The organism is Streptomyces sp. NPDC101110, assembly GCF_044759525.1.
Classification (GTDB): domain Bacteria; phylum Actinomycetota; class Actinomycetes; order Streptomycetales; family Streptomycetaceae; genus Streptomyces.
The window spans coordinates 57,672-278,617 of the sequence record NZ_JBIVZM010000009.1 but is presented as its reverse complement, the minus strand read 5'-3'; the positions used below and the strand labels follow the sequence as shown (position 1 = coordinate 278,617).

Here is a 220,946-nt window from a genome sequence, read left to right as displayed (position 1 = left end):
GCTCCAGCAGTGCCACACCGTCGTCGAAGCCGGGCAGGCCGCGCGGCTGGGCGAGTTCGGCCGCCGGCTCCCAGTCCGGCAGGTCGGCCGGGCGGGGGCGCACGGCGGTGTGGCGGATGCTGTCGGCCACCGCGCGCCGGGCGATCGCCAGCAGCCAGGTCCGTGCGGAGGAACGGCCCTCGAAGCGGTGCAGACTGCCCAGGGCCCGCAGGAACGTGTCCTGCGCCAGGTCGTCCACGGCCTGCGGGTCGGCGCACAGATGGGCGACATACCGCGTCACGTCACGGTGCAGGGCGCGCACGAACCGGTCGACGGCCACGGAGTCCCCGCCGCGGGCGGCCAGCGCCCAGGCGGTAATCGACTCGTCGGCCTGCGCCGATCGCTCGTGCGCAGCCGATCTCGCGCTCGCAGGGGAAAGGGGCACAGCAGGAGTGATCACCTGATGTCCTTCTCGGGATGCGGGACCACGAGGGCACGCGGGTCGGCAGACCGTGCGGTCCGGCGAACGCGCGTGGGTGGGTGGCCCCGTGAGCGGGGAGGCGGACGGGCGTCCGGCACGGCGCATCGTGGGCGTGAGCGCCTGTGGATGCGCGGGTGCGGGGACGTACGGCCGCGACCAGGGAGCACTGGGGCTGCCCCGGTGTCACCGGCTGCCGTCAGACGGCAGCGGCCCCGGCGGGTGGTCCGCGCGTCGTGATCGCGTGGACGAGGAGGAGTTGGTGCGGCCTGCGGTGCGAGGGCCGCCGCCGCTCGCGCACGGGCGGGGGCGGCGGTGCGATCAGGGCGGCCAAGAGCCGCAGCGGTGCGGCGAGCCGGCTGCCCACGGCGTGCAGCAGCCGGAAGACGGCCCGTTCCCCGTGCCCCAGCCACAGGCCGCACAGCAGCGCGGCCAGGAGGTGGGCGGCGAGCATGCCGAGGGACGAGTCACCGCCGGGGAGGTGCCCCGCGTGCGAAGACATGGAGGCCATGGCGTCCTGGCCCATGCCGTGACTCATGTCGTGACGCATGCCGTGGCTCATGGATCCCATGCCGTGGCTCATGTGCGGCACGTCCGAGGCCCCAAGTCCGCTTGCGGCCGGGGCCGGCGGCGCGAACGAGAACGCCGAGTGCAGCGCCGTCTGGACGGCCACGGCGACGGTGACGACCAGGCGGAGTCCGCGCTCGCGGCCCGCCAGGCACCAGCCCGCCACACCCGTCACGGCCCAGCCGGCCAGCAGTGTCGACAAGGGCACGTGGTCGCCGGACATCATGACGTGCCCGAGGGCGGCGAGCACGACACAGACGGCCGCGAACACCGCGGCCCGTATCGTGCGAGCACACCACCCGACTGTCATGGCGCCTCATCCTCGCATCCGGCCCCGCCCCGACACCCATGGGTACGGACATCTCCCCCGCCGCACACTCAATCCCAGCCATGTGATCCGGGCCACTGCGACGGAGCCGGCACCTCCGCTGGGATCAGGGCACAATCCCCGGCGTGGACATCACTCCGCAGGAACTCAATCGGGCCACTCTCGCACGCCAGTTGCTGCTGGAGCGGCAGGTGATGGGGACCGGGGAGGCGGTGCGGCGGGTGGTCGCGCTGCAGGCCCAGCACGCCGCTTCGCCGTACGTGGCGCTGTGGAACCGGCTGGAGGGGTTCGCGCCCGACGAGCTGGACGCCGCCTTCGCCGGACGTGCGGTGGTCAGGGCGACGCTGATGCGGATCACGTTGCACGCGGTCCACGGGGACGACTACCAGGTGTTCCGGGAGGCGATGCAGCAGACGCTGTACGCCTCCCGGCTCGGGTACCGCTTCGCCGCGGCGGGGCTGACGCCGGCCGACGGCGAGGCGCTGGTGCCCGGGTTGCTGGACTTCGCGGACCGGCCCAGGACGGCCGCCGAGCTGCAGGAGTGGCTGGAGGAGCGGGTCGGCGCGGAGAAGACGGCCGGGGCGTGGTGGGGGCTCAAGGCGTACGCGCCGCTGCACCACGTGCCGACAGGCCTGCCTTGGTCGTTCGGCGCCCGGTCGTCGTTCGTCGCGGCGCGGACCGGTCCCCCGCCCCGGGGGCGGGCGACCGTGGCGGAAGCGCTGCGCCACCTCGTCCTGCGTTATCTGGCGGGTTTCGGGCCCGCTTCGGTGGCGGACGTCGCCCAGTTCGCCATGGTGCCGCGGGGGCCGGTACGCCAGGCACTGCTCGCCCTCGACGGCGCGGTGGAACAGCTCCGGGGCCCCGAGGGGACCCTGCTGTACGACGTGCCGGGCGCCGCGCGCCCGCCGGCGGACACACCGGCTCCGCCTCGGCTCATGGCCATGTGGGACAGCGTGCTGCTGGCGTACGCCGACCGCAGCCGAGTGATTCCCCCGGCGTATCGCCGACTGGTGATCCGGGCGAACGGCGACGTGCTTCCGACGCTCCTGGTCGACGGCCGGGTCGCCGGCGTGTGGCGGGCGGTCGACGGCGGCGTCGAGGCCACGGCGTTCCACGACCTGCCGGCCGCGGTGTGGGACCGGCTGGCCACCGAGGCCGCGTCGTTGACGGCGCTGCTGGCGGGCCGCGACACCGAGGTGTACCGCCGCTACCACCACTGGTGGCCGAAACTCCCCGACGGCCGGGTGCGTCTTCTCAAAGGCTGACCTCTTGAAGGGCCTGCCTCGTCAGGTGCCGGACTCTTCAAGGGCTGGGTTCTACAGGGGCCGGCCTCTTCAGGGGCTGAGCTCCTCAAGGGCTGAGCCCGGCTTCATCCGTACGCGCGTAACGTCGTGTCAGTGGTGGGCGTGGACCACCGCATGCCCCCGGCCGCGGCCGATCATCCACTTGTTGACCGGGGTGGTGATCAGGAAGGCGACGGCGAAGCCGCCGAGGAGGGCGGACCAGAAGAGGCCGTCGGACAGGTGGGCGTCCATCGCGCCGGGGGTGAGAGCGATGATCACGTTGTCCACGAGCTCCATGACCGCGATGGAGACCGTGTCCGCGGCGAGGGCGACCCGGATCGCGGCCCGCATACCGAGGCCGGCCCGCAGGACCGCGAACAGGGTGAACGAGTAGCCGAAGAGGAACGCGAGCCCGATCGCCAGCACCATCGTGGGCACGTTGCCCCACCCCAGTGCCGTGCCGATCACCATGCCGAGGATCTCGCCGAGGGCACACCCGGTCAGGCAGTGCAGCGTCGCCTTGACGGCGGTCCCCCAGGACGCGGTCCCGTGCGTTTGCTTCTCGGGTTCATGAGCGGTGTGGTCCATACCCGGCACTATATACCCCCCAGGGGTATCTGTGCGGGAGCTCGGACAAACGAACCTGCGGGCGGGTCGTCCGGCCCTCGAACACCACTCGTGGGCCGTCCCCATGATCGACTTAGAGTGGTCGCCATGACGACACACCCGACCCCAGCCCCCGAGCCGAAGGGGGCACCCGCGCCCTCCCGGGACGTCCGGGACTACCTCTGCGAACTGTTCTCACTGGAGGGCAGGACCGCGGTGGTCACCGGTGGCAGCTCCGGCATCGGCCGCGCCATCACCGGCGCCCTCGCGCGCGCCGGGGCGAGCGTGGTGGCCGTGGCCCGCAGCGAGGCCGCTCTGGCCGCGACGGCCGCGGAGCTGACGGCCCAGGGCTGCCGTGCCGCGTGGGTCAGCGCGGACCTGAGCTCCCGCGAGGGTGTGCGGACCGCAGCCGAGCGGGCGGTCGAGGCGTTCGGGGAGCCCGACATCCTCGTCAACAGCGCCGGGATCAACCTGCGTCCGCCGATGGACGAACTCGGCGAGGACGTCTGGGACGCCACGATGGCCGTCAACCTGGAGGCGCCGTTCCTGCTCGGGCAGCGCTTCGGTCCCGGGATGGCGGAGCGGGGCCACGGACGGATCATCCACATCAGCTCCCAGCAGGCCCACCGCGCGTTCGTCCAGAGCGGGGCCTACGGCGCCTCCAAGGGCGGCCTCGAGGCGCTGACGCGCTCCCAGGCCGAGGCGTGGTCGCCACGCGGGGTCACCTGCAACCTCCTCGTACCGGGCTTCGTCATGACACCGCTCAACGCCCGGCTGTCGTCGGACCCGGAGAAGGTGGCCGCCCTCGCCGCCCGCACGATGATCGGGCGCAACGGCCTCGCGGAGGACTTCGCGGGCGCGGCGGTCTTCCTGGCGAGCGGGGCGTCCGCCTACGTCACCGGGCAGTCGGTCTTCGTCGACGGCGGGCTGTCCGTCCACTGAGGCCCCGCCCCGGCGGGGAGTCCCCCGGACGGGGAGCGGCCGACGGGCGATGGCCGGTGCTCGGTGTCACGCTGGGCACAGGACCCGTGGAAGGGAAACATCGCCATGATCACGACGGAGTACGTCCCCGGTTCGCCCTGCTGGCTCGATCTGGGCGCTCCGGACGTCCGGGCCGCCGCCGACTTCTACGGTGCCGTCCTCGGGTGGGACTACGAGTCCATGGGCGAGAGCGAGGACTTCGAGGGCGGGATGTTCAAGAAGGACGGCAAGACCGTCGCCGGTCTCGGCAAGCTCACCGAGGAGGGCGCGCGGCCGGCCTGGATGCTCTACTACAGCGTCGCCGACGCGGACGCCACGACTCAGGCCGTGCAACAGACGGGCGGCACCGTGCGGGTCGCGCCGATGGACCTCGACGACTGGGGCCGGATGGCGCAGTACAGCGACCCGCTGGGCGGCCAGTTCGCCGTCTGGCAGCCGGGCACGAACAAGGGCATGGAACTGGTCGACCAGCCGGGCTCGCTGTCGTGGACCGAGCTGTACACGACCGACGCCGCGGCCGCGCGGCAGTTCTACGGCTCCCTCTTCGACTGGCAGTTCAGCGACATGCCGCTGCCCGGCGACGCGGGCACGTACACGCTGATCACCCCGGCGGGGCTCTCCGAGGACCGGATGCACGGCGGGCTCATGCAGCTCGGCAAGGAGGACCTGGCGCTGACGGGCGGGCGGCCGTACTGGCACCCGGTCTTCGCCGTCGACGACTGCGACGCGGCGGTGGCCCAGGTCGCCGCGAACGGCGGCAGCGTGCAGATGGGGCCGGTGGACATGGAGGGCGTCGGCCGGCTCGCCGTCTGCCTCGACCCGGCGAACGCGGACTTCGTGGTGCTCGCCCCGTCCGAGGGCTGAACCGGGACGTCACACCGGCCCCGTACCCGCGAGCCGGGCGGCCCCGCCTCCGTCCGGCCGGGAACGGCGCCGGCACCCCGACCGGCACCGGCATCCGACTCGACCGGCCCCCGAGCTCTTCTTGCATATGATGCGCAAATGCGTGAGTACAGCATCAGGGAAGCCGCGGCGGCCGACATCGACGGAGCCCGGTCGGTGATGCTCGACGCGGTGTACCGCGATTTCGGCACGGGTTACGTGCCGCGCTGGCACGCCGACATCATCGATCCGGTGCCGTTCTACGTGACGCCGCCCCGGCACACCCTCCTGGTCGCCGTGGACGAGCGGGACGGGACGGTGGCGGCCACGGCGGCACTGGACGCACGCGGGCCGGCACACCCGCCGAACCCCCGTCGGCTGGCCGAGCGGTTCCCCTCGGGCGAGACGGCGCAGCTCCGGCGGGTCTACGTGCGTCCCGAGCACCGGCGCCGCGGCCTCGCCCGGCAACTGGTGGACGGCCTGCTGGAGTTCGCCCGGGCCGACGGCGGCTACCGGTCCGTCTACCTGCACACCTACCCGCACTCCCCCGGCGCGATGGGTCTGTGGCGGGCGGTGGGCAAGGTGCTGTGTGACGAGCGCGCGGAGGTGCCGGGCGGGGGCAGCGGTGTCGTGCACTTCGAGATACCGCTCGCTTAACGAAAATGGTATTCATATACACTATGACAACCCCCCGTCGCCGGCTCACCGCCGGTCTGCTGCTCCTGCCGCTGCTCTCCGGCTGCTTCGCGTCGTCCGGTGACGGCTCCGCCGACACCTCCGGCTCCTCCGGTTCCGGGGACGGCGGACGCCTGCGCGTGGCGCTGGCCTTCCCGCCGACGCAGAACTACTCGCCGTACGGGTACGACGCCTACAACCTGTCCCGGCTGGGCGTCACCGAGGGGCTGACCCGGCTGGACGCAGGCGGCACCGCGGTGCCCGCGCTGGCCGAGTCCTGGAGCCGCGAGAAGGGCGGCGAGAGCTGGCTGTTCACGCTCCGGGACGCCACGTTCCAGGACGGCGAGGACGTCACCGCCGAGGCCGTCGCCTCCGCCCTCAACCACGCCGCCGAGGCGAAGCCCGCCCCCGCGGCGATATCCGGCGTGAAGCTGACCGCCGAAGCCGCCGGGGGCAACCGGGTGCGGGTCGCGTCCGCCGGGGCCGACCCGGTGCTTCCGCTGCGGCTGAGCAACCCCGGCCTCGCGGTGTTCTCCCCGAAGGCGTACGGGAAGACGGGCACGGTGAACGCGGTCGGCACCGCCACCGGCCCGTTCGAGCTCACCGAGGTCAGCGGTGACCGGGCTGCCTCGCTGGACCGCTTCGACGGCTACTGGGGCGGCCGGGCCCTGGCCTCGGGCGTCGACGTCAGGTACGTCTCGGACGGCACGGCCCGCGCCCACGCCCTGCGCACCGGGGACGTCGACATCGCCGAGGCGGTCCCCGTCGCCCAGGTCGCCTCCCTGGACCGGGGCACCGTCCACGAGTCGGACACCGCCCGCAACACCAGTTTGTACCTCAACACCGGCTCCGGTGCCTTCAAGGACGCCGGACTGCGGGCCGCCGCACGGGAGGCAGTCGACGTGCCGGCCGTCGCCAAGGGCGTCTACGAGGGCTCGGCCGCACCCGCGCAGGGCCTCTACGGCCCGGCCCTGACCTGGGCCGGGGACAAGCGCGTCGAGCCGTCAGGGCGAGCCCGGGCGACCGGCCCGCGGGGCCGGAGCATCACCATCGGCAGCTACGACGACCGCCCCGAGCTGGCGGAGACCGCCCAGGTGCTGCAACAGCAACTGGAGAAGGCCGGGTTCGAGGTGAAACTGGAGGTGCGGACCTACGCACGCCTCGAAAGGGACCTGCTGGACGGCAAGTTCGACGCCGCCGTCGTCTCCCGCAACATGATGACGGACACCGGTGACCCGGTCACGGTGCTCGACAGCGACTTCACCTGCGACGGTTCCTACAACCTGGCGTTCCTGTGCGACCGGGACGTCGACCGGCTCGTCGCGACCGCCCGGGCCGAGTCCGACCCGGCGAAACGGCAGGACGCCGCGATGCGGGCGGAGGCCGCGATCCTGGGTACGGACGCGGTGATCCCGCTGGTGCACCTGAAGGCCGTCACAGGGGTCCGGGCATCCGTGCGGGGCGCTCGACTCGACCCCTACGAGCGGGAGTTCGTCGGCCCCGGGACGCGGCCTTGACCACCGGGTCCCTCCCGGCCAGGGGCCTCACCGCCCTGCGCGCCCTCGCGCGGGGCGGGTGCCCGGCGCTGCTGTGGCGGGCCGTGCTCACGGCCGCCCTGGGGGGCGCGATCGGCATGCTCCCGTGGCTGTCACGCACCGACCCGGCACTGACCGTCCTCAAGGCCCGCTCCGCCGAGCGCGACCCGGCACCGGAGACGCTGCGCGCGATCCGCGACGAACTGAACCTTGACGAAGGTCCATTGACCCTCCTCGGCCACTGGCTCGGCGGTCTGCTGCGCGGGGACGCGGGCACCTCCTGGGTGTCCGGCGCCCCGGTGCTGCCGGGCGTCGGGCAGGCGCTCGGCGTGTCCCTGCTGCTGATGTGCGGGGCCCTGGTGGTCGCCGCGGCCACGACGGCCGCCGTCTGCGCCCGTACGCTCCGGCTGGGCGCGCGAGGCCGTCTCGGTGCGCGTCGTCCCGGCGGGACGGCGACGGCCGTGCTGGCCGCGCTGCCGGAGTTCCTCGTCGCCTCGGTGCTGGCCTCGGTGATCGCCGTGCACCTGGGGTGGCTGCCCGCGCTGGGCTGGTACGGGCCGCCGTGGATGGTGCTGCCCTCGCTCGCCCTCGGCCTGCCGGCCGGGGCGGTCCTGGGCCGGATGCTCGACGACCTGCTGCCGGGCGCGTTCGGCGAACCCTGGGCCACGGCGGCCGCGGCGCGCGGTGTGCCGCCGAGGACCGTGGCCCGGCAGGCCGTGCGCCGCTGCGTACCCGGACTGCTGCCCAACCTGGGGCTGTTCGTGGTCGGGCTGACCGGCGGATCGGTCGCCGTCGAGCAGATCCACGACATCCCGGGCCTGGGGCGGCTCACCCTGCACGCCGCTCTCGCCCAGGACCTGCCCGCCCTCCAGAGCGGCACACTCGCCCTTGTCCTGCTCGCCGCCGCCGCGGGGCTGCTCGCCCGGCTCGCCGCCCGGCTGCTGGCCGGACCGGCACTGCGCGACGGCGCCCTGCAGTCCCTGCACCGGCCCCGGCCGCCCGCACCCCGCGTACTCCCGCTGCTCTACGGGGGACTGCTGGCGGCTCTCATCGGGTTCGGGCTCCCCCGCGACCCACTCGCCCTGGACACCCTCGCCCGGCTGCGGGCCCCGTCCCTGGAGCACCCCTTCGGCACGGACGCGCTCGGCCGGGACGTCCTCGCGCGGATCTCCCACGGGGCGGTGACCACCCTCGGCACCGCCCTCGCGGTGAGTGCCGCCGCCCTCGTCGCCGGGCTGCTGCTGGGGCTGCTGCCGAGGCTGTCCGGGCCGCTGGCCGACACCCTCAGTGCCGTACCGCCCGTCCTGGCGGGACTCCTCGTGACCGGCGTCCTGGGCAGCGGTCCGTGGACGCCCGCGTTCGCCGTGGCCGTGGTGGCCTGGACGCCGCTGGCCGCGCACACCTCCGCGCTGCTGCGGCAGGAGCGGGCGACCGTCCATCTGACCGCCACCCGGGCACTGGGCGCCGGCCGCCGGTACGTGCTCCGGCACGAACTGCTGCCCGCCGTCGTGCCCCCGGTCCTCCGGCACGCCCTGCTCCGGCTCCCGGGCATCGCGCTGGGTCTTGCCGCGCTCGGCTTCCTCGGACTGGGCGCCCAGCCGCCCTCCCCCGAGTGGGGTCTGCTGCTCGCCGAGAATCAGCCCTACGCCGAACGGGCTCCCTGGGCCGTCCTCTTCCCGGCCGCCGCACTCGCCCTGCTCGGGGCACTCGCGGTGACAGCCGCGGGCGGTGTACGACTGCCCGGGCGGCGCAGGCGGCCCCCCGGCCCGGCCGTGCCGCCGGTGATGCAGGCCGTGCCGGACCCGCGGCGGTCCCCGGGACGCCCCGACAACCTCCTGACTCCCGTTTCCGCCTCACAGACAGACGAACGATGACCGAGCCCGTCTCCCGGGTGCCGGCCCGCAAAGACGCCCGTACGATCCGCGCCGGAAGCCGCGAGAGCACCCGGCGGCTCTGGAAGGAACTGTCGCCGCTGCTGCGGCTGCTGGTCCTCACCCAGCTCGCCTTCAACATCGGCTTCTACGCCGTCCTGCCCTTCCTGGCCGAGCACCTCGGCACCGCGATCGGCATGGCGGGCTGGCTGGTCGGGTTCGTGCTCGGGCTGCGCACCTTCAGCCAGCAGGGGCTGTTCGTGGTCGGAGGCTGGCTCGTCGACCGGTTCGGGGTGCGGCCGGTCGTCCTCGCGGGCTGCGCCCTGCGGATCGCCGGTTTCGCGTGGCTCGGCTTCGCCCGGACGGGCCACACCGTGATCGGCGCGGTGCTGGTGATCGGTTTCGCCGCCGCGCTCTTCTCACCCGCCGTGGAGTCCGAGGTGGCCCGCCAGGCGGTCGTGTGGGAGGAGGAGGGGCACGGCTCACGCACCCGGGTCCTCGCCCTGTTCAGTGTGGCGGGACAGGCAGGGGCGTTCGTGGGGCCGTTGCTCGGCGCGCTGCTGCTCGCCGTCGACTTCCGCACCGCGTGCCTGGCCGGTGCCGGAGTCTTCGTGCTCGTCCTGGCCGGGCACCTGTGGCTGATGCCGCAGCACATACCGGGCCGGATCCGCGTCCGGGAGCGGGGCGGGGTCCGCGTCCTGCTGCGCGACCGCCGCTTCCTCGCCCTGTGCTGCGCGTACGGCACCTATCTGCTCGCCTACAACCAGCTGTACCTGGCGCTGCCGGACGAGGTGCAGCGCGCGGCGGGCTCCCAGGCGCCGCTGTCCTGGCTCTTCGCGCTGTCGTCGGTGCTGGTGGTGTTCACCCAGCTGCCGGTGACCCGCTGGGCGGGCGACCGGTTGGACCTGCGCCGCTCCATGGCGGCGGGGCTGTGGCTGATCGCCTCGGGCTTCGCGGTGGTGGCCGCGGCGCGGCCCGCCGGCTGGACGGGCACCGCCGGGCTGCTCCCGGCCGCGGGCTTCGTGATCTTGCTCACCGTCGGGCAGATGCTCGTCGTGCCCGCCGCCCGGGCGTGGGTGCCCGACCTCGCCGAGGAGGGCCGGCTCGGGCTCTACACCGGTGCTCTGTCGTCCGTCTCCGGGCTGATCGTCCTGGCCGGGAGCGCGGCCACCGGTCTCCTGCTCGACACGGGCCTGCCCGCCGCCCTGCCGTGGCTGGTCCTCGCGGCCGTACCGGCCCTGGCGGTGGCGCTGTTGCCGCGCCGCGGAAAGGGCGCGGACGCCTCGGCCTGACACGGCTCCGGTCCCCGGCGGCGACCGGGCACGCCGTGGGTCACCCCGGCGGGCGACTCGACCGGCACCGGAATTCCCTTCCGGCACCCTCCGGGGACACCGCCGCGGAACTCGGTGGTCACGCCGCGCCAGTATCCTGGGTCGGCTGCGGCGCCCCCCACCAATCCCGGTGCGGAAGCGGGGAGTTCGGCCTGCGGCTATGACCTTCCCATACGCATGAGACGAGGACGAGTGCTGCTAGCGGGCCGCTACCGGCTGGATGTTGAGATCGGGCGCGGTGGAATGGGAGAGGTCTGGCGTGCCTACGACACCACGCTCGCCAGAGCGGTGGCCCTCAAGCTGCTGCTGCCCCAGGACACCGACCCCACGGCGACCTCCCGGTTCCGTCTGGAGGCTCAGACCGCCGGACGTCTCAACCACCCCAACGTCGTGGGTGTCCTGGACTTCGGCGAGTACGACAACCGGCTGTACCTGGTGATGGAACTGGTCGAGGGCGACAGCCTCGCCGGGGTGCTGGCCGGTTCCGGCGCGCTGCCCGCCGAGCGGGTGGCCCGTCTCGCCGCGCAGGCGTCCGCGGGGCTCGCCGCCGCGCACGCGCAGGGCATCGTGCACCGGGACGTCAAACCCGCCAACCTGCTGCTGGACGCGGCCGGCACGCTGAAGATCGGTGACTTCGGCATCGCGCGGTTCCTCGACGACCCCGGCGCCGCGCTCACCGCCACCGGGCAGATCATCGGCACCGGCCTCTACCTAGCGCCCGAGCGGGCCCTGGGCAAGCCCGCGGGGCCGGCGTCCGACATGTACTCCCTGGGCTGCGTGCTCTACCAGCTCCTCAGCGGACGCCCGCCGTTCGAGGCCGACACCGCCGTCGCCCTGCTCCACCAGCACCTCGACTCGGCTCCCGTGCCGCCCCGCGAGCTGGGGGTCGCCGGGCTTCCGCCGGCGTTCGAGAACTATCTCCTCGGACTGCTCGCCAAGCAGCCCGAGGAACGGCCCACCGCCCAGCAGGCCGCCGAGTGGTTCGCCGGGGGAGCCTGGCGAGGCCTGCCCGAGCCGCTGCCGGAGGTCTCCCCACCGCCGCGGCCCACGACCACGTCCACGGCGAAGCCCGCAGGGCCGGACCCGTACGCCGCCGCCGAGACCGGCAGTCCGACCACGTACGCGCTGCCCGCGACCACGGGTCACCGCACCGCGGCCCGGGCCGCCCGGACGGGGCGTTCGGGCCGCACGCGCGGGCGCGGCGGTGCCGGCAACCGGTCCACGGCGGTCGCGACGGCCGCCGCCGCGGTCCTCTTCCTCGCGGCGATGCTCCTCGGCATGCGCTGGTTCTCGCCCGACACGACCACGGAGGGCACGGAGCCCGACGCCTCCCCGACGGCGAGCAGCCCGGCCGCCACGGTGCCCGAAGGCACCGCCGCGCCCGGCTCCCCCGGCCAACAGGCCGATCAGCAGGCCGATCAGCAGGCCGACCCGGCGGGCGGGCCGGGGGCAGCCGACACCCCGGCCACCGGCACCGTGGCCGATGTCACTCCGTCCGCTTCGCTCTCTGCGCCGACTCCTGCCGCGCCCGCGCCGAGTGCGGCGGCTCCGACACAGGAGGAGGGCGGCGGGCCGGCGCAGCCGAAGCCGGAGAAGCCGCGCAACGGCGGGGAAGAGGGGGAGAGCGACGACGGCGGAGACGACGGCTGACGCCGCCCGAGGGCATGCGGCGGAGCCCTGCCCGGTGCGCCTCGATCGGCCGTGAGATGCGCCGGTGTGCGAACGGGCGCCCCCTCGCGCGCCCCTTGGGTGGCTTGTCATCGCCCTTATCCCGGCCTTATTGTCACCACGCCTTGGTGAACGGGAAATCCGGTGTGATGCCGGTGCGGCCCTCGCCACTGTGAATCGGGAAGTCCGGCTCCAGCCCTCACGGGCAGCCACTGGGTCCTCGTGACCCGGGAAGGCGGAGTCCGGGCGGTGGTACCCGTCAGCCAGGAGACCGGCCAAGGCGCGTCAACCATCCACGAGGTGCTGGAGAGGGTCTGCTGAGCCATGCACATTGCCGAGGGTTTCCTTCCTCCGGCGCACGCGGTCGCCTGGGGCGTCGCGTCGGCGCCGTTCGTCGTCCACGGGGTCCGGTCGCTCACCCGTGAAGTACGCGAGCACCCCGAGAGCACGCTGCTCCTCGGTGCGTCCGGCGCCTTCACGTTCGTCCTGTCCGCGCTCAAACTCCCTTCCGTCACGGGCAGTTGCTCGCACCCCACCGGCACGGGTCTGGGCGCCATCCTGTTCCGGCCGCCCATCATGGCCGTGCTGGGCACCATCACCCTGCTCTTCCAGGCGCTGCTGCTCGCGCACGGTGGCCTGACCACGCTCGGCGCCAACGTCTTCTCCATGGCGATCGTCGGGCCCTGGGCCGGGTACGCCGTGTACAAGCTGCTGCGGCGTTCCAACGCGCCGCTGATGGTGGCGGTGTTCTTCGCCGCGTTCGTCGCCGACCTGTCCACCTACTGCGTCACCAGCGTGCAGCTGGCGCTCGCGTTCCCCGACCCGGGCAGCGGATTCCTGGGCGCGCTCGGCAAGTTCGGCTCCATCTTCGCCGTCACCCAGATCCCGCTCGCGGTGAGCGAGGGCCTGCTGACCGTGCTCGTGATGCGGCTGCTGGTGCAGTCCAGCAAGGGTGAACTGACCCGGCTGGGCGTGCTCGTCGCCAGGAAGCAGGCGCGGACCGGGACCGAGACCGAGACCGAGGCGGCGGCCCGATGAAGAAGAACACGAAGATCAACCTGATCCTGCTGCTCGCCGTGGCCGCGCTCGCGGTGCTGCCCCTGGCACTCGGGCTCGGCGACCACAAGAAGGAGCCGTTCACGGGCGCCGACGGCGAGGCCGAGACGGCGATCACCGAGCTGAAGCCGGACTACGAGCCGTGGTTCTCGCCGCTGTACGAGCCGCCGTCCGGCGAGATCGAGTCGGCGCTGTTCTCCCTCCAAGCTGCTCTCGGCGCCGGTGTCCTCGCCTACTACTTCGGCCTGCGCCGGGGCCGCAGGCAGGGCGAGCAGCGGGCACGGGAACGGGACTCCGACGACGCGCTGTCCGGTACCGCCGGGAAGTCCACCGAGGGACGGGACTGAGCCCGGGTGCTGCCGATCGACGCGGCGGCGCACGGCAGTCGCTGGCGCCGCCGCCATCCCGTGGACAAGGCCGTGCTCGGGCTCGGCCTCACCGTACTCGCGATCTCCCTGCCGCCCTGGCCTGGCGCGGCCCTGGTGCTCCTGACGGCCCTGGTGGTGCTGCTGGGTCCGGCCGGTGTGCCCGGGCGGCGGCTGTGGCGGGCCTACCGGGTACCGCTGGGGTTCTGCGTGACGGGCGCGCTCACGCTGCTCGTCCAGGTGGGCGGGCCGGGAGGATTCGTCGCCTTCGCCGCCGACGGGCCGGTCCGGGCCGGGGAGTTGCTGCTGCGGACCTCGGCGGCCTCCCTGGGCGTGCTGCTGTTCGCCTTCACCACGCCCATGTCCGACCTGCTGCCCCGGCTGGTCCGGGCCGGGGTGCCCGCCCCGGTCGTCGACGTCGCGCTCGTGACGTACCGGATGAGTTTTCTGCTGCTGGACTCCGTGCGCCGCATCCGGGAGGCCCAGGCGGCCCGGCTCGGGCACACCAGCCGGGCCGCGGAGTGGCGGTCCCTGGCCGGGCTCGGCGCCACCGCGTTCGTCCGGGCCTTCGACCGGGCCACCCGGCTCCAGGCCGGGCTCGCCGGGCGCGGCTACGACGGCACCCTGCGGGTCCTGGTGCCCGAGGCCCGGGTCTCCGTCCGCTTCACGGCGGCCAGTTGCGCGCTGCTCGCGGCGCTGGCCGTCCTCACCCTCGTACTGGAAAGGCCGCTGACATGAGCGAGCCCGCCCTCGTCGCCCTGCGGGGCGCGTCCTTCGCCTACGAGGACGGCCCGGCCGTGCTCAGCGGCCTCGACTTCGAGATCCGCGAGGGCCGTGCCCTCGCGCTGCTCGGCCGCAACGGCAGCGGCAAGACCACGCTGATGCGGCTGCTGAGCGGCGGCCTGAAACCGCACGAGGGGAGCCTGACGGTCGAGGGGCGGCCGGTGGCGTACGACCGCAAGGGGCTGACCCGGCTGCGGACGACCGTGCAGCTGGTCGTGCAGGACCCGGACGACCAGTTGTTCGCGGCCTCCGTCGAGCAGGACGTGTCGTTCGGGCCGCTGAACCTCGGCCTGGACGACACACAGGTCCGGGCGCGGGTGGCGGAGGCGCTGGCCGCCCTGGACATCACGGCCCTGGCCGACCGGCCGACGCATCTGCTCTCCTACGGACAGCGCAAACGGACCGCCATCGCCGGCGCGGTCGCCATGCGGCCGCGCGTCCTCGTCCTGGACGAGCCGACGGCCGGCCTCGACCCCGAAGGCCAGGAGCGGCTGCTCACCACCCTTGACGGGCTCCGGGCCGCCGGCACCACGGTGGTGATGGCCACCCACGACGTCGACCTCGCTCTGAGCTGGGCGGACGACGCGGCGCTGCTCACCCCGTCCGGTGTCCGCACCGGGCCCGCGGCCACGGCACTGGCCCGTACGGATCTCCTCCGGGATGCCGGACTGCGTCTGCCGTGGGGCGCGGCCGCGGCGGGACTTCTGCGCGCCCAGGGGCTGCTGACCGAAGCGGAGCCGGGCCCGCGGACACCGGACGAGCTCGCCGCGCTCGTGGGAGGGCGGCTGGGGGCGCCGGGAGCATGAGAGGAACGCGGCGGTCGAGCACGCCTCAGGACGCCCGAAGGCGCGAGCCACGCGGCGTCCGGGGCAGCCGGGGGCGTCCGGAAGGTGAGAGCACGCGGCGGTGAGCACCGCCGGGGACTCCCGGAGATCACGTGCCACGCGGCGGCGAGCACCGCCGGGGACGCCCGAGACCGTGTGCCACGCGGCGGTCAGCGCTGTCGGCCGAAACGCGCTTGTGCGGTGTCGCCGCAGGGCTCTACGTTGCCGGGGTGGATCTCTTCTCCCGCACCTGGACGGCGTTGCGCACGGTGGTGGCCGGTCTCTCCGACGAGGACTTCGGGCGGCCCAGCGGCTGTACGGGATGGCTGGTGCGGGACCTGGTGTGCCATCTGGTCATCGACGCGCAGGACGTCCTGATCACCCTGGCCACCCCCTCGGACCGGGAACCGACCCGTGACGCGCTGACGTACTGGGACGTCTCGGACACTCCGCCGACCGGTGACGACCCGCTCGACGCGCTGACCGTCCGGCTCGCCGCCGCGTACGAGGACCCGGGCCTGCTGAAGTTCCACCTGGACGACGTCGGCTCCGCCGCCGGGCGCGCGGCCCTGCTCGCCGATCCGGCGGGCCGGGTCGGCACTCGCGACGAGGTCCTCACCGTGGGCGACTACCTCTCCACGTACGTCATGGAGTGGACGCTGCACCACCTCGACCTGATCGCCCACCTCCCCGACGCGCAGGCGCCGCTCCCGGAAGGGCTGGCCTGCTCCCGGGAGATGCTGGAGCGGATCGCGGGCGGCTCGTTCCCCGCCTCCTTCCCGGACACCGACGCACTGCTGATCGGCACCGGCAGGCGTGCGCCGACCGGAGCGGAACAGGCCGAGCTCGGTGACCTCGCCTCCAGGGTGCCGCTGTACCTGGGCTGACTTCACGGTCGCGAACCCGATGTGCGCAGGGGTGCCGTCGCACCGCCGCGACCGGGGTGACAGCATGGCCGCCATGGACATCCGCCGCAGGAACAACGTCAACGTCATCGGCCCGGTCGGCGCGCCGGTGCTGCTCCTGGCACACGGGTTCGGCTGCGACCAGAACATGTGGCGACTGGTGGCGCCGGCGCTTGCGGAACGCTACCGGGTGGTGCTGTTCGACTACGTCGGTTCCGGCGGCTCGGACCTCGCGGCGTGGAGCGAGGAGCGGTACTCCTCGTTGCACGGCTACGCCGGTGACGTCGTCGACGTCTGCGAGGAGCTGGACCTGCGGCAGGCGGTGTTCGTGGGGCACTCGGTGAGTGCCATGGTCGGGGTGCTGGCGGCGCAGGCGGCGCCGGAGCGGATCGGGTCTCTCGTGATGGTGACCCCCTCGCCCTGCTACATCGACGACGAGGGCTACCGCGGCGGCTTCAGCACGGAGGACATCGACGAGCTGCTCGCCTCCCTGGAGGCGAACTACCTGGGCTGGTCGTCCGCGATGGCCCCCGTGATCATGGGCAATCCGGAGCGGCCGGAGCTGGGCCAGGAGCTCACCAACAGCTTCTGTGCCACCGACCCCGACATCGCCCGGGTCTTCGCCCGTACGACCTTCCTCACCGACAGCCGCGAGGACCTCAAGGGCGTGTCCGTGCCGACCCTCGTACTGGAGTGCGAGCAGGACGCCATCGCGCCCCGCGAGGTCGGTGCCTACGTGCACGCGGCCATTCCCGCCTCACGGCTGGTCACGCTCGACGCCACCGGGCACTGCCCGCAGCTCAGCGCGCCGCAGGCCACCGCCGCAGCGATCCTCGACTTCCTGGAGTCCCCGAAGTGATGTGCCGCACGGGCGGCGTGCCCGAGCCCACGGGGACGGGGGACGAGGCGAGCACGGCCGCGGCGTTCACCGCGCTGCTGGAGGACAGCGCGGAGGACCTGTACGAGTCGGCGCCGTGCGGCTACCTGTCCACGATGATGGACGGCACGATAGCCAAGATCAACGCCACGCTCCTGGACTGGCTCGGCCTGGACCGCGAGGCCGTCGTGGGCCGCAAGCGCTTCGCCGACCTGCTCACCATCGGCGGGAAGCTCTACCACGAGACGCACTTCGCTCCGTTGCTGCGCATGCAGGGTGAGCTGCGGGGCATCGCCCTGGAGCTGCGGTGCCGGGAGGGCGGCCGGCTGCCGGTCCTGGTCTCCGCGATGGTCAAGCACGGGACCGAGGGCGAGCCGCTGCTGATCCGGATCACCGTCTTCGACGCCTCCGACCGCCGCGCCTACGAGAAGGAACTCCTGCGCCGCCGCGAGGACGCCGAGCGGGCCCGTGCCGAGGCGGACGAGGCCCGGCGGCAGGCCGAGGCGGACCGTGCCAGGCTGGCCGACGCCCTCGCCGTCCTGCAGCGCTCCCTCGTGCCCGACTCACTGCCCGGCGTGCCGGGCCTGGAGACGGCCGTCAACTATCACACCGCGTCCCCGGACCAGCTGGGCGGCGACTTCTACGACCTGTTCCCGGTGGCCGGCGGCCGGTGGGCGTTCTTCCTCGGCGACGTGTGCGGCAAGGGCCCCGAGGCCGCCTCCCTCACGTCGCTGACCCGGTACACGCTGCGGGCCGCGGCCCACCACGACCCGGACCCGGCCTCGGCGCTGAGCACGCTGAACGCCGTTCTGCACGAGCGGTACACCGGTGGCGGCGATCCCCGGTACTGCACCTGCATCTTCGGGCTGGTCGAGCCGGGCGGCGAGCACGGGCGGGCCGTGGTGCGCCTCGCCTCCGGCGGCCATCCGCCGGCGCTCGTCCTGCGGGCGGACGGCCGCGCGGAGTTCCTGCCCACCCCGGGCGGTCTGCTCATCGGTGTCGTCCCCGGTGCTCCGATCGGCACCGCGGAGACCGTCCTGGCCCCCGGCGACACGGTCGTGCTGTACACCGACGGCCTCACCGAGGCCCGCGTCGGCCCCGGCCGGGACGACCTGTTCGGTGAGGACGCCCTGCACGCCTTCGCCACCGATCACGCCCCGGCCACGCCGCACGAGGTGATCACCGCTCTCACCGGGCTGCTCGAGGGCTTCGGCGACGGTCTCGACGACGACACCGCCCTGCTCGCCCTCGGCGTTCCCGCCGCCCCGTCCCCGACAGTCCCCGGTTCCCCGACCATTCCCACGACGAGTCACACCTCATGAACCCGCTCACCGTCAGACAGCACGACACCACGACCGGACCCGTTCTGCACGTGGCGGGCGACCTGGACTACGACCAGGCCCCCGTCCTGCGCGACCGGCTGGGCCGGCTCCCCCTGTCTCGGGGGCAGTGCCTGGTCCTCGACCTGTCGGGCCTCGCGTTCTGCGACTCCTCGGGCATCACCGCCCTGCTCGCCGCCCGTCAGCACGCGCTGGCCGCCGGCGCCGACATCGTCCTGGCCGCCGTTCCGGCGAACCTGATGCGCGTCATCACCCTGGTCGGCCTCGACCAGGTCTTCACGCTGCGTCCGGACTCCAGCGCCGCGTCATGACCACGCCGTCGCCGTGTGCGCCGTGGGGCGGTGCGGCTTTACGACAGTCGTCGTGAGGCACGGCCACGCTGGACTATGACGACTGTCATGGCCCGCGGGGCCGGAAGGGACCGTGCAGGTGACCAAGCCCAGTCCGACGGCGCGTGAGCGGATCGTGGCCGGCGCGGCCGACATGATCAGCCGACGTGGTCTGAACGCGACGAGCATCCGCGAGACGGCCAAGCACGCCCGGGCGCCGCTGGGTTCGACCTACCACTACTTCCCCGAGGGCAAGCAGCAGCTGGCCACCGAGGCGGTGCGGTTCACCGGGGCCTGGGCCGCCCGGAGTCTGCGCGAGGAGCTGGAGGCGGGTCCCGTCGCCGGACTGCGGGCCTTCCTCGCCCTGTGGCGCACGATCGTCCTGGACAGCGATCTCCGGGCGGGCTGCCCGGTCCTCGCCGTCTCCATCGAGGAACCCCCGGCAGGCGAGACGCCCACCGCCCTGGCGGCGGCCGCCGATGTGTTCGACGAGTGGGAAGGCCTGCTGTCCGGGTCGCTGCGCGAGCACGGCGCCGAGCCCGAGCAGGCGGCTCAGCTCGCGACGCTGATCGTCGCGGCGGTCGAGGGAACCGTCGCCATGTGCCGCGCCAAGCGCAGTACCCGACCGCTGGGCCACCCAGTTGCAGGCACTCGTGCTCGCCGCGATCACCGACTGACCGCTCCCCACCCTGCGGAATCACCCGCCGGTCCCACGCCCGGCGGCCCCGGCCTCCTGCCGGTCATCACCCGCGCCCCGAGGGCGCCGCGGACCCGCCCCGGCGTACGGGCCCCCGGCCGTCGCGCCTCATGGCGCTCCCCGCACACCCCCGACCGGCCGGAAAACGCTTGGACTGCGCGGCCGGCATCGCGGGACACTTCCGGACTCGACCCGAAACCTCACACAACCGTTGCCGCGATGGCCCCTGCCCGCACGCACGGCGTGGCGGGCGGCCACAGGACGACTCAGGGGTGGGATGGAAACGCCGGAAAAACACAGGGTATTACCGGGCAAACGCTCGGTTCTTCTCGCACTTCGCTACTACGGAAGGGAGTTGTCCCGGCTGCGCCGGTGGACGGCGCCCGCGATGCTGCTCTCGGCGCTGGGCAACATCGGAATCAACTACGTCGCGCCGCTGATCGTCGCCAAGCTCGTCGCCGACATCGCCGGGAACAAGGACCTCACGGCCGGCTCGACCCTGCCGTACGTGCTCGTCTTCGCGGGTGTCCTGCTGGTCGCGGAGGCACTGTGGCGCGTCGCCCTGCACTGCCTCACCCGTCTGGAGGCCGTGGGCATCGAGCACCTGTACGTGGTCGGGATGGACGAGCTGTTCGCCAAGGACGCCGCGTTCTTCCACGACAACTTCGCCGGTTCACTGACCAAGCGGGTCCTCAGCTTCGCCTCCCGGTTCGAGCAGTTCGTCGACACGCTGACCTTCCAGATCGTGGGGAGCTTCGTGCCGCTGATGTTCGGGGCGGTCGTGCTGTGGCGCTACGAACCACTGCTCGTCGTCGGCCTGTTGCTGATGATCGCGCTGACGGCGGTGCTGGTCGTGCCGCTCGTCCGACGCCGCCAGGCGCTCGTGGACCAGCGTGAGGAGGCGATCGCCCGGGTGTCGGGCCATGTCGCCGACAGCCTGATGAACATGGACACGGTGCGGGCGTTCGCGGCGGAGGACCGTGAGGCCGCCGAGCACCGCTCCCGGGTCGCGACGTCCCGGCGGCTCACCCTGCGTTCGTGGGACTACGGCAACCTGCGGATCGACACGCTGGTCGCGCCGATGTCCGTGCTGACCAACGCGATGGGCCTGCTCCTCGCGGTGACGCTGGGCGGCGGCACGCACGGAGTGGAGGCGGTCGTGGTCGCCTTCGCCTACTACACCAACGCGACCCGGATCATGTTCGAGTTCAACCAGATCTACCGCCGTCTGGAGAGCTCGATGACGGAGGCCGCGCAGTTCACCGAGCTGCTGCTGACGCCGCCGACCGTGCTCGACCCGCCGGACCCGGAGCCGTTGCGGACCCGGGCCGCCGACGTCCGCTTCGAGAAGGTGACCTTCGCCCACCGGGGCGGCCGTCCCCTGTTCGAGGGACTCGACCTGTCCGTGCCGAGCGGCACGAAGATCGGCCTCGTGGGCCGGTCCGGCGGTGGCAAGACGTCGCTCACCCGGCTGCTGCTGCGGATGACCGACATCGACGGCGGCCGCATCCTGGTCGGCGGCCAGGACATCAGCCGCATACGGCAGGCCGAACTGCGCGGGCGGATCGCGTACGTGCCGCAGGACCCGGCGATGTTCCACCGCAGTCTGCGGGACAACATCGCCTTCGCCCGGCCCGACGCCACCGACGCCGAGATCCTCCGGGCGGCCGAGGCGGCTCACGTCACGGAGTTCGCCGACGCGTTGCCCGACGGCTTCGACACCATGGTGGGCGAGCGGGGCGTCAAGCTGTCCGGCGGGCAGCGCCAGCGGGTCGCCCTCGCGCGGGCCATCCTGCGCGACGCGCCGATCCTGCTGCTCGACGAGGCCACCAGCGCCCTGGACTCGGAAAGCGAACTGCTGGTCCAAGAGGCGCTGTGGCGGCTCATGGAGGGGCGGACCGCGCTGGTGGTGGCGCACCGGCTGAGCACGGTCGCCGGCATGGACCAGCTCGTCGTCCTCGACCGCGGCCGGATCGTCGAGCAGGGCACGCACCAGGAGCTGCTCGCGTTCGACGGTGCCTACGCGAAGCTGTGGCAGCACCAGTCGGGCGGGTTCCTCGACGACACCCCGGGACGGGCCGAGGTGCCGTAGCGCGGGCCGGTCACCCGCGTTCGCGGGCCGGGGCCCGGGCCGCCAGGGCCTCCAGCAGGAGGTCCACCGCCTGTTCGAAGGAGCTGTCCGCCATGGCGGGCAGCTCGGGGCGCACCGCGGTGAGGGAGGGGTACGTCGCCGGATCGAGGCCCTGGTAGACGTCGCGCCACGACCTCCGGTCGGCTTCGCGCTGCTGCGGGGGAAGGGCCTGGAACGCCGCCTCCGCGGCGGCGTGACTGAGCACGGTGTCGATGAAGGCCAGGTAGAGCCGTGCGGCGTCGGCCGCCGGGAAGCCCGCGGTGAGCAGCAGGCCGATCCCGGTGTCCACGGCACGGATCTCGTTGCGGCGCCGGGTCACACGGTGGGCCGCCATGGCCGCGGCACGGGGGTGGGCGAGGTACCCCGTGCGGACCCTCAGGGCCATCTCGCGCAGCGACGCCACCCAGTCGTCCCCCGGGGCGAAACCGGCCATGGCGTCGCCGATGATCCGGTCGGCGATGGCGAGCACCAGGTCGTCGGTGCCGTGGAAGTACCGGTACAGCGCGGTCGGGTCGCAGCCCAGGGCCGCGCCGAGCCGGCGGACGCTCAGCGCCTCGGGTCCGTGCTCGCCGATGAGCCGCAACGCGGTCTGAACGATCAGGTCCTCCGACAGCAGGACGCCCGACCGGGTCGGTCTGCGCCGTCTGCGTTCCTGCGGGACACGGGTGGTCATGACGTGGACTCCTCTCCTCGTGCGCCGACGGTTCCTCGCGTACGCAGTGAACGGCCCTCCCGGCCTTACGTCAACAGGGTTGACCCAATGTGGCCGCCGGCTGTTCCATCACAGTCCCGCGCGGCTCTTCCCACCTCTCCCCCGAGGAGCCCTTCATGTCGTCCGCACCGCCCCAGCCCCGCCCCGCGCTGCGCCGTTCCCTCGGCGTGGTCGACGGCGTCGCCATCGCAGCGTCCAGCACCGCGGCCACCACCAGCATCGCCATCGGTATGGGCACCATCGCCACGGTCGTGGGGCCGCAGGCCCCGGCGCTCCTGCTGCTGGCGTTCCTGCCGGTGCTGGGCATCGCCCTCGCCTACAGCCGGCTCAACCGCTCCGAACCCAACTGCGGCAACGGCTACACCTGGGTCGGCAGATCCCTCGGTCCCTGGCCGGGTTTCCTGACCGGCTGGGTCACGCTGGTGGGCTCGGTCATCTTCTGCGCCTACACCAGCGCGATCATGGGCTCGGTCGTGTTGGCCTTCGCCAACAAGGCCGGTCTGCGCGGCGTGGCGGGCATCGCCCTCGATCCGACGTCCACGGGCGTCTGCACGGCGGTCGGGCTGGTGATCCTGCTCGCCCTCACCGTCCTGGCCGTCACGGGTGTGCGGGGCGCGACCCGGTTCCAGTTCGCGCTGCTGGTGTTCGAGTACGCGGTGCTGATCGGGTTCTGCGGCTGGGCCCTGATCACCGGCGATCACGCCGTCTCCCTGTCGTGGTTCAACCCGTTCGAGATCTCCAGCGGCACCCACTTCGCCCAGGGCATGGTTCTCGCGGTGTTCTTCTTCTGGGGCTGGGACGCGGCGTTCAGCGTCAACGAGGAGACGAAGAACCCGGGCGACTCGGCCCGCGGCGGGCTCATCGCCCTGGTCGCGATGCTCGGCCTGTTCCTCTTCGCCTCGGTCGCCTTCCAGCGGGAGATGAGCCTGGCCGAACTCGTGCGCAACGGCCCGCAGGCCCTGCCCTACCTCGGCGAGAAGCTGGCCGCCGAACCGTGGGCCACCCTGCCCCTGGTCGCCCTGATGTTCTCCGCGGTCGCCTCCGTGCAGGCCACCTTGATCCCCACCGCGCGGGGCCTGCTCGCCATGGGCCGCGACCGCACCATGGGCCCGCTGTGGACCCGGGTCCACCCGCGCTACGGCACGCCCGCCGCGGGAACGGCCGTCGTGATGTCCGTCGCCGCGGTGATCGCCGTGCTCGCCTTCGCGATCCCCAGGCTGAGCGACATGCTGCTGGCCGCCGTCAACGCGATCGGCCTGATCGTGGCCCTGTACTACGGCCTCACCGCGCTCGCCTGCGCCGTGCGCTTCCGCTCGGCACGGCACGCGGGAGCGCGCGAGGCGCTGCTCGCCGTCGGCGTGCCCGCCGTGTCCGGGCTGGTGCTGCTGGGGCTGGGCGGCTACCTCGGATACTCGTACCTGACCATGAGCGACCACTTCGAACTGAGCCCGGACAACGGGTGGTTCATGTTCTCGCTGCCCGCCTTGATCGTGCTCGCCGGCCTCGGCATGGCGGCCGTCGCCAAGTACGTCCGGCGCTCGCCGTACTTCACCACCGGGCGAGGCACCGACGCCGAAGCCCTCACCCTGCCGATGGACCGCACGGCGGTCTGACCCTCCATGGAGTCCACCCCCATGACGCACCCCCCTGTCCCGGGACCCGCCGACCTCGTGTTCACCGGCGGCCCCGTGCACACCGTCGACCCGGCCCGCAGCCGCGCCACCTCGGTGGCCGTGCGCGGCGGGCGGATCGTCGCCATCGGCCACGACGAGGTGCGCGAGCTGATCGGGCCGCGCACCGAGGTCGTCGACCTCGCCGGGAAACTGCTGCTTCCGGGCTTCCAGGACGCCCATGTGCACCCGATGGGCGCGGGCCTCGAACTCGGCCTGTGCCACCTCGGCGACACCACCGACGCGGAGGCCTACCTGCGCAGGATCGCCGCGTACGCGGCCGAGCACCCGGACGTCGACTGGATCACCGGGGGCGGCTGGTCCCTGGAGGCGTTCCCCGGCGGCTCCCCCACGGCCGCCGCCCTCGACGCGATCGTCCCGGACCGGCCCGTCTTCCTGCCCAACCGGGACCACCACGGCGCCTGGGTCAACAGCCGGGCCCTGGAGCGCGCCGGCATCGACGCCCGGACTCCCGACCCCGTCGACGGGCGGATCGAGCGGGACGCCGAGGGCAACCCCACCGGGATGCTCCAGGAGGGCGCCGTCCACCTGGTGGGCCGGCTGGTGCCGGATCCCACGCCGGAGGAGCAGCTGGCCGGGCTGCTGCGGGCCCAGGCCGTGCTGCACTCCCACGGCGTCACCGCCTGGCAGGACGCCATCGTCGGCACCTACGCCAACCTGACCGACCCGGCCCCGGCCTATCTGGCGGCCCTGGAGCGGGGCCTGCTCACCGCGCGGGTCGTCGGCGCGCTGTGGTGGGACCGTGAGCGCGGTGCCGAACAGATCGGTGAACTCGTCGCCCGGAGGCAGGAGTTGAGCCGGGACCGGTTCCGGACCGGCACAGTGAAGATCATGCAGGACGGCATCGCCGAGAACCACACCGCCGCCATGCTGTCCCCCTACCTGACCGGCTGCGGCTGCACCTCGGACAACAGCGGCATCAGCTTCGTCGAGCCGGGCGAGCTGCGGAAGTACGTCACCGAACTGGACACGCACGGCTTCCAGGTCCACTTCCACGCGCTGGGCGACCGTGCGGTGCGCGAGGCGCTCGACGCCGTGGAGGCCGCCCGGGCCGCCGGCGGCGACCGCGGCACGCGGCACCACCTGGCGCACCTCCAGGTCGTTCACCCCGACGACCTGCCGCGTTTTCGCGCACTGGGGGCGAGCGCGAACCTGCAGATGCTGTGGGCGGCCCACGAACCGCAGATGGACGAGCTGACCCTGCCCTTCCTGGGCGCGGAACGCGGCGCGTGGCAGTACCCCTTCGGGGATCTGCTGCGGGCCGGTGCCACCCTCGCCGCCGGGAGCGACTGGCCCGTCAGCAGCCCCGATCCGCTCCAGGCCATCCATGTCGCCGTCAACCGCGTCTCCCCCGAGGCGCCCGCCGGCACCCCGGCCTTCTTCCCGGAGCAGCGCCTCGACCTGGGCACCGCCATCGCCGCGTACACCGCGGGCAGCGCCCATGTGAACCACCTGGACGACCTCGCCGGCAGCATCACCGTCGGCAAGGCGGCCGATCTGGCCGTCCTCGACCGCGACCCGTTCGCCGGTCCGCCCGAGGAGATCGCGGCGACCCGGGTCCTGGAGACCTTCGTGGAGGGCAGGCGGGTCCACACCGTCGGCTGACGCGTGGTGCAATGCTCCGGGAACAGACGTACCAAGGGGGCTGAGGCGCGGTGGGGTCGTCGGGGGGCGAGGCCGTGCGGTCCGTGGTGTGGGTGCTGATCGCCCTCGTGGTACTCGGCGTCGGAGCGGCCTCGGCCCTCCAGGTCAGCGGCGCGCTGGAGCGGGAGCGGGAGTACCGCGCCGCGCCGGTCTGCGCCGCCGTCCCCGTCACGGCGTCGGGGTGCGTGTGGGAGCAGGAGTTCACCGTCCGGAGCGCCGCCATGAACCACGGCGAGTCCCCGGAGGCGGAACTGGTGCTGCCGTCCGGCAAGCCGTGGCAGGTGACGTTCCTGCGCACCGAGCCCGTGATGTCCGAGATGGAGCCGCACGAGAAGGTCGTCGGCGTGATCTGGCACGGTCAGGTCGTCGAGGTGCGGGACGCCGAGGGGCGACGGCAGCAGACGTCCGACGGGCCGCTGGGATGGCCGGAGGACCGGCTGGGCGGCGCGCTGGCCGGCCTCTCGTTCGGTCTGGCGGCCCTGGCGGGCGGTGTGTGGCCGCTCGTCGCGCGGGGCGAGCCGCGTCACGTGGCGGCGGCGAAGACGGTGCGCCGGCACGGCATCGCCCTGGGCGGCACGGCGATCCTGACGCTCTGGGCGCAGACGGCCAACGACTGGCCGCTGTGGGCCATCCTGGCGATCTGGGGGCCGCTCGCGCTGCTGATCCTGGCGTCCATGGCGGCTTTCGCCCTCGGCGCGCTGCGCGGTGAGCTGGACGACGGCCCGCCCGCCCGGCGGGATCCGCAGCCGCAGGTCCCGTGAGCGCGGAGGGGCTCAGCTCTGCCGGGCGTGCACGGGACTGTGGGCGACATCGTCCGGGCAGGGGCGGTGCGGCTCCCGCGAGCGCCGGTCGCGCCGCCAGTCGTAGGCCGCGAGGGCCAGGGACGCGGCCATGCCGACGATCCCGGCCGCCATCGCGAGGAAGAGGGCACCCCTGATGTCGTCGCTCCTGCTGCCGAGCACCAGGTAGTAGAGGCCGGGCAGGGCGGCGGTGCCCACCGCGGCGCCGAGCCGCTGACCGGTCTGGAGGGCGCCGCCCGCCGCTCCCGCCATGTGCACGGGCACGTCGCGCAGCGTCATGGTGATGTTGGGTGAGATCACGCACCCGCCGCCCAGCCCGCCGACGAACATGACGGGGGCCGCGATCCAGGGGGCGATGTCCAGGGGCGCGAAGCGCAGCAGCAGCGCGGTGCCGCCCAGCCCGAGGATCACGCCCGTGAGCCCGCCGACGGTGAGCAGGCGGCCGAGCCGGTCCACCAGCCGTCCGGAGACGGCGGCCGCGCAGGCCGAGCCGAGGGCGAAGGGGGTGACGGCGAGGCCCGACTCGAGCGGGGAGAAGCCGAGACCGTGCTGGTAGAAGAGGGCGAAGACCAGCCAGACGCCGCTGAAGCCGATGAAGTAGAGCGTGCCGACGCCCGCGCCGATGGCATAACCGCGGACGGTGGTGAACAACCGGGGGTCGAGCAGCGGCTGGGTGCCGCGGTCCACGAGGCGGCGCTGCCGGCGGCTGAAGGCGAAGAGGAGTCCGGCCCCGACCGGGAACAGCCACCAGAGCCGAGCCAGGCCGCCGGTCTCGGCCTGGACCAGCGGATACATGAGCGCGAGCACGCCGAGGCCGAGCAGCGCCACGCCGGGCAGGTCGACGTGTTCCCGGCCGGAGCGCGGGGTGCGGGGCAGCAGGCGGCGGCCGAGGAGGACCGCGAGGATGCCGATGGGCACGTTGACGTAGAAGATCCACCGCCACCCCTGGGCTCCGTCGGCCAGGGCGAGGATCAGGCCGCCGGTGAGGGGGCCGACGGCTGAGGAGATGCCGACGGTGGCGCCGAAGAAGCCGAAGGCGCGGCCGCGTTCGCCGCCCCGGAACATCTGCTGGATGAGCGCCGAGTTCTGCGGGGCCATGAAGCCGGCCGCCAGGCCCTGGGCGAGCCGGGCCACCACCAGCAAGGTGATGTTCGGGGCGGCGCCGCAGGCGGCGCTGAAGAGCACGAAGGCGCTGAGGGCGACGAGAAAGATGCGCCGCCGGTCCAGGGCGTCGCCGAGGCGGCCGGCGGTGACGAGGGCGAGGCCGAAGGAGAGGGCGTAGCCGGACACCACCCACTGCACCTCGGCGGCGGAGGCGTGCAGCTGCTGCTGGACGGTGGGCAGGGCGACGGCCACGATCGAGACGTCCAGCAGGCTCATGAAGCCGGCCACCAGGGTGACCCACAGCGCCCGCCAGCGGTTCGGGTCGGGCTCGTACCCGTCCTCCTGCGTTCCCCGGTCGTGGCCGCCCGCCGCTGACGCTGTCACTTGGGCTCCTCTCACCAGGCACGCACCCGGCGGACCAAGTTCCCCCACCGGGGCCCGGGCACACGCCCGTCTCCGAGATCCTCCCGGACGGCACGGTGGGCCGCCTCTCGCCCCTGACCACCCGTACCTCACCTTCCGTGATCTACCGGACGCCGCGCGAAGGAGCCAGTTTGAGCGCGCGAGATCTGTGCAGGCGTTGTGCTTGGGAATGCGACCGGCGAAAGGAACCACGTGATGGCGGCGACCGACAACGACGAGTCGGTGGATCCCGCGGCGGTGAGACGACACCGGGTGCTGTTCCGGGCGGTCGAGAAACGACGTCACCCGAAGCTGCGCCGCAGCGACATCACGGTGACCGACGAGGCGGCGGTCAAGCGCGCCACCAAGGCCGCCGCCCTCGGCAACGCGATGGAGTGGTACGACTTCGGCATCTACAGCTATCTGGCGTCGACCATCGGGCGGGTGTTCTTCCCGTCCGGCAGCGACACGGCCCAGTTGCTCGGCTCTTTCGCGACCTTCGCGGTGGCCTTCCTGGTGCGTCCGCTCGGCGGCATGGTCTTCGGGCCGCTCGGGGACAAGGTCGGCCGCAAGCGTATCCTCTCCCTCACAATGATCATGATGGCGGTGGGAACCTTCGCCATCGGGCTGGTCCCCTCACACGCCGTGATCGGGCTGTGGGCGCCCGCCCTGCTGATCTTCTTCCGGCTGGTGCAGGGCTTCTCGACCGGCGGCGAGTACGGGGGTGCCTCGACGTTCATCGCCGAGTACGCGCCCGACAAGCGGCGCGGCTTCTTCGGCAGCTTCCTGGAGCTCGGCACGCTCGCCGGCTACGTCGGGGCGTCCGGCCTCGTCGTCGTCCTGCAGATGCTCCTCAGCGAGGACCAGATGCTGTCGTGGGGCTGGCGCGTGCCGTTCCTGGTCGCGGCCCCGCTCGGTCTCATCGGCCTCTACCTGCGGCTCAAGCTGGACGAGACGCCCGCCTTCCAGAAGTTGGAGGGCGGGCAGGCCAAGGCGGGCGAGGCGGCCGACACCGTGGAGACCTCGGCGGCCGCCGACCTCGGCAAGATCTTCATCCGGTACTGGCGGCCGCTGCTGGTGTGCCTCGCGCTGGTCGCGGCGTACAACATCACCGACTACATGCTGCTGTCGTACATGCCGACGTACCTGTCCGACGAACTGGGCTACGGCACCCATCACGGGCTGCTGATCCTGCTCGTCGTGATGGTGCTGCAGATGTGCGTCATCAACCGGGTCGGGCAACTCTCGGACCGCTTCGGGCGCAAGCCGCTGCTGATGGCCGGCATGCTCGGCTTCCTGTTCCTGTCCCTGCCGTCGTTCCTTCTCATCCGGCAGGGCAGCGTCGCACTCATCACCCTGGGTCTGCTGCTGATGGGGCTCTCACTGGTGGCGATGCTCGGCACCATGTCGGCGGCGCTCCCGGCGATCTTCCCGACGCAGGTGCGCTACGGCTCGCTCTCGGTGGCCTACAACCTGGCGACCTCGGTCTTCGGCGGTACGACACCGCTGGTGATCACTGCCCTGATCAGTGCCTTCGACTCGACGCTGATGCCCGCGTACTACGCCACGGGCGCGGCGGTCGTCGGTGTCATCGCGGTGCTGTGCATGCGCGAGACCGCCAACAAGCCCCTGGCCGGCTCCCCGCCGTCCGTGGAGACGCAGGCGGAGGCGGAGGAACTCGTCCAGGCGCAGACCCCGCGACCCAGGTTCTGACCGGCCGGTGGAAGGCCCCGTCCGCACGCGTGCGGACGGGGCCTTTCGCGATTGGGCCCGGGCCGGGACGGGAACCCGGTGCGCGCTGTGACCCCGAGGTGAGGCCGGTAAGGCGATGACCGAGTACGAACGTTCCCGCACGATGCCCGCCCAGCCCGAGCATGTCTTCGACGAGGCCGCGAACGTCGGCCGGCTGGACAGCTGGCTGCCGGAGGCCCTCCATGTGGAGGCCGGGGAGCTGCCGGCCGTCACCGTGCACGAGGACCGCACCGACGAGGACACCTCCGCCCTGCTGCGCGCCCGGCCGGAGCAGATGCGGCTCGAGTGGGGCACCCGCGACCAGGGCGGCTACGCGGGCTGGCTCCAGGTCGCCGGGCTCGACGGCGGAGCCAGTGAGGTGACCGTGCACCTGTCGTTCTTCGAGCAGGGCCACGACCCCGGCGAGCAGGCCGTCGCCGACGCGCTGGAGACCAGCCTGCGGCGGCTGGAGGAGCAGGTGCGGCTGCGCGTCGACCACGCGGCCGGCTGACCGGCCATGGCGCGCGCGAAGCTGTACGCCGTGGCGGCGTCCGGGCAGTGGACCGACGAGGAGGAGGGTCGGCGCCGGCTGCCCTCCGGTGAGGTGCACGCCTGGGAGCCGGGCCGCAACGAGACGGTCTGCGGCCTGTCCCTCAGCCGCTCCCGGCTGGAGCGCTTCCCGCACGTGGGCTGGCCGGACACCTTCCCGGAGTCCGGCGGCGCCGCGGACCGGGTACGGCGCCAGTGCCCGCGCTGCGCCTCGGTGGCCGGCCGCCGGGGGCTGGACGCCCGCCCGCGGTGGCGCCGCACCCGTCCCCGCCCGTGAGGGCCGGCGGACAGGGTCGAACGCGAGCCCCTGCCGTTGGTCGCGCGGGCGGGGCCGTCGCTACGATTCAGGGCCGTCTCACCGGCCGGCTCGCGCGGGCGGGGCCGTCACGTCAGGCGGAGCCGTCCTGCCGGCCGCTTCGCCCCGCTGCGGCGACGTCACGCATGGCCAGCAGGAAGCGCCGCACCGCGGCCAGTTCCGTCTCGTCGAAGGACCGCATCGCGCCGACCATCTCGTGGATCAGCGGTCCGAAGAAGGACCAGCCCAGCCGGACGGCCTCCTCCTGCACCACCAGCAGCACACGCCGGCGGTCCTCGGTGTCCCGTTCCCGGCGGACCAGCCCCAGCCGCTCCAGCCGGTCGATCAGGGCCGTGGTCGACGCCGAGTTGACGCCGAGCTTCGCACCGAGCCACCCCGGCGTGGCCCGCACGCCCTCCCGGCCGGCGTCGAGCAGATGGATCAACGCCCTCACGTCCGTGGGATGGAGTCCGTTGCGGCCGGCGAACTCGGCCGCGAACAGGTCCAGTTCCATGGTCACGGACCGCAGCAGATGGACCAGTCGCAGACCGGGATCCTGGTCGTCCATGCTTCACTCCCCTAATATCTCGTTGGTCGAGAATATCGGTGGGCGAGGCACCTGGGGGCGGACATGGAGGACACGGCAGCGTTCCGCACGGCGTACGACGCCGTCCTGCGGCGGTGGCCGGTGGAGGTGCGCGGCGTCGACGTCGCCACCCCCTACGGCAGTACCCGGGTGCAGATCTGCGGGCGCGCGGACGGCATTCCACTCGTCCTGCTGCCCGGCGGCGGGACCACCTCGGCTTCCTGGTTCGCCAACGTCGGGGCCCTGGCCGCCACCCATCGCGTGCACGCTGTCGACCTCATGGGCGACATCGGCCGCAGCGTGCACGACGGAGCACCGCTGCGGGGCGCCGCCGACCTTGTGGCCTGGCTCGACGCTGTCCTCGACCAGCTGAAACTGGACGGCGTGCACCTGTGCGGCCATTCCTACGGCGCCTGGATCGCCCTCGCCCAGGCGCTGCACGCGCCCCATCGGGTCGGCCGGCTCGCGTTGCTCGACCCGGTCAACTGCTTCACCGGCATGAGCCCGCGCTACCTGGCGCACGCACTGCCGATGCTGGTGCGGCCGACCGCGGACCGGGTGCGGGCCTTCCACCGGTGGGAGAGCGGCCGTGATCCGGAGGATCCGGTGTGGCGGGCGTTCCTGGGGAGTACCGCCGGCGCCCGGCGGTCGAAGGTCGTGGCCATGCGGCGCCCCAGGGCACAGGACCTCGCGGCGTGCACCGTCCCGGCCCTGGTGCTCCTGGCCGGCCGCAGCCGTGCCCACGACGCGCGGCGTGCGGCGGCCGCCGCACGCCGGCTCCTGCCCACGGCGAGCGTCATCACGCTGCCGGGCGCCTCGCACCACTCCCTCCCCACCGAACGACCCGCCGAACTCAACCGGGTGCTGGGGGACTTCCTCACCTGAACCGCACCGCTGCGCGTGCGATCGCTAGGGGGCGCCCGTCACCGCCGCCGGACCGTGGTCCCGCCCGCTGCACAGCGAGGCGGCGCCGCACGCGCCGGCCCCGGGGCGGATCGGAACGCCGTTGGTGCGCAGCACCTCGCGGACGTCCAGGATCAGGGAGAAGACCTCGCGGTTGCGGTCCTGTCCCTGCTCGTCCCAGGCCCGCTGCTCGGCCTCGACGGCCATCCGGTCCTCGGCGAACACCCGTTCCGTGAAGCGCCTGATGAGGGGCCAGGCCAGTTGCAGGGCACCGGGGACGCGCGGCTTCTCGATCATGAGCAGGCCGAACGTGTGGCACCGGCGCTGCGCGGCGTCCTCGGGCACGTACGCGACCCAGAGGCGGAAGGCCGGCCGCTCGGCGTTCTCCGGGACCAGGTCGAGAGTCTGGTAGGGGTACTCGGTGCGGATCGTCATCACGTCGCGGGAGTCGCTGCCGCCGATGCCCTCGGCGGCCAGCAGGCTGGCCCCGCGGTTCCGCTTGCCCCCGGTGTGGCTGAACAGGTACCTGGCCTCGACCGACCGTTCGTCGGTGCGGGAGTCGAGCAGTTCGGGGTGGAGTCTGCCGACCACGCCCCGGTGCAGGAACTGGTGGTTCATGTCGAGCAGGTTCTCGTGCATGAACGAGTAGTGGCAGCGCACGGTACGGGAGTACGTCATCGTCCTGTACCGCGGGGAGCCGAACGCCGGCAGGTCGGGCAGCGGGGTGGCGGTGGCCCTGTCCGGATCGCCGGGGAACACGAACACCAGGCCGTAGGCCTCGCGCACCGGGTAGCCGCGCACCCCGCGCGGCGGGCGGCCGTCGCCCTTGGAGAGGTACGGGATCTGCGAGATGCGGCCGTCACCGCGGTAGGCCCACGCGTGGTAGCAGCAGCGGAGTGTCTCGCCCTCCACGACGCCCATGCTCAGCGGCACCTGGCGGTGTGCGCACCGGTCCTCCAGGGCGTACACGGAGCCGCTTACCCCGCGGTAGAGCGCGATGCGCTCCCCGGCGAACGCCGTCGCGAACGCCCGCCCGGTCCGCACGTTCTTCGACAGGGCGACCGGGTACCAGTGGTCCGGGTTCGCCCCGACACGCCGGAGGTCGACCATGCCCGTCCTCGGGTCCCGGTGTTCCGCGGGCCAGTCGGCCCCGGCAGAGAAGGCCCCGGCCTCGTCGGTCTCGGTCATACCTCTCCCTCGCGCGTACCGGCAGCGGACAGCCGCGCGTCCCACCAGGCAGCACACGGAGCTGCCGGCGCGGGCACCCGGCACCGCCCATCCTCACCGCGCCGCACCGCACGCGCCCTGCCCGGCGCGTACGGACGGGTGAGCCGGGTCAACGGCCGATCGCGGGCAGACCGGCCGGGCCCGTGTCGAGCACGATGCGGTCGACGGCCTCCCGCAGGGCGCCGTCGGCACCGATGACGGTCTCGACGCCGCCGGGCAGCAGGTCCGGTTCCCGGTGCCACGCACGCAGGTGCATCATCACGAGAGGGGGCTGCGCGGTCCCCACCCTCACTGTGGCCTCCTGCGGCGGTGAGTGACGGTGTCCCGGATCCGCACCGACGACCCCGCGGACCGGCCCCCGCGCTGCCCCTCAGGCCCGCAGCAGTCCACCGACCCACCAGTCGTGCGGTTCGCCGTCGTTGGCGATGCCACGGCTGCGCAGCGTCCCTTCGAGGGTGAAGCCCAGTCTCTCGGCGACGGCACGTGAGCCGGTGTTGCCGGTCATGGCCCACCATTCGATGCGGTGGACGTCGAGGGTGGCCCACCCCCAGTCGCACAGCGCCCTCGCCGCCTCGACCGAATAGCCCCGGCCGCGCTGCTCCTTGACCGCCCAGTAGCCGAGCTCGTAGACACCCGCGCTCACCTTGGTCAGGCAGTACGAGCCGACCAGCGCCGCGGTGTCCTTGCGGAACGCCCCGAGGACGTAGTCCTTGTCGAGGGCCCAGCCCTGGGGCCACTCCTCGCGGACCCGCTGCTCGGCGTCCGGCCGCCCGAAGGGCACCGGTACCGGCGTGTAGAACTGGATGTCCTCGTCCTGACAGGCGTCGTACACCGCGTCCACGTCGCCCGGCCCGAAGGGCCTCAGCACCAGACGCCCGGTCTCAAGTGTCACTGGTTCCACCGCGTCAGTATGTGCGTCGCACCGGACCCCGCGACAGCGAATATCGCCGTGCGGTGCGCCCTGTCGCGGTGCTCTGCGGGTGCCTGAGCCGTGGCACCCGCCTAGGGTGCGAGGGGACGTCCCGTGACGGGCGGCGGCCGTCGCTGCGCCGGTTCCCCGAGAGAAGGAGCGTGGTCGGTGTGGCCCGGAACCGCAGGCTGATCCTGAGTTCGCCGTCCGAGGTCTGGGACCTGCTGTCGGACGGCCACCGCTACGGTGAGTGGGTCTCCGGCACGCAACAGGTCACCGCCGCCGACCCGCACTGGCCCGAGGTGGGCGCCCGCCTGCAAGTCCGCGTCGGCCTTGGCCCGTTGGTCCTGGACGACACCTGCGTCGTACGCATCTGTGAGCCGGGGCGCCGTCTGGAACTCGAAGCCAAGGCGGCCCCCTTCGGCGCGGCGCGCATCGCCATGCATCTGATCCCGTGGGGCGAGCACACCCTCTTCGTCCTCGACTGGCACCCCCTGCGGGGCCCCGGCATCCGGATGCACGGGCTCCCGGTGGACTATCTGGTCTCGATCCGCAACGGCATGATGCTGACGAAGCTGGCCCGCATCGCCGTACGCGAGCATCGCGACGGCGTGGGCAGCGTGACGCAGAGCGCTCGGGGCGGATGAGGAGGACGGAAGGCCGGGGGGTCGGGGGCAGGTCCCGGGACGTCAAGCGGCGCGTCGCGGGCGGCCGGAGTCGTCGGCCGCCGGCGTGCGATCCGTCCCGGTCAGCCGATGGGGACGCGCACGGCCAGGACGGCGACGTCGTCGTCGTTGCCCGCGGGGCGGACGCGGCGCAGGAGTTGGTCGGTGAACGAGGCGAGGGGCCGGTGGGCCAGGGCGGCGGCGTGCTGGCGCAGCCGTTCCAGCCCCTCGTCGAGGGTGCGGCGGGGCGCTTCGATGAGGCCGTCCGTGTAGAGCACCAGGGTGGAGCCGGGCGGGAGTTGCGCCGTGGCGTCCGGGCGCCGGGTGCCGGTCTGGGTGCCCAGCAGGATGCCGTGCCCCTCGGTGAGGTAGCGGGCCAGGCCGTCCCTGCTGATCAGCAGCGGCGGAGGATGGCCGGCGTTGGTCCAGGACAACTGCCAGTGGCCGTCGTCGGCCGGTTCGACCCGGGCGAAGATCGTCGTGGCCATGTCGACGTCGGTGATGTGCTGGATCGCCTCGTCGAGCCGCTCGACTATCCGGCTGGGCGGCTCGTGCTGGGACCAGGCGTAGGCCCTGAGCATGTTGCGGACCTGCGCCATGCCGGCCGCCGCCTCCAGGTCGTGGCCGACGACGTCGCCGATGGCGAGGGCGGTGGAGGCGTCGGCCAGGGGGAAGGCGTCGTACCAGTCGCCGCCGACCTGGGAGGCGTCGGGTGCGGGCAGGTAGCGGACGGTCATCTCCAGACCGGAGAGGCTCGGCATCTGCGGCAGCAGGTGGTTCTGCATGGTCTCGGCGACCTTGCGCTGACGCTGGTAGAGGCGGGCGTTGTCCAGCGCGAGGCCGGCCCGGCGCGCGATGTCCTCGATCAGGGGGAGGTCCGCGGGTGTGAAGGCCGCCGGGTTCTCGCCGCGGCCCAGGGTCAGCGCTCCCAGGACGGCGCGGGTGCTGCGGATGGGCGCGATGGCCGCGGAGTGCATTCCCGTGACGTCGAACAGGCGGCGCTGCTCGACCGCGATGCCGGAGTCCGGCGCTCCCTGGTAGGTCTGCGGGCCGGCCAGGTTGGAGGCGACCCCGCGCAGGGCTTTGGACAGGGGCATCGGGGATTCCTCGGGGATGGGCGGCATCGGTCCCCCGAGGTCCTCGTGGTACGTGAGCGTCTCGCCGTCGGCGTGGACCACGACGGTGCGCCACACCTCGTCACGCTCGGTGATCAGGTCGACGATCACCCAGTCGGCCAGGCGGGGCAGGACCAGGGTCACCAGCCGCCGCAGCGCCTCGTCGACGTCGAGTGTGGAGGTCAGCTGGGCGGTGGTCTCGGCCAGGAGGGCGAGCCGTGCCAGCTCCGACAGCGGCCGGGCCACCGGCTCCGGTTGCGGCTCGGTCCGGAGCGCGGGGTCGGGGACGTGGAAGATGACGAGCGTGCCGCCGTGACGGTCACCGCTGTCGTACGGCGTGATCAGCCAGGATATGCCCAGCACGGTGCCGTCGGCGTGGGCGAAGTAGTCCTCGTCGCCCTGGGCGGTGCGCCCGGCGTGGAAGGCCTGCCGCATGGCGCACTGGGTTCTCGGCAGGGGCTGCCCCTGCGGGCCGCGGTGCAGCAGGTCGTGCGCGTCGTGTCCGATCAGGTCTGCGGCGGGACGGCCCAGGATCTGCTCGGCGTGGGCGTTCACGGCGATGATGCAGCCCTGCTCGTCCACGATGTAGGCGCCGGCACCGATGGCGTCCAGCGGTACGGCGGGCGCGATGGACGCTGTCGGCGCGGACGGCCCGTGAGCGGTCTCCGTGTGCTGCGGCCCCGCCATCGCGGCCTCCCTGCTGATCCGGCCGGCGTCCCGTTCGCCGGCATGTCCTGCTTGCTCGCCCTCCCCGTATTCCCAGACGGGGGGAGATTCCACGCGGCACAGCGACATCACTGCGACCTGCGACCCGTGCACGCAGCTGACCTGCGGTTTCTGGGCAGCCGACAGACCGGTCGGACCGTCACGTCACGTCGACGTCGGCGTGCAGCAGGCTGTGGTCGGAGTAGGGGGTGGGGTGCACACGGTGCCTGAGGGGGACGAGGCCTCGCAGGAAGACGTAGTCGAACTTGCTCTGCCAGTCGGTCGTCGGCCCGCAGCCGCCGGTGGGCGACGGACGGCACTGCGGGTCGGCGTCCGTGGCCAGCGCCCAGATGCCCGACAGTTCGGGGGCGTCCGGCACGGCGTTGAGGTCGCCGAGGAGGATCGCGCGGTCGTACCGGGCGACCGCCGATGCCAGCACGCGGGTCTGTTCGGCGCGGACGGTCTCCTGGCGCCGCTGGGCGAGATGGGTGTTGAAGACCCGGACGGGCCGGCCGTCCACCGTGGTGGTGACTGCCATGTAGCCGCGGTCCTCGGAGCCGCCGTCGGGATACTCCACGGCGACCCGGTCCGTCATCGGCGCGGCCGAGAGGATCGCCTGGCCGAAGGCTCCGGGACTCCACGGCGCGCCTCCGCAGCGGCCCCATTTGCGCAGCACGGAGCCGTACTCGACGTGGTAGACCAGCCCGTGCAGGTTCTCCAGGTACTCCCGGATCCTCTCGACGTCGCGCACGCACGCTTCCTGCAGGCCGATGACCTGGGGCGCGTACGCGGCGATCTCCGCGGCCTTGTCGACGTCGCTCGCCTCGCAGGGGTTGCAGATGTTCCATGTCATGACCCGGTTCGGCACGGTGTCCCGGGCGGCCACGGCGGGCTCCGCACCGGCGAAGAGGGCACCGTCGGGTGCGCTGGGGCCGATGAGCACCACACAGACCGCCAGCACGGCGCCCGCGAGCAACCGCCCGCCCGTGCGCATGTCCAGCACCATGGCCTCCTCACGGCGGACACGCCGGGCCTCCGGCGTCCCCAGGCACGAGGTTATGGGACGGGCGCGGCGGCAACACACCTGATGTGCGATCTCGTTGCCGCGGCCGGCACCCACGAGTGCTGCCCCCTCGGCCGGGGGACGGAGGGCCCGAGGCGCGCGCCACAATCCTGGCGCCTTCGGCGCCGAGGGGCCAGGCTGTGCGTAGGGTGGCCGTACTGGTGATCGACGCGGACGGTGACGCATGGACTGGCAGAAGTTCGCCGAGGAAATGGCCGTGCTGGCGCGGACCCTGCTGAAGCAGGACTCCGTGCAGCAGACGCTGGACGAGATCGCGGCGTCGGCCGTGCGGCTGGTGGACGGCTGTGAGGCGGCGGGGATTCTCGCCGTGCGCAAGGGCCGTGCCGTCACGCTGTCCTCGCACGGCGACATGGTCCAGGAGTCCGACCGTCTGCAGGGTGAGCTGGGTGAGGGGCCGTGCTTCGACCTCGCACGCCGCGCGGACGACGAGCGCGTGTTCCGGGTCGTGGACATGACGCAGCCGCAGCCGGACTGGCCCCGGTACGCCGAGGCCGCCCGCGAGCTGGGCATCGGCAGCATGACCGGGGTCCTGCTCTACACCCACGAACAGGACTTCGGCGCGCTCAACCTCTACGCCCGCCGCCCGGGCGCCTTCACGGAGGACATCGCTACGGCCGGCTGGCTGCTGGCCTCGCACGCCGCCGTCGCCCTCGCGGACGCCCGCACCATCGACCAGCTCGAACACGCCCTGGAGACCCGGCACGCCATCGGTGAGGCCATGGGCATCCTGATGGAACGCCACGGGATGAGCGACGAGGACGCCTTCAACGTGCTGCGCAACATCTCCCAGCACCACAACGTCAAGCTGCGCGACGTGGCCCAGCGGGTCCGGGACAAGCGCTCCGGCGACCAGGCCTGAGGGCTCAGACGCCCCGGACAGACATCCGATGTACGGAGAGGGCGAGCAGCCGTCCCGTAGCCTCCCCTGTCTGACGGATGCCCGCATGCAGGGCTTTTGCTGTCGACGCCCTGGACAAGCGGCGCGGCATCCCCGCTGATTCATCCCATGTCATCGGCGTTCGTCGCGTTGGATCCATCGGCGCCGGATACCTCCGTGTCCGAGGCCCCGCCCCTGGTCGACTCGCACCATCACGTGTGGGACCCGGCCCGGCGCCCGCAGCCCTGGCTGGACGAGTCCGGTCTGGAACCGAATCCGCCGCTCCTACGGTGTCGAGGAGCTGCGCAGGGCGGCGGTCCGGCCGGTCGTGGGCCGGTGGCTGACCCGTACGGTGCTCGTGCAGTGCATCGCGTCCCTGCCGGAGACGGCGGACCTGCTCGCCCTGGCCGACGAGGATCCGCTGATCGGCGCGGTCGTCGGCTGGACGGATCTCACGGCGGCCGATGCCGGGGACACGCTCGACGCGCTGCGCGCCGGCACCGGTGGCTCGTACCTGCGCGCCGTGCGACACCTGGTGCAGGAGGAGCCCGATCCGCGGTGACTGCAGCAGCCGGCCGTCGAACGCGGCCTGCGCGCCGTCCAGGACCGGGGCCTCGGTTACGACGTGCTGATCCACAGTCACCAGTTCCCGCAGGCCATCCGCCTCGCCCGGCGATTCCCCGAACTCCCGCTGGTCCTGGACCACGCGGGGAAGCCGCCCGTCGATCCGCGGGCCCGCCGCGGCACGCTGCCCGACTGGCAGCGCGGGGTGCGCGCGCTGGCCGGCTTCCCTCAGGTGCGGTGCAAGGTCTCCGGTCTGATCACCGAGGCGGACCACCGCGCGTGGACCGTCGCCGACATCCGGCCGGTGTGGGACACGCTGCTGGCCGCCTTCGGCCCCCACCGGCTCATGTTCGGCTCAGACTGGCCGTCTGCGTCCTGGCCGGCGGCTGGGCGCGCTGGGCGGCCACCGTGGACGAGCTGCTGCACGGCCTCTCCGAGCAGGAGAAGCAGGCACTGCTGTGCGGCACGGCGACCGGCTTCTACCACCTGTCGCAGGCCTGAGGCCCGTTCATGCCGCTGACGGAACTGCTGCGCCCGGCCCGGCGGGGTGCTGGGCCGTACCGGGCTCCGCCGCCAGCCGCACTCCCCCGCCTTCAGACCTGGTGCTCCTCGCGCCTGCCGAGCCGCTGTGAGAGGGCCGCCGCCCGAGCGGTGCGTCCCGCCGAAGCGGTGGGTGCGAGGTCCTCGCGTCCTTCGGTGCTCATACGACGCCCTGGGCGGTCATCGCTTCGGCGACACGGAGGAAGCCTGCGGCGTTTGCGCCGAAGACGTAGTCGTCGGGGTCTCCCCCGTAGGTCTCGGCGGTGGTCCGGCACTGGGCGTGGACCTGCCGCATGATGCCGGCGAGCCGGTCCTCCGTCCGCTCGAAGGTCCAGCTGTCACGGGCGGCGTTCTGCTGCATCTCCAGCGCGGAGGTGGCGACCCCGCCCGCGTTGGCCGCCTTGCCCGGGCCGAACAGGATCCTGGCGTCCCGGAACACCTCGACCGCGCCGGGCGTGCAGGGCATGTTGGCTCCCTCGGCCACGGCGAGCACACCGTTCTTCACCAGGGCCACGGCGTCCTGCTGGTTCAGCTCGTTCTGGGTCGCACACGGCAGGGCGATGTCGCACGGCACGTCGAAGACCGAGCCGCGGGCGGAGAACCGCGCGGCCGGCCGCGCCTCGGCGTAGGCGGAGATGCGGTCCCGGCGCACCTCCTTGACCTCCTTGAGCAGCTCCAGGTCGAGGCCCTCCTCGTCGGCCACGTAGCCGGAGGAGTCCGAGCAGGCCACCACGAGGCCGCCCATCGCGTGCACCTTCTCGGCGGCGTACACGGCCACGTTGCCCGAGCCGGAGATCACCACGCGGCGCCCCTCCAGGTGCCGGCCCCGCGTGGCGAGCATCTCCTGGGCGAAGTACACCGCGCCGTAGCCGGTGGCCTCGGTGCGCGCGTGGGATCCGCCCCAGCCGACCGGCTTGCCGGTGAGCACACCGGCGTCGTAGCGGTTGGTGATCCGCTTGTACTGGCCGAAGAGGTAGCCGATTTCGCGGGCGCCCACGCCGATGTCCCCGGCGGGCACGTCCGTGTGCTCCCCGAGGTGGCGGTACAGCTCCGTCATGAACGCCTGGCAGAAGCGCATCACTTCGCCGTCGGAGCGGCCCTTGGGGTCGAAGTCCGCGCCGCCCTTGCCGCCGCCGATCGCCATGCCGGTCAGCGCGTTCTTGAAGATCTGCTCGAAGCCGAGGAACTTGACGATGCCGAGGTTGACGCCGGGATGGAAGCGCAGGCCGCCCTTGTACGGTCCGAGGGCGCTGTTGAACTCCACCCGGAAGCCGCGGTTGACCCGTACCTCGCCCCGGTCGTCCACCCACGGGACCCTGAACATCAGTTGCCGTTCCGGCTCGCAGAGCCGCTCCACGACGCGGGCCTCGACGTACTCCGGGTGTGCCTCCAGCACGGGCCCCATCGAGTGCAGGACTTCCTGTGCCGCCTGATGGAACTCCGCCTCGCCGGGGTCGCGTCGGCGGAGGTTGTCGTAGACGGCTTCGATGTGGGCGCTGACATCCATGTGCGTGGTCTCTCTTCGCTGAGGTGCGAGCCGGGCTCTCGCCGGCCGGATGCTCGGTTGTCGCGATGACGGACACTCACCACCACGCGTGAGCGCGCCGAAATACTCACCGGGCGGCACTTCACAGCGCTGCCCGGGGACAGAGCCTCCCGATGGGTAGACAGTGTCTACGCATGTGGTAGACACTGTCTATGACTGATGAGGGCTCCCTTCGGGAGCGGTTGATCGATGTCGGGGTCGAGCTTGTGCTGAGCGAGGGCTCCGGGTCCGTGGGGCTGCGGGAGATCGCCCGGCGAGCGGGGGTGTCCCACGGGGCCCCGCGCCGGTACTTCCCCACCCACGACGCGCTGCTCTCGGCTGTCGCCCGTCGCGGCTTCGAGGATCTCGGAGCGCGGTTCGAGACCGCGGTGGCCGGAACGACCACGCCCCGCGGCCAGTTGGAGGCCCTCGCGCGGGCGTACGTCGGGTATGCGCTGGAACGGCGCGGCATGTTCGAGCTGATGTTCCGGCACGACCTGCTGGACAGCGCGCCGCAGGTACCGGGCCGGTCGCGGCTGCGCGAGTCGACCCTGCCGTTGTTCAGGCACTTCGCCGAACTCGTCGCCCGATGCCGACGCCCCGACGGGCCGGAGGAGGCCGAAGCGCCCCCCGCTGTGACGGCCGCCGCCCTGTGGTCGAGCCTGCACGGGATCGCTCAGCTGTGGGCATGGGGCAGTCTGCAACTCGCCCTCGGCGACCCACCGTCGGACGGTGAGCCCGGCGACGCCCGACGTGACCGGCTCATCGGGGCCGTTCTGGACGCCCATCTCGGCCCGGTGCCCTCGTGACCGCACCCGTACAGCGGCAACTCGCCCTGCTGGTCAGCGTGATCGGCGCGATGCTCGTCGCCCTGGACGGCACCATCCTGCTCGTGGCGCAGCCCAGCCTGCAGCACGACCTCGGCGCGAGCGTGGCGCAGATCCAGTGGACGAGCACCGGCTACCTCGTCGCGGTGGCCGCGCTGCTCGTCATCGCCGGGCGGCTCGGGGACCGGTACGGGCATACGCGGCTGCTGTTCGTCGGCGTCCTCGGCTTCGGGGCCGCCTCGGCCGGTATCGCGCTCGCGCCGGACGTCGGCTGGGTGATCGTCCTGCGGGTGGCGCAGGGCGTGTCCGGCGCGCTGCTCCAGCCGGCCACACTGGCATTGCTGCGGCTCGCGTACCCGGCGGAGCGGCTCGGCACGCCGATCGCCATCCGCACCAGTGCCATCGCGGTGGCCGCGGGGACCGGCCCGGTCCTCGGCGGTGTCCTTGTCGCCCATCTGGGATGGCGTGCGGTGTTCTGGGTCAACGCCCCCCTAGCGCTCCTGATCGCCGTGCTCACCCTCGCCCTCCGGCAGCCGGGGCCCGACCGGGCGGCTTCCCGGCGGCCCGCCCTCTCGGGCGCGGTGCTGCTCGCGGCCGTACTCGCGGTCCTGGTCCACACCTTGGCCGGTGCCCCGGCGCACGGGTGGGACAGCGCTCCGACACTCCTCGGCCTGATCGCCGTAGCGGGCCTCGCAGCGGTGCTCGTCGCGCACGAGCGCCGCGTCGCGGACCCGATCGTGCCCCACGCGGTGGTGCGCTCGGTACCGGTGACCGCGTCCATGGCACTCCTGCTGGTCACCACCGCGAGCCTGTTCGGCGCGCTCTTCGCGGCGACGTTCCACCTCCAGGACGTGCTCGGCCTCGACGCGTTCGCCGGCGGGCTGCGCGTCCTTCCGCTGACCGCGCTCATGGTGCTCGGCGCGCCCGTCGCCGCCACGGCACTGCGCCGGTACGGCCCGCGTCGCACCGCGCTCTCCGGCGTCGCGCTCGTCGTCGTCGGTCTCGCGGGACTGTCCCTGCCGGGTCCGACCAGCACGTGGACGGCGACGGGCGTGGCATTTGCCGTGCTCGGTGCGGGATTCGCCACCGTGATGGTCACCGCCACGGGGACGGTTGTCGGCGACGCGCCTGCTGGGTACGCCGGAGTAGTGGGCGGGCTCAAGCAGACCGCGGTGAACATCGGGCCGACTCTCGGCATCGCCGTCGCGGCCGGCACGAGCAGGGCGCCGGTCCCCGCGTTCGGTTCCACTCTGCCGGTCCTGACCGCGATCGCCGTCCTCGGCCTGCTGCCCGCGTCACTGCTTCCCTCGGGAGCTCCCGCCGGCCGCACCGAACGCGGCTCCCCTGCACAGGCCGACCTCCGAAGACCGAACCGCTGACGATGCGGCGCACGTCTCCTCGGAGATGGAGCAGCAGAGTCAAGGCGCCGCTGGTTCGCTACTCCCCGTGCGGGGAGGCGAGCCGGCCATCGTCCTGGAAATCGGCAGGGACCTCGTCCTCCCCCGGATCGATCCCACGGCGCTCCAGCTCGTCGAACCACCGGTCCCGCTGCGACTCGGGGAGGCGCCGTCCGCACCAGGGACAGAACTCGATCGTGATGCTCGACCTGCCGCCGTCATGGATGATCAGCCCGTATTCCTGGAACTCGGCGGTGAAGGCGACCAGCGCGTCCGGGCAGTCGAAGGGATCGTCGTGCCGGTCGCAGCGCGCGCTGACGCGGTCGGTCATCGCTTCGCAGCAGTGCTCCGGGGGCTTGGTCATGACTCCGGCTTCTCGTCGATCGGCACCATGGCGAGAAGTAGATCACGGTCTGCCATGACCGCCGGGCCGGCGGTGTCGGCGGGTGTCAAAGGCGTTCGAGGATGGTCACGTTGGCCTGGCCGCCGCCCTCGCACATCGTCTGCAGTCCGTAGCGGCCCCCGGTGCGTTCCAGTTCGTGCAGGAGCGTGGTGGCCAGCCGGGTGCCGGTGGCGCCGAGCGGGTGGCCGAGGGCGATGGCACCGCCGTTGACATTCACCTTCTCGGGGTCGGCGCCGGTCTCCTTCGTCCAGGCCAGCACCACCGAGGCGAACGCTTCGTTGATCTCGACCAGGTCGATCCGGTCGAGTGTCATGCCGGACTTCTTCAGGGCGTACGCGGTCGCGGGGATCGGGGCGGACAGCATGCGGATGGGATCCTCGCCGCGCACCGAGAGGTGGTGGACGCGGGCCCTCGGGGTCAGGCCGTGCTCCCGCACGGCCCGCTCCGACGCCAGGAGCACGGCTGAGGCTCCGTCGGAGATCTGGGAGGAGAGGGCCGCCGTCAGCCGGCCGCCCTCCATCAGCGGCTGCAGTCCCGCCATCTTCTCCCGGCTGGTGTCGCGGCGCGGTCCCTCGTCGTGGACCACGTCCCCGTACGCGACGGTCTCCCGGTCGAAGCGGCCCTCGTCGATCGCCCGGATCGCCCGCTGGTGGGAGCGCAGCGCGAACTCCTCCATGGCCTCGCGGGTGATGTCCCACTTGCGGGCGATCTCCTCGGCGCCGAGGAACTGATTGACCGGCCGGCCGCCGTACCGGGCGCGCCAGCCGGCCGAGCCGGCGAACGGGCCGTCGGTCAGGCCCAGCGGTTCTGCGGCCTGACGGGTGGCGAAGGCGATCGGGATCTGCGACATGTTCTGCACACCACCCGCCACGACCAGGTCCTGGGTGCCGGAGAGGACGCCCTGTGCGGCGAAGTGCAGGGCCTGCTGCGAGGAGCCACACTGGCGGTCGACGGTCACACCGGGCACCTCTTCGGGCAGTCCGGCGGCCAGCCAGCAGGTGCGGGCTATGTCACCGGCCTGCGGGCCGACGGTGTCGAGGCAGCCGAACACCACGTCCTCCACGGCGGCCGGGTCGACGCCGGAGCGCTCCATCAGCGCGGTCAGCACGTGCGCGCCGAGGTCGGCCGGGTGGACGGCGGACAGCCCGCCGCCCCGCCGCCCGACCGGCGTGCGCACCGCTTCGACGATGTAGGCCTCGGCCATGGCGTCTCCTCCTTGGTGTCTGCGATCTGCGGGTCCGTCTATGAGCCGCGCAGGGCGATGCCCTCCAGCACCATCGACAGGTACTGGCGGGCGATCTCCTCGGGACTGTGCCGGCCGCCCGGCCGGTACCAGGACGCGGCGACCCAGACCGTGTCGCGCACGAAGCGGTAGGTCAGCCGCACATCCAGGTCCGCACGGAACACCTCGGCGGCCACACCGCGCTCCAGCGTGCCCAGCCACGCCTTCTCGAACCTCTGCTGCGACTCGACGAGATACGCGAAGTGCGGCCGGTCCACGAGGTGCCCGGACTCCTTCTGGTAGATGACGACCGCGTCGAGATGCCGGTCGATCTCCCGGAAGGACTCCGTCACCAGCGCCTCCAGCGTCTCCCGGGGCCCGAGCCCGGCACCGAGCACGGCGTCGTACCGCGCCCAGAGCTCGTCCAGGAAGCCGGAGAGGATCTCGTCCAGCATCGACTCCTTGGAGTCGAAGTGGTAGTACAGGCTGCCCGCCAGCATCCCCGCCGCGTCCGCGATCCTGCGGACCGTCGTGGCGCTGTAACCCTGCTCGGCGAAGACCCGGGCCGCGATGGCCAGCAGTTCCCCGCGCCGCTCCGGCGGACTCACCGCGGACTTCTTCTGATCGCTGTCGCTGCGTTTCGGCACCGGAGCATTCTCGCCTCATGGGTGCTGGCTGCTGACCGACAGGACCTCGCCGGTCAGGTACGACGAGTAGCCGGAGGCCAGGAACACGATCACGTTGGCCACCTCCCACGGTTCGGCGCAGCGTCCGAACGCCTCCCTGCCGGTCAGTTCCTCCAGCAGTTCGGGGGTGGTGACCTTGGCGAGGTGCGGGTGCACGGCCAGGCTCGGGGAGACGGCGTTCACCCTCACCCCGTAGTCGGCGGCCTCCATGGCGGCGCACCGGGTGAGGGCCATGACACCGGCCTTGGCGGCGGCGTAGTGGGCCTGCCCCCGCTGCGCGCGCCAGCCGATCACCGAGGCGTTGTTGACGACGACGCCGCCGGAGCCCGAGGCCTTCATACGGCGCAGCGCGGCCCGGGTGCAGCGGAACGTGCCGTTGAGGGTGACGTCGAGGACCTTGTCCCACTGCTGGTCGGTCATGTCGACGACGTCGGCGGTGCCGCCGAGGCCCGCGTTGTTCACGACGATGTCCAGCCGTCCGTGCCGCTCCTCGGCATGGTCGAACAGTGCGCCGACCTGGTCCTCGTCCGTGACGTCACAGGGCAGTGCGGTGACGCGGTCCACGCCGAACTCGGCGGCCAGCGCCGCCTCGGACTCCTTCAGCCGGCGGGCGTGGACGTCGGAGACCACGAGCCGGGCGCCCTCCTCCAGCAGCCGCCGGGCGGTCGCGCCCCCGATCCCGGCGCCCGCCGCGGCGGTGACGACGGCCGTGCGGCCGGTCAGGAGGTGATGGCCGCGCAGGTACGGCGGTGGGACCGAGGTCATGGACGGCTCCCGGCGCTCGACTGCTGACGGGCCGTAGACTAACCTACCAAACAATTGTTAGGGAAGGAGGCTGCGGATGCCCGCCGACCGCACCACGCCCCCGGAGCCGGTCCGTTACGAGCGCCGCGGCGCCGTCGCCCTGGTGACGATGGACCGGCCCGAGTACCGCAACGCACAGAACTCCGCCATGACCTACGCCCTGGACCGGGCCTTCTACCGCGCCGCGGACGACGACGAGGTGAAGGTCGTGGTTCTCGCCGGAGCGGGGCAGCACTTCTCCGCCGGCCACGACATCGGCACCCCCGAGCGGGACGCACACCTGCCGTTCGACCGCAGGGCCGGGCTGTGGTGGGACCACTCGGACAAGCGGGGGGCCGAGAGCCGCTTCGCCCGCGAGTCCGAGGTGTACCTGGGCATGTGCCGGCGCTGGCGCGAACTGCCCAAGCCGGTCATCGCCTCGGTGCAGGGGGCGTGCGTGGCCGGCGGGCTGATGCTGGCGTGGGTGTGCGACCTGATCGTCGCCTCCGAGGACGCCTTCTTCGCCGACCCGGTGGTGCGCATGGGCATCCCGGGGGTGGAGTACTTCGCCCACCCCTGGGTGATGCCGCCGCGGATCGCCAAGGAGTTCCTCTACACCGGCGACCGGATGACCGCGCGGCGCGCCTACGAGGTCGGCATGGTCAACCGGGTCGTGCCCCGCGAGGAACTCGGACGGCACACGCTGGAGTTGGCGGAGCGGGTCGCGGAGATGCCCCGCATGGGTCTGGCGTTGACGAAGCGGGCCGTCAACCAGGCCGAGGACCTCCAGGGCCTGCATGCGGGGCTGGACTCGGTCTTCGGGCTGCATCATCTCGCCCACGCCCACAACGCGGAGACGAGCGAGGACTCGCTCGGCGGGATGGACGTGCGCGCGATGAAGGAGGCACGCGGCTGATGGATCTCGCCTTCACCGCCACCGAGAACGCCTTCCGGGCCGAGGCCCGGGAGTGGCTCGCCTCCCATGTGCCGTCCGTCCCGCTGCCGTCGCTGGAGACCGCGGAGGGGTTCGCGGCCCACCGGGAGTGGGAGCAGACGCTGTTCGCCGACCGCTGGTCGGTGGTGTCGTGGCCCGAGGCGTTCGGTGGCCGTGGGGCCTCCCTGCTGGAGTGGCTGATCTTCGAGGAGGAGTACTACCGGGCGGGTGCGCCCGGCCGGGTCTCCCAGAACGGCATCAACCTCCTCGCGCCCACCCTCTTCGAGCACGGCACCGACGAGCAGCGTGCGCGGATCCTGCCGCCCATGGCGAGCGGTGAGGTGATCTGGGCGCAGGCCTGGTCCGAGCCGGAGGCGGGTTCCGACCTGGCCTCCCTGCGGTCCACCGCCGTTCGTACGGAGGGCGGCCTGCGCATCAGCGGCCAGAAGACGTGGTCGTCCCGGGCGGCCTTCGCCGACCGCGCGTTCGGCCTGTTCCGCAGCGACCCGGACGCGGACCGGCCGCACCGGGGCCTGACGTATCTGATGTTCCCGCTGGACGCGGACGGGGTCACCGTACGGCCCATCGGACGGCTGGACGGCAAGCCCGCCTTCGCCGAGCTGTTCCTCGACGACGTGTTCGTGCCGGAGGAGGACGTCATCGGGGAGCCGGGGCAGGGCTGGCGGGTCGCGATGAGCACCACCGGCAACGAGCGCGGACTGACCCTGCGCAGCCCCGGCCGCTTCACCGCCGCGGCCGACCGGCTGACCGCGCTGTGGCACGCCGCCCATCCCCCGGCTTCCGGCCCCGATCGCGGCTCCGACGCAAGCCCCGGCCCCAGTCCGGGCGGGGTCTCCGGCTCGGGCTCCGGCTCCGGCCACGGCCCCAGCTCCGGCTCCGGCTCCGGCTCCGGCTCCGGCTCCGGCTCCGGCTCCGGCTCCGGCTCCGGCGACCCTGCCCTCCACGACCGGGTCGCCGACGCGGTGATCGGGGCGCGTGCCTACCAGTTGTTCACCTACACCCATGCCTCACGCATCGCCGCCGGTGGGTCGATCGGCGCCGAGTCCAGCCTCAACAAGGTCTTCTGGTCCGAGCTGGACATCGCCCTGCACGAGACCGCCCTCGATCTGCTCGGCCCCTGCGGCGAGCTGTCCGACCAGGCCACCGAAGCGGCGCAACACGGCAGTTGGGCGGAAGGGCACGTCTTCTCCCTGGCCGGGCCGATCTACGCGGGCACCAACGAGATCCAGCGGGACATCATCGCCGAGCGGCTGCTCGGCCTGCCGAAGGGACGCCGGTGATGCGGTTCCTCCTCGACGACGAGCAGCGGGAGTTCGCCCGCACTCTGGACGCCATGCTCGGCTCCGTCGGCACCCCCGGCGTCGTACGGTCCTGGGCGACCGGCGACCACGGGCCCGGACGCGCCCTGTGGAGTCGGCTCGCGGAGGCCGGCGTCTTCGCCCTCGCCGTTCCGGAGGAGCACGAGGGCCTGGGGGCGCTGCCTGTCGAACTGGCCGTGGCCTTCGGCGAGCTGGGCCGTCATGCCGTACCCGGTCCGCTGGTCGAGACGGTCGCCACCGGTGCCCTGCTGGGCCGGCTCGGGGGTGACACGGCCCGGGCCTGGCTGCCGCAGCTGGCGTCCGGCAAGGCCATCGCGTCCCTGTGCGTCCTCACTCCGGGAGGCAGCCCGTACGCCCTGGACGCCGACGCCGCCGACGCGGTGTTCGTCGTGGACGGCGACACCGTACGCCTCACGCAGTCGCACGGCCCCGTACAGCCGTCGGCCGACCCGGCGCGGCGACTGGCCCGCCCGCTCGGCGGAGTGGCCCTGGAGCAGGGGCCCTCGGTGCGGATGGCCGCCGCGCACGCCGCGGATGTCGCCGCGCTGGCCACGGCAGCGCAGGCCCTCGGGCTGGGACGGGCGCTGCTGGAACGCACCGTGCAGTACGTGCGGCAGCGCACCCAGTTCGGAGTGGCCGTCGGATCGTTCCAGGCGGTGAAGCACCGCCTGGCCGACACCCTCATCGCCCTGGAGTTCGCCCAGCCGCTGGTCCACGCCGCCGCCCTGGCCCTGGCGGCGGACGAACCCGCGGCGGGCCGGGAGGTCGCCGCTGCGAAAGTGACGGCCTGCGAAGCGGCGTACGGGGCGGCGCGGACCGCCCTGCAACTCCACGGCGCCGTCGGCTACACCGAAGAACCCGACCTGTCCCTGTGGATCCGCAAGGCCCGCCCCTTGCGCACCGCCTGGGGCACCCCGACCGCCTGCCGGGCACGGGTCCTCGCGCCGCGGGGCCGACGATGAGCGGCGCACGCAGCGCCCTCACACGACCGTGGGCAGCCGGCCCAGCGTCGTGTGTGCCTCCGCCATGATCCGGTCGACGAGTTCGGCGCAGGACGGCAGGTCGTCGATCAGTCCCCCGACCTGTCCGCAGGCCATCACGCCCAGGTCGGTGCGGCCGTCGACCATCGCGGCCCTGAGCAGCATCGGGGTGTTGGCCGCCAGGAGGACCTGGCTCCAGGTCAGTTCCTTGCCGTGTCGCATCGCCAGACCGTCGCGCACCAGGGCGGTCCAGCTCATGCCCGACTCGCGTCTGAAGGCGGAGGCGTGCCGGAGGGCGCGCAGGAGGGAGGCCACGCGGCCGGAGCGCTCCAGCGCGTCCACGAGGTCGCTGCGCAGCATCCGGTGGGGCAGACCGTCGACCTTGGTGGTGACGGTGACATCCTGGACACCCGCCGCGAGGTAGCGGGCCTTGACCGCGTCGGGGACGGTGCTGTCGGAGGTGAGCAGGAAGCGGGTGCCCATGGCGATGCCGGCGGCGCCGTAGGCCAGGGCGGCCACCAGTCCGCGTCCGTCCCGGAAGCCGCCGGCGGCGATCACGGGGATGTCGACGGCGTCCACGACCTGCGGCAGCAGCACGGTGGTGGCGACGCTGCCGGTGTGGCCGCCGCCCTCACCGCCCTGCACCAGCACGGCGTCCGCGCCCCAGGCCGCGACCTTCTCGGCGTGCCGCCGGGCACCCACGGAGGGGATGACGACCACTCCGGCGTCCTTCAGACGGGCGATGAGTTCCGGCCTCGGCGCGAGGGCGAACGAGGCGACTTTCACGCCCTCGTCGACGATGATCCGCACCCTCTCCCCCGCGTCCGGGGCATCGGCCCGCAGGTTGACCCCGAACGGCGCGTCGGTGCGGGACTTCACCTCGCGCACGGCCGAGCGCAGCCGCTGCGGAGTCATGGTGGCGGACGCGAGGATGCCCAGGGCACCGGCCTCGGCGGCGGCGGAGACCAGGCGGGGCCCGGCCACCCACCCCATGCCCGTCTGGACGATGGGGGTGCGCACTCCGACGAGTTCGGTGAGGGCCGTGGCGATCGCGGTGCCGCTCATGCCGGCACCTCACGGTCGCGGGCGCCCCTCGGGTCGACGACCTCGCGGATCAGGCGCAGCTCCTCGGTGGTGGGCTCACGGGTGTACGGCACGTCGTCGGGGACGGTGAGCGCGAATCCGGTGGCCTCGAGCACCTGCCCGAGCGTGACGCCCGGGTGCAGCGAGCGCAGCCGCATCGAGTGGTCCGGTGTGGCGAAGTCGAAGACGCCCAGGTCGCTGACCACTTCCGGGACGTGGTGGAAGCGGGCGGCGGACGGGCCGGCCTCGGCGGCGCGGTCGTAGCCGACTCCGCAGACCATGTCGACCTGCTCGACGAAGACGCGCGGGGAATGCTTGGGCACCCAGTAACTGGTCGGGTTGTTCAGTGTGTTGAGGGGTGCTCCCCGTACGCCCAGCAGTTGCCGGGCGGGGCGGGCCCAGTCGCCGATGCAGGAGATGTTCTGGTTTCCGTGGCGGTCGATCTGGGCGGCGCCCATCATCACGTGCCGCCGCCCCGTGGCCACGAGGGCCAGGTGCCGGCGGAACGGCAGCCAGCCCTCCACCACCTGGGCGCGGGAACCGAGCGCCGGTACGTCGCCGATCAGCAGTGCCTCGCCGTCGGTGAGCAGCAGATCGGGCGCGAAGGTCAGCTTCGCCAGCCTGGCGCCGATCGTGGGCACGGTGCCCATGGGGCTTGCCAGGACCTCCCCGGCGTGGCGCCAGACCTCCGCGCAGGCCACGGCGCAGTACTCGGCGCGCGTCGTCTTCGCCGTAGGACTGTTCACGCCTGCTCCCCGTGGAATGCCGCGACTTCGGCCTGGTACGTCTCCTCGTCGGCGGACAGAAAGCGATCGGTGAAGGCCTGCCAGGTTTCCGGGGCGCGGGCGGCCCGGGCATAGGCGCGCTGGAAGGGCTCGTCGCGGTCGTAGTCGGGGGCGCAGGAGGTGAAGTGCGCGCCGTGGGGCGTTTGGACGACCCCCGTCACGAACGCGCGCTCGACCAGGAGGGACTGGGGGGCTGCGTCCTTGAGCAGGTCGGCCGTGTCGACGAGTTGCTCGCAGGAGACGTACGCGGCGTCGGCGGCCTGGCAGAAGAGGTCGTCGAAGTACGGGTCGGGCCCGAGGTATTGGGCGTTGCCTCGTGCGTCCGCCCGGTTGAGGTGTACCAGCGCCGCGTCCAGGCGCAGCGCCGGGACCGCGGCGAACTCCTCGCCGTCCTCGTAGGGCGAGACCACCGTGCGCAGGTGCGGGTCGACCCTCATCACGTCGGAGCCGAGACCGGCCCGGACCGGCAGGAAGGGCAGCCGCTGCGCGGCTGCGGTCAGGCCCCACATGAACATCGCCTCGTCCAGTTCGACCAGGTCGAAGGCGGCGCGCTGCCGTGCCGCGGTGAAGTGCGGTTCCAGGGGGACGGAGTCGAGGGTGACGAAGGCTGCGACGAGCTTTCGGATCCGTCCGGCTGCCGCGAGCAGGCCGACGTCCGGGCCGCCGTAACTGACGACGGTGAGGTCGGTGACGTCCGAGCGCAGCAGCGCGCGGACCAGTGCCATCGGCTTGCGCCGGGATCCCCAGCCGCCGATCCCGATCGTCATGCCGCTGCGCAGACGCGCGACGACCTCGTCGGCGGTCATCGCCTTGTCGCTCATCGCGCCTCCCCCTCGGACGAGTTGGGTGAGCTGGACGAGTTGGGTGAGCTGGACGAGTCGTACGACCTGGACGGCTCGGCCGACGGGGACGGCTCCGCCGTCACGAAGGCCTCGCGGTAACGGTCGGATACGCCGCTGAGGTTGGCTTCGAAGGTGAAGCCCTGCTCGAAGCGGTAGCTGCGGCGGACGTCCACGGGATCGATGCCGTTGATCGACGCCTTGGCGAAGCGGATGAGCAGTCCGTCCTTGGCGGCGATCTCCCTGGCCAGTTCCATGGCCGCGGCGCGCAGTTGCTCGCGGGGGACGACCCGCCACACCGAGCCGTGGCGGTGCAGTTCCCCGGCCGTCACGGTACGCGAGGTGTAGTAGAGCGTCCGCATCAGGTGCTGCGGGACCAGCCGGGCCAGATGGGTGGCCGCGCCGAGCGCGCCCCGGTCCAGCTCGGGCAGCCCGAAGACCGCGTCGTCGCTCGCCACGATCGAGTCGGCGTTGCCCACCAGCCCGATACCGCCGCCCACGCAGAAGCCCTGCACCGCGGCGACCACCGGGACCTCGCACTCGTAGACCGCGGCGAACGCCTCGTAGCAGCCGCGGTTGGTGCCGACCAGCGCCGTGTAGCCCTCGGTGCGCTGCATCTCCTTGATGTCGGCTCCGGCGTTGAACCCGCGTCCGGCCGCGGTGAGGACGACGCAGCGCACGCCGGGATCGGCACCGGCCGCGCGTACGGCGGCGGCCAGGTCGTACCAGCCCTGGACAGGAAGGGCGTTGACCGGTGGGAAGTCCACGGTGACGACGGTGACGCCCTCTTCGGGGCTTGCGGTGGAGACACCCATGAGCGGATCAGCTACCTTTCCACCAAACGTTTGTTAGGCACGAAGGTAGCAGCGGAGTACGCGGCGCGGGAGGTCCCTCATGGCAGCGATCACCGATCTCAGCGGACGCGTGGCGGTGGTCACCGGCGGGACGCGGGGGGTGGGCGCCGGCGTCGCGCGGGCTCTGCTGGAGGCCGGAGCCGAAGTGGTGACCTGCGCGCGACGCCCCGCGGACCAGCCCGTCGAAGCAGCGGGCCGCACGGCCCGGTTCCTTCCGGTCGACCTGCGCGACGGGGACGCCGTCGCCGCGTTCTTCGCGCGGGTGAGCGCCGAGTACGGCCGGTTGGACGTCCTCGTCAACAACGCCGGCGGCACGCCGTACCGGCCGCTCCGGGAGGGCGGAGCCGCACGGCACTCCCGGGTCGTCGAGCTGAACCTGCTGGCCCCCCTGACCGCCTCCCTCGCCGCCTGTGAGCAGATGCGCTCTCGGCCGGGCGGCGGCTCGATCGTCATGATCGGCAGTGTCAGCGGCAGCCGTCCGTCCCCGGGCTCGGCGGCCTACGGCGCGGCCAAGGCGGGGCTGGAGAACCTGGCCCGCAGCATGGCCGTGGAGTGGGCCCCGGACATCAGGGTCAACACCCTGGTCCTCGGCATGGTCCGCACCGAGCTGTCACACCTGCACTACGGCGACGAGAGGGGCATCGAGGCCGTCGCCCGCACGGTGCCGCTCGGCCGGCTGGCCGACCCCGCCGAGGTCGGGGACGCCTGCGTCTTCCTCGCCTCCGAACGCGCCGCGTACATCAGCGGCGCGAGCCTGCTCGTCCACGGCGGTGGCGAACGCCCGGCCTTCCTCGACGCCGCCGCCGGCGACTGACCCCCCTGAACTCCCGAGACCTCCGACGAGAGGACCCAGCATGTCCGGACTGTGCAGCGAGCGTGTCGCAATCGTCACCGGGGCGGGGCGCGGACTGGGCCGGGCGCACGCCCTGGCTCTCGCCGCCGAGGGCGCGAAGGTCGTCGTCAACGACCTCGGTGCCGGCCTCGACGGGACCGGAACCGAAACGGCTCCCGCCCGGCTCGTCGTCGACGAGATCGTCGCCCGGGGCGGTCAGGCGGTCGCCCATGGCGGGGACGTCGCCACGTCCGAGGGCGCGAGCTCGCTGATCCGCACCGCCGTCGAGACCTACGGCCGCCTCGACACCCTGGTCAACAACGCCGGTTTCCTGCGCGACCGCATGCTGGTGAACCTCGACGAGGACGACTGGGACGCCGTCCTGCGCGTCCACCTCAAGGGACACTTTCTTCCGCTGAAGCACGCGGCGGCCCACTGGCGGGCGGAGGCCAAGGCAGGCCGGGCCGCGCAGGCCCGGGTCGTCAACACCGGCAGCGGGGCGGGACTGCTGGGCAGCGTCGGCCAGGGCAACTACTCCGCGGCCAAGGCGGGGATCGTCGGGCTGACGCTGGTCGCCGCGGCCGAGATGGGCCGCTACGGCGTCCTGGTCAACGCCATCGCCCCGGCGGCCCGCACCCGGATGACCGAGACGACGTTCGCCGAGACCATGGCGGCCCCCGGCGCGGGCTTCGACGCCATGGCACCGGAGAACGTGTCCCCGCTCGTCGTGTGGCTGGGCTCCGCGGCCTCGGCGGGCGTGACGGGGCGGGTCTTCGAGGCGGAGGGCGGCCGCATCACCGTCATGGAGGGATGGCGCCGCGGCCCCACGGTGGACAAGGGCGCCCGCTGGTCCCCGGCGGAAGCCGGGGCGACGGCGGTGAGGCTCCTCGCTGCGGCGACGCCTCCGGAGCCGGTGTACGGCGCGCGATGAGCACCGGCGTACAGGGTCGCACGGCCGGTCACCGGCCCTCGAGTGCCATGGCATGCACTAGTAGCTGTCGTAGCCGGGCTTGCCGATCGGCCGGTAGACGCCGACGACCGTGCCGCTCTTCGTCGTCGAGACACTGACCGGCTCCAGGGCGGTGGGGACCGCTCCGTCGGCGAACAGCCGCTTGCCGGTGCCGATGATCACCGGGTGGATGGTCAGCCGGTACTCGTCGACCAGGTCGTGCCGCATCAGCGTCTGGGCGAGGTCGCCGCTGCCGACGACGTTGATGTCACCGCCGTCGGACGCCTTCAGCTCGCGCACGGCGTGGGCGACGTCGCCCTCCAGCAGCGTGGAGTTCTGCCACTCCAGGGAGGTCAGGGTCCGGGACGCCACGTACTTGCGCATGCTGTTCATCCGCTCGGTGAACGGGTTGCCGGGGTCGGCGTTCGGCCAGTACGCCGCGAAGATGTCGTACGTCTTGCGGCCGAGCAGCATCGCGTCGGAGGGCTCGTACCAGCCGGCGATGGCCGCGCCGACCTCGTCGTCGGACACCGGCTTCTGCCAGCCGCCGTGCTCGAAGCCGCTCTCGGCGTCCTCGTCCGGACCGCCCGGCGCCTGCATGACGCCGTCCAGCGACAGGAACGTGCAAACGATGATCTTGCGCATGGTGCGCTCCCTTCGTGTCGATGGGTGGACCGCGCGACCACCGGAAACTCATCGGTGAGGCCCTGGCGGCGGGCATCACCGTCGGCGGCGGACGCGTCCTGAGCCGGCCGGGCGTAGCCCGAGGCGGTCAGGCGGTGACCCAACGGACTTCTCGGCCGACCGACCCGCCGCCGACCCGACGGCCGCGCCCACCCGGTTGCTCCCGGTCAGGGTGACGGCGGCGACCCGGTCGTACTCGATGAGCCGCGCGCTCACGTCGGGCACGTCGTCCTCGGCGATCACCAGCGCGGTCACCAGATGTCCGGGGAAGCCTGCCGCGATGAAGAGCTCCTGGCGGATGAGCGCATTGCCGATGACGTTGGAGGCGTGCTCGAGCAGGATCCCGTTGCCGGCCGTCAAGGAGGGGACGGCGAAGCGCATGACCTGCCGGACGGCAGATCGCTTCTCCCGCAGTCAGAACGCTCTGAGCACGCCCCCCGGACCGCCACCGGCGTCCGCGCACGCTCTCAGGTCAGCGAACCCGTCCCCGCGGCTTCAAGGGCACCGCCGGCAGTTCCGGAGCCGGCAGCGGAGCCCCGTCGTACCCCTTCACCTCGCCGAACCTCGCCCCCTCCATCCAGTCCCGCCGCGCCTGCTCGATCTCCTCCTGCGTCCGCCCGATCCAGTTCCAGAACATGATCAGCTCCTCCTCGAACGGCTCGCCGCCCAGGAGCATCAGGCCCGCGTCCGACTCCGCCCGCAGGGGCAGTTCGCTGCGGCCGCAGCCGAGGTAGAGCATCGAACCGGGCAGGACCGGGACGCCGTCGACGTGGGCCTCGCCCGACATGGACAGGACGGCGTACTCGAAGTCCGGTTCGAGGGGCAGGCGTACGTCCGCGCCTCGGGCCAGGGCCAGGTCGGCCCCGACGATCGGGGTGTACGCGGTGCCCGGTGAGGTCGCCCCGTCGAGGTCGCCGAGGATCAGCGTGGCCGTGAGGCCGGGTGCCGTGACGACCGGGAGATCGGCGTGGTGTTCGAAGCGCGGGTCGGTGTGGCGGTGTCCGTCGGGGAGCGCGACCCACAACTGCGCGCCGTGCAGGAAGCGGGCGTGCGGGCGCGGGCTCTCCTCCGAGTGACTGATGGCCCGGCCGGAGGTCATCAGCCCCAGTTCACGCGGGCGGATCGTCTGGAGGCTGCCGGTGGAGTCGCGGTGCAGCACCTCGCCCTCGTGCAGCCAGCTCACGGTCTGCAGGCCCATGTGGGGATGCGGCGGGACCTGCATGCCGGGCTCGTCGGCGATGTCGTCGGGACCGTAGTGGTCGATGAAGCACCACGCCCCGACCATGCGGCGGCCGAGGTTGGGCAGGAGCCGGCGGACCTCGCTGGACTCGCCCAGCTTCACCCTGCGGGGGCTGAGGAGTTCACGCACCGGCTCCGCCACCACGAAGCCACGGCCGCCGCACAGGGAGGGGGCCGCCTCGCGCTCAAGATTGCTCATGGCGCCCAACCTAGTCCGGCGCGACGGTTCACGTCAGCGGCACGTTCGGGCCGCTGACGCGGACGCAGTCACCGGCCGGTCTTTTAGCAGCCATGGATATAGTAGCCATGTACTCTATTCGCCATGAGCGAGGGTCACGAGGGCGCGACGCCCGGGTTCCTGGTGTGGCGGCTGTCGATGAAATGGCGGGTCGCGGTCGATCGTGCGGTGGCCCCTCTGGGGCTCACCCACGCGCAGTACTCCCTGGTCGCCTCGCTGCACGGTATGCAGCGCTCCGGCGAACGGCCCAGCCAGCGCCGGCTCGCCGACCGCATCGGGCTCGAACCGCTCTACGTGTCGAAGCTGGCCCGTGCCCTGGAGTCGGCCGGCCTCCTGGAGCGCGCCCGGGACCCGCGCGACCCGCGCGCGGTGCAGCTCGCCCTCACCGAGCGGGGCACCGAGGTCACCCGACAGGCGATCGACGTCGTCCACGCGCTCCTCCAGCAGCTCCTCGACCCGCTCGGCGGTCTCGACAGCGCGCGAACGCGGGAGTTCAAGCGCCAGCTGACCGACCTGCTCGACGCACCCCTCGATCCCTCCTTCCGGAACGAGACGGAGAAACCATGACCACCACGCCCCTCGCAGACCCCCGCGTCATAGCCCTGGCCCACTACGCCGGCCGCGCCCTCCTCGAGAACGTGCTGGCCCGGCACGGCATCACCTTCCAGCAGTCCGTCACCCTCCGGCTCGCCGCCGTCGCCGACGGCCCGGTCGGGCGCGAGCAGCTCGTCGACGGTGTCACCGGCGCACTGAAGATCGACGCGTCGGAGGTGCACGGCGTGCTCGACCGGCTGATCGCCGCGCACTGGCTGGCCCCGGACGGCACGTCACATCTGCGGATCACGGACGCCGGGCGGGAGCTGTACGCCACGACCACCCGCGAGACGGCTCCTCTCACCGCCCGGGTCTACGACGGTATCCCGGCGCAGGACCTGGCCGTCACGGGCCGGGTGCTGAGCCTGATCACCGAGCGGGCCGGCGCCGAGCTGGCAGCCCTGACCGGCCAGGGGGTGGGACGTGCACCGCGTCCTCAGGTCCCGGGCCCCGTCCGGGAAGCGGAATAACCGGCCGGCAGGCCCGGTTCTCAGCCTCGAAGGAGGCACCGAGTGAACACGACCCACGACACGACGCCCCAGGACACCACGTACTACGCCCACGGAACCCCGGCCAAGCGCTGGGAGCGTGCGCAGCTGTTCTTCGACGCCAAGGACTACGCCGCTGCCGCGCGCGTCCTGGTCGGGCTGGTCGAGGAGGTGCCCGAGCAGACCGGGCCCCGGCTGCTCCTGGCGCGTTCCTACTACCACTCGGCTCAACTTCGGCGGGCCGAGGGCGAGTTGCGGACGATCGTCGAGCGGGACCCGGTGGAGCACTACGCCCGGCTGATGCTCGGCCGTACGCTCCAGCGGCAGAACCGGCACGAGGAGGCGGAGTCGCACCTGCGGATCGCCTCGGCGCTCGCGGGTGACCTCGACCGGCGCTGACCCGCGCCAACCCCATGGAGATGCCCGGCTCCGCACGGAGCCGGGCATGCGTGCGTCTGCGGGACCGCTACCCGGCCGGCGCCCCGTACGATCGCTTCCCCCGCCGGTGGGCGATCTCCCCCAGCAGGATGTCGACGGCAAGGAAGGCCGCCAGCGGGATGCCGAACAGAGGCAGGAAATAGCCGAGTACGGCGATGCCCGCCAGCAGCGGTACGAGGATCTGTGGCGGTACGTGCTGCCAGGCGCCGCGCGGGACGGGACGGCCGAAGGCGCTGCCCCGGCCGCGCTGCCACCACATGCGGTAGCCCCAGACGATCAGCAGGATCAGGGACAGGGCGAGCAGCATCAGGGCGATCTGGTTGGCCAGGCCGAACAGGACGCCGGTGTGCAGGTCGATGCCCCAGCGGGTGAGCTTGGCGAGCACCGGGTGGTCGGCGAAGCGGACCACGTCGGTGACCTGCCCGTCGGCCGGGTCGATCGCGACGGCGTCCTGCTTGGTGGGCCAGCTGCGCTGCACCTGTTTGACGACGTACGCCGAGTTCGCGTCGGCGGGCGGCACGATCTCCAGCGGGTCGCCCAGACCCTCGGCCCGCGCGGCCGACAGGACCTTGTCCAGGCCCACGCCGTGCGCGGCGTCGCCCGCCTGCCCCGCGGCGGAGCCGTGTCCGGCGTGCTCACCGCCGGCGGCCGCCGACACCGAGGGGGTGGCCTGGCCGAGCGAGGTCCGCAGCTCGTCGATGGTGGCCCCCGCATAGGCGGACCAGGTCAGGCCGGTCGCCGAGAGGAAGAAGAACCCGATCGCGGCCCACACGCCGACCGTGCCGTGCAGTCCGAGGGTGCGGCGGCGCCCCGTCGTGCCCCGTACCCTGCGCAGGGCGCGGCGGCGGGAGAACCACAGCCCCAGTCCGCCCGCCGAGAGCACCCACAGCCAGCTGGCGGCCAGCTCGGAGTAGAGCCGGCCCGTCTCCCCGAGGTGCAGGTCGCGGTGGAACTCGTCGATCCAGGTGCGCAGCGGCAGTGCGCCGGTCGAGCCGTACTGTTCGAGGGAGCCGCGCACCTTCGCGGTGTACGGGTCCACGAACACGGCGAGCGTGTGGCCCTCGCCGACGCCCGGGACGCCGGTCAGCATCACCCGGGTCGTCGCGTCGGCCTCGGGCGAGGGACGTACGGCCGACACCGTGCCCTCGGGGTGGGCCTTGCGCGCGGCGGCGACCTGCTCGCTGATCGGCAGCTTCCGTTCGCCCGCGGGGACGGTCATCTCATGGGCGTACACGAGCTTCTCGGCCGGGAAGGCTCCGGCGTAGAGCAGGCCGGTGACAGCGGCGACGAGAAGGAACGGCGCCACCAGCACCCCGGCGTAGAAGTGCAGGCGGAGGATCAGCGGGCGCAGGGGGGCCCAGCTGCTCCTCGACGGTGCCGGGGCGGCTGGTTGCGGGGCCTCGTCCGTGGTGGTCGAGGGAGCGGTGGTCATCGGCGGGCTTCTCCGGGGGACGTCTTCTGGGCCGTCGCGGTGTGGACGGTGGCCGTTGCGGTGCAGTAGTCGGGGCCGCGGGGCGTTCAGTTCCCGGGAGGCATATGTGATGTGCGTCACCCGGAGGCAAGGGGTGCCGTGCCATCCTGGCGCGATGGGAACTCCGGGCGATCGCGCACCCCTGACCGAACGGGTCGAGCAACTCCTCGACGGGGGGCTCCCGTTGACCATCGTCGCGGCCGGTGACCCGGTGCTGCGGCAGGGCACCGTGCCGTACGACGGTCAGCTGGGGTCCGCCCTGCTGGGCCGGTTCGTGGAGGCCCTGCGGGTCACCATGCGCGCGGCGCCCGGGGTCGGCCTGGCGGCGCCGCAGGTCGGCGTGGAGCTCAGGATCGCGGTGATCGAGGACCCGGCGCCGGTGCCGGACGACGTGCGTCTGGCGCGCGGGCGGGTGCCGCAGCCGTTCCGTGTCCTGGTCAACCCCGCGTACGAGCCCGTCGGGGACGCGCGGGCCGCGTTCTTCGAGGGCTGCCTGAGCGTGCCGGGCTGGCAGGCGGTGGTGGCGCGGCCCGCAGAGGTCCGGTTGACCGGGCAGGACGAGCACGGGCGGGCGCTGGACGAGGTGTTCACGGGCTGGCCGGCCCGGATCGTGCAGCACGAGACGGACCACCTCGACGGCGTCCTGTACCTGGACCGGGCCGAGCCGCGTTCCCTGTCGTCCCACCAGGCGGTGGCGGAGCGCTGGGCCCAGCCGACCCCCGATCGGGCGGCGCGGGCGCTCGGCTTCGAACTGCCGTAGCCGGGCAGATCCGCGGCGGGCGTCGCAGGCACCCGGGTGCGCGCTGCCGCAGCCCGGCAGGCCTGCCGGTGGAAGGGCACAGACGACCGGCCACGAGCCGCCGAGGCCCGACCGGCCCTGCGGTCGAAATTCGCGGGCACCCGGCGCGGTGTCTCCGTTACCGTGGCCGCATGTCCACGCCCCGAATTTCCTAGCTGAGGACCCACTCCCACGCCACCCGTGTGTCCTCTTGCCTGTTCGGAGCGTTTTCTCATGATCACCGTTCGTGACGTCGACGTGCGCGTGGGCGCGCACCTGCTGCTGTCCGGCGTCTCCTTCCACGTCTCCCCCGGCGACCGCATCGGCCTGGTCGGCCGCAACGGCGCGGGGAAGACCACCCTGTTGCACACCCTCGCGGGCGAACTGCGGCCCGCCGCCGGCTCGGTCGTCCGCACCGCCGGCGTCGGCCATCTCCCCCAGGACTCCCGCGCCGCCGACCAGTCGGTCACCGTCACCGACCGGATCCTGTCCGCTCGCGGCCTGGACCGCGCCGTGCGGGCGCTGCGGAGCGCCGAGGCCGCGCTGGCCGACGGCACGGAGCGGTCGATGAACGCCTACGTGCGGGCCGAGGCCGAGTTCCAGGCCCGCGGCGGCTGGGCGGCCGAGGCGGAGGCCGCCCGGGTCGCCGCCGGTCTCGGTGTGTCGGCGGACCTGATGGAACGGCGGCTCAGCGCACTGTCGGGCGGTCAACGCCGGCGTGTGGAACTGGCCCGCATCCTGTTCGCGGGACACGGCACACTGCTGCTGGACGAGCCCACGAACCACCTCGACGCGGCATCGATCACCTGGCTGCGCACCTTCCTGACGAGTCATCAGGGTGGCCTGGTGATGATCAGCCACGACACATCGCTGCTGGCCGGCACCGTGAATCGGGTCTTCCACCTGGACCGGGGGCGGGCCGCGCTCGACGTCCACAACACCGGCTGGGACGCCTACCTGGCGCAGCGGGAGGCCGACGAGCGGCGCCGGGCGCGGGAGCGGTCGAACGCCGAGCGCAAGGCTGCGGCGCTGCATGCCCAGGCCGACAGGATGCGGGCACGGGTCTCGACGGCGGTGGCGGCGCGGAACATGACCCGCCGCGCCGACCGGCTGCTCGCCGGCCTCGAACCCGCCCGCCGTGCCGCGAAGACGGCCAGGATCCGGCTGCCGGAGCCGGCGCCCTGCGGCCGCATCCCGCTCGGCGCGGTGAGCCTGACCAGGTCGTACGGCGGTCAGCACGTCCTGCGCGGCGTCGACCTGGCCGTCGACCGGGGCAGCCGCCTGGTGGTGCTCGGCCCCAACGGCGCAGGCAAGACCACCCTGTTGCGCCTGCTCGCCGGACAGGACACGCCGGACGTTGGCCGAGTGGTGCACGGGCACGGTCTGCGCCTCGGCTACTTCGCGCAGGAACACGACACCCTTGACCCGCGGTCGACGGTCCGCGAGCACCTGGCCGGTGCCGCACCGCACCTCACCGACGGGGAAGTCCGCCAGGTGCTGGGCGCGTTCCTGTTCACCGGCGACGACACCGGCAAGCCGGCCGGTGTCCTGTCGGGCGGTGAGAAGACCCGGCTGGCCCTGGCGGGTCTGGTGCACTCCGGCGCCAACGTCCTGCTCCTCGACGAGCCCACCAACAACCTGGACCCGGCCTCCCGCGCCGAGGTCCTGGCAGCGGTCGGCACCTACCCGGGCGCGATCGTCATGGTGACGCACGACGAGGGCGCCGTGGACGCGCTGCGGCCGGACCGGGTACTGCTGCTGCCGGAGGCCGAGGAGGACCTGTGGGACGACGAGTACCGGGAGCTGGTGGTGCCCGCGCACGCGTAACCTGGTCCCCTCACTGGGGAGGGGCGTTGGGCGAGGCCGGGGGCGGTTCGATGCGCTATGTCGTCGCGGTGGGCACACGTCGCTACCGCGAAGGACCCGAACTGCCCCGGGCGCACGAGGACGCCGACCGGGCCGCGGACCTCTTCGCGTCCATGGGCTACGAGCGGGTCCTGACCGGCGTGTCGTACGACCCACGGCCGGACGCGTTCGAGGACGCCCTGGCCGAGTGGTGCCGCACCGCGGACCTGGCCGCCGAGGACGTCGTGGTCCTGTACTACGCGGGGCACGGGGAACGCTCCTCCACCGGCCAGTACCGCCTCGCCTGCGCGGACAGCGAGCGGCACCGGCCGCGCTCGTGGCTGTCGCTGCCGAACCTGGCGGAGATCCTGGCCGCTTCCCCTGTCCGGAACGTGCTGTTCGTGGTGGACGCCTGCCACGCGGCCGCCGCCGGCGCGGACATCGGCAGGGTCACGGACGCGATCGTGGCGACCCGGGGACGAGCGGACTCCTTCGGCGCGGGCACATGGCTGCTGGCGTCCGCACGCCATCGGGACCTGGCGGGCGACGGCGCCTTCGTGGCCGAGTTGGCGAAGGCGTGCGAGCGGGGGGACGGGCCGTCGCAGCGTCATCTCGCGCCCGACACCCTGGCCGATCGTGTCAACCAGCGTTTCACCGCGGCCGGTTCGCAGCAGCGGGCGGTGTGCTCGTCGGTCGACCACTCCGAGCGGCCGCCGTTCTTCGTGAATCCCTGCTTCGACCCGCACGCCGAGATCACGGGCGACGGGGTGCAGGGGGACGCCTCGGACCTGTCGTCCCACTTCGAGCCGCGCGGGCGCGGGGTGGAGCACGTGCACGACCCCGGGTCGTATTTCACCGGGCGGGTGCGGGCCTTGGAGGAGGTGCGTGCGCATCTCGCGGGAGAGACCGCGGGACGTCTCCTCGTCGTCACCGCCGACCCGGGATCCGGGAAGTCCGCCGTGCTGGGGCGGCTGGTGCTGGAGGGCCACGCCGACGCCTCCGTCAACGCGCACCATCAGACGCTGGAGGCGCTCGTCGGGCGTTTCGCTGCGGCGGCCGATGTCCGAGCGGCCACACCGGTGGCCCTGTTCACCGCGCTGTCGGGCCGTGAGCGGCCCTTGCGGATCGTGGTCGACTCGCTCGACGAGGCGGGCGTCGGGGGAGGCAAGGCGGAGGCTCGCCGCATCGCCTGGGACCTGTTGCGTCCGCTGGCGGCTCTGCCCTGTGTCCGGCTCGTGGTCGGCTCGCGGCGCGAACTGCTGCCGCACCTGGGGGACGGCGTGCCGGTCGTCGATCTGGACGAGGACGCCTATACCGACGACACGGACACGGCCGAGTACGTGGCGAAGGTCCTCGGCGACACCGGCGCTCCGTACGCGGACTGCCCCGGCACGGCACGCCGGGTGGCGCGGGAGGTCGCGCGCCGGGCGGGACGCTGCTTCCTGGTGGCCCGCATGACGGCGAGCGCGCTGCTGCGGGGGCCGGTGGTGGACACCTCGGTGCCGGGCTGGTCCGGGCAGCTGCCGTCGGACGTGGGCGGGGCCTTCGAGGCGTATCTCCAGCGGATGCCGCCCGAGCGGCACACCACGACCATGGCCCTCCTCATGGCCCTTGCGTTCGGGGAGGGCTACGGGCTGCCCCGCCGGATGTGGATCCGCGCGGCCGAACGGCTGGCCGGGGTCCCCCTCGCGGAGGCCGACGCCGACCTGTTGCTGGACGAGGACGCCTCTTATCTGGCCCACGCCCGGGTGGACGGGACGACCTACTTCCGGCTGTACCACCAGGAGTTGACGGACCACATCAAGAGCCGGGTGCTGCGCCGCAGGGACCTCGGGGACGTCCAGGAGTGCTTCGTCGAGACGCTGCTCGAGTTCGTCCCCGACCGGGACTGGTCGCGGGCCCACCCGTATGTGCGCACCCATCTGGCCACGCACGCGGCCGGGGCGGGTGCCCTGGACGACCTCATCGAGGACGCCGGGTTCCTCGTCGCCGCCGACCCGTCGACGCTGCTGCCCGCCGTACGGGAGGCCGTCCGGCGTCCGATGCTGGCGATGGCGGTCGAACGGTTCGCCTATCTCCTCGTGGACGCGGACGCGCCGAGTGCGGACCCGGCCGCGTTGCTGGCGTACGTGGCAGGGGCCTACGGCGAGGACGGGCTGCGGCGACAGGCGGAGAAGCTCGCGAGGTCGCTGGAACACGTCGAGGCGGAGCGGCGGCGGATCACCCCGCACCGGGTGGTGGGCAGGCACGCGGGAGACGCGTACGCCTCACGGCACCTGGCCTCCGGCTGGCGGCTGAAGGACTGCACCCTGCCCTGCGGAGGCCGTGTCGTGCTCGCCGTACCACCCGGCGCCGCTCATGTGCACGTGTGGATGCTCGACAGCCCGTCCCAGTCAACCGTCCTGCCCCATCCCGCCGTGGTGCACGGGCTCGTGCTGCTCCGCGACGAGAGCGGTCGCGCCGAGGCCGTCACCCTGGACGCCGCGGGCACGCTCCGGGTGTGGAACGTCCTCGACCAGACCCTCGTCCGGACCCTCGCCGGTACCGGTTGGTCGTTCCTGTACGACGCCGGGGTCGTGCACGGCGACACGGACGTGGTCGTGTGCGGCACCGAGGTGACAGTGCTGGCGGTCGCTCTGCCCGGGGCCGCCACGCTCGTCGAGGTGCCCTGCCGGACCCGCGCGCAGTACAGCGTGTCGGCCGCAACCGCGGACACCGGGTACACACCCGGTGGTTCCGCCTGTCTGTCGCGCGATTCCGAAGGGCGTACCCGGCTCCTCGTGTGCGACGGCACGGAAGGGCACGTCACCCTGTACGACGTGGACGGGACAGGACGTTCCCGGAGGGCTCTGGAAGGCCTGGTGCGGCCGCGGCTCATGGACCATGTGCACCGGCCCGGCGGCACCCTCGCAGCGGTGATCGAGCACGGGACCGGGCTGGTCCTCCTCGATACCGCTGTCGGCACCGTCGCCAGGGTGTCGTCCCCGGCCGTGAACGAGGACCACGCGGGTTTCGCGCTGGGCGGTGAGGCTTCCGCCGCCGTTCTCGTCGCGAAGGCCGGCGCGGGGTTGCTCGTGGTGCCCTCCGACGGATCGCCGGTGCGGACGCTGGAGTACCTGCCCGAGCCGACCTTCAGGATGGCGGCTGCCGTGGTCGGCGGGAGGGTGCAGGTGGTCACCTCCTTCTTCTCCCATCCCCTCCGCGTGGTCGACGCGGTCTCCGGTTCGTCGGTCGGCTCCTCCCTGACGGGTCATGAGAGCGCGGTGGGCGCGGTTCACCTGCTGGAGAGTCCGGTATCCGGGGCCGGCCCCGACATCCTCGCTGTCGCCAACGACGGAACGGCCCGGCTCTGGGCCTGGAACGCTCACCTGCGGCCCGTTCCCGGGGTGGAGTCCGACGCTCCGGAGGACGTCCGTCAGGAGGTCGACATGATCTGTGCCTGGTCGGGAGACCCCGCGGCCGTCCTGACCCTGCGCAACCGGCAGCTCGTGCGGACGGAAAGACCCCGCCGGGACGAGCGGGACCGCGACGCACGGCGCACCGTGGGGCCGATCGACCTGCCTGGGGACTTCGGGCAGATCTCCGAGGATCCGGACGGTACGTTGAACCTGCTGCAGCGGGAGAAGCAGGCGCTCGTGTGGACCCGCCTCGGGTCGGACGGACAGAGCACCCGGGCGGTCGTCGGTTCGCCGGAACACCTCGACGACTTCGTGCTCGCCGTTCCGGCGACGGCCGGTCACGAAGGAGTGCGGTGGCTCGCGTTCGACAAGGACGAGCACGCCATCTGCCGGGTCGGCTCTCCCGGGGCTTCCTCGCGGTGGGCGCCCCTCCCGGGTGTCCCCGACGCCGAGCGGGAACGGGAGTTCGTGGAGGCGTTCACGACGCCGGCCGGCGCGACCCTGCTGATCGTCTACGGCAACGTGGAGCACGCGGAAGCGCCACTGGCATACGGGCAGCTCTTCGACATCACGTCCGCCACCCCTGTCGCCGAGGACACGTTCGAGCTTCCGGGCGGGATCCAGTTCCTCCTGCCGCACCACGGCGAAGCCGGGACACGCTGGGTCGTCAAGGAGCGCCGGGACGGTGTGCTCTCGGTGCTCGACGTGGCGACTCGGAGGCTGTCCATCGTGCCGCGGGTCTCGGGCGGATCGACGCGCCATGCCGCCACCCGCCGTCCCGGAGGGGACCGGCTTCGCTACCTGCGCTGGGCGGACCTGCCGACGGGCGGCCCCCTGCTCCTGTCCCTCTCCCGTCACATGTCCGGCGACGGGAGACCCGGCCCCGTCACCGTCTGGAACCCTGACGCGCCGGACGTCGTCGACCCTCTGTCCGTGAGTGCCTCCCGGCTCCTGTGGACCGGCGCCTCTCCCAGTGGCGAAGCCCTCGTCGCCGTCAGTGACGAACACGGCGTGGCCCTGTGCCACCTGCCGAGCCTGGAGAAGGTCTGGTCGGCGCCGCTGCCCGCTCTCGTGACCTGTCTGACCGCCCTCCCGGGGAGCCCCCACCTCGACCTCGCCGTCGGCACCCAGCAGGGTGTCGTCTTCATGCGGCCGAAGCTGTCCCGCGGGTGGCGGGACCGCCTCGGGGTCGGCTGAAGAGCGTTACGCGTCCCGGTACGCCTCCAGCAGTCGCAGCCACACCTCGCTGATCGTCGGGTAGGACGGGACGGCGTGCCACAGGCGGCTGATCGGGACGCGGCCGGCGACGGCGATGGTCGCGGAGTGGATGAGTTCGCCGACGCCGGGGCCGACGAGGGTGACGCCGCGCACGATCTCTTCCTCGACGTCGACGACCATGCGGGCACGGCCCTGGTAACCGTCGGCGTACAGACCCGCCCCGGCGACGGTGGACAGGTCCACGTCGACGGCCTTCACGCGGTGACCCGCCTGCTCCGCCTCGGCCAGGGACAGGCCCACGGCCGCGGCTTCCGGGTCGGTGAAGACGACCTGGGGGACGGCGGCGTGGTCGGCGGTCGCGGCGTGGGCGCCCCAGGGCTCGGCGAGGAGGGTCTCGCCGGTGGCCCGCGCGGCGATGGCGGCGCCCGCGATGCGGGCCTGGTACTTGCCCTGGTGGGTGAGCAGGGCCCGGTGGTTCACGTCCCCGACCGCGTACAGCCAGTCGTGGCCGGTCACGCGGAGGCTGTCGTCGACCGGGAGCCAGGAGCCTGGTTCGAGGCCGATCGATGCCAGGCCGATGTCGTCGGTGCGCGGGGCGCGGCCGGTGGCGAAGAGGATCTCGTCGGCCTCGACGCGGTCGCCCGTGTCGGTCACGGCGATGACGGTGCCGTTCTCCCGGGTGACCGACTCCACCGAGGTGCCCGTACGGACGTCCGCTCCGGCCTCGGTGAGTGCCTCGGCGATCAGTTCCCCGGCGAAGGGCTCCATGCGCGGGAGCAGGCCCTTGCCGCGGACCAGCAGGGTGACCCGCGAGCCCAGAGCCTGCCAGACGGTGGCCATCTCGGTGGCGACCACGCCGCCGCCGACGACGATCAGCCGGCCGGGCACGGCCTTCGAGCTGGTGGCCTCCCGGCTGGTCCACGGCTTGACGGTGTCCAGTCCCGGCAGGCCGGGCAGGGCGGCGCGGCTGCCGGTGCAGACGGCAACGGCGTGCCGTGCGGTCAGGACGCGCTCGCCGCCGTCCGGGCCGGTGACCGTCACCTCGCGGGGGCCGGTGAGGCGCCCGTGGCCCCGGTACAGGTCGGCGCCGATGGAGTCGAGCCACCCGACCTGGCCGTCGTCCTTCCAGTCGGAGGTGTAGTAGTCCCGGTGGGCGAGCACCGCGGAGGCGTCGAGGGGGCCCTGCACGGACTGGCGCAGGCCCGGTACACGCCGGGCGTCCGCGCGGGCGATCACCGGCCGCAGCAGGGCCTTGCTGGGCATGCACGCCCAGTAGGAGCACTCGCCGCCGACCAGTTCGCTCTCCACGACCGCGGTGGTCAGTCCGGCCGCGCGGGTGCGGTCGGCGACGTTCTCCCCCACGGGCCCGGCCCCGAGCACCACGACGTCGTACGTGTTGGTTTCCGTTTCCGTCATGGGGTCAGTCTGGTGGGTGGTGTGCGCCCTGGCCACATGGGTAGGGGCGCGGAATACGTGTCCGGTCGGCCGTGTTGTGCCGACGGCTTGACCCCACACCAGGAAGAGGGATTTACGCCATGAGCAGCACCGTGGAGCTCACCAAGGAGAACTTCGACCAGACGGTCACGGACAACGAGTTCGTCCTGATCGACTTCTGGGCGTCCTGGTGCGGGCCGTGCAAGCAGTTCGCACCGGTCTACGAGAAGGCGGCGGAGGAGAACCCGGACCTCGTGTTCGGCAAGGTGGACACCGAGGCGCAGCCCGAGCTGGCCGCGGCCTTCGGCATCCAGTCCATCCCCACGCTGATGATCGTGCGTGACCAGGTCGCCGTGTTCGCGCAGCCGGGCGCCCTGCCCGAGGCAGCGCTGACGGACGTCATCGGGCAGGCCCGCAACCTCGACATGGACGAGGTCCGCAAGGCGGTCGCCGAGCAGCAGGCCCAGCAGCCGGCCGAGTGACCCGTCCCGGGGCCCGGACCACCGGGCCCTCGGGCAGGGGGCGGAGCTCCTAGAAGGGATAGGGAGCGACGTCTCCGCGTACCGTCGTCCAGCGCAGCTCGGTGAAGGCCTCCAGATTGGCCTCACCGCCGAAGCGGGCGCCGGTGCCGGAGGCCGCGACCCCGCCGAAGGGCGCCACGGCCTCGTCGTTCACGGTCTGGTCGTTGATGTGGACGATGCCGGTCGGGATGCGCTCGGCGAGGTCGAGGCCGCGGGCCGGGTCCCTGGTGACGATGCCCAGGGAGAGGCCGTACGGGCTCTGCGCGGCCAGGGCAGCCGCCTCGTCGGCGGTGGTGAACGGGCGGACGGGCGCCACCGGGCCGAAGACCTCCTCCGTGTAGGCGGGGGTGCGGTCGTCGACGTGGGCGAGGACGGTGGGCCGGTAGAAGAGCCTGTCGTGGGTGCCGCCGGCGGCGAGCTTCGCACCCGCTGCCGTGCTGGCGTCGACCAGGCCGCTGATCTTGGTGAGCTGACCCGAGTCGATGATGGGGCCGAGGTGGACCTGGTCCCGGTACGGGTCGCCGACGGCGAGTGAGTCCGCCTTGGCGGCCAGGCGCTCGACGTACTCGTCGTAGAGGGACGCGTGCACCAGATGGCGTCCGGTGGTCATGCAGATCTGGCCCTGGTGGAAGAACGAGCCCCAGGCGGCCGTGGAGATCACCGCGTCGAGGTCGGCGTCCGCCAGCACGATCATGGCCGAGTTGCCGCCCAGTTCCAGGTGGGCCCGCTTCAGGTGACGGCCGGCGGCCTCGCCCACGGCCCGCCCGGCGGCGGTGGAGCCGGTGAAGGAGATGACCGGCACACGCGGGTCGGCGACCAGGGCCTGCCCGGCGTCCGGGCCGCCGGGCAGCACGTGCAGCAGGTCCTCCGGCAGGCCCGCGGCGGCGAAGACCGCGGCGAGGGACAGCCCTCCGCAGACGGCCGTGCGCGGATCCGGCTTGAGCAGGACCGCGTTGCCCAGCGCCAGGGCCGGTGCGACGGAGCGGATCGACAGGATCAGCGGCGCGTTGAACGGCGAGATCACGCCGACCACACCGGCCGGGACGCGGCGCGTGTACGACAGGCGCGGTGCCTCGCTGGGCAGGACCTGCCCGGCCGGGCGGGAGGCGAGCGCGGCGGCCTCGTAGCACTCCTGGGCGGCGACGTGCAGCTCGAAGTCGGCCTTGCCGGGGACGGACCCCGATTCGCGGACGAGCCATTCGCGCAGTTCGGCCGCGTGTGCGGTGAACAGGTCGCCGGCCTTGCGGAGGACGGCGGCGCGAGCGAAGTGCGGGGTGCGGGCCCATGCGGTTTGGGCGGCGGCGGCCCGCCCGGCGGCGGCCTCGACGTCCTGCGGACCGGCGAGGGTGAGGGGGCCGAGGGCTTGGCCGGTGGCTGGCTCGGTGACGGTGTACCCGGGCCCCGTGAGAGTGCGGGGCTGCCAGGTCCTCGTGTCGAGCAACGGCATGACGGCTCTCCGATCGATCGGTCACCGGCTGACGGGCGAAGCGGAACTCCCGTACGTGCGCGGCCGGTTCGGCGGTCACATGGCGGAACGCACCGGGCGGGCGCAGCGGTGTGCGCCGCCGCCCGCGGGAACGCGTCCCCGTTTTGTTGAGCATGCAACATCCTAGCCGTGCCGTGCCCGCGGACCGGGCCGTCCGCCCCGTATTCGCCGCGGGCCGCAGCGCCGCGCACCGCTACGGGTCAACTGGATTCGCGATGCAGCACCGTCGCCCCCAGCACCTTGTGCGCCTCGGGCTCGGTGGCGGGCCTGCGCACCGCGCGGTCGACCAGTTCGGCCAGTTCACGGCCGGAGGGCAGCCGCAGCCGGACCGTGCTGAGCCGGGGCCGCAGCAGCCGCCCGAGCATCAGGTCGTCGGCGCCGATCACGGCCGTCTCCTCGGGGATGCGGATGCCCTCGTCCAACAGGGCCCGCATCAGCAGCATCGCGTACTCGTCGTTGTAGGTGAACACGGCGTCCAGGCCCAACGTCCGCCAGCGGGCGGCGAGTTGCACCGCCGCCTGTTCGTCGTAGGCGAGGGGCAGTTCGGTCACCGTGGCATCCGTGCCGCGCACCGACTGGCGCACGCCGTCGAGGCGCGGCGCGGAGAACGCCTCCAGACCGGGCTCCTGCGGGACGACGACACCGATCCGGCGCCGGCCGCGGTCGTAGAGGTGGGCGCCCGCGCTGTGGCCGACGACGTCGTGGTCCATGAGCAGCGCGTGCGCTCCCTCGATGGTCTCCGGTCCGAGGGTGACCACGGCCCGCGCCCCGGAGCGCTTGAGCACCGCCACCCCGCGCGGGCCGAGCCCGGAGCCGGGTACGAGCACGGCCACCGGCCGCAACTCGGCCCAGGCGCGGGCCGCTTCGTCACCGTGCGGGCCGCCGGTGCCGTGCTGCACGACCGTGTAGTCCAGGGCGCTGAGCGAGGCCTGGAGGTCGGTGAGGAACCGGCTGTAGAGAGGGCCGACGGGGAAGGTCGGCGCGGGGATCAGCACCATGCGGCTGTGTCCGGCGCGCAGACTGCGGGCCGCCGCGTGGGGGACATAACCGAGTTCCCTCGCGGCCTCGCGCACCCGGCGGCGGGTGGGCTCGCTGATCCGTACGGCGCTGGTGTTGTTGAGGACGTAGGAGACGGTCGCGCGCGAGACGCCGGCCAGGCGGGCCACATCGGCGCTCGTGGGCACGGAGCGCGACGGTGCGGGGGACGGGGGCGCGGGCGTTTTCGGTATCTGCACCATGACGTACGGCATCTTGGCAGAAGCCCCAATGCGCCCTCGCGGCGGGGGAGTTGTGAGAAACCCGTGAGCGCTCACGGAGTACGGTGGTGCTCAGGGGCAGGCGGTACCCGCACCCGTCACCCGGTCGACCAGGTCGATCCACGCGGCCTCCAGACGGGCCGGGGGGATCCCGCACTGCCTGGTCAGATGGTGGATCAGGGCCGGGTCGAGCTGGCCCATCAGCGCGTGGGAGAGGAGATCACAGTCCGCCTCGGGGAGGGCCTGGCGCAGCAGCATCTCGATGTGGTGCCGCAGGACGCGGCGGGCGGGGGTGACGAAGCGGCGGCTGGCGCCGGGCTCGGCCGCCAGCTGGAGCTCCAGGTCGTCGGCGGAGCGGCGCAGCATGGCGCAGCCGAAGGCCCGCAGTCGCTCCACGGGCGGCGCTCCGGGTCCGAGCGGCGGCGGACCGGCGAGGAAGGCGGCCTGGAACTTCTTCTCGGAGTGGTCGAGCAGGGCCGTCAGCAGGCCGGTGCGGTCGCCGAACCTGCGGAAGACGGTGCCCTTGCCGACGCAGGCCTCGGCGGCCACGGCCTCCATCGTGACGGCTTCCGCGCCGCGCTCCGCCACCAGGCGTCCGGCGGCCTCCAGCAGCCGGGCACGGTTGCGCGCGGCGTCGGCTCGCAGGCACGGCTCGTCACCCTCCAAGGCGGTGTCGAGCTGCAGCAGCTCGAGGTGGTCGACGGGCTCCTGGGGCGTCGGGAAAGGGGGCGGTGCGGCGGACATGAAGCCAGCGTAAAGCATCGGGAACAAAACTGGACCGCGGTCCGGTTAGGATGCTAGAACATTAAACGGACCCCGGTCCGGATCGTCAGTGACCCAAGCAGCGCCTCAGATGTGGGAGTCAGCATGTCCGTTCGTATCCTCGCCCTCGTCGGCAGCCTCCGCGCCGGTTCGCACAACCGCCAGCTGGCCGAGGCGGCCGTGAAGCTCGCCCCCGAAGGTGCCGAGGTGAACCTGTTCGAGGGCCTGGCCGAGATCCCCTTCTACAACGAGGACATCGACGTGGAGGGCAGCGTCCCGGCCGCCGCCGAGCGGCTGCGCGAGGCCGCGAACGCCGCCGACGGCCTGATCCTGTTCACCCCCGAGTACAACGGCACCATCCCTGCCGTGCTGAAGAACGCCATCGACTGGCTGTCCCGCCCTTACGGCGCCGGCGCCCTCAGCGGCAAGCCCGTCGCCGTGGTCGGCACCGCGTTCGGCCAGTACGGCGGTGTCTGGGCGCACGACGAGACCCGCAAGTCCGTGGGTGTGGCCGGCGGCAAGGTCCTGGAGGACGTCAAGCTGTCCATCCCCGGCTCGATGACCCGTTTCGCCGAGACGCACCCGGCCGACGACGCCGAGGTCGCCGGGCAGCTGACCGAGGTCATCGCCCGTCTGCACGGTCATGCCTCGGAGCCCGCCGCGGCCTGACGGCACACCTCGCGCCCGCGGAGGGGGCCGGGGCCGGAAAAAACGGCCCCGGCCCCCTTCGGCGCGTCGGCGGCAGCCGCTCAGACCGGCTGCGGTGCGCGGTCGCGCCGGTGGATCGGCCTGACCGAGCCGGTGAGGGGGGCGCCCGTGCCGCCGTGCCGTGCCGCGACGATCTCCGCAGCGATCGACACGGCGGTCTCCTCGGGCGTACGGGCCCCCAGGTCGAGGCCGATCGGAGACCTGAGCCGGGCCAGCTCGTGCTCGCTCAGTCCCGCCTCCCGCAGCCGCCGTTCGCGGTCCGCGTGGGTGCGTCGGGAGCCCATCGCGCCGATGTAGGCCACCGGCAGCCGCAGCGCTTCCATGAGCAACGGGACGTCGAACTTCGCGTCGTGGGTGAGCACGCACAGCGCCGTGCGCCCGTCGGTCACCGTGCGCCGGAGGTAGCGGTCGGGCCAGTCGACGACGACCTCGTCGGCCTCCGGGAAGCGGGCCCGGGTCGCGAAGACGGGGCGCGCGTCGCACACGGTGACGTGGTACCCGAGGAACTTCCCCGCCCGCACCAGCGCCGCCGCGAAGTCGATGGCGCCGAAGACGATCATGCGCGGCGGCGGGGCGGCCGACTCGACGAGCAGCGTGAGTCCGCCGGGGCAGTGCGCCCCGTCCTCGGTGAGGTCCACGGTGCCGGTGCGTCCGCCGGCGAGCAGGGCACCGGCCCGGTCGAGCGCGGTGCGGTCCAGGCCCGGAGCGCCGCCGAGGCCCCCTTCGCAGGAGCCGTCGGGGCGGACCAGCAGGGCCCGGCCGAGGAGGCCAGACGGGCCCCGGACCACCCGGGCCAGGGCCACCGGTTCCTGCCGGGCGGCGGCCGCCAGGGCGGCCGCCTCGGCCGCACGAGGGCCCCTGAACGGGGTGACCATGACGTCGATCGTCCCGCCGCAGGTCAGCCCCACCGCGAAGGCGTCCTCGTCGCTGTAGCCGAACCGCTCGACCAGCGACTCGCCGTCCTGGAGGGCCTGGAGGCACAGGTCGTACACCGCTCCCTCCACGCACCCCCCGGAGACCGAGCCGACCGCCGTGCCGTCGGCCCGGACGGCGAGCGCGGCGCCGGGAGGGCGCGGGGCACTGCCGCCCACGGAGACCACCGTGGCGACGGCGAAGTCGCGGCCCTCCTGGATCCACTCGTGCAGGGGCCCCGCGAGATCAAGCATCGGCGCCCGCCTGCAGCACCCGGTCGGGCCGGATCGGCAGGTTCCGGTGGCGGAACCCGGTGGCGTGCCACACCGCGTTGGCGACCGCCGCGGCCGCGCCCACGATGCCGACCTCGCCGATGCCCTTGATGCCCACGGGGTCGTCCGGGTCATGGTCGTCGACCCAGTCGGCCTCGATGTGCGGTACGTCGGCGTGCGCGGCGACGTGGTAGCCGGCGAGGTCGGCGCCGTACAGGCCGCCGCTCGCGCGGTCCCGGACGGCCTCCTCGTGCAGGGCCATGGAGATGCCCCAGGCCATGCCGCCGACGAGCTGGTTGCGGGCGGTGAGCGGGTTCACGATCCGGCCGGCCGCGAAGACTCCCAGCATCCGGCGTACGCGGACCTCCCCGGTGGCGGGGTCGACGGCGACCTCGGCGAACTGCGCGCCGAAGGCGTGCCGCTCCTTCTGGGCGAGGGCCCCGACGGCCCGGGTCGTGTCCGACCGTACGGTGACGCCCTCCGGCGGGATGTCGGCGCCGGGCGCGAGGCTGCGGCGCAGTTCCCCGGCCGCCTCCATGACGGCCCAGCCCCAGGATCGGGTGCCCGCCGAACCGCCGGCGATCATCGCGGGGCCGAGGTCGCTGTCCCCGATGCGCACCCGGACCCGGTCCGCGGGCACCTCCAGGGTGTCCGCGGCGACCAGGGTGAGCGCGGTCCTGGCACCGGTGCCGATGTCCGCGGCGTTGATCCGCACCGTGAAGGTGCCGTCCGCCTGCGCGGTCACGGACGCCGTGGACGGCATGGCCATCACGGGGAAGGAGGCCGCGGCGGTGCCCGTGCCGAGCAGCCAGCGGCCCTCCCGGCGCAGTCCCGGTCGCGGGTCCCGCCCGGCCCAGCCGAACCTCCGGGCACCCTCGTGGAAGCACGCGATCAGGTTGCGGCCGCCGAACGGCAGCCCGGAGACCGGGCCCACCGCGGGCTCGTTGCGGATCCGCAGTTCGATGGGGTCGACGCCGCACCGCTCGGCGAGTTCGTCGACCGCCGACTCCAGGGCGAACGAGCCCGGCGCCTCACCCGGGGCGCGCATCCAGGTCGGGCTGGGGACGTCCAGCTTCACGACCCGGCTGGCGGTGTGGTGGGCGTCGGCGGCGTACATCGAGCGGCTCGCCGCCGCGCTCGGCTCGACGAAGTCGTGCACGGTCGAGGTCTGGTTCAGTGACCGGTGCTCCAGGGCGCGCAGCCGCCCGTCGGCGTCGGCGCCGAGCCTGACCCGCTGGGCGGTGGGGCTGCGATGACCGGCGAGGAAGAACATCTGCCGGCGGGTCAGGACGACCCGCACGGGGCGCTGCAGCACGGTCGCCGCCATCACGGCGGCCACCTGGTGCGCCCGGGTGCCCTTGCTGCCGAAGCCGCCGCCGACGTGCTCGGAGCGGACCCGCACGGAGGCCGGGTCGAGGGAGAAGAGCTTCGCGAGCTCGTCGGCGACCCAGCCGGTGCCCTGGTTGGAGTCGACGACCTCCAGCCGGCCGCCCTCCCAGCGGGCCGCCGCCGCGTGCGGCTCCATGGGGTTGTGGTGCTCCTCGGGGGTGGTGTACTCCGCGTCCACCACGACGGCGGACGCCGCGAGCTGCGCCTCCAGGTCGCCCTTCTCCACCACGGCCGGCGTGTGCCCGTCGAGCGGGTACGCCTCGGACGCGCGCCGCGCCGAGAACGCGACGTCGTGCGGTTCCCGCTCGTAGTGCACCACGAGGGCCTCCGCGGCCTCCCGGGCCTGCTCGGAGGTCTCGGCGACGACCAGGGCCACCGGCCAGCCCATGTGGGGCACCCGGTCGTGCTGGAACAGGCCGGTGCTCGGGTCCGGCGGGACGCCCATCATGCCGGTGAAGCCGGTGTCGACGCGCGGGGCGTTGCCGTGGTGGAGCACGGTGAGGACGCCGGGCATTCCGAGCACGGCCTCGCCGTCCAGGGCGCGGATGCGGCCACGGGTGACGGTCGAGGGCACCAGCCAGCCGTGGGCGAGGTCCGCGAAGGGGATCTCGCCGGCATAGCGGGCCGCGCCGGTGACCTTGTCGCGGCCCTCCACGCGGGTGTGCGCGGTGCCGGCGGCGCCCTTGGTGGCGGTGGTCATCGGGCGGCCTCCTCGGCGAGTTCGCTCAGCACGGCCACGACGAGGTTGCGCATCAGGGTCACCTTGTATCCGTTGTGGGGCAGGGGCCGGGCGGCCGCCAGTTCGGCGTCGGCGGCGGCCGCGAAGTTCCCGGCGTCGGCCGGGGCGCCGGTCAGGACGCGTTCGGCCGTGCGGGCGCGCCAGGGGCGGGAGGCGACCGCGCCGAACGCCAGGCGCACGTCGTGGACGCGGCCGTCCCGTACGTCGAGCGCGGCGGCGACGGAGCCGATGGCGAAGGCGTACGAGGCCCGCTCGCGCACCTTGCGGTAGCGGGAGTTGGCCGCTGTGACGGTGGCCGGGAGGGTGACGCCGGTGATGAGCGCCCCCGGCGGCAGGGCGGTCTCCAGGTGTGGGGTCTCCCCCACCGGCAGGTAGAGGTCGGCGAGCGGCAACTCCCCCGGCCCGGAAGCCGTTTCGTAGGTGACGCGCGCGTCGAACGCAGCCAGGGCCACACCCATGTCGGACGGGTGGGTGGCCACGCACTGATCCGAGGCGCCCAGGACGGCGTGATTGTGGTGCTCGCCCTCGATCGCGGGGCAGCCGCTGCCGGGGACGCGTTTGTTGCAGGGGGAGTTGACGTCGGTGAAGTAGCCGCAGCGGGTGCGCTGGAGCAGGTTGCCGCCGACGGTGGCCATGTTGCGCAGTTGCCCGGAGGCGCCGGCCAGCACCGCCTGTGCCAGGGCCGGGTAGCGGCGCCTGACGTCCGGGTGGGCGGCCAGGTCGCTGTTGGTGACGGTCGCGCCGATGCGCAGCCCGCCGTCGTCGGCCGGTTCGACGCGGTTCAGGGGCAGTTCGGTGACGTCGACGAGCCGGGCGGGTCGTTCGACGCCGGTCTTCATGAGGTCGACGAGGTTGGTGCCGCCGCCGAGGAACCGGGCTTCCCCGTCACCGTCGAGCAGCGCCACGGCGCCGGGGACGTCGTACGCCCGCTGGTAGCCGAACTCCCTCATGCCGCGGCTCCGTTCGTCTGCTCGGCGGCCCGGGCGACGGCCTGGACGATCGACACGTACGCGCCGCAGCGGCACAGGTTGCCGCTCATCCGTTCGCGGATCTCCTCCGGGGTCAGCGGCGGGGGGCCCGCCTCGGGCCTGACGTCGCCGGTGACCGCGCTCGGCCAGCCGGCCGCGTGCTCCTCCATCACGGCGATGGCCGAGCAGATCTGGCCCGGGGTGCAGTAGCCGCACTGAAAGCCGTCCAGGTCGAGGAACGCCTGCTGCACCGGGTGCAGTCGCTCGCCCTCGGCCACGCCTTCGATGGTGGTGATCTCGCGTCCTTCGGCCGCGACCGCCAGGTGCAGACAGGCCACCTTGCGGCGGCCGTCGACCAGGACGGTGCAGGCGCCGCACTGCCCCTGGTCGCAGCCCTTCTTGGTGCCCGTCAGGTCCAGGCGCTCGCGGAGGGCGTCGAGCAGGGTGGTGCGGTGGTCGACGGTCAGCGTGTACTTCTCGCCGTTGACGGACAGGGTGAGGTCGCTGGACGTCGATGGGGGCATGGGAGCCTTCTCTCTCACATCGCGAGGTCTGAGGCGGTGTCGCTGCCGGCGGTGGTGCCGGCCCGCGGTCGTGCGGGATGCGGGGCGTGCCTGCGCGCAGCGCGCCGGACGCGGGGTGTCCGCACGGGTGGCCCGCCGATACGATGGAACAAGCGGACAGTTGTCCACTACTCGGGAAACGTAACGGACAACTGTCCGGTTAGCAAGGTCCGGTTTCGGCCGCGGACCGCGAGGAGTACGAGTGCGGCAGAACAAGGACGCCCCCCTGCGCTCGGACGCGCAGCGCAACCGCGAGCGCATCCTGGCGGTGGCGCTGGAGGAACTGACACGTGCGGCGGACGTCCCGCTGAGCGCGATCGCCAAGAAGGCGGGCGTCGGGCAGGGCACCTTCTACCGTCACTTCCCCACCCGCGAGGCACTCGTCCTGGAGATCTACCGGCACGAGATGCAGCAGGTCGCCGACACCGCGGCGCCGCTGCTGGAGAGCCGGGAGCCCGACCGGGCGCTGCGCGAGTGGATGGACCGGCTGGCACGGTTCGCCATGGCCAAGGCCGGTCTCGCCGACGCGATCCGCCAGGCCACCAGCGCACCGGGGCAGCCGGCGAAACCCGGGCACGCCCCGGTGACCGAGGCGGCCGAGCTGCTGCTCCGGGCCGCGGAGGAGGCCGGCACCATCCGCCCGGGGGTCACCGCGGACGACCTCTTCCTGGTCATCGGCGGGCTCTGGACGATCGACCCCGGCACCGACTGGCAGCCGCGCGCCACCCGTCTGCTGGACTTCGTCATGGACGGGCTGCGGGTGGGGGCGCCCAGGGGGTGAGGCGCTCGCACCCCAGCCGGGTGGCCGGCGCCTGCGAACGGTCCGGCCCCTCCCGTCAGGCGACCGCCGCGGCCGCCAGGGCCCGTAGTTCCGCCAGCGCGGCCGTCACCGCCGGCCGGGCCTGGCCGCCGCTTCTGGTAGAGGTCAGGAGCTTGCGGTGCGGGTTGCCGGTGCAGCGGACCCGGGTGATCGGCAGCTGCGGGGACAGCTGGGCCAGACGCGGGACGAGGGCGACGCCGAGCCCGTGGGCCACGAGGTGGGCGCAGACGTTCCAGTCGAGGGCGTGATGGACGACCTCGGGGGTGAATCCGGCCGCGCCGCAGGCGGACAGGACGTGCGGACGGCAGGGGCTGTCCTGCACGGGCGCGATCCACGCCTCCATCGCGGCCTCGGCGAGATCGACCCGGGCCCGCCCCGCCAGCCGGTGCCCTTCGGGCACGACGAGGTCGAACGGGTCGTCGAGCAGCGGCTGCTGGACGAACCGCGTGTCGCTCAACGGAGGGTTGTACGGGGTCACCTCGACCACGGCCAGGTCGGTCTCGCCCTCGAAGAGCAGGTCGAAACTCTCCGGCACACCCGCCTCGGTGATCCGGACGGACAGGCGTGGATGCAGGTCCCGCAGCCGGGCCGTCATCGGCGCCAGCAGCACCGAGACGGCCACCGGGAAACCGGTCACCCGCAGCACCCCGGAGGGTGCCCCGTGGTCGGCCCGCAGATCCAGTTCGGCCTGGTCCCACCGGGCCTGGATGGCGTCGGCGTGCGCGAGCAGGCTCTCGGCGGCAGCGGTGAGACGAACCCCGCGCCCCTGCGGCTCCAGCAGGTCGACGCCCAGGTCCCGGGCGAGCTGCCGGACCTGCTGGGAGGCGGCGGAGGGCGTGAAGTGCAGGGCCCGGGCGGCCGCGGTGACCGTGCCGTAGTGGGCGACCGCCCTCAGGACGTGCAGCCTGCGCAGGTCAATCATGAAGCCCAGGCTTCACAGTGACGTCCGCAAAGTCAACCTGGACGTATATGTACCCGAAGCCGCACGCTGGCTGTGTCGCGACGATTCGACCAGCCCCGAGGGACGAGGAGCCCGCCATGACCAGCACCGACATCACCTCCTGCCCGCACTGCGGCCGTCCGGACGGCGCCGAGCCGTTCCGGGTGCTGTCCCGCCACGGCACCGCGACGGGCCACACGGAGTGGGCACGCTGCCGATGCGGCTCTCTGCAGGTACGGGTCGCCGACGGCCGCGGGACGCGCGTCGTCTCGCGCGGCAGGCCCGCGGCACCGGCCGGTGCCGCGAGCACCTGCGCGAGCACCTGAACTCGAGGAGAGGCCCCGCTTCGGCGCGGCCCCCCGCCGGAGTCGTACCCGACGCCGGCGGTGGGCCGTCAGGGGCAGTCGTACACGAAGCCGGCGGTGGCCGTGCGGGGAGTTCCGGAGAGGATGCGCAGTTCGGCCCGTGCCGCGCGGTGGCCCGGACCCTGGAAGGTCCAGCGCAGGTGAAGCCGGGTCTGCGTCTGGCCCCGGGCCAGCACGTCCTTCAGGACTCCCGAGGCGGTGCCGTCGCTTCGGACCCAGCGGTAGGAGAGCGTGCCCGGGCGGCCGTTGGTGGTGACGACGGCGACGAGGTCCGCGGTCTCGCCACAGCCCAGGGAGGCCGGCCGGGCCGTGACCGTCGCCGTGCTCACCTTCAGCGGCGGCCCGAGGCGCTGCCAGGCCAGGAACGCGAGGACGCAGACCAGGACCAGCGCGGGAAGGGCATGTCTGCGCAGCCGCCGGTACCGGGGTGCCGCGTTCGGCTGCGGGACGGCGGAAAGTGTGCGCCGGCGGACGGCGGTCACGCCCGGCCCGAAGCGCAGCACGGTTCCTTCGACCCGGTCGGGGAGCGTCGGCCCCGCTTCCGCCCCCTCGACGAGGGTCTCGTCGGCTCCGGGCCGCTGGATCCAGTGGCTGGCGAGCACCGTGGCGCTGTACTCCGCGTCGGCGCCGGGTCCGCGCTCGTCGTCGTGTGCGGTCATCGGAGGTCGCACCGCCGGGTCAGGAGCTGCTGCGAGGCGCCACCGTCGGCGGCGGCCGGAGCCGTGGTGGCCTGCACCGTCCAGTAGCAGCCGGGGGTCAGGAAGGTGTGGTCGACGCCGATCGTGTACTGGGTGGCGCCGCTGCGCTCGAACGTCTGTGACGCGCCGTCCGCGGTGCCCGGCTGCCCCGCCGTGCCGCCCGCGAACCAGGAGACGGTGATGGTGACCGGGCCGGTGCCGTCCGTGGTGACGGCGAGGGTCGCCGTGGCGGTCGTGGGGCCCGTCTGCCGGAAGCCGGACACGGTGACGTCTTTGACCGCGGGACCGGTGGGCGGGGCCGGGGCGGTGGTCGTGGCCGTCGACGGCGTCACGGTGTCCGTCGCCGCCGGAGCGGCCGTCCCCGCGCCACCCGAGCCACCGGCGGTACCCGGGCCACCGGAGCCGTCGGACGGCGTGGCGGAGACCGGGGGCGCACCGGTACCGGTGGCCGCCGGGCCGGAGCCCGAAGCCGAGGGGGACGGGGTCCCGCCGTCCGAGGCGGTGGGGGTGGCCTGCGGGGAATCGGCGGCCGCTGCGCCGGAGGCCTCCGGCCCCGCCCCGGATCCCGCACCGGTGGTGGCCAGGGCCTGCCCCGTCCGCTGCGCCGCGGTGTCCGGGTCGTACGGCAGCCCGTACGTCAGGAGGACGCCGAGGAGCACGGCCGCGGCGGACACGAGCAGTCCGGCGCGTCCGGGCAGCCACGGATGCGCCCGGCCGGGGCGCGGCGTCCGGCTCAGCACCGTGCGAGCGGTGTCCGTGGTGCTGCGGGGGGCGGTGCGGGCCGACGGCAGGAGCAGCGGCAGCAGGGCCACCAGGGCCGCGAGCCTGCCCCGGCCGCGTTCCTCCCAGTCGGGGCCGTAGGCGGCGCCGGCGACCGTCTCCAGTTCGGCGACGAACACCTCGGCCCGCGCGGGCCGTTCCTCCGGGTCTTTGGCCAGACCGCGCCGCACCAGCTCCCGCACCGTTTCGGGGACTTCCTCGGCGGGGACGGGCGCGTCGAGGTGCCGCAGCGCGAGTTCGGCGACGTTGTCCCCCGCGTACGGCTTGTGGCCCGTCAGGCACTCGAAGAAGGTGGCGGTGGCGGCGTAGACGTCGGCGGCGGGCGAGGCGGGTGCGCCGGTCCACTGCTCGGGGGCCATGTAGGAGGGCGTCCCCGCCACACCGCCGCTGGTGCCCGCGTCCACCGCGATGCCGAAGTCGACGAGCTTGGAGGACCCGTCGGGTACGACCAGCACGTTCTCCGGCTTGTAGTCGCGGTGGACGACACCGAGCCGGTGCGCGTCGGCCAGGCCGAGCAGGGACCCCTTGAGGACGACGAGCGCGGCCTCCGGTGCCAGGGGGCCCTCCCGCCTGAGCAGCGTGCGCAGCGGGACGCCGTCGACCAGCTCCATCACGATGGCGGCGCCGTCCGGGCTCTCCACGTACTCGTACAGCCCGGCGACGTGAGGGCTCTCCAGGCCGCCGAGCAGCCGGGCCTCCGCCCGGAAGTCGTGCACGAACCCCGGCCGGGTGCGCAGCGATTCGCTCAGGTACTTCACGGCGACCGGCACGCCGGTCTCCTCGTGCACGGCGAGGACGACCCGGCCGCTGGCTCCTGACCCGAGCTCGAGCGACTCGGTGTATCCGGGCACCGCCCATGCGTTCATTTCCGACCCCCCCGAGGCGGCCGCTCCCCAGCGGCAGGCCACACGCCCGGAGACACATCTTTCGGCCACTGCGGTTGCACGGCCAGAAAAACGCGCGAGGTGTGCCCGGACCGTGACAAGGGCCCCGTCGTGCCTCTGCGGGCCGCGAGCCCGGTACGTATCCGCGGGCACGGGCCGGGAAACCCGCTCAGGCCGGTGCGCTGCTCTTGCCCGGCCCGTTGCACCTGCGGCTGCCCGGCCCGGTGCGCCTGCACTTGCCCGGGCTCGTGCGTCTGCTAGGCGCGGGGCCCGTTCACTGCCGGGCCCGGCACACCGAGCAGGAGCAGCGTCACGTCGTCGTCGGAGGTGTCCGTGTCCGCGATGAGAGCCTTGAGGAGCTGGTCCGCCGCCTCGTCCAGGGTGCCGGGGTCGTCGACGGGGGCGCCCCTCAGCGTGACGTCGACGGTGTGGGTCAGGATGTCGAGCTGGGCCTCGATGTCGGCGCCCGGTCTTTCGACCAGCCCGTCGGTGTAGAGCACCACGGCACTGCCCGGCCGAAGCGGCGCGGTCGCTTCCTCGAACGGCAGCGCGCCTGCGGCGTCGTTGACGCCCAGTGGCACGCCGACCGGTGCCCTCAGCCTGCGGGCGGGCCCGCCGGGCGGCAGGGCGATGACGGGCAGGTGCCCCGCCGAGCACAGGGTGACCTCGTGCCGGTCCTGGTCCAGGACCAGGTAGACACAGGTGACCAGCTGGTCCCCCAAGTCGCCGACGAACGTGTCGAGGGCCTCCATCAGGCCGCTGGGCGTGGCACCCGTGCGGGCCAGGGCGTGGGACGCTGCGCGCAGCTGCCCCATGACGGCCGCGGCCTCCAGGCCCCGGCCCATCACATCGCCGATGAGGACGCCCGTGCGGCGCTCGTCGAGCGGGATCACGTCGAACCAGTCCCCGCCGACGCCGGGGTCCTGGACGGACGCCAGGTACCGGTAGGCGCACGGCAGGTACGACAGCCGGGGCGGCTCCCCCATGAGGCTGTGCTGCAGGGTGTAGGCGATGTGGCGCTGCTGCTCGTAGCGCTCGGCGCGTTCGGCCTCCAGGCGTCTGCGCTCGGTGATGTCCCGGACGGTCAGCAGCACCAGGGTCTCCTGCTCGGACCGCAGGCTGCTGACGCTCACCTCGACGGGGAACTCGGAGCCGTCGACGCGCAGCCCGAACAGGTCGGTGTCCAGGACCGTCGGCTTCGGATCGCGCAGCCGGAGATACGCCTCCAGGAGGGCGGCGTGCCGCCGGCGCCGTGCGGCGGGCACCAAACCGGTCACCCCGGTGCCGACGAGGTCGCCCGGCTCACGCCCGAACAGGCGCCTGACCTGCGGGTTGGCCATGACGACGATGCCGTCGCCGTCAGTGATCAGGGTGGCGTCGGGAGCGGACTCCAGCAGCGCGACGAACCGCCGGTGAGACCGCTGGACCTCGCGCTGCGCCGCGACCCGCTCGGTGATGTCGGTGACGACGCCGCACAAGGCGTACGGGGTGCCGGAGGCGTCCTTGAGCGGGAAGAGGGTGGAGAGGACATCACGTGGACCGCCCGGCAGGACGAGCCGTTCCTCTCGCTGCACCGCCTTGCCCTCCGCCAGCATCGCGAGGTCGGCGGCCCGCGCCTGCCGTGCCAGGTCGGACGGCATGACGTCGTCGTCCCGGCGTCCCAGGACCCGGTGCCGGGGCAGGTTCAGGCTCTGCTCGAACGTCGTGTTGACAGCCAGGAAGCGGCCCTCAAGGTCCTTGATGAACACCACCGCGGGCGTGTGGTCCATGAAGGCCTGCAGTAGTTCGTTCTGACGTACCTGCCACTCCAGACGGCCGTGCGCCACTTCGACACGGCGGCCCACGGCCAGGGTCGTGAAGATCACCGCCGTGAACACGGCCACGTGTCCGCAGACGAGCAGCGCGGTGCCCAGCCGTGCCCCGAACACCTTCCCGTCCTCGCCCTCCAGCACGGCCCAGCCCAGCAGCGGCGGCACGATCACGACGGTGACGAACAGCCAGCGGCCCAGCGCACCGGTCGTGCCCGCGTTCAGCAGCAGCCCTGCGGGGCCCTCTCCCGGACGGGCCAGGAGGAGCGCCGTACCCATCAGCACCAGTGCCACCGCGGTGTGCAGGGCCATCCCCGAGTACGGGCCGAACTGCTCCAGTTCGGGCACCGCGTAGGCGGCCCCGTACAGCCTCAGCATGCCGAGAGCGCCGACGGTCAGGCCCAGGACCTGGCTCACCCAGGCGGGAACCCGGGGCACACCGGCACACAGTGAACCCACCCCCGCGGCCATCAGCGCCCCGGTCGTGTTCGGCGCCATCCGCCCCGGCGGGCCCGTCCCCTGATAGGCGGTGTCGTCCGCGAAGAGGAGCTCGTCGATCCCCAGGCGCCCGCCGGTGGCGTACTCGGCGAAGGTGAGCGCGCCGAGTACGGCGACCAGGACCGCCGCCGCACGGGACACGAGGAGCGGCGCCGGGCGGGGCGGGCCTCGCACGATCACGAACAGGGAGAGGCCGAGCGCCACCAGGGCCACGGCGGTGTTGGCCTTCATGGCCACCGAGACGCCGGGCAGCACTTCCTTCAGGGCGTCGGCCCCGGAGATCCATCCGATGAGGCTCACGAGGCCCAGCAGGCCGGCCGCCAGGGCCGCGCCCCCGGCCACCCGCCGGGCGGTGGTGAGCACGTGCGGGTGGAACGGCAGCACGTCGGTCTGCACCACGCCGTGCGCGCCGGGCAGCCCGGGTGTCCGCTGCTCCCTCGTCACCGCATTCTCATCCCTGCCGGATGGCCACCAAACCGCATCAATCAGCCTAAGCAATAGGAAAGGGTATAGCCGGGGTGAGCAGCGGACCCCGGGCCGCTGGGCCCGTGCGGGTGCGGCCGGTACCCGCCGGGCGGGACCGGAGCCCGGCCGGCGAAGCCCGGGCCGCTGGGTCCCGGCGGGTGCGGCCAGTGTCCGCCGGGCGGGATCGGGGTCGCCGGCCGTCCGTGCACTGGAGGCACCCGTCGCGACCGCTCCGCGGCCTCCACCGGGCGGCGTCTGCCGAGGAGCTGCACGGCAGGCACACCACGCGCCGGTGAAAGCCGCACGTCAGCGAGCTCACCGCCGGTGAAACCGCCCACCGGCGTGATCCGGATCGCGTCGGCGGGCCGCCTTCTCGGCGGTGCGCTGCGGCAGACTGTCCGAGCGCCCTCCGTACACGATTCGGGAGCTTGAGGCATGAGTGTGCAGCGGTACCCCCTGGCCGGGGTGACGGTGGTCAGTCTGGAACAGGCAGTGGCCGCGCCCTACGCCACCCGGCAGCTCGCCGACCTCGGAGCCAGGGTGATCAAGGTGGAGCGGCCGGGCGACGGCGACTTCGCCCGCCGCTACGACACGAGCGTGCACGGGCACTCCAGCTACTTCGTCTGGCTCAACCGCTCCAAGGAGTCCCTCACCCTCGACCTGAAGGACCCCCGCGGCCACGAGATCCTGCACGACCTCCTCGACGGCGCCGACGTCTTCGTGCAGAACCTCGCCCCGGGCGCCGCCGCCCGGCTCGGTCTCGACGCCGCCACGGTCACCAGCCGCCGGCCGGGCCTGATCCCGTGCACGATCTCCGGCTACGGCACGACCGGCCCCTGGTCCGACCGCAAGGCCTACGACCTGCTCGTGCAGTGCCAGACCGGGCTGGTGTCGCTGACCGGGACCCCCGAGGGGACCGCCCGGACCGGGATCTCCGTGGCCGACATCGCCGCCGGGATGTACGCCTACAGCGGCATCCTCACCGCCCTGTACACGCGGGCCACCACGGGCGAGGCCCACCCGGTGGAGGTGTCCCTGTTCGAGGCGCTCGCGGAGTGGATGGGCCAGCCCGCCTACTACACCCGGTACGGCGGCACCCAGCCCCCGCGGCTCGGCACCCAGCACGCCACCATCGCGCCGTACGGGACGTACGCCGCCGCCGACGGCAAGGAGGTGCTGTTCTCCATCCAGAACGAGCGGGAATGGGTGGCGCTGTGCGCCGACTTCCTCGGCCGGCCGGAGCTGGCCGACGATCCGCGTTTCGCCACCGGGTCCGACCGCGTCGCCCACCGCGAGGAACTCAACGCCCTCGTCGCCGAGCGGTTCGCCCGCTCCGGCTCCGACGAGATCCTGAAGGAACTGGACCGCATCGGCATCGCCTGCGCCGGGGTCAACGACGTGGCCGCCTTCCTGGACCACCCCGTACTGGCCGCGCGCGGCCGCTGGAGCGAGGTCGAGGTGCCGGGCGCCACCGTGGAGGCACTGCTGCCGCCCGCCGATCTGGCCGGTCTGCCCGCGCGCATGGACCCCGTGCCGGCGGTGGGCGAGCACACCGGGGCGATCCTCGCCGAACTGGGCCGCACCGAGGAGGAGGTGGCGGCCCTGCGCGCGGAGGGGGTCGTCTGAGCGCAGCCCCGCCCACGGACGCCTGGTGCCGCGGCACTCGACGGCGACGAGTACGCACAGAGCCGCCACAGTCAGCAGCCACACGGACGGCGACACGTTCGCTTGTCACTCCTGATGCAGGTGTGGGGGATGGGACATCGTTGCCCGGCGTGGCCGGTGTTCCGCCACTCCTGTCAGGTGAACAACTGGTCAAAGCTGCACGTGCAGCGCCTCCAGGACGTCCTGGTCCGTCAGTTGGTCGAAGTTCTCGTACCACAGGCCCACGGCCATGAACGCGGCCGGCCGGTGCAGGCAGATCACCTCGTCGGCCTCGGCGCTCAGCGCATCGGCTCCTTCCGGGGAGCAGACGGGCGTGGCCAGCAGTACCCGCGCGGGTGCCTGACGGCGCACGTGGCGCACCGCGGCACGTGCGGTCGAGCCGGTCGCCAGGCCGTCGTCGACGACGATCACGGTCCGCCCCCGCAGCTCAGGCGCCGGCCGGCCCTGCCGGTACAGCCGTTCGCGGCGCCGCAGTTCGGCACGCTCCCGCTCGATGACGGGGGCGAGCGCGGCCTCACCGATCCCGAGGTGGCGCAAAGCGTCCGCGTCGAGGAGCGGCACCTCGTCCCCCGCCATCGCGCCGACGCCGAGTTCCTCGTGGTGGGGCGCCCCGATCTTCCGTACGACGAGCACGTCGAGCGGAGCGTCCAGCGCGGCGGCTACCTCGCGCGCCACGGCGACCCCGCCGCGGGGCAGGGCGAGCACGAGCGGATCGGGCAGGTCTCCCGCACGCTGCCGGGTGCGCAGTGTTTCGGCCAGTTCCTCACCGGCCTGTCGGCGATCACGGAACCGCATGACGGTCACCTCCGCTTCTTGTGAGCTGCTCGTCGCACCACTGCCGGGCGATGCCGGTGACCTGGTCCAGTGCGCCGGGTTCCTCGAACAGGTGGGTGGCGCCGGGCACCACATGGAGGGAGTGCGGGCCGGCCAGCCGCCGGGCCGCCTCCTCGTTGAGCCGCAGTACGTGCGTGTCCCGGCCGCCCACGATCAGCAGCACCGGGACCCGGACGGCGTCCAGGGCGTCGCCCGCCAGATCGGGCCGTCCGCCGCGCGAGACGACCCCGAGGACGCGGCCGGGGCGTTGCCCGGCGGCGACCAGGGCCGCGCCGGCGCCGGTGCTGGCGCCGAACAGGATGACGGGCAGGCCCGAGGTGTCCGGGTCCTGCGCCAGCCAGTCGAGGGCGGCCATCAGCCGGCGGCCCAGCAGGGGAATGTCGAAACGGAGTTCGGCGGTGACGGCGTCCCGGCGTTCCTCCTCCTCGGTCAGCAGGTCGATCAGCAGGGTGCCGAGCCGGGCTGCGCGCAGGCCGGCGGCGACCTCTCGGTTGCGGGGGCTGTGCCGGGAGCTGCCGCTGCCGTGCGCGAAGAGCACGACCGCACGGCTGTCCGGCGGCAGCATCAGATCACCGGTGATACCGGCACCGCCCACGGGCAGGGTGACCGTCCGGGAGACCATCTTCGCTCTCCTCTCCCTCGCTTCGGCCTCTCCCCCGCTGTCCGTGGTACCCACGCGCGGCCGGACGTCCCATGGCGCGTTCCTGCTGCACGCCGCCGGGCCCGCCCGGGGGCGCCGGGTCGCCACGCACTGGAGCCGGGAGGACGCCTTGCAGGCGCGGGGGGACGTGACCGTGGTCCGGGACGCCCGCTATGCGGTGGACGGCCACCTGGTCACCAGCCAGGGCGTCTCGGCCGGGATCGACAGTGCGTTGTGGCTGGTCGGGCGGCTGCACGGCCGGAAGCACGCGCGGGCGGTGCGGCGTTGCATCCAGTACGACCCGGCGCCGCCGTACCTCGCGGACGAGCCCGTTTGAGTGGCGTGCCGGTGCCGGGGCCGCATGGGTGGGCGAGCCTCGGGCAGGCGATGTTCATGGGTGGTGACACGGGCGACGGAGGGCAAGGGCGGCAGCCGGGCGATTGGGGACACCGGGCGGTGCCCCATCCAGGCGACATCCGCATCGAGGCGTGGGCGGCGTGCAGAGAGCACTGCCTGGCGGAGGCCGTCCTGGCGGTGGTCGAGTGTTTCGCGGACGTCTCCCGGGTGCGGCCGACCGCCGTGGACCGGGTGCGGTTGCCGGAGGCCTGCGACGACGATCTGCTCGCCGCGCTGCTGGACGAGGTGCTCTTCCGTCTGGAGGTCTACGGCCAGGTGCCCGTCGATGTGGAGGCGGACGAGGCCGACGGCGGCCTGGACGTGCGGCTGGCGGTCGCCGGCCTCGCGGACGTGGAGGTCACGGGCGCGGTCCCGACGGCGGTGGCCTGGGACGATCTGCGGATGGGGCCGGACCCGTACGGCTGGTCGTGTGCACTGAGGGTCGAGGCCTGACCCCGGCGGGCGTGGCCCGCCTACCGTGGAGTGGTGGGCGGCGATGTCGTGACGCTGTTCCTGTGCGGTGACGTGATGCTCGGGCGCGGCGTCGACCAGATCCTCGCGCACCCCGGTGACCCGGCACTGCGGGAGGCGTACGTGAAGGACGCGCGCTCGTACGTCCGGCTGGCGGAGTCGGCGCACGGCCCGGTGCCCCTCCCCGCGCCCGCGTCGTGGCCGTGGGGTGCGGCGCTCGGCGCTCTGGACGAGGCCGCCCCGGACGCGCGGATCGTGAATCTCGAGACGTCGGTGACGCGCGCGGGCACCTTCGCGCCCGGCAAGGAGATCCACTACCGGATGCACCCGGCGAACCTGCCGGCCCTCGCCGCGGTGCGGCCGGACGTGACCGTCCTCGCCAACAACCACGTCCTGGACTTCGGCCGCGGGGGCCTGCTGGAGACCCTGGACGCCCTGGCCCGGGCGGGTCTGCGGACGGCGGGCGCGGGCCACGACGCCGAGGAGGCGTACGCACCCGCGGTCGTCCCGCTGCCCGGAGGCCGGCGGCTGCGGGTGTTCGCCCTCGGAGCACACTCCGGCGGCGTCCCGTCCGGCTGGGCGGCGACAGCGGACCGACCGGGCGTCGCCCATCTGCCCGATCTGTCGCGGGCCGAGACCGAAGCCGTGGTGCGGCGGCTCGGCCCTCCCGGCGACCTGACCGTGGTGTCCGTGCACTGGGGTTCGAACTGGGGGTACCGCGTGCCCCGCGAGCAGGTCCGTTTCGCGCACGCGCTGATCGACGGCGGGGCCGACGTCGTCCACGGGCACTCCTCGCACCACCCCCGCCCGCTGGAGGTGTACCGGGACCGGCTCGTCCTCTACGGCTGCGGCGACTTCGTCGACGACTACGAGGGCATCTCCGGCTACGAGGAGTACCGCGACGACCTGCGGCTGGCCTTCCTCGTGTCGGTCGAGGCGGACAGCGGGCGCCTGGCGGGGCTGCGCATGGTGCCGTTCCGGGCCCGGCGGATGCGGCTGGAGCCCGCCTCCGGGGCGGACCGTGACTGGCTGCGCGCCACGCTGGACCGGATCAGCGGTGGGGTGGCGGTTCGGCGGGCGCCCGACGGCTCGCTGGTCGTCACGGCGCCGGCCGCGTGAGGTGGGGCGTGCGAGAGGTCAGCCGGCCCACGCCACGAGCCGTTCGCGGCTCTCCGGCTCCCGCAGCCGGGCGAGTGACTCCTTCTCGAGCTGGCGCACCCGCTCCCGGGTCAGACCGACGCGCCCGGCGACTTCCTTCAGCGTGCGGGTGTGACCGTCGTGCAGCCCGTACCGCAGGCTGAGGATCATGGCCTCGCGGGGTGCGAGTGTCCCGACGGCCTCGCGGAGTTCCTCGGCGAGCGCCCGGAACTCGGCCACCTCCGGGGCCTGGAGCACCTCGGTGTCGGCGATGAGGTCGCCGACGACGGTCTCGCCCTTCTCGTCGACCGGCGTGTCCAGGCTGACCGCGTCCCGTCCCACATGGCGCAGCCAGCCGATCCGGTCCTCGGCGAAGCCGCTCTCGCGGGCCACCTCCTCGACGGTCGGCTCACGCTCCAGTTCGAGCCTGAGCCGCCGCTCGACCTTGGCGATCTTCTGCAGCTGCTCCACCACGTGCATCGGCAGCCGCACGGAACGCGCGTGCGCGGCCAGGCCCCGTTCGATGGCCTGGCGGATCCACCAGGTCGCGTACGTGGAGAACTTGAAGCCCTTGGTGTGGTCGAACTTCTCCACGGCCCGGATCAGCCCCAGGTTGCCCTCCTGGATGACGTCCAGCAGGGGCAGCCCGCGGTGGGCGTGCCGTTTGGCCATCGACACCACGAGCCGGAGGTTCGCCCTGACCATGTGGTCCTTGGCGGCCTGCCCGTCGCGGACGGCCTCCTCCAGTTCCCGGCGTCGGCTCACCGCGAGGGGGTGCTCCCCGGCGTCGGCCCGGCCGAGTTCCTCCATCGCCCCCACGCCGGTCTCCATCCGCCGGGCCAGCCGCACCTCGTCCTCCGCGGTGAGCAGTGGAGTCGCCGAGATCTGGGCGAGGTACTGGCCGAGGAGGTCGGGCTCCTCGTCGGGCTCGGGGATGCGGCTGCGCAGCCGGGCGGTGCGGGCGGGGGCGCGCCGGTCCTCCCGGGCGTCCGTCGCGAATTGGTCTGCCAGGGGAGACATCGTCGGGTTCCTCTCTCCCCCGCCTCGGTCGGGCCCGACCTGGCGGGTACCCGGGGGATCGGTGCCGAACCGTGTGCCACGCAGCCCCCGGGGGTACCCCGGGGCACATGACCGGCATCGAGCTCAGCAGCAACGCGTTCAACGACCACTCGTTCATCGCGCGCCGGTACGCGTACGAGGGACCCAACGTCTCTCCGCCGCTGTCCTGGAGCGGTGTACCGGACGACGCGACCGAGCTGGTCCTGCTGTGCGAGGACCCCGACGCCCCGTCGGGCACCTTCGCGCACTGGGTCGTGGTCGGCATCGACCCGCACAGCGACGGTGTCGAGGCCGGGCAGAGCCCACCGGGCGGCACGGAACTCGTCAACGGCTACGGCCAGCACGGCTGGGGCGGCCCGCATCCGCCGCCGGGTGACGACGCCCACCACTACGTCTTCCAGCTCTACGCCCTGTCCGAACCGTGTGTCCTGCCCGACGCGCCGCGTGCCGACCAGGTGCACGAGGAGGTCGACAAGCGCCGCATCGCGGACGGCACTCTGGTGGGGCTGTACCAGCGCTGAACCACCACCCGTGCCGGCGTCGCGTCACAACGGTCGGTTGTGGCGCGGGGGCCGGGCGGTTGTTTGCCCGCGCGGCCGCTCCCGGTTTGGATAACTCGCGGACAACGCCGGGTTGTCCACGGGAGCGGGGAGTGCGCCGGGTATGGCGGGCAGACGGTCGCTGGGGCGGCGGTTTCGGTGGCTGTGGGGCGCCTACGCGGTCAGCACCGCCGGCACATGGCTCGCGTTCGACGCGTTCGCCCTGATCGCGGTCCTGGCACTGGACGCCGGGCCGGCGCAGGTGTCGTTGCTGGCCGCTGTGGGACCGGCGGTGGGGGCGGCGGTGTCCGTGCCCCTCGGGCCGTGGGTGGAGAGCCGCCGCAAACGGCCGGTGATGATGGCGACGGACCTGGTCCGGTGCGTCGTCCTGCTGAGCGTTCCCGTGGCGTTCGCCCTCGGCGGGCTCACCTTCGCCCAGTTGCTGCTGGTGTCGGTGGCCGTCGCGGCGGCCGACATCACCTTCAACGCGGCGGCAGGGGCGTTCCTGAAGGATCTGCTGCCGCGGCAGGACCTGCTCGTGGCGAACGGCCGGTTCGAGGCGACGGCCTGGACCGCAGGCATGGTCGGCCCGCCGCTGGGCGGAGCCGCGATCGGCCTGTTCGGCCCGGTGTCGACGGTGGTGGCCGACGCGGTGAGCCATCTGCTCTCGGCGCTCGGACTCCGCGCGATCGGCGACGCGGAGAAGGAGCCCGTACGACCACGGGCGTCCGTCGTCCGGCCCGGCGACCTGCTGGAGGGCTGGCGGCACATCCTGGCCGATCCGGTGCTGCGTCCGCTCTTCTTCAACACGCTCCTGGTGAACTCCCTGATCATGGCGGCATCACCGCTGCTGCTGGTCCTGATGGTGGACGACCTGCGCTTCGCCGCCTGGCAGTACGCGCTCGCCTTCGCGGTACCCTGCACCGGCGGCCTGCTCGGTTCGCGCCTGGCTCCGCGCCTCGTCGCTCGCCACGGCCGGCACCGGGTCCTGGTCACCGCCGGGGCGCTGCGGGCCTGCTGGCCGATCGGTCTGGCCTGCACCGGGCCCGGTGTGCCCGGCCTGGTCCTGATCATGCTGATCGAGTTCGGTCTGATCACCTGCTGCGGCGTGTTCAACCCGGTCCTCGCCACCCACCGTCTCGACCGCACCCCGGTCGGCCGGGTCACCCGCACCCTGTCCGCCTGGTCGGCCACCGGCAAGGCGACCACCGCGGCGGTCACCGCCCTGTGGGGTGTCCTGGGCGCCCGGACCGGTCCCCGCACGGCCATCGCACTGGCCGGTGTCCTGCTCCTGCTCACTCCGCTGTTGCTGCCCCGACGGGATGCCGCCACGGGGGCCGGTGCCGAACCGGCCCCCGTGGCGGTGGAGCCGGACGGCGGCTGACCGTCCCCCCCGGGACGGCGGGGTCGGCCCGGGGCGCGAGCGACGGCGCCCCCGGGCCGGCCGGGTCAGGCTCAGACCGCCCCGGGCACGTCCTCCGTGACCCCGTTCAACTCGGAGGCCGGATCGGTCCCGTAGGGACGGGTCAGAATCTCCAGTCCGTGCCCCGCCGGGTCGAGGAAGTAGACGCCCCGGCCGCCGTCGTTGCGGTTGATCCGGCGGGGGTGGTTGCCGTGCGGGTCGGCCTGAATGGGGATCCGGGCCTTCACCAGGCGGGCCAGCGCCTGGTCGAACTCGTCCTCGGAGACGAGAAACGCGTAGTGCTGCATGGGGATGTCGGCGTCGATGGTGAGGAAGTCCAGCGTGACGCCGTTGGCGGTCGTCACCGGCAGGAACACCCCCGTCGGTGCCCCGACCTCCAGCCCCAGGATCTCGGCGAGGAACCGGGCCGACTTCTCCCGGTCCCGGGACAGAACGATGGTGTGATTGAACTCCACTGACACGGTTGAATGCCTCCACGGGCATCTTCGCGGCGCCTCCATGCCTCACCCGGCCGGTGACCGGCACGCGATGCCGCGCGGTGGATCGTAGGCGGGCGCGGTCGGGGCAGTCGAGCTGTTTTCGGCCGTGTTCGAATCGGCCGACCCCTTTCGCCCGGCTCTGCCGGCCCGGCCGCTCCTGACAGTTGTCAGGACCGTACGGTCCACGCTCTCCCTACGCTTCTGCACGTCGGGCAGCCGGTTCCCGGACGGTCCCGGCGCACCGCCGAACCGGGACGAGACCGGTTCCGGCCACACCATCCTCGCCTTTCGTCCTTCGGGGGACAGACACATGAAACGACTGATCAGCCGTACCGCCATGGGCCTCGCCGTGGCCGCGCTCGCCGTCGGGGGCCTCGCCACCACGGCCCAGGCGGCCCCGGCCACCGCCAACGGCGGCGACCCGGCGCTCACCGACGTCTACATCTGGGCCACCGACGTCAACCTGCGCCAGCAGCCGACCACCGACTCCCCACGGCTCGCGGTCCGTTCGCAGTGGTGGGCGGACGCACTGTGCCAGAAGCAGGGCCAGACCGTGCACGACCCGGCCGTCGGCACCAACAACTGGTGGACCGCCGTCATGGAGTTCTCGGGCAGCGACATCGCCTGGGTGAACAACCTGTACATCCGGGGCGGCGAGAAGATCGCCGGGGTTCCGGACTGCTGACGTCCCCTCCCCCACATGCCCGCGGCGGACCACCGGTGTCACGGTGGCCCGCCGCGGGTGTGTGCGGGGTCAGCAGTAGCCCATCGGGCCCGAAGTCCACCGGCCGGCTGCCGATGTTGACGCGGTCACCGAGGAAGTACCCCTGCCTCCTCAGTACCAGCCGGTGTTCACCAGGTCGTGGCCGTCGCAGGCCAGCAGGGCGCGCGAGACCCGGCCGTTGAGGTTGTTGCCGATCTGCGTGTAGGCGTAGTTGATGCCGGAGTCGACGGTCTCGGAGACCCAGCCGTCGTTGCGGCCCGTGCCGTTGTCGGAACGCTGCAGGACGGCCGCGCAGCCGGGCCGGGAGTTCTCGATCCGGGCGAACGAACCGCACTTGTCGGAGTAGAAGTACTTCAGGGCCATGCCCTCGGCGTACTTGGTGGCCCCGATCTGGCGGAACGTGCCCGCGCAGAACGAGGTGGTGGGGTACTGCCCCTCCATGCCGTAGAGGCCGTAGTTGCCGCCCGAGAACGGCTGGGCCTGGGCGGAAACCGGAAGGAGCGCCATCACCGCGGCGGCGCCCCCCGCGGCCAGCAGTGTCCTGAGTGATCGGCGGCTCATGAGCCCTCTTTTCCTGTGTCGGCGGGTGAAGCGGTCGTGCGCGACGACCGGCCCCCGGCCGGCCGTCGCTCGCTGGTCGTGACCGTACGGCGCAGCACCGCACCACCGGCACCTGACACTTATCAGGGTGGAGACCGCGGGCCGCTCCCGCCCAGGCTCCGGTCGCGCTCCGGCTCCCCCGTCCGCTCCCGCTGCTCCCGCTCCGGTTCCAGTCGCGCTCCGGCTCCCCCGTCGTCGGCTCCCGCTCCGCGGAGTCCTGACATTCGTCAGGGCCGCCCTCCCCGCCCTCGCCCCTATGGTGGCGACACGGGCCGAGGTCCCGCCGGACACCCGGGTGAGCCAGAAAGGGCAACCATGCGCATGCTCCTGCGCGGCGCCGCCGCGCTAGCGGCCTTCGTCACGGTCGCGTCCCTCACGAGCGGTGCGGCGGCACACCCCCGGACCGGACAGGACGCCAGGGCCGCCGGCGCCGTCCAGGTCTCCGGGGCCGCCCGGATCCCGCCCGGTGTCACCGCCGGTGTGGCCGTCTTCGACCGCCGGGCCGGGACGTTCACCGAACAGGTCAACGACAGCGCGCAGTTCAGGTCCGCATCGGTCGTCAAGCTCCTGCTGGTCCTGGACTTCCTGTGGGACCGCGGGCCCGACTACACCGTCCCCGCGGCCGATCGCGCCCGGCTGGAGCCGATGCTGCGCAGCAGCGACGACAACGCGGCCGACCACTACTGGTCGGCGTACGGCGGTCCGGCGATCATCGACCGGATGACCGCCCGGCCCGCGCTCGGTCTGCGCGACACCGCGCCGCCGCCCCGCGGGTACGAGGGCTTCTGGGGGTACACCGCCCTCTCCGCCCGGGACACGGTGGCGGTCTACCGGTACGTCCTGGAGAAGGCTCCCGCGCCGGTGCGTGACTTCATCATGGACAACCTGCGCCGCTCCACCCGCTGTTCCTCCACCGACCACTTCGACCAGCACTTCGGCATCGCGGGGTCGTTCGACCGGCCCTGGGCGGTGAAGCAGGGCTGGTCGGGGGCGTACGCGAAGGGCACGTGCGGCCCCGGCGCCACGGCCTCGGAAAAGCGGGCGGAGCCCGCCGCTCCGGCTCCCCGTGCCACAGCGGCCGTGGACCTCACCCGGCCCGCCCTGCACACCACCGGCACGGTGGGCGCGGACGACCGGACGATCGTCGCCGTGCTGACCCTGCATCAGGACGGCACGTCCTACGGCAAGGCGTACACCGATATCGGCCGGCTGACCCGTTCGTTGAACGTGCCGGGCGGCGTACGGCCCGCCGGGAGCTGGTTCGGCACGTGGGGCGAGTTCGTGAACGTCCGCAAGGGCCCGGCCACGGGCGGCGACCGGATCACCCGACTCCCCGCCGGTGTCGAGGTGCTGGTGGGCTGCCAGACCCGTGGCGAGGAGGTCAGTGTGCCGCCCTACACCAACGAGTGGTGGGCCTATCTGCCCCAGTACGGGGGCTACATCTCCAACATCTACATCAGCTCGCCGGACAACCGGCTGCCGGACGTCCCGGAGTGCGGCTCGCCGCAGCCGTGACGGGAACGGGGGACGAGCGGTGGGCGGGGCTGCGGCCCTGCCCACCGCTCGCGTTCACGCGTCCTCGCCCTGGTAGTCGGCGAGGTAGCGCAGCACCCTGTCCACGTGCGGCCGCACCCGCTCCGGTACGCCGCGCTCCTCGATGACCGTCCGGTCACTGGTGCGGTAGCCGGCCGCGACCAGCGCGGGAAGGTCCTTCTTCGGCAGGCCCGCCTGCTTGAAGCGCTGGTCGAGCCAGCACAGGTACAGGCTCATGGTGGAGATCGCGTCCGGGGGCGACATGTGGTCCTTGTCGCCGTCGCCGTCCCCGTCCACCGCCCAGGCGCGGAACACCGACGGCGTCCACATGGCAATGCCGTACTCCTCGCTCTGCGGGCGGGAGGCCTGTGCGTCGAAGTTGCTCTCCGCCTTGATCATCGCGGCGAGCAGGGCGGGCGTGATCTCCTCGTCGGTGCAGCGGTGGGCCGCGCGGGCGATGACGGGTCGCAGCGCCTCGGGCACGTCGGATTTCTCGGGGATCTCACCGGCCGGCGGGCGGGCCGTGCCGGTGGCGGTGGCAGTGGGGGTGTCGCGGTCCCGGTCGTCGTCCCGGGTGCCGACACCTCCGCCGAGGGCGGCCGCCCCGGCGACCGCGGCGGCGGCCAGGACGGCAAGTCCGGCGGCCACGGCGGGCACCAGGCGTCTTCGGCGCCGGGGCGGGCCGCCGGTGGCGCCCTCGACCCGGGCGGAGACGGTGTCGGCCGTGAGCGGGAGTCGGGCGGCGTGATGTGGGGCGAGGCAGTCGGCGATGAGCCGCCGCATGTCCTCGTCGAGGCCGGCGTCGAGCCGCAGGGGCGCGGCACCGCGCGCGTAGGTCTGCGCCGCGAGCGAGCGGGCCCGGGCCGTCGCGCCGGGGAACGGGTGGAGCCCGCCGGTGAGGACCTGGTGGGCGAGGACGCCGAAGGCCCAGATGTCGGCGGTGGGCCGGACGACGGCGCCCTGGGTGCCGGTGCGCTGGGACCACCACTCGGGCGGCAGGTGGTCGAGGGTGCCGAGCGGCGGCAAGTGGGCGTGGGTGCCGTCGAGTTCGGCGGCCAGGCCGAAGTCGGCCAGCCGCACCCGGCCGCCCGGCCCCAGCAGGACGTTGGCGGGTTTGAGGTCGCCGTGCACCCAGCCCGCGTCGTGCATGTGGGCGAGTCCGGCGGCGACCCCGCGCAGGACGCGGTCGGCGTCCGCGATCGGCCCGCCCGTCCCGGCGGCGTCCAGCACGTCCTTGAGGCTGGCCTCGGCCCGGTCCATGACCAGCGCGACGGCGCCGTCCAAGGCGGGCAGTTCAGGTGCCTCGACGGTGCACACGGCATGGGTGCGGACGAGGTGGGGGTGGTCGGCCCCGGAGCTGAACCGCACCTCGCGGGCGACGAGCTCGCCGAGGGCCGCGCGCTGGCCGGGCCCGAGGGTGCCCGTCGGGAGCACCTTCACGGCGACGGGCGTGCCGTCGGCGACCGTTCGGGCCTCGTACACGGTGCCCCAGCCGCCGGAGCCGATGACCGTGCCCAGCTCCCAGTCCGCGATGCGGAAGCCCTCGGGGAGGCCGGGCGGGCGGGGTACCTGCAGTTCGTCGTCCTGTTCCTCCGGTGTGGTCATGCGCCGGCCTCCTGCGGGGCACCGAGGCAGCCGGCGCCGCGCGGCGGCAGCAGCGCGAGGTGCTCCTCGCGGACCAGGCCGAAGCGCAGGGCGACGGAGGCGAGCCGGGTGCGCTTGGCGCCGGTGCGGCCGCCTTCGGCCGCGGCCGTGGCCTCTTCCCCGAGGTCCAGGCGGAGTTTGGCGAAGGCGAGGTAGTCGATGTGGTAGTTGACCGCGGAGCGGGTCAGGTCCCGGCAGGACTCCAGCGGCCGCAGCCGCTCCACGATCTGCCCGACGCCGGGCAGCGCGGCGTCGGAGGGGTCACGCAGCCGCGGTTCGCACAGGGCCACCAGGACGAGGAAGTACTTCGACGTCGTGTCCAGGGCGAAGGGATGGACGGTCTGTTCGCCGCCGCCGGGCACGGACTGCTCTCCCAGGTAGGCGTGCTGGGGTGCGAACACCTTGAACATGGCGGTGCCGGACAGGGCGGGCAGCACCACGCGGGAGAACTCGAACGGCACGGGCGCCCCGAGCCGCCCGGGCGCGACGGTGAGGTACTCGCCGGCGCCCTCCAGGTTCTCCACCACGTACGACACGCTGCGGCTGAAGTTGGACAGCCGCCAGTAGTCCCCGGCGGCCTCCAGTTGCCCGGCGCGCCGGGAGATCCCGGGGTCGGCCAGGACGATGCGGACCCCCGCCCCGCCCCGTCCGAAGTCCGCGATGTCCCCCGGCCCCAGATGGATCAGTTCGGGACTGCCCGTCTCGTCCCCGCCCCACCGGGCGGTGCCGGGCAACTGCACGATGATGGTTTCCACGCGGACTCCCCCGCTGATGTCGCCCCCGATTTGGTCGCGAGGATTGTACGGTCGGCTTCCGCTTGCCGCGGAGGCGGCGGGGCCGCCTCCCGCGAGCGGTTTCCGGGGATCACGCGACGTGCTCGGGGACGGTCTTGGGGGGCCTCGCGGATCGGTCCGGCAGGGCGGGCGCGCGGCCGCCGGTTCTCGGCGGCCGCATGCCGTCAGCCCAGGCAGATGACGAGCAGGCAGAGTTCCTTCGACTTCGAGTCGGAGGAAGACGACTCGGGTGGTGTGGTCGCCGCGGGCGGGGGTGTGGAGGCGGACTCCGGTTGCTGTGCGTCCGAGCCGGAGGCCGCGGCCGGGGGTGTCGTCGATTCGGTGGTCTTCGACGCGGACGAACCGGCGTCGTCCGTGGCCGATGCGACGCCGTCCGTGACGCTCTTGCGCCGGGACGGGGTCGTCAGCGGCAGTTCCCGGGGCGTGGCGGCGGCGTCCGTCCGCGGGTCCGTGGGTGTGGTGCGGGGGTCCGCGGCACGGGACTGCTGGTGGCGCGAGGCGCGGTCGGTGTGCGACGGCGTGGTCGGGGTGGAGGCGGGGGTGTCGGTCTCGCTCGACGTCGGTTCGGTGAGCGTCGGCGCCTCCTCCAGGGCACCACCCATGGGGGTGTCACCCGGCGTCGCGGCCGCCTGGACGCCGGGTTTGGCGTTCCCGTTCATCGCGGCGACGGTCAGGCCGCCCCCGACGAGTGCGACCGCCGTCGCGACCACGGCCCGGCGCTGGTTCTTCTTCCAGCGGGCCATCTGGCGTCGCCGGGCAGCGCGCCCCTGGGGCCGGGCTTCGAAGCCCTCGGCCGGGTCGGTGTCCGGGGCGTCGTACTCGTCGGTCGAACCGGAGCCGGGGTTCTCGCGCGGGGGCGCGGGGGTCTCGTCCCGCACGGTGCCGTCGTGCCAGGTGCCGGGGGCGGCCGGGTACTCCCACGTGGCCGGTCCGCCCGGGGCGGTGGCCGGCGCGAGGGCCGGGCCGCCACGGCCTGCGATGACGGCGGGGTCGATGTCCGGGGCGTAGGCGCCGCAGCCCGGACAGACCAGGGCGCCGTTGAGGTGCCGACGGCACGACGAGCAGTAGTCCATGTGTGGTGTTCCCGATCTGGCTGTTCCGGCGGCTCGCCGGCCGCGGCCTGGTCACGTTCGCACGTGGGATCGAGCCGTAACGCTAACGAGACTTTGAAAGGGCGGTGTGCAGCCTGTGTGACACCCCTGCACAGATCCTCTGGATCTCGCGTGTGCCATGACCGACTCACGAGTAGAACGACCGGCGGATGGGAACGCTCGGCCGCCCACGACCCCCCGGACGCGGCAGACGCCGCTCCGCACCCTCAACTCCCCTGATTTCTCCGGCAACTGACGCACAACCCTTTGGGCACCCGGTGGGTCACACCATGCAGGAGCAACCACCTCGAAGAGTTGCATGGGGGAAATATGCGATTCACCCGTTCCGTTCTGGCCGCGTCCGCCGTGGCGGCGCTGTCCGTGGGAACCATGACCGCCCTGGCGTCGCCGGCATCGGCCGCGCCCAACACCACCCCGCAGAAGGTCTGCGGCAGCGGCTACAAGACGGTCAACTCGGCGACCGTCGGCTCGTTGGGGACCGTCTACCTGACCTACAACGCCTCCAACGGCCAGAACTGCGTCACGACCATCCGCAACAACCCGGGCAAGGCCGTGAGCATGTCGGCCTGGGTCTCCGTCCCGGACACCGAGGAAAGCCACTACGACGAGGGGCTGTTCACGTCGTACGCCGGACCGACGTACGTCCACGGCAAGGGCCACTGCGTGGACTGGGGCGGCGGCATCGCCAACACGTACGTGCAGGTGTACGGCTCCAACTGCGGCTCTCTGAAGGAGCACCGGGTCACCTTCACCCGCTGACTCCCCTTCCGGCCGGGCTCCACGGCGACCGTGGGGCCCGGCTCCCCCGTGCCCGGCCCCCACCGGGTAGGGCCGAACCGGGAGAGTGCGGCACCTGAGCGGACGCCGCGGCCGGCCGGTCCGCGGGGAGACCACGGAGGACGGCCGCCACAGACGTGGGCTGGTGAGTGCCATGGCCCGTCGAAAGCCGACAGTGGCCGGGGGATGATCAAGAGGTGAGCAAGGAACAGACCATCTGCTGGTCGGACAGTTCGGGAGAGGAGCGCTGCGCCCTGTGGCGGTCGGAGAGCGGCGCATCGCCACCGAAACAGGTACTGGTGGCCGATGACCGGATGAACGCCGACACTGCCTTCCGCCTGGCGTGTGAGGGAACCTCGCTGTTATGGCACGGTGACTTCCACAACGCCCGTCAGTTGCTGGCGGCGATGGCGCGCCGCACCGACCGTAAGCCGCCGAAGCCGGGGGCGTCACCGGAGCAGAGCTTCCATTTGTACCGTCAGGCGCGGTCGAGACGTGCGCGAATCCTAATGCTGCTCCTGCCGGTTGAGGCGGGGCATGTGATCCCCTTGCGCCGGGCCCCGGACGTGCGACTGGCTTGCGAGCAGGTGTACGGGCAGTGCCACGAACCGTATGTCGTGTCGCTGCGCGAGCTTCAAGGAGTCCTCGGGGCCGGCGAATGGCGCAACAAGCGTGTCCACATGCCGGCGCTCGGCGAGTCGATCACGCCGCACTACGGTGTGTTCTCCCCGGTGCGGGGCGAGTACGTCGACCTGGTGTCCGAGGCACCGCTGCCGTCGCAGGGAACGGCGTTCGACATCGGTACCGGCACGGGGGTGCTCGCCGCCGTCCTGGCTCGGCGGGGCGTACGGTCAGTGGTGGCCACAGACCTCGACGCGCGTGCGCTCGCCTGCGCGCAGGAGAACACGGTGGCGGGGCGACTGGACGCCCGGCCGCTGCACCCCCGCGCTCATGATCACACCGATCCACTGCACTCCTGGCGGAAGGCGGAAGTGACCTCGCTGTGGAGGCTGGCAGTGAGTCCGGGCGCCGCCGATTGAACACGCCCGGTGGTGTGATGCCGGGAGCCTGGCGGACCGTCAGGCTCCCGTGCGGTCCCAGTTACCGAACAACTCCGGCCGCAGCGAGTCCAGAGCGGACTCGAACGCCACGGACAGGCCTCCAGATCCCTTTCCGCGCACAGGTACCAGTCCCAGCTGACGACGCGGCCGAATGCCTTGAACACCGCCACGATGAACCGCGGACGGAAATCGCTGCTCGGATCGACGCCCTCACGCGCGGCTCCGGCGGCGGGTTGCCCACACGACCGTTCGTCAGGGCACTCTGTGCCTGCTCTATCCGAGGGGCTTCATATGCCGGCGGAGTTCAAGAGAGTACGGCCAGAGGGGCTGATGGCGTGGCGGGCGGTCTTTCCGTTTCGGGCAAGGACGGTGAGTCCGGCTTTGCGCAGCACACTCGCGTGTTCGCTGGCACTGGCGGGTGAGATGCCGGCGTGTGTCGCCAGTTGGGTGGTCGTACATCCGGTGTGCTCGGCTATCGCCCACAGGACTGTTGCGCGGGTACGGCCGAGCAACGCGCGCAGGGACGATGGGGCCTCGCTCAGCATGTGGGCGGTGGCGACGGGGGTTGTCGTGGCGTTCGCACTGTCCTTGACAGGGAAGGTGATCCAGGGCTGTCCGTCGTCCGGATGGTCGTAGGCCGGGTAGTGGGCGCCGAACACGGTCGGAACGAGGAGCAGTCCGCGCCCCGCGAGGTGGATGTCACCGTCGCGGGCGGAGGCCGTCGTCAGATGCAGTACCGGCGATGCCCAGGTGATGTAGCGCGGGTTCAGCTCGCTCAACAGGCGCTCGACGCCGTGCTCGGCCAACTGCCGCAGGCGCAGCGCCCGGTCCGCGCCGGCGAGCTGCTCGATGCGAGGCCAGTACGGCGCGACGAGCAGCTTGTGCGCCGTGTGCACCGCCTCGGCCAAGTGGGGTACGAGCGAGCCGTCCTGCCTCAGCTGACGTGCTGCAGGGGGCACGCGCCTGAGATGTGCCGACCACCGCTCCAAGTCTTCCGCAACATGGCGCGCCGGCGTCGAGCGAAGCCTTTCCACGAAGTCGTCCGGGCCCTCGGGACGGCTCAGGTCCAGGAAGTGCGCCGACGGACCGAGCGCGGGGATGAAGTCGAACAGTGGCGCCAGCCGCGGCGGCAGACGCGGTGCGGTCCGCCGCCGCCAGGCGTCGAACCGCACCGGGTGACTCTGCTCCTGCAGCAGACGGATACCTATGTCCAGTTCGAGCAACGGTCGCACCCCCGACGCCAGGTGGGTGCGGGCCAGGTCCTCAGCCGTGAAGTGGATCCGCAGGGTCACCCGGGAAGCCTGGCCGTCGAAGGTCGTTTCGGGCCAGCCCGAAACGAGTCGACCTTCGCGACCCGCCGCCCGAAGCTGGTGATGCAAGCGCGGGGGAGCCCGACAGCCCCGGAGCCGTTCATGTGGCCGGGGCTGTCGGACCGCGTAGACCTCCCCCATGCGTCCACGCAAACACAAAAGGGAGAACACACATGCGCACACGTCTGCTGATCACCGGCATGGCTCTGGGGGCCACCGTGCTGCTGGGTGGTGTCGCCACTGCACAGACGACCCCCGAGCCCTCCCAGGTCGGCACGACGTCGACCGACGCGGCTGCGGGCAGCTGGGTGAGGGAGGGCGTGTAACGGGAGTCGACGTGCTACTCGCGGGCGGCGTCCTACGCCGGCCCCGCCTACTGCACTCCGGTTGGCGGCGGCAAGTTCGCGCTCTACATCTGGGTCGACTGATCCGGCTCCTCCGGTCCGGCCCGCCGATCCGTCGGCAGGGCCGGGCCGCGGGCTCGCTCCGCAGCCAGGTGTCGTCGAGGGAAGCCGGCCTGCCCCATCCTGACCATGAGCACTGCGGCCGTTCGGCTTCGGCGGCTCGTCTGAGGACGTCTCGCACGTGAGGGACACCGTCAGCGCGCGTTCACGGACGGTGACCAGTGCTCGTTGCGGTTTCCCCCTCGGCTGGATGGACTTGGAGGGTCCCGCCGAACGGCTTCCATGGTTGACGGCGGGCGAGGGTCGCGGAGCAGTAGTCGTTCGATATATCGAACTAAAGCCGGAGAATCGGTCAGCCGAGGGCTCAGAAGCCAGGGGCGAGGCGGAGGGCGGTCGATGGTTTGAACCGGGGCTCATACGCCCAGTGAGGAAGGAGCGGTCGGTGGGTGTACCTCCACTGCCGTCGTCGGCATTCCGCCATCGGCCGCCGGACGTTACCGTTCGGTAGAGAAGCCGCTTCCGGAGGTGCCCATGACGCTCGACCGTTGCGAAGGCCTGACGGAGACCGCCCGTGCGCTGGCCGCCGGGGAGGTGACCTCACGGGCGCTGGTCGAGCGGACGCTGGCGCGGATCGAGGCGACGCAGGGGGGCCTGAACGCCTTCCGGATCGTCCGGGCCGAGGCCGCGCTCGCGGAGGCCGACGCCGCAGACCGCGAACTGGCCTCCCGCGGCGGGCGCAAGCCGCTGCTCGGTGTGCCGGTCGCCGTGAAGGACGACATGGACGTGGCCGGTGAGCCGACCGCGTTCGGCTGCTGCGGGGAGTTCCCGCCGGTCACCGAGGACGGCGAGGCGGTGCGGCGGCTGCGCGCGGCCGGAGCCGTGATCGTCGGCAAGACCAACACCTGCGAGTTCGGGCAGTGGCCCTTCACCGAGGGGCCCGCCTTCGGCGCGACCCGCAACCCGTGGAGCGCGGAGCACACGCCCGGAGGTTCCTCGGGCGGGTCGGCCGCCGCGGTCGCCGCCGGCCTGGTGCCCGCCGCGCTCGGCTCGGACGGCGCCGGCTCGGTGCGGATCCCGGCCGCCTGGACCCATCTGGTCGGCATCAAGCCGCAGCGCGGCCGTGTCTCGACCTGGCCGCGCGGCGAGTCCTTCCAGGGCATCACCGTCAACGGCACCCTGGCCCGCACGGTGGCCGACGCGGCCCTGCTGCTGGACGCGGCCAGCGGCAACCACGCTCAGGACCCTCACCGGCCTCCGGCCCTCGACGTGTCCGGGGCCGTCGGCCGCGACCCCGGGCGGCTGCGTATCGCGCTCTCCCTCAAGCCGCCCTTCACGGCGGTGCCCGCCCGGCTCCTGCCCGAGGTGCGCACCCGGGTGGTCGAACTGGCGGAGCGGCTCAGCGCGTTGGGGCACTTCGTCGAGGAGGCGGACCCGCCGTACGGGCAGATAGGACTGACCTTCGTGCCGCGCGCCACGGCCGGGATCGCCGAGCGGGTCGGCGAGGCGCCCTTCCCGGCGCTGCTGGACCGGCGCACCCGGGGCGCGGCCCGGCTGGGACGGCTGCTCGGCGGGGCCCCGCTGCGGGCGGCCCGGCGCGCGGAAAGCGTGCTGCACCGGCGTATCGGCGGCTTCTTCACCTCGTACGACGTCGTCCTCGCGCCGACGACCGCCGCTCCCCCGCCGCGGATCGGGGCCCTGCTGGAGCTCAGCGGGTTCGCCACCGACCGGGCGATGATCGCCGCGTGTCCGTACGCCTGGCCTTGGAACGTGCTGGGCTGGCCCGGCGTCAACGTGCCCGCCGGATTCACACCGGACGGACTGCCGGTCGGTGCGCAGCTGCTGGGCCCGGCGAACAGCGAGCCGCTCCTCGTGCAGGTGGCCGCGCAGTTGGAGGCGGAGCTGCGCTGGGCCGAGAAGTGGCCGGTGCCGCCGGTCACGGCACGTTCCGCCGCCGCCTGAGCGACCGTACGCTGATGTCATGGCGGACGCGTCGATGGTCGGGCTCATGGGGCGGGTCACCGGAACGGTCGGGCCCGGGCTGGTCGGCGAGGTGATCGTCCGGGTGCGCGGCGGTGCCGAGCACTTCCTCGCCCACCCGGCCTCCGCAGGCGACCGCATCGAGACGGGCACGGTCGTGACGGTGGTCGAGTACCTGCCCCCGAGGACCGTCTACGTCCAGGCGGCGTACGACAGTTGAGCCCGCTGCGACGCAGGTGGGGGCCGTACGCGTCAAGCTTGTGCCAAGGATGCGCCGGTGGCTGTACCCGCGCTCCGCCGAGGAGCACACTCCCCTTCGTTCGGTGCCGTGAGGGCACCATCCAAAGGGGGCGAATGCCGATGGTCGTCGGCGTCGTTGCGGGGGTGGCGGTCGCCGCCGTCCTCGTGCTGACCGGTCTGTTCAAGCTCATGTGGCGCGTCGCGGAACCCAACGAGGCACTGATCATCTCCGGCTCCAAGCACCGCACCGAGGGCCTCGGGGAGGGCATGGGGTTCCGTATCGTCACCGGACGCGGCACGCTCGTGATGCCCGGGGTGCAGGCGGTGCGCAAGCTCTCGCTCGATCTCAACGAGACGGAACTCCAGGTGGACTGCGTGACCCACCAGGGCATCCCGCTGAAGGTGCGGGGCGTGGTCATTTTCAAGGTGGGCGACGACTTCGTGTCGATCGCGAACGCGGCCCGCCGGTTCCTCGACCAGCAGAAGCTGATGTCGGAGCGGGTGCACAACGTCTTCGCGGGTCATCTGCGGTCCATCGTGGGCGGGTTGACGGTGGAGGACATGATCCGCGACCGGGAGAAGCTCACCGGGCAGACACGGGCCGCGTGCGGCACCGAGATGGAGAAGCTGGGTCTGATCGTGGACTCGCTGCAGATCCACGAGATCGAGGATCCGACCGGTTACATCCAGAACCTCGCCATGCCGCACGCGGCGGCCGTGCAGCGCGACGCACGTATCGCGCAGGCCGAGGCGAACCGGCTGGCCACCGAGGCCGAGCAGCAGTCGTTCGCCCGGATGGCGGAGGCCACCCGGGACAGCGAGATCCTCCAGGCCGGCTACCAGGCCGAGCGCGACAAGGCGGCCGCCAAGGCCCGGCAGGCCGGTCCGCTCGCCGAGGCCGGCGCCCGGCAGGAGGTCGTCGTCCAGGAGACGCGGGTGGCGGAGCTCGAGGCGCACCGGCGTGAGCAGCAACTCCAGGCGGACGTCCGCAAGCCCGCCGACGCGGCGGCCTACGAGACGCGCACCCTGGCCGAGGCCGACCGCGACGCGCGCATCTCGTCGGCCCAGGCGCAGGCGAAGGAGACGGAGCTCGCGGCGGCGGCCGAGGCGACCCGGGTCAAGACGGCCGCGGGCGCCGACGCCGAGGCGACCAAGGCGCGGGGTGAGGCGGCCGCACAGGCGACGCGGGCCACCGGTGAGGCGGAGGCGGCGGCCGCGCGGGCCAGGGGCCTGGCCGAGGCCGAGGCGGCCCGGGCGAAGGGTCTCGCGCAGGCGGAGGCCATCAAGGCCCGGGCCGCCGCCCTGGCGGAGAACCAGGAGGCCGTCGTCGCCCAGCAACTCGCCGAGAACTGGCCGGAGATCGTGCAGGCCGGCGCGTCCGCGTTCGGCAACGTCGACAACATGGTGCTGCTCAACGGCGCCGACGGCATGGTCGACCTGTTCGCCAAGGCGCTGACCATGGGCGGTACGGGGCTGGGCCTCGCCCGCCAGTTGCTCGCGTCGATGGATCGCGGTGGGCAGCCACCGCAGGGTTCCGCGTCCCTCAACGGGCAGGCCCAGAAGGTGCCGGTGGACGACAAGTGACCCGGGCGGCGTGCTCACGGGGGCAGCCTCTAAGGTGCCCCCGTGAGCACGTTTGCCGAGAACGTCCCCGGCCGTCACGGCCCCTTCGCCACCGTCCAGGCCGACCCGCGCGAGGTGGGCCGGGTGCGGACGGAGTACTCCCCCGCCCACGACGGCGACCCGGATCCCGGGGAGATCGTCTGGACGTGGGTGCCCTACGAGGAGAACGACGGCCGCGGCAAGGACCGCCCGGTGCTGGTGGTCGCGCGCGAGCCGGGCGGGACTTTCCTCGCCGTCCAATTGTCCAGCAAGCGGCACGACGGCGACGCCGAGTGGGTGCCGATCGGCAGCGGGCCGTGGGACCGCACGGGCCGGGACTCGTGGGTCGACGTCGACCGGGTGCTGCGCCTCCACGAGGACGGCATGCGCCGGGAGGCCTGCGCCCTGGACCGCATGCGCTTCAACCTGGTCAGACGCCGCTTGCAGGAGCGCTACGGCTGGAGCTGAACGCCTCCTCGAAGGCGCGCAGCACCGCACGGTCCCGTGTGCGGTCCAGGATCGCGAACACCACGTGCTCGAAGGTCTCCGAGAACCGGCCGCCGGGCCCGAGCAGCGTCCGAAACGCCCGCGCCACCTGGGCGGGGTCGTTGCGGAACACCCCGCAGCCCCAGGCGCCGAGGACGAGGCCGGTATAGCCGTGGGCGGCGGCCGTCTCCAGGACGCGTTCGGCCCTGACCGCGAGCACCCGCGGCAGCTCGTGGGTTCGTTCGGGCGCCGTGCGGAGCACCACCCCCGCGTTGGGCGCGGGCGAGGTCAGGAAACCCGCGGTGTACGGCTCGGTCAGCAGGCCGCCCCGGTCGTCGCGGAAGACGGGCACGGCCGGTGAGTGGATGACACGGTCCGTGTAGAACGGGTCGCGGTGGGCCCGGTGATGGTCGTAGAAGGCCCGGACGCCTGCGAGGCAGGCGTACAGCGCGGAGGCCCGGCACAGGGCCTCCTCCTGGGCCTGGGCGCCGTTCAGGTAGCCGCCGCCGGGGTTCCGTGCGGAGGCGAAGTTCAGCACGGCCACGCGGCCGCCCAGCCGGCGGGCCGCCTCCAGGCTGCTCTCGCCCGTGACCTCGATCCGGGGCGTCCGCCCGCCCGTCACCCGATCGGCGGGTACCGGCACCGGTTCCGGCCCGTACAGGCGCGTTCCCGCGCGGGCCGCCCGCAGCTCCGCCGCGATCGAGACCTCACGTCCGTCCGGTGCGCGATAGGCCCCGGCCTCGACGATCTGCTCGGTCTCCCGCGCGATACCGCGCAGACGCGCGCTCACGACGCGACCCCCGTCCACGTCGTGACCGCGCCCCGCGCGGCCCGGCTTGCCATGTTCACGCGAGCATCGTGGGTGATGCCCGATCCCCGGTGCAACAGGATTTTCGCCGTGGGAGAACGCCCGGCAAAGTCCCTGGAAACGCCGGGCCGCGCGGCATGACCACGCGGGAACGCCCCGCTTCGCCCCCTTGTGCGGAGCGGCATGAACGTCTTGGGTGGGACGGTGATCCCGGCCCGGGCCGCCGAAGAGCCCGGACCGGTGGCATGGTGGAATCTCAGGAGGATCCCGACATGTCCGATTCGGTAGGTGGCTGTACCCGGCCACGCACCTCACTGTCCGAAGCCGAGGTCGAGGCGCTCGTCCGCGGCATCTGTTTCAAGACCGGCCCGCCACGCCGCCTCGGTGTCGAGGTGGAATGGCTCGTCCACGAGCTGCGCGCACCGCAGCTCCCCGTCACACCCGAACGGCTCGAAGCGGCCTACGCCGCTCTGCGCACCGTTCCCCTGAGGTCGGCGCTCACCGTGGAACCCGGCGGCCAGCTGGAGCTGAGCTCGCCCCCCGCCGACTCCCTGACGGAGGTCGTCACCACCGTCTCCGCCGACCTGGACGCCGTCCGCGCGGTGCTGCGCGACGACGGCCTCTCCCTCGTCGGCCTCGGCCACGATCCCTGGCACGAACCCCGCCGGTACCTGCGCCAACCGCGCTACGACGCCATGGAGGCGTGCCTGGACCGCACCGGCCCCGCCGGCCGCGCCATGATGTGCACCTCCGCCTCCGTGCAGGTGTGCCTGGACGCCGGCCACGAGGAGCCCGGGCCGCTCGGCCTGGTGCGGCGCTGGTGGCTGGCCCACCATCTGGGTGCGGTCCTGGTCGCCGCGTTCGCCAACTCCCCGCTCGCCGGCAACCGGCCGACCGGCTGGCTGTCCACCCGGCAGCTGATATGGACCCGGATCGGCGCCGGTCGGGCGGGCGGGCCGCGGCTGGACACCGACCCGCGGGGCGCCTGGGCCCGGCACGTGCTGGACTCGCCCGTGATGTGCGTACGGCGGGACGGCGGCCCCTGGGACGTGCCCGAGGGGCTCACCTTCCGGGACTGGATCCGTACGGGCCGGCCCCGGCCGGTCACCCGGGAGGATCTCGACTACCACGTCACCACGCTGTTCCCGCCGGTCAGGCCGCGTGGCCATCTCGAACTGCGCATGATCGACGCACAGCCCGGCGACGACGGCTGGATCGTGCCGCTGGCCGTGACGGCGGCGCTGTTCGACGATCCGGAGGCCACCGAGACCGTCTACCGGTCCGTGAAGCCGCTGGCCGAACGGACGCTGGGGCTGCCCGCGCCGCACAACCCGCTGTGGCTCGACGCGGCCCGCGGCGGCTTGGCCGACGCGGAACTGCGCGAGGTGGCCGTCACCTGCTTCACGACCGCGCTGGACGCCCTGCCCCGGCTGGGCGCCGGCCCCGAGGTCATCGAGGCCGTCACGGCCTATCTGGACCGCTATGTCGTCCTGGGCCGCTGCCCCGCCGACGACCTGCTCGACCGACAGCGCGGCGCGGACGGTCGCGCCCACGGGAAGGACCTCCGCCCATGACCGACACCGAATCCGCTGTCGACGCCGGGACCGTCGACCCCGAGGTGCTCCGTGAGCGGGCGGTCGCCTCACTCGTCGTCGCCCGCGAGCGCACCACCCTGCTGACGAGCTGTGTGGAGGACCCCGACCTGACCGCACAGCACTCGCCGCTGATGTCGCCGCTGGTGTGGGACCTCGCGCACATCGGCAACCAGGAGGAGCAGTGGCTGCTGCGGGCCGTCGCGGGGCACGAGGCGATACGGCCCGAGATAGACGGCCTCTACGACGCCTTCGAGCACCCGCGCGCCGAGCGGCCGAAGCTGCCGCTGCTGTCACCCGCCGAGGCCCGCGCCTACGCGGCCGACGTGCGCGGCAGGGCGCTGGACGTGCTGGAGCGGCACGCCTTCCACGGGACGCGGCTGACGGAGGCCGGGTTCGCCTTCGGGATGATCGCGCAGCACGAACAGCAGCACGACGAAACCATGCTGATCACCCATCAGCTCCGCTCCGGCCCGCAGGCCCTGACGGCACCCGACCCGGAGCCGGCGCCGCTGTCCACGGGCCCGTCCGAAGTCCTGGTCCCCGGCGGCCCGTTCACGATGGGAACCTCCGGCGAGCCCTGGGCCCTGGACAACGAACGCCCCGCACACCGACGCGATGTCGCGGCCTTCCACATCGACACCACCCCGGTGACCAACGGCGCCTACCGGGCGTTCATCGAGGACGGCGGCTATGGCAACCCGCGGTGGTGGACGGCAGACGGCTGGGCGCACATCCAGAAGCACGGCATCGACGCCCCGCTGTTCTGGCGGCGCGACGGGAAGCAGTTCCTCAGGCGGCGCTTCGGCGTCACCGAGGTCGTCCCGCCGGACGAGCCGGTGCTGCACGTGAGCTGGTACGAGGCCGACGCCTACGCCCGCTGGGCGGGACGCCGGCTGCCCACGGAGGCCGAATGGGAGAAGGCGGCCCGGCACGACCCGGCCGCCGACCGCTCGATGCGCTACCCGTGGGGCGACGCCGACCCGGGGCCCGAGCACGCCAACCTCGGCCAGCGGCACCTGCGCCCGGCCCCGGCCGGGAGCTACCCGGCAGGTGAGTCGCCGCTCGGCGTAAGGCAGTTGATCGGCGACGTGTGGGAGTGGACGGCCAGCGACTTCCTGCCCTATCCGGGGTTCAGGGCGTTCCCGTACAAGGAGTACTCGGAGGTCTTCTTCGGGCCCGAGTACAAGGTGCTGCGCGGCGGCTCGTTCGCCGTGGACGCGGTGGCCTGCCGGGGCACGTTCCGCAACTGGGACTACCCGATCCGCCGGCAGATCTTCTCCGGGTTCCGCACGGCCCGGTCGGAGGACGTCTGATGTGCCGTCACGTTGCTTACGTGGGGCCGCCGGAGGCCCTGGGCCGGCTCCTGGTGGAGCCCCGGCACGGGCTGTACCGGCAGTCGTGGGCGCCCCGGCACCAGAAGTACGGGACGGTCAACGCCGACGGTTTCGGCGTGGGCTGGTACGCCGAGGGCGACCCGGTGCCGGCGCGCTACCGCCGGGCGGGTCCGGTCTGGGCGGACCTCTCCTTCGCCGATCTCGCCCGGGTCGTACGGTCGACGGCGCTGCTCGCCGCGGTACGGGACGCGACCCTGTCGGGTGCGGACGCGGAGGCCGCGGCGGCTCCGTTCGCCGCGGGTACCTGGCTGTTCAGCCACAACGGGGCGGTGAAGGGCTGGCCGGGCTCGCTGGCCGCCCTCTCCCGGACGCTGCCGCACGAGGACCTGCTGTCCCTGGAGGCCCGCAACGACTCGGCGCTCGTCTGGGCGCTGGTGCTGGCCCGGCTGCGCGGCGGCGACGAGGAGGGCCAGGCGATGGCGGACACGGTCCGGGAGGTCGCCGCCGCGGCTCCCGGTTCCCGGCTCAACCTCCTGCTCACCAACGGCGACACGATCACCGCGACCGCCTGGGGCGACACCCTCTGGTACCTCACCCGGCCCGGCGGCGGCACCGTCGTGGCCTCCGAGCCCTACGACGACGATCCGCACTGGCGGGAGGTCCCCGACCGCACCCTCCTCACGGCGAGCCGCAGCGAGGTGCTGCTGACGCCGCTGAAGGAGCCGGCCGACGCCATCGTGCCCGCATCACCGAAGGAGCCCCGTACGTGAGCCCGTTCCGTCTCACCCGCACCCTGCCCGAGGACGCCACCGAGGCCGCGCTGCGCGCCGACGTCCACCGGGGTCTGACCGGCCGCCCCAAGTCACTGCCGCCGAAATGGTTCTACGACGCCCACGGCAGCGACCTGTTCGAGAAGATCACCGAGCTGGAGGAGTACTACCCGACGCGTGCCGAGCGGGAGATCCTCCTCGCGCGCTCCGGGGACATCGCCGCGGCCACCCGTGCGCGCACCCTCGTCGAGCTCGGATCCGGCTCCTCGGAGAAGACCCGCCATCTGCTCGACGCCCTCACGGACCTGCACACCTACGTCCCGGTCGACGTCAGCGAGAGCGCCCTCACCCAGGCCGGGCAGGCGCTTGCCGCCGAGCGTCCGGGACTGGACGTGCACGCGCTGATCGCCGACTTCACCGCGGAACTGGCCCTGCCGGATACGCCGGGGCCACGGCTGGTGGCGTTCCTCGGCGGCACGATCGGCAATCTGCTGCCCGCCGAACGCTCCGCGTTCCTGACATCCGTACGCGCCCTGCTCGCCCCGGGTGACGCCCTGCTGCTGGGCACGGACCTGGTCAAGGACGAGGAGGTGCTGGTCCGGGCGTACGACGACGGGGCAGGAGTGACGGCCGCGTTCAACAAGAACGTGCTGTCCGTGATCAACCGCGAGCTGGGCGGCGATTTCGATCCCGGCGCGTTCGACCACGTGGCGTTGTGGGACCCCGGGCACGAGTGGATCGAGATGCGGCTGCGCTCGCGCAGGGCACAGACGGTGAAGGTGCCGGCGCTCGGCCTCGCCGTCGACTTCGGCGCGGGTGAGGAGATGCGCACCGAGGTGTCGGCGAAGTTCCGGCAGGAGGGCGTACGCGCCGAACTGTCGGCGGCGGGCCTCGACCTGACCCACTGGTGGACGGACGGTCCGGGCCGGTTCGCGCTGTCGCTGAGCGTGGCGCGCTGACCCGGTGAGGCCCGGGCGGCGGCGGGGCCGGGAGACGACGTCTCGCGCATCGCCGCCGCCTGGGGCACGGTGGAATGACGCGTGACACTCCCGTCACTGGTACGTCAGGAAGAGGAGCAGCGGCATGTCGAACCACACCTATCGGGTCACGGAGATCGTCGGCACCTCACCGGACGGCGTCGACCAGGCCATCCGCAACGGCATCGACCGGGCCTCACAGACGCTGCGCAACCTGGACTGGTTCGAGGTGACGCAGGTGCGCGGACAGCTCGAGGAGGGGCGGATCGCGCACTGGCAGGTGGGGCTGAAGGTGGGCTTCCGGCTGGACGAGTCGGAGTAGACGGGGGCGCCGGCTCCGGCCCTGGCGGGCGCGGTCAGGTCCGCCCTTCGCGCTCCTGTGCCGCCTTCATCTCCGCGGACCGGGTCACCCAGTCGGCACGTACGACGGTGAAGCCCGCGCGGCGGGCGTCGGCGCAGACCAGTTCGTCGTCGTCGACGAGGACGCGGACCTCGCGGGTACGGGCGAGCCGCCGCAGGATCTCCAGCTTGGTGAACCGTGCGGGGCGCCGGTCGGCGTCCCGCCGCATGTACACGCGCCCTTCGGGCAGGCCCTGGGCGGCGAGCCAGTCGAGGGTGTCGCGCCGGCAGCGCTCGGGCCGCCCGGTCAGGTAGAGGATCTCGCACCCCTGCGCGTACTCCCGGACCAGCGCGACCCCCTCCGGGACGGGCGGGTCCTGCGGTGCCGCCGAGAAGAAGCCGTTCCAGTCCTTCGGCCTTCGCTCCAGGAAACCCTGCCGGTGCGTGGTGTCGGCGAGGGTGTTGTCCAGGTCGAACACGGCCAGCGGGGCCTTGCTGCGGTCGTCACTCACACCGCCCAGCCTAAACGCATGCGGCACTGCTTGAGCCGGGAAATGGTCCGTACTATTCCGGCGGGGTGTGAACAAGCCATGGGCGCAGGTGAATTCGACCCTCACAGTTGATGTCTCAAGCACGGCACTGACATACTCCGCTCTCAGTTTTACGGATTCACACCCCCCACAGAGCCCGCACCCCCATCCCGCGTCCGGTATCCCTTCACCCTGCCCGGAAACCGGACACGTCCACTGACCCCCAGGGGTCGAGTGCGGGGCACGATGCAGCGAAGAAGGTGCGCCTGTGCCCGAATTTTCTCCGCAACGGGACGACATTCCCGCATTCCCGCTTCCGCACTTCGAACATACTGCGCCGTCTCGCATATCCGACCATCCCGAATTTCACTCCCTGCGCCGCGCGCAGCGCCGGTTCGGCATCCGTGCGACCGTCCTGTCGGTGGGCGGATTCCTGCTGTACGTGCTGCTGTCGAGTTTTGTGCCGACGGTGATGAACCAGCCGCTGATCGGCCGCCTCACGGTCGGACTGACCCTCGGGCTCGGGCAGTTCGCCCTCATGGGCGTGACCGTCTGGTGCCACGTGCGGCACATGCGCACCCGGGTGGATCCGCTCGCCCGCGGCCTGCGGTCCCGGCTGCGGGAGACCGAGAGCCGCCGCGCCCGCTCGGCGCCACCCCCGCAGGCGGCAGGACAGCGCCCGCTCCGGCACGGGTCGAGGGGGTTCCGCACATGGTGAGCGCCGCAGCCATCGACGACAGCAGTTTGCAGCTGACGTTCGTCCTGTTCCTGACCGTGGTCGTGATAACCCTGTTCACGGCGCTGCTGACGGCGCCTCAGCGCGACGAGATCAGCGAGTTCTACCTCGGCAACCGCGCCATGTCACCGCTGCGGGGCGGTCTCGCCATGTGCGGTGACTACTTGTCCGCCGCCACCCTGCTGGGCAGCACCGGGCTGGTCGCCCTGACCGGGTACGACGGGCTGATGTACCTGGGCGGCACCACGGTCGCCTGGATGATGGTGCTGCTGCTGATCGCCGAACCCCTGCACCGCACGGGCCGGTTCACCCTCGGAGACACCGTGGCCCTGCGTCTCCCGCGGCGGCAGCGGCCGGTCCGGGTGGCGCTGGCGGTGTGCATCCTGGCCATCGCCACGCTCTACCTGGTGGCCCAACTCGTGGGCAGCGTCGCCCTGCTGACGCAGTTCACCGGTGTGCCGAGCGGCACCACCCGCACCCTGTGCGTGGTCGTGATCGGCGTGTTCGTGATCCTGTACGCGTCCCTCGGCGGCATGCCGGGCGCGACGGTCATCCAGATCATCAAGGCCGTGATGCTGGTGGCGGGCGTGCTGTTCACCGCGGGCTGGGTGCTGCACCGCTTCGACTGGAACCCCGACGCGCTGCTGGAGCGGGCGTCCGCACGCAGCGGTTCGGGCCTCGGCTTCCTCGAGCCCGGGCTGCGCTACGGCGGCACGGTCAGCAACAAGCTGGACTTCCTCAGCCTGGAACTGGCGATCGTGCTGGGCCTCGCCGCTCTGCCCCACGTGCTGATGCGGCTGCTCACCCCGCGCAACGCCAGGGCGTTGCGTTCCTCGGTGGTGTGGGCCGTCGGGCTGGTGGGGGCGGTCTGCCTCGGCGCCGGCATCCTCGGGCTCGGCGCCACCGCACTGCTCGGCCGGGACGCCATCGAGAGCACGGACCGCACCGGCAACGCCTCCGTCCTGCTGCTCGCGCACGAGCTGGGGGGCAGTGTTCTGACGGCGCTGCTGACCTGCCTGGCGTACCTGACGCTGCTGGCCGTGGCGGTCGGCCTCACCCTGGCCGCGGCCTCCTCCCTCGCCCACGACCTGTACAGCGAGGTGATCCGCAGGGGCCGGGCCGGCGAGACGGAGGAGCTCACCGTCGCCCGGCTGTCCGGGGCGGTCATCGGCGTCCTCGGGATCCTGCTGGCCCTCGTCGCCTGGGGGGCGAACACCGCGACGCTAGCCTTCCTGGCCTTCGCCATCGCGGCGTCCGCGATCCTGCCGACGATCGTCTACACCCTCTTCTGGCGGCGCTTCAGCGCCAAGGGGGCCCTGCTCAGTCTGTACGGCGGGCTGCTCTGCTCCGTCCTGCTCGCCGTCTTCTCCCCCGTCGTCTCCTCGGCCCCGGGCTCGTTCTACCCCGAGGCCGACTTCGCCTGGTTCCCGCTCCAGAACCCCGGCATCGTCTCCATCCCCGCGGGCTTCCTGCTCGGCTGGCTCGGCACGGTGCTGGACCGGGGCCCGGCCGAGGATCCCGCCGCGCACGAGGAGTTCGAGGTGCGGATGCTCGTGGGTGCGGACGACTGAGGCACCTCGCCGGGACTGCGGCGGCGGGCACCGGGACGCTTGTTGTTAATGGGATCCATTTTCATGTAGCGTCTCGGTGCCCGACCACCGAGGAGGAGTCCCCATGGCCGTCCCGAAGCGGAAGACGTCCCGCAGCAACACCCGCCACCGCCGCGCCCAGTGGAAGGCGGTCACCCCGGCGCTGGTCCCGGTCACCGTGGACGGCGTCCGGCACCTCGTACCGCAGAACCTGGTGAAGGCGTACGAACGCGGCCTGCTACGCCCCGACGGCTGAACCCGCCCGGCCCCAGAAGCAGGCCCGGACCCGGCGCAACCAGGCCTCGACCCGCGCCTCGTCGGGTTCGTCCGGCAGCGCTGTGGGGCCCTTGTCGAACGCGGCCTCATAGTGTCCGAGCAGGGGCAGGGCGACCGACGGGTCGGCGGCGACGCGCTCGCCGAAGGCGTGGTACTCGTCCGGGTCCTCGACACGGATCGTCAACCGCCCGCTGGTGTACAGCTCCAGGCCCTGCGCGCACAGCCGTTTGAGGTGCCGGGCGTGCTTCGCGGTGCGCCGCCGGGTGTCGGCGGAGAACGAACCGTCGCCGCGCGCCTCCAGCCGACGGAACTGCTGGGTGGCGTAACCGAGGTAGGCGTCCCTGACGCGCTTGGCGCTCAGGAACGCCGTACGTATGCCGATGAGCTCGTCGCCGAGCGGGGTGCGGACCTCGTACAGGTCGTCCGGGAGCCACACCAGCTCCATCGCGGTCGGGTTGCCGCCGAGGGCCAGCCGGCACCACTTGGCAGCCTCGTGCAGGGTGCGGTCCGGCGCCGTGCTGACGTGTGACTCCTTCGGCCGGCGCAGACCGTGCAGCTCTTCGGTGGGCGCGGCGAAGAGGCCGAGACGGTCGATGTCGGAGCCGGGGCGCGCAAGGCCGTAGGCGGTCGATCCGACGATGCCGGAGAGCAGGACGTTGGGGACGGTCACGGTCGGCCGCCTTTCGCTACGGGGTACCGGAACAGTTTCCTGATCCGCCGGGGCCCGGTCACCCCCTTTTTCCCGGCGGTGGGCGGCACGGGGCGGCGGAATACCGGCGGCCCCGCCCGGCGTAGAACCGGGTATGGATTCCGTGCGTCTGTCCGTCCTCGACCGCTCCCGCACGCGCGAAGGGCACACCCACCCCGAGGCGCTGCGCGACACCGTGCGGCTCGCGCAGGAGCTGGAGCGGCTCGGCTACCACCGGTTCTGGGTCTCGGAGCACCACGGCGTGCCCGGGGTCGCGGGCTCCGCGCCGACCGTGCTGGCCGCCGCCGTGGCGGGCGCCACCCGGACGATCCGGGTCGGCACCGGCGGGGTGATGCTGCCCAACCACCGCCCCCTGGTCGTGGCCGAGCAGTTCGGCGTGCTGGAGTCGCTGTTCCCCGGGCGGATCGACATGGGCCTGGGCCGGTCGGTCGGTTTCACCGACGGAGTGCGCAGGGCCCTGGGCCGTGACAAGGGCGACGCCGACGATTTCGAAGCCCAGCTCGCCGAGCTGCTCGGCTGGTTCCGGGGCACCTCACCCACCGGGGTGCACGCCCGGCCCGCCGAGGGTCTGAGCGTGCCGCCGTTCGTCCTGGCCATGGGCGAGGGCGCCGGCGTCGCCGCCCGCGCGGGCTTGCCCATGGTCATCGGCGACCTCAGGAACCGCGAGAGGATGCGGCGCGGCATCGACGCGTACCGCGCGTCGTTCCGCCCCTCCCCCTGGGCCGCCGAACCCTACGTCGTCGTCTCGGGCACCGTCGCCGTGGCCGGCACCCCCGAGGAGGCCCGCCGGCTGCTGATCCCGGAGGCCTGGTCGATGGCGCACTCCCGCACCCACGGCACCTTCCCGCCGCTGCCACCCGCCGAGCGCGTGGCGGCGCTCACGATGACCGCCAAGGAGCGCGGCCGCTACGAGTCCGGCCTGACCGGCCACATCGCCGGTACCGAGGAACAGGTGGCGCACGAGTTGGAGACCCTGGTGAAGGAGACGGGCGCGCAGGAGGTTCTCGTCACCACCAGCACCCACGACCGTGAGGCCCTGCTGGACTCCTACCGGCGGCTGGCCGCGATCACCTCCGGTTAGAGTCGTCTGCCATGCACGACCGCGACCCCCATGACCCCTTCGTCCGTGTCCGCGGAGCCCGGGAGCACAACCTCCGGGGTGCCGACGTCGACATCCCCCGGAACGTACTGGCCGTGTTCACCGGCGTGTCCGGCTCGGGCAAGTCGTCGCTGGCGTTCGGCACGATCTACGCGGAGGCGCAGCGCCGCTACTTCGAGTCGGTGGCGCCGTACGCCCGCCGGCTGATCCACCAGGTCGGCGCGCCGAAGGTCGGGGAGATCACCGGTCTGCCGCCGGCCGTCTCGCTCCAGCAGCGCCGGGCGGCGCCCACCTCGCGCTCCTCCGTGGGCACGGTCACCAATCTCTCCAACTCCCTGCGCATGCTGTTCTCCCGGGCCGGCACCTACCCGCCCGGCGCCGAGCGGCTCGACTCCGACGCCTTCTCCCCCAACACGGCGGCGGGGGCCTGCCCGCAGTGCCACGGGCTCGGGCGGGTGCACCGCACGAGCGAGGAGCTGCTGGTCCCCGACCCTTCGCTGTCGATCAGGGACGGGGCGATCGCGGCGTGGCCGGGGGCCTGGCAGGGCAAGAACCTGCGGGACATCCTCGACGCGCTCGGCCACGACGTGGACCGGCCGTGGCGGGAGCTGCCCGCGGGTGAACGGGAGTGGATCCTGTTCACGGACGAGCAGCCGGTGGTCACCGTGCACCCGGTGCGGGACGCCGACCGGATCCAACGGCCTTACCAGGGCACGTACATGAGCGCCCACCGGTACGTGATGAAGACGTTCTCGGACTCCAGGAGCCCGACCCTGCGGGCCAAGGCCGAGCGGTTCCTCACCAGTGCGCCCTGTCCGGCGTGCGGGGGCAGCCGGCTGCGCCCGGAGGCCCTGGCGGTGACGTTCGGCGGCCGGACCATCGCCGAGCTGGCGGCGCTGCCGCTGGTGGAGCTGGCCGCCGGCCTCGACGCGACCTCGGAGGCCGCCCGGGTCCTCACCGACGACCTGAGGTCCCGTATCGCGCCGGTCGTCGAGCTGGGTCTCGGCTACCTCAGCCTCGACCGGCCGACCCCCACCCTCTCCGCGGGCGAACTGCAGCGCCTGCGGCTCGCCACCCAGCTGCGCTCGGGCCTGTTCGGCGTCGTCTACGTCCTCGACGAGCCGTCGGCCGGACTGCATCCGGCCGACACCGAGGCGCTGCTCACGGTGCTGGAGCGGCTGAAGTCGTCCGGGAACTCGGTGTTCGTCGTGGAGCACCACCTGGACGTGGTGCGCGGCGCCGACTGGCTGGTCGACGTCGGCCCGGGCGCGGGCGAGCACGGCGGGCGGGTGCTGCACAGCGGCCCGGTGGCCGGGCTGGCGGACGTCGAGGAGTCGGCGACGGCCCGGTACCTGTTCGGCCACTCCGCCGCCCCGGCCCGGGGGGTCCGCGAGGCGACCGGCCGGCTGAGGACCGGCCCGATCACGCGGCACAACCTGCGCGGGGTGACGGCGGAGTTCCCGCTCGGCGTGTTCACCGCGGTCACCGGGGTGTCCGGCTCCGGCAAGTCGACGCTGATCGGCGAGATCACCGAGGAGTCGGCGGGGGTGGGCCGGCTCGTCTCGGTCGACCAGAAGCCGATCGGCCGCACCCCGCGGTCGAACCTCGCGACCTACACGGGTCTCTTCGACGTCGTGCGCAAGGTGTTCGCGGCGACCGACGGGGCACGCGCACGCGGTTTCGGCTCGGGCGGTTCTCCTTCAACGTGGCGGGCGGGCGCTGCGAGACCTGCCAGGGCGAGGGGTTCGTCAGCGTGGAGCTGCTGTTCCTGCCGAGCACGTACGCACCGTGCCCGGACTGCGGCGGGGCGCGTTACAACCCGCCGACGCTGGAGGTGACCTACCGGGGGCGGAACATCGCGCAGGTGCTGGATCTGACGGTGGAGGGCGCGGCGGAGTTCTTCGCGGACACCCCGGCCGTGGCCCGAAGCCTCGCCACCCTGCTCGACGTCGGCCTGGGCTACCTGCGTCTCGGCCAGCCCGCGACCGAGCTCTCCGGCGGCGAGGCCCAGCGCATCAAGCTGGCGAGCGAACTGCAGCGCGGCCGGCGCGGTCACACGCTCTACCTTCTCGACGAGCCGACGACCGGCCTGCACCCGGCCGACGTGGACGTCCTGATGCGCCAGTTGCACGGCCTCGTGGACGCCGGGCACACCGTGGTCGTCGTCGAGCACGACATGTCCGTCGTCGCGGGCGCGGACTGGGTGATCGACCTGGGCCCCGGCGGCGGCGAGGCGGGCGGCCGCATCGTGGCGGCGGGCCCGCCGGCCGACGTCGCACGCTCGGCCGACAGCCGGACGGCCCCGTATCTGGCGCGCGCCCTGTCCGGGTCCCGCTGAGACCGGGAGCGCGCCCGCCCACCGGAACCGGCCGGGGGGCCGGGGACCGGCCGAGGGCACGCCGTCAGCCGAGGGCACGAGGCCGACCGAGGGCACGCCGTCAGCCGAGGGCCGGGGACCGGCCGGAGGCGCGGGAGCGCCTGCGCGCGCCGGGGACCGGCTATGCCACCAGCGCGCTGTGTGTCCACGACGGTGCCGTCGTCTCCGGTGGCTGGGCGGCGCGTGCCAGGGCGCGGCGGTCCATGCCGCTGTCCGGCGGTATCGGGTCCCGGACCTCGACCTCGGCGACCAGGCCGCGGGCCGTCGCCACCCGCCACAGGGAGGCCGGCAGGGTGTCCGCGCCGACGTAGGCGGGCACCGTGGTGGTCGTGCCGTCCCCGAGCCGGTATCGGAGCAGGACCGGCTGGACCGGCACCCCGGCGTCCAGGGCGGCCTGGAAGACGGCCCGGCGGAAGGTGCCCTGGGCCCGGCCGCACCAGGTGCTGCCCTCGGGGAAGGCCGCGACCGCGGTGCCCCGGCGCAGTGCCCCGGCGATCCGGGCGACGGTGTCCGGGAGGGCCCGCAGCCGGTCCCGTTCGATGAACAGGGTTCCGCCGCGCGCGGCCAGCGCGCCGGCGACGGGCCAGCTGCGCACCTCGGTCTTGGCCAGCATCCGGGCGGGGCGTACGGCGGCGAGCAGCGGTACGTCCAGCCAGGAGATGTGGTTGGCGACCAGCAGCACTCCCCCGGTGGGGGCGGCGGCGCCGGTGACACGGACCCGGACACCGGCGGCCCGCACGATCCACCGGCACCAGCGCCCGACCAGCGACGCCGGTATCCGGGCCCCGAAGGGCGTCAGCGCGATCCCCGCGAGCAGGAGCAGGACGACCGCGCCGAGCCGCAGCACGGCACGCGGTACGTCCCGCGCCCGCACGGCCGCCGGTGCCCGGACACAGGCCTCGGGCGTGCAGGGTGCGGTGGGCAGCCAGGCGCTCATCAGGCCGGTGCGAGGGACAGGAAGTGCCGCAGGTAACGCCCGTTGACGCGGTTCATCGGCAGCAGCACGTACAGGTCGGCGACGCCGAAGTCCGGGTCGTGGGCCGGGGCGCCGCACACCCAGGCGCCGAGGCGCAGATAGCCGCGCAGCAGGGCGGGCAGTTCGACGCGGGCGGCCGGTGCGGGACCCGGTGTCCACGGCAGCAGCGGCCGCACCCGGAACTCCTCCGGCGAGAGGTGCCTCGCGCTCACCCGCTCCCAGGTGGCGGACGCGAGGCCGCCGCCGTCGGCGAGCGGCACGGAGCAGCAGCCGGCGAGCCACTCGTGGCCGCCGTCGACCATGTAGCGGGCGATGCCTGCCCAGATGAGGCTGATGACCGCGCCGTCGCGGTGGCCGGGGTGCACGCAGGAGCGGCCGACCTCGACGAGCTGCGGCCGGATCCCGTCGAGCGCGGTCAGATCGAACTCGCCCTCGGAGTACAGCCGCCCGGCGACCGCCGCGCGCTCCGGCGGCAGCAGCCGGTAGGTGCCGACCACCTGGCCGCTCGCCTCCTCCCGTACGAGCAGGTGGTCGCAGTACGCGTCGAACGCGTCGGCGTCGAGGCCCGGCTGCGGGCCGGCCAGCGATGCGCCCATCTCTCCGGCGAAGACGTCGTGCCGCAGTCGCTGGGCGGCACGCACGTCCTCCTCGTTCCGGGCGAGGGCGACGGTGTAGCGGGTGGGGGCCGTGGGCTGCGCGGGTCGGTCGGCGGTCAGTACGCCGGTCATGGCACTCTCCTGGTCACGGTCCGGTCGGTGAGCGGTGCGGGGCGCTGAGCGGTGTCGTGCGGTCGTACGCCTCTGTTCTTCCGACGCGGCTGACCTTCGCGTGTCATGTGCAGAGAGAACGGGTGTGAGGTTGCTGAACGGCTCGCGCCCGGGGCGCGGCCCGGATGGCGTAGCTGGAGACGCGCCCGCCGGACGGTGCGGCCAGAGTGAGCTGCATGACAGAAGCCGGAGCCGGCGGGCGACGAGGTGGCTCGGCCCCCTCCACCAAGCGGCGACGTCCCGTGCGCGGAGCCGGGGAGGCGGGCCGGCGGGCCGCCGAGGAGCTGACGGAGCTGATCCGCCACCGCCTCGAAGGGGTGTCCGCGGTGTGCCGGGGCGAGGACGACGGCTGGGTCGTCGACGTCGACGTGCTCGAACTGGCCCGCATCCCCGACACCACGAGTCTGCTCGCGACGTACCGGGTGGAACTGGACGCGACGGGCGAGCTGGTGCAGTACCGCCGGGTCGCGCGCTTCCGGCGCGGCGCCCAGGACCAGTGACCGGACCGTCGCAACCGCCCACCGGAAGGACCGCCGCATGACCGTCTACAGCGACGAGATCGTCTGTGCGCCCCGCGCCGGAACCCTCTACGACGTGCTGGAGCTGATCCTCGACCGCGGCATGGTGATCGACGTCTTCGTGCGCGTCTCCCTGGTCGGGATCGAGATCCTCAAGGTCGACGCCCGCATCGTGGTCGCCAGTGTCGACACCTATCTGCGCTTCGCGGAGGCGTGCAACCGCCTGGACCTCGAGCACGACTCGCGGTCCAAGACCGTCCCCGAGCTGTTCGGCGGACCGGTGGCCAGGACCGTCGGCAAGGCGGGCGCCAAACGCACGGCCCGCTCGCTCACCGACAAGGTGCGCGACGTGCTCACCCCGGACGACGAGAGCGAAGAAGAACCGGACGACACCGCAGCCGACGACGCCGACGGCACCCGCAGCGAGCGCGCCGCGCGGCCGGCGCGCAAGCGCCGCGGTGACGACGACCGCCCGCGGCCCCGGCGCCGCAGGGCAGAGGAGGACTGACCGTGACGGCCACCGCCGCCCTCACCACCGCCGGCACGCTCGGCACCCTGTACGTCTACGGCATCGCCCCCGCGGGCATCCGGCCCCCGCGCGCTCCCGGAGTGGACGGCGCGCAGGTGCGGCTGCTGACCGAGGGCGGGCTGTGCGCGGCGGTCTCGGACGCCCCGGCCTCCGTCCGGGCGCGACGACGCGACCTGATGGCCCATCAGGCGGTGCTCGGGGAACTCCTCGTCCAGGGCCCCGTCCTGCCCATGCGCTTCGCCGTCCTCACCCCGGACGCGCAGGCGCTGTGCGGCCAACTGCGTTCCGAACAAACCCACTTGGCGGCCCAGCTCGACGCGGTCCGGGACTGTGTCGAGCTGAACGTGAAGGGCACCGTGGTGCCCGGGTACTTCGCCGACCTCGTGCGCCGGGACGAGGCTCTGCGCGCCCTGGCCCGCCGGACCCGCGAGCGTCCCGGTTACGAGGCGAACGTGCGGCTGGGCGAGGCGCTCGCCAAGGGCGTCGCGCGCGAGGCCCGCGGCGCGGCCCGGGAGGTGCTCGCCCGCCTGGCCCCGCTCGCCGTGCGCACGGTGCAGGGGCCGGTCGACGACGAGCAGGTGCTCAGCACGTCGTTCCTGGTGCACTCCGCCGACGAGGAGCGTTTCCGGCAGGCCGTGGCGGAGCGGGCACGCGTCGTCGGGGACCGGCTGACGCTCGGCGTGACCGGTCCGCTGCCGTGCTACAGCTTCGTCGACGCGCCGTCCGCCCCGGCAGGCCGGTGACGCGGTGGGACTCGTGAGCGGGCTCCTGCTGCTGCCGCTGGCCCCGGTGCGCGGCACGCTCTGGGTCGCCGACCACCTGCTCCGGGAGGCCGAACGCCAGATGGACGACCCCCGTGCGGTGCAGGCCCGGCTCGCGGCACTCAACCGGGCCCTGGAGGAGGGCGCCATCGACGAGGCGGCCTTCGAGGAAGAGGAGGAACGCTTGCTGGCACGCCTCGACAGCCCTGTCCGGTACACCGGCCACCACCGCGGGGGCGCCTCGTGACCGACCTCGGCACCTGGCCCGCGGGACCGGGAGGGCTGCCTGCCGGGCCGCCCAGCGGGAGCCTCGCGGATCTGCTCGAACGCGTTCTGGACAAGGGCATCGTCATCGCGGGCGACATCAAGATCGACCTGCTCGACATCGAGCTGCTCACCATCCGTCTGCGCCTGTTCATCGCCTCGGTCGAGACCGCCAAGAAGGCGGGCATCGACTGGTGGGAGACGGATCCCGCGCTGTCCTCACGCGCCGCGCGTGACGCGCTCGGCGAGGAGAACGCGCGGCTGCGCGCCCGGCTGGAGGCCCTGGGAGAGGCCGACCCCGACACCACGGAGGCGACGCGATGAGCGCCCTGTTCGCGAGCCGGAGTGACGCGGCGCCGCCGGATGGGCCCGGCCCCACCCTCACCTGCGTCTTCGCCGTGACGGACACCCCGGTGCCGGACGCGGTGTGCGCGGCGACGCCGGGCCACGACGGCGGCGGTCCGCTGCGTGTCCTCGCCGCCGGCCCGCTGCACCTGGTCGTGCAGGACGTTCCCGCGGCGACCTTCGGCGAGGAGGCGCTGACGGATCGGCTCAACCGGCCGGACGAGCTGGAGCGCTGCGCCCGTGCCCACCACCGGGGAGTGCGGGCGGCGGCGGGCGAGGGCCCGGCCGTTCCCCTCCCGATGGCGACGCTGTACCTGGACGACGACAACGCGGTACGGGCCGTGACCGCCCGGGAGGCATCGCTGCGGGCCCTGCTCGACCGGCTGCGCGACCGCACCGAGTGGGCGGTGAAGGTGCACGGCCCGATGACCGCGCCGGCCCCCGCAGCCACCGGCGAACCGCTCGACGGGCGCTCGTACCTGCGGCGGGCGAGCGCCCGGCGGCGCAGCGAACGCGAGGAGCGCGAACAGGCCCTGGCGCACGCCCACGCCGTCGACCGGGAGCTGCGGCGGTACGCCGTCGACGCGACCCGGCACCGGCCGCAGAGCGAGCAGCTGAGCGGCCTCGGCGTCCCCCAGCTCCTCAACGCCGCCTACCTGGTCGACGACCGGCGCCGCGACGCGTTCGTCTCGGCCGTCGGCGAACTGGCCCGCGCCGCCCGGCGGTCCGGTGTGGAGGTCACCATGTCAGGGCCCTGGATCCCGTACTCCTTCGCCCGGACGGACGAGAGGGAGTACACCGCGCGGAAGGAGGCCGGCGCATGACCGCACCGGTCGCCGGCGGTGCCGAGCGCACGGCGGTGCCCTGGGACGGCCCGGACCCGTACGCGCCCGTCGGGGTGCCGCTCGTCGACCTGCTCGACCGGGTGCTGGCGACCGGCGTCGTGGTCAGCGGTGACCTGGTGCTGGCCATCGCCGACGTGCCGTTGGTGCGGATCTCCCTGCACGCTCTGCTGGCGTCGGTCAGCGAGCGGGTTCCCGCGCCCTGGCCGGACAGCGGGCCGCTGTGACCGCGCCGCGCACCCACGCGCTGGACCTCGACCCCGAGCGGGTCACGAACGACCTGGCGGGCCTGGTCCTGACCGTGGTGGAACTCCTGCGGCAGCTGATGGAACGGCAGGCGGTGCGCCGTTTCGACGAGGGGACGCTCAGTGCCGAGCAGGAGGACCGGCTCGGCACCGCGCTGATGCTGCTGGATCAGCGCATGGACGAACTCTGCGCCCAGCACGGCCTGCGCCGCAGCGACCTCAACCTGGACCTGGGCCCCCTGGGCCCCCTCCTGGCCGATCCCGGCGTGTGACGACGCCCAGCAACGGGCGCGGGGAACTGCGCGACCGGCCCCGACGCACCCGCAGCCGCCGAAGCCCCTACCGCTTCACCTTCCGCGCAGCCCGCAACCACTCCTTGTTCATGCTGGTGATGGACATCAGCGGAATGCCCTTCGGGCAGGCCGTGGCGCACTCGCCCGCGAGCGTGCACCCCCCGAACCCTTCCTCGTCCATCTGCTCCACCATGTCCAGCACACGGGTCTCCCGCTCGGGCGCCCCCTGCGGCAGCACGTTCAGATGGTTGACCTTGGCGGACGTGAACAGCATCGCCGCCCCGTTGGGACAGGCCGCCACGCACGCCCCGCAGCCGATGCACTCGGCGTGCTCGAAGGCGAGGTCGGCGTCCGGCTTCGGCACCGGCGTGGCGTGCGCCTCGGGCGCCGCCCCCGTCGGCGCGGTGATGTACCCGCCGGCCTGGATGATCCGGTCGAACGCCGACCGGTCCACGACCAGGTCCTTGATCACCGGGAACGCCGACGCCCGCCACGGCTCCACGTCGATCGTGTCGCCGTCCTTGAAGGAGCGCATGTGCAACTGGCAGGTCGTGGTCCGCTCGGGCCCGTGCGCGTCGCCGTTGATGACGAGCGAACACGCACCGCAGATGCCCTCGCGGCAGTCGTGGTCGAAGGCGACGGGGTCCTCGCCCTTGACGATGAGTTCCTCGTTGAGCGTGTCGAGCATCTCCAGGAAGGACATGTCGGGAGAGATCCCGTCCACCTCGTACGTGGACATCGTGCCGTCGGCGTCGGCGTTGCGCTGCCGCCAGACGCGCAGGGTGAGCTTCATGCGTAGCTCCGCTGGGTGGGGTGGACGTACTCGAAGACCAGGTCTTCCTTGTGCAGGACGGGAGCAGCGCCGGTGCCGGTGAACTCCCAGGCGGCGGCGTAGGAGAACTCCGCGTCCTTGCGGGCGGCCTCGCCGTCGGGTGTCTGGGACTCCTCACGGAAATGGCCGCCGCAGGACTCCTCGCGGTGCAGTGCGTCGAGGCACATCAGCTCGGCGAGCTCCAGATAGTCGACGATGCGGTTGGCCTTCTCCAGCGACTGGTTGAACTCCTCGCCGGTGCCGGGCACCTTGATCCGCCGCCAGAACTCCTCACGGATCTGTGGGATGCGCTCCAGTGCCTTGCGCAGGCCGGAGTCGGTGCGGGCCATGCCGCAGAACTCCCACATGAGTTCGCCGACTTCGCGGTGGAAGGAGTCGGGGGTGCGGTCGCCGTCCACGGACAGCAGCAGGTTGAGCCGGTCCTGGGTGTCGGCCAGCACCTCCTGGACGACGGGGTGTTCGTCGGTCACCGCGTCATGGTGCGGGTTGCGGGCCAGGTAGTCGTTGATGGTGGAGGGCAGGACGAAGTAGCCGTCCGCGAGTCCCTGCATGAGCGCGGAGGCGCCGAGCCGGTTGGCGCCGTGGTCGGAGAAGTTGGCCTCGCCGATCGCGAACAGGCCGGGGATCGTGGTCTGGAGGTCGTAGTCGACCCACAGACCGCCCATCGTGTAGTGCACGGCGGGGTAGATCCGCATCGGCACCTCGTACGGATCCTCGTCGGTGATCCGCTGGTACATGTCGAAGAGGTTGCCGTACTTGGCTTCGACGGCCTTGCGCCCCATCCGCTCGATGGCGTCGGCGAAGTCGAGGTAGACGCCCTGCCCGCCGGGGCCCACTCCCCTGCCCTCGTCGCAGACGTTCTTCGCGGCGCGGGAGGCGATGTCGCGCGGGACGAGGTTGCCGAACGACGGGTAGATGCGCTCCAGGTAGTAGTCGCGCTCGTCCTCGGGGATCTCGTTCGGGGGCCGCCGGTCGCCCTTCGCCTTCGGCACCCAGATCCGCCCGTCGTTGCGCAGCGACTCGCTCATCAGCGTCAGCTTGGACTGGTGGTCGCCGGTGCGCGGGATGCAGGTGGGGTGGATCTGGGTGAAGCACGGGTTGGCGAAGTACGCGCCGCGCCGGTGGGCTCTCCAGACGGCGGTGGCGTTGGAGTTCATGGCATTCGTCGACAGGTAGAAGACGTTGCCGTAGCCGCCGGAGGCGAGGACGACGGCGTCCGCGAAGTACGTGTCGATCCGTCCCGTGACCAGGTCCCGGGCGACGATCCCGCGCGCCCGCCCGTCGACGACGATCAGGTCGAGCATCTCGGTGCGCGGGTGCATCTCGACGTTCCCCGCGGCGATCTGCCGGCTGAGCGCCTGGTACGCGCCGAGCAGCAGCTGCTGTCCCGTCTGGCCGCGGGCGTAGAACGTGCGGGACACCTGCACGCCGCCGAACGACCGGGTGTCGAGCAGTCCGCCGTACTCCCGGGCGAAGGGCACGCCCTGGGCCACGCACTGGTCGATGATCTCCACGGAGATCTGTGCCAGCCGGTGGACGTTTGACTCGCGGGCCCGGAAGTCACCGCCCTTGACGGTGTCGTAGAACAGCCGGTGGACGGAGTCGCCGTCGTTGCGGTAGTTCTTCGCGGCGTTGATGCCGCCCTGCGCGGCGATCGAGTGGGCGCGGCGCGGCGAGTCCTGGTAACAGAACTGAACGACGTGGTAGCCCTGTTCGGCGAGGGTGGCTCCGGCGGAGCCGCCGGCGAGGCCGGTGCCCACGACGATCACCGTGTGCTTGCGCCGGTTGGCGGGGTTGACCAGCCTGGCTTCGAACCGGCGCTTGTCCCACCGCTCGTGGACCGGGCCGGCGGGCGCCTTGGCGTCGACGACCGGCTCGCCGGTCACGTAGTCCGCGTAGGAGGTCATGTCAGCTCACCACTCCGGTCATGACGGCCACGGGTACGGCGATGAAGCCGGCCGTGAGCAGCAGCGCGAGGACGTTCGCAAGGGTTTTCAGGGCGCGGTCGCGGGTGCGGCTGCCGACGCCGAGGGTCTGCGCGGCGCTCCAGAAGCCGTGCCGGACGTGCAGACCCAGCGCCAGCATCGCGACGACGTAGACGACGTTGCCGTACCAGGAGGAGAACGTGCCCACGACGTTCTGGTACGGGCGGCCCTCCTGGAAGCCGCCGGTGTGCACGGTGCCGGTCGTCAGGTCGAGGATGTGCCAGACGATGAACAGGCCGAGGATGATCCCGCCCCAGCGCATGGTGCGCGTGGCGTAGCTCGCCCGCGGCTTCTTGTGCACGTACTTGCCGGGCCGGGCTCTGATGTCGCGGCGGCTGAGCTGGTACGCCGAGACGGCGTGCGCGACGACGGCGACGACCAGTACTACGCGGACGAGCCAGAGCGTCCACTCGTAGTGCATGAACGGCTCACCGACGGTGCGCAGCCAGTGGGCGTAGTGGTTGAACTCGTCCGCCCCGAAGAAGATCTTCAGGTTCCCGATCATGTGGACGACCAGGTACAGCAGCATGATCAGACCGCTGACCGCCATCACGGTCTTCTTGCCGACGGTGGAGTCCCACACGGTGCGTGCGAAGGACGGCCGCCGGTCCGTCCGCGTTGCCAGAGCCATGCACAGCACGCTACGGACGCGATACCGATCGGTCCAAGACATGGTCCGGCTTGATTCCATAGGCCAGGGCTATCGTGGGAGCATGCAGTTCCAGCAGCTCCAGTACTTCGTGGCCGTCGCCGAGACCCGGCACTTCACCCGAGCCGCCGACCTGGTCCATGTCGCGCAGCCGTCGCTGTCGCAGCAGATCAAGGCGCTGGAGCGGGAGCTGGGCGCGGACCTGTTCCTGCGCGCCCGGGGCAACATCACGCTCACGGACGCCGGGGAGGCGCTCCTGCCGCTGGCCCGCCGCATCCTGGCCGACGCGGACACGGCCCGGCACGAGGTGCAGGAGCTGGTGCAGCTGCGCCGGGGCCGGATCCGGCTGGGGGCCACGCCCAGCCTCTGCACGGGTCTGCTTCCGGACGTCCTGCGGGCCTTCCACGACCGCTATCCCGGCATCCGGCTGCTGATCGAGGAGGGCGGCTCGCACGACCTGGTGCGGGAGCTCGCGCGCGGAGCGCTGGACCTGGCGCTGGTGGTCCTGCCGCTGCCGACCCCGTCGCCCGCGCTCACGACGGTGGAACTGCTGCGTGAGGACCTGGTCGTGGTCTCGTCCCCGGACGTACCGCGTCCCGGCCAGGGCCGCCGGGCGGTGCGCATCTCCGATCTGGAGGGCGAGCGCCTGGTGATGTTCCGGCACGGCTACGACCTGCGAGAGCTGACCGCGGCCGCGTGCCGCGCGGAAGGGTTCGAACCCGACTTCGCCGTGGAGGGCGGGGAGATGGATGCGGTGCTGGGATTCGCGCGGGCCGGGCTGGGGGTCGCCGTGGTGCCGCGGATGGTCGCGGCGAGATCGGGGCGCGGGCTGCGGGTGACTCCGCTGGCCCGCCCCGGACTGCATCGCACGATCGCGCTGGCGCACCGCAGTGATGTGGCTCCGCCCCGGGCCGCCCGGGAGTTGCAGCGGATGCTGCTCGAGCGGTGAGCCGGTCGGTGCCGTGAGCGCCGTGGAGTGTGGGCGCCGTGCGGGGGTGCGGGGCCGTCGTGGCCGTTCGCGCGGTTCCCCGCGCCCCCGGGGCGTTGCCCCCTAGCCTGTTGCGTCCACCAGTGCCAGCTCGTGCAGCCGTTCCGGCGGGCCCGGCCTCGCGTAGTACCAGCCCTGGGCCGTGTCGCAGCCGAGTATGCGCAGTTGTTCGGCCTGGGCGCCCGTCTCCACGCCTTCCACCGTCACCGCCAGGTCCAGGCTGTGGGCCAGGGAGACGATCCCCTCGACGATCTTCAGGTCGACCGGGTCGGCCGGGAACTGCTGCATGCTCTGTGTGAAGGACCGGTCCAGCTTCAGGATGCTGACCGGCAGCCGCCGCAGGTTGGCGAGGTTGGAGTACCCCGTACCGAAGTCGTCCAGGGCGATGTCGACGCCCATCTCCGCCAGCCTCCGCAGCGGCTTGAGCAGATCGTCGTCGGCCCCGATCAGCGCCGACTCGGTGACCTCAAGACACAGCGCGTTCGGCTCGACGCCGGTGCGCTCCAGGATGTCGACGGTGTCCTGCACCAGACCGGGATGCGTCAACTGGCACGGCGACAGGTTCACGTTGATCCGCAGCGGACCCACCACTTCGGCGCCGCCCTGCAGTTCCCGCCACTCGCGGGCCTGACGCACCGACTGCTCCAGCACCCACCGGCCCAGCGGCACGATGAGTCCGGTGTGCTCCGCGAGCGGGATGAACCGGTCCGGACCGAGCACCCCGTGCTGCGGGTGCAGCCAGCGCACCAGGGCCTCGGCGCCCCGGACGCTGCCGTCGCCGAGGTGCACCAGCGGCTGGTACTCGATGAAGAACTCGCCACGCTCCAGCGCCGTCGGCAGCGCCGTGGTCAGTCCGTGCCGGGTGATGGCCCGGGCGTCCGCCTCCGGGTCGGCGAGCTCGAAACGGTTGCCGCCCGCCGACTTGGCCCGGTACATGGTGATGTCCGCGCTGCGCAGCACCTCCGCCGGACTGCGTTCCCCGGCGGGTCCCTCGACGATGCCGATGCTGCCGCGCACGGTCAGCTCCCGCCCGTCCACGCTGATCGGCGCCAGCAGCGCGTTCATGATGCGCCCGGCGAGTTCGTCGACGCCACGCTGGGTGTCGGGCCCGGTGGTCAGCGCCACGAACTCGTCACCGCCGAGCCGCGCGACCATCTCCCCCGGTGCCGTGGCGCAGGACTGCAGCCGGTCGGCGACCTCCACCAGCAGCCGGTCCCCGGCGGCGTGACCGAGGCTGTCGTTGATGGTCTTGAAGCCGTCGAGGTCCAGGTAGCACAGCCCGAACCGCTGGCCTTCCCCCGCGCCGAGCGCCTTCTCCAGGCGTTCGAAGAAGAACGTCCGGTTCGGCAGCCCGGTCAGCGCGTCGTGCGTGGCCTCGTAGCGCAGCCGCAGGTTGAGCAGCCGCCGCTCGGTGGTGTCCTCCATGAGCGCCAGCTGGTACTGCGGGTCGCCGTCGGCGTCGCGCAGCAGGGAGACCGTCAGATTGGTCCACAGCACCGTCCCGTCGGGGCGGTAGAACGCCTTCTCCAGGTGGTAGTGCTCCCGCTCGCCGCGGACGAGCTCGTCGTAGAGCCGCCAGGTCTGCGGGGCGTCGTCGGGGTGGGTCCACTCCCGGACGTTGCGGCTGCGAAGCGTCTGGTCGGAGACCCCGAACATGCGCAGCAGCGCGCCGTTGACCTGCAGTATGTTGCCGTCGAGGTCGGCCATGCCGATCCCTATGGCAGCGCCTTCGAAGACGGCGCGGAAACGTGCCTCGCTCGCGTGCAGTGCCTGAGCCACCACGCCCTGCGCCTTGAGGGCGGCCTGCGCGACGGCCTCCTGCTCGGCCAGGGTCCGCTCGCGCAGCGCCCGGGCGAAGCCGGCCGCCATCGCGTGCTGGAGCCGCGCGCACCGGGCCCGCAGATCCTCCTGGTCGCCGTCGCCCCCGCAGTACAGGACCAGGTAGGCGTCGACGCAGTCCAGGGTGCGGCTGAGCGCCTCCGGGTCGGTGCAGTGCACGTCCACCAGGGCGGCGCCGACCGCCCGGCCCGCCTCGGGGTCGAAAGCCCGGGCCCGCAGCGCCTCGCTCAGCCGCCGGGCCTGGGGCAGCAGTTGAGCCTCGAACTCGGGGCGGGTCGACGACGTCGAGGTGACGGGGAAGACGGCCCGGCTCCAGATCGTCGCGAACCGGCGCAGTCTGTCCTCCGGCCCGTCCGGTTCCGCGGTCACGCGGTACGCCCCACGCCCGCGAACCCGGAGAACGCGTACGGATCCTCGTCCTCCGGTGCGGTGTCGGGGCGCCAGCGCGGCATCGCCACCAGTCCGGGTTCCACCATGTCGTACCCCTCGAAGAACCGCGCGATCTCCTCGCGCGAGCGCATGATCAGCGGGTTGCGGATGTTCTTGTACACGTCCACCGCGCCCCCGGCCCGCTCCTGCGGCAGCGGCACCCCCTCGTAGGAGGCGTGGGTCAGCACGAGCAGGCTGCCGGGGGCGAGTGCTTCGCCCAGTTCGGCCACCGCCCCGTACGGGTCGTCCTCGTCCTCCACGAAGTGCAGTATGGCAACGAGGAGCAGCGCCACCGGCCGATCGAGGTCGATCAGCCGCTCCACCTCGGGGCTGCGCAGGATCTCCTGGGGTTTGCACAGGTCCGCGGCGACGACGCCCGCGTCCTCGTTGCCCTCCAGGACCGCCTGGCTGTGCGCGACGGCCACCGGGTCGTGGTCGACGTAGACCACCCGGGCCCCGGGCCGGGCGGTCTGCGCCACCTCGTGGACGTTGCCGAAGGTGGGGATGCCGGAGCCTATGTCGAGGAACTGGGAGATCCCCTGGTCGACCGCGTGACGCACGGCGCGGCGCATGAACGCGCGGTTCGCCTGCATGATCTTGGGAAGCCCCGGCATGAACTCCATGGCCCTGCGGGCCGCTTCCCGGTCGACCTCGAAGTTGTGCGATCCGCCCAGGTAGTAGTCGTACATCCGGGAAACACTGGGCACCGAGACGTCGATGCTCCGTGGGGCCCAGGCGGGACGCTCCATCAATCTCTCCAAGGCGTAGGCGATCCGGTGTTCGAGCAGAGGCTACTGATCGCCCGCCAATGGAGCGACCCGAAACGGAAATTGACCATCCGTTCCCGGTCACTGCCTGCGGCACGTGCCGAATTGATACCCCTGCCCATGCCCTTCGAACATATGACGAACAGTGTCCGAGGCATTCCGGAGAGTTCCGGCGCGGAAGGGGAAGAACGTTCGGAATTCGATGACTTCAGGTGAAGAACGGCAAAACGGTCCGCCCCTCCGTGGGGTACGGAGGGGCGGACCGGGTCTGCGCTTCGGGTGGACGAGATGATCAACCCTGGGGAGGTTTCACCACTACTCCGACGCGCCGACCAGCTTTCCGTCGGGCCGGACGGCGTACCAGGTGCCGCCGACGCCCTGACCGTTGGTGTCACCGGGGGCCTTGTCTCCGGCGAAGGTGTAGATGGGCGAGCAGTTGATCGTCTGCTGCTTGCCCTTGCCGTCGGCCCGGTCGAAGATCATGTAGCCCTTCTTCTGGATGCCCTTGGTGTCGGCGAAGTCGACGGGCTCCACCAGCGGCCACTTCTCCAGGCACGCACCGGTGCAGTTGGAGACCGGCTTGGGCCAGGCCTCGTCCTTCTTGAACCGGTAGACGGTCATGCCGTTCTTGTCGACGACGATCTCGCCGAGCTTGGCGTCGTTGCGCGTGGACAGCCCGGCCTGGGCCGCCTCGCCGCCGCCCGCACCGCCCTGCGCCTTCTTGCCGTCGGGGGCGAGTGCGTACCACTTGCCGCCCACACCCTGGCCCTTGACGTCACCGGCGTTGACGTCCTTGGCGTAGCGGTAGGCGGGCCAGCCGCCGACCGTGAGCTGCTTGGTGCCGTCGGCCCGGGTCACCGAACCGAGCAGCGCCTTGTCGATACCCTCGCCGGCCTCGGCGTCGTCGGCCGGAACCGGCGGCCAGGTCTTGGCGCAGTCGCCGTCACAGTTCGACTTGGGGGGCTGCTCGGTGTCCTGGTCGAACCGGTACAGGGTGAGGCCGAGGCTGTCGGTGACCACCTTGCCGACCTTCTCGGCGGTGGAGACGGACAGCTTTCCGGCGGGATTGGACGAGCTGGAGGCGCTCGGCGCGGCCGGCTGGCCGGTCGCGGTGCCGGCCGCTCCGTTCCCGGTGCCCGCGCCGATGTTTCCGTAGTCCCCGGGCGCGGCCGTGGCGCCCACGTTCTGGCTGGCCGCCGGTGGGCTGTCCTGACCGCACGCCGTCGTCAGCGCCAGGACCGCCGCGGCGCTCGCCACGAGTGAGGCGCTCCGCCAGGAGGTCTTCATCGTCAACTCCCCATATTCGCAAGGGTGTTGCAGCGCCCTGCTGCGCCGCCGCACGGCCATGAGTACGCATGGGGATGCCGATTGTGTTCAACCGTCGGCCAAAAATCTTTCCGGAAACCCCGACGGACCCCGCCGCACCCCCGCACATCCGCGCACCCCGGCCTCCTCGCCGTCGGCCGCCGATCAAACCGGCGATGCCCGGTTGTCCCTCTTTCGGGGCAATCCCACGGCACCCCTGCACATCCGGACGGCACAGGGCTCATGATCTTCGTCGTGCATCGACCCCTTTCCACTCAAACCGCCCTGGCGGTACGGACCTTGGCGGCGGCGACGCTGACCTGGGCACTCGTCGGCGCGCCGGCCGGGGTCGCGGTGGCCGACGCCTGTGCGTACGCCTCGACGGGACCGGACGGCACGCAGGCGGCGGCGTACGCCGGGAGCGGGAAGACCTGGCCGTGCCCGACCCCTACGCCGACCCCCTCCCCCACACCGGCTCCCTCCCCCACGGCGAGCCCGTCACCCACGGCGGCCCCGTCACCCACGCGGACACCGACACCGTCGAAGCCGCCGCCGGATCCGCGGCCCTCACCGAAGCCCCGGCCCCCGGATCCGGCCCCCACGGCCGGGCCCGCGCCCGCGCGCCCCACGCCCCGCCCGGCGCCGGCCTCGTCCCGGCCGGCCGCGCGGCCCGTGACGACGACGCCCGCCTCCCCGGCACCGGCTCCGCCGGCCACGGCGGCACCCGGGCCGTCCGCGGCGCCCGTGCACTACCCGCGCTACCGCGCCGCACCGCCGCGGCCACGGCGGGCGAACGGCACGCTGGCGCCACTCACCTTCGTCCTGCTCGTCACGGTGCCCGCGGTGGTGGCCGTCGCAGCGCTGCGCGCGCGCTGATCCCTGAAGCCCTGGAGGTACCTCTTGCCGGAATGGCTTGTTCTCACCCTCGCGATGCTGGCCGCCTGTGCCGTGGTGGTCGTCATCACCTTCGTCCGCCACCGCGCGGCGCCCGCGGACGAGGATCCCAGTGAGACCCCGGACGTCATCGAATACATGACCATGTGGATCGGCGTGGTCTACGCCATCGTCCTGGGCCTGGCGATCGCCGGCGTCTGGGAGGGCCGCAGCGCCGCACAGGACCACGTCCAGGCCGAGGCGACCGCACTGCACGAGATCTCGGAGCGGGTGCGGGTGTATCCGGCCCAGGAACGGGACCGTATCCGGGACGACATTCGGACGTACGTGAGCCACGTCGTGACCACCGAGTGGGACACGATGGCCACCGAGGGCGCGGTCACCGGGCGGGGCACCGAGCTCTTCGAGCGGATCCGCCAGGACGTCACCGACTACGAGCCGGCGACGGACTTCGAGGCTCAGGCCTACCAGCCACTGCTGGACCAGGTGACCGCGGCGAACCAGGCCCGGATCGGCCGGGCCGGGTCGACCGGGGAGACGATGCCGGGCGTGGTGTGGTTCGGGCTGATCGCGGGGGCCGTCATCACCATCGGGATGATCTTCGCACTGCAGATCCGCAGAACCACCCGCGAACTGGTCCTCGCCGGGCTGTTCTCGGCGCTGATCGCCTTCCTGCTGTTCCTGATCTGGGACTTCGACTCGCCCTACGGCCGGGGCGTGACCGCCTCGGCGGACCCGTTCCTGAACCTCTTCCCGGGCGTCGGGGACTGACGTCTTCCCTGGCGTCGGGGACTGACGGCGCACCGCACCACGGACACCGGCCGGGGGACGCGCGACACGCCGTCGCGGTCCCCCGGCCGCGTCACGGACATTCCCCCGGCCGGCCCACACACGTGCCCCATTCGCGCTACTGCGATCGCGCCGGCACGCGCACCTTCTTAGCGTTTCGGGCATCGAGGTGCATGTGTGACGTGCGCGGAACAGGTCCGCGGCTGCCCCTCGGGACCCGGAGGATTGACCATGCGCGCGATATGCCTCGCCTCGGCCGTACTGCTGGGCGCCGGTGCCCTCACCTCCTGCGTGCCCGCCGACGCGGCGATCCGGACCGACTTCGGCTTCAGTGTCGTGCCCTCCACCGTGGCGGCGGGGGGCGAAGTCACCGTGCAGGTCGTGCGCAACCGGGCGTGCCAGGGGGAGGCGGCGGTCAACTCGGAGGTGTTCGACCTGGTCACCATCCCGCCGGACGAGTCCTGGGCCACAGCGGTCGTCGACTGGGACGCCAAGCCCGGCGCCGTCTACGACGTGGAGTTCGAATGCGACGAGTCGAGCGGCACCGCGCGGCTGACGATCGCGGGCGGCCAGCCGACGCACCACCCCACCCATCACCCGACGCACCACCCGACGCACCACCCCCACAAGGGCGTGCACGCCGGTGAGGGCGGCACGCTCGCCGGCTTCGACCTCAAGGAGATCGGCCTCGGCGCAGCGCTGATCGCCGGGTCGCTCGGTGTCGCCTACCACTTCTCGCGCCGCCGCACCGACGAGGACGCCGGCTGACACACCCCGCCGCAGGCCTTCGCCCCGGCTTCCCTGATGAGAGGGAGCCGGGGCGAAGGCGTTCACGTGCGGGGCGACGACCGCCGTCCGGGACGAAGCGCGGCGAGGCGTATGTGTCAGATGCGCCGCTCGGCCCGGCGGCGCATCCAGAACACGCCCCCGCCGACGAGCGCCGCGGCCACGAGACCGCCGCCGATGGCCATGTCCGTCGGGGTCGCACCGGTGGTGGTGCTGCCGCCGATGCCGCCGCGGACACCGCCGATGACGGTGAAGGCCTGCGGCTTGGTCATCCGCCTGCCGTTGCAGTCGACCGTGATGTCGTAGGAGCCCGGGCGGGCGTCGCTGTTGATGGTGGCGGTGCCCCGCGCGGTCCCGCTGCCGGCGCCGCCCTCATTGCCCTTGCCGCCGCCGCCGACCGGCGAGAGCTGCGTCGGCGAGAACGCGTTGGACGTCGCCGTGCCGCCGTTGCGGCAGCCGTCGGCCGTGATGGTCAGCTGGCCGCCACGGGCGATCACGCTGGGCAGGGCGGTGATGTTGCTGGGCGAGTCCCACGCGACGGCCGCGGGGGCGGAGAGGCCGAGGGCGGCGACCGCTGCGCCGGCGACCGCCAGGGCACGAGTGTTACGCATGTGAACCTCCGCGGAAGACGCCCCGGGACCCGTCCCCGGTCGATCGGCGAGAAAGCGCCTCCCAGAAAGACAGTCAGTTGCCGTGCCGCCAGCCGCATTTCGGGAATGGTCCGTCCCGGTGAGCGAAGGCCGTGCGGGAGAACCTCCCTTTCCGATATCGCCGCAGGTCACACGCCGTCAGAAATTTCCTCGGGGCGGCAACTCGGATGGCGCACCTCATGTCGCCACAACGCCCCTCACCGCCCCCTGCCACCCGTTCGCCGCCGCCCCGTCGCCGGTTTCACGCACGCCACTTAGCGTGTCGCTATGCGCGATGGACACGGCGACGGCCGCGTCGAGAGGGGATGGCGAATGTCTGCGTCCGAGCTGGCCCAGGCGGAAGAGGAGGCCCGGCCCAGGAAGCGCGCCCCGTGGGGCGTGATAGCGCTGGTCCTGCTGACCGGTCTCGCCCTCATCCGCAACGGTTCGGGAGAGTTCGACGAGGGCCCGCCCCAGCCGGCGACGGCGGCCGCCGCCGACAGCCGGGTACCGGGCGGCACGTTCGCGGGTAACGTCCGGCCCTTGCCCTACGCCCTCCCGGACCGGGTCAGGATCCCGGCGATCCAGGTCGACGCGCCGATCATCCCGGTGGGCCTGGACGCGGACGGCTGGGTCGGCGCGCCGCCGCCGGAGGACCCGAACCTGGCCGGCTGGTTCACCGGTGCCGTCACCCCGGGCGAGAAGGGCACGGCGGTCGTGGTCGGCCATGTCGACAATCAGCAGGGCCCCGCCGTGTTCTACGGACTCGGGGCGCTGAAGCAGGGCAATCGCGTCGAGGTGGCCCGGCAGGACGGGAAGACCGCCGAGTTCGAGATCTACGGCGTCGAGGTGTTCGAGAAGAACAACTTCCCCGGTGACCGTGTCTACGCCTCCAAGGGCGGGCCGGAACTGCGGGTCATCACCTGCGGCGGCGGTTTCTCCAAGCAGGAGGGCTACGCGGGGAACGTGGTCGCCTTCGCCCGCCTGGTCGCGGTGCGCTGAGCGCTCCAGGCCCGGCGGGCGAAGGCCCGAAGGCGCTCCTCAGGCGTAGTGCCGCCGGGGCACGGTGACGTGGTAGCCGGAGTCCAGCAGTTCGGGCAGATACTGCCGCAGGGCCCGCACGCTCTGCGAGCGGTCGCCCCCGGCGTCGTGCGAAAGCACCACGACCCCGGGCGCGGCGCCCCGTTCCACCCGGTTGGCGATGGACCTGGCCCCGGGGGTGGTCCAGTCGAGGGTGTCGACCGTCCAGGCGAGGGGCTCCATGCCCAGTTCGGCGCCGTACTGGAAGACGGCCCGGTTCCAGGCTCCGTAGGGCGCGCGGAACCACTCGGGGCGCTCCCCATAGGCGTCCTCGATGACATCGCTGGTGCGTTCCATCTCGGAGCGGATCTGCCGCCGGGTGAGCCGGGTGAGCAACGGGTGGGACCAGGTGTGGTTCCCCACGACATGCCCCTCGTCGGCCATGCGGGCCAGCAGGTTCCGGCCACCGGCGACCATCTCGCCGCACACGAAGAACATCGCCCGCACGTCGTACTCGGCCAGGGTGTCCAGGATGTGCGGGGTGTAGCGGGGATCGGGGCCGTCGTCGAAGGTCAGCACCATGGTCCGGCCGCGGCCGGACACGCGCAGCGGCGCCTGGCGGCGTACCAGGGTCCGGCGGGGTGCGGCACGCGGCGGGCCATAGCCGGTCAGGGGTTGCAGCCGGTAGGCGGACGATGTGACGGGGCGCCGGGCCTGGGGGCCCGCGGCGGGGGTGGAGGGGGCGGGTCCGTCCCCGGTGACCGCCGTGACCACTCCGGCCGTGGCGGCCGCTCCCACGGCTCCGGCGCCCGCGATCAACGCCCGGCGCCGGGTGAGCAGCCGGGTGAGCAACTGATCCTTCTTCATGACTCATCAGTCGCCCGGCCGAAGGCCGACGCACGCGAGCAACACCGGTGCGGGGGCACGCATTCACCCGTTCGGCGCACGCAAGTGGATCAGCGGCGGCGCACCAGGGGGAAGGGCAGGGTCTCCCGGATGGTCAGGCCGGTGAGGAACATGACCAGCCGGTCGACGCCGATACCGAGTCCGCCGGTGGGGGGCATGGCGTATTCGAGGGCGTCGAGGAAGTCCTCGTCGAGTTCCATCGCCTCGGGGTCGCCTCCGGCGGCGAGCAGGGACTGGGCGGTGAGGCGGCGGCGCTGCTCGACGGGATCGGTGAGTTCCGAGTAGGCGGTGCCGAGTTCGGTGCCGAAGGCGACGAGGTCCCAGCGTTCGGCGAGACGCGGGTCGGTGCGGTGCTGCCGGGTCAGCGGGGAGACGTCGGTCGGGAAGTCCTTGTAGAAGGTGGGCAGCTCGGTCTTCTCCTCCACAAGCCGCTCGTACATCTCCAGGACGACGTCGCCATGGCCGTCGTCGGGCGTGTACGGCACGCCGGCGCGCTCGCAGAGCCGCAGCAGCTCGGGCAGTTCGGTACCGGGGTGGATCTCCTCGCCGAGGGCCTCGCTGATGGCGCCGTAGACGGTCTTGACGGGCCACTGCCCGGAGATGTCCCACTCCTCGCCGTCCTTGTGGGCGACGGGCTTGCCGAACGCGGCGGTGGCGGCGCCCTGGATCAGCTCGCGGACGAGGTCGAGCATCACTTCGTAGTCGGCGTACGCCTGGTAGGCCTCCAGGATGGTGAACTCGGGGTTGTGCTTGTAGTCCGTGCCCTCGTTGCGGAAGGTGCGGCCCATCTCGAAGACCTTCTCCATCCCGCCCACGCACAACCGCTTGAGGTACAGCTCGGGGGCGATGCGCAGGTAGAGGTCGAGGTCGTAGGCGTTGATGTGGGTGGTGAAGGGCCGGGCGTTGGCGCCGCCGTGGATCTGCTGGAGCACCGGCGTCTCGACCTCCAGGTAGCCGCGTGCCAGCAGGCCCTGCCGCACGGCCTGGACAGCGGTGGAGCGGGCGCGGACCACGTCGCGGGCGGCGGGGCTGGCGGCCAGGTCGAGGTAGCGCATGCGGACCTTGGCCTCGGGGTCGGCCAGGCCGCGGCGCTTGTCGGGCAGCGGGCGCAGGCACTTGCCGGTGAGCTGCCAGGAGGTGACGAAGACGGTCGGCTCGCCCTTGTCGCTGACGCCCGCCCGGCCGGTGACGGTGACGAGGTCGCCGATGTCGGTGTCGGCGGTGAAGCGGTCCAGGGCGGGGCCGGAGCGGTCGCGGGTCAGGGCGAGTTGGTGGTCGCCGGACCAGTCGCGCAGGACGACGAAGACGATGCCGCCGAAGTCGCGGACCAGCATGATCCGGCCGGCGACGGTGACCTCCTCGCCCCTCGGGACCTCGGCGAGGGTGTGAGTGCGGGCCGGGATGCCCACCGGGTAGGGGTCGGTGCCGTCGGCGCGCAGCCGGTCGAGCTTGCGGTGCCGGACGCGGACCTGGTCGGACAGGCCGGAGAGGGGGTCGGCGGGCTCGGTCCCGTCCCCTCCGGCGAGGCCGAGCGCCGCCAACGACGGCAGCCCCTCCGTGGTGGCGGGCCGCTGCCCGCCCTTCGGGTGCCCCTTTCCCTTGCCCCACAACGTGCGCATCGACGGTACGGAGACGAAGCCCTCGGCGATGCCGGAGGCGAGGCCGACCCGGGCGAGGGAGGCGGCTTCCGCGTAGCAGAGGAACCGGGGGTACCACTCGGGGTGGTACTTGGCGTTGGAGCGGTACAGGGCCTCCAGCTGCCACCACTTGGAGAAGAACAGCAGCAGGCGGCGCCAGAGGCGCAGAACCGGTCCGGCGCCGATGCGGGCGCCCTCCTCGAACACGGAGCGGAACACGGCGAAGTTCAGCGAGACCTTGCGCACGCCCAGTTTCGGGGCTACGGCGCACAGTTCGGCGACCATGAACTCCATGACGCCGTTGGGGGCGGTGCGGTCACGGCGCATCAGGTCCAGGGAGACGCCGTCCTTGCCCCAGGGGACGAACGACTGGATGGCGAGGAGCCGGCCGTCCCGGTCGAGGGCCTCGGCGAGGAGGCAGTCGCCGTCGGCGGGGTCGCCGAGGCGGTCCAGGGCCATGGAGAAACCGCGTTCGGTCTCGGTGTCGCGCCAGGCGTCGGCACGCTCGACGAGCTGGCGCATCTCCTCCTCGGAGAGGGTGGAGTGGCGGCGGACGCGGCAGGTGACGCCGGTGCGGCGGACCCGGTTGACGGCCTGGCGGGTGACGCGCATGTCGCGGCCGTCCAGGTCGAAGTCGAGGACGTGCAGGATGGCCTCGTCACCGAGCTGGAGCGCGCCGAGCCCGGCGCGGACGTAGGCCCGGGCGCCCTCCTCGGAGGCGCCCATCACGGCAGGGACCCAGGCGTAGCGGCGGGCCACCTCCTGCCAGGCGGCGATCGCGCGCGGCCAGGCCTCCCGGTCACCCACCGGGTCGCCGCTGGCCAGGCACACCCCGGCCTCGACGCGATAGGTGACGGCGGCCTTGCCGCTGGGTGAGAAGACGGCGGCCTTGTCGCGGCGGGTGGCGAAGTAGCCGAGCGAGTCCTGGTCGCCGTAACGGCCGAGGAGGGCCCGGATGCGGGTCTCCTCGTCGTCGTGCAGGGCGGCTTCGAGGCGCTGGGAGCGGAACAGCGTGGCGGCGGCGTTCAGCAGGGCCAGGGCGCCGAACAGGCCGAGCAGGAAGTACAGGGCGTGCGGAGGCCGGCCGTCGAAGCTGCCGGCGGGGACGAGACCGCCGCAGACCCGGTTGGCGGCCCAGGCCAGTCGCTCTCCGCTGGGCAGACTGCCCGGGAACGCCTCGACCAGGGCCCAGCCGACCAGGATCGCGACGACCAGTCCGGCGACCAGGACGGCCAGGGCGCGGCGTACCGCGGCCCTGCGGGAGGCGGCGTAGAACTCCCCCCGGGCGTACACCAGCAGGATCAGGGCGAGGCCGCACACCACCAAGGAGGGGACCGACTCGGCGAACTCGCCCACGGCCATGCCGAGGATGTCGGTGAGGACCAGCAGACCGAGGTAGACGACGACGAGCCACCAGGCGATCTTCTTGCGGGCGCCGGTCGCGGCGGCGAGCAGGAACAGGAAGACCGCGTAGGCGAGGTTGGCGCTGACCGGGACGAGCAGGAGGTCCAGGAAGTGGACGAGGGGGCGCAGTCCGGTGCGCAGCGGGGGGATCAGCGCCAGCAGGGCGCAGAGCAGACCGAGGGCGGCGAAGAAGACCGCGAAGCCCTCGGGTACCCGGCTCAGGAAACCGTGCGCCCGGCGGGGCGGCCGTATGGCGCCGGAGGTGTCCTCTGCCGTCCCGGTGTCCGCTATGACACTCATGCCTTCGACTCTAGAAACACCCGCGTCACCTCGCCCGTCGAGCGCACCCGCCCCGCGCGCCACAGAAGCCGGCCCGAGGCCGTGGGCCCGGCGCGGCAGCAGCCGGCTCACCGGCCCCGGTGCCGTCCGAGCCGGTGCTGCGGCAACCGGCTCACCGGCCCCCGGTGCCGTCCGCCGGGCCCCGTCCCTCCCGGCGGCCGGAGTTGATGGTTCCGATAGCCTCGCGGCGTGACGGAACAGCACTCCCCCCGGTTCGAGCGGGGCACGGACGGGCCGAAGGTGATCGTGGCCGGGGTCGACGGCTCCGACTCCTCCCTGCGGGCCGCGGCCTACGCCGCGGGCCTGGCCCGGCGCCAGCACGCGCTGCTCGCCGTGGTGTACGTGCAGCCGGTGCTGGCGGCCGGTACGGCGCTGGGGGTGCCGGTGGCGGAGACGACGGACGAGATCGCCGAGGACCTGGTGACACAGATCCGGGACTCGGCCGAGCGGCTCAAGGGGATATTCGAGGTCCGCTGGGAATTCCACACCTTCCGCGGCGACCCGTACAACGGCCTGGTGGCGGCGGCCGACGAACTCAAGGCGGACGCGGTCGTCGTGGGCGCCTCGGAACAGGCCGGCCACCGCATCGTCGGCTCGGTGGCGGTACGCCTGGTGAAGGCGGGGCGGTGGCCGGTGACGGTGGTGCCGTAGGGCCGTACGCCACCCGGGGCGCGGGGGCCGCTACTCCCCCATCACCAGTCCGTCCTGTGCCGCGCCGCGGCTGAGCACCACGTCGCGGATGCGGTCGCGGACGGCCCGGACGTCGGCGCCCTGGGCGAGCGCCCGGTTGAGGTTCACGACCCGGCCGGCGTCGACGTCGAAGAGCTGCGGGACGAACTCCGCCTTGGTCACCTGCCAGCGTTCCCCCGGCCGGGCCGGCGGGGCGAAGGTGAAGCGGCCGAGGGTGGACTGGTTGCCACGCGGGTCCGTGGCGCCCTCGTAGTTGGTCATCTCGCCGGCGATCTGGTCGCCCATCCCGTAGATCACCCAGGTGCCGTTGACCTTCTCGTAGGCCTGCGGGACGTGCGCGTGGGTGCCGAGGATCAGGTCGATGTCCGGGCGGCCACCGGTGCGCGCGGCGGTGAGGCTCCGGGCCAGGGCCTGCTGCCGGTCGTCGGGTGCGTCCTGCCACTCGGTGCCCCAGTGCAGGGAGACCACGACCACGTCGGCGCCCGCCCGGCGCGCGGCCCGGGCGTCCTCGACGATCCTGGTCTCGTCGGTGAGGTTGACGGCCCAGGGCTGCCCGTCGGGGAATGCGATGCCGTTGGTGTCGTAGGTGTAGGCGAGGTGGGCGACCGCGGCCGGGCCCGCTCGGAGGACGGTCGTGGTGCGTGCCTCCTCCTCGGTGCGGGCCGAGCCTGCGTGGCGTACGCCCGCGCGGTCGAGGGCGTCGAGGGTGCGGCGGATACCGTCGGCCCCGTCGTCGAGGGTGTGGTTGGAGGCGGTGGAGCAGCCGTCGTAGCCGGTGGCGGCGAGGGCCGGGGCCACCTCGGGCGGGGACTTGAAGGTGGGGTAGCCGGTGTACACGCCGTTCGCGCCGTAGACGGTCTCCATGTGGCACAGGGCCACGTCGGCGCGTGAGACGACGGAGCGGATCCCGGCGAGCATCGGCCGGAAGTCGTATCCGGTGCCGCCGGCGTCGAAGCGGGCCCGGTCGATGATCGTGCTGTGCGGGAGGACGTCACCGGAGGCGACGAGTGTGAAGCCGCGAGGCCCGGCGGCCGGCGCCGGGCGTCCGCGGTCGGGCTTGTCGTGGTCGCGGGCCTGGCAGGCGGCGCCTGCGGCGAGGACGACGGTCAGGGCCAGGGCGATCTGTCGACTGCGCGCGAGCATGCATTCACCCCACTGTGGGCGTAGTGGTCATATTTACGCACCATCAGGAAAGAAGGCTCCTGGCGCCCCACGCGTCTCCGACACGCTCATCAGCCCGTCCGGCACCCGCATGGCCGGGTGCCCGACCGTTCGTCGAACCGTTCGTCGACGCGATCGACCGTCCGTCGCACAGCCGGGTACGTGCCCTGTGCCGGGGCCGCGCGCTGCGGTGCCATACGGCCATGACGGCCGGATCCACTCTCACGAACGGAACGACCGCCGAGCACGAGCTCGCCGCGCTGCAGCGCGAGCACGGCCGGCCCCTCTTCGCGCTGCTGCTGCGGCTCTGCGACGGCGACCGGCAGCGCGCGGAGGACCTCGTCCAGGAGACGCTGGTGCGTGCCTGGCAACACCCCGAGGCCCTGCGCGCCGACGACTTCGACTCGGTGCGGCCCTGGCTGATGACCGTCGCGCGCCGGCTCGCGATCGACGCCCGGCGGGCCCGCCAGGCCCGTCCGCCCGAGGTCGGCGACGCGGTGCTGGAGAACGCGCGGGTCATCTCCGACCACGCCGAGCGGGCAGCGGCGATGCTCGACGTCCGCGAGGCTGTGAAGACACTCACTCCGCAGCACCGTGAAGTCCTGGTGCTCGTGTACTTCCAGGGGGCGAGTGTGGCGGAAGCGGCGGCAGCCCTCGGGATCCCGCCCGGTACCGTGAAGTCCCGCGCGTACTACGCGCTGCGCGCCCTGCGCAGGGTGCTACCGGGATACGCCGCCGACCTGCGATGAAACCAATGGCTGGGTCAAGCCTCCGTAAAGCGCCTTGCCGATGACCCCGGTTGAGTAATCGGGTGTTCTCATCCGTGTTCCGGAGGGGGCCGTCAGTGCTCCCGGGGCCCGGGGTCGGGCGACGCGCACATACCGGAGGAAGGCAGGAAGGGATGCTGGACGAAGAGCAGGGGGGCACGGACGGTGCCGACGGTGAACTGACCGTTCCCATGGCGTGGTTGTACGCCGAGTACATCGCCGACGAGCTGCTGCGGACCGGCGATCTGATGCCGCCGACGTCCTTCGAGTTCCGCGCCGGGCGGGACGCCCTGGCGCTGACCATCTTCCTGTCCGACACCGACGGGGAGCTCTCCGGCATCCGGGTCGTCACGCAGCTCGAGACGTGGCTGTCGCTGACCGCCTACGACCAGCCGTGGCAGGAATGGGTGCGCGAGCGGCTGGCCGAGCTCGCCACCGGCGCCGCGACGTCGGGCCGGTCCGCGCCGGACCTCGACCTCGCCGAGGAGGCCTGGCGCTGGCTGCAGGAGACGGAGCTGCTCGCACCCGATCTGAACGCGGTGCCGGGGGGCGCGCCGGTGGCCGGGGAGGACGAGGGGCCGAAGGTCTGGACGCCCGCCTGGCAGCTCGGACTGCCGCTGGGACACCTCGCGATCCATCTTTTTTAGACTTCTGCGGCCCCGGACCAATCCGCGGGCCGGAGGGCTCCGAATCCTTTGGTTGCGATTGTGTCACCGGCTTGAGTGATTCCGCTGCCTGGTCCGTACCGGTGGGAGCAAGGAGTAACCCCACCCGCACCCAACGGCACGAGGATTCGGCATGAGGTCCCTGGAAAGGCATCACGACGTCGCGGCCTACGCGCTCGGCGTGCTGGACGAGGCGGAGGCATTCCGCTTCGAGGACCACCTCATGGAGTGCCCTCGGTGCGCTGCAGAGGTGACGGAATTCGGCCCGACCACACGGCAGTTGATGCTGTACCGGCGGTCGACGCCACGGTTCGTGCACCCGCTGGCCCAGCCCGGGCCGCGCATGCTGGACGGGCTGCTGGCCGAGGTGGCGACCCGGCGCCGGGCCGGACGCAGACGTCTGCTGTTCGCACTGGCCGCCTCGGTCGCCTTCGCGGCGTCGGTCCCCGGCATCGCGATGATGGCCGAGGGCAGCGCCGAGGAGCAGCCACGGACCGTCGCGGCGACCGACGCCCGGACGGGAGTGTGGGCGCAGGTCACGACGGAGGACGAGGCCTCGGGCAGCCAGGTCGAGCTGAAGGTCAAGGACGGTTCGGGCCCGCGCGCCTGCCACCTGGTGATCATCGGACACAACGGCACCGAGGAGACCGCCACCAGCTGGCACGGGCCCGGGCACGACGATCACCCCAACACGATGATGGCCAGCTCCTCCATGCATCCGGAGGACATCGCCCGCTACGAGATCCGCTCGGCCGCCGGCGAGACCCTGTGGAGGATCCAGCCGAGCTGACCATCCGTCCGCCCCGTGTCGCCGGGCGCCGGGCGCGCCCCGGTGTGAGACTGCTGGACGACGCACCCGGGAGACCGCCGGGGTGCCGGCGGTCCCGGCGAGGGGAGACGAGGTGACGGCAGAGACCGGGGACGGCCGCCTGGTGGACTTCCTGGCCGACCCGGAGAACGCGACCCTGGACCTGCCCACCGTGGCGGCCCGCTGCACCAAGGCCCTCGGCCTGCAGAGCTCCGTGGTCTACCTTTCCGACATCCAGCAGCGCCGGCTGGTGCCGCTCACGGACGTGGTCTCTCCCCTGCTCATCGACAGCTCACTCGCGGGCTGGACCTACCGCACCCAGTCCCTGCGCGTGGCGGTGTCCGAGGAGGGCGGCATGACGGCCTGGATCCCGCTCGTGGACGGCGCCGAACGCCTGGGCGTCATCGCGGTCGACTCCCCCGCGCTGACACCGGACGTACTGCGCCGCGCCCGCGCCCTGGCCACGCTGCTCGCCATGATGATCACCTCGGCGCGGGCGTACCAGGACTCCTTCGTACGGCGTCTGCGCACCCGGCCGATGCGGCTGCCCGCCGAGATGCTGCGGGCCTTCCTCCCGCCCCGGACGATCGGCACCTCGCACGTCGTGTCGACGGCCGTACTGGAGCCGGCCTACGAACTCGGCGGGGACGCGTTCGACCACTCCCTGACGGAGACGACGCTGCACGTCGCGGTGCTCGATGCCATGGGGCACAACCTGGCCTCCGGACTCACCACGGCGGTGTCACTGGCCGCGTGCCGCAACGCCCGGCGCACAGGGGCGGACCTGCCCGAGCTGGTGGAGAGCGTCGACGACGCGCTGTCGCAGTGGCTCCCGGACCAGTTCTGCACAGGTGTCCTCGCCCAGCTGGACCTCGCGTCGGGGATGCTGCGGTGGGTGAACTGCGGGCACCCCACCCCGCTGCTCATCCGCGACCGCCGGCCGTTGGTCGACGCCATGCGGCGCGAGGCGAGCCCGCCGATGGGGATGCCGTCCCTGCTGACCGAGCGGCGGCGGGAGACGCACGAGATCGCGCTGAAACCCGGCGACCGGGTGCTGATGTACACCGACGGGGTCACGGAGGCCAGGGCCGTCGACGGCGCGGAGTTCGGGCTCGAACAGTTCGCCGAGTACATCATCGGGGCAACGGCCGCGGGCGAGCTGCCGTCCGAGACGCTGCGACGGCTCATCCACTCCATCCTGGACTCGCCGACGAGCCGGCTGCGGGACGACGCGACCATCCTGATGTTCGAGTGGTCACCGCCGTCCCGGTAGCCGCGGAACCCGGCCCGGGTCACTTCAGCAGCCGGGACATCCTGCGGTCCGCCAGCGGCTTGCCGCCCGTCTGGCAGGTCGGGCAGTACTGGAGCGAGGAGTCGCTGAAGGACACCTCACGAATGGTGTCGCCGCACACCGGGCAGGGCTCACCGGTACGGCCGTGGACGCGGAGTCCGCTCTTCTTCTCGGCCTTGAGCCGTCCCGCCGCCACCCCCCGGGAACGCTCGACCGCCCCGGTGAGCGTCTCGCGCAGCGCCGCGTACAACCGCCCGGTCTCCTCCTCGTTCAGGGACGCCGCCAGTTTGAACGGCGACATCCTCGCCACGTGCAGGATCTCGTCGCTGTAGGCGTTGCCCACACCCGCGATCAGGCTCTGGTCGCGCAACGCGCCCTTGAGCTGCCGCCGTTCACCGGCCAGGAGCTCCGCGAGGCGCCGCTCGTCGAAGTCGTCGGCGAGCGGGTCGGGGCCGAGCCGGGCCACGCCCTCGACCTGCTGCGGGTCGCCCACGACGTACACCGCGAGCCGCTTCTGGGTGCCGGCCTCGGTCAGGTCGAACCCGGCGCCGGTCTCCAGGGCCACGCGCAGCGCGAGGGGGCCCTTGCCGGGGCGGGGCGGGCCGTCGGGGAGGCGGTCCTTCCAGTGCAGCCAGCCCGCGCGGGCCAGGTGCGTCACGAGGTGCGGCCCGTCCGCGGTCGCGAGGTCGAGGAACTTGCCGTACCGGCGTACGGCGGCGACCTCGTGGCCCTCCAGCGCGGACAGGGGAGGGTCGTACGTCTTCAGGACGCTGATCGCGACGGGCAGCACCCGTACGATCTCGTGGCCGACGAGGTGCTCGGTCAGGAAGTCCTTGAGCGCCTCGACCTCGGGGAGTTCCGGCATAGGTCCAGAGTGCCACGCGGGGTCAGTCCCGGCCGGGCACCACGAACTCGCACCACACGGCCTTGCCGCCGCCCCGGGCCTCCACGCCCCACACGTCGGTGAGCAGCTCGACCAGGAGCAGGCCCCGCCCGGAGACGCCCGAGTCGCCCGCCTCGCGGCGGCGCGGCAGGGCGCTCGAGGAGTCCTCGACCTCGACGCGCAGCCGGGGCTCGGAGCCGGTGAAGGCCCGCAGGGTGACGACCGCCGAGCCCTCGGTGTGCATCAGGGCGTTGGTGATCAGCTCGTCGGCGACCAGTTCGATCTCGTCGGCACGCTCGCCCGCTCCCCAGGCGGCGACCGCGGTGCGGATCATGTGCCGGGTCCCGGCGAGGGCCCCGGGGTCGCCGGGGGCCACGCGTCGTTGGAGCCGGCGGCCGGCCTGCGCACCCTCGGGTCCGCGCCTGCGCAGCAGGAGCAACGCGACGTCGTCGTCGCCGCCGCGCTCGGCGGCCACGTCGATGAGCCGCTCGGCGAGGTCCCGCACGTCGTCGGGGCCGGTGGTGACGAGCGCGCTCAGCGTGCGCATGCCGTCGTCGAGGTCGGCGCCGGGCTGCTCCACCAGGCCGTCGGTGCACAGCAGCAGCGTGTCGCCGGGGTCGAGCTCCATGGTGGTCACGGGGTAGTCGAGGCGGCCGAACTCGGCGGAGAGGCCGAGCGGCAGCCCGCCGGGGACGGTGACGCGGCGGCAGGAGCCGTCGGTGTGGCGCACCAGCGGATCGATGTGGCCGGCCCGGACCACCTGGAGCACGCCGGTGGACAGGTCGGCCTCCGCGTAGAGGCAGGTCGCGGAGCGGTCGGTGTCGAGTTCGTGCAGGAAGACCGAGGCCCGGGCCATGACGGTGGCCGGGGGGTGTCCCTCGGCGGCGTAGGCGCGCAGCACGATGCGCAACTGGCCCATGACGGCGGCCGCGTGCGTGTCGTGGCCCTGGACGTCGCCGATGACGGCGCCGACCCGGCCGCCGGGCAGCGGGATCAGGTCGTACCAGTCGCCGCCGATGTCCCGGCCGACGGAGCCGCCGATGGTGGCGGCGCGGTAGCGCACGGCGACGTCGGCGCCGGGCACGCTCGGGATGGTCCGGGGCAGCATGGCCTGCTGGAGGCCCTGCGCGAGGTCCATCTCCTGTTCGTAGAACATGGCCCGCTGCAGGCTCTGCGCGATGCTGCTGCCGAGGGCGACGAGGATGTTGCGCTCCTCGGACGTGAAGCCGTACCGGTCGCTGTAGAGCAGGCCCATGGCGCCGATTGGCCGGGCCTGGACGATCAGCGGCAGGTAGGCGGCCGAGGTGATGTCGAGGCCGGTGATGTGCGGCCACAGGATCGGATAGCGCTCGGCGAACTCCTCCGGCGACTCGATGAAGCACGGGCCGAGGGTGCGGACGGCCTCGCTCATCGGATACGGCTCGTCGATGCGGGTGACGCGGGTGCCGGGGACGAAGCTGTCGGAGGGGCCCTCGGCGACCAGGCGGATGCGGCCGGCCTCGACCAGGCCCATGACGAGACTGGTGGCGCCCAGGTGGACCAGGCCGTGGGTGTCCTTGAGGACGTCGATGACGTCCTGGACGGTGCGGGCGTGGGCGAGCGCGGCCGTGGTGAGTTCGACGACGCTGGTCTGCTGCCGACGGGCCTCGTCCTTGGCGGCCTGGTCGCGGCGGGCGTCGATCTCGCCGAGTTCCTGGGTGGCGTCCCGGATGATGCCGATGATCCGGCGGGGGCGGCCGGTGCCGTCGCGCCGGATGTAGCCCTGGGTGTGGGTCCAGCGCAGGGTGCCGTCGCGGCGGCGGATGCGGAAGTAGGCGCCGTAGTTCTCGCTGCCGTCCTTGAGTGCCTGCGAGACCGCCGTGTCCAGGCGCCGGGACTCGTCGGGCGGCACGCGCTTGGCGAGGGTCTCGGGGTGGTCGTCGTACTCGTCGGAGCGCACGTCGAAGACCTCGTGGGCCCGGGCGTCCATCTGCATCAGGCCGGTGTCCAGATCCCAGTCGAAGCTGCCCATCCGGTTGAGCGCGAGGATCGGATCCGGGTGGGCGGGCCAGTCGTCCGGGAGGGACAGGGCACTCGCTCCCCGATCAGCCATGGGCCCACCTTGCCAGGGTTCGTCCGATTCTTCGACCGGATGCGCCGAGTGTACGGGCCACCGTGTCGGATCGGCCCTCGGTCACCGAAGACACCCGAGGGGCCGCCGGGGAGGCGCTCGGCGGCCCGATCGCGGGGCATCAGCCCGGTTTCGACGGGCGGATGCGGGGTGTCCGGTATGACGTCGGGCCCGGCACTGTGGTGTGCTTCGGCCACTCCGGTCACGCAACCGGAGCGACGGGGCACCGAGCGTGACGGCCGGGTCCCGCGGCGTACGGGAAGGAGGGCCGCACGGCCGTGGAATGGTTCGCCGCATCCGACTACTGGGTGACCCGGCTGGTCTTCCAGCGGGCCCTGGCGGCCGTGTATCTGGTCGCCTTCCTGACGGCGGCGCTCCAGTTCCGCGCACTGATCGGCCGGCGCGGCATGCTGCCGGTGCCACGGTTCGTCGAGCGGGTGCCGTTCAGGCGCGCGCCGAGCCTGTTCCAGTGGCACTACTCGGACCGCTTCTTCGCGGTGTGCGCCTGGACGGGCTGCGCGGTGTCGGCGGCGCTGCTGGCCGGACTGGACTCGCTGCTGCCGCTGTGGGCCGGCATGGCACTGTGGCTGGTGCCGTGGGCGCTGTACCTGTCGATCGTCAACGTCGGTCAGACCTGGTACGCGTTCGGCTGGGAGTCGCTGCTGCTGGAGGTCGGGTTCCTCGCGGTGTTCCTCGGCAACGACGAGGTGGCGCCGCCGGTCGTCGTGCTGTTCCTGCTGCGGTGGATCCTGTTCCGCGTGGAGTTCGGCGCGGGGCTGATCAAGATGCGCGGCGACGCCTGCTGGCGCAACCTCACCTGCCTGGACCACCACCACGAGACCCAGCCGATGCCGGGCCCGCTCAGCTGGTTCTTCCACCGTCTGCCCAAACCCGTGCACCGCGTCGAGGTGGCGGCGAACCACCTCACCCAGCTCGTGGTGCCGTTCCTGCTGTTCACCCCGCAGCCGGTCGCGACGGCCGCCGCGTCGCTGATGATCGTCACCCAGCTGTGGCTGGTGCTGTCGGGCAACTTCTCCTGGCTGAACTGGATCACGATCGTGCTGGCGCTGTCGGCGGTGCGGTTCCCGGCCGATCCGCCGCAGGTGCCCGACGCCCCGCTGGGGTACGTGGTCGTGGTGCTCGCGGTGTCGGCGCTGCTGCTCGGCCTCGGCTACCGGCCGGTGCGCAACATGCTCTCCCGCCGCCAGGTCATGAACCGCTCCTTCGACCCGCTCCATCTGGTCAACACCTACGGGGCGTTCGGCAGTGTGAGCCGCGTGCGGTACGAGGTGGTGGTGGAGGGCACCGCGGACGACGCGCCGCACGCGGACTCGGGTTGGCGGGAGTACGAGTTCAAGGGCAAGCCGGGCGATCCGAGGCGCTGGCCGCGCCAGTTCGCGCCCTATCATCTGCGGCTCGACTGGCTGATGTGGTTCGCCGCCCTCTCCCCCGCCTACGCGAACTCCTGGTTCGGGACGCTGGTGGAACGGCTGCTGGAGAACGACCGGGACACCCTGAGGCTGCTGCGCCGCTCCCCGTTCCCGCCGGACGAGCCCCCTCGGTACGTGCGCGCCCGTCTGTTCCGCTATCGCTTCACGTCGTGGCGCGAACTGCGGGAGACGGGCGCGTGCTGGGAGCGGACGTACGTACGGGAGTACCTGCCGCCGACCCGGCTGGCGGGGCCGGGCCGAACGCCGTGACCGGGCGCCGGCCCTGCGCGGCTACGCGAACTGGCCGGGCCGGTAGTCGCCCGCCGGCTGTTCGAGCATGACGTTGAGCCGGTTCGCGGTGTTCATGAAGGCGATCAGGGTCACCAGCGCCATGAGCTGTTCCTCGTCGTAGTGCTCGGCGGCTCGCCGCCACACCGCGTCCGGCACGCCGCCCGCACCGTCGGCGATCCGCGTGCCCTGCTCGGCCAGTTCCAGCGCGGCCCGCTCGGCCTCGGTGAAGACCGTGGCCTCCCGCCACGCCGCGACGAGATGGAGACGTACGGAGCTCTCCCCCGCGGCGGTGGCTTCCTTGGTGTGCATGTCGATGCAGACCGCGCATCCGTTGATCTGGCTCGTGCGGAGCGAGACCAGTTCCCGGGTGGTGGCCGGCAGCGGCGACTCCACCACCAGCCGCCCCAGGGAGTGGAACTGCTTGACGACCTTGCTCGCGCTCGGGATGGCGAAGACGTCCAGTCGTGCGCTCATGGTGAGCTCCTCTGCCGTTGTCGGTGCCGTACACCCCTATGAGGCGGCGGCCCCCTCCGATGTGACATGGGCGCATGTGACCTGCGCCATAAGCACCGAGGCCCCGGGGACGGCAGACCCTGTCCTGCGGCACCGAGGGGGGTCACACTGGACGGTATGCGGCTTCGGGGCTCCGCCTGCGCGGCCGCCGGACTGCTGCTGGCCGTCACGCTGGGCTGTACCGGCGGTGCGGGCGGCGGCGCGCCCGAGGCGGCTCCGCTACCGGCCCGGGCCACGGGTGAGAGCCCGCGGACAGCGCCCTCCCCCGCCCCGGCCGACCCCGTCTCCCTCCAGGCCCTGATGCAGCGCGAGCACTCCGGCTCCGGCCTGCGCCTCGGCGCGGTGCTCGACCGCACGGACGCCTACACCCGCTACGCCGTCACGTACGAGGCGAACGGCCTGACGATCTCGGGGATCATGAACATCCCCGAGGGCGAGGGGCCCTTCCCGGCGGTGGTGCTGGCGCACGGCTACATCGACCCCGATGTCTACGTCAGCGGCCAGGGCATGCCGCGTGAGCAGGACCGCCTGGCCCGCCGCGGATACGCCGTCCTGCACACCGACTACCGCAATCACGCCCGCTCCGACAAGGACCCGGACAACGACGTGAACCTGCGCCTCGGCTACACCGAGGACGTCATCGGCGCCGCCCTGGCCCTGCGCGGCTCGGGGCGCCCGGAGATCGACGGCGACCGCATCGGGCTGTTCGGGCGCTCCATGGGCGGCGGGGTCGTGTACAACACCCTGGTCGTGGCGCCGGGCCTGTTCGACGCGGCGGTGGCGTACGCCCCGGTCAGCGCGCGGCCGGAGGAGAACATCGACCACTTCCAGCGGCCCGACGGCGACCCCGTCGTCGCCGAGATCGAGGACAGGCACGGCACGCCCGCGGACGATCCGGCGTTCTGGCGGGGCGTCTCGCCCCTCACCCACGCCGGCCGCATGACCGAGCCTCTGCTGATCCAGCACGGCACCGCGGACGGCACCTGCCCCCTGGACTGGTCGCGCGAGGCGGCCGCCACGTTCCGGAAGGCGGGCAAGGACGTCGAACTGCGCACCGTCTCCGGTGAGGGACACACCTTCGGGCCGAAGTGGGCCGCCTCGATGGACGTCACCGAGGCCTTCCTCGCACGCCACCTGCGCTGAACCGGCCGCGGCAGGCCCCTCGCCCACGCCACCGGCCGATCCCGGCACGGTCGGCGGCCTCGACGCGCGGTCCCCGCCGGGTGCACAGTTCTCCCTACGTACTCGTCAGTAAGTCCGCCCTCTCCCCTCCGAGGAGCCGCTGTGACCACCTGGGCCGGCCGTACCGCCGCCGAGATCGCCGCCGCCGTACGCGACAAGCGGGTCACTCCCCGGGAGGTGGTCGCCGAGCACCTCGCCCGGATCGAGCGGCTCGACGGCCGGGTCGGCGCGTTCCGCGCGGTGCGCGCCGAGGCGGCCCTGGCCGAGGCCGACGAGGTGGCCGAGCGCGGCGACTTCGCCGAACTGCCCCTGGCCGGGGTGCCCGTGGCCGTCAAGGACAACCTCGCCGTGCGCGGCGAGTCCCGGCGGATCGGCACGGCCGCCACACCGGACACGCCGGCCGCGCGCGACCATGTGACGGTGGCCCGGCTGCGGGCGGCGGGCGCGGTGGTCGTGGGGGTCACGAACGTCCCCGAGCTGTGCGTCTTCGGCACGACGGACGGCGTGCTGGGCATCGCCCGCAACCCCTGGGACCCCACGCGTTCGGCGGGCGGTTCGTCGGGTGGCAGCGCGGCGGCCGTGTCCGCCGGGATGGTGCCCCTCGCCCTCGGCAACGACGGGATGGGCTCCCTGCGCATACCGGCCGCCAACTGCGGCCTGGTGACCATCAAACCGGGCCAGGGGGTGCTCCCCACCGGCGAGGGGGACAGCACCTGGTTCGGCATGGCGGAGAACGGGCCCCTCGCCACGACCGTCGAGGACGCCCGATTGATGTTCTCGGTCCTGGCAGGCATCGAACCCGGGCCCGTGTCCGAGCCCGGCGCCCTCAGGGTCGCCGTGTCGCTGCGCAGTCCGCTGGCCGGCGTCACCGTCAGCCGTCCGTACGCGGCGGCCGCCCGGGACGCGGCGGGGCTGCTGATGAGGGCGGGCCATCAGGTCCGGCGCGCCGACCCGCCCTACCCGATGTCACTCGCCACGACCTCCCTGACGCACTGGACGGCCGGCACCGCCGCGGACGCCCTGCCGCTCGACCCGCGGCTGCTGACGCGCCGCACCCGCGTCCACGCCCGGCTCGGCCGGCCCTTCGTGCGCACCGTGAGCACCGGGGCGAGCCGCGAGCGGCTGCGCCGCCGGCTGGAGCCGTTCTTCGCCGAGCACGACGTGCTGCTGACGCCCGCGCTCGCCCGCCGCTCCCCGAAGGCCGGGCCCTGGCACGAGCGTGGCTGGCTGGCCAACGTGCTGGCGAACACGAACTACTCGCCCCTGACACCCCCGTGGAACCTGACCGGCTGGCCCGCGATGTCCGTCCCCTGCGGCACCCACCCCTCGGGCGCCCCGTGCGCGGTGCAGCTGGTGGGCCGCCCCGGTACGGAGTCCCGACTGCTGGCTCTGGCCGGGCAGTTGGAAGAGCGAAACCCGTGGCAGCGGACGGCGCCGATGGACTAGGGTCGGCCGGGTGACTGCCGGGTCGGCCGTAGGCCATGCACGAGTGAGGCGCCCGGCCTCGGAGTGAGCTCGGCGGGGATCGCCCCGCCCGGGCCCGCCCGAGAGCCGGAGAGGGCACGCGCCCCGCCTCCCGTCTTCGTGTCCTCATCCCAGCGCCCCGCATCGGCGCTTCCGCACGGATCCCGAGACCCGGAAACGAACTCACACATGTCCCGCACCCCGCAGGCCCCCGAACTCCCGACCACGGTCGCCCGCCTCGACCACACCGCCGTCTACGCCTCCGACCGCCGGCTGTCCGCGGAGTTCCTCGCGGCCGTCCTGGGTCTGGAGGTCGGCGCCCCCTTCGGCCCGTTCCTGCCCGTCGACCTGGGCAACGGTGTGACCCTCGACTACTACGAGAAGACCGACGAGCCGATCCAGTCGCAGCACTACGCGTTCCTCGTGCCCGAGGAACGGTTCGACGGCATGATCGACCGCCTGGAGGCGCTCGGGGTCACCTACTACGCCGACCCGAACCACACCCGGCCGGGCCGGGTCAACGACCTCTTCGGCGGTCGCGGCGCCTACTTCGAGGACCCGGACGGCCACAACATGGAGATCATGACCCGCCCGTACGCCCGGCCCTGACCGGCTCCGCCGGTGCGTCGCCGTAACCTCCTTCGCGGAGCGCGGTCCTGCCCTACAGCGCCCGGTACATGATGTGCAGCCCCACCAGGCCGTGCCGCGGGTGGTCGAAGGCCTCCGGGACGGTGCCGAGGATCGTGAAGCCCAGGGAAGTCCACAGTGCCACGGCGGGGTTGGTCTCGACGACGGCGTTGAAGACCATGCCCCGGAAGCCGGCGGTCCGGGCTTCGGTCAGGAGGTGTTCGGCCAGGGCACGGCCGTAGCCCCGGCCGCCCTGGCCGGGGTCGACCATGAAGCCGGCGTTGGCGATACCGGCGGCGGGGCCGCCGTAGTTGGGGGTGAGGTAGGCGGAAGCGACGACGGCGCCACTGTCGTTCTCGACGACGTAGACGTGTTTCGCCGGGTTCATCCACAGGACCCGGGCTTCCTCCTCGGAGGTGCCCGGGTCCCATGCGTAGGTCTCGCCCGCGGCGACGATGCGGTGCCAGAAGGGCCAGATGCGAGGCCAGTCGTCAGCCGTTGCTTCCCTGATCAGCATGGCCGTGAGTCTGGCACGCCCATGCGCTCGGAGGTCGCGGTGGGGTGCGCCCGCCGTCAGTCGACGCTGGGCAGGATGTGGGGCTCCGCGAGGTCGTCCTCGTAGCCCGCGAGGCGGATCGGGGCCGAACGGGCCCACACGTCGAGGCTGCCGAGCTCGTCGGCCCGCTGGCCGGCGCGCTCGCCGCGTTCCTTGGGGCGCTGATCGCGATTCGTCTTCTCCGGTGTCACCGCGCACTCCTTATGTGTCGGTCACCCTCGGGACGTACGCGCCGGTCCTGCTGCGCCTGACGCCCACTCGGGCCTCTATGCCAAATGCAGTTCGGACGCGGTGGCGCCGGTCGACTCACGGGAGAGCAGGCCGTGGTGAACCGGCTGGTCCCATGACGGACCGTGGGTGTGGGTAGGACCCCTGCTGCTGTCCGTCCGCATCAGATTAACCAAATGAGCAGGGCCCCGCTCGATGGGGCTGAAAACAACCGGTAACGATCGCGCGTCATCCCGCGTTCAACTCCGGTTAATGCACCGATTTGTAGACTTATGGGCTTTTTGTGAATCACTCGAACGGCGTACGTTCGACGACGGCGCAGCCCATTCGGTTGCACGGTTCAAGCCCGGCGGGCCGCGTCGCGACCTGCCTGCCAGGAGCCCCAAGTCGTGCTCCTGGCAGACGGCATGGCCAACCCGGCGGCGCCCCTACCACTTACCGGGCGCGTAGTCCTTCAGGAAGACTCCGTACAGGTCCTGTCCCGCCTCGCCCCGCACGATCGGGTCGTAGACCCGGGCCGCGCCGTCGACCAGGTCGAGCGGCGCGTGGAACCCGGCCTCGGCGAGCCTCAGCTTGTCGTAGTGCGGCCGCTCGTCCGTGATCCAGCCCGTGTCGACCGAGGTCATCAGGATGCCGTCGGTCTGGAACATCTCCTGCGCGCTGGTCCGCGTCACCATGTTCATCGCGGCCTTCGCGGCGTTGGTGTTCGGATGCCCGGCGCCCTTGTACCCGCGCCCGAAGACCCCTTCCATCGCGGACACGTTGACCACGTACGCGCGTCCGCTCTGCGCCTTCTTCGCGGCCTCGGCCATGGCCGGCCGCAGCGCGCTGATCAGGATGAAGGGCGCCGTGTAGTTGCACAGCTGGGTCTCCAGCAGCTCCACGGGCGAGATCTGCTCGATGGTCTGCACCCAGGTGTTGGAGTCGACCACGTCGGGCACGAGACCGCCCGCGTCGATCGCCGTGCCGTCCAGGTGCCGTTCGACGCTGGCGTTGCCCGCTACCAGGGCGAGGTCGGCCACCTTCTGGGCGTCGAGCCCGCTGGTTCCGAGCGGCAGCGCTGCGATGCCGTCGACCGCGCCGGAGTTGAAGGCGCCGATGACGTGGTGGGCGGGCAGCTCGCCGGCGGGCAGCGGGGCGCCCTCGCCCTCGACCAGCGCGGCGTACGCGGAGGGCAGACGGCGCACGGTCTGCGTCGCGTTGTTGACGAGGATGTCGAGCGGACCCGCCTCGGTGACCTGCTCCGCGAGGGCCACGGCCTGCGCGGGGTCGCGCAGATCGATGCCGACGATCTCCAGGCGGTGCATCCAGTCCGCGGAGTCGTCCATGGCCTTGAAGCGGCGGATGGCGTCCTTGGGGAAGCGCGTGGTGATCGTGGTGTGCGCGCCGTCGCGCAGCAGCCGGAGCGCGATGTACATGCCGATCTTGGCGCGGCCGCCGGTGAGCAAGGCCCGCTTGCCGGTGAGGTCGGCGCGGGCGTCGCGCTTCTCGCGGTTCAGCCGGGCGCAGTCCGGACAGAGCTGGTGGTAGAAGTAGTCGACTTCCACGTACCGGGTCTTGCAGGTGTAGCAGGAGCGCGGGCGCTGGAGTATCCCCGCGATCCTGCCCTCCTCGGTGGCCGACGTCGGCAGCAGGCCCTCGGTCTCGTCGTCGATGCGCTGGGCGGAGCCGGTCGCCGTGGCCTCCGTGACCGCCTTGTCGTGGGCGGTCTTGGCCGCCCGTCGCTCCTGGCGGCGGCGCTGCTTGACCGTGCGGTAGATGCCGGCCGTGGCCCGGCGCACCGCGACGGCGTCCGGGTGGTCGACCTCCAGCTTGTCGAGTTCCTCGAGCACACTGAGGCAGACGGCCAGGCGCTCCGGGTCGATGCCGGGTCCGTACGAGAGCCCGTCGGCCCCGTCCATGGCCTGCGGACCGTCCTGTGTCACCGTCATCGCCGCTGTCGTTCCCTGCTCTGCCCTCGCGGCGCGCCGGTCGCGCCCGCTTTCGAAGGGCGGATTTTACTTCAGCGCCGGGCCGCACCGCCAAACCGGCCTGATCACGACCGGCAGGCCTTGATCAGCGTCGCCACCTCCTTCGACACGGCCGTGGCGAACAGGTCGAGGTCGGGAACGGCCTCGCCGTCGGCGACCAGGCCGTAATGGACGCTCCCCCGGTACGTGGAGACCGCGACCGCCAGGGAGTGGCCCGGGGCCAGCGGGGCGAAGGGGAAGACGGCGGTGAGGGGGTGGCCGCCGAGTTTCAGGCCCAGGCTGGGCAGCGGCACGCTGGTGACCAGCAGGTCGAACCAGAGACGGGCCGCCTGGCCGACCAGAGGGCCGCCGAGCCGGTGGGCGAGGGCGGGGACGTGGTCGGCGAGCAGGGCTACGGCGCCCGCGCCCCGGTTGGGGCCGGCGTCCTTGTTGCGGTCCATGGCGTCCCGTACCGAGGCCAGGCGGGCCAGCGGGTCCGGGTCGTCCACCGGAAGCCGTATCAGGTACCCGGAGAGCCGGTTGCCCTGCGGGTACGCGGTGCGCGGGCGGCGCTTGGAGACGGGGATCAGCGCTCGGGGCGCGACACCCTCGCTGCCGTCGCCGCGCCCGTCGAGCCAGCGGCGCAGGGCGCCCGCGACGACCGCGATGAGGACGTCGTTGACGGTGCCGCCCACGGTCTTGCGCACCCGGTGGACGTCGTCGAGGTCGAGCACCACGCCTGCGGTGCGGCGGGTGCCGCTCGGCTCGCAGGTGAGAGCGGGGGTGGAGCGCACGTCGAGGGAGGAGCGGGCGACGGCGGCGCCGATGTCCAGGGCGCGGCTCATGTCGGACAGGGCACCGCGCATCATCGCGGGCAGATCACGCACGTCCGCCACGAGACCCCGCGGGGTCGCGGCGGGGCGCGGCCGGGGCGAGGGCATGTCCATCGGGTCCATGACGCCCGCGGCGAGGGTCAGTGCGCGCAGCCCGTCGGCGAGGGCGTGGTGGAACTTGAACAGCACGGCGAAGCAGACGCCGTCCTCGCCCGGCAGTACATGGGCCTCCCACGGCGGCCGGTCGCGCGCCAGGGGGCGGCCCATGAGGCGGCCCGCGTCCGTCTGGAAATCGGCGGTCGGGGCGTGCAGCCGTACATGGTTCAGGGGGTCGAAGTCCGGGTCCGCCTCACGGGCCGCGCCACCGAAGGCGAGCGGCCTGCGCAGCGCGGAGGGCAGGGGCTGCCACACGTCGCGGATACGCATCCGCAGCCCGGGGACTCCGGCCGCCCGGGCCGCGAGCAGGTCCGCCGCATGGGCACCCGCGGCGGGCGAGTGGGCCGAGAAGATCCCGAGCGCACCGAGGTGCATGGGGTGCTCGGTGGACTCGAGGTTCCAGAACGCCAGGTCGAGAGGAGCGAGCAGGTCAGCAGTCAAGGGCTTGCCTCGCGTCGACGACGGGTGGGTCAGCAGTCAAGCGCCCCCAGCCGATTACGGTCAAGTACGATCAGGCTACGTACAGTTAACAGCAGGTTACGTCCCACCCCTGCATACAGGGCGGGACTCATGGTGCATGTGCCGTCAGTCCAGCACAGGTTGCGCCGCCGGACACCCCGGGGGAGTCACCCGGGAGGCGTCACGGAACGCCGCACGCCACCCCGAGTGCATGTCAGGACAAAGTCCGGGCCCGACCGGTGTCAGGTGACCAACTGGCCCTTGCCCAGAGCGATGACCCCGCCCTTCGACACGGTGTACAGCTCCGCGTCCCGCTCCGGGTTGACCCCGATCGTCGCACCGGGCGGCACCTCGACGTTCTTGTCGAGGACGGCGCCGCGCACCACCGCGCCCCGGCCGATGTGCACGTTGTCGTGCAGCACGGAGCCCTGCACCACGGCCCCCGGGTCCACCACCACGCCCGGCGACAGCACGGACCGCGTGACCTGCCCGCGCACCAGGCAGCCGGCGCTGATGATCGACTCGCTGGCGATGCCACCGGCGTTGAAGCGGGCCGGTGAGAGCTGGTACGAGTGCGTGTAGATCGGCCAGCTGCGGTTGTACAGGTTGAAGGCGGGGCGCTCGGCGATCAGGTCCATGTGGGCCTCGTAGTAGGCGTCCAGCGTGCCGACGTCCCGCCAGTAGCCCTGGTCTCGGGTGGTCTCACCGGGGACGTGGTTTGCGCTGAAGTCGTACAGCGCCGCCTCGCCCCGGTCCGTGAGCTGGGGCAGGATCGAGCCGCCCATGTCGTGCACGGACGACTCGTCCTCCGCGTCCCGCTTGAGCGCCTCGATGAGGGCCTTGGTGGTGAAGATGTAGTTGCCCATCGAGGCGAAGACGCAGTCGGGGTCGTCCGCCAGACCGGGCGGCGCCGTGGGCTTCTCCAGGAAGCGCTCCACCGTCTGCCCGTCGGAGCCCGGCGTGATCACCCCGAAGGAGGAGGACTCGGTGCGCGGCACCCGGATCCCGGCGACCGTGACGCCCGCGCCGCTCTCGATGTGCTGGGCGAGCATCTGGCGCGGGTCCATGCGGTAGACGTGGTCGGCGCCGAAGACGGCGACGTATTCGGGCTGCTCGTCGTAGACGAGGTTCAGCGACTGCAGGATCGCGTCCGCGCTGCCCAGGTACCAGCGCGGGCCGAGGCGCTGCTGGGCCGGCACGGGCGTGACGTAGTTGCCCAGCAGGTTGGACATCCGCCAGGTGGTCGTGATGTGCCGGTCCAGCGAGTGCGACTTGTACTGCGTCAGGACGCAGATGCGCAGGATGTCGCCGTTGACGAGGTTGGACAGGACGAAGTCGACCAGACGGTACGTGCCGCCGAAGGTCACCGCCGGTTTGGCCCGGTCCGCGGTCAGGGGCATCAGCCGCTTGCCCTCGCCGCCCGCCAGCACGATCCCCAGGACCGAAGGACCACCACCACGCATGGCCGCTCCCCTCACGCCGATTTCCCGATGCCTGCCCCTGAGCAGTACCCGCTAAGCCTGTTTGACGATCTCCTCGTAGAGCCGGACCGTGCGCCGGGCCACCGCGTCCCAGCCGAACTCGCCGACCGCGCGCTCCCGCCCGGCCTCGCCCATCCGCCGTGCGGCGCCCGGATCGCCCAGGACGGTGTCCATGGCCCGGGCCAGGCCCGCCTCGAACCCGTCGCCGGGTGGGACGAGCAGCCCGGTGGTGCCGTCGTCCACGACCTCGGGGATGCCGCCCACCGCCGAGGCCACCACCGGCGTGCCGCAGGCCATCGCCTCCAGGTTCACGATGCCGAGCGGCTCGTACACCGACGGGCAGACGAACAGGGCGGCGTGCGTGAGGAGCTGGATCACCTCCGGGCGGGGCAGCATCTTCGGGATCCAGAACACGCCGTCGCGGACCGTGCTGAGTTCCCCGAACAGCTCGCGGAACTCCTGGTCGATCTCCGGTGTGTCCGGCGCTCCGGCACACAGCACGACCTGTGCGGCCGGGTCGATGTCCCGCACCGCGCGCAGCAGGTGGGGCACGCCCTTCTGACGGGTGATGCGGCCGACGAACAGCACGTAGGGGCGGGTGCGGTCGAGGCCGATCCGCTCCAGGGCGTCCGTGCCGTGGTCGGGCCGGTACAGACTGGTGTCGATGCCGTTGTGCACGACGTGGACCCGCTCCGGGTCCAGCGCCGGGTAGCAGCCGAGGATGTCCTCGCGCATGGCGGAGGACACGGCGATCACCCCGTCGGCGGCCTCGATCGCGGTGCGTTCGGCCCAGCTGGACAGTTCGTAGCCGCCGCCGAGCTGCTCGGCCTTCCAGGGGCGCAGCGGCTCCAGGGAGTGGGCGGTCATCACGTGCGGGATGCCGTACAGGAGCTTGGCGAGGTGACCGCCGAGGTTGGCGTACCAGGTGTGGGAGTGGACCAGTTCGCGGCCCTGGAGGGCGGCCGTCATGGCGAGATCGACGGAGAACGTGCGCAGCGCGTCGTTGGCCCCGTCGAGCGCGGACCAGGGGCGGTGCCGCCGCACGCCGTCGGCGCGGCCCTCGCCCCAGCAGTGCACGTCCAGGTCGACGAGCGGTCTGAGCTCGCGGGCGAGGAACTCCACATGGACGCCTGCACCGCCGTACACGTCCGGCGGGTACTCCCGGGTCAGCAGTCCGACGCGCACCCGCAACTCCCTGCTCTCAGCGGCCGTTCCCCTTCATGGTCACCCAGATGGGGCGCGTGGGGAAGAGCGGGGAGGCCGTGTGAAGCAACAGTCGCCGCAGACGCCCCCGCCCGGCACCCGGTAGTAAAGGCAGCAGCTGCGGCGCCGGAAGGCGGTGCCCGTGAGGGTTCCGGCGCCGTCGAGCAGCGGGTGCGAGAGGAGCTGCGAGGTCAGGGAACGGGCGCGGGCTGCGACGTCCGTGCGGCCGTGCCGCAGGGCCCAGCGGTCCAGTTCCCGGGCGGCGCCGGCCAGCGCCGAGGCGGCGTTGCCGCGCAGCAGGCCGGGGGCGAGGCCGTGGTGGGCGCGCAGGGCCCTCGCCAGGGGGACGAGATGGCCGCGCAGGACGACGTCCGCGACTGTCGGCGCGTCGCCGGGAAGGGGCGTCACGTCCCTGAGCCACAGGTCGTCGGGGGCGCTGCCGTCGGCGTCCCAGTGCAGCAGCCGGGCGTCGAGGTCGGGGACGTGGCCGTACAGCGCGGCACAGCCGAGGCCGATCGACCAGAGCCGGGCCGCAAGGCCCTGGTGGGTCACGGACGCGGCGACCCGCGCCTCCGGGGCCCGCAGGGCGGTCGCGACCTTCCGGACGCGAAAAATCAAGGGATTTGCTGACATATCCGGTGACGCTGCGGCGTACGCCTGTGCGAGAGTGGGAAGAGACCCGCCCGGTGCTCCTCCCGTGCGCAGCACGAAGAAGCCGGCGAGCGGGCGGAGCGCGGTGAGGTCGGGGTCGAGGTCCACGAAGAGCAGTAGTACCAAGGCCCCTAAGGGACGTGCCCCGGTGGCCCCCGGCCGGTCTCCCCCACCTTGGGGATGACGGGGGTCCCCTCGTACTCCATCGGCAGTAGGACCCAATGAGTGCTCAGGGACGACGACGGGAACACCCGGACAGGGCAGGGTGTTGGTCATGAAAGCAGACCTTTCGCCGCGTCGGGCCGAGCGCCCCCGCCTCCCGCAGAGGAGCAGCCGATGAGCGCCCTCGCGTTGTCCGTTCTGCTGTCCGTCGTCTCCGCGTTCGCCTACGCGGGCGGGGCGATCGTGCAGGAGCGGGTCGCGGAGACCTCACCGGGCGAGCAGTACGCGCCGCTGCGCCGGCCGGGCTGGTGGGCGGCGGTCGCGCTGAACGGCCTCGGCGGGCTGCTGCACGTGGTGGCGCTGGCGTACGGTCCGCTGAGCCTGGTGCAGCCGCTCGGTGCGCTGACCATCGTGCTGGCGCTTCCCATGGCGGCGCTGTTCGTCGGCCGCAAGGCCGGCGCCACGGCCTGGCGGGGCGCGATCATGGCGACGGTCGGTCTCGCCGGTCTGCTGTCCCTGGTCGCCGCCGCCGACGCACGGTCCCTGGACACCACACAGCGGGTGGCCGTCGCCGTCGCCACGGCGGGCGTGGTCGTGGCTTTGATGATCGCCGCCCGGGCGGCGCACCGTCATCCGGCGGTCCGCAGCATGCTGCTGGCGACGGCCTCCGGTATCGCGTTCGGCATGTCGTCGGTGTTCACCAAGACCGTCGCGGTCGACTGGACCGGCGGTGTGTCGGCGGCGGACGTGCCCTCCCTCGCGGTGATCGGCGTCCTGGCCACGGCCGGCATGCTGCTGTCGCAGGCTTCCTACCGGGGCGCGGGCCTCGCGGCGCCGCTGGCCACGCTGACGGTCGTGAACCCGGTGGTGGCGGCCGCGGTCGGCATCACGATGTTCGGTGAAACCTTCCGCTACGGCACGACGGGGACGGCGCTCGCGCTGAGCTGCGGTGTGGTGGCGGCGGGCGGCCTGATCCTGCTGACGACGGAGCGCCTCACGCACGAGCAGCCGGCAGCCGTGCCCGGTTCCGCGAAGGAGTCGGACGAGGCGGATGTGCGCGAGCTGCCCGAGCCGGTGGGCGCTTTCCCGCTGAGCCCGGCCATGGTGTCGGAGCCGGTGGGTGTGGTGGCGGAGAGCCCGGTGACCCTGCCCGCACCGGCGGGCGGGCTCCCGCAGCGTCCGGACCGTGTGGCCGAACCGGCCGGGGCCGTGCGTGCCGGCGGACGGCCGCGCGGCGCGGACGCACCGGGGACGGGGGCAGCGGCGCTGCTCGCCCCCGTGCCGAGGTCGCCCGCCGCCGCGCGCGTGCCGGCATCGGCCGCGGTGCTCGTGCCGGAGCCGTCGGGGGCGCCGGGCGCGGATGCCGGCCACGGGAGCGGGGAGCCGTCGGCGGTTACCGCCGGCGACGAACGCCCGCTCCCCTACATCCCCTTCTACGACATCCCGTACGTCCCGCTCCCCACGGTCGACCGGCACCGCATACGCGTCAGATCGTGACGCCGCCGGCCCGCAGGTACGCCACCGGGTCGACGTCCGAGCCGAAACCGGGCCCCGTCCGCACCTCGAAGTGCAGATGCGGGCCCGAGCTGTTGCCGGTGGAACCGGAACGGCCGATGCGCTGGCCGGCGCTCACCGACTGCCCGTCCCGCACGGAGATCGCGGACAGGTGGGCGTACTGGCTGTAGCGGCCGTCGGTGTGCCGGACGACGACCTGATAGCCGAACGAGCCGCCCCACCCGGCGCTGACGACGCTGCCCGCCGCGACCGACTTGACCGACGTGCCCGTGGGCACGGGGAAGTCGATGCCGGTGTGATAGCCCTTCGACCAGGAGGAACCCGCCTTGCGGTAGGGCGTGCCGAGGGAGGCGCTCACAGGGGCGACGAGACCCTGCCGGGTGGCGGTGGACCGGCCGGCCCGCTCCTCGCTCTTGTCCCGGTTCCGCTCCTTCGGCCGCTCCCTGGCGCGGTCCTGGGCCGGCTTCTTCGTCGAGGGCTTGGCCGACGGCGCCGGCCTGTGCGCCGGGCGCGTCTTGGTGGCGCCCTCGCCGCGCAGCGCGAGGCGCTGGCCGGGCACGATCAGATCGGGGTCGGAGCCTATGGCCGACCGGTTGACGGCGTACAGGCCCCGCCAGCCGCCCCGGACGTCCTGGTCGTCCGCGATGCCGGAGAGGGTGTCGCCGCGGACCACGGTGTACATCTCGGCGTTGCCCGCCCGGGACTGCGGAGTGGACTGCGGCCGTACCTCCTCGATGGAGGTCTTCTTCTTCGCGTCCCCCTGCTTCGTGCGCTCGGTGGCGGGCCGGATGCCGGGCTCGCCGCCGCCCCGGGTCAGTCCCGCCCGTACGGAACACACCGGCCAGGCGCCCGGGCCCTGCCCGTCGAGCACCTTCTCCGCGACGGCGATCTGCTGGTCCTTGCTCGCCAGGTCGGCGCGCGCCGCGTAGGCCCGCCCGCCGTAGGCCTCCCAGGTGGACTGGGTGAACTGCAGTCCGCCGTAGAAGCCGTTGCCGCTGTTGATGCTCCAGTTGCTGGTCGACTCGCAGGCGGCGACCTTGTTCCAGGTGTCCATGTCCGCCGCCTGGGCGGCGCCGGTGCTCATGAACGGCAGTGCCATGCCCGCCCCGCCCGCCGTGACGGTGAGTGAGGCGCGGTTGATCCTGTTCGGCTGATACCGGCGATGCCGGCCGCGTACGGCCATCGATAGCCCCCCTAGACATGCGTCAGGAGGGGCAAAAGTAAGCGCTGCGAACCGGCCAGAACAAGACGCCTATCGGCCGCCCGGGAGCCCAAATGGCCGGTATGAGGCCCCTGTTGCGCGACGTGCGCCCCGGCGGTGCACCGTGTACGGCACCCGGTGCGCGGGTGCGGCGTGCGCGGGGACGCGTGCATCGGCTGAGTGCGGCGGCGCTCTCGTCCGTATCAGCCTGCGCGACGTCGTGCGACCCGCGCGTGCGGACGAAGTAGCGGCACGTCAGGATGGTCGACGGGGGCATGCCGGTGGGGCCCCACCGGCAGCACCGATACCGAGGTCTTTAGGAGCGAACCGAATGAGCAGTACAGCGCAGATCGGCGTCACGGGTCTCGCGGTCATGGGCCGCAACCTCGCCCGCAACTTCGCCCGCAACGGCTACACGGTCGCGGTGCACAACCGGACGCCTGCGCGCATGCACGCCCTGGTGGACGAGTTCGGCGGCGAGGGGGAGTTCGTCGCGTGCGAGAGCGCGAAGGATTTCGTCGCGGCGCTGGAGCGGCCGCGGCGTCTGGTCGTGATGGTCAAGGCCGGTGAGCCGACCGACGCGGTGATCCAGGAGTTCGCGCCGCTGCTGGAGCCCGGCGACATGATCATCGACGGTGGCAACGCGCACTTCGCCGACACCCGGCGCCGGGAGCGCGACCTGCGCGAACAGGGCATCCACTTCGTCGGCATGGGCGTCTCCGGCGGCGAGGAGGGCGCGCTGAACGGCCCGAGCATCATGCCGGGCGGCCCGAAGGAGTCCTACGACTCGCTCGGCCCGATGCTGGAGAAGATCTCGGCCAAGGCCGCCGACGGCTCGCCGTGCGTCTCCCACGTCGGTCCGGACGGCGCCGGGCACTTCGTGAAGATGGTGCACAACGGCATCGAGTACGCGGACATGCAGCTCATCGGCGAGGCGTACCAGCTGCTGCGGGACGTCGCCGGGTACTCCCCCGCCGAGATCGCGGAGATCTTCCGGACCTGGAACCGGGGCCGTCTCGACTCCTACCTGATCGAGATCACGGCCGAGGTGCTGTCGCACGTGGACGCGGAGACGGGCAAGCCGTTCGTGGACGTGGTGGTCGACCAGGCGGAGCAGAAGGGCACCGGCCGCTGGACCGTGCAGATCGCGCTGGACCTGGGCGTGCCGGTCTCCGGTATCGCCGAGGCGGTCTTCGCGCGCTCCCTGTCGGGCCACGCCGCGCTGCGGGAGGCCTCGCGGGGGCTTGCCGGGCCGAAGGCGCAGCCGCTGAGCGAGGCGGAGGCCCGGGCCTTCGCGGACCGGGTGGAGCAGGCGCTGTACGCGTCGAAGATCGTGTCGTACACGCAGGGCTTCCACGAGATCGACGCGGCGCGCGACGAGTACGGCTGGGACATCGACCTCGGTGCGGTGTCGGCGCTGTGGCGGGGCGGCTGCATCATCCGTGCGGCGTTCCTGGACCGGATCCGGGCCGCCTACGACGCCCGGCCGGACCTGCCGAGCCTGCTGTCGGACGCGACGTTCGCGCAGGAGATCGCGGACGCCCAGGACGACTGGCGCGAGGTGCTGGTCGCCGCGACCCGCCAGGGTGTGCCGACGCCCGGTTTCGCCGCGGCCCTCGCCTACTACGACGCGCTGCGCGCGGAGCGGCTGCCGGCGGCGCTGACACAGGGGCAGCGGGACTACTTCGGTGCGCACACGTACCGGAGGGTGGACCGTGACGGCTCGTTCCACACGCTGTGGGGCGGAGACCGGTCGGAGACCTCCGCGTAGGCCGTGCCGCTGCGCTGATACAGCTGTGCGGGGCGGTGGACGGCAGGCGATGCCGTCCACCGCCCCGCTCGTGTTGGGGGTCGGGTGGCGAGGTCAGGACAGGGGTGGCCCGGGCTCCGGGCTCGGTACCGGTTCAGGTCCCGGGGGGATCGGAGAGGGGTCGGGGCCCGGCACGGGGCCGGGGCCCGGGGGCGCCGGCGGGGTGGGCGCGGGCGGCGGCGGGGTCGGCTCCGGGCCCGGCGGGGGCTGCGGGTTCGGCACCGGGTCGGGGTGCGGATCCGGGTGCTGGGGATCCGGGCCGGGCGTGGGCGCCGGCGGCACGGGATCGGGAATCGGGTTCGTCATCAGGTCCTCCAGCCAGTAGGACGACTCCGGCTCTGGACTCCTCCCCGCCTACCCGGCCACCCGCGTCCGCAGTCACTCCCCCGCAGGATGAAGAGGGGACCAGGTGGGGTAGCGAGGGCGGGCGGGGCCGTGCGGCAGGCGTTGCGCCGGAGAGGGTCGGGCCGGGGTCGTACGTCGGAGAGGGGCGGGGCGCGGGGCACCCGGTCGCGAGAGGGCCCCGGCCCGGGACACGCGGTCGCGAGGGACACGCCTGGGGCGGCGCGGCCACGGCGGGGGCCGCCCGGGGCACGCAGTCGCAAGAGGGACCGACCCGGGTCAGAAGCGCCCTGGGTGGGCCCTCAGCCACTCCTTTGCCGCCACGAGCAGGGCCTGATCGGCGGGCGCCGCCTCGTCGGGGTGGCGTTCGATCCACTTGGTGACGTACGGGCAGAGCGAGGCGACCGCGCTGTGCTCGCGGCCGGCGAGGGCGAACAGCTCACGCGCGAGCGAACCGGCGATGCCCTTGCCCTCCTGGGCCGGCTCGACGACCGTGTGGACGGGCACCAGCGCACGCTTGGGGCTTTCGAGCACGAAGTACTCGATGCGGCCCACGACTTCACCGCCGGACACGGCCTCCAGCCGGCCTGCCGCCCGGTCGTCGCGGATCTCCGGGTCGCTCATGGACACGCTCCTCCTGTGCTGCGGATGGCTCCGTCAGGCCTCGACGGCCTGCGGACTGCGCTGCTGGTCCGAGCCCGGAACCGGCTCGGACGGGTCGGCACCCAGGGCCACGATCCGGTTGTCGTGGTCGACGTGCACGACCCGGGGGGCGAGTGCCCGCGCCTCGGCGTCCGTCACCTGGGCGTAGCTGATGATGATCACGAGATCGCCGGGGTGGACGAGATGGGCGGCGGCCCCGTTGATCCCGATCACGCCGGATCCGCGTCGGCCCTCGATGACGTACGTCTCCAGGCGGGCGCCGTTGGTGATGTCGACGATGTGCACGAGCTCGCCGGGCAGCAGATCGGCGGCGTCCAGCAGGTCGGCGTCGATGGTCACGGAACCCACGTAGTGCAGGTCGGCCTGGGTGACGGTGGCTCGATGGATCTTGGACTTGAACATGGTGCGCAGCATGTTGAACTCCTGAAAGACGGCTCCCTGCCAGCTTTCTGCAGGTCAAGGGCGGTCGTCACTCTACAACTGGCACGCGCTCGGCTGGAGGACTGTGAGGAACATCGCTTCGCTCGCCGGCGAGAAGGGTCCCTGCCGCGTTCCCGTGCGGGACAGGCTGCCGGGACGTCACCGGCCGGGGGCCTCGTCGGGCACCCGCCGCCGGCCCGGGGTGACGCGCAGCGCAACGTCTTCCTCCACGAAGGTGTTCGGCCAGGTGTTCGGCCGCTTCCGGGAGACGAACAGGCGGTAATGGGGCCCCTGTTCCGGAAAATGTGCGGCTCGGCTTCGCTCTCGCAGACAATCTTGCGGTGATCCATTGACCGGGACCAAGGCGCCCCGATAGAAAGATCGCGACCAGGATCGCGATCGTGAGTCCGGTCCTCACAGCTCAGCCCGGGGGATTTCGCTTTGCCGCACACAGATGCACTTCGTCCTGCCCGCGTCCTCGTGGTCGAACCCGCCTCCTCCGGAGGCGCCACCCTGATCGGCGTCGCGGCCGAGATGGGACTGCGGGTCGTCGTCGCCACCGCCGACTCCGGCGACCGCCGGCTCTCCGACGCCGTGCGCGCGGCGTCCGACTCGGTGCTGACGGTGGAGACCAACGACCAGGCAGCCCTCGAAGCGGCCGTGCTCGAACTGCACCGCGCCGAGCCGTTCGAGGCGGTGCTGCCGGGCTCCGACATCTACGTGACGGCGACCGCGCGCGTCGCCGCGGCACTGAACCTGCCCGGCCTGCCCGTGACCACCGTCGACCGGGTCCGGGACAAGAGCGTCATGCGGGCCGCCGTGGCGGAGGCCGGGCTGCGCACCCCGCGCTTCGCCCAGGCGACCACCGACGCCGAACTGCGCGCCGCGGCCGAACAGGTCGGCTTCCCCTGCGTCCTGAAGCCGGTCGCCTGCTCCGGCAGCATCCACGTCAGCCGCGCCGACGACCTCGACCAGCTCACCGCCGCGTTCCAGCGGCTCGTGACCGACCCGGAGCCCGACATGGGCAAGCTGCACGAGCACCGGGTGCTCGTCGAAGAGTACGTCCAGGGACCCGAGTTCAGTGCGGACGGTTACGTCCTGGAGAGCGGCGAGGTCACCGTCGTCGCCCTCAGCCGCACGCTGCTCGGCCCCGAGCCCGACTTCGTGGAGCTGGGCCACCTCACCCCCGCGCTCGTCGACGACGCCACCCTGAAGAACGTCGAGGCTTACGTCGGCGACGTGGTCCGCGCCGTCGGCATCACCAGCGGCCCCTTCCACTGCGAACTGCGCCTGGCCGCCGACGGTCCGGTGCTCATCGAGATCGGCGCCCGGCTGCCGGGCGACCGGATCGTGGAGTTGCTGCGGCTCGTGACGGGCGTCAGCCTGCCCAGGGTGGCCGTCGCCATCGCGCTCGGCGTGGGCCTGGAGGCGGCCGGCGCCTTCGCACGGCCGCAGGCCGAGAGCGCCGGAATCCGCTTCTTCTCCGCCGCGGGCCGTTCCTCGTACGGGGAACTCACCGGGTGGGCGGAGCTGGAGGCACTGCCAGAAGTCACCGAGACCGCCGTGTACTTCGCACCGGGCGAGAGCATCCCGGGCGTCGAGGACTGCCGCTCGCGCCTCGGCCACGCCCTGTTCACCGCCGACTCGCCGCAGGAGGCCCTGGACCGCTGGCAGGCGCTCGGCGACCTCGTCGTCCCGGCCTGAACCGGCGGTTGCCACCATGAACGCACCCATACTCGACTACGCGGCCGTCGGCATCGGCCCCGCGAACATGAGCCTCGCAGCCCTCGCGCATCCGGTCGAAGGGCTGCGCGGCGCCCACCTGGAACGCCGTGAGAGCTTCTCCTGGCACCCCGGACTGCTGCTGCCCGAGGCCACTCTCCAGGTCTCGCTGCTCAAGGACCTGGTGACGCTGGTCGATCCGACCAGCCCCTTCTCGTTCCTGTCGTTCCTCGCGAGTGAGGGCCGGCTCTACCGGTTCCTGGCCGCGGACTTCCCGGCGGTCCTGCGCGCCGAGTTCAACCAGTACCTCCAGTGGGTCGCCGGGCGGCTGCCGAGCCTGACGTTCGGTGCGGACGTGCAGAGCGTGGACTTCCACGGCGGTGCCTTCCACCTCCGCACCAGAGAGCGTGAAGTGACGGCACGTCACCTCGTACTCGGCACCGGGCTCGCCCCGTTCGTCCCCGAGCCGTTCCGTCCCTTCCTCGGCCCCACCGTCTTCCACTCCGGGGAGTTCCTGCTGCGGGCCCCGGAGGTGACCGGACGGCGGGTCGTCGTGGTCGGAGGCGGCCAGAGCGGCGCGGAGATCGTGCGCCATCTGGCGGCCGGCGCGGCACCCGAGAGCATCACCTGGGTGAGCCGGCGCCCGTCGTTCCTGCCGATGGACGACTCGCCGTTCGCCAACGACCTCTACACGCCCGACTACGTACGCCGCTTCCACGCGCTGCCCGCCGACCACAAGGTCCGGCTCCTGGAGCAGCAGAGGTACACCAGCGACGGCATCGACCTCCAAGTCCTCCAGGACATCTACCGGTTGAGCTACCGCGACGAGTTCATCGAGGACAACCCCGGCAGGCTGCGCTTCCTGGCGGACTGCGCGGTCACCGCGATCGAGGGCGGCCCTGACGAGTACAAGCTCGCCGTCGAGTCCTCGGGCCCGGGCGACGCACCCGCTGTCCTCGCCGCCGACATCGTGATCCTGAGCACCGGATACGCCTACACGCTGCCGGACTTCATGGCTCCGCTGGATGCTCGGCTGCGGCGGGACAGCCGGATGCTCGTCGTCGGCGACGACTTCTCGGTCGCGTGGGACGGGCCCGCGGAGAACCGGATCTACCTCCAGAACGGCGCCCGGCACTCCTGGGGCGTCGCCGATCCCAACCTCAGCCTGCTCGCCTGGCGCAGCGCGGTCATCCTCAACAGCGTGCTGGGTGAAACGAGGTACCCGGTATGACCACTCGTCAGGTCTCGCAGTTCCAGGCCGAGGCGGTCGGCCCCCTGGTCCCCTTCGGTCCGACCGAGGTGGAACCCGACGGAGTGACCGTCGCCGAGGCGGACTTCGCCCGTTCGGTCTTCCCCCGCGTGCCGTTCGAGGCGGCCCGCTTCACCGTGCCACCGGGCGGGACCAGCTCGCCCGACCAGCACGAGGTGCAGGAGATCTGGGTGGTCCAGGCCGGATCCGGCACGCTGGAGGTGGACGGCGAGCGGTCGCTCGTCGGACCCGGCTCCCTGGTGGGCTTCGCCTCGCAGAACGTCCATGAGATCTTCGCCGACCAGGGCGAGGAGCTGGTCATCTACTCCTTCTGGTGGCCGGCGACCGATGAGTGAGCGCACCACCGGGGCCGGTGAGGCGCCCGACTACGACCTCGCGGTCGTCGGCGCGGGCATGGTGGGCGTCCTCACCGCGTACTACGCCGCGCGCCGGGACCCGGGCCGCCGCGTCGCCGTGATCACGCACGCCGGACGGGGGGTGGGCGCGACCCGTTACTCGGCCGGGTTCGACACGCCCACGGGGCACAACCCGGCCCAGCGCGCCCTGGCCGCCCGCAGCACCGCGCTCTTCGAGGAGCTCGCGGCCAAACTCGGCGACGCCGGACGCGTGCCGGTCGACGTCCGCTGGCTGGTGACGCGCGCGAACACGGCCGCCCTCGACGCGACCATGGCCGACGGCGGCAGCACCCGCCCGGTCACCGGAGAACAACGGGCCCTGCTCGACCGGACGTTCCCCGGGCTCGCCCACCATGACTACCAAATCCTTCTGGCTACCGACTCCATGACGGCCGGTCAGCCCCAGTGGCTCGCCGACCGGCTTCTCGATGAGGTCCTCGGCCGCCCGGACAACACCCTCCTGGAGGGCTTCCGGGTCACCGAAGTACGCCGTACGGGCGGCCGCGTCGAACTGGTCGCCGCCGACGGCAGCCGGATCACCGCCGCCAAGACGGTCCTCGCGCCGGGCCCCTGGGTCCTCGACGGCCCGGTCGCGGCGGCGGCCCGCGAGCGCGGGGCCCGGGTCAAGAAGGTGGTGGCGTTCCACATCATGACGCCGCCCCCGCCGGGCGCCCCGGCACTGATCCTGGAGGACGCCGACGCCTTCCTGCTGCCCCACCGCCCCGGCGGCCACTGGATCTTCAGCATCACCTCGCCCGACTGGGACCGCGGCCCCGACGAGCCGCTCGCCATCGACGCCCGCGACCGGGAACTCGCCCGGGCCCTGCTCGCCCGGCACGTCCCGGGATTCCTGCCCCACCTGCTCGGCGGCCGCGTATTCAGCGACTGCTTCACCCCCGGCCATCTGCCGGTCGTGGACACCGTCGGCGGCGACGACGTGGTCATGGCCGTCGGCGGCTCCGGCTCCGGCTACCGACTCGCCCCGGCCATGGCCGAGGACGCCTTGAACCTGCTCGACGGGAGCGCGCGAACATGAGCCTGCTGACCGGGGACCCGCACACCCCCCGGCACTACCTCCTGGTGCCGCCCGAGGCCACGCCCAACGGCCCCCTGCACCTCGGCCACATCGGCGGCCCCTTCCTGTGGTCGGACATGATCGCGCGGCATCTGCGGGTCCGCGGCGACCTGCCGCTGGTGATCACCGGCAGCGATGTGTACGAGTCGTACGTGGCGCTCAGGGCGCACGCCGAGGACTCCACGCCCGGCGAGGTAGCCGCGCGCTACGGACAGCGCATCCAGGACGACCTGGCGGCCATGCGCATCGGCATCGACGCGTTCATCGTCCCCGACCGGCAGCCCTGGCGAGAGCAGTTCGAGCAGGAGGTCGCCGCCTCGATCGAGCGGCTGACGGCCCGGGGCGCGGTGCTGACGCGCACCGAGCGCGTGCCGCACTGCGCGGCGTCGGACCGCTGGGTGGTGGGCGGCTGGCTCCAGGGCCGCTGCCCCGAGTGCGGGGCGGGCATCGCCAGTTACTTCTGTGAGGAGTGCAGTGCGCACTTCCTGCCCGAGTCGGTCGTCGATCCGTGCCCCCTGCTCGATGAGGGGCCGCTGACCTGGCGGGAGATCTCCAGCCTCTTCCTGCGGCTGCCGGACCGCGACCTGCTGGACGCCACGCTCGTGGACCTGGGCGTCGCCGACCGCTACCGGGCGACCGTGGCGCGGTTCCTGGAGCGCGACGGCCTGACCGTACGGCTGAGCGCCCCGCAGACGTGGGGACTTCCGCTGCCCGCGGCCGAGCCGGACGTGCCGCGCGCCCTCTTCCCCTACGCCGGGATCTTCATGTTCGCCCGCCTCGCCGGCGCCGTCCACGGCCGGCTCTCCGGCACCGGGGTGAACGCCTTCGACCCGGACTCCGGAGTCACCACCATCACCACCCTGGGGATCGACAACGTGATCCCCACCCTGGTGTCCATCGTCGGCACCAGCCTGCTGCACGGCGACATGAAGCCGTACGACCGGTGCCTGATCAACAACTTCTACCGGCTGGCCGGGCGGAAGTTCTCCACCAGCGCCCGGCACGCCATCTGGGCGGCGGACATCGCCGCGTCGCCCGCCATCGGCGTGGACACCGTCCGGCACCACCTCGCCGGGGCCGACCTGGAGTCCGAGGCGGCGAGTTTCGAGACGGCGGACTTCCTCCGGACCGCGAACGCCACGCTCGCCGACGGCCTGGGCAAGCAGATCGACGCCGCCTGGAGCCGGCTCCCCGGGGGGCCACCGCAGGCACCCGCTCCCGCCGTCGTCGCCCTCCTGGAATCCCTGCTCGCCGAGCAGTCCGCTGCGCTCGACGGCGCCCGTGTCTCGACCCGGCGTGCGGTCGCGGCGCTCGACCGCTGGTGCGCCGACGACGCGGTCGCCCACGCGGCCGAGGACGGCGCGTACTGGTGGCTCAAGGGCCTGTCCCTGCTGGCGTTCCCGGTGATGCCGGACCTCTCCGAGCTCGTCTGGCAGGGCCTCGGCGGAGCCGGAGAGCCCCGCGTGGCGGCCTTCCTCGCCAGGACCCCGGCCCACCGGGACCGGCCCGCGCCCGGCTTCGGCCGGGTGAGCGCCGCCGATCTGGACGCCTGCCTGCCCGACACCCTGCGACCGGGAGCGGACGCGTGACCGACCGGACCACTCCCCTGTACGTCGTCCTCAACCGCTCCGGCGACGAGTTCGGCGAATACCACCGTTTCCTCGACGGCCACCCCTGCCGGACGGTGTACCTCACCACGCCCGGCGGGCTGCCCGCGCTCGACCGGGACGGGGCGACCGAGGTCCATGTGCGCGACAGCCTCGCCCACGACGACCTGCTGCCCCTCGTACGGGAGATCGCGGACCGGCACGGCACGCCCGAGGCCGTCTTCGGCCAGTCCGAGTACGACATCCTGACGGCCGCCCGGCTCTCGGCCGCACTCGGCGTCCCCGGCGGCTACGGTCTCGACCTCGTCGAGCGGTTCAAGGACAAGCCCGCCATGAAGAGCGCAGTGGGCGCGGCAGGGCTGCGGGTCCCCCGGTTCCTGCGCCTCGAGGACGCACCCTCGGCGGAGGCGGTCGTCGACGCCCTCGGCGGTCTGCCCCTGGTCCTCAAGCCGCGCGCCGAGGCGGGCTCCCAGGGAGTCACGGTCGTCCGCAGCACCGACGAACTGCGCGACGCGCTCGTGGGCGTGGACCCCGAGGCGTACGAGTGCGAGGAGTACGTCGAGGGGGACATCTTCCACGTCGACGGTGTCCGCCGCTCCGGCCGCCTCCACTTCGTCACCGCCTCCCAGTACGTCCACACCTGCCTGGACTACGCACACGGCCGCCCGCTCGGCTCGGTGCTGCTCGACCCGGGCCCCGAGCGCGACGAGCTCACCACGTTCGCCGACCGCTGTCTGCGGGCGCTCGGGCTGCGCGACGGCGCGTTCCACCTGGAGGTGATCCGGAACCCGGGGGGCGAGCTGGTGTTCCTGGAGGTCGGGCTGCGGCCGGGCGGCGCGCAGGTGCCGTTCCTGCATGTCGACCTCTTCGGCATCGACCTGTTCGCCGAGGCGTTCCGGGCTGCCCTGGGCCTGCCCCCGCTGTGGCAGCCGTCCGAACCGGTCGGGCCCCGGGCCGGCGGCTGGCTCATCTACCCCGCTCCGCGCGAGCTGCCCGGACGGGTCGTCGCGCGCACCTCGCCCGGGTCGGCCGTTCCCGAGGTCTACCACGAGGAACTGCCCGCGATCGGCCAGGTCATGACCGGGCCCGGCAGCTATGACGAAGGCTGCGGGATCTTCCGGTTCCGGGGGCGGAGTGCCGCCGGGGTGCGCGCCGCGGTGCACACCGTGATGGAGGTGTACGGGCTGCGGACCGAGCGGGCCGAGGGAGCTGAGCCGCGTGGCTGAGGCACGCCGGTACGGCGCCGTGCTGCGCGCGTGGTTCCGGGAGACCCTTCCGGCCGCCGGGAACGCGCGCAGACTCGGCGTCCTCACGCTCATCCAGTCCCTGGGGCTCGGGGTGTTCCTCACCGCCAGCGCCGTGTTCTTCACCCGGACCGTCGGCATCCCCGCCCAGCGCGTGGGCCTCGCCCTGTCGGTCGCCGGGCTCTGCGGTCTGCTCTGCACGGTGCCCATCGGCCGGCTCGCTGACCGGCTCGGCGCGGGCCGGGTGCTCACCGTCAACTTCCTGCTCGCGGCCGTCGGCTTCACCGCGTACTGCCTGGTGGACGGCTTCGCCGCGTTCCTCGCGGTCGCCTGTGCCATCGCGGTCCTGGAGACCTCGGCGGGCGCGCTGCAGGCGTCGCTCACGGACGCGCTGGTGGGCGAGGCGGAGCGGGTCAGGGTGAGCGCTCAGATGCGCAGCCTGTTCAATCTGGGCTTCCTCGGCGGCGCGGCGCTGGCCGGAGCCGCCATCGCGGCCGGCACTTCGACCGCCCTGTACGCCACGGTCCTCGCCAACGCCGCCCTCCAGTTGGTCTCCGTCGCCGTGCTGCTCGGGATGCGGCTGCCCGCGGGCGCCGGGGCCGGGACCACCGCCGCCGAGGCGCCGGGCGGGGTGCTGCGCAGCGCCGCGCTGCGGGACGTGCGCTATGTGGCGGTCGCGCTGGTGTGCGGCGCTCTGGAGCTGTACCACCCGCTGCTGACGGTCGGTCTGCCGCTGTGGATCGTCACCAGCACCGACGCGCCCGCGCTTCTGGTGTCGGGACTGCTGATCCTCGACACCGTCCTGGTGCTGTTGTTCCAGGTCGCGGTCAGCAAGGGCGCGCGTACCCCGGCCGGAGCGGCGCGTATGCTGCGCTGGGCGGGGTGGGCGCTGGGGGCGTCCTGCCTGGTCTTCGCGATGAGCGGAGGGCACGGCGCGCTCCTGGACAGCGCGGTCCTGCTGGGCGGCGCGCTGGTGCTCGTCCTCGGCGAGCTCTACCAGGCGTCGGCGAGCTGGGGCCTGTCCTTCGGGCTCGCCCCGGCGGGCCGGCAGGGGGAATACCAGGCGGTGTTCTCCCTGGGGCGCGGGCTCCAGCAGTTCGCCGGGCCGTGGCTGATGACCTCCCTGGTCGTCGGCGCGGCGGCGACCGGCTGGCTGGCCCTCGGGGCGCTCTTCGCCCTGCTCGGGCTCGCCGCGCCGCCGTTGGTGCGCGGTCTGGAGAAGGCCCGCGCGCGGACGGAGCCCACGCCGGCCTGAGCGGACCGGCCGGCGCCCGTCCGGATCACATGTGTCACACCCGTCCAACCGAAACAAGTAGGCGAGCACCATGACCGTACAGCGACGACACGACCCGGACGAGCGCGGCTTCGCCAGCGACAACTACGCGGGTGCGCACCCCGAGGTCCTTGCGGCGATCGCCCTGGCCAACGGCGGCCACCAGGTCAGCTACGGCGCCGACGTCTACACCGAGCGCCTCCAGGAAGTGGTGCGCGGCCACTTCGGCCCCACCGCGCACGCCTACCCGGTCTTCAACGGCACCGGCGCGAACGTGGTCGCGCTCCAGACCATGCTCGACCGCTGGGACGCCGTGGTCTGCGCCGAGTCGACCCACATCAACGTCGACGAGGGCGGGGCGCCCGAGAAGGTCGCCGGGATCAAGCTGCTGACGGTGCCCGCATGGGACGGCAAGCTCACCCCGGAGCTGATCGACCGTCAGGCATGGGGTTTCGAGGACGAGCACCGGGCCAGGCCCAAGGTCGTCTCGATCGCCCAGTCCACCGAGCTCGGCACCTGCTACACGCCGGACGAGATCCGTGCGATCTGCGATCACGCGCACGACCTCGGCATGCTCGTCTACCTGGACGGCGCCCGGCTCGCCAACGCCGCCGCCACCCTCGGGGTGTCCCTGTGTGAGATGACCACCGACGCCGGCGTGGACGTCCTCTCGCTCGGCGGCACCAAGAACGGGCTGCTCTTCGGCGAGGCGGTGATCGTGCTCAACGAGGACGCGGTGCGCGGCATGGCTCATCTGCGCAAGACGAGCATGCAGCTGGGCTCCAAGATGCGTTTCATGTCGGTGCAGTTCGAGGCGTTGCTGGGCGGCGACCTCTGGCTGCGCTCGGCGGCCCGCTCCAACGCGATGACCCAGCGGCTGTACGAGGCGGTGCGCCGACTGCCCGGCCTGGAGATACACCGCCCGGTGCAGGCCAACCAGATCTTCGCCGTCCTGCCGCCTGCCGTCATCGAGCGTCTCCAGAAGCGTTTCCGCTTCTACACCTGGGACGAGCAGGCGGGCGAGGTCCGCTGGATGACCTCCTTCGACACCACCGAGGACGACGTGGACGCGTTCGCGGCGGCGATCGCGGAGGAGCTGGCGGCGGAGCGAGGCGAAGGCCCTCGGGGCGCGCTGACCACCGCCGAGCGCGAGGAACTGGTGCAACTGCGCCGTAAGGTCAGCGAAATGGAAGAGGCCATCGAGGCGCTGAGGCAAGAGCCCGCCTTCTCCGCGAACCGCAAGTCGAAGTAGCGGGCGGCACGAGCCCGGGGGTGCCTGATGGCCGGGGCGGTGACGCCGCCTCGGGGGGCGGTCGGGGCGAGCGCTCAGCGAAGCCGGCCGGCCCCCGCGGCGCCCACGGGCCCACGCCGATCCGCCGACCTGCGGAGGTCGGCCGTCGTGGGCGTGGCGCTTCCCGCGGTGGCCGGCAGCGCTGTCCTGGCCGCCACGGGGCGGGCGAGCGCCCCGTCCCCCGGGCAGGAGAGGCGCCGAGCCTCGAGGAACGACCCCGTCCCTCGAGCGAGCGGTCGAGCCACGCACCAACTGCCGGGCAGGACGATGGCCGGCGCCCGAGGCCCCCTGCCACAGGTGCGGGGCGAGGTGCGGGCGGCGAGCCGGACGCCGTCCGGCCCGATGCCGACCCTTTCCCGGCCCGGAGGCGGCGCTCACTCGTACCGGTACTTCAGCGAATCCGCCTCCGCCTGCTGGATGTCGGCGATCGTCAGTTCCGGCATCCGCAACTGGGCCAGCGTCACCTCGGCCGAGGTCGGCTGGGCGTCTGCCGGCAGCCACTGTTCCGGCTTCCAGGCCCCGCTGCGCAGCAGGGACTTGGGGCAATGCGGGTAGACCTCCTCGATCCCCAGCACCAGCGCACTGGCCGGCGGCTTGCCCACGGCGGTCAGCTGCGACAGCAGCTCCGGGCGGGTGGAGACGCAGGCCCGGCCGTTCACCCTGAGCGTCGTGGTGCGCCCGGGGATGATGAACAGCAGCCCGGCCCGGCCGGTGGCGATGACGTTCTGCAGGGTGTCCAGACGCTTGTTGCCGGTCGCGTCGGGTATCGCCACCGTCCGTGCGTCCAGGACGGCGACGAACCCCGCGGGGCCACCGCGCGGGGAGACGTCGCAGTTGCCGTCGGCGTCCGTGCTGGCGACCAGGACCAGCGACGAGCACGCGATCAACCGCTGTGTCTGTTCGGTGAGTTCGGTCATCTGCTTGCGCAGGGCCGTGTCCTTGGGCAGTTCGTAGACCCGGCGCAACGCGTCCTGGTCGGGCACGGCGTCGAGGCGGAGCGAGTCGAAAGCACTGCCGGCAAGGGATGTCGTCATGCCATCGACCCTAATGCGCCCGGCTGTTGAGGCTTCGCCCGGAGTACGGTCGAAGGCGACGCCCCCGGCCCGCCGCGGTCTCCTTCCTTTGCACACGCGCCCGGCGCCGATGGCGGTCCCGGCCGGGGTGACCGGGGCCGGGGCATGCACGCAACCCGCCCTCGCTCATCACTTCGGCCGTCACACGCCCAGCGCGGCACGGACTGCCTTGACCCTGTCCTGCGTGAACACCCCGCTCTCCAGCAACGGCAGGATCGACAGCACGCCGCCGGAGGAGCCCCAGCTGCCCTCGTCGATCACCCGGAAGTTGACCCACCAGGCCGGCGCCGGCTTCTCCAGCCCGCACGCCTTCGCCAGTGCGGCAAGGACGCGTTCGACGGCTTCGGCCCGCACCTGCGGCTGCCAGGCGGCGTCCATGACGGCGATGTCGATCGCCATCACGTCGAGGGCCTGGCCGGAGTCCGCCAGGCCTGGTGCGGGCCGTCTTCGCCCCGGGGCCGAGCACCCTGGCGGCCTGGCCCGTGCTCCAGGACGGTGACGCCCTGAAGCCCGCTCTCGTCGCCGATCTGCGTACGGCCCTCGTCGACCACCCCCGCGACCGTGCGCTGATCGGCCTCGTCGAGGAACTGGGCGCCGGCGGTGCGGAGTTCGCCCGGCTGTGGGACGAGGGCGCCGTCGGCCCGCACGTCTCGGCCCGCAAGACCGTCGTGCATCCCCAGGTAGGCGAGGTCCGGTGCGACTGCGACGTGCTCACCGTCCCGGGCTGCGACATCCGGCTCGTGGTCTACACGGTGGCGGCGGGATCCGCCGACGCGGAGAACCTGGAGTTCCTGCGGGTCACCGCCGGCGTCCGCACCGACGGCCCCACCCCTCCCGGGCCGGGTCTGTTCCCCACGTCGTGAGAGTCCTGCCGAATACGTGACCGAAGGTGTCATGTTTTGGCGGCAGGCTCGTCCTTACCGGCGTCAGGGCGAGGGGGAGAACACGACGCCCATGGACGTACGTACTTCCCCTGGATGCGATGGAGTGGATGTGGCAGTGCAACGAACAGCGGTCAACCCGGTGTCATGGTCGAAGGAGATGGGGTTCAACCAGGGCGAGCTCGTCACCGGGCACACCCGGACCCTGTACTGCTCCGGACAGACCGCCATGAGCGCCGACGGCAAGCCCCTGCACGAGGGTGACATGGCCGCGCAGCTGGCGTTGAGCCTCGACAACCTTCAGGCCGTGCTCGGCGAGGCCGACATGTCCCTCGCCCACCTGGTCCGGCTCAACGTCTACACCACGGACGTCGACCTGCTGTTCCCGCACTACGGCGTGCTGGCGGCGCGGCTCGGCGCCGCCGGGGTGGCACCGGCCACCACCATGCTCGGTGTGACCCGCCTGGCGATCCCCGGCCAGCTCGTCGAACTGGAGGGAACCGCCGTCGCGTGAGACGCCCCGCCGCGGGTCTGCGCCCCGAGGCGCCGCCCAGGGCCTGTCGTTCGGATCAGGTCGGCCGAGAGTGACTGCGCCTCTCGGCCGAGCCACTCGGGTCGGCATGATCCAAACGACAGACTCTAGCCGAGGGCCGGGTCCAGGACGATGTCCTCCCGCCGTGCGGTGACGGACGGCTCCTCGGGGAAGTGGCAGGCGGTCAGATGGCCCGAGGGGCTGCCCTCGACGCGCACCAGAGCAGGTTCCTCCAGGGCACAGTTCTCCTGCGCCTTCCAGCACCGGGTGCGGAAGCGGCAGCCGGAGGGCGGGTCGATCGGGGACGGCACGTCTCCGGCCAGCCGGATGCGTTCACGCCGTTCGACGGCGTCCGGGTCGGCCTCGGGCACCGCGGACAGCAGCGCGTGCGTGTAGGGATGCCGGGGCCGTGTGTAGAGCGACTCCCGCTCGGCGACCTCGACGATCTTGCCGAGGTACATCACGGCCACCCGCTCGGAGAAGTGCCGTACGACGGCCAGGTCGTGGGCGATGAAGACGAAGGCGATACCGAACTCCCGCTGGAGGTCCTGGAGCAAGTTGACGACCTGCGCCTGGATGGACACGTCCAGTGCCGAGACCGGCTCGTCGGCCACGATCAGCTTCGGCCGCAGGGCGAGGGCGCGGGCGATGCCGATGCGCTGGCGCTGACCGCCGGAGAACTCGTTGGGGTACCGGTTGTAGTGCTCGGGGTTGAGGCCGACCGTCTCCAGGAGTTCCTGTGCGCGCTTCCTGTGCCCCTGGGCGGGGTTGATGCCGTTGAGCCGCATCGGGGTCTCGATGATGGTGCCGACGGTGTGGCGGGGGTTCAGCGACGAGTAGGGGTCCTGGAAGATCATCTGGAGGTTGCGGCGGGCCTCCCGCATCCGCGCGGCGGGCCGGTGCGTGATGTCCTCGCCGTCGAACACGACGGTACCGCCCGTCGGTTCGAGCAGCCGGGTGATCAGGCGGCCCGTGGTCGACTTGCCGCAGCCGGACTCGCCGACCAGGCCCAGCGACTCGCCGGGCGCGACCGAGAAGTCGATGCCGTCGACGGCCCGGACGGCCCCGATCTGCCGCTGGAAGACGATGCCCTGCCGGATCGGGAAGTGCTTCTGCAGACCGCGTACTTGCAGCAGGTGCTCGCCGGGGTCGCCGCCTGCGGGGCGGTCGGTGCTCGGCCCGGTGAGGGGCTCGGTGGTGCTCACGGCATGCTCCCTTTCGTCAGCCGGCGTCACTGCGCGGCTCGTGCGGCTGCGGTGCCGCGGCTGTCCGGGCCGACTGAGGGACTGCGACCGTCCGGACCTGCTGCCGCACCACGGGCGTCCGGACCTGATGCCGCACCACGGGCGTCCGGACCTGATGCCGCACCGCGGGCGTCCGGACCTGCTGCCGCACCGCGGGCGTCCGGACCTGCTGCCGCACCGCGGGCGTCCGGGCCTGCTGTCCCGCCGCGGTCGTCCGGACCGGCCCCGCCGCGGATCTCCTGCTTCGCGTCGTCGCTCAGATGGCAGGCGGCGAGGTGCCGTTCGCTGCCCGCGACGGGGCGCAGCCCCGGCCGTTCCGCCGTGCAACGGCTCCCGGCCACCCAGCCCTTGTAGGCACAGCGGGGGTGGAAGGCGCAGCCGTCCGGCAGGTTGATCAGGCTCGGCGGGGTGCCGGGGATCGGGTCGAGCCGTTCGCCCACGTCACCGCTGAGGTGCGGCATGGACTGCAACAGGCCCCAGGTGTAGGGGTGCTGGGGCTGCTTGAGCACGTCGCGGGTGGCGCCGTACTCGATGCGGCGGCCGCCGTACATCACCAGGATGTCGTCGGCGATGTCGGAGACCACGCCGAGGTCGTGCGTGATGATGACGACGGCGGAGCCGAACTCCTCCTGGAGGTCGCGGATGAGGTCCAGGATCTGCGCCTGGACGGTCACGTCGAGAGCGGTGGTGGGCTCGTCGGCGATCAGCAGGGCCGGGTCGCACACCAGCGACATGGCGATCATGGCGCGTTGGCGCATGCCGCCGGAGAACTGGTGCGGGTAGTCCCTGACCCGGCGCTCGGGCTGCGGAATCCCCACCCGCCTCAGCATCTCCACCGCGCGGTCCTTCGCCTCCTTCCTGGAGACCCTGTGATGCACCCGGTAGGCCTCGGCGATCTGGGAGCCGACGGTGAAGAAGGGGTGCAGCGCGGACAGCGGGTCCTGGAAGATCATGGAGACCGTACGGCCGCGCAGGGCGCGCATCCCGGCCTCGGGCAGGGCGACGAGTTCCCGCCCCTCCAGCCGGATCTCGCCGGAGACCCGGGCACGGGTGCCCTTGTGCAGTCCGAGCAGGGCCAGTGAGGTCACCGATTTGCCGGAGCCGGACTCGCCGACGATGCCAAGGGTCCTGCCCTTCGCCAGGGTGAAGGAGACGCCGTCGACGGACTTGACGAGGCCGTCCTCGGTCGGGAAGTGCACCCTCAGGTCGCGTACGTCGAGGAAGGGTGCGGGCGCGGGGCTGACGTCCGCGGGCTGGAGTGAGGTCGATACGGACACGGCTGTTCCTAAGGACGAAGAGGGGCTCAGGCGAGGCGTACGCGCGGGTCGACAAGGCCGTACACCAGGTCGACGACGACGTTGGCGAGGACGACGAACGTCGCGGCGAAGAGGGTGGTGCCGAGGATGACCGGCAGGTCGGAGTTCTGGACGGAGTCGACGGCGAGCTTGCCGATGCCGTTGATGCCGAACACCGACTCGGTGATGACCGCGGACCCTCCGATCAGGGAGCCGACGTCCATGCCGAAGATGGTGATGATCGGGGTGATCGCCGCCCGCAGTCCGTGTTTGAGCACGACGGTGACGGCCGGCAGGCCCTTGGCGCGGGCGGTGCGCATGTAGTCCTCGGCGAAGACCTCCAGCATGGACGAGCGGGCGAGCCGGGTGTACATCGCGAGGTAGACGATGACCAGGGTGGCCCACGGCAGGATCAGTCCCTGGAACCAGCCGGCCGGGTCCTGGGTGAGCGGTGTGTAGCCGGAGGTCGGCAGGAGCTGGAACTTGTCGACGAAGAGGTAGAGCAGGAGCAGGCCGATGAAATAGATCTGCACCGACACGCCGAACAGGGCGAGTCCCACCGCCGCCTTGTCGGCGGCCCGGCCCCTGCGCACCGCCGCGACGGTGCCGAGGCCCACGCCGAGGATCAGGAACGCCACCGCGGCGCCGAGCCCGAGGGAGAGGTCCGCCGGGAAGTCCTGGAGCAGGGTGGTCAGGACAGGGGTGTCGGTCTGGAACGAGATGCCGAGGCAGGGCGCTGCGCAGTGGATACGGACGCTCTGGTCGCCGTAGTCACGGCCCGCGACGAGCCCCTTGACGAACTCCCAGTACTGCGTCAGATAGCTCCGGTCCAGGCCCAGCGAATGCCTGATCTCCGCGAGGCGGGAGGGCGAGCAGGTCTTTCCGCAGGCCAGGAGCGCGGGGTTGGACGGCAGCGCGAAGAAGATGAAGAAGGTGATCGTGGTGATCACCAGCATGATCACAGCCGCTGCCAGCAGGCGTCTGATGAGGTATCGAAACATGGGGTGCCGGGACCTGACGTGAGTGGGGTGCCCGCCGGCGGACGAGGCCGCCGACGGGGTTCAGAGGAGATGCGTCACTGCTTGATGTAGGCGTGCACCAGGCTGGGCTCGGCCATGATCGGGTCGTCGATGACACCGCCGACCCTCGAGCCGCTCACCTCGCTGAAGTTCATGTACATCAGCGGGACCACGGCGGCGTCCTTGAGAATCTGCTCGTCCAGGCTCCCGTAGGCGGCGTTGCGCTGCTTGATGTCGGTCATCCTGCCGATCTTGTCGATCTGCGCGTTGACCTTCGGATCGTTCAGGTAGGCCAGGTCGTTGTTGGACTGCGGGAGCTTCTTGATCTGCCGTCCGTCGAAGAGCGTGGGCAGGACGGTGGAGGCGTTCGGCCAGTCCGCGATCCAGTCGCCCCAGGTCAGGTCGTACTGGTTCTTCACGTTGTCGACGGTGCTGAAGTAGTTGTTCTTGTCGATCGGCGTGATGTTCACCGTGATGCCGATCTTCGCGAGCGCGGTCTTCACGGCGTCCGCGAAGTGCTCGTGCGTGGGAATGTTCTCCACCGCGAGCGACATGGTCGGCTTGGGGTTGCCGGCCTGCTTCATCAGGGCCTTGGCCTTGGTGAGGTCACCGGCGGGGTTGCTGCTGTAGAGGTTGAAGTCCTTGTGCCCGTCGATGCCGGGGGCGAGCATCGTGGTGGCGTAGCCGCCGTAGGCCGAACCGCCGAAGGCGCCGCGCACGGTGGTCTTGTCGATGGCGTACTCGATCGCCTGGCGGACCTTGAGGTCCTTCACCCGGTTCATGTTGATCGCCAGGTAGTTGATGCCCGGGGCGGGGATCTTGTAGTAGCGCGACTTGAGCGAGGGGTCGCCGGCCATGGTCGTCAGGTCGGAGCCGGCGATCGGTGTCTGGGTGATCGCGGTCCGGGCGGAGCCGCCGTCGGACTTGATCTGCTGGTCGATGGCGGCCTGGTCCTGCCCGAACTTCGCGTCGATCTCGTCGAGGTTCTGCTGCCGGATCGGGTCGTTCGACCGGCTCCAGTTCTTGTTCCGGACGAGGACCATTTCCTTGTTCTTGGTGTACGACTTGATCATGTAGGGCCCGTCGGACCAGACATGCGTGTCGTACGTCGCGCCCGTGTCGTGGGCCTTGGGCACCGCGGACCATCCGGTCATCGCCGTCGTCTCGTTGAAGTCGGCGACCGGCTGGTTCAGATGGAAGACGAGGGTGTACTTGTCCGGTGTCCGGATCGAGGCGAGTTGCTTGCCCTGGTACGGCCCCTTGTAGGAGTCGCCGCCGACCAGCCACTGACTGGCGTACGGCGGGCCGCCGTTGATGTCCGGGGAGAAGGCCCGCTCGACCCCGTACTTGACGTCCTGCGCGGTGACGTCGCTGCCGTCCTGCCACTTGACCCCGTGGCGCAGGTGGAACGTCCACACCGTGGCGCCCTTGCTGGGTGTTCCGGTGCCGGTCGCCAGGTCGCCCACCAGCTTGGGCTGGGAGCCCGTCTCGTCCCATCCGGTGAGGGTGCGCACAAGCTCGTAGTCCATGCTCGAACCCTCGGTGGTGTACGTCCGCTGAGGGTCGATGTGGTTGAAGTCGGCGTCGTCGAGGATCGTCAGCGTGCCGCCCTTCGACGGGGAGCCGCCGGCGCTGTTGCCGGAGGACCCTCCGCATGCGGATGCTCCGAGGGCGATCACCACGGCGGTCGCCGTGAGAGTGACCGTGCGCGATCTGCGCGCGGTGCGCGTGGTGCGCGTCATTGGGGTGACTCCGTTCTTGCTACGGGCTCGGCGGCCGTTGGTGGGACCGCCGGGGCGACACTCGGGGGATGGCTCGTCAGCCGCGTCGGGCGCGGGGGTCCAGGGCGTCCCGGACGCCGTCCCCGAGCAGGTTGAGCGCCAGGACCAGGAGGAAGAGCAGGACGCCGGGCACAAAGAGGTACATCGGGTCCTGGAGGAAGAACTGGGAGGCGTCCGACAGCACGGCTCCCCAGTCGGGATTGGGCGGGATGACGCCCACGCCCAGGTACGACAACGCCGCCTCGGTGGTGATGTTCTGCGGGACGGCGAGCGCGAAGGAGATCAGGATCGGAGCCCAGAGGTTGGGCAGCAGTTGCCGGAAGAGGATGTGCCGGCGGCCTGCGCTCATCAGCCGCGCGGCGTCGACGAACTCCCTTTCGCGCAGGGAAAGTACCTGACCGCGCACCAGGCGGGCGGTGTACGCCCAGGCGAAGACGGCGATGTTGAGGACGAGGACCAGCAGCCGCAGGTTCTCGTCGGTGCCGCCGTGACCGTCGGTCTGCAGGGCGTTCTGGATCACCGGGGTGAGGGCGATGATGAACAGCAGCTGGGGGAAGGCCAGCATCACGTCCATGATCCGGGACAGCAGGGAGTCGACCCAGCCGCCGAAGTAGCCGGCGGCGAGACCGGCCACGACACCGACCGCGGTGGACAGCAGGGCCGAGGCGAAACCCACGTAGAGGGAGGTGCGCAGACCGTAGACGATGCGGGCGAACAGGTCGTAGCCCGTGCCCGGTTCGACGCCGAGCAGGTGCCGGGCTCCGATGCCGCCCAGCGATCCGTACGGGAAGTTGCCCGTGTCCGGATTGATCGCCTTGTTGTCGGGGGTGATCGGTCCCCAGCCGGTCAGTGCGGTGAGCACCGGGGCGAGGAGTGCGATCGCAAGGAACAGGAGGGTGGCCAGCAGAGCGGCCGTGGTGACCTTGTCCCGCCTGATCCGCCGCCAGGCCGTCCTGGCCGGTGAGCGTCCGGCGACTACCGTGCCGCCGGGTCTGGAGTCCTGCGTCGACGGCTCGGCGAGCAGCGCGGTGCCGCCGCCGGTGTCGACCGGCTGGTGTTGCGTCGTCATCGTACGGACATCCCGGATCTGCCCCTGGGGCAAGGAAATTGGGTGGCGGTCGTTGTTTCCGCCGTGAGACTCTGCGGACTTTCGCAATGGCGTGCGAGCCCGGTCAAGCCGCGCAGGGGCGAGAAAAGGGATTGTTTGCCGAGCTGGAAGAGTGTTGACGAGAGCGGGGAATGTGATTACCCGCGGCGTGAGTGTTCCCGGGAGATTCCTTGGGCAGCGATTGGCCGTGGCCACGCCCTCGTTTCCTTTTGCTTTTCCCTCGGAATCCCCCGTGCCGGGTAAAGGGGGCGGGCGGCGGGCCCGGCGTCAGCCGACCGGCACCCCGGCCTCCAGATAGAGCGCCGCGCCGCGCTCACGTGCCCGCAGCGCCCAGCGCAGCCGCTCGTAGCGCACGGGAGGCAGCAGGTCGGCGGCCTCCGCCTCGGTGACGAACCGCCAGGCACGCAGCTCCGGGCCGGGCAGCAGGAGCCGGCCGGCCTCAGCGGAGTGCAGCAGTCCGCCGTCGAAGAGGAGGCGCAGCCCGCCGAACGCGGGGGGTACGGGGCGCTCCCAGTCCACGACGAGCAGGCTGGGCAGCCGGTCGAGGCGGATGCCGGTCTCCTCGGCGACCTCCCGCACTCCGGCTCGCGCGGGTGCCTCGCCGGGTTCGACGACGCCGCCGGGGAACTCCCAGCCGGCCTTGTAGGTGGGGTCGACGAGCAGCACGCGGTCCTGCTCGTCGAAGAGGAGCACTCCGGCGGCGACGGTCTCGGCGGTGGGCTCGGGCGTCTGCACGATGTCGCAGACGGGCGCGGACCCGTCGGTGACGGCCTCGGCGATCCGCACGGCCGTCTCGTACGGCGTGAGGTCGCTGGTGTCGACCGGGTGGGCGTCGGCGGTGAGCCAGGAGGCGAGGGCGGTCCGGTACGGCTCGATGTGGTCGAAGGACCACTGGCGTATTCGCGCGTCACCGTCGGGGAGATCCCGAGGAATCTCACGGCCCGCTATACGCTCCCGCAGTATCGTTTCAGCCGGAGCGAGCAGGATGTGGCTGACCGGAATCCTGCGGGCGGCGAGGCCGCCGAAGATCTCGTCGCGGTACTCCTGGCGCAACAGGGTCATGGGGACGACGAGGGTCCCGCCGAGTTCGGCGAGCAACGCGGCCACCGTGTCGATCACGAGCCGTCGCCAGATCGGCAGGTCCTGGAAGTCGCCGACCTCGGCGAGGTGTTTGGGCGGCAGCAGATGGGCTAGCGCGCCGCCGATGACCTCCGGGTCGAAGAGCGTGCTGTTCGGGATCAGTTCGATCAGCTCCCGTGCGGTGGTGGTCTTCCCCGCACCGAACGCGCCGTTGATCCAGACGACGGTCACAGGTCCCCCTCTTCTGTTGGCCCCCAGAGGCTTGCCCGCTCCACCCTGCCACGGAAACCAGCCGCAGTTGAGGGCGCATGACGACGGCGCCGGCGCCCCCTCACGCGGGAGCACCGGCGCCGTGGCCGCGGGGCCGTGCGGCTCGTCAGCCCTTCTTCTTGGCCCGGGGGCCGTTCTCCCGGTCCAGGGACAGGCTGTCCTTGGCCACGGTCTTGTCGAGGGTCTTGAGCGTCTCGTCGACACTCAGGGTTCCGAGACCCTCCCCGACGGCGTGGGACGGGGTGACGGCCGCGACGACGAAGCCGGTGGCGAGGGAGGCGATGGCGAGCATGCTGCGCTTCTTCATGCCCGACTCAACTGCCCGACCCGCCCCGGGGTCACGCAGCCGCGCACGACCGGGCGAAGCGGGACTTCCACGCAGTCCGGGCGAAGCGAGACTTCCACGCAGTCCCGTGCGAGGCGGGACTTCCGCGCAGCCGCGCACGACCGGGCGAAGCGAGCCCGCTAGGCGGAGTCGCCGTCCCGACCGGCCACCCATGCTCCGGGGCCGCCTCCGCGCCACTCGATGAGCCCCGTGGCCGCCACATAGGCCTCGTCCGCGTCCTCGATCCCGGCGCGCCGCAGGAACTCGGCGATGTCGAGCGGCCCGTAGGCGATCCCGAGGAACTGGCCGTCCACACGGACCCGCCGGCCGCCGTCCGCGGCGGGCGGGTAGACCACGACGGGCTTCTCCGACGCCATGGGACCAGGGTGCGCGGCGACGGTGACCGCCGCGCGCCGGACTGGGCCGTTCAGCCCGCTTTCCGCGTCGGACGGAACTCGTGCACCTCGGCCGTGAGGGTGCCGTCCTGCTGCTCGTAGTGGGACAGGGCGAGACCGAGACCGAAGAAGGTGGGCGCCCATTCGCCGACGAAGATGCCCCAGCGGTCGGCGCGGGCGACGCCGGTGCCTGCTTCCATCTTCCGGGAGCCCATCCAGGCGACGACGCTGAGGCCGATGGAGGCCATGCCGGCCAGGTAGGCGTGTTCGCTGCGGACGCCCATCTCATGCATCTTCTTGATGATCATCAGCGGCTCCGTTCCGTGGGGGTTCAGGAGACGGAGTGCCCCCATCAGATGCCGATATTCGCCGCATTTGTACTTAATGTCCGACATGGTCGCCCGTGAGGCGGGCCCGACGTGCCCACCCCACGGTCGCGGACTCCCGTCAGGCGCCCACGTAGGCCGCCAGGTGCTCCCCGGTCAGCGTGGAGCGGGCCTCGACGAGGTCGGCCGGGGTGCCCTCGAAGACGATCCGGCCGCCGTCGTGGCCGGCGCCCGGGCCGAGGTCGATGATCCAGTCGGCGTGCGCCATGACCGCCTGGTGGTGCTCGATCACGATGACCGACTTGCCGGAGTCGACGAGCCGGTCGAGCAGACCGAGCAGCTGCTCCACATCCGCGAGGTGGAGCCCGGTGGTCGGCTCGTCGAGCACGTACACGCCGCCCTTCTCCCCCATGTGCGTGGCCAGCTTGAGCCGCTGCCGCTCGCCGCCGGACAGCGTGGTGAGGGGCTGGCCGAGGGTGAGGTAGCCGAGCCCGACGTCCGCGAGCCGCTGCAGGATCCTGTGGGCGGCGGGCGTGCGGGCCTCGCCGCCGCCGAAGAACTCCTCGGCCTCGGCCACGGGCATCGCCAGCACCTCGCTGATGTCCCGGCCGCCGAGCCGGTACTCCAGCACCGAGGCGTCGAACCGCTTGCCGTCGCACTCCTCGCAGGGCGTGGCGACGCTCTGCATGATCGCGAGGTCGGTGTAGATGACACCGGCGCCGTTGCAGGTGGGGCAGGCGCCCTCGGAGTTGGCGCTGAACAGGGCGGGCTTCACCCCGTTGGCCTTGGCGAAGGCCTTGCGGATCGGGTCGGCCAGCCCGGTGTACGTCGCCGGGTTGCTGCGCCGGGAGCCGCGGATCGGGGCCTGGTCGATCGCCACCACGCCCTCGGCACCCGCCTGCCCGGGCAGCGCGCCGTGCAGGAGCGAGCTCTTGCCGGAGCCCGCGACGCCGGTGACGACGGTGAGCACACCGAGCGGGATGTCGACGTCGACGTCCCGCAGGTTGTTGGCCGACGCGCCCCGGATCTCCAGCGCCCCGGTGGGCTTGCGGACGGCCGCCTTGATCTTGGCCCGGTCGTCGAGGTGCCGCCCGGTGACGGTGCCGCTGCCCCGCAGCCCCTCCAGGCTGCCCTCGAAGCAGACGGTGCCGCCCGCCGTGCCGGCGCCGGGGCCGAGGTCCACGACATGGTCGGCGATGGCGATCGTCTCGGGCTTGTGCTCCACGACCAGCACGGTGTTGCCCTTGTCGCGCAGGCGCAGCAGCAGGTTGTTCATCCGCTGGATGTCATGGGGGTGCAGACCGATGGACGGCTCGTCGAAGACGTAGGTGACGTCCGTGAGCGAGGACCCGAGGTGGCGGATCATCTTGGTTCGCTGGGCCTCGCCGCCGGAGAGCGTGCCCGACGCCCGGTCGAGCGACAGGTAGCCGAGGCCGATCTCCACGAAGGAGTCCAGGGTGTGCCGGAGCTTGGCCAGCAGCGGCGCCACCGACGGCTCGTCGAGCCCTCGCACCCACTCCGCCAGGTCGCGGATCTCCATCGCGCAGGCGTCCGCGATGTTCACCGCGCCGATCTTCGAGGAGCGCGCGAGCTCGCTGAGCCGGGTGCCGTCGCACTCGGGGCACCGGGTGAAGGTGACCGCCCGGTCCACGAAGGCCCGGATGTGCGGCTGCATCGACTCGCGGTCCTTGGACAGGAAGCTCTTCTGCAGCTTCGGGATCAATCCCTCGTAGGTGAGGTTGACCCCGTTGATCTTCACCTTGGTCGGTTCGCGGTAAAGGAAGTCGTGCCGCTCCTTCTTGGTGTAGTCGCGGATCGGCTTGTCCTTGTCGAAGAAGCCAGACTCGGCGATGACCCGCACCACCCAGCCGCCCCCGGTGTAGGTGGGGATGGTGAAGGGGTCCTCGGAGAGCGACTTGGAGTCGTCGTAGAGCTGGGTGAGGTCGATGTCCGAGACCGTGCCCCGGCCCTCGCAGTGCGTGCACATACCGCCGGTGCGGCTGAAGGACACCTTCTCGGTCTTGGTCCTGTCGGCCCCTCGGTCCACCGTGAAGCCGCCGCTCGCCGAGACCGAGGCGGTGTTGAAGGAGAACGCGCCGGGTGGGCCGATGTGCGGTGTGCCAAGGCGGCTGAACAGGATCCGCAGCATCGCGTTCGCGTCGGTGGCGGTGCCGACGGTGGAGCGCGGGTCGGACCCCATGCGCTGCTGGTCGACGGCGATCGCGGTGGTCAGCCCGTCGAGGACGTCGACCTCGGGCCGGGCCAGGTTCGGCATGAACCCTTGCAGGAAGGCGCTGTAGGTCTCGTTGATCAGCCGCTGCGACTCCGCCGCGATGGTGTCGAACACCAGCGAGCTCTTGCCCGAACCGGAGACACCGGTGAACACCGTGAGCCGGCGCTTCGGGATCTCGATGCTGACGTCCTTGAGGTTGTTCTCGCGTGCGCCGTGCACACGGATCACGTCATGGCTGTCGGCAACGTGCGGCCCGGGCGACTGTCTGTCCGTCGTCGTGGCCTTGCTCATGGTGTCTCCATCTGTCGGGCGGCGCTGCCGCGCTCTCGGGCGATCTCGTTGCCCCGCGCCGCTCCCGGGGAGCGGCGCGGGCCGTGCGGTGCGGGGACGGTTACGGCGCCTTCAGCTGCTGGATGCGGACCATGTTGCCCGCGGGGTCGCGGAAGGCGCAGTCACGGACGCCGTAGGGCTGGTCGACCGGCTCCTGGACCACCTCGGCGTCGCCCGCCTGCACCCGCTCGAAGGTGGCGTCGACATCGGTGGTGGCCAGGACGATGCTGGCGTAGGTGCCCTTGGCCATCATCTCGGCGATGGTGCGGCGCTCGTCGTCGGTGACGCCGGGGTCGGCGGCCGGCGGGTGCAGCACGATGTTCGTGCCGGGCTGGCCGACGGGGCCGACCGTGATCCAGCGCATGCCCTCGTACCCGACGTCGTTTCTGACTTCGAAGCCGAGGGTGTCGCGGTAGAACGCCAGGGCGGCGTCCGGGTCGTCGTGCGGGAGGAAACTGGCGTGAATGCGAAGGTCCATGGCCCTCACGCTAGTTTCGGCCCGGGGCCGGCGCTTCTCGATTCCTGATCGGTCTGGTCACCTGCTTGGCCACGCACGACGGGATCCCCGCCGTCGCGCGCGCCGCCTCGCGCCGGTAGGCACTGGGCGGCATGCCCACCAGCTCGGTGAAACGCGTGCTGAAGGTGCCCAGCGACGCGCAGCCGACCTCGAAGCACACCTCGGTGACGCTGAGGTCGCCCCGGCGCAGCAGCGCCATCGCACGCTCGATGCGCCGCGTCATGAGATAGCTGTACGGCGACTCCCCGTAGGCCTGCCGGAACTCACGGCTGAGGTGCCCGGCCGACATGTGGACTCCCCGGGCGAGCGCCTCGACGTCCAGGGGCTTGGCGTACTCCCGGTCGATGCGGTCCTTGACGCGACGCAGGCGGGCGAGGTCGCGCAGATGCTGCGCCGAGGCGGGTCTGCTGCTCACAAGCGCGATCGTGCCACATCGCACGCACGTGCGGTCGATTTCCGGATATCCCGGGCTGGACCGGCCCGGGATATCCGGGGCCGGACCGGCCCGGCCGTCATGCTCGGTGGCGCCCCGCGCCGCGCCCCACTGCGAAGCCCGCAGGCTGAACGTTCCTGCCGGATCGGCGGGCCCTCGGCCTCACACCCCGGCCGCAGCCGGGTCCGGCCGCTTCGCAAGAGCTGCCGCCGCCGCGCCCACCAGCCCCGCGTCGGTGCCCATCTGCGCCGGCGCCACGGTCAGGTGCCGGACGAAGGACAGCGTCGCGTAGGAACGAAGGGCCTTGCGCAGCGGGTCGAACAGCACGTCTCCCGCCTTGCCCACTCCCCCGCCGATGACGGCGATGTCGATCTCCACGAGGGTCGCCGTGGCGGCGATCCCGGCGGCCAGCGCCCGGGCCGCCCGCTCGAAGGAGGCGACGGCGACCGCGTCGCCTGAACGGGCGGCGGCGGCCACCGCGGCAGCCGATGTGTCCCCGTCCGGACCGGGACGCCAGCCGTTCTCCAGGGCCCGGCGGGCGATGTGGGGGCCGCTCGCGATGCGCTCCACGCAGCCGTGCGAGCCGCACGGGCACAGATCGCCGTCGAGGTCCACGCTGATGTGGCCGATGTGCCCGGCGTTGCCCGTGGGCCCCGGGTGCAGACGCCCGCCCAGCACCAGACCGCCTCCGACACCCGTGGAGACCACCATGCACAGCGCGTTGTCGTGCCCCCGGGCGGCGCCCTGCCAGTGTTCGGCCGCCGTGATCGCCACACCGTCGCCGATCAGCTCGACGGGCAGGTTGCCGGCGGCGGACCGGACCCGGGACACGAGCGGGTAGTCGCGCCAGCCGGGAACGTTGACCGGGCTCACCGTGCCCGCGGAGGCGTCCACGGGCCCTGCGCTGCCGATCCCCACCGCCGTGGCGCGCCCCCAGAGCGGCGACGCGGTGAGCTCGCCGAGCACCTCCTCCACCGCCCGCATCACGGTGTCCCCGTCCTCCCGGGCGGGCGTCGGCCGCTGGGCACGGACCTGGATCCGGCCACGGCCGTCCACCAGAGCGCCGGCGATCTTGGTGCCGCCGATGTCGAGCGCGGCCACGAGGTCGGTGTGCATCAGAGTCGGATCTCCCCGTCGGGCATGAGAAAAACGCCGATAAAGGCCGTCAAGCAGGACACGCAGCAGGCCGGTTCCGCGACGGTGTGCGGGCCGGAGAGTGCGGTGGACAGTCTCTCCCGAGTCTGACAACGTTGTCCAGGCTCTATGCTCGACGCCACATCCTCATACAAGCCCAGGATCGACGCACCCCCGTGGACGACAGGACAGGACACCGCACCGTGCCCCAGACCCCCCTCCGATCCGCAGCGCGCTACGGCACCCGGCCGACCATGAAGGACGTAGCCGCACGCGCCGGAGTCGGCCTCAAGACGGTCTCCCGCGTGGTGAACGGGGAGCCGGGGGTCACCCCGGAGACGGAACGGCGGGTCCAGGAGGCGATCGACGCGCTCGGCTTCCGCCGCAACGACAGCGCGCGGGTACTGCGCAAAGGCCGCACGGCGAGCATCGGCCTGGTCCTGGAGGACCTCGCCGACCCGTTCTACGGGCCGCTGAGCCGGTCGGTCGAGGAGGTGGCTCGCGCGCACGGCGCCCTGCTGATCAACGGCTCCAGCGCGGAGGACCCCGAGCGCGAACAGGAACTGGTGCTGGCCCTGTGCGCGCGGCGGGTGGACGGGCTGGTGGTGATCCCGGCCGGGGACGACCACCGGTATCTGGAGCCGGAGCTCAAAGCGGGGGTCGCCACGGTGTTCGTGGACCGGCCGGCCGGTCACATCGACGCCGACGTGGTGCTGTCGGACAACTTCGGCGGGGCCCGTGACGGCGTCGCCCACCTCATCGCGCACGGGCACCGGCGGATCGGCTTCATCGGCGACATGCCGCGCATCCACACCGCCGCCGAGCGGTTGCGCGGTTACCGGGCCGCCATGGAGGACGCGGGCATACCGGTGGCGGACTCCTGGATGTCCCTCGGCGTCACCGGTCCCGAGCGGGTGCGCAGGGCTGCCGAGGAGATGCTGAGCGGCACCGACCCGGTCACAGCGGTCTTCGCGGGCAACAACCGGGTGACCGTCACCGTGATCCGGGTGCTCGCCGAGCAGGCCCGCCGTGTCGCCCTCGTCGGCTTCGACGACATCGAGCTCGCCGATCTGCTGCAGCCGGGCGTCACGGTCGTCGCCCAGGACGCGGCGGACCTCGGCCGTACCGCGGCGGAACGTCTCTTCAGGCAGCTCGACGGCACCCTGGTCACTCCCGAGCGCATCGAGCTGCCGACCCGGCTGATCACCCGCGGCTCGGGCGAGATCCCCCCGGCGGACTGAGCGGCCCATGGACGACGCCACCGGTCGCACGCTGCGGGCACTCGGCCTGGACGAGGCTCCGCGCGAGCACCCCCTGCGGTATCCGGGGGCGTGGCCCGCCGATTCCGGGCTCCTCGACGGGGACCGCTTCCTGCCGCCGGAGCGGCTGGTGTACGAGGACCGCACGCCGGTCATCGCCATCGGCTCCAACGGCTGCCCGGGGCAGTTGCGGCACAAGATGACGGAGTTCGGCGTCCGGGCACCGCTGCCCATGGTGAAGGCGCGGGTGACAGGGATCGAGGCAGGCGTGTCCGCGCATGTGAGCCGCATGGGGTACGTGTCCGCTTCGCCGGTCGGCGCCCCGGGAACCGTGCGGGAGTTGTTCGTCCTGTGGCTCGACGCCGAGCAGCTCGCGGTGATCGACGCGAGCGAGGGCGTGCCGGTGCCGGGCGGCAACTTCGACCGGGCCTGGCTGCCGTCGCCCGACGTCCGGATCGACCTCGCGGACGGCACCCGTCTGCCCGGGGCGTACGCCTACGTCAACCGGCACGGTGTCCTGCACGACGGCACGGGCACGCCGCGCGTCCACCCGGGTGAGCGGGAGCTGCTGACCGAGCTGCTCGTCGGGCTGCCGCGGCTGCGGGAGCTGTTCGGTGTCGTGCCCGAGGAGTTCTGCGCGCGGGCCCGGGGGGACCGGCGGCTGTGCGAGCGGGGCACGCGGCTGCTCATCGAGGAGAAGCTGGTGACGGCTTCCGGTCTCGAACGGTACGTGGCCGCCTCGGCGCGGGGTCAGCAGAGCGGGAGCCCTGGCACCGGCGCGTCGTTGCCACCGCCCTTGATGTAGACGTCGCTGACCCAGACGTCCGAGTTGCCGCTGTCGTCGTCGGTCTTCGCCCACCAGACGTTGGTCCACTCCCCGGAGGTCTCGCGGCGGCCCAGGTTCTGCTGGCAGTAGAAGTAGTTGGTGCCCGCGTTGAGGATGCCGGCCCTGGCGCCGGAGGCGGTGTAGGAGCCGGCAGTCTTCCAGACGTGGCAGTTGTACTTACCGCCGCCGATGGCGTGGCACACCGGGGCCGGGGTGGTCGAGCCGCCGCCCGTCGCGGAGCCGCCACCGTCCGGCATTCCTCCGCCGGCACCGCCGCCGGCCGACTTCCCGGGGGCCGGGGTGGTCGCCCGGCCGGTGGGCTCGGGGGCGCCCTTGCCGGCCGGCTTCCCGGACGGAGCTGTGCCCTTGTCGTCGCCCTGTCGCGTGGTCCTCGGGGCGTTCGAGCCGTCGGCCGGACCGGAGGAGGGCCGGGAAGACCCGGACTCCCCTCGGGCCGCGTCGGTCCGCGCGCCGGTCTCCCCGCCTCCGAAGTCGCCGAGGAGGGCGACCGTGGTCCCGGCGGCGGCGAGGACGACGGCGACGGCCGCGGCAGCCGCCAGGAGGCGCGCCTTGCGGCGGGAGCCGGTGCGGTCGGGGTTCATCGAGGTGGTCGGGGCGGAGGCATCGGGGATGGTGCCGCCGGTGCCGAGCAGCCCGGAGCCCCGGGAGCCGATGCCCGGGTTCTGCGCGCCAGGACCCGTCTCCGCTTGCGGGCCGGTGCCCGGGGCCCGCGCGCCGGAGCCGGTCTCCGCCTGCGGGCCGGAGCCCGGGGTCCGCGCGCCGGAGCCGGCTTGTGGGCCGCCGGGGGCTGGCGCACCGGGGCCCGTCTCCGCCTGCGGCGCGGCTGTGCCCTGCTGCGGGGGACCGAACCGCGGCGGCACCGACGGGACGCTGCGTTCGGTCTGTGCGTGTGAGGGCGTGACCGCCGGGCCCCGCAGGGTGGACGTCGGCGTGTCGGTGCCGCCCGCGTCCGCGACCGCCTGGAGCAGCGCGCGGGCCTGTTCGGCCTCCGGGCGGGACTCGGGACGCTTGTCCAGCAACCGCTGGAGGACGGGCGTGAGGGGACCGGCGCGGTGGGACTCCGGCAGCGGCTCGGAGACGATCGCGGTGAGCGTGGAGAACGTGGACGTGCGGCGGAAGGGCGAGGTGCCCTCGACGGCCGCGTACAGCGTGGCGCCCAGGGCCCAGATGTCGGACGCGGGGCCCGGGTCGGCGCCCTGGGCGCGCTCGGGCGCCAGATAGTCGAGGGAGCCGACGAGTTCGCCGCTGCGCGTGAGGTGGGTGGCGGAGCCGTCGCCCGGATCGTCCATGGTGGCGATGCCGAAGTCGGTGAGGACGACCCGGCCCGAGCGGTCGAGGAGGATGTTGCCCGGCTTGACGTCCCGGTGCAGGACGCCCGCCCGGTGGGCGGCGGCCAGCGCGTCCATGACCTCCGCGCCGATCCCGGCCGCCTCGGCCGGGCCCAGCGTGCCGCGCTCGCGCAGGACGTCGTCCAGGGACGGCCCGTCGACCAGTTCCATGACGATCAGCGGGCGGCCGTCGACCTGGGCGATGTCATGGACGGCGATGACACCGGGGTGGCGGACCCGGGCCGCCGCGCGGGCCTCGCGCTGCATCCGCAGCCGCAGCGCGTCCAGTTCGGGTCCGGCCGTGTCGGTGTAGGTGCGCAGTTCCTTGACCGCCACCTCACGGCCGAGGACCTCGTCCACGGCCTTCCAGACGACGCCCATGCCGCCGCGCCCCAGCGCCGCCGTGACGCGATAGCGGCCCGCCAGCAGCCGTCCGGTCCCGTCCGCCCGCCCCTGCTCCCCCGTCGACACCGCTGCCCCGTTCCTGTGGTCCCACCCCGGATGCCCCGACGACCGACACCGTCGGTGCGTGGCGTACAGCCTACGGGGCGGCGGTGACGGGACCAGCCGCCGGCGACGGCTGTGACAGGGCCGGTACGTGCCCGCGGTGCCGGACTGCGCGCACCGTCATGCGGAGGCCGTCAGATCCCCGCGGCGGGGCGCGGCGAAGGTCTCCAGGTCCGCTCGGGTCAGGCCGGCCAGGCGGGCGACCTCGCCGTTGTCCAGGGCGCCGCAGTCCAGGCCGCGCAGCAGGTAGCCGCTGAGGGCCTTGGCGGTGGCGGGTTCGTCCATGACGTCGCCGCCGGTGCGGTTGGCGTAGCGGGACAGGCGGGCGGCGGCCTGCTCGAAGCCCTCGCGGTAGAAGGCGAAGACGGCCGCGTAGCGGGTGGGGAGGTGGCCGGGGTGCATGTCCCAGCCCTGGTAGTAGGCGCGGGCCAGGGCGCGGCGGGTGAGGCCGTAGTGCAGACGCCAGGCGTCGTGGACCTTCGCCGTCGGGCCGACCGGCAGGACGTTCGTCGAACCGTCCGAGACGCGTACGCCCGTGCCTGCCGCCGCGACCTGCATGACGGCCTTGGCGTGGTCCGCGGCGGGGTGGTCGCTCGCCTGGTGCGCGGCGGAGACGCCGAGGCAGGCGCTGTAGTCGAAGGTGCCGTAGTGCAGGCCGGTGGCACGGCCCTCGGCGGCCTGGATCATGCGGGCGACGGTGGCGGTGCCGTCGGCGGCGAGGATGGACTGGCTGGTCTCGATCTGGATCTCGAAGCCGATCCGGCCCGGCTCCAGGCCGTGCGTCTTCTCGAAGGCGTCCAGCAGCCGTGCCATGGCGGTGACCTGCTCGGCGTACGTGACCTTCGGCAGGGTGAGGACCAGGCCGTCGGGCAGGCCGCCGGACTCCATCAGGCCGGTGAGGAAGATGTCGAGGGTGCGGATGCCCCGGGCGCGTACGGGCGCTTCCATGCACTTCATGCGGATGCCCATGCAGGGCGCGGCGGTGCCGTTCCGGTAGGCCTCGGCGATCAGCCGGGCGGCGCGGGCGGCGGTCTCGTCCTCCTCGGCGTCGGGGCGATTGCCGTAGCCGTCCTCGAAGTCGACGCGCAGGTCCTCGACCGGCTCGCGCTCCAGCTTGGCGCGGACGCGGGCGTGGACGGGCCCGGCGAGTTCCTCGGTGAGGCCGAGCACGGCGGCGAAGGACGCGGCGTCCGGGGCGTGTGTGTCGAGCGTGGCGAGGGCCCGGTCGCCCCAGGAGCGGACGGTGTCGGCGGCGAAGGCGTCGCCGGGTACGTAGACGGTGTGGACGGGCTGGCGGGTGCCGGGGTCGCCGGGGTAGCGGCGCTCCAGCTCGGCGTCGACCGGCTCGAGGGAGGCGCTGATCTCCTCGCTGACGGCGCCCGCGAGGCTCGTCGCCACCTTCTCCTGCTGGCCCTGACCCATTCCGGGATCCTCCTTTTTCCGCTTTACGGAATCAACAATCCGTAGAGCGAAGTTATCGGCCTACCTTCGGCCTGGTCAACACCGTCTCGCCGTGGGGTTTCCCATCCTTCACCCTCGGCCGCTGCAGACCCACCCTCTTCTTCCGTATTCAGAAGGCAAGCGTCATCCTGACGCGCAAGGGGAGGGAGAACACGTGCCGAACGAGGCCGGCGTGACACGCCGCCACGGGCTCAAGGCGGCGGCGGCCGCCGTCGTCGCAGGACCGCTGCTCACCACTGCGGGCCCCACACCGTCCGCCACCGCCGGCGAGCACGAAGGCGCACTGCACGTCATGACGTTCAACGTCCGTTTCGGGACCGTCGTCGACCGGACACCGCGCTGGGACGTGCGCCGGCCGGTGATGCGAGAACTGCTGCGCCGCGAGCGACCGCACGTCATCGGCACCCAGGAGGGGCTCTACCGGCAGGTGCGCGCGATCGAGAAGGATCTCGGCGAGCACTACGACTGGATCGGCACCGGACGCGGGGGCGGCAGCAAGGACGAGTTCATGGCGGTCTTCTACGACACGCGCAGACTCGAGCCCCTCGAGTTCGATCACTTCTGGCTGTCCGGCACCCCGTACACGATCGCCTCGAACACCTGGGGCGCGGACTGGCTGCGCATGGTGACCTGGGTCCGCTTCGCCGATCTGGCTGACGGGGGACGGGAGTTCTACGTCCTCAACACCCATCTGGACAGTGTCAGCCAGTACGCACGGGAGCGCTCGGTGGGGCTCATTGGTGAGACGATCGACGGGTGGGACCGGTCGTCACCGGTCATCGTCACCGGCGACTTCAACGCGGGCGCCCACGACAACCGGGTATACGACCTCATGCTGGACATCGGCCTGGTGGACGCCTGGGACGCGGCGGCCTCCCGAGGCACGGCGTACGGGACGTATCACGGCTACCGGACGCCCGAGCCCGGTGGGCGGCGCATCGACTGGATCCTCACCACCCCGGGGGTGAGAACACACTGGGCCCGGATGAACACCTTCAGCGCGGACGGGACGTACCCGAGCGACCACCTGCCGGTGCAGGCCTCGATGACCCTGGGCTGAGAACGACCGGGACGAGAAGGGCCGGGACGAGAAGAGGCCCCCGCGACCGCTCGCGCGGTCGCGGGGGCCTTCTCCGGATCGGGTCGATCAGCCCTTGCGGGCCTTGATCTCCTCGGTCAGCGCCGGGACGACGTCGAAGAGGTCGCCGACGACGCCGTAGTCGACGAGGTCGAAGATCGGGGCCTCGGCGTCCTTGTTGACCGCCACGATCGTCTTCGAGGTCTGCATACCGGCGCGGTGCTGGATCGCACCCGAGATGCCGTTGGCGATGTACAGCTGCGGCGAGACCGACTTACCGGTCTGGCCGACCTGGTTGGTGTGCGGGTACCAGCCGGCGTCGACCGCGGCACGCGAGGCACCCACGGCGGCACCGAGGGAGTCGGCGAGCGCCTCGATGATCGCGAAGTTCTCGGAGCCGTTGACGCCACGGCCACCGGAGACCACGATCGCGGCCTCGGTCAGCTCCGGACGGCCCGTGGACTCACGCGGCGTACGGCCGGTGACCTTGGTGCCGGTGGCCTGGGCGGAGAAGCTCACGGACAGGGCCTCGACCGCACCGGCGGCCGGAGCGGCCTCGACGGCGGCGCTGTTGGGCTTGACCGTGATGACCGGGGTGCCCTTGGAGACACGGGACTTGGTGGTGAAGGACGCGGCGAACACGGACTGCGTGGCCACCGGGCCCTCGTCGCCGGCCTCCAGGTCGACGGCGTCGGTGATGATGCCGGAACCGATGCGCAGCGCCAGGCGGGCGGCGATCTCCTTGCCCTCGGCGGAGGACGGGACCAGCACGGCGGCCGGGGACACGGCCTCGTGGGCGGCCTGGAGGGCGTCGACCTTCGGTACGACCAGGTAGTCGGCGTACTCGGCGGCCTCGTGCGTGAGGACCTTGACCGCGCCGTGCTCGGCGAGCGTGGCGGCGGTGTCGGCGGCGCCGTTGCCCAGCGCGACGGCGACGGGCTCGCCGATGCGACGGGCCAGGGTCAGCAGCTCCAGGGTGGGCTTGCGGACGGCACCGTCCACGTGGTCGACGTAGACGAGAACTTCAGCCATGGGACTTCTTCTCTCCTGCTTGCGAAAGATGAGGGGCGGTCGGCGTAGGGGCTCAGATGAACTTCTGGCCCGCGAGGAACTCAGCGAGCTGCTTGCCGCCCTCGCCCTCGTCCTTGACGATCGTGCCCGCGGTGCGGGCCGGGCGCTCGGCCGCGCCGTCGACCTTGGTCCAGGCGCCCTCCAGGCCGACCTCCTCGGCCTCGAGGTCCAGGTCGGACAGGTCCCAGGACTCCACCGGCTTCTTCTTGGCCGCCATGATGCCCTTGAAGGAGGGGTAGCGCGCCTCGCCCGACTGGTCGGTCACGGACACGACCGCCGGGAGGGAGGCCTCCAGGTTCTCGGAGGCGGCGTCGCCGTCGCGACGGCCCTTGACGGTGCCGTCCTCGACGGAGACCTCGGAGAGCAGGGTGACCTGCGGGACGCCCAGGCGCTCGGCGAGCAGCGCGGGCACGACGCCCATGGTGCCGTCGGTGGAGGCCATGCCGGAGACGACCAGGTCGTAGCCGGCCTTCTCGATCGCCTTGGCCAGGATCAGGGAGGTGCCGATGGCGTCGGTGCCGTGGATGTCGTCGTCCTCGACGTGGATCGCCTTGTCGGCGCCCATGGAGAGCGCCTTGCGCAGGGCGTCCTTGGCGTCCTCGGGGCCCACCGTCAGGACGGTGATCTCCACGTCGTCGTCGGAGTTCTCGGAGATCTGCAGCGCCTGCTCGACCGCGTACTCGTCGAGCTCGGAGAGCAGACCGTCCACGTCGTCCCGGTCGACGGTCAGGTCATCGGCGAAGTGCCGGTCGCCAGTGGCGTCGGGCACGTACTTCACAGTGACAACGATCCTCAAGCTCACGCCGGCTCTCCTACTGCATCGTCATTTCCATGCTGCCTACTTGCAGGCAGCATAGGCGCCTCTAGCGTCCGATCCCGGTCGGGGCGAACCCACGCCCCGAGCGAAATATTACTCGTCAGTACACCCAGTTCATTCCCGCTAAGCAAGCGCTTTGAACTGTGACCTTCGCAACGCAGCGTAACCGGAACTCGACGGTCACGCAGCCCGGGGAGCCACCCGGTTCAGTCGCTCAGACGCTGGAAACGCCCCTGGTGGTAGAGGAGCGGACGGCCGGTGCCCGAGGGGTCGCCGTCCACGACCTCGGCGATCACGAGCCGGTGGTCACCGGCGGGCACACGCGCCACGACCCGGCCCACCAGCCAGGCGAGCACGCCGTCGAGGACCGGGACCCCCTCGGGCCCCTCCCGCCAGACGGTGGGCGCCCCGAAGCGGTCGGCGCCGCTGCGGGCGAAGGTGGCGGCCAGCTCCTGCTGGTGCTCACCGAGGATGTGCACTCCCACATGGTCCGCCGCCGCGATCGCGGGCCAGCTGGAGGCACCGGTGCCGACTCCGAAGGACAGCAGGGGCGGCTCGGCGGACACGGACGTCAGGGAGGTGGCGGTGAAGCCCACCGGGCCGGCCTCGCCACGGGCGGTGATGACGGCGACTCCCGCCGCGTGCCGCCGGAAGACCGAGCGCAGGAGGTCGGGCGTGGCGAGGAGGTCCGCAGGCATGCGGTCAGGCTGACGATAAATGGTACGCACAGTCAAGTTCGTTCCGTGATGTGGGAGATGACTCACTGACGGCGTCACGCCCGTCACACCGCCTCGCCCAGCGCGGCGATCACGTCGGCCTTGCGCGGCTGGCCGGTGGCCCGCCGCACCACCCGGCCGTCGCCGTCCAGGACGAGCACGGTGGGGGTCTTGAGGATGTCCAGCCGCCGCACCAGGCCGAGGTGGGCCTCGGCGTCGATCTCGAAGTGCGTCACGCCCGGCACGAGGCCGGCGACCTCGCCGAGGACCCTCCTGGTCGCCCGGCAGGGCGCGCAGAACGCGCTGGAGAACTGCACGAGCGTGGCCCGCTCGCCGAGTTCCGCACCGAGCTCCGCCGCCCCGAGCCACTTGCCGTCGTCGCGCCCGCGCACCCGCACTCTCCCGCTCCGCCGCCGTTGCAGCACTCCGAAGGCGCTCGCCGCCGCGAGTACCGCCACGCACACCACCAGTCCGGTCATCACCTCCTGCAAGCGTTCACGAGACCGCAAAGATTCCCGCCCCCCCCCAGGAGCGCCGACTGCGGAATGCTTGGTTCCCATGGACATCGACGCGAGAGGGCCGCGTTTCGGCGCGGCCGTCACGACCGCCGTTCTGGCGGTCGTGCTGGTCACGGGGAGCGCCTGGCTGCTGGCCTGGCAGACGCTGGCGTTCCTGTGCGGCGCGGCGGGCGGCGTCCGCCGCTCCCCGTACGGCCTGCTGTTCGCCCGGGCCGTACGGCCGCGCCTGGGGCCGCCGACGGAGTTCGAAGCGCCCGAACCGCCACGTTTCGCCCAGGCGGTGGGGCTGCTTTTCGCCGGACTCGGACTGGTCGGACACACCCTGGGACCCGACTGGCTGGGGCTCGCGGCGACCGGTGCCGCGCTCGGCGCCGCCTTCCTCAATGCTGCGTTCGGGTACTGCCTGGGCTGCGAGTTGTACCTGCTCGTGCGCCGGGTGGCGGTGCGCGCGGGGTAATGGGGACGCAAAAGCACGAGGTGGAGACGCGCGGGTGACGTGACGAGAATCTCGCCGTCGACGGGCACGAGGACTGGCTAGCCGGCCGTTCTTCGGGCACGATCTGCGACATGCCGTAAACCTACGGCTGCGTAACTTTTCCACTGGGAATCCCTTCCCAGGCAGAGCAGGAAGGGTCCGACCCGCCCATGGCAGAGCTCGTCTACCGCCCCGTCGTCGGTTTCGCCCGCACGCTGTTCAAGGCGTGGGACCTCAAGATCGACTGCCAGGGGTCGGAGAACATCCCGCGCTCGGGCGGCGCCGTGCTGGTGAGCAATCACATCAGCTATCTGGACTTCGTCTTCAACGGTCTGGCGGCCCTGCCGCAGAAGCGTCTCGTGCGTTTCATGGCGAAGGAGTCCGTCTTCCGGCACCGGATCTCCGGCCCGCTGATGCGCGGGATGAAGCACATCCCCGTGGACCGCAAGCAGGGCGAGGCGGCCTACGCGCACGCCCTGGACTCGCTGCGGTCGGGCGAGATCGTCGGCGTCTTCCCCGAGGCGACGATCTCCCAGTCGTTCACGCTGAAGAGCTTCAAGTCGGGCGCCGCGCGCCTGGCCCAGGAGGCGGGCGTCCCGCTGATCCCGATGGCGGTGTGGGGCACGCAGCGGCTGTGGACCAAGGGGCACCCGCGCAACTTCAAGCGCAGCCACATCCCCATCACGATCCGGGTGGGCGAGGCGATCGAGGCTTCCCGCGACAAGTACGCGGGCGCCATCACGCGCCAGCTGCGCGAGCGGGTCCAGGAGCTCCTCGAGGCCGCCCAGCGGGCGTACCCCGTGCGCCCGAAGGGCGCCGACGACACCTGGTGGATGCCGGCCCACCTCGGTGGCACGGCCCCGACGCCGGAGCAGGTGCGGGCGGCCGAGGCGCACTGACGCCCGCCCCGGTCTCAGGCGGAGGACTCCGGCGCGCGTACGGCGATGTCCGCGCCCGGGCTGAACCTCGCCAGCAGCCCGGCGAGTTCCGCCGCTGCGGCCTCCACCCCGGCGACCGGCATCGGCGCCAGGCTCTCCAGCAGGAAGATGCCCGACGTCGTCTCCTCGGTGAGCCGGGTGCGCGGGCCCTGGCGCCAGTTCCAGCGGCGGCAGGTCACGCCCGCGTCGTCGCACCACACGACCTCACCCGCGTCGGGGTGTTCGACGGTCTCCTCGCCCCCTGCGACGGTCACGAAGTCCTCCTCCCCCGTGGCCCGGATCAGCCGCATGCCGCCCTCGACGCGGTCGAGGTCCTCGCCGCCGACGGGGATGAGACGGGCCACGGAGACGGCGTTGTAGAGGTCGACGAGCAGATTGACGCGGGGCAGCCCGGTGCCGGACAGGGCGCGCTTGGCGAGCGCCTCCGCGGAGTTGCGGGTGCGGGACGGCTTCGAGCCGAACGCCGTGTAGGTGGCGCGCCAGGCGGCCATGTGCGGATCCTCGTGCGGGGCGCGGCCGTCCAGTCGCTCGGCGAGCCGTCGTGTCGCCTCGTCGAGGAGTTCCGAACTGGCTTGACTGCTCGGCCCGTTGACCAGGCCGTGCGCTTCGATCGCGACGTGCGTGAAGCCGGGCGCGAGGGCGCGTACGTCGTCGGACACGGTCAGCGTGAGCGTCATGGTCGTCTTGCCTCAGAGTGCGGTGGGGAGCGTCTGCCACAGGTGCGGCCGGTCGCGAGCCGCGGTGAGAGCGCCCAGCACGACCGGGTGCGGTGCAGCATACAGGACTGGATAGTCCATTTCATTGGACGCCGGATCGGGCACGAAGGCGAGCCGTTCACCATGGAGGGAGAACTGCGCGTCGACGCCGGGCTTGTTGCCCCGGGGGTCCTGCCGGTGCCAGGCACCGTCGAACCGCACGGCGACCAGTCCGTGCACCTCGCCGAGCCTCTGGTGGCACAGTGCGGTGGGAATGTCCTCGGCTCGCAGCAGTGCGGCCAGCGCATGGGCCTTGGCACAGCAGATGCCGGTGCGCTGCTCCAGCACGTCGGAGGCGCGCCAGGTGACGCGCGGATCGCCGGAGTCCTGCGAGTGCGGAATGGTGTCGCGCACGTACTCGAAAGCCGCCCGCGCATACTCATACGAGTCCGCCACACCCTGGGCGAGCCTCGCCGCGGTCTCGCGAACGAGCGGGTGGTGGTGGTCGATCGCCTCGTCGGCGGACAAGTAGGCGGAGAGGTCGGGCGTCTGCTGGATGAGCTGCATGCGGGCAGAGCGTAGGGAGAGACCCGCAGCCAGGTCAATCTTTTTACGCCCTGCCGCATACGTATGCATCACTGCCCGGTGATCGGGCGCCCTAGCGGGCCATCTCCTCCTTCAGGGCCGCCACGAACGTGTCCACGTCGTCCTCGGTCGTGTCGAAGGCGCACATCCAGCGGACGTCACCCGCCGCCTCGTCCCAGAAGTAGAAACGGAACCGCTTCTGGAGGCGCTCGCTCACGTCGTGGGGCAGCCGGGCGAAGACCGCGTTGGCCTGCACGGGGTAGAGGATCTCCACCCCGTGCACGGCCCGCACGCCCTCGGCGAGGCGCTGGGCCATCGCGTTGGCGTGACCGGCGTTGCGCAGCCACAGGTCCCGGGCGAGCAGGGCCTCCAGCTGCACCGACACGAAGCGCATCTTGGAGGGGAGCTGCATGGACAGCTTGCGCAGGTGCTTCATGTGGCTGACGGCGTCCTGGTTGAGGACCACGACGGCCTCGCCGAACAGGGCGCCGTTCTTGGTGCCGCCCAGGGAGAGGATGTCGACACCGGCGGCGTTGGTCAGTGTCCGCATCGGGACGTTCAGGGTGGCGGCGGCGTTGGCCAGCCGGGAGCCGTCCAGGTGCACCTTCATGCCATGCGCATGGGCGTGCTCGCAGATGGCCCGGATCTCGTCCGGCGTGTACACGGTGCCGAGCTCGGTGGCCTGGGCGAGGGAGACGACCTGCGGCATCGCGCGGTGCTCGTCGTCCCAGCCGTACGCCTCCCGGTCGATCAGCTCGGGCGTGAGCTTGCCGTCGGGCGTGGGAACGGTCAGCAGCTTCAGCCCGCCGACCCGCTCGGGGGCCCCGCACTCGTCGACGTTGATGTGCGCGCTCTCCGCGCAGATCACCGCGCCCCAGCGGTCGGTGACCGCCTGGAGCGCGACGACGTTCGCGCCGGTGCCGTTGAAGACCGGGAACGCCTCGGCCGTGGGCCCGAAGTGGCTGCGGATCACCCGCTGGAGGGTCTCGGTGTAGACGTCCTCGCCGTACGCGACCTGGTGCCCGCCGTTGGCCAGGGCCAGGGCGGCGAGCACCTCCGGGTGGGCCCCGGCGTAGTTGTCGCTTGCGAAACCGCGGATATCGGGGTCGTGATGACGACGGGCGTCGGTCTTCGGCGGGTTCACGGCTTCTCGGTGAGCCACAGACGGTTTCCGTTCACTTCGGCGGCGGGCTTCTCCCAGACCTCCGTGATGGCCTCGGCCAGGTCCTTGACGTCGGTGAAGCCCGCGAACTTCGCGTTGGGCCGGTCGGCCCGCATCGCGTCGTGGACCAGCGCCTTGACCACCAGGATCGCGGCAGCCGATGTCGGTCCCTCGGCACCCCCTGCCTTGCGGAAGTAGTCCGCCATGGCCAGCGTCCAGGCCTCGGCCGCCGCCTTGCCGGCCGCGTAGGCGGCGTTGCCCGCGGTGGGCTTGCTGGCGCCCGCGGCGCTGATCAGCACGTACCGGCCGCGGTCGCTGCGCTGCAGCGCCTCGTGGAAGGCGAGGGAGGTGTGCTGCACCGTGCGGACCAGCAGCATCTCCAGGAAGTCCCAGTCGTCGAGACTGGTCCTGGTGAAGGTCTCGCTGCCACGCCAGCCACCGACGAGGTGGACCAGGCCGTCGACGCGGCCGAACTCCTTCTCGATGCGGGTGGCCCAGTCGCGGGTGGCCTCCAGGTTCAGCAGGTCGACCGTGTCACCGATGACGGTGGCACCGCCGGTCGCGTAGCGCGCCGCGTCCACCGCCTCCGCCAGCCGCTCCGGGTCGTTGTCCGAGCCGATGACGGTCGCTCCCGCCTCGGCCAGCCTGAGCAGTGCGGCCCGGCCGGCGGGCCCGCCCGCTCCGGCCACCGCGATCACCGCACCGCTGAGCGCCCCGTTCCCCATGATCCTCGCCTCCTGAGCAGTGTTCCCGGTACGCCGATCGCTCACGCGGCGATCCGCTCGGCGTCGTCCGCCGTGATGCCCTTGGTGGAGGCGATCACGTTCTTCAGCTTCTTGGACAGTGCCTCATAGAACATGCTCAGCGGAAACTCGTCCGGAAGCACGTCATCGACGAGTTTGCGCGGCGGCTGCGTCGTGTCCAGGGCGTCGGGGCCCTTGGCCCACTTGGAGCCCGGGTGCGGAGCGAGGTACGTGGAGACCAGCTCGTACCCGGCGAACCAGTGGACGAGCTTCGGGCGGTCGATGCCGTCGCGGTACAGGTCCTCGATCTCGGCGCACAGCTGGTTCGTGACCTGCGGGGCGCGCTCCCAGTCGATGGTGAGCCTGTTGTCGGTCCAGCGGACCACGTCGTGCTTGTGCAGGTAGGCGAAGAGGAGCTGACCGCCGAGGCCGTCGTAGTTGCGCACCCGCTCGCCGGTGACCGGGAAACGGAACATGCGGTCGAAGAGGACCGCGACCTGCACGTCACGGGCCTGCGGGACACCGTCGGCCGAGAGCTTCACGGCCTCCTTGAAGGCGGTGAGGTCGCAGCGCAGCTCTTCCAGGCCGTACATCCAGAACGGCTGGCGCTGCTTGATCATGAAGGGGTCGAACGGCAGGTCGCCGTGGCTGTGGGTGCGGTCGTGGACCATGTCCCACAGCACGAACGCCTCCTCGCAGCGCTTCTGGTCGTGGACCATCGCGGCGACGTCCTCGGGGAGCTCCAGGCCCAGGATGTCGACGGCGGCGTCGGTCACCCGGCGGAAGCGGGCGGCCTCGCGGTCGCAGAAGATGCCGCCCCAGGTGAACCGCTCGGGGGCCTCGCGCACGGCGATGGTCTCCGGGAACAGGACGGCGGAGTTGGTGTCGTAGCCGGCCGTGAAGTCCTCGAACTTGATGCCGCAGAAGAGCGGGTTGTCGTAGCGGGTGCGCTCCAGCTCGGCCAGCCAGTCCGGCCAGACCATGCGCAGCACGACCGCCTCGAGGTTGCGGTCCGGGTTGCCGTTCTGCGTGTACATCGGGAAGACGACGAGGTGCTGGAGGCCGTCCGCGCGGTTCGCGGCGGGCTGGAAGGCCAGCAGCGAGTCGAGGAAGTCGGGCACCTGGAAGCCGCTGTCGGCCCACCGGGTCAGGTCCTTGACCAGAGCCTCGTGGTAGGCGCCGTCGTGCGGGAGCAGCGGGGAGAGTTCCCGGACCGCGTCGGCGACCTGGCGGACCGCGAACTCGGCATCGGCCGCGTCGGGCGCGCCCTCGGCGTCGAAGTCGATCGACCCGTCCTTGGACTGCCATGGCCGGATCCGCTCCACGGCATCCTTGAGCACGGGCCATGCCGGGTGGTCCACCACCCTGGCCACGGGAGGAAGAGCTTCCTCCGAACCCACCTGCACAAGAATTTCCGTCATGTCCCACCTTCCACGGGAGAATCTCACGTATGCAGACCGTATACACACGAGGTTCCTCCCAGCAAGGGTGAACCCGGGAAATTATCCTGCCCGACCCTGTGCTTCACCGCACTTTTTCCTGTCGGTCACGCTTCTGCCCGGATGTGCCGCAACCATGCCCTCACTCTCTGCACAGGGCGGGTCCAGGCGATACGGTCAGGGGGGCCGTCAGGCCCCCAGTGCCGCCTGTCGACGGAAGAGAGTCGCGTCTTGAACTTCCTCACCATCGGTCACCGCGGAGTCATGGGTGTGGAGCCCGAGAACACCCTCCGGTCCTTCGTCGCCGCCCAGGAGGCGGGCCTCGACGCCATCGAACTCGATCTGCATCTGAGCAAGGACGGCGCGCTCGTCGTCATGCACGACACGGATGTGGACCGCACGACCGACGGCGCCGGCCCGATCGCGGAGAAGACCCTCGCCGAGCTGCGGGCCCTGGACGCGGGCCGGGGCGAGCGGGTGCCGGTCTTCGAAGAGGTTCTGGAGGCCGTCCACACGCCACTGCAGGCGGAGATCAAGGACAAGCAGGCGGCCCGGGCCCTGGCCGAGGTGATGAACCGGCGCGACCTGGCCGGCCGGGTGGAGGTGTCCTCGTTCCACGACGAGGCGATCGCCGAGATCAAGCCACTGGTGCCGGGTGTGCGCACCGCGCTGATCGCCAGTCGCTACGGCACGGACATCGTGGACCGCGCCGTCGAGGCGGGTGCCGAGACCGTCTGCCTGAACATCCGCCGGCTCACCCTGGAGATCGTGGAGCGGGCTCGCAAGGCCGACCTGAAGATCATCGGCTGGGTGGTGAACACGCAGGACCAGCTGCGGCTGGTCCGGGCGTTCGGCCTGGACGGCGCGACCACCGACCACCCGGACATCAAACGCACGGGCCGTTTCACGGCCTAGTGGTCACGCCAGTTCCTTCACCAGCAGCTCGAACTGCAGGTCGTCGCGCTGCGGGACGCCGAAGCGCTCGTCGCCGTACGGGAACGCGGTCATGCGTCCCGTACGGCGGTAGCCGCGCCGCTCGTACCAGGCTATGAGGTCGTCGCGGACGGAGATCACCGTCATCTGCATCTCCCGCACGCCCCAGTCCTCACGAGCCTGGCGCTCCGCCTCCGCGATGATCAGCTTGCCGAGGCCCGCACCCTGGAGCAGGGGGCTGACGGCGAACATCCCGAAGTAGGCGTTCTCGCCGCGGTGCTCCAGCTGGCAGCAGGCGACGATCCTGCCCTCCCGCTCCACCGTCACGAGCCGGCTGTCGGGCGACTTGATGACCGCCAGCACCCCCTCGGGGTCGGTCCGCTGCCCTTCGAGGATGTCCGCCTCGGTGGTCCACCCGGCCCGGCTGTCGTCCCCCCGGTACGCCGACTCGATCAGCGCGACCAGCTCGTCCACGTCGGCGTCGGTGGCGTCGCGGAAGGTCAGTGGTGTGGCGGCGGTCTCCATGGGTGTACGTCTCCGTCCTGCGGGCGCGGCTCGGGCAGGGATGAGCGTAACGCCACGACTAGGCTCCGCCGCATGGTGCATGTACTCAGCAGCCGGCTTCTGCTCCGCCCGACCGACCCCGAGCGTTCCCGGTTCTTCTACGGCGAGCAGTTGGGCCTCGCCGTGTACCGGGAGTTCGGCACGGGCCCGGAGCGCGGCACGGTCTTCTTCACCGGCGGCGGCCACCTGGAGGTCTCGGGCCGGTCCGAGACCCCCCAGGCCCCCTCCGTACGGCTGTGGCTCCAGGTCGACGACGTGGCCGCGGCGCAGGAGGAGCTACGGGCGAAGGGCGTGGAGATCGTGCGGCCGCCGGTGAGAGAACCCTGGGGCCTGGTCGAGATGTGGATCGCGGACCCGGACGGGACGCCGATCGTGCTGGTGGAGGTACCGGCGGACCACCCGATGCGCTACCGCCCGGGCATCTGAGCCCGCTCGGGGCGGTGTTCCCGGCCCCGGTCGGTGCGGGACCGCCCGGGCATCCGAGCCCGTTCGGGGTGGTGTTCCCAGCCCCGGTCGGTGCGGGTGAGCTCGCCGAACCCCGCATCGGCCAGCAGGGCGAGCATCGCGTTGTCGCCGGCGGATTCACAGGTGACGAGCCGGTCGACGCCGCACAGCCGGAGCCAGTCGGCGGCCCGGCCGAGCAGCCAGTGCTCCAGGCCGGTGCCGTACAGCGCGGGGTCGATGTGCAGGTTGCCGATCTCGGCGAGACCGGCGGCACGGGCGTGGCGTTCCGGACGGGCCAGGGCCGTGTCGATCTCGATGAAGCCGAGGCTCCTCCCCTCGGCCCGGGCGGTGAAGCGGGTGCCGCACGCCCCCGGGGTCCGCTCGACCACGACGTCCGGCCGGGGCCCGGGGACCGGCAGGTCTGCGACCCGGGCGATCAGGATGACCTCGGTGCCACCGGTGTGCCGGAACCCCGCGCGTTCGTAGAGGGCCCGGATGTGCGGCCAGTTGCGGGGCAGTCCGTAGACGAGCGGGGCGGGCAGGGACCCGTCCCCGTACCCGACTCGGGCGTTCCAGCGGGCGAACTGTGCCAGGCACGCCCGCATCAACAGGTCGGCGGCACGGTCGGCGTCCGGCCAGAGGGGCGCCGCCGGGCGATGGACGAACCAGTTGATCTCCGCGGCGGCCCGGTAGGTGTCGCCGACGTCGGCGTCCGCGCGGTAGCGCAGCAGATGGGCCGCGGCGACGACGTGCCCGCGCTGCTCGGCGACGAGTGTCGTCCGCTCGGCCACCCACGGGTCGGTGATGAACTCCCCCGGCTGGCGCTCCAAGTCGCCGAGCACGGTGTTCACGGAGACGGAGACGCCGGGGACGACGGCCGCCACGTGCAGGTTGACCAGGTCGGTCAGCTGGTCGCGGTCGGTGCGGCGGAAGGGGCGCACCTCGGGCGCGGGCATGGGATACCTCCGGGCAGGGTGAAGGAGCCGGTGGCCGCCACGCGGTGCGGTACGGGGTGAGGGTACGCCGGGGCCGCGACGGCACACCAGTGGGTTTCCCCGGATGGCAGGGCCCCCGCGACGCGGCTTAGCGTGCTGGAGAAGCTCCGGGGGGGCTCGTCCTCGCCGCTCGCGGAAGGAACGCCATGAAGCTCGACGCACCGGTGACCGGCGGCCCCTGCTGGGCCGAGCTGGGGACCAGCGACCTGGAGGCGGCCCGGCGGTTCTACACACGGCTGTTCGGCTGGCGGCACGAGACGGACGCACGTCAGGAAGCCGGCGGCTACACCGTGGCGCATCTCGGTGACCTGGCGGTGGCCGCGCTCGCCCCGCTGTACCAGCCGTCCCAGCCGGTCGCCTGGAACGTGTCGTTCGCGGTGACCGACGCGGACGCCACCGTCCGCGCGGTGACCGAGGCGGGCGGGACACCGCTGCTCGGCCCGATGGACGTGTTCGACGTGGGCCGTTTCGCGGTGGCCGCCGACCCCGGCGGCGCTGTGTTCCAGCTGTGGCAGGCCGGGACCTTTCCGGGTGCGGGGCTGTTCAACGCGCCCGGCTCGCTGGGCTGGGTGGAGCTGATGACGCGGGATCCCGAGGGGGCCGTGTCCTTCTACACGCGGGTGTTCGGCTGGACCGTGGCCCCGTCGGACCGCTACACCCAGTGGGGCGTCGGGGACGCCGACTTCGGCGGCATGGTGACGATGGACGACAAGTTCCCGCCCGAGGTGCCGGCGCACTGGCTGCCGTACTTCGCCGTGGCCGACGTGGACGCCACGACCGCCGTCGTGCAGGAGCACGGCACGGTCCTGATGGTGCCCACCTCCGTGCCCGACGGGCCGCGCATCGCGGTGCTGCGGGACCCACAGGGAGCGATGTTCGGCGTGTACCGGGCGGACTACGAGGGCTGAGCCGGCGGTGTGCGACGGCACAGTCCGGCCGTGACGGGCGCCGGAGTGCGCTCCGGCTCGACGAGGACGCGCTCGCGCGGCTCGACGGGGGGGAGCGCGCGGTGCCGATCGGGTTCCCGCACGGCTTCCTGCGCATGCCGGCCATCACCCCGAACCTCTTCGGAGATCGCCGGGCGGCCGTCGAGGACCCCCGCTCCCCGTACCGCCGCACGGTGCACGACGTGCCCTGGCCGGTACGCCGCCCCGGCCCGTGGGCGGCTCAGGGCCGCAGCATCCCGGCCCGCCCTTCCAGCCTGCTGAGCAACTCCCCGAGGCGGTCTGCGAGTTCGTCCTGCTCGGGGCCGTCGAGGCCGGACAGCACGGCGGTCTCGTAGGCGAGCTGAACGGGCAGGACCTCGTCGACGAGGTCGCGTCCGGTGTCGGTGAGGCGGAGGTGGACGACCCGGCGGTCACGGGTGTCCCCGCGCCGTTCCACCAGACCGCGCTCGGTCAGCTGTTTCAGGCGTTTGGTCACGGCGGCCCCGGACGAGAAGGTCTCCCGGGCCAGTTCGCCGGGCGTCAGCTCGTGCCCGGTACGGCGCAGCGCACCCAGCAGGTCGAACTCGGGCCGACTGAGCCCTGCGCGGCGCAGCGGAGCGTCCTCGGCCTGCTGGAGCAGGGCGGCGCAGCGATTGATCCGCCCGATGATCTCCATCGGCCCGGTGTCGAGCCCGGGACGCACGGACCGCCACTGCCGGACGACGGCGGCCACGGTGTCGCCCCGACGGCCGTCAGCGGGACCGGCTCCGTGGTGGAGTCCGGCGTCCGGGTCGGCTTCGCCGGCCGGGGCGCGAGCCGGATCCGCGGCGGCGGTTTCCGGCTCCTCGACCGGACGCCCGCCTGGAACATCGCCCGCGGCGGCCCGAGCGCCGCGGGCGGGCTCCCCGCCCGCCGCCGACCCCGCGCCGGCCGCCCACCCCTGCGCCACCGGTTCTGCCTCGTCCCCCGGCTGCGGGGCGCGTCCCCCGGTGCTCCCCATGGGCGATGGTCCTTCGGTCGGCGTCATTGCCGTGCGTCCTCCGTTTCGGTGGCCGGGTCCCGATCAGGGAGCAGTCCCTGGCGTCGGGCCGTAGCGGCGAGCGTACGGTGTCCGGACTGTTCGACGAGCACGACCCGCTCCTGGGGCAGGGCCCGCTGCCACCATTCACCGGCGGCGGCGTCGGCGGCGGCGCGCAGGTCGGCCAGGGCGCCGGCCAGTCCGCGGCGGGCGGATTCCAGGGCCGCCGGGCCCGGGTCCGGCTCGGTCAGCAGGCGGGCGGCGTGCTCACGGGCCCGGTCGGCGGCGGTCAGCGCGTGTTCGACACGGTCCCCCGCGCGCCGGTTGGTGACGGCCACGGCGGCGGCGAACCCCACCAGCGCACCGACGACGGTGTCCACGACCCGCTCCGTCATCAGTGTGCCGGGCGTCTGATACCCGGCGAACTCCGTGATGAGCAGGGCCAGGGGCGTCACACAGACGCTGCCCAGCCAGTAGTTCCGGCCGATCAGCACCTCGGCGCCGAAACTGAACGCGAGGCAGCACAGCACGAGCGCCACCGGCCCGAGGTGGGCGACCGGCACGACGGCCGGGAACACGAGCACGCCGACGACGTTGCCGACGACCCGTTGCACGGCACGGCTCCAGGTCAGCGTGGTGTTGGCCTGGTAGAGCGAGGCGGCGGTGACCAGGGCCCAGTAGGGGCGGCCGATGCCGAGGCGGAGGGAGGCGTAGCCGGCGAGCGCGCATCCGAGTGCGGTACGCACCGCGAGCGGCGTCAGTGGGGCCGGCCGTGCCCGGAAGGGCCGGGCAGCGGCCAGGCCGAGCAGTTCGTCGGCGGCCCCATACGGCAGTCCGGCCTCCGGGACGGGCCCGGTGCCGCACAGCGAGCCCGCCCAGGCACGCAGCCGGACCGTGTCCGCCTCCGTCGGCGCCGCGAGGGCGACCTCGGCACGGACGACGAGCCGTTCCAGAGCCCGCCGGGTCCGGGAGTGGGCCGGGGTGGACAGCAGCGACTGCCATGCGGCCTGCACCGCGGCGTACCCGGCGGCGCGGGCCCCGGGGTGCCCCTCCCCCGCGCCGCCGGTGTCGGCGTACCGGGCGGCGGCCCTCAGGGCGGCGGCGGTGGCGCGGCGTTCCGGTCCGTGCGGCCGGACGAGCGCCGGCGCCATGCCGACCAGCCAGGCCCAGGCACCGGTCCCGGCGGCCAGGGCCAGACGGCCGGGCACCTGGGCGATCGTCTGCGGCGCGAACAGGGCGGCGGAGCTGACGAAGGTGAGGACGACGTTGCCCGGCGGGCCGATCCGGGTGGCGTCGCACAGCACCTTCTGCACGGCGGCCAGCAGCGCCCCTACGGTGACCAGGACGACGGCGCTGTCCGTGAGCGCGGCCGCGACCAGGGCCACGGCGAGCCCGCCGAGCATGCCCAGCACCACCCGGAGCAGGGCTCCGGCCCGGGCGGCGTACGGGCGGTTGTGGGTGTGCAGCGCGCACAGCGACCCGGCCATCGCGTACATGACGAGGTCGAGCCGGCCGAGGGCCTGCAGTGCGAGGGCGGGCGGTGCGATCGCGGCGACGACGCTCAGCGCGGGCTTGAACCAGATCTCCGAGGGCCTGCCGAGTCGGAGCACCCCCGCCAGCGGGAGACGCCGGGCGGGTGGGACGGCGGGGGTGGGGGTCGCGGCACGCATGACCACAAGATTAACAGGTGTTTTACTCGTAAAGCATTTGGCTTCATCTGCGTGCTCCGCCGAATGCTCCCCGTGTACATCCTTGCGCTCGCGTGCGCGCCGCACGGCCCGGGCATCGATCGACCGACTTACGAACGGGGAGGTGCGCGTGCACGGACCGGCTTCGTCCGGCTGGCTGCTGGTGGCGCTCTGCGCGGTGACCGGCACCTACTGCCTGGCGCGCATGCGCGGCGGCACCGAGGGGCAGCGCAGCGCCGCGGGCGGTGAGGCGCTGATGGGTTTCGGGATGGCCGCGATGGCCGTACCTACGACGGTTTTCACACCGCCCGCATGGGCGTGGCCGGTCTACGCCGCGGTGTTCGGGGCGGCCGGCGTCCACGCGCTGTGGGCGGCGCGGGCCGGCTCGCACCACCTCCACCACCTGGTGGGCACCGCGGCGATGGTCTACATGTCGCTCGTCATGGCCGGCTCCCCCACCCACGGGCACGGCCGGGGCGGATCGGGGGTGCCGCTGCTGACCGGGGCGCTGCTGCTCTACTTCGCCGGATACGTGCTCCTGGCCGGAGTCCGTCTGGTGCCGGTCGCCGCCGTGGCCGGGGGAGGCGGTGCCGCGGGGTGGGGCGACCGGCCGGAACTGGCTCGGGCCTGCCGGCTGTCCATGGGGATCGCGATGGTGGCGATGCTGCTGACGCTGTGAGCCGGACCCGGCGGGGCGGCACCCCGGCGGTCTGTGAGCCGACGGCGGGGGCGGCGCCCCGCCAGTGTGTGAACCGGACCGGCGGGCGGCACCCCGGCGGACTCCCGGGCCCGGCAACCGCGTCCGCCTGGTCGGTGCCCCAACGGCTCCGTTGCCTGCGTCACTTTGACGCCACAAGTCGTACCCCCGGGTGGGGCCGCGCTCATAGGCTGCCCCCAT

Annotated in this window: 215 protein-coding genes, 5 pseudogenes and 1 riboswitch (2 of these 221 cut by a window edge); of the genes and pseudogenes, 116 read left to right on the top strand and 104 right to left on the bottom strand. The window is 72.6% G+C overall.

Translation table 11 applies throughout. The annotated features are described in order from the left end of the window. Window positions 1–439, bottom strand: the 5' portion of a protein-coding gene (locus tag ACIQU3_RS22785; protein WP_403735454.1) for a sigma-70 family RNA polymerase sigma factor. It extends 197 nt beyond the left edge of the window; only the first 439 of its 636 coding nucleotides appear in the window; its start codon is at window positions 437–439; its stop codon lies off the left edge, out of view. 217 nt (window positions 440–656) lie between these two features. Beyond that, window positions 657–1,334: a hypothetical protein gene (locus ACIQU3_RS22780; RefSeq protein WP_403735457.1), complete on the bottom strand. Its 678-nt coding sequence runs from the start codon at window positions 1,332–1,334 to the stop codon at window positions 657–659. Window positions 1,335–1,477: 143 nt separating this feature from the next. Here ACIQU3_RS22780 and ACIQU3_RS22775 point away from each other — a divergent pair, with 143 nt between their 5' ends. After that, window positions 1,478–2,617 carry a winged helix DNA-binding domain-containing protein gene (locus ACIQU3_RS22775; protein WP_403735460.1) on the top strand — a complete coding sequence of 380 codons (1,140 nt, stop codon included), beginning with the start codon at window positions 1,478–1,480 and terminating at the stop codon, window positions 2,615–2,617. 129 nt (window positions 2,618–2,746) lie between these two features. Here ACIQU3_RS22775 and ACIQU3_RS22770 read toward each other — a convergent pair whose 3' ends face one another. Next, window positions 2,747–3,223 (bottom strand): DUF4396 domain-containing protein, encoded by a 477-nt coding sequence (locus ACIQU3_RS22770; protein ID WP_403735463.1) that lies wholly within the window; start codon window positions 3,221–3,223, stop codon window positions 2,747–2,749. Between the two features lie 126 nt (window positions 3,224–3,349). Between ACIQU3_RS22770 and ACIQU3_RS22765 the strand changes: the two genes are divergently transcribed. From ACIQU3_RS22765 to ACIQU3_RS22685, 17 genes and pseudogenes are all read left to right on the top strand, one after another. Next, window positions 3,350–4,183, top strand: coding sequence for an SDR family NAD(P)-dependent oxidoreductase (locus ACIQU3_RS22765; RefSeq protein WP_403735466.1), 834 nt, complete (start codon window positions 3,350–3,352; stop codon window positions 4,181–4,183). 105 nt (window positions 4,184–4,288) lie between these two features. Further along, window positions 4,289–5,086 (top strand): VOC family protein, encoded by a 798-nt coding sequence (locus tag ACIQU3_RS22760; protein ID WP_403735471.1) that lies wholly within the window; start codon window positions 4,289–4,291, stop codon window positions 5,084–5,086. 138 nt (window positions 5,087–5,224) lie between these two features. Next, on the top strand, window positions 5,225–5,761 hold the full coding sequence (locus ACIQU3_RS22755; RefSeq protein ID WP_403735474.1) for a GNAT family N-acetyltransferase: 537 nt from the start codon (window positions 5,225–5,227) through the stop codon (window positions 5,759–5,761). A gap of 23 nt (window positions 5,762–5,784) precedes the next feature. Continuing rightward, the gene (locus ACIQU3_RS22750) at window positions 5,785–7,296 is read left to right on the top strand and encodes an ABC transporter substrate-binding protein (RefSeq protein WP_403927432.1); all 1,512 of its coding nucleotides are present in this window, start codon (window positions 5,785–5,787) and stop codon (window positions 7,294–7,296) included. A gap of 116 nt (window positions 7,297–7,412) precedes the next feature. Continuing rightward, the gene (locus ACIQU3_RS22745) at window positions 7,413–9,188 is read left to right on the top strand and encodes an ABC transporter permease subunit (RefSeq protein ID WP_403927516.1); all 1,776 of its coding nucleotides are present in this window, start codon (window positions 7,413–7,415) and stop codon (window positions 9,186–9,188) included. Beyond that, a complete protein-coding gene (locus ACIQU3_RS22740; RefSeq protein ID WP_403927430.1) occupies window positions 9,185–10,477 on the top strand; it encodes an MDR family MFS transporter in 1,293 nt (430 codons plus the stop codon). Before ACIQU3_RS22745 ends, ACIQU3_RS22740 begins: the two co-directional genes overlap by 4 nt. 231 nt (window positions 10,478–10,708) lie before the next feature. Next, window positions 10,709–12,166, top strand: coding sequence for a serine/threonine-protein kinase (locus ACIQU3_RS22735; protein WP_403927514.1), 1,458 nt, complete (start codon window positions 10,709–10,711; stop codon window positions 12,164–12,166). Between the two features lie 127 nt (window positions 12,167–12,293). Continuing rightward, a riboswitch (cobalamin riboswitch) is annotated at window positions 12,294–12,479 on the top strand. 29 nt (window positions 12,480–12,508) lie between these two features. Next, window positions 12,509–13,222, top strand: coding sequence for an energy-coupling factor ABC transporter permease (locus ACIQU3_RS22730; protein ID WP_403735487.1), 714 nt, complete (start codon window positions 12,509–12,511; stop codon window positions 13,220–13,222). Beyond that, window positions 13,219–13,587, top strand: coding sequence for an energy-coupling factor ABC transporter substrate-binding protein (locus ACIQU3_RS22725; protein WP_403735490.1), 369 nt, complete (start codon window positions 13,219–13,221; stop codon window positions 13,585–13,587). Before ACIQU3_RS22730 ends, ACIQU3_RS22725 begins: the two co-directional genes overlap by 4 nt. Window positions 13,588–13,593: 6 nt before the next feature. After that, complete coding sequence (cbiQ, locus tag ACIQU3_RS22720) at window positions 13,594–14,343, top strand: cobalt ECF transporter T component CbiQ (protein WP_403735493.1); 750 nt, start codon at window positions 13,594–13,596, stop codon at window positions 14,341–14,343. After that, the gene (locus ACIQU3_RS22715; protein ID WP_403735496.1) at window positions 14,340–15,194 is read left to right on the top strand and encodes an energy-coupling factor ABC transporter ATP-binding protein; all 855 of its coding nucleotides are present in this window, start codon (window positions 14,340–14,342) and stop codon (window positions 15,192–15,194) included. Before cbiQ ends, ACIQU3_RS22715 begins: the two co-directional genes overlap by 4 nt. Before the next feature lie 248 nt (window positions 15,195–15,442). Then, a complete protein-coding gene (locus ACIQU3_RS22710) occupies window positions 15,443–16,099 on the top strand; it encodes a maleylpyruvate isomerase N-terminal domain-containing protein (protein ID WP_403735499.1) in 657 nt (218 codons plus the stop codon). 73 nt (window positions 16,100–16,172) lie between these two features. After that, window positions 16,173–16,976 (top strand): alpha/beta fold hydrolase, encoded by an 804-nt coding sequence (locus ACIQU3_RS22705; protein WP_403927511.1) that lies wholly within the window; start codon window positions 16,173–16,175, stop codon window positions 16,974–16,976. After that, window positions 16,976–18,316, top strand: a complete 1,341-nt coding sequence (locus ACIQU3_RS22700; protein WP_403927427.1) for a PP2C family protein-serine/threonine phosphatase — start codon at window positions 16,976–16,978, stop codon at window positions 18,314–18,316. The genes ACIQU3_RS22705 and ACIQU3_RS22700 overlap by 1 nt, the downstream gene beginning before the upstream one ends. Further along, window positions 18,313–18,645, top strand: a complete 333-nt coding sequence (locus ACIQU3_RS22695; protein ID WP_403927424.1) for an STAS domain-containing protein — start codon at window positions 18,313–18,315, stop codon at window positions 18,643–18,645. Before ACIQU3_RS22700 ends, ACIQU3_RS22695 begins: the two co-directional genes overlap by 4 nt. Before the next feature lie 172 nt (window positions 18,646–18,817). Continuing rightward, window positions 18,818–19,340, top strand: a pseudogene (locus ACIQU3_RS22690) (TetR/AcrR family transcriptional regulator). 297 nt (window positions 19,341–19,637) lie between these two features. Further along, a complete protein-coding gene (locus tag ACIQU3_RS22685) occupies window positions 19,638–21,452 on the top strand; it encodes an ABC transporter ATP-binding protein (protein WP_403927421.1) in 1,815 nt (604 codons plus the stop codon). A gap of 10 nt (window positions 21,453–21,462) precedes the next feature. Here the strand turns inward: ACIQU3_RS22685 and ACIQU3_RS22680 are convergent, their stop codons facing one another. After that, window positions 21,463–22,164 carry a TetR/AcrR family transcriptional regulator gene (locus ACIQU3_RS22680; RefSeq protein ID WP_403735511.1) on the bottom strand — a complete coding sequence of 234 codons (702 nt, stop codon included), beginning with the start codon at window positions 22,162–22,164 and terminating at the stop codon, window positions 21,463–21,465. A 155-nt stretch (window positions 22,165–22,319) separates the two neighbouring features. Between ACIQU3_RS22680 and ACIQU3_RS22675 the strand changes: the two genes are divergently transcribed. Genes ACIQU3_RS22675 through ACIQU3_RS22665 form a run of 3 tightly spaced genes read left to right on the top strand, consistent with a single transcriptional unit; the run spans window position 22,320 to window position 26,299 of the window. Continuing rightward, on the top strand, window positions 22,320–23,816 hold the full coding sequence (locus ACIQU3_RS22675) for an APC family permease (RefSeq protein WP_403927419.1): 1,497 nt from the start codon (window positions 22,320–22,322) through the stop codon (window positions 23,814–23,816). 21 nt (window positions 23,817–23,837) lie between these two features. After that, a complete protein-coding gene (locus tag ACIQU3_RS22670) occupies window positions 23,838–25,499 on the top strand; it encodes an amidohydrolase (protein ID WP_403927416.1) in 1,662 nt (553 codons plus the stop codon). Between the two features lie 50 nt (window positions 25,500–25,549). After that, the gene (locus tag ACIQU3_RS22665) at window positions 25,550–26,299 is read left to right on the top strand and encodes a hypothetical protein (RefSeq protein WP_403927414.1); all 750 of its coding nucleotides are present in this window, start codon (window positions 25,550–25,552) and stop codon (window positions 26,297–26,299) included. A gap of 12 nt (window positions 26,300–26,311) precedes the next feature. Here ACIQU3_RS22665 and ACIQU3_RS22660 read toward each other — a convergent pair whose 3' ends face one another. Then, complete coding sequence (locus ACIQU3_RS22660) at window positions 26,312–27,826, bottom strand: MFS transporter (protein ID WP_403735527.1); 1,515 nt, start codon at window positions 27,824–27,826, stop codon at window positions 26,312–26,314. A 234-nt stretch (window positions 27,827–28,060) separates the two neighbouring features. On the opposite strand from ACIQU3_RS22660, the gene proP reads away from it, so the two are divergent. The 3 genes from proP (at window position 28,061) to ACIQU3_RS22645 (ending at window position 30,401) form a co-directional block, all read left to right on the top strand. Further along, window positions 28,061–29,557 (top strand): glycine betaine/L-proline transporter ProP, encoded by a 1,497-nt coding sequence (proP, locus tag ACIQU3_RS22655; RefSeq protein ID WP_403927412.1) that lies wholly within the window; start codon window positions 28,061–28,063, stop codon window positions 29,555–29,557. 115 nt (window positions 29,558–29,672) lie between these two features. Further along, window positions 29,673–30,086, top strand: a complete 414-nt coding sequence (locus ACIQU3_RS22650) for an SRPBCC family protein (protein WP_403735531.1) — start codon at window positions 29,673–29,675, stop codon at window positions 30,084–30,086. A 6-nt stretch (window positions 30,087–30,092) separates the two neighbouring features. Beyond that, on the top strand, window positions 30,093–30,401 hold the full coding sequence (locus tag ACIQU3_RS22645; RefSeq protein WP_403735534.1) for a hypothetical protein: 309 nt from the start codon (window positions 30,093–30,095) through the stop codon (window positions 30,399–30,401). 112 nt (window positions 30,402–30,513) lie between these two features. Here the strand turns inward: ACIQU3_RS22645 and ACIQU3_RS22640 are convergent, their stop codons facing one another. Beyond that, on the bottom strand, window positions 30,514–30,987 hold the full coding sequence (locus tag ACIQU3_RS22640) for a MarR family winged helix-turn-helix transcriptional regulator (RefSeq protein WP_403927409.1): 474 nt from the start codon (window positions 30,985–30,987) through the stop codon (window positions 30,514–30,516). A 63-nt stretch (window positions 30,988–31,050) separates the two neighbouring features. Between ACIQU3_RS22640 and ACIQU3_RS22635 the strand changes: the two genes are divergently transcribed. Further along, window positions 31,051–31,890: an alpha/beta fold hydrolase gene (locus ACIQU3_RS22635; RefSeq protein ID WP_403735539.1), complete on the top strand. Its 840-nt coding sequence runs from the start codon at window positions 31,051–31,053 to the stop codon at window positions 31,888–31,890. 24 nt (window positions 31,891–31,914) lie between these two features. On the opposite strand, the gene ACIQU3_RS22630 is transcribed toward ACIQU3_RS22635, so the two are convergent. The 3 genes from ACIQU3_RS22630 to ACIQU3_RS22620 all read right to left on the bottom strand — a co-directional run bounded on the left by ACIQU3_RS22630 (window position 31,915) and on the right by ACIQU3_RS22620 (window position 34,036). Further along, window positions 31,915–33,096: a Rieske 2Fe-2S domain-containing protein gene (locus ACIQU3_RS22630; RefSeq protein WP_403735542.1), complete on the bottom strand. Its 1,182-nt coding sequence runs from the start codon at window positions 33,094–33,096 to the stop codon at window positions 31,915–31,917. Window positions 33,097–33,244: 148 nt separating this feature from the next. Then, on the bottom strand, window positions 33,245–33,427 hold the full coding sequence (locus ACIQU3_RS22625; RefSeq protein WP_403927406.1) for a hypothetical protein: 183 nt from the start codon (window positions 33,425–33,427) through the stop codon (window positions 33,245–33,247). Window positions 33,428–33,505: 78 nt separating this feature from the next. Next, window positions 33,506–34,036 carry a GNAT family N-acetyltransferase gene (locus tag ACIQU3_RS22620; RefSeq protein WP_403735549.1) on the bottom strand — a complete coding sequence of 177 codons (531 nt, stop codon included), beginning with the start codon at window positions 34,034–34,036 and terminating at the stop codon, window positions 33,506–33,508. Window positions 34,037–34,215: 179 nt separating this feature from the next. Here ACIQU3_RS22620 and ACIQU3_RS22615 point away from each other — a divergent pair, with 179 nt between their 5' ends. After that, window positions 34,216–34,692 carry an SRPBCC family protein gene (locus ACIQU3_RS22615; RefSeq protein ID WP_403927403.1) on the top strand — a complete coding sequence of 159 codons (477 nt, stop codon included), beginning with the start codon at window positions 34,216–34,218 and terminating at the stop codon, window positions 34,690–34,692. 101 nt (window positions 34,693–34,793) lie between these two features. Here ACIQU3_RS22615 and ACIQU3_RS22610 read toward each other — a convergent pair whose 3' ends face one another. Beyond that, a complete protein-coding gene (locus ACIQU3_RS22610; protein ID WP_403735554.1) occupies window positions 34,794–36,512 on the bottom strand; it encodes a SpoIIE family protein phosphatase in 1,719 nt (572 codons plus the stop codon). 178 nt (window positions 36,513–36,690) lie between these two features. Then, window positions 36,691–37,536, bottom strand: a complete 846-nt coding sequence (locus tag ACIQU3_RS22605; protein WP_403735557.1) for an endonuclease/exonuclease/phosphatase family protein — start codon at window positions 37,534–37,536, stop codon at window positions 36,691–36,693. A 241-nt stretch (window positions 37,537–37,777) separates the two neighbouring features. Between ACIQU3_RS22605 and ACIQU3_RS22600 the strand changes: the two genes are divergently transcribed. The 4 genes and pseudogenes from ACIQU3_RS22600 (at window position 37,778) to ACIQU3_RS22585 (ending at window position 39,556) form a co-directional block, all read left to right on the top strand. Next, window positions 37,778–38,473 (top strand): GAF and ANTAR domain-containing protein, encoded by a 696-nt coding sequence (locus ACIQU3_RS22600; protein WP_403735560.1) that lies wholly within the window; start codon window positions 37,778–37,780, stop codon window positions 38,471–38,473. Between the two features lie 376 nt (window positions 38,474–38,849). Further along, window positions 38,850–39,053 carry a hypothetical protein gene (locus tag ACIQU3_RS22595; protein ID WP_403927400.1) on the top strand — a complete coding sequence of 68 codons (204 nt, stop codon included), beginning with the start codon at window positions 38,850–38,852 and terminating at the stop codon, window positions 39,051–39,053. 63 nt (window positions 39,054–39,116) lie between these two features. Next, window positions 39,117–39,362, top strand: a pseudogene (locus ACIQU3_RS22590) (amidohydrolase family protein); the annotation flags it as partial. Beyond that, the gene (locus ACIQU3_RS22585) at window positions 39,362–39,556 is read left to right on the top strand and encodes a hypothetical protein (RefSeq protein ID WP_403927525.1); all 195 of its coding nucleotides are present in this window, start codon (window positions 39,362–39,364) and stop codon (window positions 39,554–39,556) included. The pseudogene ACIQU3_RS22590 and the gene ACIQU3_RS22585, both read left to right, overlap by 1 nt. Window positions 39,557–39,755: 199 nt before the next feature. Here ACIQU3_RS22585 and gdhA read toward each other — a convergent pair whose 3' ends face one another. Beyond that, complete coding sequence (gene gdhA / locus ACIQU3_RS22580) at window positions 39,756–41,102, bottom strand: NADP-specific glutamate dehydrogenase (RefSeq protein WP_403927398.1); 1,347 nt, start codon at window positions 41,100–41,102, stop codon at window positions 39,756–39,758. A 191-nt stretch (window positions 41,103–41,293) separates the two neighbouring features. Here gdhA and ACIQU3_RS22575 point away from each other — a divergent pair, with 191 nt between their 5' ends. Continuing rightward, window positions 41,294–41,929, top strand: a complete 636-nt coding sequence (locus ACIQU3_RS22575; RefSeq protein ID WP_403927395.1) for a TetR/AcrR family transcriptional regulator — start codon at window positions 41,294–41,296, stop codon at window positions 41,927–41,929. Between the two features lie 50 nt (window positions 41,930–41,979). Further along, window positions 41,980–43,326 (top strand): MFS transporter, encoded by a 1,347-nt coding sequence (locus ACIQU3_RS22570; protein ID WP_403736282.1) that lies wholly within the window; start codon window positions 41,980–41,982, stop codon window positions 43,324–43,326. A 58-nt stretch (window positions 43,327–43,384) separates the two neighbouring features. On the opposite strand, the gene ACIQU3_RS22565 is transcribed toward ACIQU3_RS22570, so the two are convergent. The 4 genes from ACIQU3_RS22565 to ACIQU3_RS22550 form a co-directional block, all read right to left on the bottom strand. After that, window positions 43,385–43,708, bottom strand: coding sequence for a DUF6980 family protein (locus tag ACIQU3_RS22565; RefSeq protein WP_403927392.1), 324 nt, complete (start codon window positions 43,706–43,708; stop codon window positions 43,385–43,387). An 85-nt stretch (window positions 43,709–43,793) separates the two neighbouring features. After that, window positions 43,794–44,951, bottom strand: coding sequence for an acetyl-CoA C-acetyltransferase (locus tag ACIQU3_RS22560; RefSeq protein ID WP_403735582.1), 1,158 nt, complete (start codon window positions 44,949–44,951; stop codon window positions 43,794–43,796). Between the two features lie 38 nt (window positions 44,952–44,989). Then, window positions 44,990–45,616 carry a TetR/AcrR family transcriptional regulator gene (locus tag ACIQU3_RS22555; protein WP_403927389.1) on the bottom strand — a complete coding sequence of 209 codons (627 nt, stop codon included), beginning with the start codon at window positions 45,614–45,616 and terminating at the stop codon, window positions 44,990–44,992. A 15-nt stretch (window positions 45,617–45,631) separates the two neighbouring features. After that, the gene (locus tag ACIQU3_RS22550) at window positions 45,632–46,420 is read right to left on the bottom strand and encodes an SDR family oxidoreductase (protein ID WP_403735588.1); all 789 of its coding nucleotides are present in this window, start codon (window positions 46,418–46,420) and stop codon (window positions 45,632–45,634) included. 76 nt (window positions 46,421–46,496) lie between these two features. Here ACIQU3_RS22550 and ACIQU3_RS22545 point away from each other — a divergent pair, with 76 nt between their 5' ends. Genes ACIQU3_RS22545 through ACIQU3_RS22535 form a run of 3 tightly spaced genes read left to right on the top strand, consistent with a single transcriptional unit; the run spans window position 46,497 to window position 49,674 of the window. Then, entirely contained in the window at window positions 46,497–47,354 is an 858-nt protein-coding gene (locus tag ACIQU3_RS22545) for an enoyl-CoA hydratase (RefSeq protein ID WP_403735591.1), read from the top strand. Beyond that, the gene (locus ACIQU3_RS22540; protein WP_403927387.1) at window positions 47,354–48,673 is read left to right on the top strand and encodes an acyl-CoA dehydrogenase family protein; all 1,320 of its coding nucleotides are present in this window, start codon (window positions 47,354–47,356) and stop codon (window positions 48,671–48,673) included. The genes ACIQU3_RS22545 and ACIQU3_RS22540 overlap by 1 nt, the downstream gene beginning before the upstream one ends. Next, complete coding sequence (locus tag ACIQU3_RS22535; protein ID WP_403735598.1) at window positions 48,673–49,674, top strand: acyl-CoA dehydrogenase family protein; 1,002 nt, start codon at window positions 48,673–48,675, stop codon at window positions 49,672–49,674. The genes ACIQU3_RS22540 and ACIQU3_RS22535 overlap by 1 nt, the downstream gene beginning before the upstream one ends. Window positions 49,675–49,692: 18 nt before the next feature. On the opposite strand, the gene ACIQU3_RS22530 is transcribed toward ACIQU3_RS22535, so the two are convergent. The 4 genes from ACIQU3_RS22530 to ACIQU3_RS22515 are packed head-to-tail and all read right to left on the bottom strand — an operon-like array spanning window position 49,693 to window position 53,214. Beyond that, window positions 49,693–50,757, bottom strand: a complete 1,065-nt coding sequence (locus ACIQU3_RS22530) for an NAD(P)H-dependent flavin oxidoreductase (protein WP_403927385.1) — start codon at window positions 50,755–50,757, stop codon at window positions 49,693–49,695. After that, complete coding sequence (locus ACIQU3_RS22525) at window positions 50,754–51,521, bottom strand: CoA-transferase subunit beta (RefSeq protein WP_403927382.1); 768 nt, start codon at window positions 51,519–51,521, stop codon at window positions 50,754–50,756. Before ACIQU3_RS22525 ends, ACIQU3_RS22530 begins: the two co-directional genes overlap by 4 nt. Next, the gene (locus ACIQU3_RS22520; protein WP_403735609.1) at window positions 51,518–52,381 is read right to left on the bottom strand and encodes a CoA transferase subunit A; all 864 of its coding nucleotides are present in this window, start codon (window positions 52,379–52,381) and stop codon (window positions 51,518–51,520) included. The genes ACIQU3_RS22525 and ACIQU3_RS22520 overlap by 4 nt, the downstream gene beginning before the upstream one ends. Next, window positions 52,378–53,214, bottom strand: coding sequence for an enoyl-CoA hydratase family protein (locus tag ACIQU3_RS22515; RefSeq protein ID WP_403735614.1), 837 nt, complete (start codon window positions 53,212–53,214; stop codon window positions 52,378–52,380). The genes ACIQU3_RS22520 and ACIQU3_RS22515 overlap by 4 nt, the downstream gene beginning before the upstream one ends. 79 nt (window positions 53,215–53,293) lie before the next feature. Between ACIQU3_RS22515 and ACIQU3_RS22510 the strand changes: the two genes are divergently transcribed. Continuing rightward, window positions 53,294–54,067, top strand: a complete 774-nt coding sequence (locus ACIQU3_RS22510; protein WP_403927379.1) for an SDR family oxidoreductase — start codon at window positions 53,294–53,296, stop codon at window positions 54,065–54,067. Between the two features lie 40 nt (window positions 54,068–54,107). After that, window positions 54,108–55,016, top strand: coding sequence for an SDR family oxidoreductase (locus ACIQU3_RS22505; protein WP_403735620.1), 909 nt, complete (start codon window positions 54,108–54,110; stop codon window positions 55,014–55,016). Between the two features lie 57 nt (window positions 55,017–55,073). Here ACIQU3_RS22505 and ACIQU3_RS22500 read toward each other — a convergent pair whose 3' ends face one another. From ACIQU3_RS22500 to ACIQU3_RS22490, 3 genes are all read right to left on the bottom strand, one after another. Beyond that, window positions 55,074–55,679, bottom strand: a complete 606-nt coding sequence (locus ACIQU3_RS22500; RefSeq protein ID WP_403927377.1) for a dihydrofolate reductase family protein — start codon at window positions 55,677–55,679, stop codon at window positions 55,074–55,076. Window positions 55,680–55,754: 75 nt separating this feature from the next. Further along, a complete protein-coding gene (locus ACIQU3_RS22495; RefSeq protein WP_403927374.1) occupies window positions 55,755–56,099 on the bottom strand; it encodes an aldehyde dehydrogenase family protein in 345 nt (114 codons plus the stop codon). A 91-nt stretch (window positions 56,100–56,190) separates the two neighbouring features. After that, window positions 56,191–57,156, bottom strand: a complete 966-nt coding sequence (locus ACIQU3_RS22490) for a pirin family protein (RefSeq protein ID WP_403735629.1) — start codon at window positions 57,154–57,156, stop codon at window positions 56,191–56,193. 123 nt (window positions 57,157–57,279) lie between these two features. Between ACIQU3_RS22490 and ACIQU3_RS22485 the strand changes: the two genes are divergently transcribed. The 3 genes from ACIQU3_RS22485 to ACIQU3_RS22475 are packed head-to-tail and all read left to right on the top strand — an operon-like array spanning window position 57,280 to window position 58,676. Further along, the gene (locus tag ACIQU3_RS22485) at window positions 57,280–57,762 is read left to right on the top strand and encodes a MarR family winged helix-turn-helix transcriptional regulator (protein WP_403927372.1); all 483 of its coding nucleotides are present in this window, start codon (window positions 57,280–57,282) and stop codon (window positions 57,760–57,762) included. Beyond that, window positions 57,759–58,259 carry a MarR family transcriptional regulator gene (locus ACIQU3_RS22480; protein WP_403927369.1) on the top strand — a complete coding sequence of 167 codons (501 nt, stop codon included), beginning with the start codon at window positions 57,759–57,761 and terminating at the stop codon, window positions 58,257–58,259. The genes ACIQU3_RS22485 and ACIQU3_RS22480 overlap by 4 nt, the downstream gene beginning before the upstream one ends. A 42-nt stretch (window positions 58,260–58,301) precedes the next feature. Beyond that, window positions 58,302–58,676, top strand: a complete 375-nt coding sequence (locus ACIQU3_RS22475) for a tetratricopeptide repeat protein (RefSeq protein ID WP_403927366.1) — start codon at window positions 58,302–58,304, stop codon at window positions 58,674–58,676. 67 nt (window positions 58,677–58,743) lie between these two features. On the opposite strand, the gene ACIQU3_RS22470 is transcribed toward ACIQU3_RS22475, so the two are convergent. Beyond that, on the bottom strand, window positions 58,744–60,147 hold the full coding sequence (locus ACIQU3_RS22470; RefSeq protein WP_403927363.1) for a PepSY-associated TM helix domain-containing protein: 1,404 nt from the start codon (window positions 60,145–60,147) through the stop codon (window positions 58,744–58,746). 154 nt (window positions 60,148–60,301) lie between these two features. Here ACIQU3_RS22470 and ACIQU3_RS22465 point away from each other — a divergent pair, with 154 nt between their 5' ends. The 3 genes from ACIQU3_RS22465 (at window position 60,302) to ACIQU3_RS22455 (ending at window position 67,404) form a co-directional block, all read left to right on the top strand. Next, window positions 60,302–60,946, top strand: coding sequence for a peptide deformylase (locus ACIQU3_RS22465; protein ID WP_403927360.1), 645 nt, complete (start codon window positions 60,302–60,304; stop codon window positions 60,944–60,946). Between the two features lie 252 nt (window positions 60,947–61,198). Continuing rightward, window positions 61,199–62,791, top strand: coding sequence for an ABC-F family ATP-binding cassette domain-containing protein (locus ACIQU3_RS22460; RefSeq protein WP_403927357.1), 1,593 nt, complete (start codon window positions 61,199–61,201; stop codon window positions 62,789–62,791). Window positions 62,792–62,817: 26 nt separating this feature from the next. Then, window positions 62,818–67,404: a caspase family protein gene (locus tag ACIQU3_RS22455; protein ID WP_403927354.1), complete on the top strand. Its 4,587-nt coding sequence runs from the start codon at window positions 62,818–62,820 to the stop codon at window positions 67,402–67,404. A 6-nt stretch (window positions 67,405–67,410) separates the two neighbouring features. On the opposite strand, the gene ACIQU3_RS22450 is transcribed toward ACIQU3_RS22455, so the two are convergent. Beyond that, window positions 67,411–68,841: a dihydrolipoyl dehydrogenase family protein gene (locus ACIQU3_RS22450; protein ID WP_403927351.1), complete on the bottom strand. Its 1,431-nt coding sequence runs from the start codon at window positions 68,839–68,841 to the stop codon at window positions 67,411–67,413. Between the two features lie 119 nt (window positions 68,842–68,960). Between ACIQU3_RS22450 and trxA the strand changes: the two genes are divergently transcribed. Then, window positions 68,961–69,341, top strand: a complete 381-nt coding sequence (gene trxA / locus ACIQU3_RS22445; protein WP_248502103.1) for a thioredoxin — start codon at window positions 68,961–68,963, stop codon at window positions 69,339–69,341. A gap of 49 nt (window positions 69,342–69,390) precedes the next feature. Here the strand turns inward: trxA and ACIQU3_RS22440 are convergent, their stop codons facing one another. The 3 genes from ACIQU3_RS22440 to ACIQU3_RS22430 form a co-directional block, all read right to left on the bottom strand. Next, the gene (locus ACIQU3_RS22440) at window positions 69,391–70,827 is read right to left on the bottom strand and encodes an aldehyde dehydrogenase family protein (protein WP_403927348.1); all 1,437 of its coding nucleotides are present in this window, start codon (window positions 70,825–70,827) and stop codon (window positions 69,391–69,393) included. Between the two features lie 239 nt (window positions 70,828–71,066). Further along, window positions 71,067–72,116, bottom strand: a complete 1,050-nt coding sequence (locus ACIQU3_RS22435) for a LacI family DNA-binding transcriptional regulator (protein ID WP_403927345.1) — start codon at window positions 72,114–72,116, stop codon at window positions 71,067–71,069. Window positions 72,117–72,194: 78 nt separating this feature from the next. Then, entirely contained in the window at window positions 72,195–72,866 is a 672-nt protein-coding gene (locus ACIQU3_RS22430) for a TetR/AcrR family transcriptional regulator (RefSeq protein ID WP_403735662.1), read from the bottom strand. A 123-nt stretch (window positions 72,867–72,989) separates the two neighbouring features. Between ACIQU3_RS22430 and ACIQU3_RS22425 the strand changes: the two genes are divergently transcribed. Beyond that, a complete protein-coding gene (locus tag ACIQU3_RS22425; RefSeq protein ID WP_403735665.1) occupies window positions 72,990–73,553 on the top strand; it encodes an NAD(P)H-dependent oxidoreductase in 564 nt (187 codons plus the stop codon). Between the two features lie 80 nt (window positions 73,554–73,633). Here ACIQU3_RS22425 and ACIQU3_RS22420 read toward each other — a convergent pair whose 3' ends face one another. From ACIQU3_RS22420 to ACIQU3_RS22405, 4 genes are read right to left on the bottom strand one after another with little or no spacing between them, the layout of a single operon-like run. After that, the gene (locus tag ACIQU3_RS22420; RefSeq protein ID WP_403927342.1) at window positions 73,634–74,758 is read right to left on the bottom strand and encodes an XdhC family protein; all 1,125 of its coding nucleotides are present in this window, start codon (window positions 74,756–74,758) and stop codon (window positions 73,634–73,636) included. Further along, window positions 74,751–76,865 (bottom strand): xanthine dehydrogenase family protein molybdopterin-binding subunit, encoded by a 2,115-nt coding sequence (locus ACIQU3_RS22415; RefSeq protein WP_403927339.1) that lies wholly within the window; start codon window positions 76,863–76,865, stop codon window positions 74,751–74,753. The genes ACIQU3_RS22420 and ACIQU3_RS22415 overlap by 8 nt, the downstream gene beginning before the upstream one ends. Further along, window positions 76,862–77,854: an FAD binding domain-containing protein gene (locus ACIQU3_RS22410; protein ID WP_403927338.1), complete on the bottom strand. Its 993-nt coding sequence runs from the start codon at window positions 77,852–77,854 to the stop codon at window positions 76,862–76,864. Before ACIQU3_RS22410 ends, ACIQU3_RS22415 begins: the two co-directional genes overlap by 4 nt. Continuing rightward, window positions 77,851–78,396: a (2Fe-2S)-binding protein gene (locus tag ACIQU3_RS22405; RefSeq protein ID WP_403927336.1), complete on the bottom strand. Its 546-nt coding sequence runs from the start codon at window positions 78,394–78,396 to the stop codon at window positions 77,851–77,853. Before ACIQU3_RS22405 ends, ACIQU3_RS22410 begins: the two co-directional genes overlap by 4 nt. Window positions 78,397–78,637: 241 nt before the next feature. Between ACIQU3_RS22405 and ACIQU3_RS22400 the strand changes: the two genes are divergently transcribed. Next, window positions 78,638–79,216, top strand: coding sequence for a TetR/AcrR family transcriptional regulator (locus tag ACIQU3_RS22400; protein ID WP_403735681.1), 579 nt, complete (start codon window positions 78,638–78,640; stop codon window positions 79,214–79,216). Window positions 79,217–79,271: 55 nt separating this feature from the next. Here the strand turns inward: ACIQU3_RS22400 and ACIQU3_RS22395 are convergent, their stop codons facing one another. Then, window positions 79,272–80,177, bottom strand: coding sequence for a LysR family transcriptional regulator (locus ACIQU3_RS22395; RefSeq protein WP_403735684.1), 906 nt, complete (start codon window positions 80,175–80,177; stop codon window positions 79,272–79,274). A gap of 116 nt (window positions 80,178–80,293) precedes the next feature. Here ACIQU3_RS22395 and ACIQU3_RS22390 point away from each other — a divergent pair, with 116 nt between their 5' ends. After that, the gene (locus ACIQU3_RS22390) at window positions 80,294–80,521 is read left to right on the top strand and encodes a hypothetical protein (RefSeq protein ID WP_403735687.1); all 228 of its coding nucleotides are present in this window, start codon (window positions 80,294–80,296) and stop codon (window positions 80,519–80,521) included. 68 nt (window positions 80,522–80,589) lie between these two features. Here ACIQU3_RS22390 and ACIQU3_RS22385 read toward each other — a convergent pair whose 3' ends face one another. From ACIQU3_RS22385 to ACIQU3_RS22375, 3 genes are all read right to left on the bottom strand, one after another. Then, window positions 80,590–81,219, bottom strand: coding sequence for a hypothetical protein (locus ACIQU3_RS22385; protein WP_403927333.1), 630 nt, complete (start codon window positions 81,217–81,219; stop codon window positions 80,590–80,592). Further along, a complete protein-coding gene (locus ACIQU3_RS22380) occupies window positions 81,216–82,904 on the bottom strand; it encodes a serine/threonine-protein kinase (protein WP_403927331.1) in 1,689 nt (562 codons plus the stop codon). The genes ACIQU3_RS22385 and ACIQU3_RS22380 overlap by 4 nt, the downstream gene beginning before the upstream one ends. Before the next feature lie 275 nt (window positions 82,905–83,179). Continuing rightward, the gene (locus ACIQU3_RS22375) at window positions 83,180–85,672 is read right to left on the bottom strand and encodes a SpoIIE family protein phosphatase (RefSeq protein WP_403927328.1); all 2,493 of its coding nucleotides are present in this window, start codon (window positions 85,670–85,672) and stop codon (window positions 83,180–83,182) included. A gap of 456 nt (window positions 85,673–86,128) precedes the next feature. On the opposite strand from ACIQU3_RS22375, the gene ACIQU3_RS22370 reads away from it, so the two are divergent. Further along, a complete protein-coding gene (locus tag ACIQU3_RS22370) occupies window positions 86,129–87,319 on the top strand; it encodes a CaiB/BaiF CoA transferase family protein (protein WP_403927325.1) in 1,191 nt (396 codons plus the stop codon). 189 nt (window positions 87,320–87,508) lie between these two features. On the opposite strand, the gene ACIQU3_RS22365 is transcribed toward ACIQU3_RS22370, so the two are convergent. After that, window positions 87,509–88,153 carry a phosphoribosyltransferase gene (locus tag ACIQU3_RS22365; protein ID WP_403927323.1) on the bottom strand — a complete coding sequence of 215 codons (645 nt, stop codon included), beginning with the start codon at window positions 88,151–88,153 and terminating at the stop codon, window positions 87,509–87,511. Further along, on the bottom strand, window positions 88,140–88,814 hold the full coding sequence (locus tag ACIQU3_RS22360) for a dienelactone hydrolase family protein (protein WP_403927320.1): 675 nt from the start codon (window positions 88,812–88,814) through the stop codon (window positions 88,140–88,142). The genes ACIQU3_RS22365 and ACIQU3_RS22360 overlap by 14 nt, the downstream gene beginning before the upstream one ends. Window positions 88,815–88,887: 73 nt before the next feature. Between ACIQU3_RS22360 and ACIQU3_RS22355 the strand changes: the two are divergent. The 3 genes and pseudogenes from ACIQU3_RS22355 to ACIQU3_RS22345 form a co-directional block, all read left to right on the top strand. After that, a pseudogene (locus tag ACIQU3_RS22355) lies at window positions 88,888–89,169 on the top strand (DJ-1/PfpI family protein); the annotation flags it as partial. A gap of 56 nt (window positions 89,170–89,225) precedes the next feature. Then, window positions 89,226–89,681: an archease gene (locus tag ACIQU3_RS22350; RefSeq protein WP_403927318.1), complete on the top strand. Its 456-nt coding sequence runs from the start codon at window positions 89,226–89,228 to the stop codon at window positions 89,679–89,681. Between the two features lie 33 nt (window positions 89,682–89,714). After that, window positions 89,715–90,818 (top strand): CapA family protein, encoded by a 1,104-nt coding sequence (locus ACIQU3_RS22345; RefSeq protein WP_403735712.1) that lies wholly within the window; start codon window positions 89,715–89,717, stop codon window positions 90,816–90,818. Between the two features lie 18 nt (window positions 90,819–90,836). On the opposite strand, the gene ACIQU3_RS22340 is transcribed toward ACIQU3_RS22345, so the two are convergent. After that, window positions 90,837–91,856, bottom strand: a complete 1,020-nt coding sequence (locus ACIQU3_RS22340; protein WP_403927315.1) for a sigma-70 family RNA polymerase sigma factor — start codon at window positions 91,854–91,856, stop codon at window positions 90,837–90,839. Between the two features lie 107 nt (window positions 91,857–91,963). On the opposite strand from ACIQU3_RS22340, the gene ACIQU3_RS22335 reads away from it, so the two are divergent. Further along, window positions 91,964–92,416, top strand: coding sequence for a YbhB/YbcL family Raf kinase inhibitor-like protein (locus tag ACIQU3_RS22335; protein WP_403927312.1), 453 nt, complete (start codon window positions 91,964–91,966; stop codon window positions 92,414–92,416). 142 nt (window positions 92,417–92,558) lie between these two features. Next, complete coding sequence (locus tag ACIQU3_RS22330; RefSeq protein WP_403927310.1) at window positions 92,559–93,818, top strand: MFS transporter; 1,260 nt, start codon at window positions 92,559–92,561, stop codon at window positions 93,816–93,818. A 71-nt stretch (window positions 93,819–93,889) separates the two neighbouring features. Here ACIQU3_RS22330 and ACIQU3_RS22325 read toward each other — a convergent pair whose 3' ends face one another. Continuing rightward, window positions 93,890–94,318: a VOC family protein gene (locus ACIQU3_RS22325; protein WP_234749718.1), complete on the bottom strand. Its 429-nt coding sequence runs from the start codon at window positions 94,316–94,318 to the stop codon at window positions 93,890–93,892. A 328-nt stretch (window positions 94,319–94,646) separates the two neighbouring features. On the opposite strand from ACIQU3_RS22325, the gene ACIQU3_RS22320 reads away from it, so the two are divergent. Continuing rightward, window positions 94,647–95,021, top strand: coding sequence for a peptidase M23 (locus tag ACIQU3_RS22320; protein WP_403735733.1), 375 nt, complete (start codon window positions 94,647–94,649; stop codon window positions 95,019–95,021). Window positions 95,022–95,171: 150 nt separating this feature from the next. Here the strand turns inward: ACIQU3_RS22320 and ACIQU3_RS22315 are convergent, their stop codons facing one another. Then, complete coding sequence (locus tag ACIQU3_RS22315; protein ID WP_403735736.1) at window positions 95,172–95,621, bottom strand: hypothetical protein; 450 nt, start codon at window positions 95,619–95,621, stop codon at window positions 95,172–95,174. Between the two features lie 354 nt (window positions 95,622–95,975). On the opposite strand from ACIQU3_RS22315, the gene ACIQU3_RS22310 reads away from it, so the two are divergent. Further along, on the top strand, window positions 95,976–97,175 hold the full coding sequence (locus ACIQU3_RS22310; RefSeq protein ID WP_403927308.1) for a hypothetical protein: 1,200 nt from the start codon (window positions 95,976–95,978) through the stop codon (window positions 97,173–97,175). A 54-nt stretch (window positions 97,176–97,229) separates the two neighbouring features. Here ACIQU3_RS22310 and ACIQU3_RS22305 read toward each other — a convergent pair whose 3' ends face one another. The 3 genes from ACIQU3_RS22305 to ACIQU3_RS22295 form a co-directional block, all read right to left on the bottom strand. Further along, window positions 97,230–98,798, bottom strand: a complete 1,569-nt coding sequence (locus ACIQU3_RS22305) for a protein kinase (protein ID WP_403927305.1) — start codon at window positions 98,796–98,798, stop codon at window positions 97,230–97,232. Continuing rightward, window positions 98,795–99,592 carry a serine/threonine protein kinase gene (locus ACIQU3_RS22300; RefSeq protein WP_403927302.1) on the bottom strand — a complete coding sequence of 266 codons (798 nt, stop codon included), beginning with the start codon at window positions 99,590–99,592 and terminating at the stop codon, window positions 98,795–98,797. The genes ACIQU3_RS22305 and ACIQU3_RS22300 overlap by 4 nt, the downstream gene beginning before the upstream one ends. Window positions 99,593–99,795: 203 nt before the next feature. Beyond that, window positions 99,796–100,704, bottom strand: coding sequence for a hypothetical protein (locus tag ACIQU3_RS22295; RefSeq protein ID WP_403927299.1), 909 nt, complete (start codon window positions 100,702–100,704; stop codon window positions 99,796–99,798). 348 nt (window positions 100,705–101,052) lie between these two features. Here ACIQU3_RS22295 and ACIQU3_RS22290 point away from each other — a divergent pair, with 348 nt between their 5' ends. Continuing rightward, window positions 101,053–101,502 carry a spore-associated protein gene (locus ACIQU3_RS22290; RefSeq protein WP_366714037.1) on the top strand — a complete coding sequence of 150 codons (450 nt, stop codon included), beginning with the start codon at window positions 101,053–101,055 and terminating at the stop codon, window positions 101,500–101,502. 215 nt (window positions 101,503–101,717) lie between these two features. Further along, window positions 101,718–102,560: a methyltransferase gene (locus ACIQU3_RS22285; RefSeq protein WP_403927295.1), complete on the top strand. Its 843-nt coding sequence runs from the start codon at window positions 101,718–101,720 to the stop codon at window positions 102,558–102,560. A gap of 308 nt (window positions 102,561–102,868) precedes the next feature. Here the strand turns inward: ACIQU3_RS22285 and ACIQU3_RS22280 are convergent, their stop codons facing one another. Further along, complete coding sequence (locus ACIQU3_RS22280) at window positions 102,869–103,873, bottom strand: winged helix-turn-helix domain-containing protein (RefSeq protein ID WP_403735753.1); 1,005 nt, start codon at window positions 103,871–103,873, stop codon at window positions 102,869–102,871. 191 nt (window positions 103,874–104,064) lie between these two features. Here ACIQU3_RS22280 and ACIQU3_RS22275 point away from each other — a divergent pair, with 191 nt between their 5' ends. From ACIQU3_RS22275 to ACIQU3_RS22255, 5 genes are all read left to right on the top strand, one after another. Next, complete coding sequence (locus ACIQU3_RS22275; RefSeq protein WP_403927293.1) at window positions 104,065–104,217, top strand: hypothetical protein; 153 nt, start codon at window positions 104,065–104,067, stop codon at window positions 104,215–104,217. A 609-nt stretch (window positions 104,218–104,826) separates the two neighbouring features. After that, window positions 104,827–106,254 carry an amidase gene (locus ACIQU3_RS22270; protein ID WP_403735759.1) on the top strand — a complete coding sequence of 476 codons (1,428 nt, stop codon included), beginning with the start codon at window positions 104,827–104,829 and terminating at the stop codon, window positions 106,252–106,254. A gap of 19 nt (window positions 106,255–106,273) precedes the next feature. Further along, on the top strand, window positions 106,274–106,492 hold the full coding sequence (locus tag ACIQU3_RS22265) for a hypothetical protein (protein ID WP_403735762.1): 219 nt from the start codon (window positions 106,274–106,276) through the stop codon (window positions 106,490–106,492). Between the two features lie 134 nt (window positions 106,493–106,626). Then, window positions 106,627–108,096, top strand: coding sequence for an SPFH domain-containing protein (locus ACIQU3_RS22260; RefSeq protein ID WP_403735765.1), 1,470 nt, complete (start codon window positions 106,627–106,629; stop codon window positions 108,094–108,096). Window positions 108,097–108,138: 42 nt separating this feature from the next. After that, entirely contained in the window at window positions 108,139–108,582 is a 444-nt protein-coding gene (locus ACIQU3_RS22255) for a type II toxin-antitoxin system PemK/MazF family toxin (RefSeq protein ID WP_403735768.1), read from the top strand. Here ACIQU3_RS22255 and ACIQU3_RS22250 read toward each other — a convergent pair. After that, window positions 108,545–109,390, bottom strand: coding sequence for a TIGR02452 family protein (locus ACIQU3_RS22250; protein ID WP_403927289.1), 846 nt, complete (start codon window positions 109,388–109,390; stop codon window positions 108,545–108,547). The two genes, ACIQU3_RS22255 and ACIQU3_RS22250, sit on opposite strands and share 38 nt — an antisense overlap. Window positions 109,391–109,680: 290 nt before the next feature. On the opposite strand from ACIQU3_RS22250, the gene egtA reads away from it, so the two are divergent. From egtA to ACIQU3_RS22225, 5 genes are all read left to right on the top strand, one after another. Next, window positions 109,681–110,982 carry an ergothioneine biosynthesis glutamate--cysteine ligase EgtA gene (gene egtA / locus ACIQU3_RS22245; RefSeq protein WP_403735777.1) on the top strand — a complete coding sequence of 434 codons (1,302 nt, stop codon included), beginning with the start codon at window positions 109,681–109,683 and terminating at the stop codon, window positions 110,980–110,982. Beyond that, on the top strand, window positions 110,979–112,316 hold the full coding sequence (egtB, locus tag ACIQU3_RS22240; RefSeq protein ID WP_403735782.1) for an ergothioneine biosynthesis protein EgtB: 1,338 nt from the start codon (window positions 110,979–110,981) through the stop codon (window positions 112,314–112,316). The genes egtA and egtB overlap by 4 nt, the downstream gene beginning before the upstream one ends. Next, window positions 112,316–113,107 (top strand): ergothioneine biosynthesis protein EgtC, encoded by a 792-nt coding sequence (egtC, locus tag ACIQU3_RS22235; RefSeq protein ID WP_403735785.1) that lies wholly within the window; start codon window positions 112,316–112,318, stop codon window positions 113,105–113,107. Before egtB ends, egtC begins: the two co-directional genes overlap by 1 nt. Further along, complete coding sequence (gene egtD, locus ACIQU3_RS22230; protein ID WP_403927287.1) at window positions 113,104–114,066, top strand: L-histidine N(alpha)-methyltransferase; 963 nt, start codon at window positions 113,104–113,106, stop codon at window positions 114,064–114,066. Before egtC ends, egtD begins: the two co-directional genes overlap by 4 nt. A gap of 124 nt (window positions 114,067–114,190) precedes the next feature. Then, complete coding sequence (locus tag ACIQU3_RS22225) at window positions 114,191–114,406, top strand: dodecin (protein WP_403735791.1); 216 nt, start codon at window positions 114,191–114,193, stop codon at window positions 114,404–114,406. Between the two features lie 34 nt (window positions 114,407–114,440). On the opposite strand, the gene ACIQU3_RS22220 is transcribed toward ACIQU3_RS22225, so the two are convergent. After that, window positions 114,441–114,935 (bottom strand): HAD family acid phosphatase, encoded by a 495-nt coding sequence (locus ACIQU3_RS22220; RefSeq protein ID WP_403927284.1) that lies wholly within the window; start codon window positions 114,933–114,935, stop codon window positions 114,441–114,443. Between the two features lie 286 nt (window positions 114,936–115,221). Here ACIQU3_RS22220 and ACIQU3_RS22215 point away from each other — a divergent pair, with 286 nt between their 5' ends. The 3 genes from ACIQU3_RS22215 to rpmF all read left to right on the top strand — a co-directional run bounded on the left by ACIQU3_RS22215 (window position 115,222) and on the right by rpmF (window position 117,534). Then, on the top strand, window positions 115,222–115,671 hold the full coding sequence (locus ACIQU3_RS22215; RefSeq protein ID WP_403927281.1) for a DUF485 domain-containing protein: 450 nt from the start codon (window positions 115,222–115,224) through the stop codon (window positions 115,669–115,671). Next, window positions 115,665–117,260: a cation acetate symporter gene (locus ACIQU3_RS22210; RefSeq protein WP_403927278.1), complete on the top strand. Its 1,596-nt coding sequence runs from the start codon at window positions 115,665–115,667 to the stop codon at window positions 117,258–117,260. Before ACIQU3_RS22215 ends, ACIQU3_RS22210 begins: the two co-directional genes overlap by 7 nt. Before the next feature lie 103 nt (window positions 117,261–117,363). Continuing rightward, on the top strand, window positions 117,364–117,534 hold the full coding sequence (gene rpmF / locus ACIQU3_RS22205; RefSeq protein ID WP_403927276.1) for a 50S ribosomal protein L32: 171 nt from the start codon (window positions 117,364–117,366) through the stop codon (window positions 117,532–117,534). On the opposite strand, the gene ACIQU3_RS22200 is transcribed toward rpmF, so the two are convergent. Beyond that, window positions 117,517–118,224: a DNA polymerase beta superfamily protein gene (locus ACIQU3_RS22200; protein WP_403927273.1), complete on the bottom strand. Its 708-nt coding sequence runs from the start codon at window positions 118,222–118,224 to the stop codon at window positions 117,517–117,519. The genes rpmF and ACIQU3_RS22200 overlap by 18 nt on opposite strands. Window positions 118,225–118,357: 133 nt before the next feature. Between ACIQU3_RS22200 and ACIQU3_RS22195 the strand changes: the two genes are divergently transcribed. Together ACIQU3_RS22195 and ACIQU3_RS22190 are read left to right on the top strand one after the other, a co-directional pair. Beyond that, window positions 118,358–119,344 carry an LLM class flavin-dependent oxidoreductase gene (locus ACIQU3_RS22195; protein ID WP_403735811.1) on the top strand — a complete coding sequence of 329 codons (987 nt, stop codon included), beginning with the start codon at window positions 118,358–118,360 and terminating at the stop codon, window positions 119,342–119,344. Window positions 119,345–119,355: 11 nt separating this feature from the next. Beyond that, window positions 119,356–121,700, top strand: a pseudogene (locus tag ACIQU3_RS22190) (ATP-binding cassette domain-containing protein). Between the two features lie 160 nt (window positions 121,701–121,860). Here the strand turns inward: ACIQU3_RS22190 and ACIQU3_RS22185 are convergent. Both ACIQU3_RS22185 and ACIQU3_RS22180 read right to left on the bottom strand, forming a co-directional pair. Then, on the bottom strand, window positions 121,861–122,676 hold the full coding sequence (locus ACIQU3_RS22185; protein WP_403927271.1) for a lysophospholipid acyltransferase family protein: 816 nt from the start codon (window positions 122,674–122,676) through the stop codon (window positions 121,861–121,863). Then, window positions 122,676–123,443 (bottom strand): GNAT family N-acetyltransferase, encoded by a 768-nt coding sequence (locus ACIQU3_RS22180; protein WP_403735823.1) that lies wholly within the window; start codon window positions 123,441–123,443, stop codon window positions 122,676–122,678. Before ACIQU3_RS22180 ends, ACIQU3_RS22185 begins: the two co-directional genes overlap by 1 nt. Before the next feature lie 215 nt (window positions 123,444–123,658). Here ACIQU3_RS22180 and gvpO point away from each other — a divergent pair, with 215 nt between their 5' ends. The 8 genes from gvpO to ACIQU3_RS22140 are packed head-to-tail and all read left to right on the top strand — an operon-like array spanning window position 123,659 to window position 127,258. Continuing rightward, entirely contained in the window at window positions 123,659–123,982 is a 324-nt protein-coding gene (gene gvpO, locus ACIQU3_RS22175; RefSeq protein WP_403735826.1) for a gas vesicle protein GvpO, read from the top strand. A 37-nt stretch (window positions 123,983–124,019) separates the two neighbouring features. Then, window positions 124,020–124,508, top strand: coding sequence for a gas vesicle structural protein GvpA (locus tag ACIQU3_RS22170; RefSeq protein WP_403735829.1), 489 nt, complete (start codon window positions 124,020–124,022; stop codon window positions 124,506–124,508). Further along, window positions 124,505–125,272, top strand: a complete 768-nt coding sequence (locus ACIQU3_RS22165; RefSeq protein ID WP_403736284.1) for a GvpL/GvpF family gas vesicle protein — start codon at window positions 124,505–124,507, stop codon at window positions 125,270–125,272. The genes ACIQU3_RS22170 and ACIQU3_RS22165 overlap by 4 nt, the downstream gene beginning before the upstream one ends. Window positions 125,273–125,276: 4 nt before the next feature. Further along, window positions 125,277–125,537: a gas vesicle protein GvpG gene (locus ACIQU3_RS22160; protein ID WP_403735831.1), complete on the top strand. Its 261-nt coding sequence runs from the start codon at window positions 125,277–125,279 to the stop codon at window positions 125,535–125,537. Next, window positions 125,534–125,878 (top strand): gas vesicle protein, encoded by a 345-nt coding sequence (locus ACIQU3_RS22155; RefSeq protein WP_403735836.1) that lies wholly within the window; start codon window positions 125,534–125,536, stop codon window positions 125,876–125,878. Before ACIQU3_RS22160 ends, ACIQU3_RS22155 begins: the two co-directional genes overlap by 4 nt. After that, window positions 125,875–126,723 carry a GvpL/GvpF family gas vesicle protein gene (locus ACIQU3_RS22150; RefSeq protein ID WP_403927268.1) on the top strand — a complete coding sequence of 283 codons (849 nt, stop codon included), beginning with the start codon at window positions 125,875–125,877 and terminating at the stop codon, window positions 126,721–126,723. The genes ACIQU3_RS22155 and ACIQU3_RS22150 overlap by 4 nt, the downstream gene beginning before the upstream one ends. Next, complete coding sequence (locus ACIQU3_RS22145) at window positions 126,720–126,968, top strand: gas vesicle protein (RefSeq protein ID WP_403735842.1); 249 nt, start codon at window positions 126,720–126,722, stop codon at window positions 126,966–126,968. Before ACIQU3_RS22150 ends, ACIQU3_RS22145 begins: the two co-directional genes overlap by 4 nt. Further along, complete coding sequence (locus ACIQU3_RS22140; RefSeq protein WP_403735845.1) at window positions 126,965–127,258, top strand: gas vesicle protein K; 294 nt, start codon at window positions 126,965–126,967, stop codon at window positions 127,256–127,258. Before ACIQU3_RS22145 ends, ACIQU3_RS22140 begins: the two co-directional genes overlap by 4 nt. Window positions 127,259–127,325: 67 nt before the next feature. On the opposite strand, the gene ACIQU3_RS22135 is transcribed toward ACIQU3_RS22140, so the two are convergent. From ACIQU3_RS22135 to ACIQU3_RS22125, 3 genes are read right to left on the bottom strand one after another with little or no spacing between them, the layout of a single operon-like run. Then, complete coding sequence (locus tag ACIQU3_RS22135; RefSeq protein ID WP_403927265.1) at window positions 127,326–128,072, bottom strand: succinate dehydrogenase/fumarate reductase iron-sulfur subunit; 747 nt, start codon at window positions 128,070–128,072, stop codon at window positions 127,326–127,328. Then, window positions 128,069–130,018 carry a fumarate reductase/succinate dehydrogenase flavoprotein subunit gene (locus tag ACIQU3_RS22130; protein ID WP_403927263.1) on the bottom strand — a complete coding sequence of 650 codons (1,950 nt, stop codon included), beginning with the start codon at window positions 130,016–130,018 and terminating at the stop codon, window positions 128,069–128,071. The genes ACIQU3_RS22135 and ACIQU3_RS22130 overlap by 4 nt, the downstream gene beginning before the upstream one ends. Before the next feature lies 1 nt (window position 130,019). Continuing rightward, entirely contained in the window at window positions 130,020–130,727 is a 708-nt protein-coding gene (locus ACIQU3_RS22125) for a succinate dehydrogenase (protein WP_403735851.1), read from the bottom strand. 82 nt (window positions 130,728–130,809) lie between these two features. Between ACIQU3_RS22125 and ACIQU3_RS22120 the strand changes: the two genes are divergently transcribed. After that, on the top strand, window positions 130,810–131,694 hold the full coding sequence (locus tag ACIQU3_RS22120) for a LysR family transcriptional regulator (protein ID WP_403927260.1): 885 nt from the start codon (window positions 130,810–130,812) through the stop codon (window positions 131,692–131,694). A gap of 102 nt (window positions 131,695–131,796) precedes the next feature. On the opposite strand, the gene ACIQU3_RS22115 is transcribed toward ACIQU3_RS22120, so the two are convergent. The 4 genes from ACIQU3_RS22115 to ACIQU3_RS22100 all read right to left on the bottom strand — a co-directional run bounded on the left by ACIQU3_RS22115 (window position 131,797) and on the right by ACIQU3_RS22100 (window position 136,789). Beyond that, window positions 131,797–133,941 (bottom strand): putative bifunctional diguanylate cyclase/phosphodiesterase, encoded by a 2,145-nt coding sequence (locus ACIQU3_RS22115; protein WP_403927257.1) that lies wholly within the window; start codon window positions 133,939–133,941, stop codon window positions 131,797–131,799. Next, entirely contained in the window at window positions 133,938–134,750 is an 813-nt protein-coding gene (locus tag ACIQU3_RS22110) for an SAM-dependent methyltransferase (protein WP_403735862.1), read from the bottom strand. The genes ACIQU3_RS22115 and ACIQU3_RS22110 overlap by 4 nt, the downstream gene beginning before the upstream one ends. Before the next feature lie 333 nt (window positions 134,751–135,083). Continuing rightward, window positions 135,084–136,055 (bottom strand): SCO0930 family lipoprotein, encoded by a 972-nt coding sequence (locus ACIQU3_RS22105; RefSeq protein WP_403927255.1) that lies wholly within the window; start codon window positions 136,053–136,055, stop codon window positions 135,084–135,086. Between the two features lie 293 nt (window positions 136,056–136,348). Next, on the bottom strand, window positions 136,349–136,789 hold the full coding sequence (locus ACIQU3_RS22100) for a hypothetical protein (protein ID WP_403927253.1): 441 nt from the start codon (window positions 136,787–136,789) through the stop codon (window positions 136,349–136,351). Window positions 136,790–136,817: 28 nt separating this feature from the next. On the opposite strand from ACIQU3_RS22100, the gene ACIQU3_RS22095 reads away from it, so the two are divergent. The 3 genes from ACIQU3_RS22095 (at window position 136,818) to ACIQU3_RS22085 (ending at window position 138,524) form a co-directional block, all read left to right on the top strand. Continuing rightward, window positions 136,818–136,949 carry a hypothetical protein gene (locus ACIQU3_RS22095; RefSeq protein ID WP_366714003.1) on the top strand — a complete coding sequence of 44 codons (132 nt, stop codon included), beginning with the start codon at window positions 136,818–136,820 and terminating at the stop codon, window positions 136,947–136,949. Window positions 136,950–137,003: 54 nt separating this feature from the next. Beyond that, window positions 137,004–137,738, top strand: a complete 735-nt coding sequence (locus ACIQU3_RS22090; protein WP_403736288.1) for a DUF4239 domain-containing protein — start codon at window positions 137,004–137,006, stop codon at window positions 137,736–137,738. A 249-nt stretch (window positions 137,739–137,987) separates the two neighbouring features. Then, complete coding sequence (locus tag ACIQU3_RS22085; RefSeq protein ID WP_403735874.1) at window positions 137,988–138,524, top strand: hypothetical protein; 537 nt, start codon at window positions 137,988–137,990, stop codon at window positions 138,522–138,524. A 116-nt stretch (window positions 138,525–138,640) separates the two neighbouring features. On the opposite strand, the gene ACIQU3_RS22080 is transcribed toward ACIQU3_RS22085, so the two are convergent. Beyond that, window positions 138,641–139,153, bottom strand: a complete 513-nt coding sequence (locus ACIQU3_RS22080) for a hypothetical protein (RefSeq protein WP_403735877.1) — start codon at window positions 139,151–139,153, stop codon at window positions 138,641–138,643. Between the two features lie 351 nt (window positions 139,154–139,504). Here ACIQU3_RS22080 and ACIQU3_RS22075 point away from each other — a divergent pair, with 351 nt between their 5' ends. Then, a complete protein-coding gene (locus ACIQU3_RS22075; RefSeq protein WP_403735880.1) occupies window positions 139,505–140,173 on the top strand; it encodes a class F sortase in 669 nt (222 codons plus the stop codon). A 39-nt stretch (window positions 140,174–140,212) separates the two neighbouring features. On the opposite strand, the gene ACIQU3_RS22070 is transcribed toward ACIQU3_RS22075, so the two are convergent. Both ACIQU3_RS22070 and lysX read right to left on the bottom strand, forming a co-directional pair. Next, window positions 140,213–141,058, bottom strand: coding sequence for a polysaccharide deacetylase family protein (locus ACIQU3_RS22070; RefSeq protein WP_403735883.1), 846 nt, complete (start codon window positions 141,056–141,058; stop codon window positions 140,213–140,215). An 89-nt stretch (window positions 141,059–141,147) separates the two neighbouring features. Beyond that, complete coding sequence (gene lysX / locus ACIQU3_RS22065) at window positions 141,148–144,438, bottom strand: bifunctional lysylphosphatidylglycerol synthetase/lysine--tRNA ligase LysX (protein ID WP_403927250.1); 3,291 nt, start codon at window positions 144,436–144,438, stop codon at window positions 141,148–141,150. Between the two features lie 228 nt (window positions 144,439–144,666). Here lysX and ACIQU3_RS22060 point away from each other — a divergent pair, with 228 nt between their 5' ends. Next, entirely contained in the window at window positions 144,667–145,128 is a 462-nt protein-coding gene (locus tag ACIQU3_RS22060) for a universal stress protein (protein WP_403927247.1), read from the top strand. 30 nt (window positions 145,129–145,158) lie between these two features. Here the strand turns inward: ACIQU3_RS22060 and ACIQU3_RS22055 are convergent, their stop codons facing one another. Continuing rightward, window positions 145,159–146,310, bottom strand: coding sequence for a CapA family protein (locus ACIQU3_RS22055; RefSeq protein ID WP_403927244.1), 1,152 nt, complete (start codon window positions 146,308–146,310; stop codon window positions 145,159–145,161). Window positions 146,311–146,531: 221 nt separating this feature from the next. On the opposite strand from ACIQU3_RS22055, the gene ACIQU3_RS22050 reads away from it, so the two are divergent. From ACIQU3_RS22050 to ACIQU3_RS22035, 4 genes are all read left to right on the top strand, one after another. After that, the gene (locus ACIQU3_RS22050; RefSeq protein ID WP_403735895.1) at window positions 146,532–147,077 is read left to right on the top strand and encodes a sigma-70 family RNA polymerase sigma factor; all 546 of its coding nucleotides are present in this window, start codon (window positions 146,532–146,534) and stop codon (window positions 147,075–147,077) included. A gap of 152 nt (window positions 147,078–147,229) precedes the next feature. Then, complete coding sequence (locus ACIQU3_RS22045) at window positions 147,230–147,742, top strand: hypothetical protein (RefSeq protein ID WP_403927242.1); 513 nt, start codon at window positions 147,230–147,232, stop codon at window positions 147,740–147,742. 151 nt (window positions 147,743–147,893) lie between these two features. Further along, a complete protein-coding gene (locus tag ACIQU3_RS22040; RefSeq protein WP_403735903.1) occupies window positions 147,894–148,550 on the top strand; it encodes a zf-HC2 domain-containing protein in 657 nt (218 codons plus the stop codon). A 112-nt stretch (window positions 148,551–148,662) separates the two neighbouring features. Then, a complete protein-coding gene (locus tag ACIQU3_RS22035; RefSeq protein ID WP_403735906.1) occupies window positions 148,663–149,841 on the top strand; it encodes a PP2C family protein-serine/threonine phosphatase in 1,179 nt (392 codons plus the stop codon). A gap of 19 nt (window positions 149,842–149,860) precedes the next feature. Here ACIQU3_RS22035 and ACIQU3_RS22030 read toward each other — a convergent pair whose 3' ends face one another. Next, on the bottom strand, window positions 149,861–150,724 hold the full coding sequence (locus ACIQU3_RS22030) for an Fpg/Nei family DNA glycosylase (RefSeq protein ID WP_403735910.1): 864 nt from the start codon (window positions 150,722–150,724) through the stop codon (window positions 149,861–149,863). 22 nt (window positions 150,725–150,746) lie between these two features. Then, window positions 150,747–152,834 carry a SpoIIE family protein phosphatase gene (locus tag ACIQU3_RS22025; RefSeq protein ID WP_403735913.1) on the bottom strand — a complete coding sequence of 696 codons (2,088 nt, stop codon included), beginning with the start codon at window positions 152,832–152,834 and terminating at the stop codon, window positions 150,747–150,749. A gap of 296 nt (window positions 152,835–153,130) precedes the next feature. Here ACIQU3_RS22025 and ACIQU3_RS22020 point away from each other — a divergent pair, with 296 nt between their 5' ends. Beyond that, window positions 153,131–154,552, top strand: coding sequence for a lipase maturation factor family protein (locus tag ACIQU3_RS22020; protein ID WP_403735916.1), 1,422 nt, complete (start codon window positions 153,131–153,133; stop codon window positions 154,550–154,552). 21 nt (window positions 154,553–154,573) lie between these two features. Here the strand turns inward: ACIQU3_RS22020 and ACIQU3_RS22015 are convergent, their stop codons facing one another. After that, on the bottom strand, window positions 154,574–155,047 hold the full coding sequence (locus tag ACIQU3_RS22015; RefSeq protein ID WP_403735919.1) for a carboxymuconolactone decarboxylase family protein: 474 nt from the start codon (window positions 155,045–155,047) through the stop codon (window positions 154,574–154,576). A gap of 156 nt (window positions 155,048–155,203) precedes the next feature. On the opposite strand from ACIQU3_RS22015, the gene ACIQU3_RS22010 reads away from it, so the two are divergent. From ACIQU3_RS22010 to ACIQU3_RS22000, 3 genes are all read left to right on the top strand, one after another. Further along, complete coding sequence (locus ACIQU3_RS22010; RefSeq protein ID WP_403927240.1) at window positions 155,204–156,229, top strand: alpha/beta hydrolase family protein; 1,026 nt, start codon at window positions 155,204–155,206, stop codon at window positions 156,227–156,229. A 141-nt stretch (window positions 156,230–156,370) separates the two neighbouring features. Then, window positions 156,371–157,714: an amidase gene (locus ACIQU3_RS22005; protein ID WP_403735926.1), complete on the top strand. Its 1,344-nt coding sequence runs from the start codon at window positions 156,371–156,373 to the stop codon at window positions 157,712–157,714. 207 nt (window positions 157,715–157,921) lie between these two features. Beyond that, window positions 157,922–158,341 (top strand): VOC family protein, encoded by a 420-nt coding sequence (locus ACIQU3_RS22000; protein WP_403735929.1) that lies wholly within the window; start codon window positions 157,922–157,924, stop codon window positions 158,339–158,341. 52 nt (window positions 158,342–158,393) lie between these two features. Here ACIQU3_RS22000 and ACIQU3_RS21995 read toward each other — a convergent pair whose 3' ends face one another. The 7 genes from ACIQU3_RS21995 to ACIQU3_RS21965 all read right to left on the bottom strand — a co-directional run bounded on the left by ACIQU3_RS21995 (window position 158,394) and on the right by ACIQU3_RS21965 (window position 165,983). Beyond that, window positions 158,394–158,876: a GNAT family N-acetyltransferase gene (locus tag ACIQU3_RS21995; RefSeq protein ID WP_403927237.1), complete on the bottom strand. Its 483-nt coding sequence runs from the start codon at window positions 158,874–158,876 to the stop codon at window positions 158,394–158,396. Between the two features lie 56 nt (window positions 158,877–158,932). Further along, window positions 158,933–159,106 (bottom strand): hypothetical protein, encoded by a 174-nt coding sequence (locus ACIQU3_RS21990; RefSeq protein ID WP_403735935.1) that lies wholly within the window; start codon window positions 159,104–159,106, stop codon window positions 158,933–158,935. Window positions 159,107–159,571: 465 nt separating this feature from the next. Beyond that, window positions 159,572–161,074 carry an SDR family NAD(P)-dependent oxidoreductase gene (locus ACIQU3_RS21985; protein WP_403735940.1) on the bottom strand — a complete coding sequence of 501 codons (1,503 nt, stop codon included), beginning with the start codon at window positions 161,072–161,074 and terminating at the stop codon, window positions 159,572–159,574. A gap of 104 nt (window positions 161,075–161,178) precedes the next feature. Beyond that, window positions 161,179–162,522 (bottom strand): wax ester/triacylglycerol synthase family O-acyltransferase, encoded by a 1,344-nt coding sequence (locus ACIQU3_RS21980; RefSeq protein WP_403927234.1) that lies wholly within the window; start codon window positions 162,520–162,522, stop codon window positions 161,179–161,181. Between the two features lie 260 nt (window positions 162,523–162,782). Beyond that, entirely contained in the window at window positions 162,783–164,003 is a 1,221-nt protein-coding gene (glgC, locus tag ACIQU3_RS21975; protein WP_403735945.1) for a glucose-1-phosphate adenylyltransferase, read from the bottom strand. Between the two features lie 51 nt (window positions 164,004–164,054). After that, window positions 164,055–165,206, bottom strand: a complete 1,152-nt coding sequence (gene glgA / locus ACIQU3_RS21970; RefSeq protein WP_403735948.1) for a glycogen synthase — start codon at window positions 165,204–165,206, stop codon at window positions 164,055–164,057. Between the two features lie 39 nt (window positions 165,207–165,245). Further along, on the bottom strand, window positions 165,246–165,983 hold the full coding sequence (locus tag ACIQU3_RS21965) for a (2Fe-2S)-binding protein (protein WP_403735951.1): 738 nt from the start codon (window positions 165,981–165,983) through the stop codon (window positions 165,246–165,248). A gap of 228 nt (window positions 165,984–166,211) precedes the next feature. Here ACIQU3_RS21965 and ACIQU3_RS21960 point away from each other — a divergent pair, with 228 nt between their 5' ends. Further along, a complete protein-coding gene (locus ACIQU3_RS21960) occupies window positions 166,212–167,534 on the top strand; it encodes a DMT family transporter (protein WP_403735954.1) in 1,323 nt (440 codons plus the stop codon). Here ACIQU3_RS21960 and ACIQU3_RS21955 read toward each other — a convergent pair. After that, entirely contained in the window at window positions 167,524–168,735 is a 1,212-nt protein-coding gene (locus tag ACIQU3_RS21955) for a transglycosylase family protein (protein ID WP_403735959.1), read from the bottom strand. The two genes, ACIQU3_RS21960 and ACIQU3_RS21955, sit on opposite strands and share 11 nt — an antisense overlap. A 349-nt stretch (window positions 168,736–169,084) precedes the next feature. Between ACIQU3_RS21955 and gndA the strand changes: the two genes are divergently transcribed. Then, a complete protein-coding gene (gene gndA, locus ACIQU3_RS21950; protein WP_403927231.1) occupies window positions 169,085–170,524 on the top strand; it encodes an NADP-dependent phosphogluconate dehydrogenase in 1,440 nt (479 codons plus the stop codon). Between the two features lie 660 nt (window positions 170,525–171,184). Here the strand turns inward: gndA and ACIQU3_RS21945 are convergent. Together ACIQU3_RS21945 and panD are read right to left on the bottom strand one after the other, a co-directional pair. Then, window positions 171,185–171,529, bottom strand: a complete 345-nt coding sequence (locus ACIQU3_RS21945; protein ID WP_403735965.1) for a GNAT family N-acetyltransferase — start codon at window positions 171,527–171,529, stop codon at window positions 171,185–171,187. Between the two features lie 33 nt (window positions 171,530–171,562). Continuing rightward, on the bottom strand, window positions 171,563–171,982 hold the full coding sequence (panD, locus tag ACIQU3_RS21940; protein WP_403735968.1) for an aspartate 1-decarboxylase: 420 nt from the start codon (window positions 171,980–171,982) through the stop codon (window positions 171,563–171,565). A gap of 486 nt (window positions 171,983–172,468) precedes the next feature. Between panD and ACIQU3_RS21935 the strand changes: the two genes are divergently transcribed. The 8 genes from ACIQU3_RS21935 (at window position 172,469) to ACIQU3_RS21900 (ending at window position 181,826) form a co-directional block, all read left to right on the top strand. After that, the gene (locus tag ACIQU3_RS21935; RefSeq protein ID WP_403735971.1) at window positions 172,469–173,692 is read left to right on the top strand and encodes an ATP-grasp domain-containing protein; all 1,224 of its coding nucleotides are present in this window, start codon (window positions 172,469–172,471) and stop codon (window positions 173,690–173,692) included. A gap of 16 nt (window positions 173,693–173,708) precedes the next feature. Continuing rightward, window positions 173,709–174,941: a lysine N(6)-hydroxylase/L-ornithine N(5)-oxygenase family protein gene (locus tag ACIQU3_RS21930; protein WP_403927228.1), complete on the top strand. Its 1,233-nt coding sequence runs from the start codon at window positions 173,709–173,711 to the stop codon at window positions 174,939–174,941. Next, window positions 174,938–175,315: a cupin domain-containing protein gene (locus ACIQU3_RS21925; RefSeq protein ID WP_403735977.1), complete on the top strand. Its 378-nt coding sequence runs from the start codon at window positions 174,938–174,940 to the stop codon at window positions 175,313–175,315. Before ACIQU3_RS21930 ends, ACIQU3_RS21925 begins: the two co-directional genes overlap by 4 nt. After that, on the top strand, window positions 175,308–176,411 hold the full coding sequence (locus tag ACIQU3_RS21920; protein ID WP_403927225.1) for an NAD(P)/FAD-dependent oxidoreductase: 1,104 nt from the start codon (window positions 175,308–175,310) through the stop codon (window positions 176,409–176,411). The genes ACIQU3_RS21925 and ACIQU3_RS21920 overlap by 8 nt, the downstream gene beginning before the upstream one ends. Next, a complete protein-coding gene (locus tag ACIQU3_RS21915; RefSeq protein ID WP_403735983.1) occupies window positions 176,408–178,039 on the top strand; it encodes a class I tRNA ligase family protein in 1,632 nt (543 codons plus the stop codon). Before ACIQU3_RS21920 ends, ACIQU3_RS21915 begins: the two co-directional genes overlap by 4 nt. Then, the gene (locus tag ACIQU3_RS21910; protein WP_403735986.1) at window positions 178,036–179,283 is read left to right on the top strand and encodes an acetyl-CoA carboxylase biotin carboxylase subunit family protein; all 1,248 of its coding nucleotides are present in this window, start codon (window positions 178,036–178,038) and stop codon (window positions 179,281–179,283) included. Before ACIQU3_RS21915 ends, ACIQU3_RS21910 begins: the two co-directional genes overlap by 4 nt. After that, window positions 179,276–180,556, top strand: coding sequence for an MFS transporter (locus ACIQU3_RS21905; protein ID WP_403927223.1), 1,281 nt, complete (start codon window positions 179,276–179,278; stop codon window positions 180,554–180,556). The genes ACIQU3_RS21910 and ACIQU3_RS21905 overlap by 8 nt, the downstream gene beginning before the upstream one ends. Window positions 180,557–180,626: 70 nt before the next feature. Beyond that, window positions 180,627–181,826, top strand: a complete 1,200-nt coding sequence (locus ACIQU3_RS21900; RefSeq protein ID WP_403927220.1) for a threonine aldolase family protein — start codon at window positions 180,627–180,629, stop codon at window positions 181,824–181,826. Window positions 181,827–182,239: 413 nt separating this feature from the next. Here the strand turns inward: ACIQU3_RS21900 and ACIQU3_RS21895 are convergent, their stop codons facing one another. Together ACIQU3_RS21895 and ACIQU3_RS21890 are read right to left on the bottom strand one after the other, a co-directional pair. Further along, window positions 182,240–182,899, bottom strand: a complete 660-nt coding sequence (locus ACIQU3_RS21895; protein ID WP_403735999.1) for an MSMEG_1061 family FMN-dependent PPOX-type flavoprotein — start codon at window positions 182,897–182,899, stop codon at window positions 182,240–182,242. Window positions 182,900–183,079: 180 nt separating this feature from the next. Then, entirely contained in the window at window positions 183,080–183,337 is a 258-nt protein-coding gene (locus ACIQU3_RS21890; protein WP_403927218.1) for a hypothetical protein, read from the bottom strand. A 35-nt stretch (window positions 183,338–183,372) separates the two neighbouring features. Between ACIQU3_RS21890 and ACIQU3_RS21885 the strand changes: the two genes are divergently transcribed. Together ACIQU3_RS21885 and ACIQU3_RS21880 are read left to right on the top strand one after the other, a co-directional pair. Then, window positions 183,373–183,801, top strand: a complete 429-nt coding sequence (locus tag ACIQU3_RS21885; RefSeq protein WP_403927215.1) for a hypothetical protein — start codon at window positions 183,373–183,375, stop codon at window positions 183,799–183,801. Between the two features lie 136 nt (window positions 183,802–183,937). Then, a complete protein-coding gene (locus ACIQU3_RS21880; protein ID WP_403927508.1) occupies window positions 183,938–184,333 on the top strand; it encodes a RidA family protein in 396 nt (131 codons plus the stop codon). A 125-nt stretch (window positions 184,334–184,458) separates the two neighbouring features. Here the strand turns inward: ACIQU3_RS21880 and ACIQU3_RS21875 are convergent, their stop codons facing one another. The 13 genes and pseudogenes from ACIQU3_RS21875 to ACIQU3_RS21815 form a co-directional block, all read right to left on the bottom strand. Beyond that, window positions 184,459–185,556 carry an ABC transporter ATP-binding protein gene (locus ACIQU3_RS21875; protein ID WP_403736009.1) on the bottom strand — a complete coding sequence of 366 codons (1,098 nt, stop codon included), beginning with the start codon at window positions 185,554–185,556 and terminating at the stop codon, window positions 184,459–184,461. Between the two features lie 269 nt (window positions 185,557–185,825). Continuing rightward, window positions 185,826–186,872 (bottom strand): annotated as a pseudogene (locus tag ACIQU3_RS21870) (ABC transporter ATP-binding protein); the annotation flags it as partial. Window positions 186,873–186,898: 26 nt separating this feature from the next. Next, window positions 186,899–187,891 carry an ABC transporter permease gene (locus ACIQU3_RS21865; protein WP_403736012.1) on the bottom strand — a complete coding sequence of 331 codons (993 nt, stop codon included), beginning with the start codon at window positions 187,889–187,891 and terminating at the stop codon, window positions 186,899–186,901. 74 nt (window positions 187,892–187,965) lie between these two features. Next, entirely contained in the window at window positions 187,966–189,651 is a 1,686-nt protein-coding gene (locus ACIQU3_RS21860) for an ABC transporter substrate-binding protein (RefSeq protein ID WP_403736015.1), read from the bottom strand. Between the two features lie 76 nt (window positions 189,652–189,727). Next, window positions 189,728–190,759 carry an ABC transporter permease gene (locus ACIQU3_RS21855; RefSeq protein WP_403736018.1) on the bottom strand — a complete coding sequence of 344 codons (1,032 nt, stop codon included), beginning with the start codon at window positions 190,757–190,759 and terminating at the stop codon, window positions 189,728–189,730. Between the two features lie 306 nt (window positions 190,760–191,065). Further along, on the bottom strand, window positions 191,066–192,109 hold the full coding sequence (locus ACIQU3_RS21850) for an NUDIX domain-containing protein (protein ID WP_403736021.1): 1,044 nt from the start codon (window positions 192,107–192,109) through the stop codon (window positions 191,066–191,068). A 145-nt stretch (window positions 192,110–192,254) separates the two neighbouring features. Beyond that, complete coding sequence (locus tag ACIQU3_RS21845; protein WP_403736024.1) at window positions 192,255–192,455, bottom strand: hypothetical protein; 201 nt, start codon at window positions 192,453–192,455, stop codon at window positions 192,255–192,257. A 158-nt stretch (window positions 192,456–192,613) separates the two neighbouring features. Then, window positions 192,614–192,850: a hypothetical protein gene (locus ACIQU3_RS21840; protein ID WP_403736028.1), complete on the bottom strand. Its 237-nt coding sequence runs from the start codon at window positions 192,848–192,850 to the stop codon at window positions 192,614–192,616. Window positions 192,851–192,900: 50 nt separating this feature from the next. Then, window positions 192,901–193,176, bottom strand: coding sequence for a hypothetical protein (locus ACIQU3_RS21835; RefSeq protein ID WP_403736032.1), 276 nt, complete (start codon window positions 193,174–193,176; stop codon window positions 192,901–192,903). Window positions 193,177–193,315: 139 nt separating this feature from the next. Continuing rightward, window positions 193,316–195,718, bottom strand: coding sequence for an ATP-binding cassette domain-containing protein (locus ACIQU3_RS21830; protein ID WP_403927213.1), 2,403 nt, complete (start codon window positions 195,716–195,718; stop codon window positions 193,316–193,318). A 100-nt stretch (window positions 195,719–195,818) separates the two neighbouring features. Further along, a complete protein-coding gene (locus tag ACIQU3_RS21825; RefSeq protein WP_385652796.1) occupies window positions 195,819–196,235 on the bottom strand; it encodes a VOC family protein in 417 nt (138 codons plus the stop codon). A gap of 10 nt (window positions 196,236–196,245) precedes the next feature. After that, window positions 196,246–196,689 carry a helix-turn-helix transcriptional regulator gene (locus ACIQU3_RS21820; protein ID WP_104785109.1) on the bottom strand — a complete coding sequence of 148 codons (444 nt, stop codon included), beginning with the start codon at window positions 196,687–196,689 and terminating at the stop codon, window positions 196,246–196,248. 180 nt (window positions 196,690–196,869) lie between these two features. Then, window positions 196,870–197,823: an ROK family protein gene (locus ACIQU3_RS21815; RefSeq protein ID WP_403736046.1), complete on the bottom strand. Its 954-nt coding sequence runs from the start codon at window positions 197,821–197,823 to the stop codon at window positions 196,870–196,872. A 194-nt stretch (window positions 197,824–198,017) separates the two neighbouring features. Between ACIQU3_RS21815 and ACIQU3_RS21810 the strand changes: the two genes are divergently transcribed. Beyond that, a complete protein-coding gene (locus ACIQU3_RS21810) occupies window positions 198,018–199,082 on the top strand; it encodes a LacI family DNA-binding transcriptional regulator (RefSeq protein WP_403927209.1) in 1,065 nt (354 codons plus the stop codon). Window positions 199,083–199,089: 7 nt separating this feature from the next. After that, window positions 199,090–199,905 carry a hypothetical protein gene (locus ACIQU3_RS21805; protein WP_403927207.1) on the top strand — a complete coding sequence of 272 codons (816 nt, stop codon included), beginning with the start codon at window positions 199,090–199,092 and terminating at the stop codon, window positions 199,903–199,905. On the opposite strand, the gene ACIQU3_RS21800 is transcribed toward ACIQU3_RS21805, so the two are convergent. Next, window positions 199,851–201,746 (bottom strand): serine/threonine-protein kinase, encoded by a 1,896-nt coding sequence (locus ACIQU3_RS21800; protein ID WP_403927204.1) that lies wholly within the window; start codon window positions 201,744–201,746, stop codon window positions 199,851–199,853. The genes ACIQU3_RS21805 and ACIQU3_RS21800 overlap by 55 nt on opposite strands. A 156-nt stretch (window positions 201,747–201,902) precedes the next feature. Next, window positions 201,903–203,204, bottom strand: a complete 1,302-nt coding sequence (locus ACIQU3_RS21795) for a DUF6986 family protein (RefSeq protein WP_403736062.1) — start codon at window positions 203,202–203,204, stop codon at window positions 201,903–201,905. 193 nt (window positions 203,205–203,397) lie between these two features. Here ACIQU3_RS21795 and ACIQU3_RS21790 point away from each other — a divergent pair, with 193 nt between their 5' ends. Next, window positions 203,398–204,303 (top strand): endonuclease/exonuclease/phosphatase family protein, encoded by a 906-nt coding sequence (locus ACIQU3_RS21790; RefSeq protein ID WP_403736065.1) that lies wholly within the window; start codon window positions 203,398–203,400, stop codon window positions 204,301–204,303. Between the two features lie 87 nt (window positions 204,304–204,390). On the opposite strand, the gene ACIQU3_RS21785 is transcribed toward ACIQU3_RS21790, so the two are convergent. The 4 genes from ACIQU3_RS21785 to ACIQU3_RS21770 form a co-directional block, all read right to left on the bottom strand. Beyond that, window positions 204,391–205,353, bottom strand: coding sequence for an electron transfer flavoprotein subunit alpha/FixB family protein (locus ACIQU3_RS21785; RefSeq protein WP_403736068.1), 963 nt, complete (start codon window positions 205,351–205,353; stop codon window positions 204,391–204,393). 52 nt (window positions 205,354–205,405) lie between these two features. Beyond that, complete coding sequence (locus tag ACIQU3_RS21780; RefSeq protein WP_366713936.1) at window positions 205,406–206,194, bottom strand: electron transfer flavoprotein subunit beta/FixA family protein; 789 nt, start codon at window positions 206,192–206,194, stop codon at window positions 205,406–205,408. A 221-nt stretch (window positions 206,195–206,415) separates the two neighbouring features. Then, entirely contained in the window at window positions 206,416–206,907 is a 492-nt protein-coding gene (locus ACIQU3_RS21775) for a flavin reductase family protein (protein ID WP_403736072.1), read from the bottom strand. A gap of 83 nt (window positions 206,908–206,990) precedes the next feature. Continuing rightward, a complete protein-coding gene (locus ACIQU3_RS21770; protein WP_403927201.1) occupies window positions 206,991–207,404 on the bottom strand; it encodes a thioredoxin family protein in 414 nt (137 codons plus the stop codon). 79 nt (window positions 207,405–207,483) lie between these two features. Here ACIQU3_RS21770 and ACIQU3_RS21765 point away from each other — a divergent pair, with 79 nt between their 5' ends. Next, window positions 207,484–207,900: a DUF4395 domain-containing protein gene (locus ACIQU3_RS21765; protein WP_403736081.1), complete on the top strand. Its 417-nt coding sequence runs from the start codon at window positions 207,484–207,486 to the stop codon at window positions 207,898–207,900. A gap of 188 nt (window positions 207,901–208,088) precedes the next feature. Continuing rightward, window positions 208,089–208,817, top strand: a complete 729-nt coding sequence (locus ACIQU3_RS21760) for a lysophospholipid acyltransferase family protein (protein WP_403736084.1) — start codon at window positions 208,089–208,091, stop codon at window positions 208,815–208,817. 14 nt (window positions 208,818–208,831) lie between these two features. On the opposite strand, the gene ACIQU3_RS21755 is transcribed toward ACIQU3_RS21760, so the two are convergent. The 5 genes from ACIQU3_RS21755 to ACIQU3_RS21735 form a co-directional block, all read right to left on the bottom strand. Beyond that, complete coding sequence (locus tag ACIQU3_RS21755; RefSeq protein WP_403736089.1) at window positions 208,832–209,533, bottom strand: B3/4 domain-containing protein; 702 nt, start codon at window positions 209,531–209,533, stop codon at window positions 208,832–208,834. 12 nt (window positions 209,534–209,545) lie between these two features. Continuing rightward, window positions 209,546–210,118 carry a transglutaminase domain-containing protein gene (locus tag ACIQU3_RS21750; protein WP_403927198.1) on the bottom strand — a complete coding sequence of 191 codons (573 nt, stop codon included), beginning with the start codon at window positions 210,116–210,118 and terminating at the stop codon, window positions 209,546–209,548. 91 nt (window positions 210,119–210,209) lie between these two features. Continuing rightward, the gene (locus ACIQU3_RS21745; RefSeq protein WP_403736096.1) at window positions 210,210–211,280 is read right to left on the bottom strand and encodes a threonine aldolase family protein; all 1,071 of its coding nucleotides are present in this window, start codon (window positions 211,278–211,280) and stop codon (window positions 210,210–210,212) included. Then, a complete protein-coding gene (locus tag ACIQU3_RS21740) occupies window positions 211,277–212,023 on the bottom strand; it encodes an SDR family NAD(P)-dependent oxidoreductase (protein ID WP_403736099.1) in 747 nt (248 codons plus the stop codon). Before ACIQU3_RS21740 ends, ACIQU3_RS21745 begins: the two co-directional genes overlap by 4 nt. 41 nt (window positions 212,024–212,064) lie before the next feature. Then, complete coding sequence (locus ACIQU3_RS21735) at window positions 212,065–213,462, bottom strand: DUF6421 family protein (protein WP_403736102.1); 1,398 nt, start codon at window positions 213,460–213,462, stop codon at window positions 212,065–212,067. Between the two features lie 249 nt (window positions 213,463–213,711). Here ACIQU3_RS21735 and ACIQU3_RS21730 point away from each other — a divergent pair, with 249 nt between their 5' ends. Next, window positions 213,712–214,395 (top strand): glycerophosphodiester phosphodiesterase, encoded by a 684-nt coding sequence (locus ACIQU3_RS21730; protein WP_403736108.1) that lies wholly within the window; start codon window positions 213,712–213,714, stop codon window positions 214,393–214,395. 3 nt (window positions 214,396–214,398) lie between these two features. Here ACIQU3_RS21730 and ACIQU3_RS21725 read toward each other — a convergent pair whose 3' ends face one another. Beyond that, window positions 214,399–214,938, bottom strand: coding sequence for a GNAT family N-acetyltransferase (locus ACIQU3_RS21725; protein ID WP_403927195.1), 540 nt, complete (start codon window positions 214,936–214,938; stop codon window positions 214,399–214,401). 72 nt (window positions 214,939–215,010) lie between these two features. On the opposite strand from ACIQU3_RS21725, the gene ACIQU3_RS21720 reads away from it, so the two are divergent. Continuing rightward, window positions 215,011–215,403, top strand: coding sequence for a VOC family protein (locus ACIQU3_RS21720; RefSeq protein WP_403736115.1), 393 nt, complete (start codon window positions 215,011–215,013; stop codon window positions 215,401–215,403). Here ACIQU3_RS21720 and ACIQU3_RS21715 read toward each other — a convergent pair. Then, a complete protein-coding gene (locus ACIQU3_RS21715) occupies window positions 215,385–216,377 on the bottom strand; it encodes an N-acetyltransferase (RefSeq protein WP_403927192.1) in 993 nt (330 codons plus the stop codon). The two genes, ACIQU3_RS21720 and ACIQU3_RS21715, sit on opposite strands and share 19 nt — an antisense overlap. Before the next feature lie 185 nt (window positions 216,378–216,562). Between ACIQU3_RS21715 and ACIQU3_RS21710 the strand changes: the two genes are divergently transcribed. Continuing rightward, window positions 216,563–217,324 carry a VOC family protein gene (locus tag ACIQU3_RS21710; RefSeq protein WP_403927190.1) on the top strand — a complete coding sequence of 254 codons (762 nt, stop codon included), beginning with the start codon at window positions 216,563–216,565 and terminating at the stop codon, window positions 217,322–217,324. 259 nt (window positions 217,325–217,583) lie between these two features. On the opposite strand, the gene ACIQU3_RS21705 is transcribed toward ACIQU3_RS21710, so the two are convergent. Both ACIQU3_RS21705 and ACIQU3_RS21700 read right to left on the bottom strand, forming a co-directional pair. Beyond that, window positions 217,584–218,075 carry a MarR family winged helix-turn-helix transcriptional regulator gene (locus ACIQU3_RS21705; protein ID WP_403927506.1) on the bottom strand — a complete coding sequence of 164 codons (492 nt, stop codon included), beginning with the start codon at window positions 218,073–218,075 and terminating at the stop codon, window positions 217,584–217,586. 290 nt (window positions 218,076–218,365) lie between these two features. Then, entirely contained in the window at window positions 218,366–220,030 is a 1,665-nt protein-coding gene (locus ACIQU3_RS21700) for an FUSC family protein (protein ID WP_403927187.1), read from the bottom strand. Between the two features lie 148 nt (window positions 220,031–220,178). Between ACIQU3_RS21700 and ACIQU3_RS21695 the strand changes: the two genes are divergently transcribed. Both ACIQU3_RS21695 and ACIQU3_RS21690 read left to right on the top strand, forming a co-directional pair. Next, window positions 220,179–220,727 (top strand): DUF5134 domain-containing protein, encoded by a 549-nt coding sequence (locus ACIQU3_RS21695; RefSeq protein ID WP_403927185.1) that lies wholly within the window; start codon window positions 220,179–220,181, stop codon window positions 220,725–220,727. A gap of 217 nt (window positions 220,728–220,944) precedes the next feature. Beyond that, window positions 220,945–220,946, top strand: a 2-nt sliver of a protein-coding gene (locus ACIQU3_RS21690) for a M56 family metallopeptidase (RefSeq protein ID WP_403927182.1). It continues 934 nt past the right edge of the window; a 2-nt sliver of its 936-nt coding sequence is all that appears in the window; its start codon straddles the right edge of the window (only 2 of its three bases are visible, at window positions 220,945–220,946); its stop codon lies off the right edge, out of view.

Coding starts and splice junctions, on each gene's coding strand:
- ACIQU3_RS22080 (WP_403735877.1), bottom strand. CDS start 139,153: ATGCGTAACACTCGTGCCCTGGCGGTCGCCGGCGCAGCGGTCGCCGCC.
- ACIQU3_RS21740 (WP_403736099.1), bottom strand. CDS start 212,023: ATGGGGAACGGGGCGCTCAGCGGTGCGGTGATCGCGGTGGCCGGAGCG.
- ACIQU3_RS21795 (WP_403736062.1), bottom strand. CDS start 203,204: ATGGGTCAGGGCCAGCAGGAGAAGGTGGCGACGAGCCTCGCGGGCGCC.
- ACIQU3_RS22675 (WP_403927419.1), top strand. CDS start 22,320: ATGTCGTCCGCACCGCCCCAGCCCCGCCCCGCGCTGCGCCGTTCCCTC.
- ACIQU3_RS22030 (WP_403735910.1), bottom strand. CDS start 150,724: ATGCCGGAACTCCCCGAGGTCGAGGCGCTCAAGGACTTCCTGACCGAG.
- ACIQU3_RS22340 (WP_403927315.1), bottom strand. CDS start 91,856: ATGTCTCCCCTGGCAGACCAATTCGCGACGGACGCCCGGGAGGACCGG.
- ACIQU3_RS21735 (WP_403736102.1), bottom strand. CDS start 213,462: ATGACGGAAATTCTTGTGCAGGTGGGTTCGGAGGAAGCTCTTCCTCCC.
- ACIQU3_RS22645 (WP_403735534.1), top strand. CDS start 30,093: ATGGCGCGCGCGAAGCTGTACGCCGTGGCGGCGTCCGGGCAGTGGACC.
- ACIQU3_RS22695 (WP_403927424.1), top strand. CDS start 18,313: ATGAACCCGCTCACCGTCAGACAGCACGACACCACGACCGGACCCGTT.
- ACIQU3_RS22630 (WP_403735542.1), bottom strand. CDS start 33,096: ATGACCGAGACCGACGAGGCCGGGGCCTTCTCTGCCGGGGCCGACTGG.
- ACIQU3_RS22575 (WP_403927395.1), top strand. CDS start 41,294: ATGACTGATGAGGGCTCCCTTCGGGAGCGGTTGATCGATGTCGGGGTC.
- gndA (WP_403927231.1), top strand. CDS start 169,085: ATGAGCAGTACAGCGCAGATCGGCGTCACGGGTCTCGCGGTCATGGGC.
- ACIQU3_RS22055 (WP_403927244.1), bottom strand. CDS start 146,310: ATGCTCGCGCGCAGTCGACAGATCGCCCTGGCCCTGACCGTCGTCCTC.
- egtC (WP_403735785.1), top strand. CDS start 112,316: ATGTGCCGTCACGTTGCTTACGTGGGGCCGCCGGAGGCCCTGGGCCGG.
- ACIQU3_RS22210 (WP_403927278.1), top strand. CDS start 115,665: ATGGTGAGCGCCGCAGCCATCGACGACAGCAGTTTGCAGCTGACGTTC.
- ACIQU3_RS22405 (WP_403927336.1), bottom strand. CDS start 78,396: ATGCCCCCATCGACGTCCAGCGACCTCACCCTGTCCGTCAACGGCGAG.
- ACIQU3_RS22330 (WP_403927310.1), top strand. CDS start 92,559: ATGGCGGGCAGACGGTCGCTGGGGCGGCGGTTTCGGTGGCTGTGGGGC.
- ACIQU3_RS22385 (WP_403927333.1), bottom strand. CDS start 81,219: ATGACCGCACACGACGACGAGCGCGGACCCGGCGCCGACGCGGAGTAC.
- ACIQU3_RS21865 (WP_403736012.1), bottom strand. CDS start 187,891: ATGTTTCGATACCTCATCAGACGCCTGCTGGCAGCGGCTGTGATCATG.
- ACIQU3_RS21700 (WP_403927187.1), bottom strand. CDS start 220,030: ATGCGTGCCGCGACCCCCACCCCCGCCGTCCCACCCGCCCGGCGTCTC.
- ACIQU3_RS22530 (WP_403927385.1), bottom strand. CDS start 50,757: ATGAGCGGCACCGCGATCGCCACGGCCCTCACCGAACTCGTCGGAGTG.
- ACIQU3_RS21890 (WP_403927218.1), bottom strand. CDS start 183,337: ATGGCGATCGACATCGCCGTCATGGACGCCGCCTGGCAGCCGCAGGTG.
- ACIQU3_RS22360 (WP_403927320.1), bottom strand. CDS start 88,814: ATGGTCTCCCGGACGGTCACCCTGCCCGTGGGCGGTGCCGGTATCACC.
- ACIQU3_RS22680 (WP_403735511.1), bottom strand. CDS start 22,164: ATGACCACCCGTGTCCCGCAGGAACGCAGACGGCGCAGACCGACCCGG.
- ACIQU3_RS21765 (WP_403736081.1), top strand. CDS start 207,484: ATGGACATCGACGCGAGAGGGCCGCGTTTCGGCGCGGCCGTCACGACC.
- ACIQU3_RS21750 (WP_403927198.1), bottom strand. CDS start 210,118: ATGCAGCTCATCCAGCAGACGCCCGACCTCTCCGCCTACTTGTCCGCC.
- ACIQU3_RS22780 (WP_403735457.1), bottom strand. CDS start 1,334: ATGACAGTCGGGTGGTGTGCTCGCACGATACGGGCCGCGGTGTTCGCG.
- ACIQU3_RS22090 (WP_403736288.1), top strand. CDS start 137,004: ATGCTGGCCGCCTGTGCCGTGGTGGTCGTCATCACCTTCGTCCGCCAC.
- ACIQU3_RS21840 (WP_403736028.1), bottom strand. CDS start 192,850: ATGGCGTCGGAGAAGCCCGTCGTGGTCTACCCGCCCGCCGCGGACGGC.
- ACIQU3_RS22320 (WP_403735733.1), top strand. CDS start 94,647: ATGAAACGACTGATCAGCCGTACCGCCATGGGCCTCGCCGTGGCCGCG.
- ACIQU3_RS21805 (WP_403927207.1), top strand. CDS start 199,090: ATGGACGACGCCACCGGTCGCACGCTGCGGGCACTCGGCCTGGACGAG.
- ACIQU3_RS22000 (WP_403735929.1), top strand. CDS start 157,922: ATGTCCCGCACCCCGCAGGCCCCCGAACTCCCGACCACGGTCGCCCGC.
- ACIQU3_RS22545 (WP_403735591.1), top strand. CDS start 46,497: ATGCCCGCCGACCGCACCACGCCCCCGGAGCCGGTCCGTTACGAGCGC.
- ACIQU3_RS22485 (WP_403927372.1), top strand. CDS start 57,280: ATGAGCGAGGGTCACGAGGGCGCGACGCCCGGGTTCCTGGTGTGGCGG.
- ACIQU3_RS22515 (WP_403735614.1), bottom strand. CDS start 53,214: ATGGGTGTCTCCACCGCAAGCCCCGAAGAGGGCGTCACCGTCGTCACC.
- ACIQU3_RS22715 (WP_403735496.1), top strand. CDS start 14,340: ATGAGCGAGCCCGCCCTCGTCGCCCTGCGGGGCGCGTCCTTCGCCTAC.
- ACIQU3_RS22760 (WP_403735471.1), top strand. CDS start 4,289: ATGATCACGACGGAGTACGTCCCCGGTTCGCCCTGCTGGCTCGATCTG.
- ACIQU3_RS21860 (WP_403736015.1), bottom strand. CDS start 189,651: ATGACGCGCACCACGCGCACCGCGCGCAGATCGCGCACGGTCACTCTC.
- ACIQU3_RS22365 (WP_403927323.1), bottom strand. CDS start 88,153: ATGCGGTTCCGTGATCGCCGACAGGCCGGTGAGGAACTGGCCGAAACA.
- ACIQU3_RS22535 (WP_403735598.1), top strand. CDS start 48,673: ATGCGGTTCCTCCTCGACGACGAGCAGCGGGAGTTCGCCCGCACTCTG.
- ACIQU3_RS22135 (WP_403927265.1), bottom strand. CDS start 128,072: ATGAAGCTCACCCTGCGCGTCTGGCGGCAGCGCAACGCCGACGCCGAC.
- ACIQU3_RS22315 (WP_403735736.1), bottom strand. CDS start 95,621: ATGAGCCGCCGATCACTCAGGACACTGCTGGCCGCGGGGGGCGCCGCC.
- ACIQU3_RS22150 (WP_403927268.1), top strand. CDS start 125,875: ATGAGCGCCCTGTTCGCGAGCCGGAGTGACGCGGCGCCGCCGGATGGG.
- ACIQU3_RS22290 (WP_366714037.1), top strand. CDS start 101,053: ATGCGATTCACCCGTTCCGTTCTGGCCGCGTCCGCCGTGGCGGCGCTG.
- ACIQU3_RS21925 (WP_403735977.1), top strand. CDS start 174,938: ATGACCACTCGTCAGGTCTCGCAGTTCCAGGCCGAGGCGGTCGGCCCC.
- ACIQU3_RS22425 (WP_403735665.1), top strand. CDS start 72,990: ATGTCCGTTCGTATCCTCGCCCTCGTCGGCAGCCTCCGCGCCGGTTCG.
- ACIQU3_RS22745 (WP_403927516.1), top strand. CDS start 7,413: ATGCTCCCGTGGCTGTCACGCACCGACCCGGCACTGACCGTCCTCAAG.
- ACIQU3_RS22510 (WP_403927379.1), top strand. CDS start 53,294: ATGGCAGCGATCACCGATCTCAGCGGACGCGTGGCGGTGGTCACCGGC.
- ACIQU3_RS21920 (WP_403927225.1), top strand. CDS start 175,308: ATGAGTGAGCGCACCACCGGGGCCGGTGAGGCGCCCGACTACGACCTC.
- ACIQU3_RS22310 (WP_403927308.1), top strand. CDS start 95,976: ATGCGCATGCTCCTGCGCGGCGCCGCCGCGCTAGCGGCCTTCGTCACG.
- ACIQU3_RS22015 (WP_403735919.1), bottom strand. CDS start 155,047: ATGAGCGCACGACTGGACGTCTTCGCCATCCCGAGCGCGAGCAAGGTC.
- ACIQU3_RS21960 (WP_403735954.1), top strand. CDS start 166,212: ATGAGCGCCCTCGCGTTGTCCGTTCTGCTGTCCGTCGTCTCCGCGTTC.
- ACIQU3_RS22040 (WP_403735903.1), top strand. CDS start 147,894: ATGAGGTCCCTGGAAAGGCATCACGACGTCGCGGCCTACGCGCTCGGC.
- ACIQU3_RS22045 (WP_403927242.1), top strand. CDS start 147,230: ATGCTGGACGAAGAGCAGGGGGGCACGGACGGTGCCGACGGTGAACTG.
- ACIQU3_RS21825 (WP_385652796.1), bottom strand. CDS start 196,235: ATGGACCTTCGCATTCACGCCAGTTTCCTCCCGCACGACGACCCGGAC.
- ACIQU3_RS22725 (WP_403735490.1), top strand. CDS start 13,219: ATGAAGAAGAACACGAAGATCAACCTGATCCTGCTGCTCGCCGTGGCC.
- ACIQU3_RS22350 (WP_403927318.1), top strand. CDS start 89,226: ATGGGTGGTGACACGGGCGACGGAGGGCAAGGGCGGCAGCCGGGCGAT.
- ACIQU3_RS22635 (WP_403735539.1), top strand. CDS start 31,051: ATGGAGGACACGGCAGCGTTCCGCACGGCGTACGACGCCGTCCTGCGG.
- ACIQU3_RS22770 (WP_403735463.1), bottom strand. CDS start 3,223: ATGGACCACACCGCTCATGAACCCGAGAAGCAAACGCACGGGACCGCG.
- trxA (WP_248502103.1), top strand. CDS start 68,961: ATGAGCAGCACCGTGGAGCTCACCAAGGAGAACTTCGACCAGACGGTC.
- ACIQU3_RS22130 (WP_403927263.1), bottom strand. CDS start 130,018: ATGACCTCCTACGCGGACTACGTGACCGGCGAGCCGGTCGTCGACGCC.
- ACIQU3_RS22180 (WP_403735823.1), bottom strand. CDS start 123,443: ATGACCGGCGTACTGACCGCCGACCGACCCGCGCAGCCCACGGCCCCC.
- ACIQU3_RS22600 (WP_403735560.1), top strand. CDS start 37,778: ATGGACTGGCAGAAGTTCGCCGAGGAAATGGCCGTGCTGGCGCGGACC.
- gvpO (WP_403735826.1), top strand. CDS start 123,659: ATGACAGAAGCCGGAGCCGGCGGGCGACGAGGTGGCTCGGCCCCCTCC.
- ACIQU3_RS22705 (WP_403927511.1), top strand. CDS start 16,173: ATGGACATCCGCCGCAGGAACAACGTCAACGTCATCGGCCCGGTCGGC.
- ACIQU3_RS22125 (WP_403735851.1), bottom strand. CDS start 130,727: ATGGCTCTGGCAACGCGGACGGACCGGCGGCCGTCCTTCGCACGCACC.
- ACIQU3_RS22730 (WP_403735487.1), top strand. CDS start 12,509: ATGCACATTGCCGAGGGTTTCCTTCCTCCGGCGCACGCGGTCGCCTGG.
- ACIQU3_RS21900 (WP_403927220.1), top strand. CDS start 180,627: ATGACCGTACAGCGACGACACGACCCGGACGAGCGCGGCTTCGCCAGC.
- ACIQU3_RS21720 (WP_403736115.1), top strand. CDS start 215,011: ATGGTGCATGTACTCAGCAGCCGGCTTCTGCTCCGCCCGACCGACCCC.
- ACIQU3_RS22685 (WP_403927421.1), top strand. CDS start 19,638: ATGGAAACGCCGGAAAAACACAGGGTATTACCGGGCAAACGCTCGGTT.
- ACIQU3_RS22440 (WP_403927348.1), bottom strand. CDS start 70,827: ATGCCGTTGCTCGACACGAGGACCTGGCAGCCCCGCACTCTCACGGGG.
- ACIQU3_RS22465 (WP_403927360.1), top strand. CDS start 60,302: ATGGGAACTCCGGGCGATCGCGCACCCCTGACCGAACGGGTCGAGCAA.
- ACIQU3_RS22490 (WP_403735629.1), bottom strand. CDS start 57,156: ATGAGCAATCTTGAGCGCGAGGCGGCCCCCTCCCTGTGCGGCGGCCGT.
- ACIQU3_RS22145 (WP_403735842.1), top strand. CDS start 126,720: ATGACCGCACCGGTCGCCGGCGGTGCCGAGCGCACGGCGGTGCCCTGG.
- ACIQU3_RS22450 (WP_403927351.1), bottom strand. CDS start 68,841: ATGACGGAAACGGAAACCAACACGTACGACGTCGTGGTGCTCGGGGCC.
- ACIQU3_RS21770 (WP_403927201.1), bottom strand. CDS start 207,404: ATGACCGGACTGGTGGTGTGCGTGGCGGTACTCGCGGCGGCGAGCGCC.
- ACIQU3_RS21775 (WP_403736072.1), bottom strand. CDS start 206,907: ATGCCTGCGGACCTCCTCGCCACGCCCGACCTCCTGCGCTCGGTCTTC.
- ACIQU3_RS22540 (WP_403927387.1), top strand. CDS start 47,354: ATGGATCTCGCCTTCACCGCCACCGAGAACGCCTTCCGGGCCGAGGCC.
- ACIQU3_RS22640 (WP_403927409.1), bottom strand. CDS start 30,987: ATGGACGACCAGGATCCCGGTCTGCGACTGGTCCATCTGCTGCGGTCC.
- ACIQU3_RS22605 (WP_403735557.1), bottom strand. CDS start 37,536: ATGGTGCTGGACATGCGCACGGGCGGGCGGTTGCTCGCGGGCGCCGTG.
- ACIQU3_RS22195 (WP_403735811.1), top strand. CDS start 118,358: ATGGATTCCGTGCGTCTGTCCGTCCTCGACCGCTCCCGCACGCGCGAA.
- rpmF (WP_403927276.1), top strand. CDS start 117,364: ATGGCCGTCCCGAAGCGGAAGACGTCCCGCAGCAACACCCGCCACCGC.
- ACIQU3_RS22670 (WP_403927416.1), top strand. CDS start 23,838: ATGACGCACCCCCCTGTCCCGGGACCCGCCGACCTCGTGTTCACCGGC.
- ACIQU3_RS21845 (WP_403736024.1), bottom strand. CDS start 192,455: ATGAAGAAGCGCAGCATGCTCGCCATCGCCTCCCTCGCCACCGGCTTC.
- ACIQU3_RS21930 (WP_403927228.1), top strand. CDS start 173,709: ATGAACGCACCCATACTCGACTACGCGGCCGTCGGCATCGGCCCCGCG.
- ACIQU3_RS21895 (WP_403735999.1), bottom strand. CDS start 182,899: ATGACGACATCCCTTGCCGGCAGTGCTTTCGACTCGCTCCGCCTCGAC.
- proP (WP_403927412.1), top strand. CDS start 28,061: ATGGCGGCGACCGACAACGACGAGTCGGTGGATCCCGCGGCGGTGAGA.
- ACIQU3_RS22740 (WP_403927430.1), top strand. CDS start 9,185: ATGACCGAGCCCGTCTCCCGGGTGCCGGCCCGCAAAGACGCCCGTACG.
- ACIQU3_RS21715 (WP_403927192.1), bottom strand. CDS start 216,377: ATGCCCGCGCCCGAGGTGCGCCCCTTCCGCCGCACCGACCGCGACCAG.
- ACIQU3_RS22500 (WP_403927377.1), bottom strand. CDS start 55,679: ATGCGCAAGATCATCGTTTGCACGTTCCTGTCGCTGGACGGCGTCATG.
- ACIQU3_RS22550 (WP_403735588.1), bottom strand. CDS start 46,420: ATGACCTCGGTCCCACCGCCGTACCTGCGCGGCCATCACCTCCTGACC.
- ACIQU3_RS22470 (WP_403927363.1), bottom strand. CDS start 60,147: ATGACCACCGCTCCCTCGACCACCACGGACGAGGCCCCGCAACCAGCC.
- ACIQU3_RS22110 (WP_403735862.1), bottom strand. CDS start 134,750: ATGGAGCGTCCCGCCTGGGCCCCACGGAGCATCGACGTCTCGGTGCCC.
- ACIQU3_RS22750 (WP_403927432.1), top strand. CDS start 5,785: ATGACAACCCCCCGTCGCCGGCTCACCGCCGGTCTGCTGCTCCTGCCG.
- ACIQU3_RS22070 (WP_403735883.1), bottom strand. CDS start 141,058: ATGAAGAAGGATCAGTTGCTCACCCGGCTGCTCACCCGGCGCCGGGCG.
- ACIQU3_RS22435 (WP_403927345.1), bottom strand. CDS start 72,116: ATGCCGTACGTCATGGTGCAGATACCGAAAACGCCCGCGCCCCCGTCC.
- ACIQU3_RS22650 (WP_403735531.1), top strand. CDS start 29,673: ATGACCGAGTACGAACGTTCCCGCACGATGCCCGCCCAGCCCGAGCAT.
- ACIQU3_RS22010 (WP_403927240.1), top strand. CDS start 155,204: ATGCGGCTTCGGGGCTCCGCCTGCGCGGCCGCCGGACTGCTGCTGGCC.
- ACIQU3_RS22755 (WP_403735474.1), top strand. CDS start 5,225: ATGCGTGAGTACAGCATCAGGGAAGCCGCGGCGGCCGACATCGACGGA.
- egtA (WP_403735777.1), top strand. CDS start 109,681: ATGTCCGATTCGGTAGGTGGCTGTACCCGGCCACGCACCTCACTGTCC.
- ACIQU3_RS21815 (WP_403736046.1), bottom strand. CDS start 197,823: ATGCACACCGACCTCGTGGCCGCGCTCGACATCGGCGGCACCAAGATC.
- ACIQU3_RS21830 (WP_403927213.1), bottom strand. CDS start 195,718: ATGAGCAAGGCCACGACGACGGACAGACAGTCGCCCGGGCCGCACGTT.
- ACIQU3_RS21835 (WP_403736032.1), bottom strand. CDS start 193,176: ATGATCATCAAGAAGATGCATGAGATGGGCGTCCGCAGCGAACACGCC.
- ACIQU3_RS22185 (WP_403927271.1), bottom strand. CDS start 122,676: ATGAGCGCCTGGCTGCCCACCGCACCCTGCACGCCCGAGGCCTGTGTC.
- ACIQU3_RS22380 (WP_403927331.1), bottom strand. CDS start 82,904: ATGAACGCATGGGCGGTGCCCGGATACACCGAGTCGCTCGAGCTCGGG.
- ACIQU3_RS22505 (WP_403735620.1), top strand. CDS start 54,108: ATGTCCGGACTGTGCAGCGAGCGTGTCGCAATCGTCACCGGGGCGGGG.
- ACIQU3_RS22265 (WP_403735762.1), top strand. CDS start 106,274: ATGGCGGACGCGTCGATGGTCGGGCTCATGGGGCGGGTCACCGGAACG.
- ACIQU3_RS21755 (WP_403736089.1), bottom strand. CDS start 209,533: ATGACGCTCACGCTGACCGTGTCCGACGACGTACGCGCCCTCGCGCCC.
- ACIQU3_RS22610 (WP_403735554.1), bottom strand. CDS start 36,512: ATGGCGGGGCCGCAGCACACGGAGACCGCTCACGGGCCGTCCGCGCCG.
- ACIQU3_RS22570 (WP_403736282.1), top strand. CDS start 41,980: ATGCTCGTCGCCCTGGACGGCACCATCCTGCTCGTGGCGCAGCCCAGC.
- panD (WP_403735968.1), bottom strand. CDS start 171,982: ATGCTGCGCACCATGTTCAAGTCCAAGATCCATCGAGCCACCGTCACC.
- ACIQU3_RS22260 (WP_403735765.1), top strand. CDS start 106,627: ATGCCGATGGTCGTCGGCGTCGTTGCGGGGGTGGCGGTCGCCGCCGTC.
- ACIQU3_RS21915 (WP_403735983.1), top strand. CDS start 176,408: ATGAGCCTGCTGACCGGGGACCCGCACACCCCCCGGCACTACCTCCTG.
- ACIQU3_RS22225 (WP_403735791.1), top strand. CDS start 114,191: ATGTCGAACCACACCTATCGGGTCACGGAGATCGTCGGCACCTCACCG.
- ACIQU3_RS22370 (WP_403927325.1), top strand. CDS start 86,129: ATGAGTGTGCAGCGGTACCCCCTGGCCGGGGTGACGGTGGTCAGTCTG.
- ACIQU3_RS22170 (WP_403735829.1), top strand. CDS start 124,020: ATGACCGTCTACAGCGACGAGATCGTCTGTGCGCCCCGCGCCGGAACC.
- ACIQU3_RS21855 (WP_403736018.1), bottom strand. CDS start 190,759: ATGACGACGCAACACCAGCCGGTCGACACCGGCGGCGGCACCGCGCTG.
- ACIQU3_RS22275 (WP_403927293.1), top strand. CDS start 104,065: ATGCGCACACGTCTGCTGATCACCGGCATGGCTCTGGGGGCCACCGTG.
- glgC (WP_403735945.1), bottom strand. CDS start 164,003: ATGCGTGGTGGTGGTCCTTCGGTCCTGGGGATCGTGCTGGCGGGCGGC.
- ACIQU3_RS21725 (WP_403927195.1), bottom strand. CDS start 214,938: ATGGAGACCGCCGCCACACCACTGACCTTCCGCGACGCCACCGACGCC.
- ACIQU3_RS22565 (WP_403927392.1), bottom strand. CDS start 43,708: ATGACCAAGCCCCCGGAGCACTGCTGCGAAGCGATGACCGACCGCGTC.
- ACIQU3_RS22295 (WP_403927299.1), bottom strand. CDS start 100,704: ATGGACTACTGCTCGTCGTGCCGTCGGCACCTCAACGGCGCCCTGGTC.
- egtB (WP_403735782.1), top strand. CDS start 110,979: ATGACCGACACCGAATCCGCTGTCGACGCCGGGACCGTCGACCCCGAG.
- ACIQU3_RS22025 (WP_403735913.1), bottom strand. CDS start 152,834: ATGGCTGATCGGGGAGCGAGTGCCCTGTCCCTCCCGGACGACTGGCCC.
- ACIQU3_RS22270 (WP_403735759.1), top strand. CDS start 104,827: ATGACGCTCGACCGTTGCGAAGGCCTGACGGAGACCGCCCGTGCGCTG.
- ACIQU3_RS22085 (WP_403735874.1), top strand. CDS start 137,988: ATGCGCGCGATATGCCTCGCCTCGGCCGTACTGCTGGGCGCCGGTGCC.
- ACIQU3_RS21760 (WP_403736084.1), top strand. CDS start 208,089: ATGGCAGAGCTCGTCTACCGCCCCGTCGTCGGTTTCGCCCGCACGCTG.
- ACIQU3_RS22560 (WP_403735582.1), bottom strand. CDS start 44,951: ATGGCCGAGGCCTACATCGTCGAAGCGGTGCGCACGCCGGTCGGGCGG.
- ACIQU3_RS21985 (WP_403735940.1), bottom strand. CDS start 161,074: ATGACGGTGACACAGGACGGTCCGCAGGCCATGGACGGGGCCGACGGG.
- ACIQU3_RS22390 (WP_403735687.1), top strand. CDS start 80,294: ATGACCAGCACCGACATCACCTCCTGCCCGCACTGCGGCCGTCCGGAC.
- ACIQU3_RS21945 (WP_403735965.1), bottom strand. CDS start 171,529: ATGAGCGACCCGGAGATCCGCGACGACCGGGCGGCAGGCCGGCTGGAG.
- ACIQU3_RS22520 (WP_403735609.1), bottom strand. CDS start 52,381: ATGAGCGACAAGGCGATGACCGCCGACGAGGTCGTCGCGCGTCTGCGC.
- ACIQU3_RS21995 (WP_403927237.1), bottom strand. CDS start 158,876: ATGCTGATCAGGGAAGCAACGGCTGACGACTGGCCTCGCATCTGGCCC.
- lysX (WP_403927250.1), bottom strand. CDS start 144,438: ATGAGTGTCATAGCGGACACCGGGACGGCAGAGGACACCTCCGGCGCC.
- ACIQU3_RS22420 (WP_403927342.1), bottom strand. CDS start 74,758: ATGCTTGATCTCGCGGGGCCCCTGCACGAGTGGATCCAGGAGGGCCGC.
- ACIQU3_RS22050 (WP_403735895.1), top strand. CDS start 146,532: ATGACGGCCGGATCCACTCTCACGAACGGAACGACCGCCGAGCACGAG.
- ACIQU3_RS22105 (WP_403927255.1), bottom strand. CDS start 136,055: ATGAAGACCTCCTGGCGGAGCGCCTCACTCGTGGCGAGCGCCGCGGCG.
- ACIQU3_RS22495 (WP_403927374.1), bottom strand. CDS start 56,099: ATGCGCTTCGCCGTCCCCTCCTTGACGGCCGGCAACGGGATCCTGCTC.
- ACIQU3_RS22460 (WP_403927357.1), top strand. CDS start 61,199: ATGATCACCGTTCGTGACGTCGACGTGCGCGTGGGCGCGCACCTGCTG.
- ACIQU3_RS21710 (WP_403927190.1), top strand. CDS start 216,563: ATGAAGCTCGACGCACCGGTGACCGGCGGCCCCTGCTGGGCCGAGCTG.
- ACIQU3_RS22120 (WP_403927260.1), top strand. CDS start 130,810: ATGCAGTTCCAGCAGCTCCAGTACTTCGTGGCCGTCGCCGAGACCCGG.
- ACIQU3_RS22700 (WP_403927427.1), top strand. CDS start 16,976: ATGTGCCGCACGGGCGGCGTGCCCGAGCCCACGGGGACGGGGGACGAG.
- ACIQU3_RS22395 (WP_403735684.1), bottom strand. CDS start 80,177: ATGATTGACCTGCGCAGGCTGCACGTCCTGAGGGCGGTCGCCCACTAC.
- ACIQU3_RS22335 (WP_403927312.1), top strand. CDS start 91,964: ATGACCGGCATCGAGCTCAGCAGCAACGCGTTCAACGACCACTCGTTC.
- ACIQU3_RS22075 (WP_403735880.1), top strand. CDS start 139,505: ATGTCTGCGTCCGAGCTGGCCCAGGCGGAAGAGGAGGCCCGGCCCAGG.
- ACIQU3_RS21955 (WP_403735959.1), bottom strand. CDS start 168,735: ATGGCCGTACGCGGCCGGCATCGCCGGTATCAGCCGAACAGGATCAAC.
- ACIQU3_RS22410 (WP_403927338.1), bottom strand. CDS start 77,854: ATGAGGGAGTTCGGCTACCAGCGGGCGTACGACGTCCCCGGCGCCGTG.
- ACIQU3_RS22765 (WP_403735466.1), top strand. CDS start 3,350: ATGACGACACACCCGACCCCAGCCCCCGAGCCGAAGGGGGCACCCGCG.
- ACIQU3_RS21785 (WP_403736068.1), bottom strand. CDS start 205,353: ATGGCTGAAGTTCTCGTCTACGTCGACCACGTGGACGGTGCCGTCCGC.
- gdhA (WP_403927398.1), bottom strand. CDS start 41,102: ATGGATGTCAGCGCCCACATCGAAGCCGTCTACGACAACCTCCGCCGA.
- ACIQU3_RS22415 (WP_403927339.1), bottom strand. CDS start 76,865: ATGACCACCGCCACCAAGGGCGCCGCCGGCACCGCGCACACCCGCGTG.
- ACIQU3_RS22480 (WP_403927369.1), top strand. CDS start 57,759: ATGACCACCACGCCCCTCGCAGACCCCCGCGTCATAGCCCTGGCCCAC.
- ACIQU3_RS22430 (WP_403735662.1), bottom strand. CDS start 72,866: ATGTCCGCCGCACCGCCCCCTTTCCCGACGCCCCAGGAGCCCGTCGAC.
- ACIQU3_RS22305 (WP_403927305.1), bottom strand. CDS start 98,798: ATGACCACACCGGAGGAACAGGACGACGAACTGCAGGTACCCCGCCCG.